Source organism: Vibrio algarum (assembly GCF_028204155.1).
Classification (GTDB): domain Bacteria; phylum Pseudomonadota; class Gammaproteobacteria; order Enterobacterales; family Vibrionaceae; genus Vibrio; species Vibrio algarum.
The window spans coordinates 2190540-2421225 of the sequence record NZ_JAQLOI010000001.1 but is presented as its reverse complement, the minus strand read 5'-3'; the positions used below and the strand labels follow the sequence as shown (position 1 = coordinate 2421225).

General features: G+C 41.6%; 198 protein-coding genes and 15 pseudogenes (2 of these 213 only partly in view). 124 read left to right on the top strand and 89 right to left on the bottom strand.

The window, feature by feature from the left end; genetic code table 11:
- The 6 genes from PGX00_RS11360 to PGX00_RS11335 form a co-directional block, all read right to left on the bottom strand.
- Positions 1-311, bottom strand: the 5' portion of a protein-coding gene (locus PGX00_RS11360; RefSeq protein ID WP_272136315.1) for a dioxygenase family protein. 559 nt of this gene lie to the left of the window's left edge; the window shows 311 of its 870 coding nt (coding positions 1-311); its start codon is at positions 309-311; its stop codon lies beyond the left edge, outside the window.
- Positions 312-322: 11 nt separating this feature from the next.
- A complete protein-coding gene (locus PGX00_RS11355; protein ID WP_272136311.1) occupies positions 323-1630 on the bottom strand; it encodes a TRAP transporter large permease in 1308 nt (435 codons plus the stop codon).
- On the bottom strand, positions 1627-2175 hold the full coding sequence (locus PGX00_RS11350; protein ID WP_272136309.1) for a TRAP transporter small permease: 549 nt from the start codon (positions 2173-2175) through the stop codon (positions 1627-1629). Before PGX00_RS11350 ends, PGX00_RS11355 begins: the two co-directional genes overlap by 4 nt.
- 40 nt (positions 2176-2215) lie before the next feature.
- Positions 2216-3301, bottom strand: coding sequence for a C4-dicarboxylate TRAP transporter substrate-binding protein (locus PGX00_RS11345; RefSeq protein ID WP_272136306.1), 1086 nt, complete (start codon positions 3299-3301; stop codon positions 2216-2218).
- 140 nt (positions 3302-3441) lie between these two features.
- A complete protein-coding gene (locus PGX00_RS11340; protein WP_322107877.1) occupies positions 3442-3873 on the bottom strand; it encodes a malonic semialdehyde reductase in 432 nt (143 codons plus the stop codon).
- The gene (locus tag PGX00_RS11335; RefSeq protein WP_272136304.1) at positions 3822-4121 is read right to left on the bottom strand and encodes a nitroreductase family protein; all 300 of its coding nucleotides are present in this window, start codon (positions 4119-4121) and stop codon (positions 3822-3824) included. Before PGX00_RS11335 ends, PGX00_RS11340 begins: the two co-directional genes overlap by 52 nt.
- 340 nt (positions 4122-4461) lie before the next feature.
- Between PGX00_RS11335 and PGX00_RS11330 the strand changes: the two genes are divergently transcribed.
- The 6 genes and pseudogenes from PGX00_RS11330 to PGX00_RS11310 all read left to right on the top strand — a co-directional run bounded on the left by PGX00_RS11330 (position 4462) and on the right by PGX00_RS11310 (position 8583).
- Positions 4462-4857: a YciI family protein gene (locus PGX00_RS11330; RefSeq protein ID WP_272136301.1), complete on the top strand. Its 396-nt coding sequence runs from the start codon at positions 4462-4464 to the stop codon at positions 4855-4857.
- 28 nt (positions 4858-4885) lie between these two features.
- Positions 4886-5137, top strand: a complete 252-nt coding sequence (locus tag PGX00_RS11325; protein WP_272136299.1) for a hypothetical protein — start codon at positions 4886-4888, stop codon at positions 5135-5137.
- A gap of 8 nt (positions 5138-5145) precedes the next feature.
- Positions 5146-5304: pseudogene (locus tag PGX00_RS22920) on the top strand (malonyl-CoA decarboxylase N-terminal domain-containing protein); the annotation flags it as partial.
- A gap of 78 nt (positions 5305-5382) precedes the next feature.
- The gene (locus PGX00_RS11320; RefSeq protein WP_272136297.1) at positions 5383-6186 is read left to right on the top strand and encodes a malonyl-CoA decarboxylase domain-containing protein; all 804 of its coding nucleotides are present in this window, start codon (positions 5383-5385) and stop codon (positions 6184-6186) included.
- 13 nt (positions 6187-6199) lie between these two features.
- A complete protein-coding gene (locus PGX00_RS11315) occupies positions 6200-7729 on the top strand; it encodes an AMP-binding protein (RefSeq protein ID WP_272136295.1) in 1530 nt (509 codons plus the stop codon).
- A 170-nt stretch (positions 7730-7899) separates the two neighbouring features.
- Positions 7900-8583, top strand: a complete 684-nt coding sequence (locus PGX00_RS11310; RefSeq protein WP_272136294.1) for a GntR family transcriptional regulator — start codon at positions 7900-7902, stop codon at positions 8581-8583.
- Positions 8584-8626: 43 nt separating this feature from the next.
- On the opposite strand, the gene PGX00_RS11305 is transcribed toward PGX00_RS11310, so the two are convergent.
- Positions 8627-9118, bottom strand: a complete 492-nt coding sequence (locus tag PGX00_RS11305; RefSeq protein ID WP_272136292.1) for a GlcG/HbpS family heme-binding protein — start codon at positions 9116-9118, stop codon at positions 8627-8629.
- Positions 9119-9285: 167 nt separating this feature from the next.
- Here PGX00_RS11305 and PGX00_RS11300 point away from each other — a divergent pair, with 167 nt between their 5' ends.
- The 3 genes from PGX00_RS11300 to PGX00_RS11290 all read left to right on the top strand — a co-directional run bounded on the left by PGX00_RS11300 (position 9286) and on the right by PGX00_RS11290 (position 13139).
- Positions 9286-10149, top strand: coding sequence for a fumarylacetoacetate hydrolase family protein (locus PGX00_RS11300; RefSeq protein WP_272136290.1), 864 nt, complete (start codon positions 9286-9288; stop codon positions 10147-10149).
- Between the two features lie 96 nt (positions 10150-10245).
- Positions 10246-12120, top strand: a complete 1875-nt coding sequence (locus PGX00_RS11295; protein WP_272136288.1) for a TRAP transporter permease — start codon at positions 10246-10248, stop codon at positions 12118-12120.
- Positions 12121-12179: 59 nt separating this feature from the next.
- Positions 12180-13139, top strand: a complete 960-nt coding sequence (locus PGX00_RS11290) for a TAXI family TRAP transporter solute-binding subunit (protein WP_272136286.1) — start codon at positions 12180-12182, stop codon at positions 13137-13139.
- 76 nt (positions 13140-13215) lie between these two features.
- On the opposite strand, the gene PGX00_RS11285 is transcribed toward PGX00_RS11290, so the two are convergent.
- From PGX00_RS11285 to hutC, 5 genes are all read right to left on the bottom strand, one after another.
- A complete protein-coding gene (locus PGX00_RS11285) occupies positions 13216-15213 on the bottom strand; it encodes a urocanate hydratase (RefSeq protein WP_272136283.1) in 1998 nt (665 codons plus the stop codon).
- Position 15214: 1 nt separating this feature from the next.
- Positions 15215-16081 (bottom strand): N-formylglutamate deformylase, encoded by an 867-nt coding sequence (gene hutG / locus PGX00_RS11280; RefSeq protein ID WP_272136281.1) that lies wholly within the window; start codon positions 16079-16081, stop codon positions 15215-15217.
- On the bottom strand, positions 16074-17297 hold the full coding sequence (hutI, locus tag PGX00_RS11275) for an imidazolonepropionase (protein ID WP_272136279.1): 1224 nt from the start codon (positions 17295-17297) through the stop codon (positions 16074-16076). Before hutI ends, hutG begins: the two co-directional genes overlap by 8 nt.
- Before the next feature lie 18 nt (positions 17298-17315).
- Positions 17316-18848 (bottom strand): histidine ammonia-lyase, encoded by a 1533-nt coding sequence (gene hutH / locus PGX00_RS11270; RefSeq protein ID WP_272136277.1) that lies wholly within the window; start codon positions 18846-18848, stop codon positions 17316-17318.
- Positions 18849-19412: 564 nt separating this feature from the next.
- Positions 19413-20180, bottom strand: coding sequence for a histidine utilization repressor (hutC, locus tag PGX00_RS11265; RefSeq protein ID WP_272136274.1), 768 nt, complete (start codon positions 20178-20180; stop codon positions 19413-19415).
- Positions 20181-20384: 204 nt separating this feature from the next.
- Between hutC and PGX00_RS11260 the strand changes: the two genes are divergently transcribed.
- Positions 20385-21770: a formimidoylglutamate deiminase gene (locus tag PGX00_RS11260; protein WP_272136272.1), complete on the top strand. Its 1386-nt coding sequence runs from the start codon at positions 20385-20387 to the stop codon at positions 21768-21770.
- Here the strand turns inward: PGX00_RS11260 and PGX00_RS11255 are convergent.
- Entirely contained in the window at positions 21763-22263 is a 501-nt protein-coding gene (locus PGX00_RS11255) for a type II toxin-antitoxin system HicB family antitoxin (RefSeq protein ID WP_272136270.1), read from the bottom strand. The two genes, PGX00_RS11260 and PGX00_RS11255, sit on opposite strands and share 8 nt — an antisense overlap.
- 266 nt (positions 22264-22529) lie before the next feature.
- On the opposite strand from PGX00_RS11255, the gene PGX00_RS11250 reads away from it, so the two are divergent.
- From PGX00_RS11250 to PGX00_RS11235, 4 genes are all read left to right on the top strand, one after another.
- Positions 22530-23201: an ABC transporter ATP-binding protein gene (locus PGX00_RS11250; protein WP_272136268.1), complete on the top strand. Its 672-nt coding sequence runs from the start codon at positions 22530-22532 to the stop codon at positions 23199-23201.
- Positions 23194-25734, top strand: a complete 2541-nt coding sequence (locus tag PGX00_RS11245) for an ABC transporter permease (protein WP_272136266.1) — start codon at positions 23194-23196, stop codon at positions 25732-25734. The genes PGX00_RS11250 and PGX00_RS11245 overlap by 8 nt, the downstream gene beginning before the upstream one ends.
- Before the next feature lie 74 nt (positions 25735-25808).
- Entirely contained in the window at positions 25809-26891 is a 1083-nt protein-coding gene (locus PGX00_RS11240) for a lipocalin-like domain-containing protein (RefSeq protein WP_407702353.1), read from the top strand.
- 148 nt (positions 26892-27039) lie between these two features.
- Positions 27040-28146 (top strand): M20/M25/M40 family metallo-hydrolase, encoded by a 1107-nt coding sequence (locus PGX00_RS11235; RefSeq protein WP_272136261.1) that lies wholly within the window; start codon positions 27040-27042, stop codon positions 28144-28146.
- Positions 28147-28280: 134 nt separating this feature from the next.
- Here the strand turns inward: PGX00_RS11235 and PGX00_RS11230 are convergent, their stop codons facing one another.
- The gene (locus PGX00_RS11230; RefSeq protein ID WP_272136260.1) at positions 28281-28946 is read right to left on the bottom strand and encodes a hypothetical protein; all 666 of its coding nucleotides are present in this window, start codon (positions 28944-28946) and stop codon (positions 28281-28283) included.
- Positions 28947-29260: 314 nt separating this feature from the next.
- Positions 29261-30229: a DHH family phosphoesterase gene (locus tag PGX00_RS11225; protein ID WP_272136257.1), complete on the bottom strand. Its 969-nt coding sequence runs from the start codon at positions 30227-30229 to the stop codon at positions 29261-29263.
- Positions 30230-31171: 942 nt separating this feature from the next.
- Between PGX00_RS11225 and PGX00_RS11220 the strand changes: the two genes are divergently transcribed.
- From PGX00_RS11220 to PGX00_RS11195, 6 genes are all read left to right on the top strand, one after another.
- Positions 31172-32152 carry an LPP20 family lipoprotein gene (locus PGX00_RS11220; protein WP_272136255.1) on the top strand — a complete coding sequence of 327 codons (981 nt, stop codon included), beginning with the start codon at positions 31172-31174 and terminating at the stop codon, positions 32150-32152.
- Between the two features lie 23 nt (positions 32153-32175).
- Positions 32176-33180, top strand: a complete 1005-nt coding sequence (locus tag PGX00_RS11215) for a hypothetical protein (protein WP_272136253.1) — start codon at positions 32176-32178, stop codon at positions 33178-33180.
- 2 nt (positions 33181-33182) lie between these two features.
- A complete protein-coding gene (locus PGX00_RS11210) occupies positions 33183-33788 on the top strand; it encodes an LPP20 family lipoprotein (protein WP_272136251.1) in 606 nt (201 codons plus the stop codon).
- Positions 33789-33878: 90 nt separating this feature from the next.
- Entirely contained in the window at positions 33879-35378 is a 1500-nt protein-coding gene (locus PGX00_RS11205) for a transglycosylase SLT domain-containing protein (RefSeq protein WP_272136249.1), read from the top strand.
- A 19-nt stretch (positions 35379-35397) separates the two neighbouring features.
- Positions 35398-35580: a hypothetical protein gene (locus tag PGX00_RS11200; RefSeq protein WP_272136247.1), complete on the top strand. Its 183-nt coding sequence runs from the start codon at positions 35398-35400 to the stop codon at positions 35578-35580.
- A gap of 76 nt (positions 35581-35656) precedes the next feature.
- Complete coding sequence (locus PGX00_RS11195; RefSeq protein WP_272138045.1) at positions 35657-36382, top strand: ETEC_3214 domain-containing protein; 726 nt, start codon at positions 35657-35659, stop codon at positions 36380-36382.
- Positions 36383-36495: 113 nt separating this feature from the next.
- Here PGX00_RS11195 and PGX00_RS11190 read toward each other — a convergent pair.
- Positions 36496-36666 (bottom strand): annotated as a pseudogene (locus PGX00_RS11190) (DUF535 family protein); the annotation flags it as partial.
- Between the two features lie 402 nt (positions 36667-37068).
- Here PGX00_RS11190 and cqsA point away from each other — a divergent pair.
- Positions 37069-38243 (top strand): annotated as a pseudogene (gene cqsA, locus PGX00_RS11185) (alpha-hydroxyketone-type quorum-sensing autoinducer synthase).
- 77 nt (positions 38244-38320) lie between these two features.
- On the opposite strand, the pseudogene PGX00_RS11180 reads toward cqsA, so the two are convergent.
- Positions 38321-40367, bottom strand: a pseudogene (locus tag PGX00_RS11180) (ATP-binding protein).
- A gap of 208 nt (positions 40368-40575) precedes the next feature.
- On the opposite strand from PGX00_RS11180, the gene PGX00_RS11175 reads away from it, so the two are divergent.
- Positions 40576-41004 (top strand): universal stress protein, encoded by a 429-nt coding sequence (locus tag PGX00_RS11175; RefSeq protein ID WP_272136245.1) that lies wholly within the window; start codon positions 40576-40578, stop codon positions 41002-41004.
- Positions 41005-41105: 101 nt separating this feature from the next.
- On the opposite strand, the gene aspA is transcribed toward PGX00_RS11175, so the two are convergent.
- The 10 genes from aspA to PGX00_RS11125 form a co-directional block, all read right to left on the bottom strand.
- The gene (gene aspA, locus PGX00_RS11170) at positions 41106-42536 is read right to left on the bottom strand and encodes an aspartate ammonia-lyase (protein ID WP_272136243.1); all 1431 of its coding nucleotides are present in this window, start codon (positions 42534-42536) and stop codon (positions 41106-41108) included.
- Positions 42537-42796: 260 nt separating this feature from the next.
- Positions 42797-44098, bottom strand: coding sequence for an anaerobic C4-dicarboxylate transporter (locus PGX00_RS11165; RefSeq protein ID WP_272136241.1), 1302 nt, complete (start codon positions 44096-44098; stop codon positions 42797-42799).
- 404 nt (positions 44099-44502) lie between these two features.
- Positions 44503-45420 carry a LysR family transcriptional regulator gene (locus PGX00_RS11160; protein ID WP_272136239.1) on the bottom strand — a complete coding sequence of 306 codons (918 nt, stop codon included), beginning with the start codon at positions 45418-45420 and terminating at the stop codon, positions 44503-44505.
- A gap of 355 nt (positions 45421-45775) precedes the next feature.
- A complete protein-coding gene (locus PGX00_RS11155) occupies positions 45776-46795 on the bottom strand; it encodes a LacI family DNA-binding transcriptional regulator (RefSeq protein WP_272136236.1) in 1020 nt (339 codons plus the stop codon).
- 3 nt (positions 46796-46798) lie between these two features.
- Positions 46799-48625, bottom strand: a complete 1827-nt coding sequence (locus PGX00_RS11150; protein WP_272136234.1) for a hypothetical protein — start codon at positions 48623-48625, stop codon at positions 46799-46801.
- A 68-nt stretch (positions 48626-48693) separates the two neighbouring features.
- Positions 48694-49791 carry an ABC transporter ATP-binding protein gene (locus PGX00_RS11145; RefSeq protein ID WP_272136232.1) on the bottom strand — a complete coding sequence of 366 codons (1098 nt, stop codon included), beginning with the start codon at positions 49789-49791 and terminating at the stop codon, positions 48694-48696.
- A 2-nt stretch (positions 49792-49793) separates the two neighbouring features.
- On the bottom strand, positions 49794-50756 hold the full coding sequence (locus PGX00_RS11140; RefSeq protein WP_272136231.1) for a carbohydrate ABC transporter permease: 963 nt from the start codon (positions 50754-50756) through the stop codon (positions 49794-49796).
- A gap of 6 nt (positions 50757-50762) precedes the next feature.
- Positions 50763-51626, bottom strand: a complete 864-nt coding sequence (locus PGX00_RS11135; RefSeq protein ID WP_272136229.1) for a carbohydrate ABC transporter permease — start codon at positions 51624-51626, stop codon at positions 50763-50765.
- Positions 51627-51713: 87 nt separating this feature from the next.
- Entirely contained in the window at positions 51714-53063 is a 1350-nt protein-coding gene (locus tag PGX00_RS11130; protein WP_272136227.1) for an ABC transporter substrate-binding protein, read from the bottom strand.
- Between the two features lie 58 nt (positions 53064-53121).
- Complete coding sequence (locus PGX00_RS11125; protein WP_272136225.1) at positions 53122-54825, bottom strand: alpha-amylase family glycosyl hydrolase; 1704 nt, start codon at positions 54823-54825, stop codon at positions 53122-53124.
- A gap of 344 nt (positions 54826-55169) precedes the next feature.
- Between PGX00_RS11125 and PGX00_RS11120 the strand changes: the two genes are divergently transcribed.
- The 5 genes from PGX00_RS11120 (at position 55170) to PGX00_RS11100 (ending at position 59510) form a co-directional block, all read left to right on the top strand.
- Positions 55170-56510, top strand: coding sequence for a glycosyltransferase family 4 protein (locus PGX00_RS11120; RefSeq protein WP_272136222.1), 1341 nt, complete (start codon positions 55170-55172; stop codon positions 56508-56510).
- A 258-nt stretch (positions 56511-56768) separates the two neighbouring features.
- Complete coding sequence (locus PGX00_RS11115) at positions 56769-57239, top strand: hypothetical protein (RefSeq protein WP_272136220.1); 471 nt, start codon at positions 56769-56771, stop codon at positions 57237-57239.
- 290 nt (positions 57240-57529) lie between these two features.
- The gene (locus PGX00_RS11110) at positions 57530-57799 is read left to right on the top strand and encodes a PTS sugar transporter subunit IIB (protein ID WP_272136218.1); all 270 of its coding nucleotides are present in this window, start codon (positions 57530-57532) and stop codon (positions 57797-57799) included.
- A 29-nt stretch (positions 57800-57828) separates the two neighbouring features.
- A complete protein-coding gene (locus PGX00_RS11105) occupies positions 57829-59064 on the top strand; it encodes a PTS ascorbate transporter subunit IIC (protein WP_272136216.1) in 1236 nt (411 codons plus the stop codon).
- Positions 59061-59510, top strand: coding sequence for a PTS sugar transporter subunit IIA (locus tag PGX00_RS11100; protein ID WP_272136214.1), 450 nt, complete (start codon positions 59061-59063; stop codon positions 59508-59510). The genes PGX00_RS11105 and PGX00_RS11100 overlap by 4 nt, the downstream gene beginning before the upstream one ends.
- Positions 59511-59643: 133 nt before the next feature.
- On the opposite strand, the gene PGX00_RS11095 is transcribed toward PGX00_RS11100, so the two are convergent.
- Positions 59644-61929 carry a glycoside hydrolase family 9 protein gene (locus tag PGX00_RS11095; RefSeq protein ID WP_272136212.1) on the bottom strand — a complete coding sequence of 762 codons (2286 nt, stop codon included), beginning with the start codon at positions 61927-61929 and terminating at the stop codon, positions 59644-59646.
- Positions 61930-62336: 407 nt separating this feature from the next.
- Here PGX00_RS11095 and nifH point away from each other — a divergent pair, with 407 nt between their 5' ends.
- From nifH to PGX00_RS10975, 22 genes and pseudogenes are all read left to right on the top strand, one after another.
- Positions 62337-63215, top strand: a complete 879-nt coding sequence (nifH, locus tag PGX00_RS11090; RefSeq protein ID WP_272136210.1) for a nitrogenase iron protein — start codon at positions 62337-62339, stop codon at positions 63213-63215.
- A gap of 76 nt (positions 63216-63291) precedes the next feature.
- The gene (gene nifD / locus PGX00_RS11085; protein ID WP_272136208.1) at positions 63292-64761 is read left to right on the top strand and encodes a nitrogenase molybdenum-iron protein alpha chain; all 1470 of its coding nucleotides are present in this window, start codon (positions 63292-63294) and stop codon (positions 64759-64761) included.
- A 75-nt stretch (positions 64762-64836) separates the two neighbouring features.
- Complete coding sequence (nifK, locus tag PGX00_RS11080; protein ID WP_272136206.1) at positions 64837-66408, top strand: nitrogenase molybdenum-iron protein subunit beta; 1572 nt, start codon at positions 64837-64839, stop codon at positions 66406-66408.
- Between the two features lie 87 nt (positions 66409-66495).
- Positions 66496-66717, top strand: coding sequence for a putative nitrogen fixation protein NifT (nifT, locus tag PGX00_RS11075; RefSeq protein ID WP_272136204.1), 222 nt, complete (start codon positions 66496-66498; stop codon positions 66715-66717).
- A gap of 30 nt (positions 66718-66747) precedes the next feature.
- Complete coding sequence (locus tag PGX00_RS11070) at positions 66748-67398, top strand: NifB/NifX family molybdenum-iron cluster-binding protein (protein ID WP_272136202.1); 651 nt, start codon at positions 66748-66750, stop codon at positions 67396-67398.
- Between the two features lie 89 nt (positions 67399-67487).
- The gene (locus PGX00_RS11065) at positions 67488-67778 is read left to right on the top strand and encodes a DUF6129 family protein (RefSeq protein ID WP_272136199.1); all 291 of its coding nucleotides are present in this window, start codon (positions 67488-67490) and stop codon (positions 67776-67778) included.
- A gap of 206 nt (positions 67779-67984) precedes the next feature.
- Positions 67985-69369 (top strand): annotated as a pseudogene (gene nifE / locus PGX00_RS11060) (nitrogenase iron-molybdenum cofactor biosynthesis protein NifE).
- A 146-nt stretch (positions 69370-69515) separates the two neighbouring features.
- Complete coding sequence (gene nifN, locus PGX00_RS11050; protein WP_272138040.1) at positions 69516-70823, top strand: nitrogenase iron-molybdenum cofactor biosynthesis protein NifN; 1308 nt, start codon at positions 69516-69518, stop codon at positions 70821-70823.
- The gene (locus PGX00_RS11045; protein WP_272136195.1) at positions 70820-71308 is read left to right on the top strand and encodes a NifB/NifX family molybdenum-iron cluster-binding protein; all 489 of its coding nucleotides are present in this window, start codon (positions 70820-70822) and stop codon (positions 71306-71308) included. Before nifN ends, PGX00_RS11045 begins: the two co-directional genes overlap by 4 nt.
- Before the next feature lie 42 nt (positions 71309-71350).
- The gene (gene fdxB / locus PGX00_RS11040; RefSeq protein WP_272136193.1) at positions 71351-71647 is read left to right on the top strand and encodes a ferredoxin III, nif-specific; all 297 of its coding nucleotides are present in this window, start codon (positions 71351-71353) and stop codon (positions 71645-71647) included.
- A 355-nt stretch (positions 71648-72002) separates the two neighbouring features.
- Positions 72003-72920 (top strand): Fe-S cluster assembly protein NifU, encoded by a 918-nt coding sequence (gene nifU / locus PGX00_RS11035; protein ID WP_272136190.1) that lies wholly within the window; start codon positions 72003-72005, stop codon positions 72918-72920.
- Positions 72910-74135 (top strand): annotated as a pseudogene (nifS, locus tag PGX00_RS11025) (cysteine desulfurase NifS). Before nifU ends, nifS begins: the two are co-directional and overlap by 11 nt.
- Before the next feature lie 55 nt (positions 74136-74190).
- Complete coding sequence (nifV, locus tag PGX00_RS11020; RefSeq protein WP_272136182.1) at positions 74191-75327, top strand: homocitrate synthase; 1137 nt, start codon at positions 74191-74193, stop codon at positions 75325-75327.
- A gap of 19 nt (positions 75328-75346) precedes the next feature.
- Positions 75347-75619, top strand: a complete 273-nt coding sequence (locus PGX00_RS11015) for a nitrogenase-stabilizing/protective protein NifW (protein ID WP_272136180.1) — start codon at positions 75347-75349, stop codon at positions 75617-75619.
- A 76-nt stretch (positions 75620-75695) separates the two neighbouring features.
- Entirely contained in the window at positions 75696-75920 is a 225-nt protein-coding gene (locus tag PGX00_RS11010) for a nitrogen fixation protein NifZ (RefSeq protein WP_272136178.1), read from the top strand.
- The gene (locus PGX00_RS11005) at positions 75917-76141 is read left to right on the top strand and encodes a hypothetical protein (RefSeq protein WP_272136176.1); all 225 of its coding nucleotides are present in this window, start codon (positions 75917-75919) and stop codon (positions 76139-76141) included. Before PGX00_RS11010 ends, PGX00_RS11005 begins: the two co-directional genes overlap by 4 nt.
- A 77-nt stretch (positions 76142-76218) precedes the next feature.
- The gene (locus tag PGX00_RS11000) at positions 76219-77046 is read left to right on the top strand and encodes a peptidylprolyl isomerase (protein WP_272136174.1); all 828 of its coding nucleotides are present in this window, start codon (positions 76219-76221) and stop codon (positions 77044-77046) included.
- A gap of 178 nt (positions 77047-77224) precedes the next feature.
- Positions 77225-77956, top strand: a complete 732-nt coding sequence (gene modA, locus PGX00_RS10995) for a molybdate ABC transporter substrate-binding protein (RefSeq protein ID WP_272136171.1) — start codon at positions 77225-77227, stop codon at positions 77954-77956.
- 27 nt (positions 77957-77983) lie between these two features.
- Positions 77984-78661, top strand: coding sequence for a molybdate ABC transporter permease subunit (modB, locus tag PGX00_RS10990; protein WP_272136169.1), 678 nt, complete (start codon positions 77984-77986; stop codon positions 78659-78661).
- A gap of 7 nt (positions 78662-78668) precedes the next feature.
- Positions 78669-78935 (top strand): hypothetical protein, encoded by a 267-nt coding sequence (locus PGX00_RS10985; RefSeq protein WP_272136167.1) that lies wholly within the window; start codon positions 78669-78671, stop codon positions 78933-78935.
- Positions 78914-79858: a molybdenum ABC transporter ATP-binding protein gene (modC, locus tag PGX00_RS10980; protein WP_272136165.1), complete on the top strand. Its 945-nt coding sequence runs from the start codon at positions 78914-78916 to the stop codon at positions 79856-79858. The genes PGX00_RS10985 and modC overlap by 22 nt, the downstream gene beginning before the upstream one ends.
- A 230-nt stretch (positions 79859-80088) precedes the next feature.
- Positions 80089-80538 carry a hypothetical protein gene (locus PGX00_RS10975; RefSeq protein ID WP_272136163.1) on the top strand — a complete coding sequence of 150 codons (450 nt, stop codon included), beginning with the start codon at positions 80089-80091 and terminating at the stop codon, positions 80536-80538.
- 9 nt (positions 80539-80547) lie between these two features.
- Here the strand turns inward: PGX00_RS10975 and PGX00_RS10970 are convergent, their stop codons facing one another.
- The 5 genes from PGX00_RS10970 to nifL form a co-directional block, all read right to left on the bottom strand.
- Entirely contained in the window at positions 80548-80796 is a 249-nt protein-coding gene (locus PGX00_RS10970) for a 4Fe-4S binding protein (RefSeq protein WP_272136161.1), read from the bottom strand.
- Complete coding sequence (nifB, locus tag PGX00_RS10965) at positions 80774-82141, bottom strand: nitrogenase cofactor biosynthesis protein NifB (protein WP_272136159.1); 1368 nt, start codon at positions 82139-82141, stop codon at positions 80774-80776. Before nifB ends, PGX00_RS10970 begins: the two co-directional genes overlap by 23 nt.
- A gap of 142 nt (positions 82142-82283) precedes the next feature.
- Positions 82284-83855, bottom strand: coding sequence for a nif-specific transcriptional activator NifA (gene nifA / locus PGX00_RS10960; RefSeq protein ID WP_272136157.1), 1572 nt, complete (start codon positions 83853-83855; stop codon positions 82284-82286).
- A gap of 20 nt (positions 83856-83875) precedes the next feature.
- Positions 83876-84406, bottom strand: coding sequence for a sensor histidine kinase (locus tag PGX00_RS10955; protein WP_272136155.1), 531 nt, complete (start codon positions 84404-84406; stop codon positions 83876-83878).
- Positions 84407-84423: 17 nt separating this feature from the next.
- Positions 84424-85395: a nitrogen fixation negative regulator NifL gene (nifL, locus tag PGX00_RS10950; RefSeq protein WP_272136153.1), complete on the bottom strand. Its 972-nt coding sequence runs from the start codon at positions 85393-85395 to the stop codon at positions 84424-84426.
- Positions 85396-85692: 297 nt separating this feature from the next.
- On the opposite strand from nifL, the gene rsxA reads away from it, so the two are divergent.
- The 8 genes from rsxA (at position 85693) to PGX00_RS10910 (ending at position 91636) form a co-directional block, all read left to right on the top strand.
- On the top strand, positions 85693-86268 hold the full coding sequence (gene rsxA / locus PGX00_RS10945) for an electron transport complex subunit RsxA (RefSeq protein WP_272136151.1): 576 nt from the start codon (positions 85693-85695) through the stop codon (positions 86266-86268).
- Between the two features lie 19 nt (positions 86269-86287).
- Entirely contained in the window at positions 86288-86815 is a 528-nt protein-coding gene (locus PGX00_RS10940) for an RnfABCDGE type electron transport complex subunit B (protein ID WP_272136149.1), read from the top strand.
- A 10-nt stretch (positions 86816-86825) separates the two neighbouring features.
- Positions 86826-88322: an electron transport complex subunit RsxC gene (gene rsxC, locus PGX00_RS10935; RefSeq protein ID WP_272136146.1), complete on the top strand. Its 1497-nt coding sequence runs from the start codon at positions 86826-86828 to the stop codon at positions 88320-88322.
- Positions 88315-89310, top strand: a complete 996-nt coding sequence (locus PGX00_RS10930) for an RnfABCDGE type electron transport complex subunit D (protein ID WP_272136143.1) — start codon at positions 88315-88317, stop codon at positions 89308-89310. Before rsxC ends, PGX00_RS10930 begins: the two co-directional genes overlap by 8 nt.
- Positions 89307-89939, top strand: a complete 633-nt coding sequence (locus tag PGX00_RS10925; RefSeq protein ID WP_272136139.1) for an RnfABCDGE type electron transport complex subunit G — start codon at positions 89307-89309, stop codon at positions 89937-89939. Before PGX00_RS10930 ends, PGX00_RS10925 begins: the two co-directional genes overlap by 4 nt.
- Positions 89932-90624, top strand: a complete 693-nt coding sequence (locus tag PGX00_RS10920; protein ID WP_272136136.1) for an electron transport complex subunit E — start codon at positions 89932-89934, stop codon at positions 90622-90624. Before PGX00_RS10925 ends, PGX00_RS10920 begins: the two co-directional genes overlap by 8 nt.
- A gap of 84 nt (positions 90625-90708) precedes the next feature.
- Positions 90709-90966: an RnfH family protein gene (locus PGX00_RS10915; protein WP_272136135.1), complete on the top strand. Its 258-nt coding sequence runs from the start codon at positions 90709-90711 to the stop codon at positions 90964-90966.
- A gap of 133 nt (positions 90967-91099) precedes the next feature.
- Complete coding sequence (locus tag PGX00_RS10910) at positions 91100-91636, top strand: flavodoxin (protein ID WP_272136134.1); 537 nt, start codon at positions 91100-91102, stop codon at positions 91634-91636.
- A 196-nt stretch (positions 91637-91832) separates the two neighbouring features.
- Here the strand turns inward: PGX00_RS10910 and PGX00_RS10905 are convergent.
- Positions 91833-93034, bottom strand: a pseudogene (locus PGX00_RS10905) (MFS transporter).
- Positions 93035-93190: 156 nt separating this feature from the next.
- On the opposite strand from PGX00_RS10905, the gene PGX00_RS10900 reads away from it, so the two are divergent.
- Positions 93191-94081 (top strand): LysR family transcriptional regulator, encoded by an 891-nt coding sequence (locus tag PGX00_RS10900; protein WP_272136133.1) that lies wholly within the window; start codon positions 93191-93193, stop codon positions 94079-94081.
- A 166-nt stretch (positions 94082-94247) separates the two neighbouring features.
- Here the strand turns inward: PGX00_RS10900 and hydA are convergent, their stop codons facing one another.
- The 5 genes from hydA to PGX00_RS10875 form a co-directional block, all read right to left on the bottom strand.
- Positions 94248-95645: a dihydropyrimidinase gene (hydA, locus tag PGX00_RS10895; protein ID WP_272136131.1), complete on the bottom strand. Its 1398-nt coding sequence runs from the start codon at positions 95643-95645 to the stop codon at positions 94248-94250.
- Positions 95646-95718: 73 nt separating this feature from the next.
- On the bottom strand, positions 95719-97203 hold the full coding sequence (locus PGX00_RS10890) for an NCS1 family nucleobase:cation symporter-1 (protein ID WP_272136129.1): 1485 nt from the start codon (positions 97201-97203) through the stop codon (positions 95719-95721).
- A 48-nt stretch (positions 97204-97251) separates the two neighbouring features.
- A complete protein-coding gene (locus PGX00_RS10885) occupies positions 97252-98517 on the bottom strand; it encodes a Zn-dependent hydrolase (RefSeq protein ID WP_272136127.1) in 1266 nt (421 codons plus the stop codon).
- Between the two features lie 220 nt (positions 98518-98737).
- Positions 98738-100234 (bottom strand): CoA-acylating methylmalonate-semialdehyde dehydrogenase, encoded by a 1497-nt coding sequence (locus PGX00_RS10880; protein WP_272136123.1) that lies wholly within the window; start codon positions 100232-100234, stop codon positions 98738-98740.
- A 20-nt stretch (positions 100235-100254) separates the two neighbouring features.
- The gene (locus tag PGX00_RS10875; RefSeq protein WP_272136121.1) at positions 100255-101577 is read right to left on the bottom strand and encodes an aspartate aminotransferase family protein; all 1323 of its coding nucleotides are present in this window, start codon (positions 101575-101577) and stop codon (positions 100255-100257) included.
- Between the two features lie 127 nt (positions 101578-101704).
- On the opposite strand from PGX00_RS10875, the gene PGX00_RS10870 reads away from it, so the two are divergent.
- The 10 genes from PGX00_RS10870 to PGX00_RS10825 all read left to right on the top strand — a co-directional run bounded on the left by PGX00_RS10870 (position 101705) and on the right by PGX00_RS10825 (position 110151).
- Entirely contained in the window at positions 101705-102616 is a 912-nt protein-coding gene (locus PGX00_RS10870) for a LysR family transcriptional regulator (RefSeq protein ID WP_272136119.1), read from the top strand.
- Positions 102617-102712: 96 nt separating this feature from the next.
- Positions 102713-103303, top strand: a complete 591-nt coding sequence (locus PGX00_RS10865) for a TetR family transcriptional regulator C-terminal domain-containing protein (protein WP_272136117.1) — start codon at positions 102713-102715, stop codon at positions 103301-103303.
- A gap of 352 nt (positions 103304-103655) precedes the next feature.
- Entirely contained in the window at positions 103656-104588 is a 933-nt protein-coding gene (gene cofG / locus PGX00_RS10860; protein ID WP_272136115.1) for a 7,8-didemethyl-8-hydroxy-5-deazariboflavin synthase CofG, read from the top strand.
- Between the two features lie 214 nt (positions 104589-104802).
- Positions 104803-106032, top strand: a complete 1230-nt coding sequence (cofH, locus tag PGX00_RS10855; protein WP_272136113.1) for a 5-amino-6-(D-ribitylamino)uracil--L-tyrosine 4-hydroxyphenyl transferase CofH — start codon at positions 104803-104805, stop codon at positions 106030-106032.
- A complete protein-coding gene (gene cofD / locus PGX00_RS10850; protein WP_272136111.1) occupies positions 106029-106988 on the top strand; it encodes a 2-phospho-L-lactate transferase in 960 nt (319 codons plus the stop codon). The genes cofH and cofD overlap by 4 nt, the downstream gene beginning before the upstream one ends.
- Positions 106988-107620: a 2-phospho-L-lactate guanylyltransferase gene (cofC, locus tag PGX00_RS10845; RefSeq protein WP_272136109.1), complete on the top strand. Its 633-nt coding sequence runs from the start codon at positions 106988-106990 to the stop codon at positions 107618-107620. Before cofD ends, cofC begins: the two co-directional genes overlap by 1 nt.
- A complete protein-coding gene (locus PGX00_RS10840; RefSeq protein WP_272136107.1) occupies positions 107617-107958 on the top strand; it encodes a coenzyme F420-0:L-glutamate ligase in 342 nt (113 codons plus the stop codon). The genes cofC and PGX00_RS10840 overlap by 4 nt, the downstream gene beginning before the upstream one ends.
- The gene (locus tag PGX00_RS10835; protein ID WP_322107875.1) at positions 107943-108440 is read left to right on the top strand and encodes a coenzyme F420-0:L-glutamate ligase; all 498 of its coding nucleotides are present in this window, start codon (positions 107943-107945) and stop codon (positions 108438-108440) included. Before PGX00_RS10840 ends, PGX00_RS10835 begins: the two co-directional genes overlap by 16 nt.
- On the top strand, positions 108437-109117 hold the full coding sequence (npdG, locus tag PGX00_RS10830; protein ID WP_272136104.1) for an NADPH-dependent F420 reductase: 681 nt from the start codon (positions 108437-108439) through the stop codon (positions 109115-109117). Before PGX00_RS10835 ends, npdG begins: the two co-directional genes overlap by 4 nt.
- Positions 109118-109140: 23 nt before the next feature.
- Positions 109141-110151, top strand: coding sequence for a TIGR03842 family LLM class F420-dependent oxidoreductase (locus tag PGX00_RS10825; protein ID WP_272136102.1), 1011 nt, complete (start codon positions 109141-109143; stop codon positions 110149-110151).
- Positions 110152-110220: 69 nt separating this feature from the next.
- Here the strand turns inward: PGX00_RS10825 and PGX00_RS10820 are convergent, their stop codons facing one another.
- From PGX00_RS10820 to PGX00_RS10810, 3 genes are read right to left on the bottom strand one after another with little or no spacing between them, the layout of a single operon-like run.
- Positions 110221-111126, bottom strand: a complete 906-nt coding sequence (locus tag PGX00_RS10820; protein WP_272136100.1) for a response regulator transcription factor — start codon at positions 111124-111126, stop codon at positions 110221-110223.
- The gene (locus tag PGX00_RS10815) at positions 111104-111814 is read right to left on the bottom strand and encodes a response regulator transcription factor (RefSeq protein WP_272136097.1); all 711 of its coding nucleotides are present in this window, start codon (positions 111812-111814) and stop codon (positions 111104-111106) included. The genes PGX00_RS10820 and PGX00_RS10815 overlap by 23 nt, the downstream gene beginning before the upstream one ends.
- A 20-nt stretch (positions 111815-111834) precedes the next feature.
- A complete protein-coding gene (locus PGX00_RS10810; protein ID WP_272136095.1) occupies positions 111835-114471 on the bottom strand; it encodes an ATP-binding protein in 2637 nt (878 codons plus the stop codon).
- Between the two features lie 318 nt (positions 114472-114789).
- Between PGX00_RS10810 and urtA the strand changes: the two genes are divergently transcribed.
- The 14 genes and pseudogenes from urtA to PGX00_RS10740 all read left to right on the top strand — a co-directional run bounded on the left by urtA (position 114790) and on the right by PGX00_RS10740 (position 126056).
- Positions 114790-116067, top strand: a complete 1278-nt coding sequence (gene urtA, locus PGX00_RS10805) for an urea ABC transporter substrate-binding protein (protein WP_272136092.1) — start codon at positions 114790-114792, stop codon at positions 116065-116067.
- A gap of 65 nt (positions 116068-116132) precedes the next feature.
- Entirely contained in the window at positions 116133-117809 is a 1677-nt protein-coding gene (gene urtB / locus PGX00_RS10800; RefSeq protein ID WP_272136090.1) for an urea ABC transporter permease subunit UrtB, read from the top strand.
- A 1-nt stretch (position 117810) separates the two neighbouring features.
- A pseudogene (locus PGX00_RS10795) lies at positions 117811-118275 on the top strand (ABC transporter permease subunit); the annotation flags it as partial.
- Entirely contained in the window at positions 118251-118931 is a 681-nt protein-coding gene (locus PGX00_RS10790) for an ABC transporter permease subunit (RefSeq protein WP_272136088.1), read from the top strand. The pseudogene PGX00_RS10795 and the gene PGX00_RS10790, both read left to right, overlap by 25 nt.
- Positions 118928-119767, top strand: coding sequence for an urea ABC transporter ATP-binding protein UrtD (urtD, locus tag PGX00_RS10785; RefSeq protein WP_272136086.1), 840 nt, complete (start codon positions 118928-118930; stop codon positions 119765-119767). The genes PGX00_RS10790 and urtD overlap by 4 nt, the downstream gene beginning before the upstream one ends.
- A complete protein-coding gene (gene urtE, locus PGX00_RS10780) occupies positions 119761-120456 on the top strand; it encodes an urea ABC transporter ATP-binding subunit UrtE (RefSeq protein WP_272136084.1) in 696 nt (231 codons plus the stop codon). The genes urtD and urtE overlap by 7 nt, the downstream gene beginning before the upstream one ends.
- 5 nt (positions 120457-120461) lie before the next feature.
- On the top strand, positions 120462-121322 hold the full coding sequence (locus PGX00_RS10775; RefSeq protein WP_272136082.1) for an urease accessory protein UreD: 861 nt from the start codon (positions 120462-120464) through the stop codon (positions 121320-121322).
- A gap of 11 nt (positions 121323-121333) precedes the next feature.
- Positions 121334-121636: an urease subunit gamma gene (gene ureA / locus PGX00_RS10770; protein WP_272136079.1), complete on the top strand. Its 303-nt coding sequence runs from the start codon at positions 121334-121336 to the stop codon at positions 121634-121636.
- An 8-nt stretch (positions 121637-121644) separates the two neighbouring features.
- A complete protein-coding gene (locus PGX00_RS10765; protein ID WP_272136077.1) occupies positions 121645-121956 on the top strand; it encodes an urease subunit beta in 312 nt (103 codons plus the stop codon).
- A gap of 12 nt (positions 121957-121968) precedes the next feature.
- Entirely contained in the window at positions 121969-123675 is a 1707-nt protein-coding gene (ureC, locus tag PGX00_RS10760) for an urease subunit alpha (RefSeq protein WP_272136075.1), read from the top strand.
- Positions 123676-123727: 52 nt separating this feature from the next.
- The gene (gene ureE / locus PGX00_RS10755) at positions 123728-124189 is read left to right on the top strand and encodes an urease accessory protein UreE (RefSeq protein WP_272136073.1); all 462 of its coding nucleotides are present in this window, start codon (positions 123728-123730) and stop codon (positions 124187-124189) included.
- Positions 124189-124851, top strand: coding sequence for an urease accessory protein UreF (locus PGX00_RS10750; protein ID WP_272136071.1), 663 nt, complete (start codon positions 124189-124191; stop codon positions 124849-124851). The genes ureE and PGX00_RS10750 overlap by 1 nt, the downstream gene beginning before the upstream one ends.
- A gap of 2 nt (positions 124852-124853) precedes the next feature.
- Entirely contained in the window at positions 124854-125498 is a 645-nt protein-coding gene (gene ureG / locus PGX00_RS10745; protein ID WP_272136069.1) for an urease accessory protein UreG, read from the top strand.
- 12 nt (positions 125499-125510) lie between these two features.
- On the top strand, positions 125511-126056 hold the full coding sequence (locus PGX00_RS10740) for a HupE/UreJ family protein (protein WP_272136067.1): 546 nt from the start codon (positions 125511-125513) through the stop codon (positions 126054-126056).
- Between the two features lie 84 nt (positions 126057-126140).
- Here PGX00_RS10740 and PGX00_RS10735 read toward each other — a convergent pair whose 3' ends face one another.
- Complete coding sequence (locus PGX00_RS10735) at positions 126141-126359, bottom strand: hypothetical protein (protein ID WP_272136065.1); 219 nt, start codon at positions 126357-126359, stop codon at positions 126141-126143.
- A 171-nt stretch (positions 126360-126530) separates the two neighbouring features.
- On the bottom strand, positions 126531-127085 hold the full coding sequence (locus PGX00_RS10730) for a TMEM165/GDT1 family protein (RefSeq protein ID WP_272136063.1): 555 nt from the start codon (positions 127083-127085) through the stop codon (positions 126531-126533).
- Positions 127086-127422: 337 nt separating this feature from the next.
- On the opposite strand from PGX00_RS10730, the pseudogene PGX00_RS23105 reads away from it, so the two are divergent.
- Positions 127423-130625 (top strand): annotated as a pseudogene (locus PGX00_RS23105) (DUF748 domain-containing protein).
- Between the two features lie 70 nt (positions 130626-130695).
- Here PGX00_RS23105 and PGX00_RS10715 read toward each other — a convergent pair.
- From PGX00_RS10715 to glmS, 4 genes are read right to left on the bottom strand one after another with little or no spacing between them, the layout of a single operon-like run.
- Entirely contained in the window at positions 130696-132267 is a 1572-nt protein-coding gene (locus tag PGX00_RS10715; protein ID WP_272136059.1) for an AMP-binding protein, read from the bottom strand.
- Complete coding sequence (locus PGX00_RS10710) at positions 132258-133481, bottom strand: glutamate mutase L (protein WP_272136057.1); 1224 nt, start codon at positions 133479-133481, stop codon at positions 132258-132260. The genes PGX00_RS10715 and PGX00_RS10710 overlap by 10 nt, the downstream gene beginning before the upstream one ends.
- Complete coding sequence (locus PGX00_RS10705) at positions 133478-134842, bottom strand: hypothetical protein (RefSeq protein ID WP_272136055.1); 1365 nt, start codon at positions 134840-134842, stop codon at positions 133478-133480. The genes PGX00_RS10710 and PGX00_RS10705 overlap by 4 nt, the downstream gene beginning before the upstream one ends.
- Positions 134839-135252: a methylaspartate mutase subunit S gene (gene glmS / locus PGX00_RS10700; RefSeq protein WP_272136053.1), complete on the bottom strand. Its 414-nt coding sequence runs from the start codon at positions 135250-135252 to the stop codon at positions 134839-134841. The genes PGX00_RS10705 and glmS overlap by 4 nt, the downstream gene beginning before the upstream one ends.
- A 382-nt stretch (positions 135253-135634) precedes the next feature.
- On the opposite strand from glmS, the gene rraA reads away from it, so the two are divergent.
- Positions 135635-136114: a ribonuclease E activity regulator RraA gene (rraA, locus tag PGX00_RS10695; protein ID WP_272136049.1), complete on the top strand. Its 480-nt coding sequence runs from the start codon at positions 135635-135637 to the stop codon at positions 136112-136114.
- 100 nt (positions 136115-136214) lie between these two features.
- On the opposite strand, the gene PGX00_RS10690 is transcribed toward rraA, so the two are convergent.
- From PGX00_RS10690 to ebgR, 4 genes are all read right to left on the bottom strand, one after another.
- Positions 136215-137648 (bottom strand): amino acid permease, encoded by a 1434-nt coding sequence (locus PGX00_RS10690; RefSeq protein WP_272136047.1) that lies wholly within the window; start codon positions 137646-137648, stop codon positions 136215-136217.
- A 109-nt stretch (positions 137649-137757) separates the two neighbouring features.
- On the bottom strand, positions 137758-138225 hold the full coding sequence (locus tag PGX00_RS10685; RefSeq protein ID WP_272136045.1) for a beta-galactosidase subunit beta: 468 nt from the start codon (positions 138223-138225) through the stop codon (positions 137758-137760).
- Positions 138225-141320 (bottom strand): beta-galactosidase subunit alpha, encoded by a 3096-nt coding sequence (ebgA, locus tag PGX00_RS10680; RefSeq protein ID WP_272136042.1) that lies wholly within the window; start codon positions 141318-141320, stop codon positions 138225-138227. Before ebgA ends, PGX00_RS10685 begins: the two co-directional genes overlap by 1 nt.
- Positions 141321-141570: 250 nt before the next feature.
- A complete protein-coding gene (gene ebgR / locus PGX00_RS10675; RefSeq protein WP_272136039.1) occupies positions 141571-142557 on the bottom strand; it encodes a transcriptional regulator EbgR in 987 nt (328 codons plus the stop codon).
- A gap of 523 nt (positions 142558-143080) precedes the next feature.
- Between ebgR and PGX00_RS10670 the strand changes: the two genes are divergently transcribed.
- Entirely contained in the window at positions 143081-145282 is a 2202-nt protein-coding gene (locus PGX00_RS10670) for a bacteriohemerythrin (RefSeq protein WP_272136037.1), read from the top strand.
- Between the two features lie 147 nt (positions 145283-145429).
- On the opposite strand, the gene PGX00_RS10665 is transcribed toward PGX00_RS10670, so the two are convergent.
- Together PGX00_RS10665 and PGX00_RS10660 are read right to left on the bottom strand one after the other, a co-directional pair.
- Complete coding sequence (locus PGX00_RS10665; RefSeq protein ID WP_272136034.1) at positions 145430-146326, bottom strand: DMT family transporter; 897 nt, start codon at positions 146324-146326, stop codon at positions 145430-145432.
- A gap of 58 nt (positions 146327-146384) precedes the next feature.
- The gene (locus tag PGX00_RS10660; RefSeq protein WP_272136032.1) at positions 146385-147839 is read right to left on the bottom strand and encodes a sensor domain-containing diguanylate cyclase; all 1455 of its coding nucleotides are present in this window, start codon (positions 147837-147839) and stop codon (positions 146385-146387) included.
- Positions 147840-148039: 200 nt separating this feature from the next.
- On the opposite strand from PGX00_RS10660, the gene PGX00_RS10655 reads away from it, so the two are divergent.
- The 4 genes from PGX00_RS10655 to PGX00_RS10640 all read left to right on the top strand — a co-directional run bounded on the left by PGX00_RS10655 (position 148040) and on the right by PGX00_RS10640 (position 152940).
- The gene (locus PGX00_RS10655) at positions 148040-149005 is read left to right on the top strand and encodes an acetylxylan esterase (protein ID WP_272136029.1); all 966 of its coding nucleotides are present in this window, start codon (positions 148040-148042) and stop codon (positions 149003-149005) included.
- 2 nt (positions 149006-149007) lie between these two features.
- Positions 149008-149736, top strand: coding sequence for an esterase family protein (locus tag PGX00_RS10650; protein ID WP_272136026.1), 729 nt, complete (start codon positions 149008-149010; stop codon positions 149734-149736).
- 124 nt (positions 149737-149860) lie between these two features.
- On the top strand, positions 149861-151993 hold the full coding sequence (locus tag PGX00_RS10645) for a DUF2339 domain-containing protein (RefSeq protein WP_272136023.1): 2133 nt from the start codon (positions 149861-149863) through the stop codon (positions 151991-151993).
- Positions 151939-152940, top strand: a complete 1002-nt coding sequence (locus PGX00_RS10640) for a DUF2339 domain-containing protein (protein ID WP_272136020.1) — start codon at positions 151939-151941, stop codon at positions 152938-152940. Before PGX00_RS10645 ends, PGX00_RS10640 begins: the two co-directional genes overlap by 55 nt.
- Before the next feature lie 93 nt (positions 152941-153033).
- Here the strand turns inward: PGX00_RS10640 and PGX00_RS10635 are convergent, their stop codons facing one another.
- A complete protein-coding gene (locus tag PGX00_RS10635) occupies positions 153034-153393 on the bottom strand; it encodes a glutaredoxin family protein (protein ID WP_272136018.1) in 360 nt (119 codons plus the stop codon).
- Between the two features lie 136 nt (positions 153394-153529).
- Positions 153530-154408 (bottom strand): annotated as a pseudogene (locus tag PGX00_RS10630) (MBL fold metallo-hydrolase); the annotation flags it as partial.
- 205 nt (positions 154409-154613) lie between these two features.
- Between PGX00_RS10630 and PGX00_RS10625 the strand changes: the two are divergent.
- A complete protein-coding gene (locus PGX00_RS10625) occupies positions 154614-155510 on the top strand; it encodes a LysR family transcriptional regulator (protein WP_272136014.1) in 897 nt (298 codons plus the stop codon).
- 6 nt (positions 155511-155516) lie between these two features.
- Here the strand turns inward: PGX00_RS10625 and PGX00_RS10620 are convergent, their stop codons facing one another.
- The 12 genes from PGX00_RS10620 to PGX00_RS10565 form a co-directional block, all read right to left on the bottom strand.
- The gene (locus PGX00_RS10620; RefSeq protein WP_272136012.1) at positions 155517-156725 is read right to left on the bottom strand and encodes a urate hydroxylase PuuD; all 1209 of its coding nucleotides are present in this window, start codon (positions 156723-156725) and stop codon (positions 155517-155519) included.
- Positions 156671-157684 carry a guanine deaminase gene (guaD, locus tag PGX00_RS10615; RefSeq protein WP_272138034.1) on the bottom strand — a complete coding sequence of 338 codons (1014 nt, stop codon included), beginning with the start codon at positions 157682-157684 and terminating at the stop codon, positions 156671-156673. The genes PGX00_RS10620 and guaD overlap by 55 nt, the downstream gene beginning before the upstream one ends.
- Positions 157685-158037: 353 nt before the next feature.
- Positions 158038-158361: a hydroxyisourate hydrolase gene (gene uraH, locus PGX00_RS10610; protein WP_272136010.1), complete on the bottom strand. Its 324-nt coding sequence runs from the start codon at positions 158359-158361 to the stop codon at positions 158038-158040.
- On the bottom strand, positions 158358-158870 hold the full coding sequence (locus tag PGX00_RS10605; protein ID WP_272136007.1) for a 2-oxo-4-hydroxy-4-carboxy-5-ureidoimidazoline decarboxylase: 513 nt from the start codon (positions 158868-158870) through the stop codon (positions 158358-158360). Before PGX00_RS10605 ends, uraH begins: the two co-directional genes overlap by 4 nt.
- The gene (xdhC, locus tag PGX00_RS10600) at positions 158863-159795 is read right to left on the bottom strand and encodes a xanthine dehydrogenase accessory protein XdhC (RefSeq protein WP_272136005.1); all 933 of its coding nucleotides are present in this window, start codon (positions 159793-159795) and stop codon (positions 158863-158865) included. Before xdhC ends, PGX00_RS10605 begins: the two co-directional genes overlap by 8 nt.
- Complete coding sequence (xdhB, locus tag PGX00_RS10595; protein WP_272136002.1) at positions 159782-161662, bottom strand: xanthine dehydrogenase molybdopterin binding subunit; 1881 nt, start codon at positions 161660-161662, stop codon at positions 159782-159784. The genes xdhC and xdhB overlap by 14 nt, the downstream gene beginning before the upstream one ends.
- Complete coding sequence (locus PGX00_RS10590; protein WP_272135999.1) at positions 161569-162150, bottom strand: xanthine dehydrogenase family protein molybdopterin-binding subunit; 582 nt, start codon at positions 162148-162150, stop codon at positions 161569-161571. The genes xdhB and PGX00_RS10590 overlap by 94 nt, the downstream gene beginning before the upstream one ends.
- On the bottom strand, positions 162150-163751 hold the full coding sequence (gene xdhA / locus PGX00_RS10585; RefSeq protein WP_272135996.1) for a xanthine dehydrogenase small subunit: 1602 nt from the start codon (positions 163749-163751) through the stop codon (positions 162150-162152). Before xdhA ends, PGX00_RS10590 begins: the two co-directional genes overlap by 1 nt.
- Positions 163699-164775, bottom strand: a complete 1077-nt coding sequence (locus PGX00_RS10580; protein WP_272135993.1) for a BMP family ABC transporter substrate-binding protein — start codon at positions 164773-164775, stop codon at positions 163699-163701. The genes xdhA and PGX00_RS10580 overlap by 53 nt, the downstream gene beginning before the upstream one ends.
- Positions 164776-165367: 592 nt before the next feature.
- Positions 165368-166297, bottom strand: a complete 930-nt coding sequence (locus PGX00_RS10575; protein ID WP_272135991.1) for an ABC transporter permease — start codon at positions 166295-166297, stop codon at positions 165368-165370.
- Positions 166297-167427, bottom strand: coding sequence for an ABC transporter permease (locus PGX00_RS10570; protein ID WP_272135988.1), 1131 nt, complete (start codon positions 167425-167427; stop codon positions 166297-166299). Before PGX00_RS10570 ends, PGX00_RS10575 begins: the two co-directional genes overlap by 1 nt.
- A complete protein-coding gene (locus tag PGX00_RS10565) occupies positions 167420-168967 on the bottom strand; it encodes an ABC transporter ATP-binding protein (RefSeq protein WP_272135986.1) in 1548 nt (515 codons plus the stop codon). Before PGX00_RS10565 ends, PGX00_RS10570 begins: the two co-directional genes overlap by 8 nt.
- A 246-nt stretch (positions 168968-169213) precedes the next feature.
- Between PGX00_RS10565 and PGX00_RS10560 the strand changes: the two genes are divergently transcribed.
- The 10 genes and pseudogenes from PGX00_RS10560 (at position 169214) to PGX00_RS10510 (ending at position 181816) form a co-directional block, all read left to right on the top strand.
- On the top strand, positions 169214-169855 hold the full coding sequence (locus tag PGX00_RS10560; RefSeq protein WP_272135984.1) for a TetR family transcriptional regulator C-terminal domain-containing protein: 642 nt from the start codon (positions 169214-169216) through the stop codon (positions 169853-169855).
- Between the two features lie 131 nt (positions 169856-169986).
- Positions 169987-170867: pseudogene (gene puuE, locus PGX00_RS10555) on the top strand (allantoinase PuuE); the annotation flags it as partial.
- A gap of 75 nt (positions 170868-170942) precedes the next feature.
- Entirely contained in the window at positions 170943-172112 is a 1170-nt protein-coding gene (locus PGX00_RS10550; protein WP_272138033.1) for an amidase family protein, read from the top strand.
- Positions 172113-172122: 10 nt separating this feature from the next.
- Positions 172123-173693 (top strand): annotated as a pseudogene (locus PGX00_RS22810) (gamma-glutamyltransferase family protein).
- A 69-nt stretch (positions 173694-173762) separates the two neighbouring features.
- Entirely contained in the window at positions 173763-174581 is an 819-nt protein-coding gene (locus PGX00_RS10535; protein ID WP_272135977.1) for a sulfite exporter TauE/SafE family protein, read from the top strand.
- 77 nt (positions 174582-174658) lie between these two features.
- Entirely contained in the window at positions 174659-175888 is a 1230-nt protein-coding gene (locus tag PGX00_RS10530) for a pyridoxal-phosphate-dependent aminotransferase family protein (RefSeq protein WP_272135975.1), read from the top strand.
- A 3-nt stretch (positions 175889-175891) separates the two neighbouring features.
- The gene (locus tag PGX00_RS10525; protein WP_272135973.1) at positions 175892-177172 is read left to right on the top strand and encodes an allantoate amidohydrolase; all 1281 of its coding nucleotides are present in this window, start codon (positions 175892-175894) and stop codon (positions 177170-177172) included.
- A 54-nt stretch (positions 177173-177226) separates the two neighbouring features.
- Positions 177227-177496, top strand: coding sequence for a SemiSWEET transporter (locus PGX00_RS10520; protein WP_272135971.1), 270 nt, complete (start codon positions 177227-177229; stop codon positions 177494-177496).
- A gap of 321 nt (positions 177497-177817) precedes the next feature.
- Positions 177818-180655 (top strand): ABC transporter substrate binding protein, encoded by a 2838-nt coding sequence (locus tag PGX00_RS10515; RefSeq protein ID WP_272135968.1) that lies wholly within the window; start codon positions 177818-177820, stop codon positions 180653-180655.
- 318 nt (positions 180656-180973) lie between these two features.
- Positions 180974-181816 (top strand): SMP-30/gluconolactonase/LRE family protein, encoded by an 843-nt coding sequence (locus PGX00_RS10510; RefSeq protein WP_272135965.1) that lies wholly within the window; start codon positions 180974-180976, stop codon positions 181814-181816.
- A 65-nt stretch (positions 181817-181881) separates the two neighbouring features.
- On the opposite strand, the gene PGX00_RS10505 is transcribed toward PGX00_RS10510, so the two are convergent.
- Positions 181882-182811, bottom strand: coding sequence for a GGDEF domain-containing protein (locus tag PGX00_RS10505; protein ID WP_272135963.1), 930 nt, complete (start codon positions 182809-182811; stop codon positions 181882-181884).
- A 258-nt stretch (positions 182812-183069) separates the two neighbouring features.
- On the opposite strand from PGX00_RS10505, the gene PGX00_RS10500 reads away from it, so the two are divergent.
- The 7 genes and pseudogenes from PGX00_RS10500 (at position 183070) to PGX00_RS10470 (ending at position 189549) form a co-directional block, all read left to right on the top strand.
- Positions 183070-183732, top strand: a complete 663-nt coding sequence (locus PGX00_RS10500; protein WP_272135961.1) for a hypothetical protein — start codon at positions 183070-183072, stop codon at positions 183730-183732.
- A gap of 9 nt (positions 183733-183741) precedes the next feature.
- Positions 183742-184425, top strand: a complete 684-nt coding sequence (locus PGX00_RS10495) for an ABC transporter ATP-binding protein (protein WP_272135960.1) — start codon at positions 183742-183744, stop codon at positions 184423-184425.
- Entirely contained in the window at positions 184413-185672 is a 1260-nt protein-coding gene (locus PGX00_RS10490; protein WP_272135958.1) for an ABC transporter permease, read from the top strand. The genes PGX00_RS10495 and PGX00_RS10490 overlap by 13 nt, the downstream gene beginning before the upstream one ends.
- Complete coding sequence (locus PGX00_RS10485; protein ID WP_272135956.1) at positions 185665-186441, top strand: outer membrane lipoprotein-sorting protein; 777 nt, start codon at positions 185665-185667, stop codon at positions 186439-186441. Before PGX00_RS10490 ends, PGX00_RS10485 begins: the two co-directional genes overlap by 8 nt.
- A 4-nt stretch (positions 186442-186445) precedes the next feature.
- Positions 186446-187711: a hypothetical protein gene (locus tag PGX00_RS10480; RefSeq protein WP_407702389.1), complete on the top strand. Its 1266-nt coding sequence runs from the start codon at positions 186446-186448 to the stop codon at positions 187709-187711.
- A pseudogene (locus PGX00_RS10475) lies at positions 187711-188771 on the top strand (sensor histidine kinase). The gene PGX00_RS10480 and the pseudogene PGX00_RS10475 overlap by 1 nt, the downstream one beginning before the upstream one ends.
- Positions 188758-189549, top strand: coding sequence for a LytR/AlgR family response regulator transcription factor (locus PGX00_RS10470; protein ID WP_272135952.1), 792 nt, complete (start codon positions 188758-188760; stop codon positions 189547-189549). The pseudogene PGX00_RS10475 and the gene PGX00_RS10470 overlap by 14 nt, the downstream one beginning before the upstream one ends.
- 76 nt (positions 189550-189625) lie before the next feature.
- On the opposite strand, the gene PGX00_RS10465 is transcribed toward PGX00_RS10470, so the two are convergent.
- Entirely contained in the window at positions 189626-190006 is a 381-nt protein-coding gene (locus PGX00_RS10465) for a hypothetical protein (protein ID WP_272135951.1), read from the bottom strand.
- 225 nt (positions 190007-190231) lie between these two features.
- On the opposite strand from PGX00_RS10465, the gene PGX00_RS10460 reads away from it, so the two are divergent.
- From PGX00_RS10460 to PGX00_RS10450, 3 genes are all read left to right on the top strand, one after another.
- A complete protein-coding gene (locus PGX00_RS10460) occupies positions 190232-190744 on the top strand; it encodes a fasciclin domain-containing protein (protein WP_407702351.1) in 513 nt (170 codons plus the stop codon).
- Positions 190745-190890: 146 nt separating this feature from the next.
- Complete coding sequence (locus PGX00_RS10455; protein WP_272135950.1) at positions 190891-191109, top strand: hypothetical protein; 219 nt, start codon at positions 190891-190893, stop codon at positions 191107-191109.
- A gap of 218 nt (positions 191110-191327) precedes the next feature.
- The gene (locus PGX00_RS10450; RefSeq protein ID WP_272135948.1) at positions 191328-191738 is read left to right on the top strand and encodes a hypothetical protein; all 411 of its coding nucleotides are present in this window, start codon (positions 191328-191330) and stop codon (positions 191736-191738) included.
- A 37-nt stretch (positions 191739-191775) separates the two neighbouring features.
- Here PGX00_RS10450 and PGX00_RS10445 read toward each other — a convergent pair whose 3' ends face one another.
- Together PGX00_RS10445 and PGX00_RS10440 are read right to left on the bottom strand one after the other, a co-directional pair.
- On the bottom strand, positions 191776-192684 hold the full coding sequence (locus tag PGX00_RS10445) for a pyridoxal-phosphate dependent enzyme (protein WP_272135946.1): 909 nt from the start codon (positions 192682-192684) through the stop codon (positions 191776-191778).
- A gap of 114 nt (positions 192685-192798) precedes the next feature.
- A complete protein-coding gene (locus PGX00_RS10440) occupies positions 192799-193731 on the bottom strand; it encodes a LysR family transcriptional regulator (RefSeq protein ID WP_272135944.1) in 933 nt (310 codons plus the stop codon).
- 104 nt (positions 193732-193835) lie between these two features.
- Here PGX00_RS10440 and cuyB point away from each other — a divergent pair, with 104 nt between their 5' ends.
- Positions 193836-194531, top strand: a complete 696-nt coding sequence (gene cuyB / locus PGX00_RS10435; RefSeq protein WP_272135941.1) for a cysteate racemase — start codon at positions 193836-193838, stop codon at positions 194529-194531.
- A 6-nt stretch (positions 194532-194537) separates the two neighbouring features.
- On the opposite strand, the gene PGX00_RS10430 is transcribed toward cuyB, so the two are convergent.
- Complete coding sequence (locus tag PGX00_RS10430; RefSeq protein ID WP_272135939.1) at positions 194538-196319, bottom strand: sigma-54-dependent Fis family transcriptional regulator; 1782 nt, start codon at positions 196317-196319, stop codon at positions 194538-194540.
- Positions 196320-196574: 255 nt separating this feature from the next.
- On the opposite strand from PGX00_RS10430, the gene exaC reads away from it, so the two are divergent.
- Both exaC and mak read left to right on the top strand, forming a co-directional pair.
- Positions 196575-198095 (top strand): acetaldehyde dehydrogenase ExaC, encoded by a 1521-nt coding sequence (gene exaC / locus PGX00_RS10425; RefSeq protein WP_272135937.1) that lies wholly within the window; start codon positions 196575-196577, stop codon positions 198093-198095.
- 181 nt (positions 198096-198276) lie between these two features.
- The gene (mak, locus tag PGX00_RS10420; protein WP_272135935.1) at positions 198277-199185 is read left to right on the top strand and encodes a fructokinase; all 909 of its coding nucleotides are present in this window, start codon (positions 198277-198279) and stop codon (positions 199183-199185) included.
- A 54-nt stretch (positions 199186-199239) separates the two neighbouring features.
- Here the strand turns inward: mak and PGX00_RS10415 are convergent, their stop codons facing one another.
- Together PGX00_RS10415 and PGX00_RS10410 are read right to left on the bottom strand one after the other, a co-directional pair.
- Positions 199240-200466, bottom strand: a complete 1227-nt coding sequence (locus PGX00_RS10415; RefSeq protein ID WP_272135933.1) for a DEAD/DEAH box helicase — start codon at positions 200464-200466, stop codon at positions 199240-199242.
- Positions 200467-200502: 36 nt separating this feature from the next.
- Positions 200503-200979 carry a YehS family protein gene (locus PGX00_RS10410; RefSeq protein ID WP_272135931.1) on the bottom strand — a complete coding sequence of 159 codons (477 nt, stop codon included), beginning with the start codon at positions 200977-200979 and terminating at the stop codon, positions 200503-200505.
- A gap of 362 nt (positions 200980-201341) precedes the next feature.
- On the opposite strand from PGX00_RS10410, the gene gloA reads away from it, so the two are divergent.
- The gene (gene gloA, locus PGX00_RS10405) at positions 201342-201725 is read left to right on the top strand and encodes a lactoylglutathione lyase (RefSeq protein ID WP_272135929.1); all 384 of its coding nucleotides are present in this window, start codon (positions 201342-201344) and stop codon (positions 201723-201725) included.
- A gap of 17 nt (positions 201726-201742) precedes the next feature.
- Complete coding sequence (locus PGX00_RS10400; protein WP_272135927.1) at positions 201743-202843, top strand: alkene reductase; 1101 nt, start codon at positions 201743-201745, stop codon at positions 202841-202843.
- Here PGX00_RS10400 and PGX00_RS10395 read toward each other — a convergent pair.
- Positions 202823-203854, bottom strand: coding sequence for a C45 family autoproteolytic acyltransferase/hydolase (locus tag PGX00_RS10395; RefSeq protein WP_272135925.1), 1032 nt, complete (start codon positions 203852-203854; stop codon positions 202823-202825). The two genes, PGX00_RS10400 and PGX00_RS10395, sit on opposite strands and share 21 nt — an antisense overlap.
- A 139-nt stretch (positions 203855-203993) precedes the next feature.
- Here PGX00_RS10395 and PGX00_RS10390 point away from each other — a divergent pair, with 139 nt between their 5' ends.
- On the top strand, positions 203994-204887 hold the full coding sequence (locus PGX00_RS10390; protein WP_272135923.1) for a LysR substrate-binding domain-containing protein: 894 nt from the start codon (positions 203994-203996) through the stop codon (positions 204885-204887).
- A gap of 69 nt (positions 204888-204956) precedes the next feature.
- Here the strand turns inward: PGX00_RS10390 and PGX00_RS10385 are convergent, their stop codons facing one another.
- The 3 genes and pseudogenes from PGX00_RS10385 to PGX00_RS10375 form a co-directional block, all read right to left on the bottom strand.
- Positions 204957-205928: a TAXI family TRAP transporter solute-binding subunit gene (locus PGX00_RS10385; RefSeq protein WP_272135921.1), complete on the bottom strand. Its 972-nt coding sequence runs from the start codon at positions 205926-205928 to the stop codon at positions 204957-204959.
- Positions 205929-205993: 65 nt separating this feature from the next.
- On the bottom strand, positions 205994-206827 hold the full coding sequence (locus tag PGX00_RS10380; RefSeq protein WP_272135919.1) for a BKACE family enzyme: 834 nt from the start codon (positions 206825-206827) through the stop codon (positions 205994-205996).
- 18 nt (positions 206828-206845) lie between these two features.
- Positions 206846-208176, bottom strand: a pseudogene (locus PGX00_RS10375) (aspartate aminotransferase family protein).
- Between the two features lie 281 nt (positions 208177-208457).
- On the opposite strand from PGX00_RS10375, the gene PGX00_RS10370 reads away from it, so the two are divergent.
- Positions 208458-210938 (top strand): bifunctional diguanylate cyclase/phosphodiesterase, encoded by a 2481-nt coding sequence (locus PGX00_RS10370; protein ID WP_272135917.1) that lies wholly within the window; start codon positions 208458-208460, stop codon positions 210936-210938.
- A 105-nt stretch (positions 210939-211043) separates the two neighbouring features.
- Entirely contained in the window at positions 211044-213539 is a 2496-nt protein-coding gene (locus PGX00_RS10365; protein WP_272135914.1) for a bifunctional diguanylate cyclase/phosphodiesterase, read from the top strand.
- A 37-nt stretch (positions 213540-213576) separates the two neighbouring features.
- On the opposite strand, the gene PGX00_RS10360 is transcribed toward PGX00_RS10365, so the two are convergent.
- From PGX00_RS10360 to PGX00_RS10345, 4 genes are all read right to left on the bottom strand, one after another.
- Complete coding sequence (locus PGX00_RS10360; RefSeq protein WP_272135912.1) at positions 213577-214044, bottom strand: GNAT family N-acetyltransferase; 468 nt, start codon at positions 214042-214044, stop codon at positions 213577-213579.
- A 52-nt stretch (positions 214045-214096) separates the two neighbouring features.
- On the bottom strand, positions 214097-215179 hold the full coding sequence (locus PGX00_RS23100) for a hypothetical protein (RefSeq protein WP_272135910.1): 1083 nt from the start codon (positions 215177-215179) through the stop codon (positions 214097-214099).
- A gap of 553 nt (positions 215180-215732) precedes the next feature.
- Positions 215733-216695 (bottom strand): amino acid permease, encoded by a 963-nt coding sequence (locus PGX00_RS10350; protein WP_272135908.1) that lies wholly within the window; start codon positions 216693-216695, stop codon positions 215733-215735.
- 169 nt (positions 216696-216864) lie between these two features.
- Positions 216865-219135, bottom strand: coding sequence for a YgiQ family radical SAM protein (locus tag PGX00_RS10345; protein WP_272135906.1), 2271 nt, complete (start codon positions 219133-219135; stop codon positions 216865-216867).
- A gap of 298 nt (positions 219136-219433) precedes the next feature.
- Between PGX00_RS10345 and PGX00_RS10340 the strand changes: the two genes are divergently transcribed.
- Together PGX00_RS10340 and PGX00_RS10335 are read left to right on the top strand one after the other, a co-directional pair.
- Positions 219434-220117, top strand: coding sequence for a hypothetical protein (locus tag PGX00_RS10340; RefSeq protein ID WP_272135904.1), 684 nt, complete (start codon positions 219434-219436; stop codon positions 220115-220117).
- Between the two features lie 133 nt (positions 220118-220250).
- Positions 220251-220451 (top strand): DUF4250 domain-containing protein, encoded by a 201-nt coding sequence (locus tag PGX00_RS10335; protein ID WP_272135902.1) that lies wholly within the window; start codon positions 220251-220253, stop codon positions 220449-220451.
- 53 nt (positions 220452-220504) lie between these two features.
- Here the strand turns inward: PGX00_RS10335 and PGX00_RS10330 are convergent.
- Both PGX00_RS10330 and PGX00_RS10325 read right to left on the bottom strand, forming a co-directional pair.
- Positions 220505-221415: pseudogene (locus PGX00_RS10330) on the bottom strand (LysR substrate-binding domain-containing protein).
- A gap of 203 nt (positions 221416-221618) precedes the next feature.
- A complete protein-coding gene (locus PGX00_RS10325) occupies positions 221619-222071 on the bottom strand; it encodes an META domain-containing protein (RefSeq protein ID WP_272138029.1) in 453 nt (150 codons plus the stop codon).
- Between the two features lie 151 nt (positions 222072-222222).
- Between PGX00_RS10325 and PGX00_RS10320 the strand changes: the two genes are divergently transcribed.
- Positions 222223-222480 (top strand): DUF1289 domain-containing protein, encoded by a 258-nt coding sequence (locus tag PGX00_RS10320; protein WP_272135900.1) that lies wholly within the window; start codon positions 222223-222225, stop codon positions 222478-222480.
- Positions 222481-222547: 67 nt separating this feature from the next.
- Here PGX00_RS10320 and aguA read toward each other — a convergent pair whose 3' ends face one another.
- Positions 222548-223642, bottom strand: coding sequence for an agmatine deiminase (gene aguA, locus PGX00_RS10315; RefSeq protein WP_272135897.1), 1095 nt, complete (start codon positions 223640-223642; stop codon positions 222548-222550).
- Positions 223643-223671: 29 nt separating this feature from the next.
- Positions 223672-225096, bottom strand: coding sequence for an APC family permease (locus PGX00_RS10310; RefSeq protein WP_272135895.1), 1425 nt, complete (start codon positions 225094-225096; stop codon positions 223672-223674).
- Between the two features lie 286 nt (positions 225097-225382).
- On the opposite strand from PGX00_RS10310, the gene arcC reads away from it, so the two are divergent.
- From arcC to argF, 3 genes are all read left to right on the top strand, one after another.
- On the top strand, positions 225383-226297 hold the full coding sequence (gene arcC / locus PGX00_RS10305) for a carbamate kinase (protein ID WP_272135893.1): 915 nt from the start codon (positions 225383-225385) through the stop codon (positions 226295-226297).
- Between the two features lie 26 nt (positions 226298-226323).
- Positions 226324-226929 carry a TetR/AcrR family transcriptional regulator gene (locus PGX00_RS10300; protein ID WP_272135891.1) on the top strand — a complete coding sequence of 202 codons (606 nt, stop codon included), beginning with the start codon at positions 226324-226326 and terminating at the stop codon, positions 226927-226929.
- Between the two features lie 340 nt (positions 226930-227269).
- Entirely contained in the window at positions 227270-228316 is a 1047-nt protein-coding gene (gene argF / locus PGX00_RS10295; RefSeq protein ID WP_272135889.1) for an ornithine carbamoyltransferase, read from the top strand.
- Positions 228317-228486: 170 nt separating this feature from the next.
- Here the strand turns inward: argF and PGX00_RS10290 are convergent, their stop codons facing one another.
- Both PGX00_RS10290 and PGX00_RS10285 read right to left on the bottom strand, forming a co-directional pair.
- On the bottom strand, positions 228487-229209 hold the full coding sequence (locus PGX00_RS10290; protein WP_272135887.1) for a substrate-binding periplasmic protein: 723 nt from the start codon (positions 229207-229209) through the stop codon (positions 228487-228489).
- Positions 229194-230686: the 3' portion of an ABC transporter substrate-binding protein gene (locus tag PGX00_RS10285; RefSeq protein ID WP_272135884.1), read on the bottom strand. The gene runs 226 nt beyond the window's last position; only the last 1493 of its 1719 coding nucleotides appear in the window; its start codon lies off the right edge, out of view; its stop codon occupies positions 229194-229196. The genes PGX00_RS10290 and PGX00_RS10285 overlap by 16 nt, the downstream gene beginning before the upstream one ends.

Here is a 230686-nt window from a genome sequence, read left to right as displayed (position 1 = left end):
ACATGAAATGGGCCTAATACGCTTGAGCTAGTGGCTTCTGGATGAGAGTTAATCATATCCACTAGCGAGCTGACACCAAGTACATCCGAGAGAAGTACAAATTCATTTCTTTCGTCTGTGGTAATGTCACCCGTCCATTTAAGCAGTTCAAGGGCAAGTCGCCATTCATCGTGTGTTAACTGTGTTTCCTTAACAAAGCCATGCAGATGTTGTGCAAGGCTAGACATTATCTGTTTTACTCTCGGGTCTGTATCGTCACCAAAATAACCAATAAAGGTGTCGGTAATATTTTCTGCAGTAACAGTTCGCATGTTCTATCCTTTTAATTCAAAATTCCTATGCTCAATACTGGATATTTAATTAATACTATCAGTACTAAGAGCATTACAAATGCAAATGGAAGAGCGCCCATAAATACATCTTTGAGGCTGATCCGTTCATCGTCTAAACTGGACTTAATAACAAAACAACTGATTCCCAGAGGCGGTGTAAGCAAGCCAATTTCGGCACCAACTACGGTCACTATGCCAAACCAGACTAAGCTCAAACCCATGGGTTCAATCAGTGGTAAAAATAGAGGGACAACAATTAATATGACGGATGCGGTATCCAGCAACGTGCCTAGAAAAAGCATTAAACAAACATAAATAAACATGGTCATGAAAATGGTCATTTGATGTTGTTCAAGCATTTCTGCTAGTTCGTTCGGTAACCCCGCGATTCCTAACATACGGCTATATATCGACGCTGCGGTTATAAGGAATAATATTGAAGCGGTAATGTGTCCGGTTTCTATAAGTGCTTCCCAAAATATTCTTAGCGTCATTTTTCGTCGAGCAAATGCGATAACAAGGCCACAAGCTGCGCCCGCAGCACCAGCTTCAACCGGTGTTAACCACCCAGTATAAATGCCACCTAATACAATGGTTATCAACGCAATTAGAGGGACAGTTTTTTCAAGTATTTCGCGCAAAGACATCCAGTCAGATTCTACAAACGCGGTTCCTCCAATAAAGTTGGTGAAAAATCGACCCATTACCCAGATAGATATCATGTAAGTTAAGGTGAGAAGCAAACCAGGGACAACACCCGCTAAAAACATATCGCCGACGGATTGCTCTGCTACAAATGCGTAGATGATCAGCATTGCAGACGGTGGAATAATCATGCCTAAAACAGAAGAACCAGCAACGACACCTACAGCGAAGCGTGGGTTATAGCCATACTTCAACATCTGCGGAACCGATACTTTTGCAAAAACCGATGCGGATGCGATAGACGAACCGGTGACGGCTGCAAAAATACCGTTGGCACCGACAGTCGCCATGCCGATCCCACCTTTAACATTTTTAAAGCCGGAGTTCATTACCTGATAGATGTCTGAACCCATTCCAGCTTTTGATACAATCAGCCCCATAAAGGTAAATAAAGGCACAGTTGCAAAGGTGTACTCCATCACACTGTCAGAAACAGCGATCTTGAGAAGATTAATAGAGAGTTCAAAATCATCTCTTAGTAACCATATTGCTGCGATAGAAACCATACTTAATGCAACAGGAATATACACACCAATATAAACACAAATAATAATCGCGATAACAGAAAGGGAACCAATTTCCATAGGACTCATGATTTGTCTCCTAACGTTGGTGAGTCTGCTTTTTGGTCACCCAAAATAACCTTGAATATAAATATTAAAGAGCAGAGTACAGCACTCAAAAATATGGTGAGTTTTATTGGCCACCATGGAGCGATAAATACGCCGGGTATTCCAAAGTAATCTTTGGTCTCTAACATATCTAAAAACTCAGGCCAGATAGCTATAGCGATTAACACCATTAACAGTGCAGAAATAGCGTCTATGACTTTTCTTACAAACTGAGTAAATCGAGGAAATCTTGGTCTCATCAAAACTAAAAAGCCTTCTGAGCGTGTTAATCGATTCACTCGTATAACATCGGGTAATTGTAAAAATACAATAAGAACCATAGAAAATTGCACGACTTCTACCGCCCCCATAAAAGGTTTATTAAATAAGCCTCTCGCTATCACGTCATAATCTACAGCCAACACGAGCAGCAACACGACGAGTGTTCCTGCTGTGTTAGCGACCATAGCGATGCCATTAGTGATGCGTGAAAAAGGCTTTACTACCTTTATCAATAAACTAAGCATTAATTGGACTCCCTGTCGAATTCACTGGTCTCATTTACGTTTAGTTCAGGTCGACGGTCCAATCACGTACAGGCTTCGCACCCTGTGCACTTAATTTATCGATATAAGCACGTATGATCTCTGTTCCTGGTTCGCCAGACTTATCCAATGTTTCTGCTAATTCCTTAGCAAGATTTGGCATAGAATCTGCCCATTCTTTTTGTGCTTCAGGGGTCATGCTAACAATGGTCCCGCCTGCCGCAACATAGGCTTCTCGGCTTTCTTGTGCTCGATCCATTGCTAAGTTTGCAAGGTGATCTCGATATTCAACCGCCACTTCTTGTAAAACGGTTTTCACTTCATCTGGAAGCTTTTTCCAAAAGCGTTCATTAACGGTCACTGTTTTGGTGTTGACCGCACCAAAATTAACTTGGGTCATGTAAGGTGCTACTTCTGCAATCTTGAACGTTTTAGCCGCTTCAGGCCAAAGCATCGCGTGATCGACCAACCCAGTCGCTAGCATATTGTAAAAATCGGTTAATCCACCCCTTACTCCAGCTACACCACCAATGCCTTCTAGGTATCGTAAGTTTGTTCCAGCGCCAGCGACTTTACTGCCCTTAAGATCGCTCGCGGTTGTGACTGGTTTTTTGCTATAAAGTTGATAGGTGTTCAACACGACGCCGGTTGCTAGGTAAACTTGTTTCTGCTTAGCGAACTCTTTTTGCATTGTTGGGTATTCTTTGGCAATTTCATCAATTGCTTTAGCTACAACTCGAGCGTCATCGGAGATAAAGGGAGTGACGGCTGCAAGTGATTGGCTTGGAAGTTTAGAGCTATGGAATATTGTAGTAACAATACCAATATCGCCCAAGCCCAGTTTTATCCCTTCCAGTACTGCTTTGGGTTTTACTATGGAACCACCGTAGGACTCTTGCCATTTAATGTCGTAGTTGCCGGTTTTAGCGAGCCTCTCATTCACTTCCGGAATAAAGAAGTTGGTAAACTCATGTACCCACATTGATTTAGCAGGATAACCATCGATAACGACGGCTTTAATTGTTTCTGTAGCGGTAGCAGGTAAAGACATTAAAACGGCCATTGCCATTCCTAGGCCTTGTATATGTAGTTGCTTTGAAAATTTCATCTTGTTCATCCTTTACTTTCGTCTTAATACGTTAAATGTCGTCTTTCAGTTCTAACTTTCTTGATAGAGCAGACAGGATTATTATGTGGAGCTTTTCACCGTCTTAAATTCTGTTTCTAATTGTGCTTTACGCGTTATATTCAAACGAATGTGCATACGTCTTCGAATTCGAACCTTGGTAATTTTTGAAATAGGGCATTTTCATCGGCATAGCCCAAGTTGCATAAGAAGTTGGATCTTAAAGTTGTCCCAGCAAAAAATGTGTCGTCGACAATCTGATTTGAAAAACCAGACATTGGGCCAATGTCGAGCCCTAAGGCACGTGCCGCGATCATCAGGTAGGCACCTTGAAGCGTTCCATTTAAAAAAGCTGTTCTTTCGCAATACTCAGGTTTTCCTCTAAAAAGCGGTGTTCTATCTTCATGTGGAAAAAGAAAGGGTAGCTTTTGCCAAAACTCTAAATCGTGGGCAATGATGACGGTTACTGGTGCTGCGCGCATTTTGTCGATATTTTTTTCTTTTAGTGATGCAGCAAGTCGGTCTTTTCCCTCCGACGAGGTAACGAAAAAAATCTAGCGGGGCTACAATTCATGCTAGTCGCTCCATTGGAGACAATTTGATACAGCTCTTTTAGTAATTCTTCAGGGATAGGCTTGTCTGCCCAAGCATAGTGAGATCGTGCATCGTTAAGAATGACGTCAATTGAGTCTTTATCTAATCTTGGTTTTCGAACTCGAAGTGCTCGCACTTTTTCTTGTGCAGCCGCTCGTGCTAATTCTAAGTTCAATTCGTCTGACTCATTTACATGTTGACCTGTCATTACGTTTTCCTTGTCTGTCGTATTTGATAAGTTTCTTATTTATCAGTAGTAAAAACTCAATTGCTCGATAGAAAAATCATTTTCCTTCTATTTCTAACTGTCTCTTCTATTCGTACTTCTTTATTTAATTCGTGTTAGTTGTAGAGCACCTTATAGCGAAATAAAGAGAATGAATTGGCAAATTTTTAAATGTTGCCATATTGTAAATTTCATTCTGGCCTTCAGGGTTGTTTGTTACAAAAACTTAACACTTGCATAACTTTTAGCGATGATTTACTGTTATGTCAAATAATATCGATATTTTTATTTAACATTTGCTTTACAAGTGGAGGCGAAAAAGATGATTCCTTGGAACGAATATAAAGCGGAAGCGAAAGCGCGAGGCTCACTCGCAATGGAAGTGTTTATTGTTGAAAGTACGCCAAACGAAGGTCTAGAAGCGGTGAAAAGCAATTTACCTTTGCATTTGGCGTATCAGGCTGAATTAGAGTCGTTGGGCATTCTTATGTTTGCTGGTCCTATCTCAGACCCTTCTGGGCAATATATGGATGGAACGGGATTTATTATCTATCGCGCTCGAACATTTGAAGAGGCAAATGATTTCGCGTTAAAAGATCCAATGCATAGCAGTGGGGCAAGAAAATATAGTATTAAACGTTGGCTGATCAACGAAGGCAGCCTTCAACTTGATATCAAGCTATCGGCACAATCGATCAGTATGACAGTCGATAAATAGTCGTTACCTTTCACTAAAGGGGTTCACCATGCCTAACTGGACAAATATGATAGGGGATTTGATGTTTCGTGTTACGGAAATAGGTAGCACAATGATCTCCAATAACGTTGAGTTAACACCTGCTGAAAAATGTGACCAATTGTTAAATAATACAGGTGAAGCAACAAGCTTGGCGCTTTCTAGAGAAATACTAGACAACTATCAGGCGTTAACGGACGAGGAAAAACTGGTTTTTTTCAAGCTCTTTTTGAAGATTTTGGCGTTAACTTTGATGCGTTAGAATCGGCGATAGGTTGTTGGAAACAGTCGTCTGGTAAAAAGGAAGCTAGGCGTATTCACTTTGCTTCAGAACCTCGTTCTCAAGAACTTATTAGGCAACTTAATCGAGCTCCTGGTGGGACCGCTGCATTGGTCAGTATGCGCGAAGATCTAATATCATTAAGCAGACAAGATTCAAATTTGGCCAGCTTAGACCATGATTTACGGCACCTTTTTAACTCATGGTTTAATCGTGGATTTCTAAGTTTGGAGGTGATTAATTGGTCTACTCCTGCGGCTATTCTTGAAAAAATTATTGCTTATGAAGCGGTACATGAAATCAAAGGTTGGGATGACCTCAGGCTACGAGTAGCAGAAAAAGACCGTCGCCTTTATGGTTTTTTCCATGCATCAATGCGCTCAGAACCCCTTATTTTCGTTGAGGTAGCCCTTACCGATCACACGCCCACAACAATAGAATCGATACTGTCCGGTGAAAGAGAAAGGCTTGACCCAAATGAAGCGACGACCGCCGTATTTTATTCAATATCTAACTGTCAGGCGGGTTTAAGAGGTATTTCATTTGGTAATTTTCTCATTAAACAGGTGGTCGAAGAGCTTAAGCGAGAGCTTCCAAATTTAAAGCGGTTTATCACCATGTCACCGGTTCCGGGGCTAAGAAAGTGGGTAGATACAGCGCCAGAATTGGATGAAAATACCACAACCCTTATCCATGCTTTGAATGAACAAGACCGTGATATGTCGGAAGAATTCAAGAATCAAAACAGTACTCAGTTAAATCGACTAGCTATCCAATATCTACTTGATGCAAAACATAAAAAAGGTGGACCATTCGATCCGGTTTCTCGTTTCCACTTAGGGAACGGTGCGCACCTTGAGCAGATTAACCTATGGGCAAACAGTTCGGAAAAAGGGATAGCCGACTCTTGGGGAATAATGGTTAATTATGAATATGATCTGAAATCGATAGAGAAAAACCACGAGGCATTTTTGTCAGAAGGGAAAATTAAATCTTCTACCACCATAAAAAAACTTCACAAAAAACATTAATAGGATGATGAATATGTACGAGACGAACTACTTAGCCAACACATTGAGAAAAGCGAGCGTAGGTCATGAAGAGTGCCTATTTGCAACATTACCTAATGATGCTCAAGTAAGTTATGAGGTTTTGTTTTCTAATGCAGAAAAAATGGCAGCTATGTTACAAAAAAATGGTGTTAAGCCTGGGGATAGAGTGGCAGTACAGGTAGGCAAGTCAATAGCAACCATCGAACTTTATCTTGGAACGATATTAGCGGGTGGGGTTTTTTTACCACTTAATACCGATTACATGGCCAGTGAGATAGATTATTTTTTAAGTGATGCCCAACCGACGGTTTTTGTCTGTGACCCCGCTTCAGAGAAAGTGCTAAAACCGGTAGCTGAAAACGCCAAAGTTTCTGCTCTGTTAACCCTTTCTGATGATGGTCAGCAAGGGACTCTGTGCGATGAATTAAATAGTATCGAGAGCCCTTACCTTGAGGTAACACGAGCAGCAGGGGACTTAGCTGCCATTCTTTATACGTCGGGTACTACCGGACGATCGAAAGGAGCTATGTTGTCTCACGGCGCGCTCGCCTCCAACGCTCTTACTTTGGCTGATTATTGGCAATTTAGCCGAGAGGATTGCTTAATTCACGCGTTACCAATATTTCATATCCACGGGCTATTTGTAGCAATCAATATCACGTTGTGTGCTGGCTCTCGTCTCCATTTCTTACCTCGATTTGATGCGGACAAAATTATGGAAAAAATGCCATCAGCCACGGTATTGATGGGGGTACCTACTTTTTATGTTCGTTTGCTACAACATGCCAACTTGAATAAAGAAGCCGTGTCATCCATGCGCCTGTTTGTTTCTGGTTCGGCTCCATTGTTGAGTGAAACGCATCAGCTTTGGCAAGAAAAAACAGGACACGCGATTCTTGAACGCTACGGGATGACTGAAACCAACATGAATACGTCAAATCCTTATGATGGAGCAAGAAGACCAGGAACTGTTGGATATCCTCTTCCGGGTGTCGAGGTGAAAATATGTAATCCGAACACAGGAGAAGTATTACCCAATGGTGAGATAGGACAAATTGAAGTTAAAGGGCCGAACCTGTTCTCTGGCTATTGGAACATGCCCGAAAAGACAGCAGAGGAACTCCGTCCAACCGGTTGGTTCCTCACTGGTGATTTAGGAGTGTGTGATGATGAAGGCTATATCTCTATTGTTGGGCGTTCAAAAGATTTGATTATTTCCGGCGGCTATAACGTTTATCCAAAAGAGATTGAATCGGTAATCGATGATATTAGTGGTGTTAAAGAGTCGGCCGTTATCGGCTTACCCCATCCAGATTTTGGAGAGGCAGTCGTTGCGGTCGTGGTAGGAGAGGCTAAAGACGATGCCTTAATAGAAAAAATAAACAATCAAACTCGTTCGGTTCTTGCTAAGTTTAAACGACCAAAGCAGGTCTACTTTGTTGAAGAATTACCGAGAAATACCATGGGTAAGGTACAAAAAGCTCAACTTAGAGAGCAATACAGTGATACATTCGCTGTCTAGGTTACCTAATTGATAAGACAATTGAATCAAAGTAGCTGTTTATATAAGATGTTTTTCTAAAGACGGTTAAACACCAAATTGGCAAGATAGCCTTGTCTTGCCAAGAGGCGCTGTAAAGTGAGTGGTTACAGCGGCTATATTATAATTCTAAGTATTAAGGCTGTGATTTTATGAGTGAAGAAATGAATGGTCAAAATGGTAAAACGGCAATCAATCGCGTTTACCATCAATTAAGAACAAAAATACTGAAGTGTGAATTTTCTCCTGGTGAGAAGTTAAAAATCGAATCTCTTAAGGTATTACTTGATATTGGTGCTTCACCAATTCGAGAAGCATTGAGTTTGCTTACTTCTGATGGTCTGGTTGACAGAATAGATCAGCGAGGGTTTCGTGTTGCACTGATGAGCAAAGATAACTTTAATGAAATACTATTGCTTCGATGTGAACTTGATGATTTGGCGTTACGTAAAAGTATAGAGTTGGGTGATAGCCAATGGGAGGAGAACTTAGTCATTCTCCATCATCGATTAAGTCGTGCCGACATTTCAGATTTTGAGTCGTGGGAAATGATGCATAAGTCATTTCATATGGCATTAATAGGTGAGTGCAATAGTCCCATTCTACTAGGTTATTCAAATCAGCTTTATGATCAAAATATCCGTTATCGATTTTTGGCGGAAAGAACCACGAATTACCAATCTCGGAATGTCTCTGATGAACATACAAAACTTTTGAATGCGACGATAGAAAGAAACGCAGAGTTGGCGTCGAAACTTCTTGTTAAGCACTACCATTCTACGGGTAACTTCCTCGCATCACTGCTGGATAAAAATAATTTAAATGTTTGGAATTAATAATCCAAGATTTGTTTATCTATAATTTACGATTAAATGTCATTTATAATCCTGCATCTGCCCATTTTTCATTGGGCTCTTCAGGATGAGATTGATAGCCAATAGTGTTAACCGCCGTAATTGCACAATACTCATCTTTATCAGAGGCATCACCACTGATGCCAATAGCACCAATCACTTCAGAGTTAGCGTTACAAATTAAAACGCCCCCCGGGACAGGCACAAATCGACCTTGAGAAACATTTGCCAGTGCGGCTTGAAAGGAAGGTCTGTCGGCTAATCTATCCCTGATTGTTCTACTGGATATGCCCATTCCTAACGCTCCCCATGCTTTACCTATTGCGATGTCTGCGCGCATCACACCACAGCCATCTTCACGCTTAAGAGCGATAAGGTTTCCACCTACGTCGAGTATAGCGACCGTTAATGGTAGTAGGTTTTGTTTATGTCCAACTTCGATAGCTTTATCGATGATTGCTGTAGCGTCTCTAAGTGGAAGTGCTACCGCCAAATGTTTCACGTAATAATCAGCCAAGGGATTCTCTCTAATTAATCAGTAGTGTGTTTAACAAATAATACACATTTAAAATAGATTTTGCACTTCCTCACATAAAAATAACGATATTTTAATATAAAAATGGTAATTATCTATATTTTAGAGTACATTTAATTTAACAATTAATTAACAAGAAAGGGCTCGATATGAGAATCGTCTCGTTTGAATGTGAAGGTAAAAACCGTATAGGTCTCAAAGTCGGTGATGAGGTTATTGACGTAAGTATTGCGGCAAAGGAATTACCCCAAGATTTATTAGGGTTACTTCAATCAAATTTAGATGTTCAAAAAGAATTAAATACTCTCATTGAACATTGTCCACAAGAAGCAAAGCGCTCTAGTAAAGATTTACGTTTTACATCGCTTATCCAGCACCCACCGAAGATCATTTGTATTGGACGAAATTATGCGGCCCATGCCGTTGAAGGTGGAGTAGAGCCACCAACATATCCTGAAATATTCCTTCGTTGCGCAGAATCATTGATTGGACATGAAGAACCTATTATTCGTCCTCGATGTTCTGACAAATTGGATTATGAAGGTGAGATTGCCGCCATTATTGGTAAAAAAGCAAGACACGTAAAAGAACAAGACGGCCTCGATTATATTGCGGGGTATGCATTATTTAATGATGCCACCATTAGAGATTATCAGCGCAAGAGTTCCCAATGGACCATTGGAAAAAACTTTGATGGAACAGGCGCCTTTGGTCCTGAGTTTGTAACGGCAGATGAACTACCAGCTGGTATGGATGGTGTCCAACTTCAAACTCGTCTTAATGGAGAGGTGATGCAAAATGCAAGTACCTCAGATTTCATTTTTCCAATGGCGAAGCTCATCGAAATATTAAGTGAGTGTATGACGTTATTACCGGGTGATGTGATTATTACCGGAACGCCCGCAGGTGTTGGTTACGTGCGTAAACCACCCGTATTTATGAAGCCAGGTGACGTGGTAGAAGTGGAAGCTAAAGGCCTGGGTATCCTAAGAAATACAATTGAAGACGAATGAGACGGAAAGGCGATTTAACCTAATAGTTTAGGTTTTTATCGATATTTTTAACCTATGTTTAGCATTAACTAGGGTTTGATTAAGAGAGTGAAAGTGATGAGTAAGCGCCTTACATCAATTATTGCAGCTGTTATTCCCGTATTAAGTATTTTATGGGCGATACAGGCACCATTGTTACTTGGTCTAGAAATAGCACGCGTTCAATTTCTGGCGGTACTTTTAGGTGTTGGGTGTACGTTAGTCTACCTCTCTCAAAAGTCTGACTCAAAAATAGCAAATAGCATTACAACTATATTCGCTTTTGTTTCGCTGGCCGTTTTCGTCTGGATTAGTGTCAATTACCAACGATTTCAGATGGATTTCCCGTATTTAACCACTGAAATGCAAGTTTTAGGCGGTATTGTCGGTTTGTTAGTGTTGGATGCGATACGAAGAACTACCGGTTGGATATTGTTAGCGGTGATAGGTGTGTTTTTGCTTTACGCTCTCACCGGTGAATATATTCCTGCACCTTTAACAGGCACAAGCAGTTCACTCAATGAAATTGTTGTGTACATGGCATTTGATCCCAATGCCATTTTAGGCACGCCACTTGGGGTGATTGCGAGCATTGTTATTGTGTTCATATTCTTTGGTAAATTGCTGGTTAAAACAGGCTGTGGCGAGTTTTTTATCGACCTTGCAATGGCCGCGATGGGTAAAAGGCGGGGCAGTGCAGCTAAGACCTCGATTGTAGGGTCTGCCTTGTTTGGTTCTATTTCTGGTAGTGCGGTTTCAAATGTGGTCACTACAGGAGTAATGACCATTCCTCTGATGAGACGTTCAGGGTACAGCGGTGTTCAGGCTGGAGCGATAGAAGCTATTGCGTCTACTGGTGGGCAGTTAATGCCGCCAATTATGGGCGCTGCGGCTTTCTTAATGGCACAAACATTAGAGATACCTTACAGCGAAGTTGTCCTTGCGGCATTGATTCCTGCGCTGCTCTATTACATATCAGTGTTTATTCAAGTGGATTTGATTGCAGCGCGAGATAATATCGAGCCAACTGACGTTGATAAGAAAACAGTGCGAGATGTGCTAGTTGAAGGTTGGCATTTCATCATACCGTTCTTTGTGCTTATGTATTCGATGTTTGTAAACAACGCCTCAGCCGAGTTATCTGCATTATATGGCTCAATTTCTATCATTATTCTCGGGTCAATACGCAGTTATCAAGGGCATAGATTGGATACTAAATCGATGGTCTCAGCATTTCCTGAAACGGGTATTGCGGTGATGGAACTTATCATGATAGTTGCAGGTGCTGGTTTGGTTATTGGGTTATTGAATATTTCGTCTGGTGGCTTTGCCTTAACACTTACCTTAGTGCAGCTTGGTGCCAGTAATATCTCTATTCTACTGCTCGTTTCTGCAGGCGTTTGTATTCTGTTAGGTATGGGGATGCCAACGACGGGTGTCTACGTATTGCTTGCTGCTTTGGTTGCGCCTGCACTAATAGAAACTGGAATTCCGCCTTTAGCTGCTCATATGTTCATTTTGTATTTCGGCATGATGTCGATGATCACACCACCAATTGCGCTTGCGGCCTTTGCAGCGGCAACGATTACCGAAGATAAGCCAATGAAAACCGGCTTTGAAGCGATGAAACTCGGCTGGCTAGCTTATGTCGTGCCACTGTTATTTATTTTTACCCCAGCCTTACTTATGGACTCTAGCGTGATAAATATCGGTATGACATTTGTTATCGCAGTCATTGGCGTTCACTTTATTTCTGTATCTATGGTCGGATACTTTGCTGGCCATTTAACCTATCGAATGCGGCTACCGATGTTAGCCCTTGGTGCGGTCATTATTATGCCTCCCACCTGGCTAAATATGCAGCTTTTCCCCGCGTTTCTGGCGATTGTTATCGGGTCACTTTTATTGTACCGATTACATCGAACCAGTAAGTCGAATCACATTCTTAGCTAACCCTACAACCTATTAAATACATTATAAATATTAAATTTAGAACTGAGAGAGAGAACGATATGAATATCATTAAGACTGCCCTTATCTCCATTGGGCTACTCGCATCCGGTCACACGCTGGCCGCGACATATAGCATAGGTACAAATCAGCAAGGTTCACTGTTTTACTCATTGGGTGCCGCGCTGTCTAAAGTTATGGTAGAAAAAACGGACAAACAATATCGAGTTGCCCCTTATGCAGGGTCTTCAACTTATATACCAATGATGAATGCAGGTCGGTTGGAGTTTGGTTTTGCTAACGGTGGCGAAGCGACGTTTGCTTATCTAGGTAAAGAAAATTTTGAAGGTCGAGCGAATGAAAATTTGCGATTAGTTGGGGTTGTTATCGCGACACAGACTTCTTTTGCTGTCCCCGTGAACTCGGATGTTCAGAAAGTTTCTGATCTAAGAAATAAACGAGTGCCGTCAGGGTATAACTCGGGTAGAACATTCCATTACTATTCAAATGCTGCATTAGCGTCTGACTCCATGACTATCGATGAAACTAAAAAAGTGCCGAACCCCAATTTCGTATCCGCCATTACGGCACTTGCTGAAAATCGTGTAGATGCTGCTTTGATACCGATGAATGTTGGTGCGGGCAAGAAAGCGATGGCGACGATGAGTGACGGTTGGCGTTACCTCAGTTTAGATGACAGTGCAGCGGCAAAAGAAGCGGTTAGCACTAACTTGCCATCAGCTAGAATTGTCAGTGTTAAACCTGACCCTTCGAAAACCGGTGTCGTGGCCGATCCGACTAACATGATCGAGGTAGACTTTTACCTAGTCGCAGGTGCGGATGTGTCCGATGAAGTGGTTTATGATCTTGTGAAGACAATGGCTTCAAACCAAGAAAGTCTTAAAAAGGCATTTGGTGCTTATGCTCGTTATAATCCAGAAAAAATGGTTCAGGATAATGTTGTGCCTTACCACGAAGGAGCAATAAAGGCCTATAAAGAACTGGGTTTTTGGAACAAATAAACAAGCAGAACTTATTTGCTTTCTTAACTTAGAGCTAATGGAGAAAGACGCCTGGTGGCGTCTTTTTATTTGTTATTTATTTTATTATGCTGTCGAGAAGTGAGTCATCGGCAACCGTTGGTATTGTCACTGTCAATCTCGGTTCCGCTTCCATGGCTCTTTTAATAGCAAAAATAGCCCCATCATTTCTCGCCCAGCTTCTTCTGGATATGCCGTTATTCACATCCCAATGAAGCATCGATTTTACTCTGCGGTCACAATCGTCGGAGCCATCAAGCATCATCCCAAAGCCACCATTGGTTACTTCTCCCCAGCCAACACCACCCCCATTGTGAATACTGACCCAGGTCGCGCCACGGAATGAATCACCGATAACATTATGTATCGCCATGTCGGCAGTAAACTGAGAACCGTCATAAATGTTCGATGTTTCTCGATAGGGTGAATCGGTGCCTGATACGTCGTGGTGGTCTCGTCCAAGAATAACAGGAGCTGAGATCAAGCCCTGCTTGACCGCATGGTTAAATGCTTCTGCTATCCTCATTCGACCTTCCGCATCTGCATATAAAATACGAGCTTGTGAGCCGACAACCAGTTTGTTCTGCTTCGCTTCTCTTATCCAGAGCAGATTATCGGCTATCTGCTGTTTAATCTCGGAAGGTGCTTCGTTGTACATTGCTTCAAGCACATCCCCGGCAATCTTATCCGTCATATCAAGATCTTTGGGATCAGAAGATGAACAGACCCACCTAAAAGGCCCAAAGCCGTAATCAAAGCAGAGAGGCCCCATGATGTCCTGAACATAAGAAGGGTACTTAAATGACCCATCTTCCTTCTTGATGTCAGCACCGGCTCGACCAGACTCAAGTAAGAATGCGTTGCCGTAATCGAAGAAATACATCCCTTTGGCGGTGAGTTTGTTAACGGCATCCACATGTCGTTTAAGGGACGCTTGTACTGCTTTTTTGAAGGCTTGTGGTTCATTAGCCATCATTTCATTCGATTCATCAAAGCTATAGCCGACTGGGTAATAACCGCCCGCCCAAGGGTTATGCAGCGACGTTTGATCAGAGCCAAGGTCGATGGTGATATCTTCGATCACAAATCGTTCCCAAAGGTCTACGATATTGCCTAGATAAGCCAAAGAAACCGGTGTTTTTTCTTCTACTGCTTGTTTTACTCTGGCGACCATTTTGTCCATTTCTTCATGTACTTCGTCAACCCAACCTTGCTCTAGCCTTTTATAAGCCGCTTTCGGGTTTACTTCTGCCACAATCCCAATGGTTTTGGCAATAACAGAGGCTTTAGGTTGCGCACCGCTCATGCCCCCTAAACCAGAAGTAACAAATATAGGCAGCTTAGATTGGTCTCGGTTTTTTATCATTCGAGCCGCATTTAAAACGGTAATCGTCGTGCCGTGTACAATGCCTTGCGGACCAATATACATAAAAGAGCCCGCGGTCATTTGTCCGTATTGAGTAACGCCTAGTGCATTGAATTTTTCCCAATCATCGGGTTTAGAGTAGTTCGGAACCATCATGCCGTTTGTGACCACGACTCTGGGTGCATCTTTATGAGAAGGGAATAACCCCATAGGGTGACCAGAATATAAGACCAGCGTCTGTTCGTCCGTCATTTCAGCTAGGTATTTCATGGTTAATCGATATTGAATCCAGTTCGAAAAAACCGCGCCATTTCCCCCATAAGTGATAAGTTCTTCCGGGTGCTGTGCAATCGCATTATCAAGGTTATTGCTGAGCATGAGCATAATAGCTGCGGCTTGCCTAGATTGATGTGGGTATTCATCAATCGATCTAGCCGAGATAACATAACTTGGCATAAATCGATACATATAGATTCGGCCATAGGTTTCAAGTTCGTGATAAAACTCTTCTGCCAGTTCAGCATGGTGCAAGGCATCAAAATATCGAAGGGCATTTTTGACCGCCAGCTTCTTCTCGGTCTTGGAGAGTATGTCTTTTCTTTTAGGAGGATGACTTAAGTTTTCGTCACGTTCTCTTTTTGGTGGTAAAACCTTAGGGATACCCTCTAGAATCATCTGCTGAAAGCTCATTTTACTCATCATCGACCTCGTTTATTTTTCTTTTCTCTTGTGAATACATTTTTGTCCCGGTATCAATTAACGCAGTAATCATCTGCTTTAAGAGTGGGCTAATGGTTTGTTTTTTGGCTATATCTATTTGATACCCTTTAAGACCGGATTTTAGATAGGTCGATTGGGATAGTTCTAATTGCATAGCGTGAATATTCTGATCAGGTTGACCGAAAAATCGTGTGATATGGCCGCCTTTAAAACGACCGTTGCAGACATGGCTGTAGTGACTGGTAGCGACGACCTTATCCGCGCACGTTAATAATTTAGTTGAGCAGCTCGTGCCATCGTTATTGCCAAAGTTAAAGTCTGGTAGCTTGCCATCAAACAACATAGGTACTTGCGCCGCGATGCTGTGGGCATCCAATAAAATAGCATAACCAAACTTGGCTTTAATACGAGCCAGTTCAGTTGCGATTTTTTGATGATACGGCTGCCAAATTTCATTTTTTATCTGATCTTTTCTCGATTCACTGTGTTGGCCGTCCTTTAAAAATATCGGCTGCTCTGAGAATAAAATGTCGGGGAAAAGTCCGGTTGTTTTACTGTTATATAAAGGCTTGTCATCCTCTGGACGGTTTAAATCAATCACGTAGCGCGAGTAATTGGCACTGATAACACTGACACTGAGTTGAGGCAAAAAATCGTACAGTTCAGGCACGTACCAATCGGTATCTGGCAGCGATTTTGCTTCTTCACTCAGTGCATTTGTCATCTCAGGTAACAGAGATAAACCAGCATGAGGAATGCTCACTAAAACGGGACTGTCCCCTTTAACAAAGTGATAAGGGGGGTCAATTTTAAATAGTGGTGACTCTTGCTTATCCATGGCATACCTCTCCCGATTTAACTCGGGTTTTTATTAGGTTACCTCCTAGCCAATAGCTCAGCTCACCGGGGCTTTCAACGTCCCAACAGACAAAGTCAGCCACTTTTCCAACGGTGATTTCACCATGAGAGCCCGATATTCCAAGCGCTTTAGCCGCATGAACGGTAGTGCCTGCTAATGCTTCTTCAGGGGTTAAGTCAAAAAGTGTGCAGGCCATGTTCATCATTAGTCGTAACGAAAGTACTGGCGAGGTGCCGGGGTTAGCGTCTGTAGCGATAGCAATCGGTACTTGGTATCGACGTAAAAGTTCAATAGGCGGCTTTTTGGTCTCTTTTAAGGTAAAAAAAGCACCGGGTAACAGCACCGCGACAGTGCCATTTTTTGCCATAGCTGCAACGTCTTGTTCGGTAATATATTCAAGATGGTCGGCAGAAAGGGCCTGATAGCGTGCAGCGAGGGACGCGCCACCAAGTGAGGATAGCTGTTCTGCGTGAAGCTTAACGGGTATGCCAAGTGCTTGTGCCGCCTTAAAATAACGTTCAACCTGTGCGGGGCTAAATCCTATCCCTTCACAAAATGCATCGATAGCGTCGGCAAGTCCTAGCTTGCTTATTTCTGGCAACAGTTCGTCGCACAGGTAATCGATATAGTCATCTGGTCGGTTGGCGTATTCTTTTGGTAGCGCATGGGCCGCCAAGCAGGTGGTTTTTATATCAACCGAATAGTCATCACCTAATGATCGAGCTACTTGAAGCATCTTGATTTCATGCTCAAGAGACAATCCGTAGCCCGATTTTATCTCTAATGTGGTCACGCCATCTTTCATTAGTGCTAAAAGCCGACGAGATGCGGAATCTTTTAACTGTTGATGGCTTTCTTCACGAGTTGATCTAACCGACGACGCAATACCACCACCATTTTCAGACAATGTTTTGTAGCTAACGCCATTTAGCCGTTGTTCAAACTCATTAGCGCGGTTGCCACCAAAAATTAAGTGAGTATGGCAATCGATTAACCCTGGAGTGACCCAACCTCCACCAAGATCATGTTCGGATTGTGCATGATAATTGGGTAGTTCTGTTTGTTTTCCAACCCATAGAATGGATTGGTTTTTTACACAGATAGCTGCGTCTTCTATCACCTGATATCGACCATCAACCATCGTTGCAACATGAAAACCATACCAGACAGAGTCAAAAGTTTGTTTGTTACTCATTAATACCTCCAGCGGACCTTATAGGCTCGGCAATAAATCGGCTGGCATAAGCATGTTATGAACCGCTTGAGTTAGAAGCTCGTTTGCTTTTTCAATATCTGCGGCAAAATAACGGTCTTGATCATAAAATGGAACGCAAGCACGTAGTTCCGCTCGTACCTGTTCAAGTCGTTCTGTCGATTTCAGTGGAGCCCGAAAATCTAAGCCTTGAACGGCAGAGAGTATTTCCACAGCCAAGATACCGCGTGTGTTTTCAGACATGTCTTTTAAACGACGAGCCGCAAAAGTAGCCATAGAAACATGGTCTTCTTGGTTTGCTGACGTCGGTAAACTATCGACAGAAGCTGGGTGTGCGAAGGTTTTGTTTTCACTCGCTAAGGCCGCTGCGGTGACCTGTGCGATCATGAAGCCAGAGTTAACACCGCCATTATTGACAAGAAACGGAGGTAATTTACTGAGATTGCTGTCGATGAGTAACGCCATACGACGTTCGGACAAACTACCTATTTCCGCAATTGCCAACGCGAGGTTATCTGCAGCAAACGCGACAGGTTCCGCGTGGAAGTTTCCACCAGAAAGAATGTCACCTTCGTCTGCAAACACGAGTGGATTATCAGATACGGCGTTGGCCTCAACCAAGAGTGTTTGAGCTGAGTTTCGGATTTGGTCTAAACATGCCCCCATCACCTGTGGCTGACAGCGCAGGGAATAAGGGTCTTGCACTTTTTCACAGCCCACATGAGACTTATCTAACTCACTGCTATCAGAGAGTAGGTGGCGATAAGCCTTGGCAACATCGATTTGAGTTTGATGACCACGAACCTGATGTATACGGTCGTCAAAAGGGCGGCGGCTACCAAGTGCCGCTTCAACCGACAATGAACCACACACCACAGCGGAGGCAAATAGATCTTCAGCATGGAACAAGCCTTCAAGCGCAAAAGCGGTAGACGCTTGAGTGCCATTAAGTAGCGCTAAACCTTCTTTGGGGGCCAATGTGATAGGCTCTAGTCCTGCTATTGCCAATGCTGCTTGGCCTGAAATTATTTCGCCTTTATAACGCGCTTGACCTTCACCTAATAGTACCGCGCTCATATGAGCTAAAGGTGCCAAGTCACCGGAAGCTCCAACGGATCCTTTTTGCGGGATACAAGGGTAAACTTCTTTGTTAATCAGGGTGATAAGTGCTTCGATAACCGATAAACGAATGCCGGAGAAACCACGCGCTAAGCTGTTTACCTTAAGCGCCATAACCATTCTTACGGTTGCATCGTTCATCAATTTACCAATACCGGCCGCATGCGATAAAACGATGCTTCGTTGCAATGTATCTAAATCTTCTTCAGCGATACGAGTATTTGCTAGCAAACCAAATCCGGTATTGATGCCGTAGACCGTTCGGTTTTCCTTAATGACATCGTTGACGATCTGTGTGCTTGCGTGAATGCCTTCAATCGACTGTTGATCTAACGATAATTTCACCTGATTACGACTGATCTTGCGCAGTTCAGGCAATGTGATTTTTCCAGGCACTATGGTCAATTCATACATTAAGGGACGTCTCCATTCCATCTACAATAATTTTCTTCATCATGAGCCATTTAAATCGGCCATGGTTAAATGACGATACATGTCTATACAAGTTGATGTAACAATAAGAGGAAATATGGATGAACGCAAGTTTTTTAAATGTAAGGAGCGAATAAGTACCTAGTTCATCAGCCTGTAGAACTCGTCGTCTTTACGTAATCCCTGTCATCTTTACGAAAGTAGAGATCTAGATTCAAGATTCCCTCCTTCGAGGGAATGACGAGAGCACTCGGGAATGACGAGAGCACTTGGGAATGGCAAGGGGTGTGGACACGATTAGAGAAGGGCTGGAATAGCGAAGGGTGTGGACACGTATAGAGAAGGGCTGGAATGGCGAGGGGTGTGGACACGATTAGAGAAGGGCTGGAATGGCGCAGGGGGCGGACACGATTAGAGAAAAGCAGGAATGGTGATAGGATTATGTGCTAACTGAAAAGCAGTGAATAACCGAGGAGTTTAGTATTAACCGAATATCATTATGTGAATCGACTTTCTTCTAAAAGCGATGTTATAAACAAACTGATACTATTGACCAAAGTGTCCGAACAGTTGAAAGCGTGAGCCGGGAGATAAAAGGCGTGCAGTTGTGACAAGTTGATCGTTAGACCATGTTCGGCGCTTAATTTGCAGGCAAGGTTCGCCTATTTCAATCTGCAACAGTTCACACTCTTCAACCGTTGCTATTACCGCTTCAACGAGGTGTTCGCCTTCGGTCATAGGGGCGACCTTCATAAGATAGTCGTAAGTTGCATTATGTTGAAAATCTTGTTTATCGTAGTCAGGAGCAAGGCTAGCGTTGACAACACGTTCTTCAATCTGAATGGGTAATTCGTCTTCTAAGTGTAAAATTCGAGCGCGAAAAATAGGGTGGTTAGTCCGGACCCCTAGGTTCATTGCTTCATCCATGTTGGCTTTAGATTTGGTAATTTCTAATAGTTTGGCTTTGTGTTGATGCCCTCGAGTTGCTATCTCTTCAGCGATATTGTGTACCTCAAACAGGCCTGAATGGGCTTTTTTCTTCGCAACTGGCTTTGCTACAAAGGTTCCTACGCCTTGTTGGCGAGCTAATATCCCTTCGCCCGTTAGCTCCCTCAAGGCCCTATTTACGGTCATTCGGCTCACACCTAACGCTTTCACCATCTCTGATTCTGACGGTACTCGCTGATTAGTTTTCCATTCACCGCTTTCAATTTTTTCACAAATGGCCTGTTTTACTCGTGCATAAATAGGCGCTGGAGAATCCTCAATGGATTCAGATAAGCTGTACATCATGCTGCTGGTGGTGTTGACCATTTTTTTAACCTTGTTTGCACTGTGCGTGTTGAAGCGGGGCAGTGGTTATTGTGTGATTTAATGGAATTATAACGACTATTTTCGATGCATTACAGGTTTTTACTAGAGCATGGTCGATTTATCACAATAAATGACCTGTCTTGTATAGACAAGTTGAATTCTGATACACTTAATTCCGATAAGCTCACACAAATTAGGGTCCCTATGACAAGCCAAGTGTATTTTGCAGAGCAAGCATTTTTAACCTCAGGCTGGGCGAAAAACGTCCGTATTGAAGTGCTAAATGGGGTGATACAGGCGATTACTCAAGATGCGGAAGCCAAAGATGCAACACGACTGACAGGGCCAACGTTACCTACCATGGCAAATCTTCACTCCCATGCATTTCAAAGAGCGATGGCCGGGATGGCAGAGGTGTGTCTGAATCCAAATGACAGTTTTTGGAGTTGGCGTGACTTAATGTACAAGATGGTGCAAAAGCTGTCACCGGAAGACGTTGGTATTATAGCGACGCAACTTTATATCGACATGCTAAAGGCCGGCTACAGTCAGGTAGCGGAATTCAACTATCTGCATCATCAGCACAATGGTCAAGCCTATGGTCAAAAAGCAGAAATGGCGCAACATCTGATTCAATCGGCCAACACTGCGGGGATAGGGTTAACCTTATTACCAGTACTTTATAGTCATTCAGGCTTTGGTGGGCAGCCTGCAAGTGAAGGGCAAGCTCGATTTATTAATACAACTGACCAATATCTTTCTATCCATCAACAGTGCCAAACGATGGTCTCAGAGCATAACCTTCACCAAGTAGGCCTTTGTTTCCATTCGTTACGAGCGGTTACTCCGTCCCAAATTTATCAAGTATTGGAAGAAGGCCCAAAACAAATGCCCATTCATATCCATATTGCCGAACAGCAAAAAGAGGTGAAAGATTGTTTAGATTGGAGTGGTCAACGGCCAGTGCAATGGTTAGCCAATGAAATTGGCCTAGATGAGCGATGGTGTTTGGTGCACGCCACACACCTTACCACTGACGAAATATTGTCGATAACCCAACAACGACCCGTTGTTGGGTTATGTCCTACCACGGAAGCGAACTTGGGTGACGGAATATTTCCGGCGGTAGAATTTACACGTGAAAGTGGCCGTTGGGGCATAGGCTCGGATAGCCATGTAAGCTTATCGGTTGCTGAAGAGTTACGTACATTAGAATACAGCCAGCGCTTACGTGATCAACAGCGGAATCGTCTATATGGCGATAGCCAAAAAGATAGTTGCTCGCAACAAAACCGTGTGGGGGACTTTCTGTTTCAACAGGCTTTATTGGGAGGTAATCAAGCATCCAAGGTGAAGTTAGGGTTGGCGGTGGGTCATCGTGCGGACTTTATGGTACTAGACCATAAGCATTCATTTATCGCCGCTAGTCATCACGAAGACATTATTAATCGTTGGATATTCGCCTGTAACGAGAACCTTATTCAGCACGTTTATGTAGCAGGGAAACAAGTGATTAACGATTTCAGACACGCACAAGAAGATCAAGCCAGCCGAGACTTTACGGCTTTGTTGAAGCGGTTGTTTAATTAGCCTTATGAATACGTTCGAGTTCTTTCGCAACGGCTTCTTGAACGAACTGAGAAAAACCGCCGTATTGTTCGTTGTGCTCTACGGCATAATCAATTTTTTTGCGTAATAGCGTCGGCAAGGACACATTATACTTTTTCGATTTACCTAAGTATGGCTCAAGGTTTATATCAACTAGCGCCCATACCCATCCCTGAAACTGCTCTTTATAGATATGATCGTCAATGCTAGTCGCTGATGGTGGCAAATTCTCTGTGTCCGCTAGTGCCTCAAAATGAAGCTCTAAAGCTTCTTTAGCTTGTATTAGCGCGTCTTCATAACTGTCTCCGGCTGCAAAGCAATTTTCGACATCAGGGAATACAACACCAAACGCAGTGTTGACATCACCTTTTTCGATAGCAATAGGATATAACATGATTTTTCCTTTAATGATTTGCAGGATTAGATATTTGTAGCCAGCAGCTTCTATTTCCTTTATCAAGTCTCTGCTTTTCACATGTCCTCTCTCATCTTTGTTGGGGGTTACTATAACCCCTACCTGTGTCTAGCACAATGGATATAACCCTTCCACCTCTAAAGTTTTTATAAGCCATATTTTCTTGAATGAGTTTAATTGTCCTTATAGGTCGCCACAATGAGCATGTATAACTGTTTATAGAGATCTGACTCGAAGAAACATTTAACGCTTGATAGAAGCGGTTGTTTTTGCCTTAGGCATAATAGGTTATGCTAGCTGAACTGGTTTGAGTGTATGGAATATCGATGAAAAAAGAGCAGATAGTTCAGTTAGATGAGATCACCAAAGAGTTTATTGATGGCGACCAACGTCATCGAGTGCTGGATAATCTCGGACTCACCCATTTTCGAGGCGATACTATCGCACTTACGGGGGCTAGCGGTAGTGGTAAAAGTACTCTACTGAACGTTATCGCAGGGTTTGAACCAGCAAGCTCTGGGCAACTTGAATTACTAGGAAACAATACTCAAGACTGGACAGACAGACGTTGGAGCCAGTTTCGTCATCAGAACTTAGGTGTAGTGTTTCAGCAGTTTAATCTTCTTACTCCTCTAAACGTTGCCGACAACATCGGATTTCCACTGCAACTAAATAATCTTGAATGGAATGATTGGTGTGACCATTTAGCGGACAGGCTAGGGTTAACGCCTCTGCTAAAACGCCATGTTGAGAATTTGTCCGGAGGACAACAACAACGAGTCGCAATAGCGAGAGCACTAGCCCATAAGCCAGAGCTATTATTAGCGGATGAGCCAACAGGGAATTTGGATCAAACGGCAAGCGTAGAGGTTATGCAGCTTATGTGTGAACTTGCTGCGGAAAACCGCACCAGTATTTTACTGGTGACCCATAGTCAGACCTGCGCTAATTTTATGAATCGCCACTGGCATCTAGAACATGGCAAGATTAATGAGTAGCCAACCTAGCGGCAACTCATTAATGAATAAAAGAGTGCCTAAAAAAGACATGCTTTATAAGGCTAGGCTTTGCCTGCAGATCTTTTTGGCTCACTACCGAAAGTCACCACTTCAGGCGGGGGCAATCATTATTGGGATTATTCTTGCGGTGACTCTTCTTACTGGGGTTCGGGCGATCAATGAGAACGCCAAACGCAGTTACAGCGTCGCTTCCGAGCAACTTAGTCAGCAGGCCAATTGGTTTATTACCCCAAAAGCGGGTCAACAGTGGCTAGATGAAAACGTCTACTTTGACCTTCGACGTGCTGGTTTTAGTCAGAGCTTGGCAGTGGTTGAAGGAACACTGCTCGATAATTTAGGAAATCGCTGGCAAGTTCAAGGTAGTGATTTGGTTGCTGCTTTAACCGTCTTAAACAATGAGAACACCAATACAGGCAGTAGAGAAACGCCTTCACTGTTTGATAGCCGCCTTCCGATCACCGATATGGTGGCGGGGAAACCGATTGTATTGATGAGTCAACAATTGGAAAAGAAAGTATCCAAAAGATCAGAGATTACTCTGGCGGGACAATCGCTTAGAGTGGTGAGCGTAAGTGATGATTTTAGCTTAGGTAACCGAGTACTGATGGATATCTCCTTGGCTCAACGGTTACTCAGGCGCTTTGAAAAACTAAGTTATATCGCTTTGTTTGATTTGGCAGAGCAAGATCAAAAGCCATTAACTCAGTTACTAGGTGACAGAGCAGTGCTAAGCCAGAGCGACAATGGAGAAAACCTGACAGCGTTGACCGAGAGTTTTCACCTTAATCTAACCGCTATGAGTATGCTCGCGTTTATTGTCGGTCTGTTTATCGCCTATAACGGCGTCCGGTATAGTTTGTTAAAAAGACAGCGGCTATTTATTCAGTTGCAGCAGATTGGCATGGCGAAAATACCATTACTTTTGGCACTATTCTTTGAGCTTTTTGGCTTGATTCTGATTGGGTCCGTCATTGGTTTTATCGCAGGGCTTCAGTTAAGTCATTGGCTTCACCCTATGGTTTCCGTCACACTTGAGCAGTTATACGACGCAAGGATATTACCCGGCATCTGGCGTTGGAGTTGGTTGTGGCAAGCTATCTTACTCACGATGATATCTACAGCGCTTGCCTGTGGTTCACTCTTCACACAACTTTTACGCCAGCCGTTGGCGCACAGTGCTGGGCAATACAGCCAACAAAACAATGCCGAACGTACTCACCGTATCCAGTTTATTATCGCCATTGTATTGGCGGCGACTTCCGCATTTTTGATGCCCTTTAGCGACGATTATCAGAAAACAATGGTGCTTCTGGGTCTGGTTGTAATAGCCATACCGCTTTCTCTCCCTTTATCTCTGTCTATATTGGTTAACCTGGTTGCAAAGGTTTTTCGTAAGGGGCTTATTGGTTATCAAATTGCAGAAACAAAGGAGCTGGTCTCACCACTATCATTAGCGATGATGGCGATGCTTTTGGCCCTTACGGCCAATATATCTATGAATACGTTGGTAGGCAGCTTTGAATCGACGTTGACCAATTGGCTAAACGTAAGGTTGCACGCTGACCTTTATGTTCGACCCGCACAATCTGAGATCAGTAAAGTCGAGCAATATCTTCATAATCAGCCCGATGTGACGGCGGTCTATAAGCAATTTTATCTTAGCAGTCAGTACGGTGGTCTACCGATTATCGTAGGCACCAAAGATCCTGAAACGATGGAAAAGACCGCTATTTTCAAACGTTCAGCCAGCGATGTCTGGAGCTCGTTTTATGATGGGAACTCAGTGATCATCAGTGAGCCAATGGCGATTAGATCAAAGCTATCTCTGGGAGACAGTATTCATTTGCACGCTTTGCCCAGCCGGTCATTTAATATCGCTGGTATATTTTACGATTACGGCAACCCTTATGGCGAAGTACTGGTTTCGCAATCGGTTTGGACAGAGTATGGTTTTTCTACCGTACCCGCTGGGATTGGGGTTGGGTTTGATGGTGAACCGGAGATGCTACGGCAGCGTTTGAAGAAAAAATTTGGTATGTCGGATGCGTTAATCTATGACCAACAGCAGATTAAACAGCGCGCCATTTCGATATTCAATAAGACGTTTTCTATTACTCAGGTGTTGAATAGTCTGACTCTTTTAGTGGCATCAGTTGGTCTATTTAGCGCCTGTTTTATGCTCACTCAAGCTAGAGTGGCTCCTATTGCGCGTTTATACAGTTTGGGTGTTAGCCAACAACGATTAACCTATATGGTGATAAGCCAGATGTTGAGTATCGTTTTGCTCACTTGTTTGGTCGCGTTGCCTACCGGAGCGATGTTAGGCTATTTGCTTATAAACAAAGTGACTCTGCAAGCCTTTGGTTGGAGTATTGCTATGTTGTGGAATTGGCCGGCCTATTTCGAAGTAGTGGGAATAGCGTTGCTCTCTAGTTTGCTGGCGGTTGCCTTACCGATTTACTTACAAACTAAGCGACCTTTAGTTTCTAGCCTTCAGAGTGAGGTGATATGATGGGTTTTATGGCCTTGTTTTCTCGGTTTTCATTCACGTCTACTTCTGTAACGTATAGCTCGCTAGTGTCTCTCATGCTTTCAATCGGGGTATTAACGGGCTGTTTTGATTCGGCAGTGGACACTTCGATGAGCAATACGTTAGGTCAATCTAGCTCAGGTTATGCTGCTGTACTTCCTGAAACTAAACTCGCCTTTCCTTATGATCATCTTCCACATCCAACTTTTCGGCAAGAATGGTGGTACTTGACCGCCAATCTGGAAACGGAATCAGGCAAGCAGATAGGTGTGCAGTGGACTCAATTTCGCATGGCAATGTCCCCCGAAGCTGAAGCGCGAATTCAAACAGAAGCGTTAACGAAAAGCCAAGGATGGGCCACCAATCAGCTCTATCTTGCCCATACGGCAGTGACGACTAAGGATACACACTTAGCGAATGAAAAGTGGTCGCGCGAGCACCCCAAATTTTCTGCAGTCAGTGCAAGTCCGTTCGAAATTAAACTGGATAACTGGACATGGGAGGCACAAGGAGATGACTTGTTTCCTGCATTATTAACTGTTGAAAGTGATCAGTTTGACTATCGGTTAGCCTTGACCAACGATAGCCCGTTGCAACTGCAAGGCGAAAACGGCTATAGCCGAAAGAGTGCCGATGGTAGCGTTGCTTCTCATTATTACAGCCAACCTTTTATTGATGTTAAAGGGGAGGTTAAGCTTAACGGAGAGTTAATAAGCGTAACTGGAACCGCTTGGCTTGATAGGGAGTGGAGTTCACAGTTTTTAGCAGACTCGCAACAAGGCTGGGATTGGTTTGCACTGCGGTTACATGATGGCTCTACATTGATGTTGTTTCAGCTTCGGCCAAGTAACGCAGAACAGAAGAGCTTTTACAGTGGCAGAAGAATGTATCCTGATGGTCGAGGAGAGAACATCCCTTCAGCGGATATTTCTATGACACCGCTGGATTACCACCAGGTTGATGAGGGGAGTTATCCTGTTGTTTGGAACATTGTTATCCCAACACAACAGATAAACTTAAACATTAACGCTCTCAATAAAGAAGCCAAAATGCCATTAAGCATCCCTTATTGGGAAGGTCCTGTCTATTTTAACGGCAGTCACACCGGTGAAGGCTATATGGAATTGACCGGATACTGATATATCGTTAACGTCACGCTAATAAAGGGTAAGTATGCTGACCCAATAGATGATGCTATCGAGTTTTGGTATGACTCGATGCCTCTTTTTACAGACTGTTTCTCCGAGAGAGTAGTTTGATGTTTACGTTCAAAACAGAAGAAAAATCATGACTCAAGTAAACCAAGATAGATTAGTTAACCACTTCCTAGATATTATTCAAATAGACAGTGAATCAAAGAATGAAAAGGCAATTGCAGAAGCGCTCGCTGAGCAATTGGACCACTTAGGTTTTACCGTGACCAAATTGCCAGTACCCGAAGCGGTATCAAACGGCTTCAATATTTATGCAAGATTAGAAGGTGAGCTCGAGGGTAGCATAGTATTTAGTGCTCACATGGACACAGTAACACCGGGTAATGGCATTGAACCTATTATTGAAGATGGCGTGATACGCTCTAAAGGCAATACTATTCTCGGCGGTGATGATAAGTCGGGTATTGCCGCAGTCATGGAAGCGGTGCGTGTAATTAAAGAAAACAATCAAGCACACAAAACTATTGAGCTTGCGTTTACTGTTTTTGAAGAAGGGGGTCTAAAGGGCTCTAAAAACTACGACATGAATTATATTCAATCCAATCAAGCGATTGTTTTGGATTCTGGGGGCCCAATTGGCACGATAATTACTTCTGCTCCGGGCCAACAGAATTTGAAAGTGACGATAACAGGGCGCCCAGCCCACGCAGGCTTAGCTCCAGAAGAGGGTATTAATGCCCTAACTGTCGCTGCAGATGCTATCTCTACTATGACGCTTTCGCGAATTGACGAAGAGACAACGGCAAATATCGGCGTTGTTCGTGGTGGTGAAGCAACGAATATTGTGATGCCTGAGCTCTATATCGAGGCAGAAGCGCGCTCACTCAATGATGTGAAGTTGGCAAAACAAGTTGAACACATGGAGTCTACGTTTAAAGCTGCGGCTGACAAGCATGGTGCCCAAATAGAGGTTATTTCGACACGTGCTTACAATGCCTACCAAATCTCAGACGATAATTCTCATGTGGTCAGTATTAAAGAAGCGTTCGAAAGCATAAATATCAGCCCAATAACCAAACCAACTGGTGGTGGTTCTGATGCAAATATTTTCAATGAAAAAGGTTTAACCACCGTTAACCTTTCGACCGGAATGTCTAAAGTACACACAACGGAAGAGTTTATTAAGGTATCTGATATGGTTGATATTACTCGTTTCATCGTGGCGTATATAACGCGTTAATTAGTTATTTTATATAACGTCATCACTACAAAAGTGCAATTTGATCGTTTAGCTGCCCAACATCCGGTCATTCTCGTTCCCACGCTCTCTGAATCGTGGGAACGAGATAGGTACTTTTTGTTAACCAGATAAATTTATACATTCCAATCTGACGGGTTGGCAGTATTAAATCGTGATATTTTCTTCTTTGGGTCCCCTTTGAGTTGGTAATAGGTGTCTTCATAAATACACCAGCGACAGAGATCAATCGGGGTTACCTCAGAAGCGTTAACGGTATCTATGGCTTTGGCTTTTTCTAAGCCAGCAGCGACTAATTCTGAACAAAAGAATTTACTGAAATCTTCTTTGTTGTAAGCGCCTCCGTGAACACCGAGCAGACCAGCATCTAATAGATCAATCGCTGATTTTATTGCCTGAGGCATATCGTATTCTTTTCTTTCTTTCGCTTGATTAAATAGAAAATCATAGAATTCATTTTGATTAAAGTGATTGGCTCGAATTTCCTCGCGCAAAGGCAACCACCATAACTCGCCTTCATAGCTGTTTAGGCGATCACTAAAGCGAGAGATATTGACACCATTGAATCCGTTCAAAGAGGTCGATTCGATAATTTGGTTGAAATACCTATCAGAGTTATCGTCGAAAATTTTAGTTTGGAGTATTACGCCAACATGTGAAATATCCGAGAATGTTGCAAACTTAATAATTTCTGAAAAATGGCCTTTACCTCCAAAAGCAATAACGTCTCCTGGTTTCATTTTGGCGCGGGCAGCATCGTAATCCATCTGATTTACGGTCATTTTCTGTATCTCCATCTAGGTTAATAAGAAAGCAAAATCATCGTCTGTAAAGGAGGGTTCAGTTGTTCGCATATGCACGGACATGATTGTGCCGTTATTAATAATAGAGGTGCTCAGAGAAGTCATTAGAGTAAAAGCGGCAATGTGTAAAACAGTATCAACTCTAAGACTAAATAGAATAGAGAGTGGGATCATGATCCATATTTTACGACTGTTATGAATACAATATGGAAGGAGTGAAATAGACGTGAGTATGGTGCCGAGAGACATTTATACGAATCTGGCACCTGTTTTTTAATGTGAAATTTGCGGTTCTAACGGACCCTAAATTGTTGGCGGAATTGGTTCATTATTTTCGGTAAATTGTTTAGAGACACTGAACTGTGTATAACACCAGCAGCCATATGTTTGTGACCTCCACCATAGCCAATTCCACTATCATTGAGTTGTTTTTTTATGATTTTGGCGAGATTTGTATTTGGACATTCACTACGCAAAGATAAGTAAGCGCGTTGATGATGGGGAGTGATCAGGACTACATTGTCAACTTCGTCTATGCTAAGTAAAAAATCTCCCAAAACACCGAGCATTTGAGTCGAGCAATAAGGCAAAATACAGTAGGCTAAGTTTCTTTCACGTTGTACATCTTTTAATAGATCTTTGAAATTATCTAAGTCTTGGTATTCGAGCTGATTTCTGAAAATTTTATTCGTTAGCGTCAGGTCGGCTGATTCCCTTAGCTCTAACATGGCTTTGATATCTGAAGGGCTCACACCACGAGTTAAACTGTTTGTATCGAACATTAAACCTAAGAGCAGGGCAGTTGAAACCGCTTCTGGAATTTCTAATCCAAAATACTTAAAATACTCAACCATTATCGTTGCCGTAGAGCCGTAGTCTGGCCTTACATCTTCGTACCAAATGAAATCGGGAGCATCTACTTGATGGTGGTCTATGACAGCAACCTCTATACCTGGCATATCCGTAACATTTCGTTCGCCTATACAACCATCCATAACAATAATTTTATCATCGGGGGTGAGTGTCTCGTCATTAATATGTCTTATGTCAATAGCTAGCCAATTGATCATATTTTTCAGTGACACTCTACTAATATAACCGCTGTATACGATTACGCAGTTATATCCAAGTTGCGTCAGTAAATACTGCATAGCAAAAGAAGAAGATACAGCATCATGATCAGGAAAATCATGTGGCTGTATAATTACGCGTTTATGTTGGTCAAGTTTCTTTAAAAGTAGTTCGAAGAACTGGCTTGCCATAGATATATCCCAGACTTATTGAAATTTGTTTTAATTAATAACATAGAAATGTAGTCAGTAATGTAAGCCATATTATCTTTGCTTTCAAAAATAAAATGCAAAATTTTATTTTTAGGTGTGTAGCTCAATCACTCTCTTATTAGGTTGTTAGCCTAACTTAGACCGACAACAGTTAAAATTATTGATAGTTATGCCAAGTAACTATCAGGATGTAACAATGACAAAGTAGCAGTGATTTTTACTCAAAACACCCTTAATAAAAAAATATGCTATTAGAAACTCGCTTTGTGAGCTCATTGTAAGTAACCCTGTGAGCGGATTTTTAACCCAATTTATGGGGAAATCTGGATGCTGCGTTGCATGTGGGTAGAATGAAATACAACAATTCCTATGTAAAAATGCCCACTCAAAAGAGGAAGATAGTAATTAGTTCAATTTATTACTTGTATGAATGTCACATTATTAGATTAAAATTAGTTTTTTTTAAGCTAAATCTCAGGCACTTAAGAAAACCTCATGTAAAAGAAATGTTATCAGGTTGCGGATTTTGAAGTGTGTCAGCTTGGAAGTAATATCACATTTATCAATTAACTCTTGCTGTGCGAAAATCAACCAAATTGTCGGTAAAACTACACTCTGGTCAATAAGTGCAGGCTTTCATATGTTGAGCTTTATATGAAATATTTCATTTTTTTTGATTTCTTCAGTGTCTCTATCGCTAAATCTATCATTAGTGGGTGTCATGAATTTATTTAACATAGGTTATTAATTCACATTAAATATTATTTTTTGTGATTATTCGTATTTTCTTTTATTAAAAAATCGACTTTATTGGCAAATAATATTTTGTTATGTTCTCAGTACGCTATTGACATTCCTTTGACGTAATCCTGACATTTGAGATTGTGTTTTTATGATGGAAATTTAATACTTGGTGATATTTTGAACACTTATAAAAAGATAAAGTACGTTTTATTAACCCTATGCATTCTGTTAATCACGGCTTGTCAGTCAACCAGTAAACCAGAATGGTATGAAACGCCTAAGTCAGACACTTCGGAATATATTTATTCCGTTGGCGAGGGGCGAAACTTATCTCATGCCAAAAAAACCGCTGCAAACCAAATAAATGAACGATTATGGACTCAAGTAGAATCCTCATTTTATATGAGGGAAACGGCTTCAGAGACAAATCGGAGTCAGAATCATCAGACATTTGTTGATAATAAAATAAACACGAAGACCGCTAATTTGACCTTGAATGGTATCGAGTACCTTCAGCAAGATCAGAATGATATTGGTTTCTATGTAGAGGCGAGAATCAAAAAAAGCACGATACGCAAGCAATTAAAAGAAGAGCTAAGGCAACTTAATCTAGCAGCGCGTCGAGAACTTGAAGCACTTAAAAGCAGCGATTCGTTTCTATGGTGGTTAAATAACAAAGACGTAGATGAGCGCAAAGAACAAGCGCTTGTTCGAGTCGGGATGTTATCAGTTGTCGATGAACATAACGTATATAGCACCGATGATATATCGTCTTTGCAAGAAAAAGTAGCTCTTGTAAAAAGCCAACTTTTAGTTCACCTCAAGGTTAAATTTCAAGACAAAAAAATGGCTCTATTGATGTCAGAAAAACTGTCTTCACAGCAAATTGCAAGCACATTTACAAGCAATAGAAATACAACGCATCGGTTAACGTTAACAACAGAAAGAAGAAAAAACAAAGTTGGTGATGCTTTCATAACAACCTTAATTACAGATGTAGTTATGCGGAATACAAAAAACAAAACGGTAGCGAGCAATGAGATTATCTCTAGCGGTAACTCTGTTACGAGCTACAAAATGTCGAGTGAAGGAGCGATTCGACATTTTTCAGAACAAGTTGAAACCCAGGGGCTATGGGAATCAATAGGCTTTAACTAAAAATTATAATCGGAGATTTTATAATGTTTAAGAAAACGGCAGTGGCAGCTTTAGTTATTACATCGTTAAGTGGTTGTGCGTTGATGGGAGGTCCTGAGCACGTTTGTACACCGGACACTCGTGTGGATATTCCCGTTGCAGAAGTTGAATTGAAATCAACAGAAGATCAAAGAGTGATTGTATTGCCCGTGGATATGGAATTTGACGACTCTGCAAAGAAAAAACTTCAAAGTGTGGTTCGAAATGATTTGGAAGCGCAAATTGCTGGGTCTGGAGCAAAATTAGTCGACAGAAAGCTAGCGAACAAACTAAAAAATGAGATAAAGCTTGCTGAACAAAGCGGTCGCTATAATACAAAAGGTGTTCCTATTGCAGATCTTGCGGTGTTAACTGAGATCACGGCTTCTGAATTTAGTAAAGAATATGTAGAGGCGAGTAGTTGGGTTGATGATGATGGTGAGTCTCACTATATTCCACCAAAATGTCGCTTTGAGGTTGAAGTAAAAGCGGTGGCCAAAATTATATCACTGCCGGGAATGGAACTTGTTAAACGCATGGAGTTAGAAGGTGACGAAAGAACGTCTACAGAGACACGTAGTTCTAGTTGTAAATTCACGACATCACAATATGCGAGCTTGGCAAGTAAAGCAGCATCTGAATCTGTGCAGTACAACCCTGAATTGAAAAAGATGCTGGCTCCGTCTTCTACAGTAGTGGAACTTCGTACTTGTGAAGAAGGACCAATGGTTAAGATAGCGATGGGAAGTGATAAAAATGTTAGCCCAGGAGCTGAGATTGCTTTTTCGAAGCACATGAAAGTTGACGATGAAATCGAAACTTTTGGTTATGGTGAAGGCACGGTCGTTAATATTCCCGAACATGGTATTAAGAAAAAATATTCGTGGGTTGCTATCGACGAAAAAGTCGCGACCAAAGTAAACAAGGGTGATGCAGTTAAAATTATGCCTAAGGCATGTGACAGTTTGTTAGACCTTGAATGTCAAACACAAGATTTATTAGGACTCTAGAAATGAAAAAATTATTAATCTCGGCATCAGTATTAACAGGTCTATTTGGTTGTGTGAGCAACGACGTATCTGTAAATGAAGCCCAAAACTTTGCCAAATGCACATTTCCTGATGCCTATGAAGTCGAAGCGCCAGCATGGATTTGCGATGTAATGCCGAACGATTTGGCCGCTGGTGCAACAGGTTATGCTAAGAAGAGCATTTCAGGAATGGCTGTTATGCGAAAAGTGGCTGTGAATGATGCACGTACCGCGTTAGCTGCTCGTTTTGAGACGGATGTGAATAACTTATTTAAGCAAGCAATTGAAAGTAGCGTGTCAACATCGACTGCTGCGGGAGCAAACGAAGAAGTACAAGAGACCGTTGAGAACCTCACCAAGACAGTAGTAAGTAAGACGCTAACGAATAGTCGATTGATCGTTAGTCAAGTGAGTCCTACTGGTGGCTTATATGTATTGGTAGGCATGGACCAGACTGCTTATGAGAATAACCTGACAAAAGTTGTAGATGAAGTAACAGGTGAAGACTCTGCACTTTGGAAAAAATTTAATAATGAAAAAGCATCTGAAGATATAACTAATGCTTTAGATTCGCTCATGTCCAAATAATAGAGATATTAAATATTTAGGCTACCCTTCGGTAGCCTTTTTCATCATAACGTTGGTGAATTATGGTGCTAGGGAAGACAAGGCAATTACATGAAAAAAACAAATATCGCATTAGCAATCCTTTCAGTATTACTTTGCACAAGTGCAGGTGCGAGTAGTGACGGGTTTTCTCAGTTAGACCAAGAAGTAAGTAAACTTCATCAACCCAAAGAAGAGAAATACAAAGAATTTTATCAATACCTCAATAAGTACTTAGATGAATATGAAGCATGGCGAGATGAATATACGCAGCAAATTGATACCGAAAAAAGGGACTTAATTAGTCAATGGGGTGAGGGGGCGATATCTGACCAATCTACTCAAGTAGATTATTCTCAAGACAACAAAGTTCGTACTCAGATCGATTATGAAACCAATACAGCAGTAGTTTCTGTATTGATTAATGAGGATGAAAACAATTCAGATGCGGAAAGTCTACTCGATTCTAAAAACATTGAAGTGGATGGCGCATTAGTCAGTATCGAGGTAGATAAACCAAGTGTTCAGGCTATTACCTATTCGAGAGAAAGTGAACTTAAAGAAAGAGCATTTATCATCAACCAAACGAAAGCTCAGATGAACGACTTGGATGTAAGAGCGGAGCGTTTGATTCGTTCGGCTATCGGAATACCAGATAGTTTTATCTATGAGCGAGCCCATAACCAGAAAATGGCATTATTAAGTAAAGCCAAAATTCGGGTAGAAAAGCTAACGAAACTATACAGCGAGATGAGATTGGCTCATGGCATTACGACGGTTGAACAAGACAGTGCTAAAGGTGTTTCTACAATAAAGTCAGAGCAAAAAAAGCAGGCAGTTGACGTTGCGAAGGTAACAAAAACAAAAGCAGAACCTGTTAAATCAAAAGCACCAACAACACCAGATATTGTTAAGCCAGTAACACCAGCGCCTATAAAAACAGTAGCAGTATCTGACACTAAAACTAAGCCGGTGGTTTCAAATACAGCCATGAAGGTTGTTAGTTACAAAGTAAAACTACCAGAAAACAGTTTGAAAACGCGAGCAAAGAAATTCTCCTCGCTGGCTGAAAAAGAAGGTGAAACGTGGAAAGTTGATCCGGCTTTAGTGATGGCTATCATGCATAGTGAATCGAGTTTTAGACCTGAGGCGAAATCTCATATACCAGCGTTTGGATTAATGCAAATTGTACCATCAAGCGCAGGGCATGATGTCAACAAACAGGTGAGGCATATTGATTCGCCAATGAAAGCGAAAGACCTATATGTCCCAGCAATAAACGTTGAAACAGGAAGTGCATACCTCAACATTTTGAATTCTAAATACTTACGAAGTATTAAAGATGATAAAAGCCGTTTGTACTGTGTTATTTCTGCATACAATACTGGTGCAGGCAACGTTGCCAAGGCATTTAATACGAATAGATCTACCAGTGTCAATAAAGCCGCAAAAATCATCAATAGCATGAGTTCAGACGAAGTTTATAATCACTTAATAAACAACTTGCCCTATGATGAAACTAAAAACTATTTGAAAAAGGTGAATAGCAGAATCGCTTTATATAAACAATAGAAAGAGTGGATGAAGAAGTATGTTTAAATTTTTGCTATTAACGGTTTTGGTTGTTGGTATTGTGATAGGTATTTTTCTTGGTATGAATTATAACGACCAGATTGAAGATATATTAGGGTCGGATATTGTGGAGTACATTCAGGAAAAAACCGAGGACGGATCTGACGTTGTGATCGAAAAATTGGAAGAAATGAGGGGCTAAAGTGGTAGATAATACTGATAATGTCGTAGCTACTGATGTTGGAAAACAGTCTACTGAGCAACAGAAAGTATCTCCTATGCGAAGTGTAGTGAAAGACAAGTGGACTAGAACAATAGGGCTTGTTTCCCTTGTGTCAATTGCGCTTGGTGGTTTTAATGACACTATGGAAGCGTTAGAAAAAATATACAATATTTCGCTATCTCAGCTTACGGATATACCCTCAAGAAATAAGTTGTCCAAAATTTACATTCGAGCATCAGAATCTGTGTTGGATGAAAATTTTGGTGCGCCAGTATATATAAAACGTTCGAGTTCTGATGAAATAATAAAATATTATTTGGATGACAACTATTTGCTATCATCTATTACAAAAGATGATGCTATTGTCGCTTATTTGGTTTTTCCTTCACAAGGTTATGAACCCGATACAGTTGAGCATGCAGGCCAAGAAAACCTATTTGGACAACCATTTAGTAAAATAGAAAGCATAAACGAAGTACGTGCTTCCTTTGCTAGGACTGGAAATTACTACATCGAAGAAAATAATGGCGGCCAATTTGGCTTTCTCTATTCTTCTGTGAGTGGATATTCTGAATTTTTGAATCCAATGACGGCTCAAGAGCAAAAATTATTGTCAGATGTGGTTGATGCACAAATGTTCGAAGACAAGCTTGTTGAGTCGGTGGAATCTTTTAGAAAAAATATGAGCCCTAATTTTTTTGGTTATACAACGTTGGGGTTAGCGTCATTGGAAGAGGCAATTTTATCCATATCTGAATATAAGCTTATACATAAAATATAGTTTAGCGACTTTTCAGTATGGCAAGGGTAAACTTGAGTCCCAAACCAACTGCGTATTTTTTTAATATTTAGGATCTTAATTGATTAAATGAAGGCCCTTATGCGATGACTTACTCATCTCGTAGGGGCTTTGTCGTAGAAGGGTAGTTCTTCCGGTTTTTTTCGTTTTGGACACAGTGGAATACGATAGAGATATTGAACAACAGGAGTCGCACCATATTCTAGCCACAACTGATCATAGTTAAAACTCACCGACTTACCTTTGGAGCCAATAATATATCTTAGTGCGTGATAAGTATTTTATTACGAAGTTATATTAAAAACAGTTATGGTCTAAATTTAGTTTTTGGCATGTACACCGTTTAAATACACTCGAAAAATCACTATTTTGAATAGAATTTCGGCATAAGAAGGCTTGGTAATGTTGATTCAATGGGTGGTACATGAGGGTAGGAAGCAATAGCCTCAATAGTGATGAAATAGGTTAAATTATCGGAAAAATTGCATTAACTCTTTTAGGTAGAAGTCGCTGACTATACGGTCTTAAAACCCTGTCACAACCTTGAAATAAGGAGTTTGCTACTCGCGCGAAAGATATGCAAATTGAATAATGACTATTTTGTCAAAGTCTGGAATATAGATGAAGGTCAGCGCTGGCGTTTTTCTAAATTACAAAGAGACTTGATTATGAATAGTAATTCGAAACCACTTCCTGCATTTATTGAGGAACGCCTAAATTTTTATATTAAAGATACAATTGAATCAAATCAAAATCACAAACATCTGGTTTTGGGTAAACGTCCTAGTGCAAATGCTGTAGTAATGCAAAGTAATGATTATCTAGCGTTGTCTCGTAACAAGGAGATTCAAACAGCGCACAAGCAGGCAATTTCGGAGCATGATGAAAATGTCGTCATGTCCGCTGTTTTTCTACAGGATGAGGCGTCTAAGCCAGAATTTGAGTATGAACTTGCGAATTACGTTGGGATGGAAACTTGTTTGCTATCACAATCTGGCTGGGCCGCCAATATTGGCTTGTTGCAAACTATTGGGTCTCCGGATACACCTATCTATATCGATTTCTTTGCGCATATGTCTATGTGGGAAGGGGCAAGAGTATCTGGTGGGGCCATCCATCCATTTATGCATAACAACATCCAGCATTTACGTAAGCAAATTCAACGATATGGTGCAGGTATAATCTTAATAGATTCAATTTACAGTACTATAGGCACTATTGCACCGCTTGAGGCTATCTACGAAATAGCACACGAACATGGCTGTGCTTTGGTTGTTGACGAGTCTCATTCATTAGGGACTCATGGCCCAAATGGATCGGGTTTAATAAACGAGTTAGGCGTTCTAGAGCATGTTGATTTTGTCACCGTTAGTCTTGCTAAAACTTTCGCGTACCGAGCTGGTGCAATCTTGGGACCGAAAAAGCTAAATCAGACGTTACCGTTTGTATCGTTCCCGGCTATTTTTAGTTCTACAGTACTACCACAAGAGGTTGTTAGATTAAGAAAAACGCTAGAAGTTATTAAAAAAGCAGAAGCAAAAAGGCAAATACTATTTAAACGTGCTAATACACTAAGAATTGGATTGAAGAAGATAGGGTTTAACATTCGTAGTGAATCGCAAATTATTTCTCTGGAGTGTGGCGGGGAAAAAATATGGAGCGAGTACGTGACTTCCTTGAGGATAATGATGTATTTGGTGCAATTTTCTGTCGACCAGCGACGGGAAAAAACAAAAGTATCATGCGTTTTTCAGTTAATGCAGATATGACAACCAAAGATGTCGATCATGTCTTAACGGTCTGTCATGAAGCGTTTTCAAATCCAGAACTTGAATTTATTTAACATGATTGATAGTAATTGTTGAGTAAATCATGACCACGAAGGTAATAGAAGAGCTTAGCCATTGGCTAAGCTCTTATTTAAATCCAATCTGCTATTTTATTGAGCAATTGGACCTTGTTTGCTGGTTTAACAATATAATCAGACATGCAAGATGACTCTATCTTTTCAAGCATGGAAGTAGAGTCATCACCTGTATGAGCGATAATCGGTACATTGGCAAAATTTGTCTGAGACTGGCGAATGTGAAGAGATGCTTCGATTCCATCCATTATCGGCATTTCAATATCCATAAGAATGAGGTCGATATTTTCATTTTTGAGGGCGTCAACAGCTTGTTGTCCATTACTCTTTTGAATGACTTCAAGCCCTTGCTGTTCCAAAACTATCGACGTTAATTTTCGTAAGGATTCGTTATCGTCTACCACCATAATCGTGCGTTTTATTGTATCTTTACGAGGTGTAGAGGGTGACGTTGTATCTATATAAGCAGCATCAAAGAACAAACGCTCAATGGTCTCTTTCGGATGAATAAACAAAGTATCGGTTTGAACCCATATCGGCGTCATACCTGCGTGATGATGAGATTCAACAGGACGGTCTTGATATAAATATACAAATTGAGCTTCAGAAAAAGAATAGAGAGATTCCAGTTTTTCTAGTTGGTTATTCTTAAGCTCGATACTTTCGATGTCGACGATAATCAAATCAAATTCGAATTCGTACTCTTTTTTTCTAGGGTGGCGTCAACGTTTAAGATACTCAGGTTAATCCCCATAAAACGACCAACATTGGTCATTTGAGAGGCTAAATAATGTTGCTCGGTCACTAATAATAGAGATTTGAGTTTGGTGAGTTCGCTCTTAATGTTTCTGACAACATTTGATTCTTTTTTGGTAACGTTAAGGTAAATGTAGACCACTTACCAAGTTCAGATTGACACTTAATATCGCCACCAAATGAACGCATTACTTTTTTACAAAAAGGCAAGCCCAGACCATAATTACCCGATTTACCCGTGGTATAGAAATCTTTGAAAATATTTTCAAGAATTTCTGGTGCGATTCCCGATCCAGTATCCGTTACAACAATCGTGTTCTTTTGTTCTTCCGCTTTAAGCGTTAAATGGACAGTAAAGTCACTGCCGGTGCGATGATGGAATGCATTTTTTAGCAGATTGTATAAGACATACTTTAATAATGTGTCACTACCAAAAAACTCGAACTCGTTTTGAACCTCTAATGATACCGCGGTTCTATCTATGTCGTGCTTATAACTGAAACTTGCTATCGCACTTTTTATTATCTTGTGAGCGGCGTGTTTCTTAAATGTTGTACGAGAAACTCTGTTCTCATCGATAGAGGTGAGCAGTAAATCAATAGTCTCATTCCCTGAAAGTACAACCTTCAGGGCATCACTACTGACTTCCTGTAGGCGAAGGATCTCTTTTTTGCTGAGTTGGTAAGTCTCTTTGTTATCCATATCTGTATTTGGCAATATAGTCTGAATAACATCTATAGATGTACAAAGGCTACTAAGGGGGTTTCGCATTTCATGGGCGATACCTGCTCCGAAAGACTTAGCTATAGATACTTTTGAATCATAATCAACCTGATAACGATAGAAGCATAAACTACCGAAGAGATAGGTAAATAAAAATACAGGTAAGAGCTGAATCCAATCTATCGTGAATTGTAGTGTGTATCCTTTGCTCAACCATGCAAAACCAGTCGCGGAAATTAAGCCAATAAAGGTTTGAATAAATAGCAGCCATGTAATGTGTACTAACAGGATATGCAAAAATATGGCAGCCATAAATGACATCACCCAGACTTGGGACCAATCATTCATTAATAGCATATAGAAAAAGAAAAATGGCAATGAAATGATAATAACGACTTGATAGTACAAGTGCATATTTTTTCTTAAGCTTAATTTAAGATTATTCCTAAAGATAATGCCAACGTAGAGAAGTGAGCAAAATAGACGAAGGGGTAGATTTTCGTACTGTTGAGGGAAGATGTTTGCCCAGACTGCGTAGTATACAGGGAAGCCGATGACGGCTAACCAGCCAACTAAAGTAAGGTTAGGTTCCGCGTATTGATATACTTTACGTAATGCTTCCATAGTTGTGCAATGCCTAACCACAATTGTAATACCCTTGTCGGGTATATTACTGGCTGAACTTTTGTTATGCAATTTCGTTTGATGTTATTTAAGGTGTTCGGGAGTCTTGTTTTCATTACCGAATTGAAAAATGCGAATGCGTCAGCAAAACCAAATGATATGAGGTGATATTCTGAGTCTGGTAATAACAATATAAGGCGTAACCGTTATGTATAAACATATCCTAGTTGCAGTAGAACTTTCAGAAGACAGTGACTCACTTATAGACAAAGCCGCCATTTACGCTAAAAAATTCGATGCGGATGTCTCACTCATTTATATTGATAGCACGTATGGTGAAATCTACACCGAATTTTTTGATCTTACGAAACCAGAAGTGGCTTCTAACGTTCCTGATAAAACCAGCCGTTACTTTAAGCGTTTTATTGAGCGCTCGGAAGCGCCGATTCAGGTTGCGTTAGTTGGGACTGGGAACATCAGTAATAAACTTCCAGACGTCATTAAACAGTATGATTTCGACCTGTTAATCTGCGGTCATCATCACGATTTTTGGAGTCATATCGTGTCGACATCTCGACAACTAATCAATACCAGTTTAGTCGATATTTTAGTTCATCCGATAGTTCCGGGGAAATAGTAATCTCTAGGTTTGTCCAGTTTGTTAAGTAGACTATTTTTCAGAGCAAAAAGTAATAGTTATCAATAGGCAAGGATGCCCATTGATAACCGTATTTACTATCAGCTAAACAGTTTCGCTTTATATTCAGGATTCATTAAGTTTCTAGTGGAGAAAATTTCATCAATATTATTTTCGTTCAACAGTCCTCTTTCAAGAACAACCTGTTTTACGCTCTTACCTGTTTCAGCACATATCCTGCCGACAATATCGCCCTCATGATGACCTATGAATGGATTTAAGTAAGTGACGATTCCGATAGAGTTAAATACATAATCTTCACAAACGGTTTTATTTACTGTGATGCCATTGATGCATTTGTCGGCTAAATTTACACAAGCATTACTGAGTAAATCAATAGACTCAAAAATAGCTTGACCAATCACAGGCTCCATTACGTTTAATTGTAATTGTCCAGCTTCTGCCGCAAAAGTAACCGTAGTATCATTGCCAATGACTTTAAAGCAAACCTGATTAACGACTTCTGGAATTACCGGGTTCACTTTAGCCGGCATAATAGAAGAACCGGCTTGCATTTCAGGTAGATTGATTTCGTTAATACCGGAGCGTGGGCCAGAAGATAATAGCCGAAGGTCGTTGCAAACCTTTGATAACTTAACCGCCAGCCGCTTAAATGCTCCATGAACAGTGACATAAGCGCCACAGTCAGACGTTGCTTCAATCAAGTCTTCTGATGGCACGCATGCTAGCCCAGTGGCTTTCGCAAGAAAATCGACAGCCAGGTTTTGGTAGCCCTTCGGTGCGTTAAGACCTGTACCGATAGCCGTTGCACCTAAGTTTACTTCTAAAAGAAGATTTGCGGCATATTTGAGGTTTTTTATCTCTTCTTTAAGAAGAATACTATACGCTCTAAATTCTTGCCCCACGGTCATTGGCACTGCATCTTGAAGCTGAGTACGTCCCATTTTTAACGTGTCTTTGTGCTCTTCACTTTTCGCATCAAATGATGCTTTTAAATGCTCTACAGAGGAAATCATTTTCATAATGCTGTTGTACACAGCAACTCGAAAACCTGTCGGGTAAGCACAATTGGTTGATTGGCTTTTATTCACGTGATCATTAGGGTTGATAATATGGTAATCACCTTTCTCATGGCCCTTGATTTCTAACGCCACGTTAGCGATGACTTCATTTGCATTCATGTTGACTGAGGTACCTGCGCCACCCTGATAAACATCAGAGATAAATTGATCCATGCATTTACCAGTGTTTAAAATTTGGTTGCATGCTTCTACAATATATTTCCCAATATCAGAAGGAATAGTGCCAAGTTCTATATTTGCTTGAGCAGCAGCTTTCTTTGTGAAAATCATACCTCTTACAAGTTCCGGAACATCAGATATGGTCATGGACGAAATGAGAAAGTTATTTTTCGCACGAAGTGAATGTATTCCATAATAAGCGTCGGCAGGTATTTCCAATTTACCTAATAAGTCTTCTTCAATGCGAAATTTATTTGATACGTTTACCATGAAAGCTACCTTTAATAATAATTTAATTGTTGCAAGAATAATGCGGGTAAATTGATTTTAAGTACAATGCCAAAAAGTAATTTTAGATGCAGTTTTGGCATAGCGTAATTTATGAGGCTTGAATAACAGATTTATCGTCAAATTTGTTCTGAGTAGGATAATGAATATATCTTCATACATGTTATTGAGCCCCCTATAGAGGGGGCTGTGAACCGTTTGACACCAAGTTTTAGACAACTTTTTACAGGCGACGTTAAGAATTAAATAAAGACTCCACCGAACGCAAAACCTAACGCGACAGAAGTCGAAATAGTAACAACACCAGGGATAAAGAATGGGTGGTTAAATACATAGCGGCCAATACGTGTTGAACCGGTATCATCCATCTCTACTGCGGCTAACAATGTAGGGTAAGTGGGTAGTACAAATAGGGCACTTACCGCCGCGAAAGAGGCGACGGCGGTTAAAGGAGCGACTCCGATTGCTAGAGCAGCGGGCATAAGAGCTGTTGTTGTTGCGCCTTGAGAATACAGCAGCATAGATGCGAAGAATAAAGTAATTGCAAGCATCCATGGGTATTGTTCAAGGATTTGTGCTGAGAACTCTTTGATTTCGCTGATATGGCTAGAAACAAAAGTGTCACCTAGCCATGCCACACCAAGTACACAAACGCATGCACTCATACCAGATTTAAATGTCGCTGCATTTGCAATTTTTGAGGCGTCAATTTTAGTCATCATAACGATGCCTGTTGCAGCGGTTAACATGATAGCCATGATTGCATGATTACGACCAATAGTCGGATTTTCAATCAGACCGACTGTGCCACTAATCATGGTCGCGTAAGAGACAACAGCGACAATTGCCACAAAGAAGATATACACAGACGTTTTGGCTGAAGGCAGAATATCGCGTTGGGTAGCACCTTGAATTTTAATAAGGCCTTTTGCTAGTCGCTCTTGATAGACTGGATCATCTTTTAGCTCGCCACCCATCATGTTTGCGACGAAAGCACCAACCATGCAAGCAACAAACGTTGTCGGAATACAAATCGCAAGTAGCGTTAAATAATCAACACCGAGAGGCTCTAAAATACCAGAAAAGAACACAACAGCTGCTGAAATTGGAGATGCGGTGATGGCGATTTGAGAAGCAACAACGGCAATTGATAATGGTCTAGATGGGCGTATACCCTGTTCTTTGGCGACTTCAGCAATCACAGGTAGTGTAGAAAATGCGGTGTGACCTGTACCGGCAAGTAACGTCATAAAATAAGTTACGATAGGGGCGTAAAAGGTGATACGTTTTGGATTTTTTCGAAGAAACTGTTCCGCAAGATCAACCAGCCAATCCATACCGCCGGCAACTTGCATCGCGGCTATAGCGGTGATGACTGACATGATGATAAGAATAACGTCAACAGGAATGTTCCCGGCATCCACTCCTAAAAACATGGTTAATGCGATAACACCAGCACCACCAGCAAAACCGATACCTATTCCGCCTATTCTTGCTCCCAAGAATATAAAAAGCAGGACAACTAATAATTCGACAACTATCATGTTATTTTCCTTGATGTAAAAGTTAAATTTAAAATGTATATTAAAAGGATTTTATTTAAGCGCAGCCAGACCTGAGTTATCATTTTCTTTTTTCGTTATTTAATTGTAATTAAATTTTATTAAGATATAGCTTCGCTGAAGCAATGGTAATTATTGCTTTATAAAAATTTATGATTCTAAATACCAATTAGTATTTAATTTATGAGTGTTAAAGATCTAGCAATTGATAAGTAGCATACTGATAGAAAGTCAATTTGAGAAATGTTTCATTTGGCTCTCGTATAATAAAATAGCATCAACTAACCGACTCTAAATGTGATGCAATTCTCTTTATAAAGTCCATGTATAGTGTAGGTCCACTGTCAATAATTGATCCAGAGCAAAAAAGAGTTGTGGTAATGCCGCTATATCAATTTAGTGTCTAAAGTGTGCAACTCTTTTATTGGGCTGATTTTTATCAGTTGATTCCATATAGCTTCACAAGATGGGTGAAGTTTTGAAACGTATCGATAGACATAAAGATCCAGAGGTACGGGTTGCTTTTCGCTGAGAATAACAAGTTTGCCAGACTTTAATTCGTTCCTAATTGTGTAGTCCGGAAGCCAGCTTATACCTTTGCCCTGTATGACAAATTCTTTGTTCAAGTCGCTCATTGATGAGGTAGAAATAGTGTTATGCGTAAGTGAACTATGGGCTCTTTTCAATGCTCTACCCATATAGCTATCTGGGGTGTAATCTAAGCTTGGTATGTCTGAATCACGGTCGAGGTCAAATAAGGCATTACCTTGTTCATCCACACCCGATACACAATACAGAAAGCTACGGCCTAAGTAGATAGACCGGTACGGTGCCACTTGCAGCCTGTCATCGTAAAAGGAAAACAGAAAATCACTTTTACCGTCAATGAGACGTTCGATTGAAGAATCGACTTCGTTAGCAACGATAGACAAGTTAGTATTTAGTTTTGGATTAAATATACCTTCGTGTATCTGAGGTAGGATACCGATTGCAATGGAGTGTGCAGCACTTAATCTAACGGTATGTCGCCCCTGTACAGAGCTGCCAGTTAGACGATCGATTTCTTCATCTAACTGAAAAAGAATCGACTCAGCAGTCGTTTTGAATTGCTTACCCGAGGTTGTTAGCTCAATCGGTGTTTTCGTTCTATCAATTAGAAGAAGGCTTAGCTCTGATTCCAAAGACTTGATACGACGGCTAAATGCAGGTTGAGTAATGTTTCTTGCTGACGCAGCTTGAGAGAAACTACCCAATTCAGCAAGCATAATAAAATCACGCAGCCATTTAGTTTCAATATTATTCATTTATAGCTCCTAAAGCAGTCGATGAAGAACCTTGCCTGAGCATATCCTTGCTAACAATAGATTCGGTGTGCGAATGAACGAGCCATATGAAAACACTAATTGTGGGTTGTAGCAAGCATTAGTAGCCTGCTTGAATGATGAAGTGTAAGTTTTTATGTTGTAAGACGCATATTTTTTAATACGTTGTGCTTTTAAAAAGAGGGTGGGGATAAAAAGAGTAAATTCTATTGTATTCGTCTACAAGTTAGATCACATTATAAAAAAATCCATCATGCATTTTAAACATCTACCTTAGCCGTATTTGCATACGGAAAATAAATATTTGCACTTATGGTCAACTTAACCTTGTCGTTAATTACGCTGAACTAACACTTATTTTAGCATCCGACTGGCGAGCAACAATCTCGGCCAAGTACCAATTTTGAACTTCGTATACTTGTTTTTCTAGTTTGTTTAGCATTAGTTTTGCCATCGCCTCACCCACACCGTGAGTGTCGTATTTTAGTGTGGTAATGGATGGTTTAGCATATCGGCTATACTCGTAATCACCATACCCAGCGATGGCCACATTTTTGCCTGGTCGGTAGCCCAGTTCTTCACATGCGGCTATCGTACCTAAAGCCATCGTGTCGTCAGCGCAGAGAATAGAAGTCGGGTGCTTGGCTAAAGACATCACTTCTTTGGTCATTTTCATTGCGGCATCTTCGTTAAGATCACCGTTTAAAAGCCAGCGATTATCGATGGGCAGGTTTGCTTCTTCCATTGCCTGCAAATAACCCTGTTGACGAGCCTGAGATAAAGTTAGCTCAATAGGTGCATCAAGAAAGGCAATACGAGTATGGCCAAGCGCTATTTGACGTTTGGTTAGTTCGTAAAAAGCATGTCGGTTATCTACATCTACAAAGCTGTCGTTGGGAAAACCAACATCAAACCCGTGGCAAACATAGGGAAATTGATGTTTTTGTATCATGGTAATTCGTTCGTCATTTTTTCGTGTACGAACGATAAATAGGCCATCAACCAATCCGCTGGTGATAAAATCGAGGTAGACCTGTTGTTCGTCTTGCCAATCCGAAATTGTAGTTACAATTAATTGATAGTCATGCTTTGCCAAGAATGCAGAAGCACCAGCAAGCACTTTGGAGAAAGCAGGGGATACAAACATACGAGAACTCGCCGGTAAAATAATACCAACGTTGCGTGATTTTCCTGAGGCTAATCTTTTCGCGGTTGGATTCGCTTTGTAGCCAATCTCTTGAGCGGCACGTAGTACTTTTTCACGGGTGTCTGCACTAACATCAGAGTATCCATTTAACGCTCTAGATACGGTAGATTTGGAAATTCCTAGATGTTCAGCAAGTTTCTTGATAGACATAAATTACTCTAGATTTAATAAACAATTAGAAAGTACACGGTGTGCATCGATGGGTATTTTCGATTCTATTAAGTTATCGTAATACTCGTTCCATCCCTTTAAGTTGGCTTCCAGCGTTGATGATAATGAATTTTCACAATAATCTAAACATTGAGTGAGCCTTAATGCGCCACTATCAAGATATTCTGAACATTTAGTACTGCCTTCAAGAAGAAATCGAATAAGCGCTAGCGTTATAGGGGTTTGTGAAATAAAGGTGCCAGAAAAGGGATACAGTGACTGCTTGAGCGTCGGTAAATCAATCGGATGATGTTTAGCATAATAACTAAAAAATAAAACTCGTTCGATATCACCTAATACCTTCCCCGCCTCTGCGGCTTGCATTGCTCGAGCCGCAAACGCTTCTTTGTCATGCCTCATGATAAGCCCCGGTCGATGGCTGTAGACTAAGTACTGGTCATTTACGGGATTTGCCAAGGCCGATAATATAAAAGCTTGGTCTTCTGCTCTATGGATAAAAGTGGGAGTAAAAGGTCTGTATTGGTAAAGAGCATCAATTGTAATGCCATTCGTACCACCTGTTACGTGCACTCTCTGAATGTCGTTGCGCTTACTTAAGATCTCTTCTTGCGTTGAGATTGCTTGTGGCCATCGAGTACAGAAAAGCTGTTCGAATATGTCGTAATCGTGCCCGTTAGGCGGATTCACATCAGGGGTAAACAAACCTTGATGTGCATCGGTTTCATTGACTAATCCACCAGCTAACATGCCTAAGTGCACACCATTACCTTTATTGTCTACAGCATCTGCTCCCCAATTTGATTGAACGATGAGCTCGAAGGCTGACTTTTTAGTTTCTTGGATTAACATGGATTGATCAAAAACCTGATCTAAATCTATCTTGAAGTTGGCTTTGAGTTTCGGGTTTAACGTTTTTTGCCAAAGTGGTGCAATGGCTTTTAAGAAAGTGTAGTGCCGTCCATATGCGCCATTAACACCAAATACTTGTTTTAGGTTAGAAGAAGCCTTTGGAAAAGTAGCCGCGATGACGGCGTGACATTCGTGTTCGCTAAATAATGCCACTTGAATATGCCTCAATCTTAGGTGAGTCCGAATCTCATACTCGACATATTTTTTGGCGATGGTCGCTAAAGAAGGGTGTGTGACAGAGCAGGAAAGAACTACGGTTAATTTTTGATTTTTAGCCATGTTTCCGCGTTCGATTTCGATGGACAAAGAGCGGTCAAGGTGGCTTAAGCCATATAAGAGTTCGTTCTCTTTAGCAGGAATACCGATAGGAATTGGATGGTCGTACCAATATTTTTGCGGTTCGTTTTGAGCGGTGCGAATAGTTTGCTTAAACGGCTCATCTAAATCGACACGTTCGATATCATCGTTTTTAAGAGGAATAGTGAGCAATATATTACTTGTTAAGAGCAACTCTTCGGCTACATCAGATAGAAGATTGTGAGGCTTATGGATATGGCTGATGGTACGGGTCGTCTGAATAATTTCTCGTACGGCTGCGGTGTTCTGCTCGCAATCGATGGCCTCAGGGCTAAACATTGCCCAAAATGGGTGACTACTTTCAGGTATCACCATGCCGGTTAATTCTTGCTCAATTTTAGGTAGGCAGCTTTTTATAAATAACATAACAGGGTGATTGCTGTTTTGTTCTAAAAGCGCTGCTGACTGATTGAATTCAGTGTGTCGCGGTGATTGTGCAATGAACCAAGCATGACAAAGCTGACTTGAAAGATCTTTAGCTTTATGTATTGAAAAACTATTCTCGTGGATAAGTCGTGCACAAATGTCGTTTAATACTGGCATGCATAATCCTGTGACCCCCTTAATTATATTAAGGGGGAATAGAGTGGGAGGCGTTAGATTACGAAAAACTAAAGGCGAAGCTCGGTTTCATTATCGAAAACGAGTACTCTTGAAAGGTCAACCAAAAGGTCCATCTTTTCACCGCGAGCCAATTCAGAACGTAAATCAAGTCGTGCTTTTATGGTTCCATCGCCAAGTGTAAACAAGACCTCTTTATCAAAGCCCATAGGCTCGATAAGATCGACCGTTACCTGATCAAATGTGAAGCTCTCTTCGCTTTCGCCAAAGAAATTTTTGTCATTAAAAAAGTCTGGGCGAATACCTACTTTTACCTCTAATCCCTGTTCGGGAATATCTTTTTGGTATGCAACGCTAGACAACTTTTCGCGTGGCAGGCGATAACCACCAATGTGTAATGACTCGTTATGCAATGTACCTTGCATTATGTTCATTGAAGGGGAGCCAATAAATTGAGCCACAAAAATGCTAACGGGATTCAGGTAAATCTCCATGGGGGTTCCGGCTTGAGCGATAAGCCCGTCATGAAGCACCACTACTTTATCCGCTAACGTCATCGCTTCCACTTGGTCGTGGGTAACATAAACGCTAGTACGGCCAAATTTGTTGTGAATTTTTCCTATTTCCGTACGCATGTGACCACGAAGCTTTGCGTCTAAGTTTGAAAGTGGTTCATCAAATAGAAACACGTCGGCATCACGTATAATCGCTCGGCCCATCGCGACTCTCTGGCGTTGGCCACCGGATAAATCGGCTGGCTTACGGTCCAATAACTCTTCAAGTTGGAGCATCTCAGACACTTCGACAAGGCGACGTTGAATTTCGCTTTCTTGAACCTTAAGACGTCGAAGGGCAAACACGATATTTTCTTTCACGGACTTATGCGGGTATAACGCATAGTTTTGAAAGACCATTGCGATGTTCCGGTGCTGAGGTTCCACATCATTGACGACTTTATCGCCAATGACAATCTCCCCAGAGGTGGCCTGCTCTAAACCCGCTATCATTCGTAAAGTTGTCGATTTTCCGCAACCAGAAGGGCCAACAAGAACAACAAACTCGCCGTCATTAATTTCTAAGTCTATGTCTTTTACTACTTTTGTTTCGCCGTAGTTCTTAACGATATTTTTTAGTTTTATAGAAGCCATGATTAACCCTTAACGCCGCCTTCAGTATTTCCGCCTTTCATAAAGCGAGATGCAAATAAGAAACAAACTACAATTGGTGCAAGAGTCAACATTGACGCTGCCATGATCCGATCCCAAATTGCATTTTTCGATACAAATAGCTCTTGAAGAGCAAGTGGTAATGTGTGGAACTCTGGATATTGCTTTAGGAATACCGAAGCGAATAGATACTCATTCCAGCCAATGATGAAACAGTAAATGAATACTGTCGCTAGCATAGGCAACGAGAGTGGTAACACAACCTTGATAATGGCTTCTGTTCTTGAGCAACCATCCATCATTGCTGCTTCTTCAAGCGCAAGAGGTATGCCACGGAAATAGTTACCAAGCATATACATACCAACGGGTAGTGTTTGAACGATATAGATTAGGAAAAGACAAAAAACACTTCCCCACATCGATGATGCTAAGCCAACGTTCATCGCCATTTGATAGAGTGGTACCATGAGTAACACGCCCCCGACCATGTAAACAAATAGTACCGAACGTTGGATAACTACCTTGCCACCAAACCTTAGACGACTTATCGAGTAAGCCCCCATCACAGCAAAGATAAGAGAAATGGATGCTGCACCGACTGAAAACATCACACTGTTTAACATATATTTGCCAAACGGGAATAGATTGTCGTTCGACGTATATTTTGCTGCGATGGCCTCTTTTTTCTCTCTAGACAATTTAGGATTATTCAAGATTTTTTGAATGGCTGCTGGTATCTGAATCTCTTCCGTTTTAGTTAATCCAAGCAGTTCTTTATATGCCTCTAGATTGATCGCTTGAGGAATAAGCGATGGGTTACCCCAGTCAAACTGGTGCTTGAGAGAAGTAGAAAGGATTTGGGCGAAGGGTAATAAGCTAAAGCTTACTAATAATCCCACCGCTAAGACGAATCCAATGCGTCCTTTTAATGACCGTTTTCCTAGCATGATTAATTACCACTTCATGATTTTTTTGATATAGAACCAAATGAATACGCACAAAACACCAAGCTGAATAACGGACGTTGCCGCTGCTAAACCTTGGTCTATGACGCCCGTAAATGCCTGGTAATAAGTGAAAATAGGCAATGTTTCTACATTTGGTGCTAATAGATACACGTCTTCGAAACGGTTAAGGTTCCATATAAGACGAAGCAATACCACGGTAGCAAGTACAAAATGCAGCTCTGGTAATGTTACGTGGAAGAAACGACCAATGGGCCCATAGCCATCAATTGAAGCAGCTTCATATTGGTCACGTGAAATTGAAACTAGCTTGGATAAAATAAGCATGTAAGCGATCGGAGCATGTTTCCAAATATCGAAGATCACGACTATCCATAAGGCCGAGTCTGGGTCGCCAATCAGGTTGGTGCGCTCACTCCACAGGTGCAATATGTCGACCATGAGGTAGTTAACAACCCCTGAAATTGGGTCAAATAGAAACTGCCAACCAAAAACAACGGAAATAACAGGGGCAACGTACGGAAGCATAATCGCTGCGTTTACGAGCCCTCGCCCTGGGAATGGGTCCCGTAGCAATAAAGCCATCGCTAAACCGAGTACGGTGGTACCTACTACCGTGCCAATTAGGTATAAAACAGTGGTGCCAATAGCCGAATAATAATCCGGATTTGAGAGTAATTTTGTGTAATTTTCTAACCCGACAAATGCTTTGTCACCATTTAGCTGAACATCAAAAAAGCTCAAATAAATGTTATAAACAAGAGGGTAAAGAATGAGCAAGCTAAGAATAATGATCGTTGGAGCAACAAGCTTCCAACCAAACCTTGCTTCAGCTCTTTCTAATGGAGTCATGAGTTTCCCTTGTAACGTTTTTCTTTTAACGTTTTCCTTGCGAAAAGTGTGGGGTGGTAGTACTCCCCACACTCAGTCTGACTATGATTACTTAGCAACCACTTCTTGCATCTGCTTTTCGGCCCAATCTAAAGATTCTTTCGTATCTTTGTTTTCGATTGTTGCGCTATAAATCATTCGAGGGATAATCTGCTTAGCGAAAATTTCTCCTGATTTAGGGAATGCTTTTCCGTCAACAACAGAGAAGTTTTTGATGTTGTCAAAACCAGCAACGATCTCCTTGATCGACTCTTTACCATATTGAGCAAAAATGCCTTTAGGGTCGTTCAAGAACTCATCTGTTTCTGCGATATCTCGTAGCATTGGTAAATGACCACCAACCGCCATATGTGAATACGCAACAACCTGGTCTTTCTCGTTCATATATTCAATGAACGCTTTAGTTGCATCAACCTCGGCTTTGTTGTCATTTTTCATCACAGAGAAACCAACTAAGGTACCAAATGATGAAGGCGACGTTTTCGTGATAGTTGTGGCTAAACGCGTATTTTTTGCAAGGTTAGGGTCAAAAGCTGCGCCTTTAAGGTCGCTGAAGTTCTCAGAGCTTAGTGAACTCGCGGCTGCTTCGGCCAATGCAATATCATCTAGGATATAAGACGAATAGAAGAACATCGCCAGTTTACCTTGCAAGTAATAGTCTCGTGCACGCCATGTTTGTGGGCCTGGAGGGTTATACTGTGCAAGTGTTTTGTAGAAATCGAGCACTTCGCCTTGCGCTTTTGAATTAAAGATAAGTTCGCCATCTTTATTAAATTGGCCAGCATCATTTGACAGGGCAAACTGGGTATAACACTGCTCTGCATAACTATCTGCTTTTGTTCCTAAAAGTATACCGTATTGGTTCTCTTTTGGTTTATAGAAGTGCTTCGCTGCTTTTTCAATAGCATCCCATGTTGTTGGTGGCTCTAGACCTGCATCTTTGAACCAATCTGCACGGTACCAAATACCTTGAACCCAGCCACGATAAGGTACAGCAACATATTCTTTGATTTCAGGGTTCTCTACAAGAGTGAGAGCACCATTATAAAAGCGGGATTTGCCAAGAGATTCGATAATTTCTGTATTGGCAACAGTATCAACAATACCCTCTTCAGCGAATGCAAGCGACAAATTAGACCCAACTTCAATCATATCTGGTAGCGTATTTGACGCGGCTGCTGCGGCAATCTGTTTAGGCATATCATTTTCATCGACCCCAATAATTTTCACTTCGATTCCTGGGTTCAATGCTTCAAATACATCCGCCATTATTTCGATGGTTTGAATTCGATCTGATTGAGTTTGCGTTGTCCAATATTCAACAGTTGTTGCATTGGCTAAACTCGGAAGTACTAATCCAGCTGCTGCTAGCCCGAGGGTTAATGTCTTGAGTTTCATCGTTGCTATCCTTATTTGATGTTCTTAGTTATTAAAGTCGTACTTTAACGTCGACATTTTAATCGTTGTTGCATAGCCACATAACTTGGTAGGGTGCAAGTATCATGGTTGTTTCTATTTGATTACCCGAGATTAAGTCCTTCTTTAAGTTACTTAGTAATGTTGAAGTTTTCAATTCTACGGGTTCATCGCTAATGTTAATTACAACCGCAATTTTTTCATTGCGTACAAAAGTAATTAAACGGGAGTCAGTCTTAACCACGCGCTGAGATGCGCTTGGCATAAATGAAGATTCGTTTTTACGCAGAGTTAATAGGCTCTCAAAACGCTCTAGTACTTGATATCGTCGAGACGTTGGATCGTTTAGCTCTTCTATTACTGTATCGGCGTTGAGTTTCTCTCGATTAATTGCTCGATTGTAGCCGAGTGTTTCTAGTCCTTTAGTATCATTTTTAGAACCTAAAAGGCTATGAATATAAATACCAGGAACACCTGCCATAGAAAGCAAAATAGATTGTGCTGCCATAAAGCGATTCAGGTTGGTTTGTTCGTCTGTGTTTATGTCGCGTAGGGCATCGAAGTAGTTAATATTTAACTCATAAGGACTTTGTGTTCCATCGCCATTATCTTTATATGAGACTCGGCCACCATTGGTTTCAACACCTTTGACTAGGTTTTCAACTTGCCCTTTACTTAAGATACCTTCAACGGGGCGCACACCGATACCATCATGTGATGCGAGAAAATTAAAGAAAGTAGTTTTGTCAGAGCAAGGCTCTAGACTCGCCATCCAATCGACTATTTTGTCACTTTCACCGGTTTGTAATGTATGAAGAGTCAATGGTGGTAATGGAAATTGATAAACAAGGTGGGCTTCATTCTCACCGTTGCCAAAGTAACTGATATTGTCTGCATGTGGAACGTTGGTTTCAGTAATCAGCTTTAATTGCGGAGCAACGGCATCGAGTATGGCTCGCATGGCCTGAATCAAAGCATGTACCTGTGGTTGATGAATACAAGGTGTGTCTAGTTCTTTCCACATAAAGCCTATGGCGTCTAAACGAATAAAGGACGCGCCTTGTTCAGCATAAAATAGCAGTAATTCGACAATTTTTTGAAATACTTCAGGGCAACGAAAGTTTAGGTCAATTTGATCTTCACTAAACGTTGTCCAGATATGCTTTGTGCCATCGGAGGTTTCAAAAGGTGTCAAAAGTGGTAAAGCCCTAGGTCGGGTAACGGAGCTGTAATCCCTATCTGGATTGGCTTCGACGAAAAAATTACGGTATTGTTCTTCGCCTTTTAAGTAGCCTTGAAACCACTCACTAGATTGTGAAATGTGGTTAATCACCCCATCAAACATTAGTTCATAATCACTAGCGAGTGTTTTAACGTTTGTCCAGTTACCGAGCTCAGGGTTGATCTCCCAATAATCAACGACTGAAAAACCATCGTCAGAAGTGTAAGGGTAACAAGGTAAAAGGTGTACAGCAGAAAGAAAGCTCTTAGCATAGGTATTGAGAAATCCATTAAGCGTTTCTAGAGGGGCTTCTCCATCTCTTACGATTGAATCACCATAGGTGATTAGCATGATATCGCTTTGGTCGACCCATATCTTTTTGTTTTTAGGCGTTTCGTATCCTGATGCTGCATTAATCAGTTGTGGAACAAGTTGGGCGAGCTGGGCAGGAGAATAAACACCAGCAAGGATCTGTTGTAAACTTGTCGTTAACCTTTTTACTGTACTGTTTTCTATGGTCATTTTTGAAATTCCACAATATCTATTGTTTCAATTAATGAGTTATAAAGTCTTCTGAACTCACTACAAAACCGGTTTTGGAGCTAATTAAAAAATAATGAGAATAAATCTCACTAATTAATGGTTGTTGATAATAGTTATCTTGTTTTTAGTCTAGTACAGTTTCATTTGGTTAAATGTTGAGCTAGATCGCACTTTTGTTATTAGCCAAAACCGGTTTTGGTGGTTGTGAGCGATGTCACTTTTCTAACGGATGTGGATTGGCAGATTCATTGGTTGGTTCTAACCTTGCCTGCACAATCAAATATTATTCTTTTGTATCTAATGCCAGCTTAAATGGAAACCTGATGAACATACTATTAGCGCACTTTCGAGTAGGGGAAACCGATGGAGTTTCCTTAGAAATGGACAAATGGAAATGGGCTCTCGAAGCCATGGGGCATCATGTTTTTTACTTGGCCGGAAGCGCAGGTAGCTGCGAAGCTGATCTTATACCAGCACTGCATTACCTAGAACCATTTAACGACAAAATAATCTCTAATGCCTACGTAGAGCAAACCGATTATGATTCGGACGAGGCTTTGATAGACGCTATTGAGGAACGCGCTGATACTATTTCTGAGAGTATTATTGATGTGATCCGAAAACGTAACATTGATGTCATTGTACCAAACAACATTTGGTCCCTTGGCTATCATTTACCTGCTGCAATGGGGTTGATGAGTGCGGTAAAGGTTACTCAGACCAAAGTGATTTGTCATCATCATGATTTTCATTGGGAACGCGTGAAATACTCTAATCCAACGTCTTCAGGTATTAGTGAATTACTCGACTCTATTTTTCCACCTAATCATCCACTAGTTAAACATTGTGTGATTAATCGAATTGCACAAAAAGAGCTTAAGGAACGCAGAAATATCGATGCGGTCGTCGTACCCAATGTGTTTGATTTTCATGGCAGCGATTGGAAAATTGATGAATATAATCAAGATTTAAGAAGTCGATTTGGTATCCAGCCTCACGATGTGATGTTCCTGCAGGCCACGAGAATTGTTGCGCGAAAAGGTATTGAACTAGCTATTGATTTGCTAGACAAAATTGAACAACAACGAGAAATATTACAAGGGAGAGAACTCTATAACGGTGCCAAGTTTACCGCAGAAAGTCGCCTTATTTTGGTTCTGGCAGGAATGTGCGAAGAAGAAAGTTATCTTGATCTTTTGAAAAACAAAGCACAGCAAAAAGGGGTTGAGCTTCTTTTTATCAACGATTGGGTTGGTCACTCTCGCAGTCAAAAGGAAGGAGCTAAGGTGTATTCGTTATGGGATGTCTATTGTCATGCAGACATCATCACTTACCCTAGTTTGCTAGAAGGATGGGGCAATCAGTTTCTAGAAGGGTTGATCGCCAAGTTACCTATGGTGGTTTACCGCTATCCAGTGTACGACCTTGATATTGCAGATTATAAATTTGATATTATTGATTTAGGGAATACTCATAAAATCGACTCACAAGGTCTGGCCTATATTGATGCTGATATGTTGAATTCAGCCGCAAATGAAACGATAACCTATCTATTTGACAACGAAACACGCAACACCCGAACACAGAACAATTATCTTATCGGCGAGAAAAAATTTTCGTATCCCGCACTGAAATTACTTCTAGGCAATATTTTTACTGAGTGAATGGCGCTTCAATCTACAGCGTTCAACTACAGAGCGTGTGTGCGCTTAAACGTTGAAAGCAGAGAAGATGATTAATTAATGCTCATACAAACAGAAAAATTGCTTAGTTTGCTGAGGGTTAAAAAAGCGAATGGGCTTAGGGTTATGGATACTTGATAATTTTGATACCATATTAGTCAAAGAAAGTGTAGATTAATTGGTTCAAGAAATATTACTGTAAATAACCTCAAGGTATAAGAGATAGTGCTGGTGAAAAAGATGGATGCTCCACTAGATATGAAAATAGGAGCTAGGTTTAAAACAAATAAGCATGGTTACGTGACAGTAGTGGAATATTATAATTGTCACACCGTTATTGTCGCATTTGAAAATACAGGTAATATTCGTTCAGTCAGTGCGACAAAATTACGGAAAGGAAATGTTCCGGATAGATCCGTACCACCGGAATCCATCATGGTAGGGGTTCAAGTTGAATCTGTTAAACATGGATTACTTACCATCTCGCAAGTTGAGTCTGAAAATATAGTTGTGCTTATTAATTCTAATAATGAAGAAATACGCATGCTATTGCCAGTAGTACAAAAAATGATCGATCAAAAAGAAGACTCTGATGCAATAAATGTCGATGAAGATGCACCTAAATCACTAAAACAATTAACCAAGAGAAATAAAAAAACTAAAAATGTAAATCGTTTGTTTAAGAAAATACTCTCCGATTATGGAAAATAGTATATTCATAAAATCATATCCCTAAAAACAGATAATATATTAGATTTATTATCACTTTTTTTAATCACTTCCATTTTATTTTCCCAAAAATATATTTTTATTTCTATTAGTCTTTCAATTAGGTCGATCAAAATTTAAGTTAAATTGTAATTTTATGCGATCACCATCACAAGAACAATTTGGTTTTGTGATGGTGATCTTGTTTGATTTTTATCCAGTCTTGTATGATTCATCGCGGGCCTGAACGAAAAAATATCTATTTTATATAATCCAATGCGAGAAAAAATAATATGAAAAAAATTTTAGTTGTATGTGGGAACGGATTAGGAACATCTTTAATGATGGAAATGGCCGTAAAAGAAGTGGTAAAGAAACTCGGTTTTGAAGCTGAAGTTGATCATGAGGATTTATCTTCTTCAGCGTCTAGTAAAGCGGATATATGGGTTGCAGCAACTGATATAGCTGCCCAATTAGAAGAATCAGGAAAGAAAAACATAGTCAGTTTAAAAAATATATTTGACAAAGAATCCATCGAACAACAACTAAAAACATTTTTGTAGGAAACTATAATGGAAAACTTTTTGAATTCATGCTTGGCTTATTAAAAGAGCCAGCAATAATGGTTGGTTTAATTGCATTTGTTGGTCTTGTCGCTCAAAAGTCAGACATATCAACAATATTAAAGGGAACAATTAAAACCGTGATGGGTTTTTTAATTCTCGGCTTTGGTGCGGGTGCACTGGTTGGCGCTCTAAATAATTTTTCAGTCGTGTTTACTGAAGCTTTTGGTGTAAGTGGTGTTATTCCAAATAATGAAGCGATTGTAGCATTAGCGCAAGAAGCGTTCGGCTATGAAATGGCGTTAATAATGTTTTTCGCTTTTGTAGTCAATATTTTATTAGCTCGATTTACGCCATTGAAATACATTTTCTTAACCGGTCACCATACGATGTTTATGTCAATGTTGGTTGCGGTAATCTTATCAACTGCTGGGATAACTGGAGCTGCTCTAATCGCTATCGGTTCTATATTGGTTGGTTCTTTGATGGTTATAATGCCAGCATTGGGTCAAAAATATACTGAAAAAGTGATGGGTACGGACCAACTAGCTATCGGACACTTTTCAACACTCTCGTATATTGTTTCTGGTTATGTCGGTAGTAAGTTTGGCGATACTTCTAAAACAACAGAAGATATTCAAATGCCTAAAAGCTTGATGTTCTTACGTGATACACCCGTGGCTGTTGCGACGACTATGTCGGTGTTCTTTTTATTAGCTTCTATTATTGCGGGTGGTGAATTTGTTACTTCGGTAGCAGACGGGCAAAACTGGGTTGTATTTACCTTTATGCAATCGTTAATCTTTGCAGGTGGTGTGTATATTGTACTGCAAGGTGTAAAAATGCTGATCGCCGAGATTGTTCCAGCATTCAAAGGCATTTCAGATAATCTAGTACCCGGAGCTAAACCTGCATTGGATTGTCCAATGGTATTTCCTGTCGCCCCAAATGCGGTGCTAATTGGCTTTTTATGCTCATTCGCCGCTGGTCTTGTAGCGATGGGTATTCAAGGTCTATTAGGATGGACGATTATTGTCGCTGGTGTTGTACCTCATTTTTTCGTTGGTGGTGCTGCGGGTGTGTACGGTAATGCAACAGGTGGGTTACGCGGTGCTATCTTGGGTTCTTTTGCTCAGGGCTTATGTATTTCGTTCTTACCGATGCTATTGCTTCCAGTACTTGGTGGCTTAGGACTTGAAGCGACGACGTTTGCTGACTTTGACTTTGGTGTGGTTGGTTTGATTCTTGGTTGGATTGTTTCATGAGCTTGTATGACCTTGTAGGAAGTGATGGCGTTGTCATCACTTCAGAAAGAGATTTATCAGTAGATTCGGCATTGGGATTAACTTGTTCCGTCTTATTATCAAGAGGGGATGTGGAACCGAGCTATCTGGAAGCGATTAAAGAGAAGCATAAGGATATTGGTGCTTATTATGTTTTAGCACCAAAAATTGCGATGCCTCATGCTCGACCAGAAGATGGCGTTAATAGAGCTGCATTACAGGTAACAGTATTCAAAAATGGTGTTGATTTGGAATCAAGTGATAACGGTGAGGTCTATCTGGCGATCACTTTAGCTGCAATGGACTCTGACAGCCACATTCATACGATTATGGCGTTATCAAACCTGTTTCAAAATGATGACGACATAGATCGTATTATTGCTGCAAATAATGAGTCAGAAATAATAGAAATTTTACAAGCTTATTAGACATTAATAATTTGTAATATAACTAAATGCCGTCAAATAATAAAAAATGACGAAAACAAAACCTAGTACCTTTGAGGCTTCCTGTAAACTTGGAAACGTTATCGGCTAGGTTTTGTTGTACGGCCACGCCAATTTAGTTTAGTTTTCCTTCATCTAAAGCTGAAGTAACCCAGACCAATGGGGCGTTCCAGTTAATAGTTATTTCGTTAAGAGACCATGCGCCTATATTATCTCTATAGCAGGTTTGCCCAGTACAACTCCCTTTCATCGTTGCGGCAATTGGGTCACTAAAGCTGATTGAATTTGGACCACCAATGAGTGCTCCGGGCGCAGGTGCCGGTGATTGTTCATCTGCCGCTTTTGCCCAAAATCGATGGTGCGGGTTTTCTGCTGCACGAGTACCATAGCCAGTGATATATGAGATATTCATTGGGTTAGCACCCAATAAATAATCCATTGCACTTGCTGCGCTTTTTAAGAACTGGATGTCTTGAGTAAAATCATTGGCATACACCAAGAAAATAGATCGGTTAACAAGGTTCGAGTTTGATCCCCAAGGGTACTCTTCAACGGAATAAGGGATGTGATAGCCTTCGGTATGTATTTGAGCTTGATAATTTTGTGCTGTTTTCACTATTTCAGCTCTGGCTTTATCTATCTCAGTTTGATTTAAAGAATTTGGTACAACCGCTAGACTGATGGTGCCAAGTGGTGCGGTATATTGCCAAAAGATGTCACCATCAGAAGCCAGATTTCCTTTAGGTGAATCTAGGTAATGTGGTGAGGTTTCCATAACCTGTTGGTATTTTGCGTTGGCAGTCGTAATAAATAGTTCTGTTGCAGCCCAATAAAACTCATCACTTAGTGACAGATCGTCATAAGGACCAGATCCTGTAAAGTTGTCATATGCGAATATCTCAGGGTGTTGATTTGCAGCTTGCCAAGCGTTTTCTGCCACAGTTATACAACGGTCGGAAAAGTCTTTATCTATATCCTTCCAGATACGCCCGCATTGTGCGCCAATAGCGGCTAAATTTAGAGTTGCAGCGGTACTGGGCTGACCCACATAACGTTTTTGTGTGTCTTTATGTGGAGGAAGGGGCATTCCTGTCCAGGCTTCATCGGCTATTTTGTGAAAAGCGAGAAATGAGGCGTTAATTTCAGTGAGTTCTAGTTTTTTGTCACTCGATTGGTTACCGACAGGTACAGATACTCTCTTACCTTCGGGTATCTGCATTGAAAGCATAAACTCGATGTTCCAACGTGCTTCGGAAAGTACTGGATTGACACCATTATTCGCCTCCGGAATGGTGACCAATTCATTTTCAAATGGACTATTAGCACCTTCAAGCCACTTACCACGTTCGTAAAGGTTAAGAAGTGTCCAAGTTGAGATGCCACTATTGACGGTATATTTACCGTGGTCACCAGCATCGTACCAACCTCCAGTCGCATCTATTGTGAAATCACAACCTGGCCAATTGTTTCCCCATGCGTCTTTTTTATCGAAGCACGTGACGTTGTCACTTGCGTGTCCCGCTGGGCGCGCAAGATCTGGTCGTTGAACATACTGTTCTTCAATCGCAATACCGCTACGGTTTTGATAAAAATAGCTGAGTGCATCGTGTTTTAAGCGATGAAAAACGTCACTACCGATATCAAACGGTAAGCCTTTCTCTTCACCTATGGATACGGTTAATCCCTCTATTTCTGTTGTGTAATGGGAAAGATCGATTCTATGAAGTTTTTCGCCAGAGGCTTTGTTTAGCCCGGTTGGCAGTGTTCGGCCCATATCAATGCTAATACCTTGCGCGTTTTTCAATGTCCAACGTATTGGTTCATCTGAATCACTGGCTAAAAAAACAAATTTATCTGATTTGGGTAAATAGCCGTGTTGGTTGGCACGTATCGGTGATAGATTTGCAGATTCAATATAGGGTTTACCAAGTAGTGATATATTGGAAACACAGATTTCTGCTACTTTTTTCGCCCCCATCTGAAACTGGAACTCTGCACCAGCATCGCTCTCACCTTCTTGCGTAAATTCATAACGATAAGAATTGGTTTCCTGTTTGATAATCGTATCTTTTACGAAGTGGTGAGTATATGGCGGCCCCTCATGCTGAATTAAGGTCTTAATTTCAGTGTCAACATTGGCATAAGCGTCAAAACTGAGAATATATTTCTCTCCCTGCTCGAGACCAACACCGGCATGGCCAATGATAATACTCCACGAATTAGCACCAGGATTTGCGATATTCATGCAAGCTTGTTTGTTATCCGTTGAAACAGTAGCGCCAGCTGTCCACCATCCGTCAATGCCATTTATAAATGAGCCATTTCGAATCATCTCGTCAGCTGAAGCCATTGATATTCCGCTGGTTAAACTTATGAGTAGAATAGAGATTTTCTTTTGCATATATACTCCTTAATCGCGTGTCGCTAAATTAAGGAATAACCTAGTTTAACTCTTTGGCCTAGCTAGCGTTTTTTGACAATAGCAGATTATATTGTCGAAATTCGTGATTCTATCGGCAAGCCGTTTGAGGTCGATGAAACCATTTCATGGTTGATTCGATACTGCTTCTTAGAGCATAGAATCTGTCTGCTATTTTAAAACCGTTACCGACACCTACAATTTTGTTTTGAAGCGAACAATACACTTACTAATTGTAAGGTTCTTTGTGTTATTGCTCGTTGTTGTGTCTCGCGCATTTATTATATTTATCTTATATATCAATACTATACATAAAAATCTATTTGTGGCGTGAATTTCGCAGATATAAATACGAATTGTTTTTCAATCATCCTATGGAGGGACCCATTATGGCAATTCGTCAATGTGCAATATACGGAAAAGGCGGTATCGGTAAATCAACAACAACTCAGAACCTAGTAGCCGCTTTAGCTGAGGCAGGCAAAAAGGTAATGATTATCGGTTGTGATCCTAAAGCGGATTCTACTCGTTTGATTCTTCACTCTAAGGCGCAAAATACCATTATGGAAATGGCGGCAGAGGAAGGTACGGTTGAAGATATTGAGTTAGAAGATGTACTGAAAACCGGTTATGGCGACGTTCGCTGTGTTGAATCTGGCGGTCCTGAGCCAGGTGTTGGGTGCGCTGGTCGTGGTGTTATTACAGCGATAAACTTTTTAGAAGAAGAAGGCGCGTACGAAGATGATCTAGATTTCGTGTTCTATGACGTACTTGGTGATGTGGTATGTGGTGGTTTTGCCATGCCAATTCGTGAAAACAAAGCAGAAGAAATCTATATCGTTGTATCTGGTGAAATGATGGCAATGTACGCTGCTAACAATATTTCTAAGGGTATTTGTAAGTACGCTACGACAGGTACTGTACGTCTAGCAGGTCTTATCTGTAACTCTCGTAATACTGACCGAGAAGATGAACTGATTATGGCTCTTGCGGATAAAATAGGTACACAAATGATTCACTTTGTTCCGCGTGACAACATTGTACAGCGTGCAGAGATTCGTCGTATGACCGTTATTGAGTATGACCCAAGTTGTAAACAAGCTGATGAGTACCGCACTCTAGCGAAGAAAATCATCGACAACGAACTGTTTGTTATTCCAACACCAGTATCTATGGATGAGCTTGAAGATCTATTGATGGAGTTTGGTCTTATAGATGAAGAAGACGAATCAATTATTGGTAAAACTGCAGATCAAGTTGCGGCATAAGTATTTGATTTAAATTAGCTTAAATTGACTTAACTTAGCAATGACTTTAAAGCTATAACCAAATTTGGAGGCAGAAATGTCGATGAATAAAGAAGAAACTCAAGCATTGATTGATGAGGTGTTGGAGGTATATCCCGAGGTTGCTCGTGATGAACGTTCTAAACACCTTGCAGTAAATGATACAAGCAGTGCCGATGGTAAATGTATTACCTCTAACCGTAAATCTCTTCCCGGTGTTATGACTGTTCGTGGTTGTGCATACGCAGGTTCAAAAGGGGTGGTTTGGGGGCCAGTGAAAGATATGATCCATATTTCTCATGGTCCTGTCGGTTGTGGACAGTATTCTCGTGCGGGTCGTCGTAACTATTATACTGGTACAACAGGTGTTGATACATTCGGCACATTAAACGTAACCACAGACTTTCAAGAGCGTGACATTGTTTTCGGTGGTGATAAGAAATTATCAGGGGCTATCGATGAGTTAGAAATGTTGTTTCCACTCTCGTCTGGACTTTCGGTTCAGTCTGAGTGTCCAGTTGGTCTAATTGGTGATGACATTGAAGCGGTAGCGAAAGTGAAGGGTGCAGAGATAGGTAAAACTATTGTCCCTGTTCGTTGTGAAGGGTTCCGTGGTGTTTCTCAGTCATTGGGCCACCATATTGCGAACGACACCATTCGCGATCATGTCTTATCAAAATCGGGCGAGCGTGAATTTGAGTCATCTCCTTACGATGTGGCCATTATTGGTGACTACAATATCGGTGGTGATGCATGGTCGTCGCGCATTATTTTAGAAGATATGGGACTTCGTGTTGTTGCTCAATGGTCTGGTGACGGTACGCTTCCTGAAATGGAAAATACACCAAAAGTAAAACTCAACCTTGTTCACTGTTATCGTTCCATGAACTATATCGTTCGTCATATGGAAGAGAAGCACGATGTGCCATGGATAGAGTACAACCTATTTGGTCCGACAAAAATTGAAGAATCAATGCGTAAAATAGCCGCGTTCTTTGATGAAAAAATACAAGCTCAAACCGAAGCCGTTATCGAGCGTTATCGCGCAGAATGGCAGCAAGTAATTGAGAAGTATCGTCCACGCTTAGAAAGTAAAAAAGTGATGTTGTATGTCGGTGGTTTACGTCCACGTCATATCATCGGTGCTTATGAAGACCTAGGCATGGAAATTGTCGGTGCGGGTTATGAATTCGCTCATAACGATGACTACGTAAAAACGACGCCAGAAGTGAAAGACGCCACGTTATTGTTTGATGATGCAACGGAATATGAACTGGAAGAGTTTGTAAAAAAATTGAATCCAGATCTAGTTGGCTCAGGTATCAAAGAAAAATATGTCTTTCAGAAGATGGGCTTCCCATTTAGACAGATGCACAGTTGGGACTATTCAGGCCCTTATCATGGTGTCGATGGATTTGCTATTTTCGCGCGGGATATGGACTTAACCATTAATAATCCGTGTTGGAGTGCAATCAAAGCCCCTTGGCTTGTTGAAGAGCCAGAAGCGTTGTTGGAAAAAACAGCGTAATTAAGGTGGAAAGGATTTCCATCAGTTGATAACCGAACGCAGTCCACAGATTAGTGGCGCGGTAGGAGAGTATATATGAGCCAGAAAATTGACGATATCAAAACTGGTTATGACTTGTTCAAACAGCCGGAATACACGGAAATGTTTGCCAACAAGCGAAACGCCCATGAAGATGCTGTTGATGACGCAAAGGTAAAAGAGACCTTTGAATGGACAACAACAGAAGAATACAAAGAGCTAAACTTTCAACGTAAGCACGTTACGATTGACCCTGCAAAAGCATGTCAGCCTTTGGGTGCGGTACTTTGTGCACTCGGTTTTGAAAAAACCTTACCTTATGTACACGGTTCTCAAGGGTGCGTTGCTTATTTTAGAAGTTATTTTAACCGCCATTTTAAAGAGCCAGTCGCTTGTGTTTCTGACTCAATGACAGAAGATGCAGCGGTATTTGGTGGTCAGGACAATATATTTTACGGCCTGCAAAATTCATACGCACTGTATAAGCCCGAGGTCATCGCGGTATCGACCACTTGCATGGCCGAGGTTATTGGTGACGATCTCAATGCATTCACCGGGAACGCCAAAGACAAAGGCTTTATTCCTGAATCGCTACCAACACCCTTTGCCAATACACCAAGCTTTGTAGGTAGTCACCTAACTGGTTGGGATAACATGTTTGAAGGGTTCCTTGGCTATTTCACTCGTAAAGAGATGGAAAATAAAGTCGTTGGCAGCAATGGAAAAATCAATATTGTTCCTGGGTTTGAAACCTATTTAGGCAATTATAGAGTGATACGCCGGATGCTCGAAGAAATGGGTGTTGAATATTCATTCCTATCTGATCCTTCTGAGGTGTTGGATACCCCAGCCGACGGTGAATATCGTATGTATGCAGGCGGAACACCTATCGCCGAAGTTCAAGATGCTCCTAATGCAAAGGCGACAATTTTCCTACAGCCGGAACATTTAACTAAAACACGCAAACTCATAGCCAATACATGGAAACAAGATATCCCTGCACTCAGTATCCCAATGGGGCTGGAAGCGACAGATAGTTTTGTTATGAAAGTTGCGGAGATATCTGGAAAGCCTATCCCAGAGTCAATTACGAAAGAGCGTGGTCGTCTTGTTGATATGATGACCGATTCCCATTCGTGGTTACATGGCGTGAGTATCTCTTTATACGGAGACCCTGATTATCTGCTCGGTATGACAAAATTCTTAACGGAACTGGGTTGTGAGATTAAGCATGTGCTTTGTCACAATGGTAACAAGCGCTGGCGTAAGAAAATAGAAGCTCAATTGGCTGAGACTCCATATGGAGCAAGTGCTGAAGTCTATGTGGGTAAAGACTTATGGCATTTCCGTTCACTTGTTTTGACCGATAAACCAGACCTGATGATTGGTAATTCTTACGGCAAATTTATTGAACGTGATACTAAAGCCAAAGGTGAAGAGTTTGAAGTACCACTCGTTCGCATAGGTTTTCCTATTTTCGACCGTCATCATCTTCATCGTAGTACGACCCTTGGCTATGAAGGTGCAATGTACATTCTAACAACGTTAGTGAATGAAGTATTGGCTAAGCAAGATAGAGAAACCAGCGTTTTGGGTAAAACAGACTTTGGTTTTGATTTAGTCAGATAAGTTAAGTGGAAGGCCAGTAGCGATGCTAGTGGCCTTTTTTAGCTATGCATGATGAGCACGTTAGCCATCACTCAAAAGGATGCCCCAATGGCAAATGTAATGATTCAGTATACCGAGCAAGGAAAACTTTCGTTATACCTACCGAAAAAAGATTTAGAAGAGCTAGTGACACATTTTGAATTTGATACGGACGAGAAATGGGGAGGAGAGATACACCTCGCTAATGGTGCTATTTATCATATTGAACCGATGGTAAGTAAACCTAAGTTACCTATCACCATAAGAGCAAAACGGCTACAGGCGGCTTAATTGTAAGCTGAGAAAATTGGAGGATGACGTATGGATGCGAACATTTCAAATGAGGCGGCATTAAGGTTAGCGATGGCGACAAAGTCGCTACCAAATGTCGATATAAAATCTTTAATTGGTTTACTTATACAGCATTTAGGAGAGCCACTTTCAGAGCAAAAAATTAAAACTTTATCACCAAAATCTTTTCGAATTTTAGTGTCGTCACTCGACGATTCAGTGTCTCGTGGAGACATAACATCTGCCTTGGCGATATTGACCAATCAGGCTGTAGAGTCAATTGATGCACCCTCAATTCCTGAGTTGCCACCGATTTTTGGCCCCAAATTGCGAGTTGCTATTACTTCTAATCATGGTGAAATGTTAAATGGTCACTATGGCTCGTGTATGCGGGTATTGATTTACGAAGTGAATGAAAAAGAGTTTCAATTGGTTGATATACGAACCGCTGATAATAGCCTAAAAGGGGAAGTTCGTTCGGACTATATGCTTTCTCAACTGCGTGATTGTCAAATATTATTTACTCTATCAATCGGTGGGCCGGCAGCCGCTAAGGTGACGCGTGCTTCTATTCATCCCGTTAAAAAAACAGCGCCTATGAGTGCTAGCGCCATCTTGTCGGACTTAAGTGAAGTCATTGCAAATAACCCTCCACCATGGATGAAGAAGTTGCTTGATTGATGATATTGACAGAAAAGCACTTCTGGTAAGCAAAGAAAGGTTATTCATCTTATTTAACGCAGTCACTATGGTTGCTAGAGAGGAGCGTTATGGAATCAGTATTAGCTATTGCAGTTGAAGATTCGGAGATTAAACAGTTAGGGTTTCTAATTGAAAACCTAGACACAATTGATGATCTCGCGTTAAGAAAGGTTCGAACCAGTTATCCTCATTTGAAGTTTACTCTCTGTTCCGAGGATGACATCGGTGAGCGTGAACCGTATTACCGTTTTGCTACGTTTGATCTGCATTTGGTCTGCGTAAGCAAGGGCAGCTGTAGTCACTTAACCCACAATATTAGCAGTTGTAATGGTGTTGTGATTGCGCTTCACGAAGAGTGAAGCGCTTTTTTTCCTTCTTTAATTTCTGCTTTGTCGTCTTTATGACAATTGTCTGTGTTTGGTCGTGTGGTTTATTTTTTAGTTATTTAAAAACAAAAGGTTATGGTTTGGCGTTCTTATTGCAGGTTCTTATTGTAAATAACAGTTATCAATACGCTAACTTTTTACTGACAGCGTAGCCAGAAAAGTAAGTCGCAGGAGGCGCAATGAAACAATCTGAGATTAGGTTACTTCAGGATGAACCAGCATGTGAGCATAATAAAGAAGAAAAGAGTGGATGTAGCCGTCCGATACCAGGAGCAACGGCTGGTGGTTGTACCTTCGATGGTGCGCAAATCAGCTTGCTACCGATTGCGGATGTTGGTCATATTGTTCATGGCCCCATTGGTTGCGCTGGTAATAGTTGGAATAACCGAGGAACAAGGGCAACAGGAAAAAATCTGTTTAGGCTAGGATTTACCACAGATTTAAACGAACAAGATGTCATTATGGGCCGAGCTGAGAAACGTCTACTACACGCAATAAAACAGCTCATCACCGAGCATAACCCGCCCGCCGTATTTGTCTATATGACCTGTGTTCCAGCCTTAGAAGGGAACGATGTAAATGCAATATGCGAACTGGCCCAGCAGCGATATGACGTGCCAGTGATTCATGTCGACGCAGCTGGTTTTTATGGCAACAAAAACCTAGGTAACCGTATTGCTGGCGAAGTCATGGTAAATATGGTGGTTGGTTCGGCAGAGCCACCAGAAAAACCATTCATGAAGCATGATCCTGAACGTAAGGTTCACGATATTGTGCTGATTGGTGAATATAATATCGCCGGCGAATTTTGGCATGTATCGCCTCTATTTGAAGAGCTTGGGTTACGAGTGCTCTGTTGTATGGCAGGTGATACTAAGTTTCATCAGATCCAGACGATGCACAGAGCAGATGCTTCTATGGTGGTCTGTTCGAGAGCACAGATAAACGTGGCTCGTAAACTTCAAGAAAACTGGGGGATACCTTGGTTTGAAGGGAGTTTTTATGGCATTGAAGATACCTCAAAGGCATTGAGAGAGTTTGCGGCCTTGTTGAATGATGAAAAACTTACGAAGCATACTGAGCAAGTGATAGCACGAGAAGAAAAAGAGTACGAGAACTACTCAAACCTTATGTCAGCATCTTAAAAGGGAAAAAAGCACTGCTGTATACCGGAGGAGTAAAGTCTTGGTCGGTTATATCGGCACTGAGTGAATTAGGCGTTGAGACAATAGCCACGGGAACAAAAAAATCCACTCAGTCAGACAAAAATCGTATTGTCGAAATTATGGGCAAAGATGCGGTTATGCTTGATGAAGGTGGTGCGAGGTTACTGCTTGATACCTATTATCGGAGTAATGCCGACGTCATGATTGCCGGTGGACGTAATATGTACACCGCGCTTAAAGCTCGATTACCATTCTTAGATATAAACCAAGAACGAGAACACGCTTACGCCGGATATGAAGGCATGATCACCATGGCAAAAGAGTTATGTCGAACAATAGAGAGCCCTATATGGTCTGCGGTAAACAGTAACGCCCCGTGGAACAAAGACAGAAACTAAAACGCTCATCTTTGTCTAAGTTGTAAGGATATTTATATGGCTACAATTATCAAACCACGCTCTCCTTTGGCGACACAACCGTTGAAAACCAGTCCAGCTACGGGCGCGACCCTAGCGAGCCTGGGTTTCCAAAAACCTTGCCATTGATGCATGGTTCTCAAGGGTGTGGAGCTTTTTCTAAGGTTTATTTGATCCAGCATCTACGTGAACCTATCCCTTTGCAAAACACCGCCATCGATCAGATTTCCGCTGTTATGGGAGGTGATGAAAACCTATACCAAGCACTTAAATTACTGTGCGAGAAAAATTCACCGGAATTGATCACGGTAATGACGACTGGCCTAACAGAGATGCAAGGGTGTGATACGCACAGAATCATTATGGATTTTAAAAAAGATCATCCTCAATATGAAATGATTCGTATTGTAAGCATGGCTACGCCAGATTTTGTGGGTTCGATGCAGACGGGTTTTGCCCACGCTGTTGATAGCGTGGTTAAACAATTAGTTCAGCCACCCAGTGGCTTAGTTCGCGCTCGTAAGCAAGTTAATGTGCTTTGCTCGGTGGGAATGAGTAGTGCTGATATTGAAACGCTTAAAAGATATTTGGAAGCATTCGAACTAAATTCAATATTTGTTCCTGACTTATCGCTTTCGTTAGATGGTCACCTTGCAAACGATGATTTCTCAGCCTTAAGTACCGGCGGAACATCCGTTCAGGAAATAGAACTGATGTCGGAAAGCGTTGCCACAATAGTTATTGGGGAGTCAATGCTACCGACTGCAAAATGGCTTAAAAAGCGCTTTAGTATTGACTATATAGTTAGTGATATGGGCATGGGGTTAGAAGCGATGGATGAGTTGGTCATGGCGCTTTCTTCGTTGAGCACGACGCCTGTACCAGATTGGATAACGCGGTCTAGAAAACGGTTGCAAGACGCGATGCTCGATACTCACTTCTTATTGACTAATGCTTCATTGTCACTTGGCTTAGAGCCTGATTTAGCACTTGGCTATGCCCGCTTATTAAACAGTGTAGGCGCCAAAATAGCTCGTGTAGTATCCACGCTTGATACAGCCGGCTTGAAAAAAATACAAGCTGAAGAAGTGATTATTGGTGACTTGTCCATGCTCTTACCTTGTAAGGCCAATCCTTCAGACTTGAGGATAAGTCCTTCGCAATTGCAGGATTCTAAGGGCCGTGTTTCCGCGGTAATTAGTAATACTCATGCGGCACAACTTTGTGAGCCCGATATTCCTGTCATACGAGCGGGTTACCCTTGTCATGACCAGTTCGGAAATATGGATATTAGACAATTTGGTTATGAAGGGAGCCGAGAAAGGTTGTTTGCATTGGCTAACCGATTGCTACAAAACCATGTTGACGAGGTTACTCCTCATATCAGTGCTTATAGGTTTGGAGCATCAGAAGTGACGCAGAAGGAAAGCGCATGATAAAGAGTGAAAGAAAGCTTCATATTGAACCCTTACCAAATGCGGAGCAGTTTAGCCTAAAGGTTGCCTTTGCTACGAGAGATAGGCACCACGTAGATCAGCATTTTGGCATGGCTAAATGTGTACTTATCTATGGTATTTCAGAAGAACGATGGTCTCTGGTTGAGGCGATTGAGTACCCAACAATTGATGAAAATACACATGACAAGTTACCCGCTCGTATTAGTGATTTAGAAGAATGCTCTGCGATTTATTGTAATGCATGCGGAGCGGCGGCTATTCGGCAGTTGTTGTCTCATGATATTAATCCCGTAAAAGTATCGGTAGGGGCAAATATTCACACCCAGATAGCAGATATTCAAGCGGAATTAAAAGGTCAACCTATGGGTTGGTTAGCGAGGGCATTAAAGCTATCAGAACGTAAAAAACTGGCGGTTGATCATGTCGAAGAGCGTTTAGACCGATTAATGGATGAAGAGTGGTAAATAACCAACGCAGAAACTTTAGTGAATAATAAGGATATTCGAATGAGTACAATTAAAGGATTAACCAGAGGTGGTGAAAGCTGGGAACCGAGTTTTATCAAAGCATTAGATAGTGATAGCTGTATCGGTTGTGGGCGCTGCTATAAAGTCTGTTCGAGAGACGTTTTTAATCTTGTCGAAAAAGAAGATATTGACGAAGACGATGATTACTATGATGAAGATGAAATGATGATGACAATGGTCATCGAAGATGAATTAGATTGCATTGGCTGTGGCTCTTGCGCAAAAGTTTGTCCAAAAAACTGCCATAGCTTTGAGCCTGTCGTAGCACCCGCATAGTTAGGTTTTTTGTATACAGTTAAAGAAAAGGAGAGTATTTACTCTCCTTTTTTGTCACAGATAGTTCCCAATAATTGCCTTGGCCGACAATGGATTGTCAGCTTTACGACAATCTTATCGTTGGTTTGTAACAAAACCGTTCAAAAAGTGCAGAAGACGAAAACCTGATCAAGTTCACATATTTTAATTTTCAATAATATCAAGTAGATAAAGTTAATGTGATTTTTGGTGTGGTGCTTGCAGCGTTGAATTACAAAGGAAGTCGAGCATAACAGGTGCCAGCGTACATTCGTTTAGATACTTATTTCGTTGAGATACCTATTTCGTTGAGATACCTATAAAGCAAGGAGCGCTTATGTGGAATTACTCTGAGAAGATGAAGGAACACTTCTTTCAGCCAAGAAATGCAAAATTATTGTCCGATGGTAATGCTAAGGGAGATGTTGGTTCATTGAGTTGTGGTGATGCGCTAAGTCTTCGCCTTAAGGTGAATGAAGACAGCGAAGTGATAGAAGATGCAGGTTTTCAGACCTTTGGATGTGGCAGTGCTATCGCATCATCATCGGCTTTGACGGAAATTATTATTGGTAAAACATTGGATGAGGCACTGAAGGTAACCAATAAAGAAATTGCGGAATACCTAGACGGTTTGCCCCCAGAAAAAATGCACTGTTCTGTAATGGGAATGGAAGCCTTGCATGCTGCTGTTGCGGATTATCGAGGTGAACAGCTAGATGATGACCATGAAGAAGGGGAACTCATTTGCAAGTGTTTCGCAATAGACGATCTAATGATCAAACGAGTAGTCGAAGCGAATCAACTGAGCACGCTAGAAGAGGTGATTAACTACACCAAAGCTGGTGGCGCTTGCGAATCCTGTCATGAAAAAATCGAATGGGTACTAGAAGAGTGTTTGCAGACTTCAGCGTCAGATGTGGTCGCCGACCTTATCCCACCAAAGCCGAAAGAGCGCAGGATAGAAACGTTGGAACCAGTAATGAGCCAAAAAGATTTAATTAAGCGCATTCGGGTAGTGGAGTCGGTGATTGAAGAGATGCGGCCCGCTATCGTTGCTGACGGGGGCAATATTGAACTCGTGGATATTGAAGATGATTTGGTGTTTGTGTCACTCACTGGTAGTTGCACGAGCTGTAGTCTTTCAGGGCTTACCTTAGCGAGTATTGAGACAAAGGTATCTGAAGCGCTCGGTATTAGTGTAACGGTTTTCCCTGTGCAGGAAAGTAATCTAAAGGAGGCGACTTATGATGCCTAGTAATGCGCCAGCAAAACTTGTTTATCTAGATAACAATGCAACCACACGTATTGACCCAAAAGTATTAGATACAATGATTCCCTATCTAGACGAATTTTATGGAAATCCATCCTCCATTTATGAGCTAGGTTCAACCGTTGGTCGTTCCATGGAAAAAGCTCGTGAGAAGGTACAGTCTCTGATAGGAGCAAAATACAGCTCTGAGGTTATATTTACGTCTTCTGCTACAGAAGCAACGACTACCGCCATCATGTCTGCACTTGAAGCTCAGCCACAAAAAAAGAGATTGTAACTTCGGTGGTCGAGCATCCTGCAACGTTAGAGCTTTGTCAGACTCTAGAGCGGAAAGGTTATTTAGTTCACTGGATTGGTGTGGACAACAAAGGACGGCTAGATACAGATGCTTATGTGAAAGCACTGAATGAGCGAGTTGCGGTTGTCTCGTTCATGTGGGCGAACAATGAAACGGGTACGATTTTTCCGATAGAAAAACTCGCATTAGCAGCAAAAAGAGTCGGCGCTCAGTTTCACGTTGATGCGGTTCAGGTAATTGGAAAAATGCCTATTTGTGTTGATAGAACAGGTATCGACATGTTGTCATTATCAGGGCATAAATTTCATGCGCCGAAAGGGGTCGGTGCGCTCTACTTAAAACGAGGAACACGTTTTCGTCCATTGCTTCGAGGAGGTCATCAAGAACGTGGGCGTAGAGCTGGAACAGAAAATGCCGCATCAATTATTGGCTTGGGTGTTGCCGCGGATTTAGCACAGCAAGCGGTCACAGAAGAGATGGGGCGAATTGCTATGATGAGAGACCGTTTGGAGCAAGGGATTCTTTCCCGGATTCCCAATACGTTTGTAACAGGTAATCCCCGTGAACGTGTACCGAATACGAGCAATATTGCGATTGAATATATTGAAGGTGAGGCAATATTACTGCTCATGAATCAAGTGGGTATAGCCGCCTCTTCAGGCTCCGCATGTACATCAGGTTCTTTAGAGCCTTCTCATGTAATGAAAGCGATGGATATACCTTTCACCGCTGCGCACGGGACTCTGCGTTTTTCTCTTTCGCGTTTTACAAAGGACGATGATATCGACCACGTACTAGACCAACTGCCAGCCATTGTTGAAAGGTTGAGGGCGCTATCACCGTACTGGGACAATGACAAACAACAAGGTGCAGAAGAGAGTTTCACTCCCGCGTATGCGTAATATTCGTTCAACCGTAAGGATAAAAGAACGAAAAGATAGGTACATTGAGGTGATTATGGCGAGACAATTAAAACCAGTAGCGGCAATTGTATTTAATGATACAACGCTTAGAGACGGTGAACAGAGCCCTGGTGTTGCTTTTTCGACGGAAGAAAAAGTGGCAATCGCATTGCAATTGGAAGCGGCAGGGGTCACCGAGCTAGAGGTGGGTGTTCCTGCCATGGGCGCAGACGAACAGCGTACTATTCTCGCCATCACTCAAGCACTCTCAACGACAAAAACAATGGCTTGGTGCCGGATGACGCAATTCGATATCGTCAGTGCACAGGGTTTAGGTTTAGATTGGGTAGACTTGTCAATGCCCGTCTCGTATCAACAAATCAGCAGTAAACTCAACTTTTCGGTTGGTCAGCTTTTGGATCATTGCAAGCAGCATTTATTGTTGGCAGTTGATAGTGGCTTTGATGTTTGCCTAGGAATGGAAGATGCGTCAAGAGCAGACCTAGACCTCATGCTAAGAGTGGCCGATCTTGCACAACGATCAGGTGCGAAGCGCATAAGGTTCGCCGATACACTTGGCATATTAGATCCGGAAACAACCTATCGGTCTATCTTTGCATTAAAGCAGCATAGTGATCTTGAGTTGGAAATGCATGCTCATAATGACCTAGGGTTAGCCACGGCAAACACGTTGGCCGCTATCGATGCTGGAGCAACGTCCGTAAATACTACCGTCAATGGCCTTGGTGAACGGGCGGGAAATGCTGCGCTTGAAGAAGTTGCCGTTGCGATGGCTGTCTTGAATAAAGGTCATACGGGTATCGACTTAACGGCGCTTCCAAAGCTAAGTAACCATGTCACTATTGCTGCTGGTCGAGCGCTTCCGCAAAAGGCCATCGTCGGAGATGGTGTGTTTACCCATGAATCCGGTGTTCATGTGGATGGCTTAATCAAAGATATTAATAATTATCAGGGGTTTTCACCGGCGTTAGTCGGTCGAGAACACAAGTTTGTCTTGGGTAAGCATTCTGGAAACAAAGCGATAAGTTTGGTTTATAAAAACTTGGGTATCGACCTGAGTACTGAACAATGTGAACGATTACGCGCATCATTGAGATACTGGTCAGAAAAGCATAAATGTCAGCCTACAGACGATGACTTGTTTTCTCTTGTTCGTTGTATTGCTGCCTGATCTACAAAGGAATCCTAAGATGATAGATGATTTTTCTCCCGATATGTCAGAGTTAGAAACAGTTGAAGATTTTTTCAATTATTTTCAAATGGAGTACGAACCAGTATTGGTTCAATCTAAACGCATTCAGATTCTCCGGCTATTTCGTCATATTTTGACAAGTTACCCAACGCCATGGATGCCCAAAGACTATAAAAAAGCGCTGAAGATTGCCTATAACCAAATGCGTAATGGTAATGAACTGGCATTTGCACCATCGAACTGCCACGGATGTAGCGATTGTGACGATTAGGTACCGATCTTACAAAAGCAAAACCAATTTTTGTGGATAAACGTTGACCGAGAGGTTGCTGGCATAGGAGGTATATATGGATTGTTACGCAGCACGATTTTCCGCGGGCGATGAAGTTAGAGTCGTTAGAAATATACGTAATGATGGTAGTTTTAGCGGATTAGATAAAGGTGACTTATTGGTTGAGCAAGGAGAAATAGGGGAGGTTCGTAGTTCGGGCTATTTTTTGCAAGATCAGGTGGTTTATCAGGTTTTTTTCTTAAAAGCAACCGAGTTGTCGGTGTCAGAGAGACAGAAGTGATTGATTCAACCTTAGCATGGGAACCTTGTCTTTTTCACTCCTTGGATAAAGCAAGATTAACGCTCGCTCTTAAAGTTAAACAAAGCATTATTGCAGTGAAAGGCGATGTTGTTGAAGTTCAGCGTGTACACCGTGATATGGATAATGGTCGGTTGGAATACGAAATTTCGGTGGCCGATTATCTAATTAAGGTAGATGCAAGAGTGTTGGAGTGTTGTTGAAGGTAATCATGTTATTGAGAGTAATATCGAACACACTAATTATGTGATCAAAAGGGATAATTGGCTAGGAGAGGATAATGGATAAACAGAAGCGACGTTATTTAACTATCAAGCTTGCGACAGAAAAATATAAGCTAAACCCAGAGTTTTTGTCGAGTATTCAAAAAGCCACCATAGAGCAAGAGGTAGACAAACTTTATAAATTACAGACGGGAATACTTGCGTCTGATAAAGCGCAAAGCGTTACCGTATCTAATGCTCACTTGATGGATGCCTATTTTAGTTGTGTGCAGCAATTTGAAACAGAAGAACAATTTTACCGCTCACTCAAACATCAAGGTATTACCGTAGAAGGTTTAAAATTCGCGCTTAAAGATGAACTTCATTGTGACATGGTCTTGGATCTCGTCGCGAGTGAAATACCTCAACTAGATATTGAGCAGGCTAAAGCGTATTACAACAAAAATCGATTGGAGTTTTCTCGAGCAAGAACTTGGAAAATGAGTCAGATTTTGATCACAAAAAATAATGAATTTGTAGAGAACACACCAGACAACGCCTTTGCGCGTGTAACAAAAATTAGTGAAGAGGCAAATGTAAAGAATTTCGCTGATTTAGCGATGCGACATTCGGAGTGCCCAAGTGCGTTAGAGAGTGGCTTATTGGGTTGGTGTGAAGAAGGGAAGCTTTATCCAGAGATTACCTCTGCGCTTCTTTCCCTGCCTCAAGGGCGGGTGAGCAAACCGATAGAGACTGAATTAGGATTTCATTTAGTTTTATGCCATGACGAGAAGCCAGCATATGTGGCTACTTTTGAAGAGGTGTGGCCATTTTTGCAAGAAAAGCATGCCTCTAGAGCAAAGACGTATCTTCAGCGCGAATGGCTAGAGAGATTGGTGCGGTAAGGCCATTTGCAATTAAGTATGTCATTAAAATTGAACTCAGTTTCGCGAATCGCTCAAGACGTCCTTGTGCCCTTAGTAATAGGCTGCCAAACCTATTTATGCTCGCTCCATTGAACACATTTTCTGACTAATCAATTAATAGCGTTGGTGTTACAGGCCAATTCAAGGAGGAATAGGTTTGAATAGATTAAGAACTTTTATTGCGTTGATATTTTGTTTTTCTCATTCGGCATCGGCAGAAACCGTGATGATTGCAGTAGCAAATAATTTTTATGGGGCGATGCAGGTTATTGCCAAAGATTTTAAGAAACTAACAGGTCATGACATTACATTAAGTACCGGGACATCCGGACAGCTCTACGCTCAAGTAGTGAATGGTGCGCCATTTGACCTTTTCCTTTCCGCTGATAAAAAAAGGCCCACCAAATTAGTAGAAGCGGGGTATGCATCGGATTCGTTCACTTACGCCTATGGGAGCCTCGTGTTGTGGTCGCCAGACCCCACGTTATTTAATGGTGATATCAATGTTTTGTTAAAAGACAGTGTTAAACATATCGCTATGGCTAACCCTAAGTTAGCGCCGTATGGTTTTGCCGCACAGCAAGTAATGGAAAACGCGGGAATCTACGAAAGTGTTCAGGCAAAGTTTGTTATGAGTAAAGGGCTGAATGCCGCCTACCAATTTGTCGTCACCGAAAATGCACAAGTTGGTTTTCTTGCCAAGTCTCAGTTATACCGAGACAAGAAAATGGCGGACGGCTCTTACTGGGATATTCCAAATGATTATTATGACCCCATTATGCAAGATGCCATTTTACTTAACGAAAATAACACCGGTGCAGTCCAATTTGTGCAGTATCTGAACAGCGACAGAGCAAGAGATTTGATGGCGTTGTTCGGCTACTTGTAAGCTTAATACTAAGTAGGGAGACAAACTATGTTGGACCTAAATTTTGATGTCATTATTACCACGTTAAAATTGGCTTTAGTGGTCACCTTCTGGTTGTTATTAATAGGGATACCGACAGCGTGGTGGCTGTCCAGTACACAATGTAAATATAAAGGGGCTGTGACCGCTCTTTTAACCTTGCCAATGGTTCTTCCACCCACTGTATTAGGTTTTTATTTACTACTTTTGATGGGGCCAAAGGGTCCCGTGGGGCAGTTGGTAGATAGCTTAGGGTTAACTCAATTACCTTTTTCATTTGCGGGTATTGCAATCGCTTGTATCGTCCATTCATTGCCTTTTGTCATTCAGCCTCTTCAAAATGCTTTTGATGCAATAGGAAAGCGCCCTCTGGAAGTCGCCGCAACTCTGCGTGCTTCTCCGTGGGATACCTTTACTTCGGTTACATTGCCTCTCGCATGGCCAGGAATATTTTCAGCAGGGGTAATGGGTTTTTGTCACACACTCGGAGAGTTCGGTGTTGTACTAATGATTGGAGGTAATATTCCTGGAAAAACGAGGGTGGTATCAGTGGAGATATACAATTATGCAGAAGCGCTAGAATATGGGAAAGCCCACATTCTAGCGGGTGGTATGGTGCTGTTTTCGTTCATTGCATTGTTACTGATGTATTGGTTGAATAACGCCCATCAATCGAGACTAAGTTGAGGTTGATATGACGACGATTATAGAGGGAACACTAGGGAACCAGCATATAGAAAACAAACACGGACAAACAATGGATAGTCCGAAACTTATGCCTGTTGCTGGTCGAGATTTGGATCCGAATCAGAGAATAATCGCGAAATTTGAACTTAGTTTTGAGTGCTTTGCCCTAAATGTTGATCTCAATCTGCCTTCTACCGGGGTAACGGTTTTTTTGGCCCTTCAGGGTCAGGTAAAACCACATGTTTACGAGCAATGGCTGGGCTTGAAAAATTAGGTTGTGGTTACTTTTCAGTAGGTGAAAATCTCTGGCAGGATTCAACGGCATCTTATTTTTTGCCTACTCACCTAAGGGACATTGGTTACGTTTTTCAAGAAGCCGGTTTATTTCCACATCTATCCGTTCTAAAAAATCTTGAATATGGCCAAAAAAGAGTATCACGTGAAAAACAGCAAGTTCATTTGAATGATGTTTGTGACTTGCTTGGTATCCGTCATTTACTTGAACGGAGTCCTCAGAACTTATCTGGTGGCGAGAGACAGAGAGTGGCTATTGCCAGAGCCTTGTTAACGTCACCAAAAATACTATTAATGGATGAACCTCTATCGGCGTTAGATAATGTGCTAAAGACGGATATTTTGCCGTATTTAGAGAAGTTACATAATGAGCTGGCCATTCCTATTGTGTATGTTACCCATTCGGTAGAAGAGCTCACTAGATTAGCGGACCACGTTGTGTTGTTTGAAAAGGGACGAATTATCACCTCGGATAGTGCGAGCCACATTTTATCGAACCCGCACTATCAGCCCATGTTTGGTGCCAGTACCAGTAGTGTATTAGATACTCAAATTGCTATGCAGTGTAAAGATTATCTGACCCAGTTGGAAACAAGCGATGGTATTTCATTTTTAGTCCCTCGATGTTTGGGGTCAATAGGCGACAAATTGCGCTGTCGAATTCTCGCGTCGGATGTCAGTATTTGTCGCTCTTATCCATGTGAAAGCTCTATTCTTAACAAAGTTCAAGCGACTATCGTTGAAATTCACAATATGGAGTTAAGAGGGGAAACTATACTGGTTCTGGAGTTACAAAAAGGAACACGGCTTCTGTCTAACATCACGAATCGCTCATCAAAAGAGCTCGGATTAATAGAAGGATTGGTTGTTTGGGCTCAGATAAAAGCCGTCGCGATCTGTTAATTGATTACATTTAGAACAATAGCTATTAATAAAAGCATCAATTTAACAATCAGTTACATCTTTTCTGGGTATTGTTCGATATACTCACATTCCGCTGATAAATATACGCCCTAGTTTATGTCAAAATTTGGCTAATATTGAAATATAATTAATACTTAAGTTTAGACACGATATTTGGGGGAATGATAGTCGATGTGAACGTTTGAATCTGCGTTCTATTGATTTCTGGTATGGAAAGAACACACGAAATAATATTACAGGCGCTGCGTCCCGGTAATAGAACCACTATTAGCACCCCTGATATGCCGGGCGTGAGCTTCATCATTTTTGTTAGCGAGCGTTTCGACGTCCTTTCGATTACCACAGAAATACTTGGTAACCCATCGGCTATTCGCATCGGTGTTAATTCTCAGACGGAGTTAGTATTGGATGAGAACATTGACACATATGATGCAGTTATAGCCATAAATGTCTATGGGACATTATATAAAGAGATTATCCTTCCTGCTGTGGATCAAACGCTTCTCTCAGTTGAGGACTCTTTATTAAAGACATTTAGGCTAAGTTTGCAATTTATTGAAGAATTTGTCCCCATTTTAGAGCGCTTTATTAACGACGTTTTATCACCCAAGGCGATAGAATTACACAATAAAGCGGTGGAACAACAGTCTTGGGATTAAAGCCCTCTGCTAAGTATCTAGTCTTGTTAAACTTCCTTTAGGGTTAAATGCTATACCCATGTCGTTAATGATAGCTTCTTCAATAGGACAAATACTTGCACATTGAGGCACCTCATATTGTGTTTTGCAACCATTACAACGATTCGGTTGAATAACAAAGCGTTTTTCGTTGTTTGGATCTTGATAGACGGCACCATTTGGGCAAACAGTTAAGCAAGCGTGACAGCCGGTGCATTTATCTGTTATGGCATATACCATTAGATACCTCCTTGTCAGGCTTACCACAATATCCCGACTTTTCCTCTAATCGATGGGTTATTTGAGCGAGTGCCTCTTTTGTACTTTGAAACGCAAAATCCACATTCGGTTTAACACCTGCCAGCTCTAGCTTTCGCCATGGCGAAATACCAATACGAGAGCAAACTAGTTCGTCGCAGTCAGAAATACTGTCAATAAGCATCTCTTTGTATTCTGCATCATCCACACATTCACGAGCCCCAGAGCAGTACCGAGATGCGATACGAGTTTCAGTGTGAACAAACTGATTTTTGGATCTCGAATATTCGTAAATGCTAAATTGATCCGCATAGCCAAAATGCGTTTGTACTATGTCAGAATCATCCTTTGCGGTACAAGCAATAGCCACTCTATAAGAAAGCCCTTGTTCTTCCTGCTCTATTGACTCTGGCTCTGCATTGCTCGAGCAACCACCATCGAGAGTGCCTACAGCATCGGCTCTGCATTGCTGGCAGTGAGTCATTTGGGGTATATTGAAGCCAGATTGTCCTCTTGCGATGTTTAGCTCATCTTCGGTAGGGCCACGTTGGCCTGTAAGACCGAAATAGGTGCCATGTTTAGGGTCTGAAATAAGAGGCATGATGTTGTGCAACATGGCGCCTAATTGATTTACCTTTTCTGAAACTGCTTCTATATGTTGGTCATTAACTCCGGGAATAAGCACAGTATTAACCTTGACCAACATTCCCGCTTTTGATGCGGCCTCTAATCCAGCTAGTTGGCGGGATATTAAGGTTTCTGCTGCCTCAATCCCTCGTAAACGTTGATGATTGAAGAACACCCAAGGGTAAATTTTCTTTCCTATTTCGGCATCAATACAATTTATAGTAATGGTCAAATGATGAACCCCAACCTCTACCAGCTCTTCAATATAATCGATTAAAGCGAGACCATTGGTGGAGATACAGAGTTGAGCGTCTGGGTCTTCACTTTTTATTAATTTAAGTGCAGAGAAGGTCGCCTTCGGATTAGCAAGGGCATCCCCGGGGCCCGCTATCCCCACGACGGAAAGGTTGGCCACACGTTTTTTTATCGCTTGAAAATGTTTAAGTGCGCCATAAGGGTCGGTTAAGTTGGATACGACACCAGGGCGAGATTCATTGCTACAGTCATATTTGCGATTGCAATAGTTACACTGGATATTACAAGCTGGAGCAACGGGCAAATGCATTCGCGCGTATTGATGGGCGTTTTTAGAATAACAAGGGTGTTGGGCAATTTTATCTTGAATTTCTTTGCGGAAGAAGTGGCTGATTTTATTCGCGCCATCTTTCTTAAGTCGCGTCTGTTCTTGTTTCTGATTCATTGATTACCTCATCCTTAAGGTTGTTTCTATATTGCTACCTTGCAAGGTCTGTTCCCTTGGTTGTTTGTTTAAAAACAAAGGCTTATATTGCCATTTCTTTTTGAGTTTCAAACAATTGTCGTAAAGGTGACAAAGCGCTGCGTCATATTTGTTTCATTTCGATATCCATTATCTGTATACGATAAGCAATTTGTCTTGGTGTCATATTAAGTAACCGTGCCGCTTTTGCCTTTACCCAACCAGACTGTTCGAGTGCATCGATTACGGCTTGTCTTTCATCATTAGAAAGCATTTCTTTCGTCGCAATAGGTTCTGCTTCCGCTCTAGGGGATAATAGTGGTGCTTTCAAGGGCAATGAACTAGATTCATGTTTGGGGAATGAAATAAGGTCGGGTGTAATAATGCCGGATTCACTTAACACGGCTGCACGCTCCATAGTGTTTTCTAGTTCCCTAACGTTACCAGGCCAGTCATATCCCATCATCGAGCGAATAGCGTTATCAGTAATAGATACAGTTCGACTTTGCTTTTTACTCAGTTTATCTAACATAAATTCGGCTAAATCCGGAATATCTTCGATTCTTTCACGCAGAGCTGGTAGGTACATTGGCATGACATTTAATCGATAATAAAGGTCTTCTCTGAAGTGCCCAAGGTTAACCTCTTCTTCTAAATTTCGATTGGTTGCTGCCACAATTCTTACATCAACGCTGATGGTGTCACTACCTCCAATCCGCTCAAATTCTTTTTCTTGTAGCACCCGCAATAGTTTTGCCTGAAATGCTGGACTGGTTTCACCTATCTCATCTAAAAATATTGTCCCGCTGTGCGCCAATTCAAATCGGCCCTTGCGCTGCTTAATTGCACCAGTAAAAGCGCCTTTTTCATGACCAAAAAGCTCCGACTCTAATAGATTATCAGGCAAGGCTGCACAGTTGAGTTTTACAAATGGAAGGTTTGCTCTAGGCGAATTGTAATGTATTGCATTGGCGATCAACTCTTTACCCGTACCTGATTCACCTCGGACTAAAACAGTAGAGTCCCAGCGAGAAACCAACCTGATTTGATCAAATATTTTGCGCATAGGTTTGGTGTGCCCAACTAAATTATCAAAGCTGTAGTTGTTTCTTACTTTGCGCCTTAACCCATCTCGCTCACTAACCAGTTGTTTTTGTGTGCTTTCTACCTGATGAGCCAACTGAATGTTTTTCGCAATGAGGTTGGCAACCATTTCTAGAAACTGGCTTTGTAGTGTAATTACATGGTCAGAATTACTTTCAGGTTGCGCTGAAAGTGCCCCAATGGTGCGAGACGAGGAGTCTTTAAGTGGGACACATATGAACGGTTTGTCGTAGTCGTAAAGTGCGAGTTTGTCGGCAAATCGTAAGTCGTCACCTAAATTTCGGATGACAATGGAGGATTCTTGATTCAATACCTCCCCAATTATGCCTTCTCCTGCTTTGTAGGATACTTGTTTTTCATCTGTTGCATTGTTTGGGATTGGAGAATGTACCGACTTGACTAGCATGATGTTTCTTTCTGTATCTCGAATCGTCAGCATGCCGCAAAGTAGACTGCATTCATCGTGTAAAATCTTCATAACTTCGCTGGCTGATGCGGTGTAATCCAAACTAACATTTAACTGGCTACCTATTTTGTACATGGCAGCGAGAAGCCTTCTTTCAAGCTCAATAATTGGATATTCACTGGACATAGTAGTGTCTCCTTACTGAACTATTTGGAAAAAATAACAGTGAATTTAGCACCCTTTAAAACTGTGCTTTTTTCTACATGCAACGTGGCAGAGTGTTCGTTAATTACCTGCTGTACAATGGCTAAACCAATGCCTCTGCAGCCAGAGCTGTGCAAAGGTTTGGTACTATAAAAGGGTTGAAAAATTTTAAGGCGTACTTCCTCTTCAACACCGTTACCACTGTCTTCAATGCTCAAAGAGATATCATCTTCAGTTTCTGTTGTTGATATCAGAATCGCACGACTGCTTGATTTTGAAAGTTGTATCGCGTCTATCGCGTTGTCTATGAGTTGTTTAACCGCGAGTAATAATCGGTTTGGTTTAGCGGTTATTGCAGTGAGTGTAGAGGTTAATTGTAAATCGAGTCTTGTAGAGGTCGTTAGTAGCTGCCCAGTACTAATGTTTGTCGCATCACGAAGTAATTGATTAAGGTTTACCGGTTGAAAGGCTTCTTTGTCACGTTCAGGAATGGCTTGTCTCACCTGCTCTAATGCGCGCAGAGCGTTTTCCATGGCTTCGTCCATTGCGGTTAAACCGGGGCAAGCGTGATTGTTTTTTTCAGCATATTGACGGCAGATTCAATCATATTAAATGGGCCTTGCAGCTGATGAAGCGTCGCCATCATGGCTTCTTGCATTGCGTGGACGTACTTATTATCACTTGCCATTAACTTTATAGCGTTAACCCTGCGTTCTTCTAAGTGTCGTTTCTCTTTGGTTCTCTCCGTAATACCGACAACTGTGTAGAACTCATCTGTTGGATGAAAGTACGCTTCTGCGGCTGTATCTGTTACGGGGATTTTAGCGAAGGCGGCGTCAAACCAACGATCAATGCTGGAGTGAGTGCTGTTAATATGTATGCCTTGAGAGTGTTTTTGTTTTGTCCCCATAAAAGCATCAATGGAGTCATATCCGTGGTCGAATTTTAGATATTTACGCAGTAACTGGATCGGTGGTTCACCAAGGTTTGTCGTAAGGTCTTGATACAGTTTATTACTAAGCAGTACTTTATTGTTGCTGTCGATGAGAGCAATGGCGATAGGCGCTGAGTTTAGTACAGCTTCGAACATCGCTGACTGGTTTTTTTGTTGTGTCTGAAGTTGAACTTTTTCAGTGATATCTTTATGAATGGCATAATAGAAACTTTCTCCGTTCTCATTACGAAAGCCAGAAATGGAGATGTCGGCAATATATAAATCGCCACTTTTCTTTTTATTAATTAACTGTCCTTGCCAGTGGTCACCGTTTGAAATGGTTGCCCAGAGGTTGTTATACACATTCTCTGGTGTGGTTTTGTAAGAGAGAATCGAACAGTTTTTCCCCACGAGTTCATCTTCTGAATACCCCGTTATTTCCGTAAAGCATGGGTTAACCATTAATATATTACCCATCGTGTCAGTGATGGTGATAGCGACCGGAGCCGTAAGTAAAATTTGTTTAAATGCATCGTGACCAAAACGATAGTCAAAGCTATCGACGTCTAAGTTGTCTAATTGTTTCATAACCCAAACTTCCTTGTTTGTAACGTCTAACTCTTGGTTATGCATTAACCATTCCATTGCTCGGGCCACGTTGTAGCTGACTATTGGGAAAATAATCAATGTTTGATTTAGGACAATTGACGGTTACAAAAGAGAGATTGTCAGCTTTATGACAATGAGCGTAAGTCCCCCCAACATCACAATTATTCATCACTTCCTTTGTTGCAAAAGGGCATTCTGTCCATTAATGGTGCATAAATCTTCGTGGCATATTCTGTGCAACTGCTCAGACGATTGGAGCAAAAAAGGGATAGGGAAATGTCTGAAGGAATACTCATTTTATTGAGTGCAGCATTCGTTAATAACGTGGTATTAGCGAAATTTTTAGGTTTATGTCCATTCATGGGAGTATCGGGGAAAATTGGTAGTGCTCTCGGTATGGGGATCGCGACTACCTTTGTATTGACGATGGCAGCAATAACAACGTGGTTGTTAGAATTTTTTATATTGGTGCCTCTAAACCTTGAATATATGCGCATTATCGCTTTCATTTTGCTTATCGCTGCAGTGGTGCAACTGACGGAGCTATATGTGAAAAAATATGACCCAGCCTTGTATCAAATGCTGGGTGTTTTCTTACCTCTTATTACCACCAATTGCGCAGTATTAGGCGTGGCTTTGCTTGCTGTACAAGAGCAATTGTCATTTTTTAATACGGTGATGTTTAGCGTTGGTTCCGCGATAGGTTTTACTGTTGTTATCGTACTGTTTGCAGGTCTTCGAAGTCAGTTGAGCTTAAATCATGTTCCTGCAGCGTTAAAAGGGTCACCTATCGCATTTATTACTGCGGGTTTGTTGTCCATGGCTTTCATGGGCTTTTCCGGAATAGTTTGATACGCAAGGAGGCGACGTCATGATTTCCGTTATTTTCTTTATTCTATTGGGCGGTTTTTTGGGGGCAGCTTTGGGCTATGCCGCCATCAAGTTCCGAGTCGATAGTAATCCCTTGGTCGATAAGATTGAAGCCTTAATGCCCGGTGGTCAATGTGGTCAATGTGGAGAAGCAGGGTGTCGACAGGCGGCTGAAGCCATGGTTAAAGGTGATTTGAATCCTGCGTCTTGTCCACCCGGTGGAGCGGCGCTATCCAGTGCCGTTGCAAACATGTTGGGCGTGTCTCTTGAAATGAATGAAGAGGACGTTCAATGGGTTGCTCATATTGATGAAGCTAATTGCAGTGGTTGTACGCGCTGTTATAAGGCGTGTCCGTTTGATGCCATTGTTGGTGCGAATAAACAGATCCATACGGTGATATCGGATGTCTGTACTGGGTGTCAGTTATGTTCAAACGCTTGCCCACAAAATTGTCTCGAAATGAAAAAAGTCGCGCCAGACGTGAGTGTCTGGTACTGGGCAAAACCTAAAACAGAGTTAGCAACTTAAGGGGCGTAAAATGAAAACTATCTTTGGCCGTCCGTTTAGCGGTGGGATACACCCTAAAACTTATAAGTCACTGACTAAACACAAAGGCATAGCGAAAGACTTTTGGCCTAAAAATGTTTACCTATCCATGCAGTTAAGAAATGGCGCGTTATTGAAACCGGTCGTCGAGGTGGGGGATCGAGTGACGCGAGGCCAACTGGTGGCTGTTGGTCGTTCGGATATGATAGCGCCAGTTCATTCCCCTGTGAACGGGCTCGTCACAGGCATTACTAATCATCAAACATCTCATCCCTCTAAAGCGAAATGTGAAACCATTATTATCCGTTCCAATCAAGATAAAACATGGGGGACACACACTACGCCAGGTAATTTCTACGCGCTAGATTCGACAGAAATCATTAGCAAAATCCAGAACGCAGGAATTGTCGGTCTTGGAGGAGCAGGCTTTCCTACGGCAGCTAAACTGAAGTTTGCTAAACAAGCGAATGTGACCACGTTAGTGATTAATGGTGGGGAGTGTGAACCTTACCTTACCTGTGATGATCTAGCGATGCAGCAATATTCTGCTGAAGTGATTGCGGGCATTCGATTAATGTTAAAAGCGTCGGGCGCACAGCAAGCGATAATTGGGGTGGAAGACAATAAAGCAGCGGCATTAGAACAATTAACCTCGTATGCGGATCAAGATTCAAATATACGTGTGATGAGTGTTCCGAGTATTTACCCCATGGGTTCAGAACGTCATTTAATTAAGACCGTTACGGGTAAGACGGTTCCCCTTGGTCAGTTGTCTACGCAAATAGGCATACTGGTCAACAATATTGCGACGGCAAGAGCCGTTTACCATGCGGTTCGTTTTAATCAACCATTAGTGAGTCGTTTGGTAACGGTATCAGGGAAGGGGATCCAGAAACCTCTCAATATTGAAGTGCCGATTGGTACACCCGTTCGCGAGATAGTGGAGTATTGCGGAGGATTCAGCGAAGACACGGAACGACTTATCTTTGGTGGACCTATGATGGGACAAGTGATTACCTCCCCACATATTCCGGTAGATAAATGTGTTGGCGGTATCCTTGCTTTAACTGGGGATGAAGTAAAAGCATCAAGCCAACAAGAATGTATCCGTTGTGGACAATGTGTTCGCGCTTGTCCTATGGGACTGATGCCATTTCAGATGGCGGCATATAGCCGTATCTCAGATTTTACTAAAACCGAGCAGTTGGGCGTTAATTACTGCTTAGCTTGTGGCGCGTGCAGCTATGTTTGCCCTTCTAACATCCCCTTAGTTCAATACTTCCATCATGCTAAAGGGGCGATAAACGCCAACAAGTTAAAAGAGAAGAAATCCGCTCAGGCTAAAGCTTTAACCGAAGCCAGAAAACTAAGGTTAGTTAAAGAAGCAGAAGCGAAGCGTGCTGCAAAAGCGGCTAAAGCTGGACGTCGTAAGCGACCGCAACGAGCGTCAACTAGAAATGAAAAAGTTAAGGAGGTCGTTAATGATTAATTATGAATCTGCAACAGGGCCGTTTTCTCACAGTGAAAATACCAGCGTCCGAATCATGTATATCGTTATCTTAACGTTACTACCAACGGTTGTTTTCGGCGTTTATCAGTTTGGCTTAAATAGTCTTTACATACTATCGACCTGTTGCGTGGTTGCGGTAGCAACAGAGCTATTATGCCTTAAAGTGATGGTTCGCAACCCGAAAGCCTGTATAGACGGGTCTGCATTGTTAACGGCGCTGTTATTGGCCATCAGTTTGCCTCCTACCGCGCCCTTATGGTTATGTGCATTAGGCAGTGCATTTGCAATTATTGTTGGTAAGCAAATTTTTGGTGGGCTAGGTCAAAATCTGTTTAATCCAGCAATGGTTGCGAGGGTTATGCTACTTATCTGCTTTCCCGTTGAGATGACAAATTGGTCAATGCCTGTGCCAATAGACTTCAGTAATAATCAATTGTTTGTGCCACAAGAGTGGTTTCATTTTGATGGCGTTACTGCGGCTACGGCATTGAGTGGTGTTGTGGATCAAACCACGGAATTTACATCGCTGTTCTTAGGCACTCATTCAGGCAGTTTAGGAGAAACAAGCACGTTATTGATTTTGGCTGGGGGACTTTATTTAATCTATAAGGGGATCATTCATTGGGCCATTCCTGTTTCATTTCTTTTGGGAATCGCTATTCCCGCCTTGATTAGCTCATCAATTAATTCGCATGAGTACTTGTCGGTATCTACCCATTTGTTTAGTGGGGCTGCCATGCTTGGCGCTTTTTATATCGCCACGGATTTGGTGACATCACCGACGAGTGTGAGAGGGCAGTTGGTCTATGGCGCAAGCTGTGGTGTATTGATTTGGTTAATCAGGAGCTTCGGGAGTTACCCAGAGGGTGTGGCATTTGCAATATTGATCATGAATTCTGCTAGCCCATTGATTGACCATTACCTGCGTCCGAATATTTTTGGCAGCAAGTCGGCGGTGGGGAAATGAACATGCAAACAATGACGATAAAAAAATCGGTAATAGATAAGTGGAAAGAGAAGATCTCTTATCAGAGTATTTCGTTAGCTATTTGCTGTGGTGTTGCCGCAGTACTATTAGCTACGGTGCAGTTTTACACTACACCTATTATTGCCCAACGTGTAGCAGAGGATCAAAACGCCTTATTGTCTGAGGTGCTTAATGGACAACATTTTTCAAATCAAGTCTTTGCTAACGAGCGTGAAATCGAATACGACGGGCACTTTTACCAGTTGTATGAAGCAAAAGATCACAACGATGAAGTGTTGTTCTATGTTGTTCGTGGAGAACAAGAGGGTTATAGCGGTGCTATTCGTTTTTTAATGGGTGTTGACACACTCGGCACAATTCAAGGGGTTCGTATTCTTAGTCACACTGAAACTCCGGGGTTAGGGGATAAGATAGAAAAAGTGAAAACTGATTGGGTATTGGGCTTTAATCTCCGTTCTTTACAAAACACTCCGATATGGGCTGTTAAAAAGGATGGTGGCGATTTTGATCAGTTTTCTGGGGCAACGATAACACCGAGAAGTGTAGTGAAGGGCGTTCACAATGCATTGTTAGCATTGCAACAAGACAAGGAGAGTCATGATGAGTAACTCACTTAAACTCGAACAATATAAAAAGATCACGAAAGATGGCCTGCTAGATAACAACATAGTATTAAGTCAGTCATTAGCATTGTGTCCTTTGCTTGCTGTGACAAGCAGTGCTACCAATGGGTTAGGATTAGGGTTAGCTACAACAGGTGTATTGATTGCGTCAAACGTTCTGGTCTCTTTAGGAAAAAATCTAATCAGTAAAGCGGTTCGAATACCGATTAACGTTATTATTATCGCGACCTTGGTTACCCTGACCGATGTCATGTTGAACGCGTGGTTGCATCCGTTACATAAGGTTCTTGGTTTGTTTATCCCTCTTATAGTTACCAACTGTGCGATTTTGGGTAGAGTCGAGTCATTTGCGTCAAAAACGACAGTTCTTCCAGCATTTATCGATGGCGTGGCGATGGGATTTGGATTTACGTGGGTACTGGTTGTGTTGGGTGGAATCAGAGAAGTATTAGGTAGTGGAACAATTTTTTCCAATGCGAGCCTTCTTCTTGGGGACAGTTTTTCTTTTCTTGAACTAACGGTTATACCGGATTATCGAGGGTTGTTATTGGTGATCTTGCCACCTGGCGGCTTCTTAATTTTAGGAGCGATGCTTGGTGTGAAACAAAAACTAGAGCTAATGGCAAAACAGAGACGTGACAATTTAAAAGCCGCTCTGACAAATAGCTAGTGAGCACCTCCACAGGTATTGATTTCTACAAATATTATTAGGATTTTCCGTACATTGTTGAGTTCCAACAAGAAGGAGTTGGCTATGAAAGTGAGTGTGGTTTATGCATTACCCGAAGAGCAGGTTTGGTTACCCGTTGAGGTTGAGGAGCATTCGACTTTGATGACCGCTATCCATACCTGTGGAATATTAACTATATTTCCGTCGATTGAACTTGATAGGCAGAAAGTTGGCATCTTTGGCAAGGTATCGTCTCTAGAAGCTTCGCTAAGCGATGGTGATAGAGTAGAGATATACCGGCCTATTGTTTGGCAACCAGACGATGAAGAGGATGACGATTGATATGTCGTCTTTCAGACAAATTGTTCGTAATTCTTCGGGCGGTGAAAATATTATTCATTTAAAACAATAACATAAAGTAAGGCATGGAGTTTGCAAAAGTAACAGAGACAGTAACGTTTTCAAGGAGTGAATTATGTCTAAAGTTGGTATTTTTTTCGGAACAGATTCTGGCAGCACTAGGAAATATGCAAAATTTATCTATAAACAGTTAGGTGAAGATATTGCCGCAAAACCTCTCAACATTAACCGAGTCGATGCATCAGTATTTGATGAATATGATTTTCTTATCTTGGGAACACCTACCTATGGGGAAGGGCTGCTTCCAGGGTTGACGGCTGAGTGTCAAACAGAAAGTTGGGAGGAGTTTGTTCCTAACTTTGATGACATGAACCTTGAGGGTAAAAAGGTCGCGCTATTCGGGCTTGGTGATCAAGTGAACTACCCTAACGAATTTGTCGATGGCTTAGGCGAATTGTACGACTGTGTTGTTGAATGTGGTGCAGAGTTGGTTGGGCGTTGGCCAACGGAAGGGTATGAATTTAATGAGTCCACGGCTGTGGATGAAGATGCTTTCGTTGGTTTAGTCCTTGATAAGGATAATCAAGCGGGTCTCTGTGATGAGCGGATAGCCGGTTGGGTAGAACAAATAACAGCCGAAATGGGGTTGTAAGAAACAAATGTTAGAAATTTTATAATAATAATGATCCAGTAATACAGGCATTTGGTGTTTAGAAATAAGCACCATTTTTTTCTGTTTTGTCTAAATGTCAGATTAATTCATTCATACCACTTCCACAAAATAACCTATAAGATCAAATTCCTTTTTCTCATCTTATTAGTGCTAATGGTATGAAGACGATTCAAATTCAAACAGAAGGAGAAAGCTTGGGCCTGTTTCGATGACTTGCGAGTTGAAAAATAAAGACCAGTATTAGACATACCGTTAATACAGTGCGGCTGCTTGCTAATACGCCTTGCCATCCCCAATTTTGGTAAAATGGCTCAAAGAAAAATACGCCAAGGCTGGCACCTGAATAGTAAAATAGACTGTAAAGCGCTTGAGCACTGCCCTTATCTTTTTTGACACTTCTACCTATGAGCGTACTGCCATTTGCGTGACAAAAGAAAAACCCAACCGCTAAGAAAATCATCCCAAGGACAACTATCGCTAGTTGACCGCTACCAAGAAGAAAGTTAGCTAAAAGCATGGTACTCACGCCGACACATAACCCAGAAGTTTGGCTGAATTTTTTAGAAAATTTCCCGGCAAAAGAAGCGCTAGCAGTACCACCAAGCAGGGTAAGAAACATTAAGCTACGTATGTCACTTGGTAGGTTATAAGGGGCTTGCTCTAGTACCAGCATAAGATAATTGGTTAGATTAACAAAACAACCAAAGGTTAGACCGATAATAATATAGGTCAATACCAACTTAGGACGTTTCAGGTGTGATTTATAAGCTTGAAGGCTGGACCGAATGTGAAAGGGACGAGGTTTAAAATGTCTTTGTTTGGGTAAGCAATAAAAAATCGCGAAAAACAGTACCGTACTGATGGAGGCAATCACATATCCACCAGCCTGCCAACTCCCAAGATATTCGGTGCTTACGCCACCTAATAACCGACTACTGATTCCTCCCATGGTGTTAGAGGCGATATAGAACCCTACAGCAGCAGGAAGCCAACTTTTTCTTAACTCGTCACCAAGAAGGGGGACAGCAACCGCAGGACAAGCAGACAAAAAAGCGCCCTGTAGAAACCTTAGCACCAAAAAAGTGAATAATCTTCCACTAAAGGCAAGAGTAATGAAACACATAGTCCTAGTGCGGTACCAACAAGTAATATAGAGCAACGACCAAATGCATCGGAATAACTGGCGATAAAAAGTAACCCCAACCCCATGCCTAATAACGGTGCTGACATTGCAAAATTGGCTTGTAAGCTGCTGATGTTAAAACTTTGTTGTATGAGAGGAAGTAAAGGTTGTAACCAATAAATATTGGCGAAAGTGACAACGGAGCTAAGACATACAGCAAGAGTGAGTCGTTGGTAATGAGTTAAGTTTTTCACAGCTATTAGCAATTAAATGGACGATTCGTGTAGCATAATTAAGCTTGTCCAATAAATATAATATGTTATTTTTATCTAAGCCATAAATATAATTTATACCCTAGATTTAAGCTGTTGCCAGCATTGATTGGGGAAGTCACCACTGAGGTTGTTGAAATGGAATTAAGGCAGTTACGTCATTTTGTTGCGGTATCGGAAGAAGGGTCAATCTCGGCAGCGTCACGCCGAATGAACCTTGCTCAACCTGCTATCAGTGCGAGTATAAAAAAACTGGAAATGGAATTGGAAATGCCTCTTCTACACCGTCGAGATAATGGCGTGTCGTTAACCAACGCAGGTAGTGAATTTCTGCAGCATGCAAAACAGATCTTGATGTTGACTAATGATGCTAAGTTGTCGATGCAAGCATTAGAAGGTTTAGATAAAGGTCAGGTTGAAATTGGTGTACCGAGTATGATCGGGTCGTATTTCTTCCCACCCATCATTATGGGGTTTAAGAGTGAGTATCCGGGGTTGAGTTTGAATATCATTGATGATGGCACGCAAAATATTCGAGAAAGGCTTATTAACGGGGACTTGGAGTTAGGTGTCGTAGCTGACCATTATCTTAGAGCAGAATTAGATAGTGTAAAACTCATCAAAGAGGAGATGGTGGTATGCATGGCGCCAGATCATCCACTAGCAGACAAAGAACTGATCGAGTATAAAGACTTCCTCGCTCATGAATTGGTGCTGTTTCGAAAAGGCTATTACCATCACTCTTTGATTGAAAGGATTAGTAGCGAAGAGCAGATTACACCAAATATCGCATTTTCTAGTAACCTATTACCATTGATAAAATCGCTTATTAGAAAGGGGTTTGCGATTTCGCCTATGTGGAAAGTGGCGATACAAGACGATGATGAGATTGTCACTCGACCCTTTGCTGATCCTTTTTATATCGAGCTTAGTTTAGCGTGGAGACGTGATAGCTATCTTTCTAGAGCGAATCAGGCCTTTAGAGATTACATAGTCGAGCATGTCCGGACAGGACAATATGTAAATTGACCTAGTTAACAGCACTTGCTGTTTATTTATTTTAATGTCATATAGTCAGCGTGATAACGGAACCCGTGTCGTGTTATCACGCTGTTTTGGTGATGATGTTGGTTTACCAATACTAGCAACACTCCCTAGCGAGAAACGGCCTCTGGTTCACTTAGTTCGTTTCTTTTTAATTGGCTCTGATAGTAGGTTGCATAAGGGGGCGAGTAATATATTTGCCATCTCCCGGTTGGGTTTTAATTTCGCCATTATCCCATGCAACTTTGCCGTTGCAGATGGTAGTGACAGGTATACCGACGATATTCATTCCTTCAAATATACTAAAATCAATTTTCGAGTACTGAGTGTCTACCGAGAGTGTTTTCTCTGCTTTAGGGTCCCAAATAACGATATCTGCGTCTGACCCGACCGCAATCGCCCCTTTTTGTGGATAGAGATTAAATATCTTCGCAGCGTTGGTTGAAGTGACGGAAACAAATTCATTTGGTGTTAATCGCCCTTGGTTCACACCTTTATCCCAAAGCACCATCATACGTTCTTCTACGCCAGCAGTGCCATTTGGAATCATAGTGAAATTGTCTTTGCCCATCGCCTTTTGTTCTGCGCAGAAAGCACAGTGGTCCGTTGCTGTTGTTTGGATTGCGTTACTTTGTAAACCTTTCCATAGCGCATCTTGATGCTTTTTGGGTCTGAATGGAGGGCTCATCACATGCGCTGCTGCCTTACCCCAATCGCTGTCTTGATAAACACTGTCGTCCACAACAAGATGGCCTGCTAAACATTCACCAAAGACAATTTGACCATTTTGTTTCGCGTACTGAATAGCATCAACGGCTTCTTCAGTGGAGACATGAACAAGATAAATAGGCGCACCTAATGTACCTGCGATATTTATGGCTCGGTTAGCCGCTTCACCTTCAACAATAGGGGGTCTTGAAAGAGGATGAGCTTCAGGACCAGTAATACCTTTTTCAAGTAACTTTTGTTGTAAATGATAAACTAATTCGCCATTTTCAGCATGGACAGTCGGGACGGCCCCAAGTTCTAAACAGCGGCTGAAACTTGAAACTAATATATCGTCGGTGGCCATAATGGCGTTTTTATAGGCCATAAAATGTTTAAAGCTGTTTACGCCGTGTTCGTCAACGAGCGTCTTCATATCTTGGTGTACGGTTTCATCCCACCAAGTAATAGCAACATGGAAGCTGTAGTTACACTGTGATTGTGAGCCCCAGTCTTTCCATTGATGATACGCTTCAATAAGTGGTTGCTGAGGAGACGGGATAACAAAATCGATGATGGTTGTTGTTCCGCCAGCCAGTGCGGCAGCGGTTCCGGACGCAAAGTCATCTGAAGCGACTGTTCCCATAAATGGGAGCTGCATGTGGGTATGGGGGTCAATGCCACCAGGCATGACAAGTTTACCTGTTGCGTCAACTATTTCTGTATCCTTGGCAACATCGAGGTTAAGTCCAATCGCTTCTATTTTTCCATCAATACAATATACGTCTGCTGTTGTGGTTTTTTCATGGGTGACGATGTCACCACCTTTGATAAGTAATTTCATATTACATCCTTTTAAAAAAATGGCTTACCAATCCATTGACAGATGCAACGAAAAAGTAAGCCATTAATGTTCTTTACGCTTCTTCAGGTGAGCTGGACATGACTGGTTGAGCCATTACTGTTGACGCTAGGTAATACAATGCTGCTCCAGAGAATGCTCCAGTAAACCAGCCGTAGTTATAAAACCATGTCATGACGTTAAATGTGACCGCAATAATGGTAAAAGCAACAGGCACAAAGAACGCGATAAATCCGGCATAGTTGATAGAAGGGTATAGGTCCTTATCCGAGTAGAGGGCAGTGATGTCTAATGACTGTTTTTTGATCAGGAAATAGTCGACGATCATGATACCTGCGATTGGACCAAGAAGGCTTGAGTAACCAAGTAACCAGTTTGAGTACATGGCTTCTACGCTAACGTCAGACTCAACCCAATGTAGCTTTTTAAGCAGTTCCCAACTCATTAAACCTAGGCCAACTAAACCTGTCAGCAATACGCCACGAGTATGATTAATCTGCTTAGGTGCGATATTTTGGAAGTCGTTGGTTGGTGAGACGACATTGGCTGCGGTATTTGTTGAAAGCGTAGCGATGATGATAAGTATCATTGCTACGATAACCCAAAATGGACTTTCAATTTTTCCTATTAAGGTAATAGGGTCTGAGATGGTTTCGCCAAATAGCGATTGTGATGCAGCGGTTAGCACAACACCTAAAGCAGCAAAGAAGAACATGGTTAAAGGAAGGCCGATAATTTGACCTACAATCTGATCTTTTTGTGATTTAGCATAGCGACTAAAATCTGGAATATTTAATGAAAGCGTAGCCCAGAACCCAACCATTGCTGTTAAACCCGCAAAGAAATAGCTCGCAAATCCAGCTTCTTCAGGTCGGTTTGCTGGCGTCATTAGTATTTCAGAATAGGAAACTTTATCGCTTGCCCAAAACATCAGACCAAACCCAACAGCCAATAATAGCGGAGCAGAAAGGGTTTCTAACCATTTGATCGAGTCTGAACCACGGATAACGATACCGATATTAAGTACCCAGAAAATAAAGAAGCCGATGACCTCTCCAACACTTCCTAGGCTTGCCCAACCGCTGGAAAGTTCAGACAGCAACAGGTGTATTGCGAGTCCTCCAAACATGGTTTGAATTCCAAACCAGCCACAGGCGACGAGGCCACGGATCAAACAGGGGACGTTAGAGCCGAAGATACCAAATGAAGAACGTAGTAAAATTGGGAATGGGATACCGTATTTAGTGCCAGGAAATGCGTTTAATGTAAGTGGCACCAAGACGATGACGTTCGCTAAAAATATGGTGAATAACGCTTCTATGACCGAAAGCCCGAAATAAGCGGTAAGCACACCTCCTAACGTATAGGTAGGCACACAAATGGCCATACCCACCCAGAGAGCAGCGATGTTTGTCTTATTCCACGTACGATCAGACACCTTTGTAGGGGCTAAATCGTCGTTAAAATATTTACTTTCTGATAAATCTTTGCCGACATCCAGTTCGTAGAATTCGCCAATTTTATTTAGTTTAGATTTCATAATGTTTTCCTCATCCAATTGAGATTTATGTTTTTAACAACCAATCATTTAGTTGGTTGCTTCAGTCAGCGCAGCAGCAGATTCCTTTGCAATTCGCGCACTGGCTTCAAGCATGGTGTAAAGCAGAACATTCGCCCCTGCTTCACACTCTTGTGGTGATGTGTTTTCAATTTCATTGTGACTGATGCCGTTTTCACACGGTGTAAAAATCATCCCAGTCGGGACGAGATCCGCCATATAGCATGCGTCGTGGCCAGCACCTGCATAGATGTCCATATGGGAATAACCCAAAGATTCAGCAGCGGCTTTAACGTCATCGGAGGCGTTGAATTCAATCGGGGCGAAATACCAGAAAGGGTCTATATCTATCTTGATTTGACGTTCTTGTGAAACCTTAGCGCAAAATGCTGTAAATTCTTTGTCCATCTCCGCTAATGTGTCTGCATTTGGGTTACGCAAATCAACACTGAACGTTATTTCACCGGGAATAACATTACGAGAATTAGGATATACCTGCATGAAGCCAACAGTACCCAGGCCATTGTCATATCGGTTTGCTAGCTCTTCAATCTCAGAGATAATCTTTGAACTTGCTACCATGGCATCGTTTCGTAAATACATTGGGGTAGTACCCGAATGAGATTCTTGGCCATTAATAGTGACGTTATACCAGCGTATTCCTTGTCCTAGCCGAACCACACCAATGGTTTTGCCTTGATCCTCTAGGATAGGGCCTTGTTCGATGTGTGTTTCAAAAAACGCTCCGATATGACGACTGCCCGGTTTCTCGTCGCCTAGATAACCGATTTTCTCTAGTTCGTCCTTTAGGCGGATTCCGTCGACATCGGTTTTATTCAGTTCGGTTTCTAAATCGAACCGACCAACATAGACACCGGAGCCTTGCATGGCAGGTTGAAAGCGGGAGCCTTCTTCATTGGTCCAGACGGAGAATTCCATCGGAGTTTCAGTAACAATGTTATTTTCATGGAGGGTCCTTAGCACTTCAACGCCGGCTAATACACCAAAGACGCCATCAAATTTTCCACCCGTTGGTTGGGTATCTAAATGACTTCCGGTTGCGACAGCGGGTAGTGAGTTGTCTTTTCCATCACGGCGGGCGAAAATATTGCCCATCTGATCAACGCTGACGGTGCAGCCACATGCTTTACACCAATCAACGAACAGATCACGAGCTTGTCCGTCTAATGCTGTTGCTGCTAGCCGCTTACAACCTCCTTTTTCGGTCAATCCGAATTGCGCCATCTCCATCAAGCTTTGCCAGAGTCGGTCGCCATTTACACGTAAATCTTGCATACAAAATCCTTTTAGGTTGTTCTTATCAGCGCGTCGCTGATCGTTCGTAAATGCCCTGTTTAGCGTCAACAGGTCCACTTTAATTCAAAGAACATTCTCGTTTGGCTTCCGTGCCATTTACCAAATGGTAAAAACTATAGGTAAAAATTTTTCAGGCCCTTATTATTTGATTCACTCCTGTGAATTCTTTATTGAGCCTGAAACTTTTAAAGCTTGTGAATTAAAAACTTGGGAATGAGAACAGTGTTCCGTCTTTCACTCCACCTGAAGGCCATCTCTGGGTAATGGCTTTACGTCTAGTATAAAAGCGAATCGAGTCCGGTCCGTAAGCATGTAAATCACCAAATAGTGAGCGTTTCCACCCACCAAAGCTGTGGTAAGAAACAGGAACGGGTAATGGAACATTAATTCCAACCATACCGACCATAACCTTGTCTGAAAAATAACGGCTCGCTTCACCATCTCTGGTGAATATGCAGGTTCCGTTCCCATATTCATGATCGTTGATTAATTCAACAGCCTCTTCTAGAGTCTTAACTCTTACTACGACTAGCACAGGGCCGAAAACTTCTTCCTGATAAATTGTCATTTCTGGGGTTACTTTGTCGAATAATGTGCCACCAAAAAAGTATCCTGACTCATAATTGGGCACCACGATGGTGCTTCCATCAACAACGGCCTCTGCACCCTGTTCAATCGCTTGAGCAACATAAGCAGCGACTTTATCTTTTTGAGCTGCGGTAATAATCGGTCCCATCTCGTTGCTATTGTCGGTCCCTGGGCCAATTTTTAGTGATTCAATCTGTGGCTTGAGTTTTTCGATCAATGCATCTGCAACCTTGTCTCCAACCGCGACTGCGACTGAAATAGCCATACAGCGCTGACCACATGATCCAAACGCGGCTCCCATAAGGGCACTTGTCACGTTTTCTAGATCGGCATCTGGCATCACAACGGCGTGGTTTTTTGCGCCGCCGAGTGCTTGGCAACGCTTACCGTTGTTAGATGAACGCTGATAAATCGCTTCAGCTATGGGGGTAGAACCGACAAAACTGACCGCTTGTATTTCTGGAGCGTCGATGAGTTGATTAACGACGTCTGGACCCCCGTTAACAACATTAAGGACGCCGGCAGGCAATCCTGCTTCAAAGGCCAACTGAGCGATATAAAGAACACTCGCAGGATCACGCTCAGAAGGTTTTAAAATAAAGGTATTGCCGCACATAACGGCGCTTGGCCACATCCATAGTGGAACCATAGCAGGAAAGTTAAAAGGGGTAATTCCAGCGACGGCTCCCAAAGGTTGGAATTCACTCCATGCATCGACATTCCGACCGACGTTACGGCTATGCTCACCCTTTAAAAGTTCTGGAATACCACAGGCAAATTCAACGTTCTCTATCCCTCTTGCTAATTCACCCTTTGCATCGCTCAATACTTTGCCGTGCTCACGAGTGATCAGTTCGCAAATTTTATCTGAATTTTCTTCAAGTAGTGTTTTGAAGCGGTACATCACCTGCGCTCTGGCGGCCGGTGGGGTATTTCTCCATGCAGGATAGGCTTTGTTGGCCGATGAAATTGCTTGATCAACGGTTGCGGTAGACGCCATTCCTACTACTGCACATTGTGCACCCGTCGCTGGGTTAAATACGGCTTGTGTCTGTTCACTGTCGCAATGTATCTCACCATGTATTAGGTGACCGATATGTTCTGACATGTTTAACTTCCTTTGTTTAATTATTCTGTTGTGTTGATGGCGTCGCCCATCGCATTGATAAGTCTATCTATCTCTTGTTCTTGGGTGATAAATGGCAACCCTAGTTGAATGGTGTCACCACCGTAGCGCACGTAAAATCCTTTTTCCCATAGTGTTTTGGCAATTTCGTAGGGGCGAATAGTCGGGTCACCATCTCTTGCCTCGATGGATAAACCAGCTGCAAAGCCAAAATTACGAATGTCGAGAACGTGTTTAGACCCCGCTAGGCTGTGAATAGACTTCTCAAACAGTGGAGACAGTTCTGCGACCCTTGGAATAAGGGCATCTTTCTCCAGAAGATCTAGCGTTGCCAAAGCCGCAGCACATGAGACGGGGTGCCCCGAATAAGTATAGCCATGGGGAAGCTCAATATTGTGCTCAGCACCACCGGCTTGCATAAACGCTTCGTAAATGGACTCTTTTGCTAATACGGCACCCATAGGGATAGCGCCATTTGTGATCTGCTTTGCTGCGCAGATAATGTCTGGTGTTACACCGAAGGCCTGTGACCCAAAATAGTGACCAGTTCGACCAAAGCCCGTAATAACCTCATCAAAAATCAACAAAATATTGTGTTGATTACAGATTTCTCTTAGCCTTTGTAGGTAACCTTCAGGTGGCACAATGACCCCTGCTGAACCGGAAAATGGTTCAACAATGACGGCAGCGATATTGGAGGCATCATGCAGTGCGACCATATCTAATAATTCATCGGCCATTTCGGCACCGGTTTGTGCCATGCCTCGTGTAAAGGCGAGTTCTGGTTTCAGGGTGTGAGATAGGTGGTCTGCTTCCATCGCCTGACCCCATAATTTGCGGTTTCCACCGATACCACCGAAACTAATACCACCCCAGCTTGCACCGTGGTAACCCTTTGCTCGTCCAATTATTCTGGTTTTTGTCGCTTGGCCTTTTTGTCGCCAGTATGCTCGAGCTATTTTGGTGGCGGTATCTGCGGCTTCTGAACCTGAGTTAACAAAAAAGACTTTGTTGATATCTTCAGGGGCAAGAAGCGCCAACCTTTCAGCAAGTTCAAATGCCTTGCTATGGCCATACTGAAATGCAGGGGCATAATCGAGCTCAGTAAGCTGTTTTGCTACAGCTTGTGCTATTTCTGGACGGTTATGACCCGCACCACAGGTCCATAAACCAGATAACCCATCGAATATTCTTCGCCCTTTATCATCAATATAGTAAGCGCCTTCGGCACCTGAAATCATACGAGGATCGGATTTAAACTGGCGATTCGCGGTATACGGCATCCAGTAGGCATCCATAGATTCTTTGTTCGATTGCAATCCCATTGCTTTTATCTCCTTTGACGGTATTTCCCTTTGAACGAGAGAAAACCAAATGTGTTTTTACTTTAATGAGCTTAATTAGTTTGATAAATTGCAAGTTATCGAACTAAAGATTCAGGTTTATGAAACAATGAAAGCACTTTTAGGTCAGTTGTCGGATTTAGATATACGTCTGTTGCGTGTTTTTATCGCGGTGGTAGAAAGCGGTGGTCTGAGCGCAGCGGAGATGGAGTTGAATATCGGTCGCTCAACGATTAGTCGGCATCTTAAAGACTTAGAAATGCGGCTAGGCTTGGTGCTGTGTCATCGAGGGCGAGCTGGTTTCTCACTGACGAGTGAGGGCGAGCATATTTATGAATCCGCTCAACGGTTGATATTATCCATTGAAGGGTTTCGTCATGAAGTGAACGATTTACATCATAGTTTGAAAGGGCATTTGGTGATTGCCATGTTTGATACCACCGCGACTAATCCTGAATGTCGAGTGCATCAAGCTATTTCGGACTACATCGAGAAAGCCCCAAATGTTCAGATTGATATTCATGTTGTACCGGTTAACGATATCGAAAAAGGGGTGTTAGAAGGGCAGTATCATGTGGGTATTATCCCACCACATCGGCGCTCGGCTAGTTTAGAGTACATGCCGCTGTTTGGTGAACAGATGTATATGTACTGCGGAAAAGGGCATTCACTCTTTGGTCATTTGACAAAGGTAACGGATGAACTGATCATGGCTCAAAAATACGCAGGTTTAAGCTTTAGTAGCCCTAATATGGAAACAGGAAGGGCACTTAATCTGCATAGAAGTGCAGCAGCGACGAATCAGGAAGGGATTTCCACCCTAATTCAGTCGGGGCAATATATCGGTTTTCTTCCTGAACATTTCGCGAGGATTATGGTCGCGGGTGGATCGATGCGAAAAATCGACAATTCACGGTTTGCTTACTATTGCGAATTTGCTGCAATTCACCGAAAATCACCCAAGCCAACACGATTAGTGAAAGAGTTTTTAGCTGCTCTAGAACAGACAAAAACCATTTAGAATAAAAACAGTAAGGTTAAACACCATGAGTAGTATGTCGTCGGAGATTGTTCCACGAGCGAAAAAAATACCAACCCATCGTCTGCAAGGTTGGCAATGGAATCGAATATTTTGCGCGGTGCCGAGGTGGTATTTGCTGAATTTGGCTACAAGGGGGCGACGATGGATCGTATTGCTAGCCAGTGTGGGCTATCAAAACAAAACTTGCTCTACTACTTTTCATCTAAAGAACTGCTTTATCGGGTAGTACTGCAAAATATTATCGATATCTGGTTAGAGCGTATGGTGTTTGCAGAAGATCGAAACGCCTGCCCTGAAGAAGTGATTGAAACCTATATTCGTGGCAAGCTTCAACTTTCACATGATTACCCACAGGCATCGCGAGTGTTTGCTCAAGAGATCATATCAGGTGCGCCAATTATTCGGGATTATCTAAGAAACCACCTTAAACCATTGTTTGATAGGGACGTGGAACTGGTTCGAACTTGGGTGAAAGAGGGGCAACTTAAGGACATTGAACCAGAGCATCTATTTATCTCTATCTGGGCAATGACACAGACCTATGCCGACTTTGCGGCACAGATAGAATTAGTACTGAATAAAAAGAAATTGCTCCAATCCGATTTCGATCGTGCAACCAAATTTTTAACCGCAATGGTAATTAATGGCATTGTTGCCCCAAAATAGACCATTTTAATTTTTTTGGGGGTGTTTTACCCCCATTTTTCCGTTCAAAATATGAACAAGAAATTATCAAAACCTTGTCTGTAAATAATTCGATATAAAATTAGCCAACCTCTTATTAATTCAGGTTTTAAACTTGAATTTGTTCAATGATATTTTAATTATCTAACTACAAAATTTTCTTGTAACTTATTGATTAAATCACCATTTCAGCTCATGTCTGCACCAAAAAAAACATGCACTTAAAGGCTTTACCATTTGGTAAAAAACGTGCTATTTCTAGTTTATACCAAATGGTAAAACTTTGAATTTTCTCCAAGGAAGGAGGGAATATTACAAAACTCAAGGAATAAATATGTTGAGTGAAGATATAGCGAAACAGATGGGAAAAGCTTCAGGCGAGTTTCTGAAAGTGATCTGCCAAGAGGCGAGTGACCGACGCGACAAATACTGGGGTAGAGAGGTGACCTACTCAAGAAAAGTATTTATCCCACTTACCAACATGTGCCGCGATAGTTGTAGTTATTGTACCTTCGTTAAGACACCAGAATCTGGTGAAGCGGAATTGATGACACCAACGCAGGTTTTGACTACCGCCCTTAAAGGACAAAATATGGGGTGTAAGGAAGCACTGTTCAGCCTAGGTGAACGACCAGAAATGCGCTATCAATACGCGAGAGATCGTTTAGCTCAACAAGGGCATGAAACCACGGTTAGCTATCTCTATGAAATGGCTGATTTAGTCCTTAAAAAAACCATGTTGGTTCCACATATCAACGCTGGCGCGCTGTCTCATTCCGAATTGGAGAGGTTAAAGCCGGTTGCTGGTTCTATGGGCATGATGCTGGAAAGTACCAGTACAGCATTAACAAAACGGGGACAGGCACATTATGCATGCCCAGATAAAGTCCCCGCTCGCCGACTCGACACGCTAAGAGCGGCTGGTGAGTTAGGTATTCCATTCACCACAGGTTTGTTGATCGGTATCGGAGAGTCTTGGCAAGACCGCATAGATAGCCTTATTGCCATTAATCAAATTCACCAGAAATACGGTCATATTCAAGAAGTCATCATTCAGAATTTTCGGGCTAAACAAGGCACTAAAATGTCTGGGTTCAAGGAACCTAGTGCGGAAGACATGCTGAGAACGCTTGCGGTATCTAGGCTATTACTCGATCCAAGTATTAGTTTACAAGCCCCTCCAAATTTAGAAGAAAATTATCAATCTTATCTTCGCGCGGGCATCAATGACTGGGGGGATATCCCCCGTCACCAAAGATTTTATTAATCCGGAGCGAGCTTGGCCACAAATTGAATCGCTTGCCGATAATTGTCGAGAAATGGGGTACCGATTAAGAGAAAGACTAACGGTGTATCCAACATTTTTAGAGAATTCAAATAAGGGACCGATGACATTACCGATTAGCCGTATTTGCTCGTTAGCGTCCACAGATGGCCTTGCGTTAGAGCAGTGTCATTAAGAACGAATTTAGGAGATTTATATGTTGTCATGGAAAGACACCCCCGCAAACCAGTCTGTTTCGTTAGTTGGACTTAATCCTGAGATTAAGAACGCACTGAAACAAGCACTTGATGGCAAAGAGATATCGACAAGACAAGCTATCTCACTATTTTCAGCCGAAGGGAATGAGTATCAAGCTCTGCTAAATGTGGCTGATCAAGTAAGAAGAAATGTGTGTGGAGAGAAAGCCACATTTGTGATTACTCGTAATATCAATTTTACCAACGTCTGCTATATGGGTTGTAAGTTTTGCAATTTTGCCAAACCGATTAAGCATGAAGAAGCGGAATTTTTGTCCCTTGATGAAATAGCAAATCGAGCACAGCAAGCGTGGGATAAAGGAGCAACAGAGGTGTGCATTCAGGGTGGCTTACATCCTCAAATGAGTGCGGATTTTTATCGAAATATTTTATTAACGATTAAAGCACGTTTACCAAAATTGCATATCCATGCCTTTTCACCGTTTGAAATTTGGTATGGCGCGCGTAAGGCAAAAATGGAGCCGAAAGCATTTCTTCAAGATCTTAAGTTGTGCGGGCTAGACTCGATGCCGGGTACGGCGGCTGAAATATTGGATGTGGAAATTCGAGAGCAGTTGACCAAAAACAAATTAAGTACCGAAGATTGGGTGAGTATTATTAAAGCGGCCCATGAAGTTGGCATAAAGACCACTTCAACCATCATGTATGGACATATAGACAAACCGTCTCACTGGGCTAACCACCTAGAAAAACTAAGAAATATTCAAAAAGAGACAGGTGGATTTACCGAGTTTGTCCCTTTAGGTTTCGTGCACTATAAAACGAAGCTTTATAACGATAACCCAACATTGGTTCGTCCAGGGCCGACTCGTAACGAGCATTTCAAAATGCATGCAGTCGCTCGATTAATGTTGCAGGGCCAGATAAACAATATTCAAGCATCGTGGGTCAAAATGGGGTCTGATGTTGCGTCACAAATGCTGCGTTCAGGCGCAAATGATCTCGGTGGAACCTTGATGAATGAGAGTATTTCACGTGCCGCTGGGGGAGAACATGGCCAAGAAATAGAGCCTCAAGATATGGTTCGCTTTATTCACAATGCGGGATTGGATGCCGCTCAACGTACAACGCTTTATCGCGACATTAAATCGTATCCAGTGGAAAAAGAGGACTCAAGTTATTTGGTGCTTCCCTCGCAAGAAATTGCTCGATTCGGTACGCGCGTATGAGCAACGTAAAGATCACTTTACTCGCGGGTGGTGTCGGAGGAGCGAAAGCGGCATTAGGCTTAGCCCTTGGCAATTATAAGCAGGGCTTGAAAGTAATAGGGAATATCGGTGATGACCAAGCCTTTCATGGACTTTGGATTTCGCCAGATATCGACACGCTTATCTACACGCTTTCTGGAAAAATTAATAGACAGCAAGGTTGGGGCTTAGAAGGCGATGATCAAAAAGTACTAAAAGGGCTTTCTGATTTGGGTGTAGACACGTGGATGCAGCTTGGCGATATGGATTTTGCTACCCATATATACAGAACTGAAAGACGCCGATTAGGTCATCGTTCTCAGGTTATCGCACAGGATATCGCCATCGCTAATGGAGTAAATGTCCCTATTATTTTGCCAACAGATGACACAATTCAGACCAAGTTAAAAGCTGGCAAAGAGTGGCTCTGTTTTCAAGATTACTTTGTTCGCCTTAGATGTCAGCCGATTATTGATGAAATTCACTATCGAGATAGTGAAAAAGCGAAGGCAACACCAGAGTCACTCAATGCCATTCGTGAGGCTGATATCGTGTTGCTGGCACCAAGCAATCCTCTATTGAGTATCGGAGCCATATTGTCGATAGACGAGATACGAAGCCAATTGATTAAAACCATTTCTCCAGTTGTTGCGATATCACCACTTATAGGTGGCGAAGCGATCAAAGGGCCTGCCGTTAGGTTGATGGAAAGCCTTGGCTACAGAGCCGATGTGGTCGGAATTGCTAATTACTATCAAGGATTGGTGGATGTTTTGGTCATTGATCCAGTTGATGCGCAGTTTGCATCAGAGATAGAAGCGCTCGGTATCCGAGTTCATATACAAAATATCTGGATGCGAACGGACAATGAGAAACGATCGGTCATGAACTCAGTGATAGATGAGTGCTTGAACGTTGAATTGATGAGGGCGAGTTAATGGAAAGTAGACTCAATATTGTAATACCAATGAAGGCACCAATCCGTTCTAAGCAGCGGCTTATGGGTGTACTTACGTTATCCCAGCGTGAAACTTTGGCATCAACTCTGTTCAGAGCAACTCTCGCATTCTTCTCTGAGAATTTCGCACATATTAATCGACTTGTAGTTACCGATTCTGAACAGATTGCTCGAATTGCAAAAGTCTATGGTGCGGATGTGCTATTAGAAGCCGAGAGTACAGGATTAAATCGAGCCATAGGGTCGGCTACCGACTGGAGCTTATCAAACGGATATTCGCATCAAATGGTTATCCCTGCTGATATCGCCAAATTGGAAGTGCATGAAGTGGACCAGATACTGGCGGCAGCCGGAAACAACAACGATGTTGTTATTGCCTTAGCAAAAGATTCAGGCACGAATGCTTTGCTAACAACGCCACCAAATGCTATCGATTTTTGCTATGGGAAGCAATCGGGGCTGGCACATGCTCAAGAAGCCCATAAAAGATCACTTTCTGTCGAGATGCTACACCTTCCGAGTCTTAGCCAAGATATCGATGTACCAGATGACTTGTTGCTGGTGTCCCCAAGCTATCAGACTGAATTGACGGTAAAAGGAGCGCTATTATGAACAATCTTGCGACACTTCCAACAGCAGATCTTGAGCGAAACAGCAGTAGCTACGATGCTATGGAGATGTTCACGATAGGTGGTCTCCCGGATTTTACTCCGGGAATGGATTTGGCTGCTTTCGTAATCCAAGCGTTAAAAAAACAAGGTAGCGAGTTGCAACAAGGCGACATTTTGGTTGTTGCCCACAAAGTGGTTTCTAAATGTGAAGGGGCGGTGGTCAGTATCGACGAAGTAATCCCTACAGATGAGGCTATTGCGTTAGCCGAGACCGTAAACAAAGACCCGAGAAAGGTGCAGGTCGTACTGGATCAGTCAAAAAAATTGTCCGAAGTATAAAAAGGCCGGAGCAGGAAGAGGGCATTTTAATTGCGGAACATAAACTGGGCTTTATATGTGCTAACGCCGCTGTGGATGAATCTAACGCCGAACACGAAGGGCAATTAATCACCTTGCCTGAAAATCCAGATGCCAGTGCTATGAATTTATGCGATGAATTAGAGCAACATTACCATTGTCAGTTGGGCGTGGTAATAAGCGATACCTTCGGTAGGCCTTGGCGATTAGGGCAAACTAATGTGGCAATTGGCTTGGCGAGAGTGCCGGCTATCCAACCCCTTTTTGGTGAAGGTGATGCATGGGGTCGAGAGCTGAAAGTCACTGCCCCCGCGTTTGCCGATGAACTCGCTGCGGCATCAGGTTTGTTGATGAGTAAGGCTGGTAAGTTTCCCATTATTATTTTTAGAGGGCTCAACTGGACAGCGAGTGAAAGTAAAGCAAGTCAAATATTAAGACCAATACAAGAGGATCTATTTCGATGAGTAAGTTAAGTAAATTGGCGATTTTAGGAGGGACCGGACCTCAAGGACGGGGACTGGCAATGAGGTTTGCCAAAGCAGGCGTCTCTGTAGTGATTGGGTCTCGTGATGGTAACAGAGCCGCTGAAATATCAGATGAGATGAATGCGTTGCTACCAGAAGGTAGTGTGCAAATAGAAGGCATGGACAACGTTAGAGCGACTCAAACAGCAGATGAGATGGTGATCTTATCGGTGCCTTATTCTGCTCACAACGCAACCCTAAATGAGTTGAAAGAGACGTTATCAGGAAAGATTTTGATCGATATAGTGGTGCCTTTGGCACCAAAAAATCCAAAAGCAGTGGTGATGCCTAAAGAAGGGTCGGCCACAGAGGAAGCGCAAGCATTGCTCGGTGATGGTATCCCTGTAGTTGGCGCTTTGCATAATGTCTCTGCTGTTACTTTAAACCAACTAGAACAACAAATTAACTGCGATGTTTTAGTGTGTGGTAATCAGCTTGACGCAAAGAAAAAGGTCATGGCGTTAGTCGAAAAGCTTGGCGTTAATACTTACAACGCTGGCTTAGCAGAAAGTGCTCGCTGTATTGAAGCGCTTACCCCAATTTTGATCCGATTGAATATTTCAAAGGAAGTACCGTTTAGTCACGCTGGTGTCACTATCGCGCCACCGGTTCACTAACCTATACAAAAAGGAAGAAAGAAATGGAATTTGGTATTACGTTTAAAGGCTTCGTGAGCCCTAATAGAGCTCGTAATTTAGTCCGTCAGGCAGAAGAGGCTGGGTTTTCTTACTGCTGGTTTTATGACTCCCACATTTTGTGGCGTGAATCTTTTGTCGCCATGGCGATGTGTATGGAACACACCACGAAAATGCGATTTGGTCCTTGTGTGACTAACCCCAATATTCGTGATTGGTCTCTAGCGGCAAGTTTATATGGCAGCTTGGCACTGCAAAGTGATGGTCGTATTGATATTGGCCTTGGTCGCGGTGATTCTTCTATGCGTGTGATGGGAAAAAAACCGGCGCCATTGGCTCGGGTTGCAGAGTTTACTCATAAAGTTAAAGCCATGGTGAAGGGTGATGAAGTTACCTACGGTGAATGTGAAAATCCGGTAAAACTACCATGGGCAGTAGGTTATGACCTTCCAGTCTGGATTGCTGCATACGGTCCGAAAGCTTTGGCGACAGCAGGGGAACACGGTGATGGTTTAATTCTACAAATCGCCGAACCGAAGTTAGTGAAATGGTTTGCAGATCAGGCATTATCCGCAGGTGAAAAAGCGGGTAAAGATATGACTGGCTTTAAGATTCAGGCAGCAGCTCCTGCTTATTTTGGAACCATGGAAGAGTGTTTAGAAAAAACGCGTTGGTTCCCGGCGATGGTAGGTAATCACGTAGCAGATATTGTTGAAAAATATGGTACAGATTCAGGCCTTGTTCCAAGCAGTTTGACCGACTACATTGAACAGCGAAAAGGCTATGATTATTCAAAACATGGGCAAAGTGATAATCCATATTTAGATTTTATCTCTGATGAAATCATTGAAAGTTTTTCTGTACTCGGCAGTCCAGATGATCACATTTCTAAGATCAAACAACTGGAAGAAGCTGGCGTGACTCAATTTAATATTTATCTTGATAACGGTGATGAAGAAAACATCATTGCGAAATATGGTGAGTTTGTTATTCCTGAATTTGAAAAAGAGGAATAACAAAGTAGCCTTGATAAATAACCGACGTTTGAACAGCGTCGGTTATTTATGGAGTGATTAAATAAGAGCTTAACTGTTACCTTCTAGAAGCCGAATGGAAACGCTTGCGGCGGCCGTGCGGTTGTCCACATCCAACTTTTTATAGATTTGCTCTAAATGTTTATTTACCGTTCTTGGGCTCATTTCTAAAATCTGAGCAATTTCCCAATTGGTTTTACCAAATGACAGCCAATAGAGAACTTGTGATTCTCGTTTTGTTACCTTAAATGCTTTCTGAAGGTCTTCTTCATTGCCTATCTTTTTGGGTGTTACTAAGCGAATTAAGGTATGTAAACTATCGTACTCACCCGCATATTGTGCCTGTATGACAGGGGTGAAGTGTTCTAACGCCAAAGGGTTTTCTTTATCGCTTGATAGGAGCCATTTTGCAATGTCTGGCTGAATCATTGCCCATGTCTCTGTAAGATCGCCTTTAAGTTCGCTAATGAGTTCTTGAGCATGAGGTGTCGCCCATTCCAATTCTCCATTTTGCGACACGCAGAAAATATATTGCCCTGCAAAGTCTAGTGCGACCTGAGCAGATTTAGCGAGTTTGGCGTTGTGACTGTGAACTTTTATTCTAGCAAGCACTTCGTCGGGGATGACCGGTTTAGTGATGTAGTCTACACCACCCACTTCAAATCCCTTAATGACATGTTTTGAGTCATTGAGACCAGTCATAAAGATAACCGGTATCGAAGGCAAGCGCTCTTTGAGTCGGCTGCAGGTATCAAAACCATCCATCTCAGGCATAACTGCATCCAGCAAGATAATATCCGGCATCACTTTATCTATAATAGTGAGTGCCTGTGCACCACTCAGCGCGACCAACACAGTAAGACCTGCTTGATTGAGGGTCGCATTTAACATACCGAGAGACTCTGGAGAATCGTCTACGACCAATACAATGGTGTTATTCGTCTTGATAATGCTCATTAATTAACTCATCTATGTTGTGTACGATTTTTGTGAAGTTGCATTGGCTCAAGTCGTTACGTAAAGGATTAAAAAAAGATTCATCGACTGATTCAAGACGTATAATGTCATCAACTTTTTCGCTAAATGCGGACAGAAATCCTATCTCTGCAAAGCTTTTCAGTTTTTCTAGGTTTTTTAGTGAAGGGATGATGTTGTTACTTGCTACCGGGATGGTTTCCGTTGGCTGTTCTTCGACTATCCAAGTAACAGGTAAAAGAGAGACAATTTTAATCAACAGTTGTTCTTTTGAAATCGGCTTGCTCAAATAGTCATTATGGTACTGTTCGAGTACATTGCATTTTTCCAGTTCGTGAATATTGGCCGATAACATCATAATCGGTGTACGGATATTCTGCTTTCTAAGGGAGATGGCAAGTTGCCAACCACTGATCTCTGGCATTGTGATATCGAGAATAAAAAGGTCAACATGATGGTTTTCAACGATCGTTAAGGCTGTATTCGCACTTTCAGCCTGAAGCACATTAAACCCTAATGGTTGCAGTATATTAGAGACTAAGTTTCGTTGATCTAAGATGTCATCGACAACTAAAATGGTTTGTCTTTCCCCTTCATATCCATAAATTCGAGCAATATTGAGTTCTGGTAATTGAATTGGATTCTCTACGGGAGAAATCATTAATTTCATCGTAAAGCAACTACCCTTATCTAACTCACTGATACAAGAGATCTCACCCCCATCAACTCGGCAAGAGCATTGGATATGGTGAGTCCAAGGCCGGTTCCATTTATGTTGTGAGTGTGGTCAGTCTGTATTCTTTCAAAAGGTCTGAATATCTGTTTAATATCATTTTTTGATAGGCCGATGCCGGTGTCATCTACTATAAAGTGCGCCACTTGATTGCGAAAGTTGATGCGAAATGTCACTTTACCCTTTAGCGTATATTTAACCGCATTGTTTAATAGGTTGATGAGTATTTGCCTTAGCCTTTGCTTATCTGTTGCGATGTAAAGGGGGATGTTGGGGCATGGGATATACTCAAATTCTAATCCTTTTTGGCTTGCCTGCATTCGAAATATATCCACCAACTGATTGAGCATCGAATTTAGATTAAACTCATCTCTTTGTAATTCTAATCTGCCCGCTTCGATCTTTGAAATCTCCAACAGCCCTTCCAATAGATCGGCTAGATGTTCTCCGTTTCGCTTTAATGTTTGTGCGTATTCACGCTTAACTGGGGTGAGATCTCTGTCATCAGCTAGGAGTTGTGCGTATCCAAGTAACACATTTAATGGCGTTCTTAGTTCGTGGCTTAAGCCAGCCAAATAACGACTTTTGGCTTTATTAGCCGTTTCTGCGGCTTTCTTTGCTATTTCTAACTCTTCCGTGGTTTTTTGGTGGGCGCTCATTTCTTGGGTGAGTAAAGAAGCATGAGATTGAAGTTCGGTAAACGCTGTTTTACTGCTATTTCGAGCCAGAACTAACAAGCCACTAATCACGCCGACCGGAATCAACAGCATAATAAAGGCTTTTAGCAGTCCGATGGATAGCGAGTCCATATATTCATCAGATAGAGAGGGGATCTGGCTAAACGCGATCATGAAAATAACAGCCATAAAGGCACTAACCATTAGCATTACGACGAGGAACTGACTGGTTGAACCGGAGAGTTTACTTACCCATGTCGCAGGTAAAATAGGTTTCAATGAGGACTTTATCTGTTGCGAAACAGTCGCATTTGGGCGACACATATCTTGGCATCGAACATCTAAAGAACAACATAAAGAACAAATATGCCCGCCATAAGCGGGACAAATAGACATATCCTCATGCTCAAAAGATATTTCGCACACGGTGCATTTAACAATGCCGGTTATTTGTGGTGTATTGGAGCTAGGCGATTGAACAAGATAGTATTTACCTTTCGTCGCGATGGCGATGAGAGGTACGGTAATAAATGGCAGTGCGAAAGCAATATAAGAGGCAAAGGCTTTAATTGTATCGTTAAATGCATCTAGGTGAGCGGCTAAACCAATTGAAGAGGCAATGACCATAGAACCAAACCCTACAGGATTTATGTCATAGAGTTTCGAACGTTTAAATTCAATGCCTTTAGGGCTAAGCCCTAATGGTTTGTTGACGACCAAATCTGCCACTATACTGCCTATCCAGGCCAGCACTAAGACTGAATAAATCTGTAGTGTTTTCTCTAGCAGTTGATAAACACCTAACTCCATAAGCAGTAAGGCGATGGTGACATTAAATACCATCCAGACAACACGGCCGGGGTGGTTATGGGTCAGTCGAGAGAAAAAGTTTGACCATGCAAGTGAACCTGCATACGCATTTGCAACGTTTATCTTAAGCTGAGAGATAATAACGAAAAAACCAGTAATGAGCAGTACTAATTGCGGATTATCGGTAACGTAAGAAAATACCAGTTGGTACATATGAGCGGGGTCAGCAGCTACCGATGCATCTATACCAGCGTTAATCGCGAGCCAAGCAAGGAAACTTCCTAAAGCGAGTTTAGCCGCACCAAAAAACATCCAACCCGGACCACCAAAAAACATGGCAAGCCACCATTTTACTTTGCCACACTTTTCCTGTTCAGGAAGAAATCGAAGAATATCTACTTGTTCTCCTATCTGTGCGACAACTGAAAGCAATACGGCAGAAGCTGAACCAAATAATAGCCAGTTAAACTCAGAACCATTGTTTGTGATGCCACTGTACGCGAGCCACTCATCGAATTTTGCATCAGGGTGGGAGAAGACATAAAAAAGAGGAAGCAGTTGAAGAATAAGCCACAGCGGTTGTGAGTACATCTGGAACCGGCTGATGTTAGTAATACCCAAAATAACCAGAGGAATCACCACCACCGCACTAATGATATAGCCAAGATATAGCGGCACTCCAAGTAAAAGTTCGAGTGCCATAGACATGATTGCGGCTTCTAAAGCGAAGAAGATAAAGGTAAACGAGGCGTAGATAAGGGATACAATAGTTGAGCCAATGTAACCGAAACCCGACCCGCGGCTAAGTAAGTCAATATCAACACCATACTTGGCTGCATAATAACAGATCGGTAAGCCGCTCAATATGACAACCACAGACACAGCTGCGATTGCCCAAAGGGCGTTAACCGAGCCGTAAGAGAGGGTAATACTGCCGCCTAGAGCTTCTAACACCAAAAATGAAACGATACCCAAAGCGGTATTGGCTATCCAGGTCGCAGACCATTTTCTAGCTCGTTTTGCGGTGAAGCGCAACGCAAAATCTTCCAACATTTCGTTGGCAACGAGTTTGTTGTATTTACGACGATTAACAGGGACTTTTTGCATTTTTGTAATCACTTCATCCTTGAAGGTGATGCTTTAAAGCGATGAGTCGAAAAAGCCATCAGTCTAAAAAATCTACTAGCCGACGCATTCCGTGCGTCTTGGATTGATGAGGAATTTAGCAGCCATCATCTATATATACGCGCCAGTATATAACCTAACGTCGACACTGCATATGCGTAATTTGACGTAGTTAATTCGTCTAAATGACGCATATCTACGCAGTACCTTTTATTTAATACTGAATGACATGCCGGATAAGTGTTTTTAGCTGATGGATATCCAGGCAACGATTTGTTCATATCAAAAAGGGAAAAGCAGATGAAAAGGAATTTATTGGCGAGCAGCATTTTGGTTGCTTCATTGTTTGGGGGTGAGGTGTTAGCGGCTGAAGACACGATCAAGGTTGGGGTTCTTCACTCTCTATCTGGCACCATGGCGATAAGTGAAACGACACTAAAAGATACCATGCTGATGCTCATCGATGAGCAGAACAAAAAGGGTGGGTTGTTAGGCAAAAAGCTTGAAGCCGTTGTTGTTGACCCAGCGTCAAACTGGCCGTTATTTGCAGAAAAAGCACGAGAGTTGATTTCGCAGAATGAAGTGGACGCTGTTTTTGGTTGTTGGACGTCTGTGTCTCGTAAATCTGTATTACCTGTTTTTGAAGAGTTAGACAGTTTACTTTTTTATCCTGTTCAGTATGAAGGCGAAGAGTCGTCTAAGAATGTTTTCTATACAGGTGCTGCACCAAATCAACAGGCCATTCCTGCGGTCGATTACCTGATGGACCAAGGTGTAAAACGTTGGGTTCTAGCGGGTACTGATTATGTTTATCCACGTACAACAAACAAGATTTTGGAAGCGTATCTAAAAGCGAAAGGCGTGCCAGAATCTGACATCATGATTAACTACACTCCGTTTGGTCACTCAGATTGGCAGTCTATTGTCTCAGACATTAAAAAGTTTGGTTCAACTGGTAAGAAGACAGCCGTGGTCTCGACCGTTAACGGCGATGCTAACGTCCCATTTTATAAAGAGTTAGGAAACCAAGGCGTATCGGCTGACGACATCCCTGTTGTTGCCTTCTCTGTTGGTGAAGAAGAGTTGTCCGGTATGGACACGAAGCCTTTGGTTGGTCACCTTGCAGCATGGAACTACTTCATGAGTGCAGAATCTGATGTGAATGATGAGTTTATCGAAAAATGGCACAAGTTCATTAAAAATGAAGATCGTGTAACCAATGACCCGATGGAAGCGCACTATATTGGCTTTAATATGTGGGTTGAAGCTGTCGAGAAAGCGGGAACAACAGATCCAACGGTTGTTGGTGATGCCATCGTTGGTGTTGCGGTACCAAACCTAACGGGCGGTTATTCTGCCATGTTACCTAACCACCACATTACCAAGCCTGTGCTGATTGGTGAGATTCAAGATGACGGTCAGTTCCAAACGGTTTGGAAAACTTCTGGACTGGTGGCGGGGGATGCCTGGTCTGATTTCCTACCTGGTTCTAAAGATCTTATTTCAGATTGGAGAGCGCCACTCTCGTGTGGTAACTACAACGTGAAAACAGGTAAGTGTTCAGGACAGAATTACTAATCTTGAAGTCGCTAGGTGGTCGCGCCTTTGGGCGCGGCCAATTCACGAATAGTCCGAGGTATTTCATGGTTATTCCAACCGATATGCGCCGTATATATCTTCCCCATTGCATTGAAAAACCAATGGTCTTTTTGCTGCTTTGCGCATCGATACTTTTTATGGCAACGACTGTTGTTGCTGCTGAATCAGATTCTAACTTTAAAAATGGAATTGATAATCTTCTCTCTTCGGATTTTTCTGACATAGAAAAGGGTGTTGAACTACTGGGTTTAAGTGGCGACGAACGAGCCAATCGAGTACTAAGCCTATTACTAAATGGTGAACTTTACCGCCATAAAAAAGAGAACAAACTGGTGACCATCGTTGCTAAAGAAGGGAGTAAATACACGCTTGCGGACCTTTTTTCTGTGAATGGAGAAACCACACCAAATGTCAGTAAAAGAAAAATAAAACGTGTAGCAATTAATAACAATTTACGCCGACAGATAAAAACTGAATTGGCACTACTAAATATCGCCTCAGCAGATAGCGCGGCTCGTTATCATGCTGTGCAGCAGATGATGGGCAACATTGATGCGGATTTGTACCAACGTTTGTCGTCGAAAGTGGAAACAGAAACGGATGAATCTGTGGTCAATCTGATGCGAACAACGCTCGCGATATATGATCTTCAATCATCTGATACAGGCATAGAACAAAAGAGAATCGCTTTAGAAAGGTTGGGTGACAGCTATCAACCGGAAGCAAGAAACGCCGTAATTCACTTTATTGAAACGGAGCAAGGCGGCGATAAATCATTATTAAAGCAGGCGACCAATGCTTTGGCGCTTATTGAGCAGCGCGTTACCGTTGCCGATTTTGCAGAAACCCTATTTTTCGGGTTGAGCCTAGGCTCTGTGTTAGTGCTTTCTGCTATTGGCTTAGCGATTACCTTCGGTGTGATGGGGGTGATAAACATGGCGCATGGAGAGTTAATGATGTTGGGAGCTTATACTACTTATGTGATTCAAACCCTAATGCCAAATAGTATCAGTGCTTCTATTTTTGTCTCCATACCTGCGGCATTTTTAGTTGCAGCATTTGTTGGTATTTTGATTGAACGAGGTGTTATTCGATTTTTGTACGGTCGACCTCTCGAAACGCTATTGGCGACATTTGGTATTAGCCTTATTTTGCAACAGACGGTTCGGTCGGTCTTTTCACCATTAAATCGCTCTGTATCTACACCAGAGTTTATGACTGGCGTGATTGAAATCAATCCATTATTGAGCCTCACACTTAATCGTCTTTACATTATTGCCTTCTGTTTAATTGTGTTTGCCGTCCTGTTTTTTATCTTACGTTACACACGGCTTGGTATAGAAGTTCGTGCGGTATCGCAAAACCGTGCCATGGCAAGGGCCATGGGTGTGCGTTCCGAATGGGTGGATGCAATGACCTTTGGCCTTGGTTCTGGTATTGCCGGCATTGCAGGTGTGGCACTCAGTCAACTAACCAATGTAGGGCCAAACTTAGGGCAAGCTTACATCATTGACTCTTTTATGGTGGTGGTCTTCGGCGGTGTTGGCAACCTATGGGGAACGCTTGTAGCCGGTATGTCATTAGGTATCGCTAATAAGATTATGGAGCCTTGGGCTGGAGCGGTGCTCGCAAAAATCTTAGTGCTTATTTTTATCATATTATTTATTCAGAAAAAGCCGAGAGGGTTGTTCCCTCAGAAAGGCCGTTCGGCGGAGGGGTAACATGAATAATCAAATAAAGGTGTTAGACCGCTCTACTTCAATTTTTTTAGTGGTATTAGCGAGTGTTATTACCTTGGTCATCGCGCTAAATACCTTCACAACAGAATCGAGTGTACTGCATGTGTCCACCTATACGGTGACGTTAATGGGTAAGTATCTAACCTACGCGTTACTCGCGGTAGCAGTTGATTTGGTATGGGGGTATTTGGGCATACTCAGCTTAGGGCATGCAGCTTTTTTTGCTCTAGGTGGTTATGCAATGGGCATGTATTTGATGCGTCAAATCGGTGATAGAGGGGTCTATGGGAATCCATTATTACCTGATTTTATGGTGTTTCTAAACTGGCAGGAGTTGCCTTGGTTTTGGTATGGTTTCGATAATTTCTGGTTCGCTTCCTTTATGGTTTTATTAGTGCCGGGAACGCTAGCCTTTGTATTTGGATGGTTTGCGTTTCGTTCACGAGTCACCGGTGTCTATCTTTCTATTATTACACAAGCCCTTACCTACGCATTATTGCTCTCCTTTTTAGGAATGAAATGGGGTTTGGTGGCAACAATGGTCTAACCGATTTTAAAGATATATTGGGGTTTGATTTACAGTCTGATTCGACCCGGTTAGTGCTGTTTCTTATGTCTGGATTCGCTTTGGCACTTGGTTATGTGTTGTGTCGATTTATCGTTGTGAGCCGATTAGGTCGTGTCGCCTTAGCGATTCGAGATGCAGAAAATCGGACTCGTTTCACTGGCTATAAAGTAGAAAACTTTAAATTGTGGATCTTTACCTTTTCAGCCGTACTAGCCGGCGTAGCAGGTGCGCTTTATGTCCCTCAAGTTGGTATTATTAATCCCTCTGAATTTTCCCCTCTCAACTCTATTGAGTTAGTCGTATGGGTGGCACTTGGTGGGCGAGCAACCTTGTATGGTGCTGTTATAGGGGCTTTTGCCGTTAACTATGCCAAATCCTACTTAACCGCTGCCTTGCCTGAAGTGTGGCTATTCTTTCTTGGCGCTATGTTTGTCTTCGTCACACTGTTTTTACCAAAAGGCGTTGTTGGTTTAGTAAAAATAGATGAATTAGCGAAGATGAAAGGCCGACTGAAAATGAAAGAGGCTCGTTCATGAATATACTCGATATAGCCCGTCAAACCTTGGATAGAGACCACGTCTACGATTTTATGGTACCTAAACAGTATCCACTTCTCGATGTTGCCCATGGATACTTACTGTATTTAGAAGGGATCAACGTGAGTTTTGACGGTTTCAAAGCGATCAATGACCTTAACCTTTATATCAAAGAGGGCGAACTCCGTTGCATTATCGGTCCAAATGGTGCTGGAAAAACCACCATGATGGACATCATTACCGGTAAGACACGGCCAGATAGTGGTTCAGCATGGTTTGGTCAAAAAACCGATTTACTCGAAATGTCAGAGCCTGAAATTGTTCAAGCGGGTATTGGTCGTAAATTTCAAAAACCAACCGTTTTTGAACTACAAACCGTATTTTGTAATTTAGAATTAGCCATGGCTGGAGATAAAGGTGTGTTAAACACACTATTTGCCCGCTTAACACCGAGTCAGATTGACCACATTGACTACGTCTTAAAACAGATCGGCTTAGTTGAACAGAAAAACTTGCTTGCTGGTGCACTTTCACATGGACAAAAGCAGTGGCTAGAAATAGGCATGTTGCTGATGCAAAACCCGAAGTTATTGCTCGTGGATGAACCTGTTGCAGGTATGACGCATCAGGAAATGGATAGAACCGGAGAGCTCTTAACAAGTCTAGCTGGCCAGCACACCATTATATTAGTAGAGCATGATATGGACTTTGTTCGCTCGTTGGCAAAAGAGGTGACGGTGTTGCATCAAGGGTCGGTATTGGCCGAGGGTTCTATGCAAAAAGTGCAGAGCGACCCTAAGGTGGTCGAGGTGTATCTGGGAGAAGAAGCATGCTAACGATCGAATCATTGAATCAGTTTTATGGGCAAAGCCACACACTTTGGGATCTCGATATGCAGGTTGCTGAAGGAAAATGTACCTGTTTAATGGGACGAAATGGCGTGGGTAAAACGACACTACTTCAATGTGTCATGGGCTTGTTACCAACCAAAAGTGGCGTCATTCGTTATCAAGGAAATGATATTTCGAATTTATCAGCTGAACGAAGAGCGCCATTGGGTATTGGGTATGTCCCGCAAGGTAGGCAGATTTTCCCATTGCTGACAGTGGAAGAAAACCTAAAAATAGGGCTGCCCGCAAGAGGGGATGGATTGAGGCAAGTTCCAGATTTTATCTATGATCTTTTCCCTGTTTTAAAAGAGATGTTGAACCGAAGAGGAGGTGACCTTTCTGGTGGTCAACAGCAACAGCTTGCGATAGGTCGAGCTTTGGTTGTTAACCCAAAATTATTGATCTTAGATGAGCCAACAGAGGGTATTCAACCCAATGTGGTCGCTGAAATAGGCGATATTATTCGACGACTTAATGAAGAGATTGGGTTAACGGTTCTCTTGGTTGAGCAAAAGCTGCCGTTTGCACGAAAGGTAGCCGATAACTTCTGCATACTAGACAGAGGTAGACAAGTTGCAACCGGAGAGATGAGTCAGCTCGATGATAAGTTAGTTAAACAGTACCTGACGGTGTGATGCATATGAATCAGATGACATCAGCTTCTACACTTATCGGTCAGCGTCATTGGCCAGCTTATTTAGCTTTAGGTTTTGATAAAGGGGACGATAAGACTCGTATGCATCAGATGAGCTTTAAAGGCCCACTTCGGGTACAGAGGCCATTTTATCCTGAAGAAGAAGTGTGCCATGTATATCTTCTTCATCCTCCGGGTGGCTTGGTGTCTGGAGATGATTTACAGATTCAAATAGATTGTGAGAAGGATAGCCAAGTTCTGGTCACCACACCGTCAGCAGGGAAAATATACAAAGCCGACAGCAATGGTGTGGTGCAGAAGCAGAGAGTCAATATTCAAGTAGTGGATAGTCAATGCGAATGGCTGCCTATGGAGACCATTGTATTTGACGGGGCGCACGGGGTACTTGATACGAAAATCAATCTGTTTGGTGATGCAAAATTTGTTGGTCTAGATGTTTTTTGTTTGGGACGCCCTAAAAGCGAACGACCTTTTGTGTCAGGGAGCGTCGAGCAGCGTTTGTCTCTTTATCACAACGAAGTTCCGCTGCTATTGGAACGGCAGTATCTGGCTTCAGATGATCCACTTATTAGTGCTATCAGCGGATTTAACAACCATCTTGTATCGGGAACCCTAATTGCATTTGGGCTATCCGATACTGAATCGGCGCTCGACATGCTTCGAACACGATTTGAAAGCAATCATACCAGCAACCTTAGTGTGACATACCGATTAAATACCTTGGTTGTTCGCTACCTTGGTGACTGTAGTGAACAAGCTCAATGTCAACTGCGTGAATGCTGGCATCTTTTGCGTCCTGCTCTAATGGGACGTGAGGCGTGTGTGCCAAGAATTTGGAATACTTAAAGGATTAGATTATGGAACTTTCTCCAAGAGACAAGGATAAGTTATTACTGTTTACCGCGGCACTCGTTGCTGAACGTCGGTTAAACCGAGGGGTAAAACTCAACTACCCAGAGGCTGCGGCTTATATCTCGGCAGCGATTTTAGAAGGTGCTAGAGATGGAAAAACCGTCGCTGAACTGATGAGCGATGGACGGCATTTACTGACAAAAAATGATGTTATGGAAGGTATTTGTGAGTTACTCGATGAAGTCCAAGTAGAAGCGACCTTTCCTGACGGCACCAAACTGGTCACCGTTCACAGTCCGATTCAGTAGGAGGCGATATGAATCCTGGAGAGTATATTTTACAAGAAACCCCCATTGATCTTAATCAAGATAGAACCACGCTGTCTATTTCGGTCATCAATCACGGTGATCGTCCTATACAAGTCGGTAGCCATTACCATTTCTACGAGACCAATACTGCCTTAGATTTTGACCGAGAAAAAACCAAAGGTATGCGATTGAACATCGCCGCAGGAACCGCGGTTCGATTTGAGCCGGGTCAGAATCGTCAAATTGAGCTGGTTGAACTATCTGGGTCAAAAGAAGTATACGGTTTTCGTGGGCTCATCATGGGAAAACTGGATAAGTAGTAGGAGCAAAACATGGTACAGATTTCCAGAAAAGCATACGCAGACATGTATGGCCCAACGGTGGGAGACAAGGTTCGCCTAGCCGATACAGAGCTGTTTATTAAGGTCGAGAAAGATTTCACTACCTATGGTGACGAAGTGAAATTTGGTGGTGGCAAAGTAATTCGAGACGGTATGGGTCAAAGTCAGAAATGCCGAGATGAAGTAGTGGACTGCGTGATAACCAATGCTCTGATCCTTGACCATTGGGGCATTGTTAAAGCCGACATCGGTATAAAAGATGGACAGATCCAATCGATTGGCAAGGCGGGAAATGCGGATATTCAACCCAACGTCACTATTAATATTGGTGCGAGTACAGAAGTCATTGCTGGCGAGGGACATATTGTTACCGCAGGTGCAGTAGATGCACATATTCACTTTATCTGCCCGCAACAGATCGAAGAAGCGCTGATGTCAGGTACAACTACAATGATTGGTGGCGGAACTGGCCCAGCAACAGGAACGAACGCGACGACGTGTACACCTGGTGCATGGAACCTAACACAAATGCTAAAAAGCACCGATGCCTTACCAATGAACTTTGGCTTTTTAGGCAAGGGCAACGCTAGTTTACCAGAACCTTTAGCAGAGCAAGTAGAAGCGGGTGCATGTGGGCTAAAACTACATGAAGATTGGGGAACCACACCGGCATCTATCGATAATTGTCTCAGTGTGGCTGAAAAATATGACATACAAGTGGCGATTCACACGGATACGTTAAATGAGTCGGGTTTTGTTGAGGACACACTTGCGGCATTTAAAGGGCGTACAATTCACACCTATCATACGGAAGGCGCAGGTGGTGGACATGCACCAGATATTATTGTTGCCTGTAAAGAGCCAAACGTATTGCCTTCTTCAACCAATCCGACCCGTCCTTATACGGTAAATACAGTCGATGAGCATTTAGATATGTTGATGGTTTGCCATCATCTCGATCCAAATATTCCCGAAGATGTCGCTTTCGCTGATTCTCGTATTCGAAAAGAAACCATCGCTGCCGAAGATATCTTGCATGATTTGGGCGCTTTCTCAATGATTGCTTCAGATTCACAAGCGATGGGTCGTGTAGGTGAAGTTATTTGCCGTACATGGCAGACGGCTCATAAGATGAAGGTGCAGCGCGGCTTGTTAGCAGAAGACAAAGAGATAGATGCGGATAACCATCGTGCAAAACGTTACATCGCCAAATACACCATCAACCCAGCAATTGCGCATGGAATTAGTCATATGGTTGGTTCATTGGAATCGGGAAAAATAGCGGATATTGTCCTTTGGAAGCCGGCATTTTTTGGTATCAAACCTAGCCTTATAATTAAAGGCGGATTTATTGCAGCCGCTCCAATGGGGGATGCGAATGCGTCAATACCAACACCTCAACCTGTCCATTATCGTTATATGTTTGGTGGTTTTGGCAGCGCAGCTGCAGCCACGTCAGTCACTTTCACATCACAGGCAGCGATTGATAACGGATTGGGAGAATCGCTTGGGCTACAAAGAGAACTAAAGGCGTGCATAGGGTGTAGGAACGTCACGAAACACGACATGGTTTTGAACGATTATATGCCCGATATTACGGTCGACCCTCAAACCTACGAAGTTCGCGCCGATGGGCAATTATTGACTTGCGAACCTGCGGAAGAATTACCATTGGCCCAGCGGTACACCTTATTTTAATAACCTTTAGGGTGTTATAACGCAAAGAATTCTAATCACGCTAGGAGGCGATATGTTAAAGATTACTCACCGTTGCGACCACCATCATGGTGATATTAACGATCAGATTGAACTGCCTTTTGCATTACGACAAAAAGGGCGTTTTAAAACGCAAACCAAGAAAGGAGAAGACGTCGGTGTTTTTTTGGTTCGAGGTGAAGTGCTACGGGATGGGGACTGCCTGTACAGCGAATGTGGACAAGTGTTTAAAGTTGAGGCGAGTGCAGAAGCGGTGGTAACCGCTGTTGCAACGGATTGGCTCACCTTTGCTAAAGCTTGTTATCACATGGGGAATAGACATGTACCGATGGAAATCGGCGAAATGTGGATACGTTTTCAACCGGATCATGTATTGGAGGAGATGGTGGAACTATTTGGTTTGAAATGTAATCACCACCAAGCCAGTTTCACTCCAGAATCAGGAGCATACCACAGTGGTGGACATCATCATTCCCACGGGGAGCATACTCACTAATGAACGTTAAGGCGCTACTTTCTATCTTGCATCTGAGTAGTCCAAGCTTACCTATCGGTGCGTTTGCTTATAGCCAAGGCTTAGAGAATGCCGTGGAATTAGGGTGGGTGAAAGATGAAGAAAGCCTGCAAAAGTGGCTTCTACCTATTTTAACCCATGGTCAAGCTAACCTTGATATTCCGATTCTTGAACGGGTGTACAGTGCCTGGCATCAAGGTGATATAAAAAAGGTAGAACATTGGCAGCAAATATTGATGGCCAATCGCGAGACCGCAGAATTGATGCAAGAAGAGATCAAACTCGGTCAAACCTTGTATCGACTATTAAAAAGTTTGGATGTTGAACTGCCCGAAAAGGCAAAAAAATATAGTTATTTGGTGTTGTTTGCTAAAGCTACACAACATTTTGGAATTGATATACACGGGGCCTGCACTGCATGGCTTTGGACTTGGGTTGAAAATCAGGTCACTGCGGCATGTAAAACGGTACCACTTGGCCAGACCTCTGCACAGAAAGTTCTACTCAGGTTGATGCCAGAAATAGAGCGAAGCGTGGCGCATGGATTGGAGGTTAGCGATGAGGCAATAGGCCTAACATTGCCAAGTTTTGTCATGGTAAGTGCATGGCACGAAACCCAATATTCACGATTATTTAGGAGTTAACAATGAGTACACAATGTTTGCGAGTTGGGGTAGGCGGCCCCGTTGGTTCTGGTAAAACGGCATTACTTCGTCAGCTATGCTCTGCAATGCGTGAGCACTATGACCTTGCCGTTGTAACAAACGATATCTATACCCGAGAAGACGCTGAATTTTTACTGAAACATGAAGCACTTGAGGCTGACCGTATTTTGGGTGTAGAAACCGGCGGTTGCCCGCACACGGCGATTCGGGAAGACGCCTCAATGAACCTTGCTGCCATTGATGAATTACAAGATCGTCATCCAAAATTGGAACTCGTTCTGGTCGAGAGTGGTGGAGATAATTTAAGTGCGACCTTTAGTCCGGAGCTGTCAGACCTGACGCTGTATGTGATTGATGTTTGTGCCGGTGACAAAATACCGCGCAAAGGTGGACCAGGTATTACCAAATCGGATCTTTTGATTATCAACAAAACTGACCTAGCGCCTATGGTAAATGCGTCTTTGGAAGTGATGGATCGAGATGCGAAGAAGATGCGAGGTGATAAACCGTTTGTATTTGCCAATTTGGTTCGTGGCGATGGTGTTGCAGAGATCATTAAGTTTATTGTTGATGAAGGTATGCTCACTCAACAAGAAGTAAAAGTAACAGTGACAGATAATGTATAGGGATATATAGACATGAAAAAAACAGTTGGTTACGTTTTGGTATTACTTTCGAGTATGGTGATTAGCACGTCATGCCTTGCTCATTCTATCCATTCAGGGCAGCATATAAGTAGTTTTTCTGAAGGGTTTCTTCACCCATTAACAGGACTGGATCATATTGCTGCGCTTATTCTAGTCGGTGTTTTTGCGGCTATCAGCGGTAAAAAAGTAGCAAGTAAACTGCTTCTTCTTGTGAGCGCCGCTCTTTTGGTTGGTTTTATGGCGGGTACATCATGGGCTCAAGCAAGTCAGGTAGAAAGCATTGTTTTTGTTTCATTAGTTTTGCTACCTCTCTCACTGATGGCTTATCGTAAAAAAGGAATGATGAATTATTTAGCCACGGCTGCAATAGCCCTGTTTAGTGCTAGCCATGGTTTAGTTCAAGGTGCGGAAGCTCGGGGTACGCTCATCCAGTATGGGATAGGTACGATGTTAGCGAGTATGATCGTTATTGCTCTGACGGTATCGGTTACAAAACTGGTTATTATGACAGCGGACTCAATTCGATTGGCTAGATAATCAGAAAAACCGTCCTTTGAGGCTATGATCGAAGGAAACGAATCAAAGCCGCCGGCTATGTGGGTGGCTTTGATTTAATTAGTACTAATATCTAACGTCATCTAAGGGAAACCATTGTTGGTCAATGTCGTCTAAAAGATATAAATGCCCGTTAGAGTACTTAAGTTCGAACGTCCTATGTTCGCTATCAATATAGGCAAGCCTAATGTCATTAGGTACCGCACTTGTTACCAGTAAATGACTAGGTTCAACACGAGTGATATCGATAAATCTATCGAATGCTTCTTTTACTTGATATCGCATATCTCCTCCTGAGACTCATTACACTTTCAAATATAGATCACAACTCAGCAATGAATCGTGATCCTAATCACTGTATTGCTTGTGATTAACGGAATGTAACATTGCAAAAATAGTTCGTTGGCGAAGCGCTCGACACAGTGATTTATCTCTACTTTAAATGCCAGCTAAGTATTACAGGCTCACCGCTCCAATGGCTAATAGGATAAACAGACCGGCAGTAATTTTTCGAATTAGAGCGAAAGGGAGCTTGTCGGCAGATAGCTTACCAATCAGTACCACAGGTACATTTGCAAGTAACATTCCGATTGTCGTACCCAAGATAACTAATATAAGCGCATCGGCGTATTGAGCGCCGAGTATAGAGGTGGCAATTTGAGTTTTGTCGCCTATTTCTGCGATGAAAAAGGTCATAAAGCTAGCTACAAAAGGGCCTCTATTCGATATGCTTTCATCTTCATCCAATTTATCAGGAATCAGTACCCATCCTGCCATCGCCAAGAAGCTAATCGCCAATACCCATGTAAGCATTTCTGGGCTGATATAGTCTGCAACGATAACACCGAAATATGCCGCCAGTGCATGATTTGCTATTGTGGCTAGGAAGATAGCTGCGATAATCGGAATTGGTTTACGGTATCGACTTGCAAGTAATAAAGAGAGAAGTTGGGTTTTGTCACCGATTTCAGCAAGGGCTACGGTGGTAATTGAAATGGCTAGTACGCTCAAAGTAATCTCTAATGAGGTGGGATATAGTAACCAAAGACAACGCACACTTCCCACCTCGGTTAGTGTTCATTGTCTATGGTCTCACTAAATTCGATGTAAACCGAATCTTGAACGCCATGATGATTTTGCATCAATTATGTTGACGAACAAACCGAGAACGCGAAAAAGGCGTTTAGGCAAGTTACTCCCCAAAGACGGTGCGGATATTAATAAGAAATTAATTTAATTGCAATACCCAAATTACATTAGCCACACTGGTTTAACTGGACCCTATAGGATACAGTTATATTAGAGTTATCTTTAATGCACTATTTATAGCTGCGTTGTATTTAAGAGTATGGATTGCTGTATGAAAAATGTTTTTGTGAGAGCTTACAATCGTTTTAAATCTGCTCCTAAATATATAAGGGTATGTACTTATATATTAATGAGTTATGCCGCCTATGCTGGGTTGGTTGGCCTTGTTTTTCCGGCTGTTATTCAATCTCAGGGCCCTAAGCAATTAACACAAATGCTTGGACGAGAGGTGGCGATTGCTGAGGTTAAAATTAATCCATTTTTGCTACGAGTAGAAGTGAATGACTTTGCCATTTCAGCACGAGAAAAATCAGACCGCTTTGTGAGTATTAAGCAGTTAAAAACAGAGTTTAATTTTTGGCAAAGTATCTCTAACCTTACCCCAACCCTAGAACATCTAACGATTCAATACCCTTATATTTCACTTGCGCGTTTAAGCTCAGACGGTGATAAAACGACCTTTAATTTCAATGATATTATTGAAAAATTAGACGAGAACAAATCAACCGACGCCAATGAAAGTGAGATAAATACAGCACAAGATGTTCAGCAAGTACCAGAAAAATTGTTTGCTTTTAAGGCACACGTTATAAGTTTAAATAATGGCCAGGTCGATTTTGAAGATAAGCCAACAGGTGTAGAACTTGGTTATCAGAATATCAATTTTAGTCTTAGTGAACTGGACACGACAGCGCTTACATTGACAGCACCATCGGGAACCGATACCAATAAAAAAACAGAACCGCTTAATAAAACGGCTAACGTATATACATTTGGTATGAATGGACTCGATAAAAGTCATATACAGACTAAAGGGCAATTTCAACTTCAACCTCTGGAAGTCACTGGTGAGCTAAGCCTAGCAAAGTTACAGTTAGCGCCACTTTGGCCATTTACTGAAAATAGGATTGAAGCTGAATTGGCTTCTGGCGAAGTCAGTTTCGCTGCTAATTATCACCTTAAGCAACAAAATGAACAGTTAGGATTTGTAGCGAACCAAGGGCAGTTCTCTTTAGCGGACGTCGCATTTGAGATTAACCAAAACCCACAAATCAAACTGCCGTCTCTGGATCTTACAGGCATCTCCTTAGATACGACTTCCCAAGTGGTCGAACTAGAAAAACTGTTGTTGGTCGGGCTTTGGGTTGATGCAGACCTAAGTAAGAAAGGACTTGATTTACAACAGCACTTCACACCCAAATCCGAGCCAAACCAAGCCGTTGTTAAAGAGAATTCACCTGCGCAACAAACGCAGGTTGAGGGCAATGTAGACGCTGCTTCGCTTGAAAACAGTAACAAGGAGTGGTTAGTACAACTTCATGCATTTGATATGCAGAAAATGGATATCAATCTTAAAGAGGGATTAATCAGTAACGGCGTACATTGGCGTGTCTATCCACTTAATATTAGTCTGGGGCCTATAACCAGTGAACTTAGCGATCCTATCGACTACAAATTTGATTTTGGTATTGCGTCAGATACGAAAAAGCAGCCGGAACGTGTGCGAGGCACTTTTAACAGTCAAGGTAAACTAGATATCAAGGCTGAAGAATTAAACAGCCAGCTGCAACTATCTGGTTTGGAATTGACACAGTTTCAACCGTATTTAGATCCTCATCTAAATATTATTTTGAGCCAAGGTAACCTCAGTACCAAAGGAGGGCTAACGGCAAATAGTCGAGGGAAGGCTATCTTTAACGGACAGTTAACGATAGACCAATTATTACTTAAAGATATTTTACAAAAAGAACCACTTCTAAAATGGAAACAAATGTCTATCGATTCGTTGATGTTCGATCAGGCCGATAATCGTTTGGATATAAAAACCATACTGCTTAATACGCCTTACGCAAAGGTAATTGTTGCCAAAGATCTACGCACAAATATTGGTGCGGTCTCTAAATCTAGCCCAGAAACAACCTCGACAGCTGAGGAAGAGTCTGGCGCTTCAACGTCGAAGCCTAACAAGACAAACCAAGCAGCGGTGGTGAATAAAACCAGTGAGAGTGGTTCAGATTTCCAGATGGATATCGAAAAAATACAGATCGTAAATGGTTCAGCTTTTTTGCTGACTTTTCGCTGACGCCAAGTTTCGCTTCCGGTATTGAATCTATAGAAGGTTTTATAAAAAATATCTCTACAACACCGGGTACCAAAGCATTGGTCGACATCAAAGGTCATATAGATAAATATGCTCCAGTTTCCCTTGTTGGAGAAATAGATCCTCTTAGTGAATCGCCATCTCTTGATCTCGACTTTAGTTTGAACAGCGTTGAGCTGACCTCAGTTAACCCTTATTCCGGTACTTACGCTGGTTACTATATTGATAAAGGGCAACTGTCACTTGATATTAACTATCGTTTGGAGAACAACCAGCTTGCTGGGACGAATCATATTGTTGTGGATCAGCTAACACTCGGTAAACCGAGTGAATCTACATTAGCTACTAGCCTCCCCATTACCTTGGCTGTCGGTTTATTGCAAGATGGTGATGGTGTTATTGATCTTGGTTTCGATGTTAACGGAGATGTAGATAGCCCAGAATTTAGCTTTGGTGGCGTCATTTTGAAAGCCTTGGTAAATATAATCACCAAAGCGATTACAGCACCATTTTCACTCTTGGCTGATTTAGTGGGAAGTGATGAAGAGCTGAATTTAATTAACTACCAAGTCGGCAGTGCTGAACTAGATTCAGTCGCACAAGATAGGTTATTGAAACTAATAGAAGCGTTACAGGCGAGACCAAATCTGCGTATTAGTGTTGAAGGTTCTGTTTTGTTAGCAGATGACAGTAGAGCGTTAGCTGAAGCAGCACTACAACAAAAACTCCTATCAACGAGTGGTTTACCAGAGCTTCCAGACGACTTGAGTGCAAGTCGAATCCCTAGTACTGGTGCTTTAGCTGATGCATTACAAACATTGTTTACCCAAGAGTTAAATATTGATGTAAACGAAGAGCGGCTTAAAGTGGAAAAGGTGCTTGCTGAATCTGCAGAAGAAGGGGCCGAAATATTGCCAGAACAGGTTGTCACCACGCTGCATATCGGCATGTATAATCAGTTGCTTAAAGCGCAAGAGATCAGTGATCATGAACTAGGAATCTTAGCGGAAGCCAGAGCGAGAGCCGTTAAGACATTCTTGCTTGAGCATGAGATAGACCCCGGCCGTGTGTTTATTGTGGACAGTAAAACCAAACTGGAAACCGAACAGAGTCAGGCCATTATGACGATTGATGCAGGATAGAGGTTGTTAGGAGAGAAGTGGATTATAAACCTATTGGTTTGTAATCCACTTTTTGCTGTTGGTGTTATAGTTATATTGCCGACAGTTCTTGCTTCAGCGCTTCTTTATTGACTTGGTTCTTGTCGTTTTGTAGTAAAGGCATGAACTTTTTATACACGACCTTGCTAGGAATCATATAAGAAGCCAAGTGTTTGTTTAGTTCAAATAAGATTTCTGTTTCGCTTATCTGATTCGGTGCAGAGTAGACTAAAACGATTTCTTCTTCGATTAGCTCATTGTCCATACCAAACACGGCACAACGGTCAATACCAGGAATGTTTTTCTGTACCACGGATTCAACTTCAAATGGAGAAACGCGATAGCCTCTCGTCTTGATCATGTCATCGTTACGAGAAACGAAGTAGAAATAACCTTCTTCATCTTTGTAAACATAATCACCGGTTGCCACAACGGTCTCGTCCACTAATTGGCCTTCTAGGTCGATCACATCTTTTAGAATTGAGACCGATTTAAAACGTTCCGCTGTTTCTTCTGGCGCATTCCAGTAGCCTTTGTAAATGTAGCCACCGCGATGAATCAGTTCGCCAACTTCTCTCGGAGCACACTCTTTACCATCTTCATTGATAACATAGAGTTCTACATCTGGTATTGGCTTTCCAATAGAGTTTGGACGGATCTGCACTTGTGATGGGTCTAGGTAGGTCGAACGGAACGCCTCAGTTAATCCATGCATGGAATAGAAGTCAGCATTACGGAAAGTGCGTTTACAGTCATTTATCATTCTTGCGGTGACATTACCACCGGACGAAGTGATGGTTTTAACACGGTCGAACAGTTCTGCACTTGGAATACGTGTGGATTCTTCATCAAACATCTGTGAGATGTACACAGGCATCACAGGCAGAACCGTCACTTTATCGTCTATCAAATGGTTGAAGAAATCTTCTGGAAGAATAAAACGGTGCATCGCCAATGTTGCTTTCTTGTAGAGTGTACAAAATAGTTGATTTAGACCGTAATCAAGATTAAAAAACAGCACGCCAGAGATAACATCGTCTGTTTTTAGTTGTAGGTATTGAGAAACGACACGCGCGGAATCAATGAGGTTTCGATGTGAAATCACAATCCCTTTTGGTGTGCCTGATAAACCGAAAGAGTAGGTGATAAGCGCTGAGTCGTGGCCACTTATATCGCATTCGTATGGTTTGTTATAGTATTTGTAGATCTCTTCGAAAGAGGCAATCTCTTTGTTAGCCGAATCATAAGAGATGATATGACCTGCAAACTCAATCTCTTCGATGCTCTCAAGTTTGATATTGTCAGTGATAATACACTTGATATCGCAATCTTTGATTATGTATTTAACTTGCTCTGGCTTTAGCATCTTGCTCATTGGTACTAAAATATAGTCAGTTGATAGCACCGCTAAATCGGCAATCATCTGCTCAATGCGCTTATTTGAGTAAATACCAATACGAGTGTTTTTAGGTAAGCCAAGTTCTTTAAGGTAAAGGGCAACCTGATTCACTTTTTTAAACAGTTCAGCGTAGGTAACCTGACTGTCTTCTAACAAAATGGCGGTCTTATCTGCATGTGTCTCAACGGCACTTTCTAGCAGGGTTCGAATACAGTTTATTGACATTCTAATTTTCCTTTTGCGCCAAGAGTCCAAATATCATAGTTGCTGTCTAGAATAGTGACTGGCTTATGATCGGACGTCATAATTTTTTTATAGAAAAAGGCGATGATGTCTTCAATCTCTTCACTTGAAAGTACTTTAGTAATACCGCCAGTGATGACAATAGAGTTAATCGCTAATAACTTGAGATTAATATACGCTTTTCGGTAGTGTGAAATTTTGCACAGGACCAAAAAGATAGAGAGTTGCATTAAAATCTTGGTCGCTTTTTCACTCTGTTCTTGGAAAATGTTTTCCGTCACCTTAAGGTGCATCAGTAGTTCATAAACGAATTCGTTATTTTGTGCGGCGAAGATAAGCGACTGTTTGGATTTATAGACACCTAGCTTTTTAAACACGAGACGGTCGTATTCGTTTTCAGTCACGATATTACCATCGATAACCAAGTCTTTAGAGTAGTGAATATCGGTTGTTGCACCACCGATATCGAGCACAATAAACGGGTCAACCACAGAGTAACTTGCATCTACGTGCGGCAATGCCTGATTGACAATATACGGAGTAGAATAAATCTGATTAGAAGTTATTTGATAGAGGCTCTTAATGTCTTCTTTACCTTCAATATCGAGTTGATAAAGATTGGTGAGATACTCTTTAAGGTTGTCTTCGACAATATGTAAACGCTTATCGATGATATTAGGCAACGTCACCAAATCTTTTAGTTTTTCAGATAGTGCTAACGCGTCCGACTCGTTGCCAACATAAACAATGTTGGAATAATTTAACTGCTCTAGGTAGTTAAAGAGTGGGTCTCCAAAAATACCACTGTTTGCATCAATACCACCGACCACAATTACAACGTCGACTAAATCGCTAGGGACAGAGTAGTCTGCGATGTTTTGGTAAAGAATCGTGTCGATGATGTTAATGCCTGAATTAAAGGCAATATTGGTCGCGTATTTCAGTGAAAAAGACTTTGTTACACCGATGATCAATGTGCTTAGGCCCCCGTTCGCAGAAGAACAGATATGAATGTTTTCTTTTTCATATTGGCTAACCTTCGATCCGCATTTGTGCATCAAGTCATCGAGAATATCTTTATTGAAGTCTCTAAAATGTTGCTCAATGTGCTCTGAATCGGAGACCTTAAAGTAAGTACTGCCGATATCGATAAATAGTTTTTCACTTATAGAAAGCGTTTCTACGTTCTGGCTCATTGCATAATGCCTATATCATGAATTATGTCGTTAACGATGCTTGTGGTGTCTTTGTTGAGATCACATTGGGCGCGCTCATACTCAAAACAACGATCTGGGATCGGTACACCCCCACGGTCGATGATTCGAATGTTTTTGTTCGCATCACGAATAGTAATCATCTTGTTGTGGTTAATGATGTGCGGAGAAAATGGCACATCAATAATACCGCATTTAATACAGTTGAAGACTTTACGCCATAATGTATCGGCCGAGTCGTTAAACACTGCGTCCATAATCGCCATTACTTCAGCTGTTAAGATCTCTTCTTCTTGCTCGTCGACAATATTTGGTAGGCCATTAAGAATACGCAACGTATATTGCGTATCGGCTACGGTTTTAGCATTGGCTTCTTTGGTTGGAATACCTGCGGCTTCTTCACGGGTTTTGGTGATAATTTTATCTGCACCGACCATTGAGGCAATCACAGTCGACATATTAATGAGCTGCTCTGCGTAGCTTTTATTGGTTGGGAATGCTCCCATCCATTGGTGATATACTAAATGAATGCTGGCATCACCGCAGCCAATCGCTTCAGCGTAATGTTTGGCTAACTTCTTAATAACCGCGCCGGTAACAATATCTTGATTCATTGAGCCTTGCTGTGCAAAAGAGACTGAAAAAGACTTTACGCCTTCCTCTAAAGACAGCAGCATCTCTAATAACTGGATAACGATAGTAATCGATGGTGGAACCAACGTTGCCGTTAATGGGCCAAAAGACTCACGGTTAATTGGCTCATTCAGCTTAGAATAGTTAGCACATACACGCTCTACGTACTTCCAATACATAAAGGCTTTGTCTAATGGAAAATTCTTTGAATAAGGCAATAGGTACGTAATTGGGCCACCTTCAATTTCGAAGATGCCAGACGCTATGGCTGTTTCAATCAATAACCTAGCATCAGGTGTTCCGTGTCTTAAACTGACGGGTTTATTGAAATGGGTAATCATTTTACGGGTAGTGCGATAACCGTGATTCACCAGTGGATAACCGTTAAGCATATCGACGTCATTTTCTTCACTAAGTCGAAGCATCTTTTTCGCTGTGCCGTAGTCGTTAAGTCGGGTATTTGAGTCAATGGTAAGGGGAAGGACATCAACGTTGGCATTAACAAAAAACTCGTTTAGCGCAAATTGCTTTTTATAAGTGGGAAAACCACCTCGCGGTTGCACTAACATTTTTTCTTTCTTTTTGAAGTGATGAGAGATAAAAAGTTCTTTGTCTGCGTTGGTTACAAACTCCTTTACTTCGTCAAAGTCAAAGGTGTCTACATACTCATTACTAAGGATTATTTCTCTTTCTTCTTGAAGTAGGCTCATGCTTGACCTCTCTTTTCTATAAAATCTTCTAAAAGGTCAAGGCCGGTATTTAGGTCTATCTGATGACAAACCAAGTCAAAGCCGTATTTCTTGTATTTTTTGACTATTTCGTCTGCATCGCCACTGCCTACGGTTAAGTTGCCACCAATCATCATGATGACATCATCTAATCCTTTGTATTGGGATTTGAGCGCTCTAACTTCGCGGCTCCAACCCTCTGCTTCTCCATTAAGGGAAGAGATGAGCAGCACTTCGGCACCGGTTTCCACTACCGCGTCGAAAAATTCTTCTAGATGCGTATTCACACCTAAATTAAAAACTTCATACCCTCTGGCATCGAGGGAGAGTTCAATGAGCCGATTGGCAACAACGTGGATATCGTTGCCAACTACTCCAGTCACTACTTTCATAAAAATAAATACCTGATTTCCCTATTAGGGTGCCTGTCTGTCTGGGTGAGTATTAAAGTAAACCTTGAACGTGAGGTTACCTATAACTCTTGTACTTCGTGCAAGAAGATAGAAGGTGGCTAGTGCTTAGGCAACACCGATGACGTATTCCATTGTTTCGTCACAATAACCATCTTTAACCAGACGCATGGGCATAATAATCGTTGGCAAATTTTAAATTTAGCTCGTATTTAATTATTATTTACTAGGCGTCCGGACATCTTTTTTGATCCAGTTGCATGCAGCATACCACACTAAAAAAAGATGTAAAAAGCGGTAATTTGGATGCTAGAATGAGAAATTAACTAAAACGATTAAAACTAGTAGAAAACAAGGATGATTTATGGAATTTTTTACCGCAGATATCTGTGATGAGTATCCAGAGAAGACAAGTGTATTAGGTGCTGGTTACCAAAATTTCGGTGGTGCTGATAAATGCCAAGGTGAAGTTGTTACCATTAAATTGGATAAAAATAACTCAGATCTTATCAAGCTGCTAAGAGATGAAGATGGCACAGGTAAAGTGGTTGTGGTTGATGTGGACCAAGAGTATTTTGCTGTTGTTGGTGAAAACTTAATGAAGTTTGCAAATGCCAATAATTACGCGGGCATTATCGTGAATGGTTATATTCGTGATACCTTTCAGATTAAAGACATTCCAGTCGTTCTTTTTGCTTTGGGAACATGCTCAAGAAAGTCTATTCCTGTTACTTCTGGCGAAAGAGATGTTTCATTATCGTTTGGTGGGATTGAAGTGAAAACAGGTGATTACCTGTATGCCGATACTGATGGCGTTATTGTTACAGAAGAGAAGATTGTATAACTGCTGAATTATCTTTAAAAAAACAGTAGTGCTAATGTTATCCCCGGTCAATGGTGATTGATCGGGGATTTTTGTTTAGGTATGTTTATAATGCTTTCAATTAGGATTGTATAGCGGACTCTTTTTGTTCAGCGGCTTTACCCTTCAGTAATTGCTTCTTTTCAAATCGAGAAATCCACCAGTAAGCAATACCAGAGAAGACTGCCGTCATAAATACGTTAACAAAGAAGGCGTCAACTAAGTCGGTTCCCGCAGGGAATGCCGAGGCTGTCATGCTTACAACAAAGATAGTGATAAGCACTGAAACGACCGTCATACCAAATTTGCGAGAACCCATTTGAAATTCACGAGGTGTATCGTCGTATTTCCAACGGAATACAAAGTAAGCCACCATGATAAAGATAGGCGGTAACATTGCGGTACCGGCTGTTAGGTTTATGGCCGTATTCATCATATCTTGCACAGATTCAGAGCCGAATCCATTAACCACAAGCATGAAGAAAACGAAAGCAAACTGCCACCATGCTGCTCGAACGGGAACGCCATGTTCATTCAGTTCAGTTGTCTTCTTACCGTATACGCCTTTTGGTATTTCAGAGAAGTGAATTTTCACTGGTGCGGCTGTCCACATCATCATAGAACCAAACATGGCAATGAATAGAACCACACCCACAAAGCGTCCAACCATTGCTTCAGATAGTTCGAAGTACTGTGCCATGCCGGTAAATATTTCAACCATACCACCGGAGTAGCTTAAGTCTTCTCTTGCAACGAATACGTTAACTAACAGTGAACCAACAGCGTACATGGCACCGATTGCGACACCAGCACCAATGATCACCTTAATAAAGCTTTTTTGGCCTCCTTTTACATCGTTTAAGTAGGCTGCGGCTGTTTCTGCACCACCTGCGGCTTGGAAAATCCAGCACATAATACCCAATGTTGCCCAGTTTACCGTTGGTGTCATCGCCTCTAATGAGATTGGCTCAACAGGGACGTGGTCGCCACCTAAAGCGAGTAGCGCGCCAACAACATAAATGCCAAACAGTGCGAACACGCCATAGGCAACGAATTCTGCAATTTTACCTAACCAAGAAGCACCTTTAGTCGAAATATGTGTAGCTGCAGCAAAAAGCACAATTGATATGATAGACGTGACAATAGGGGAGAAAGCAAACTCGTAACCAAGCATGGCGTAAGACGCATAGGCGATTACGTTTGGCAGTAAAGAAATAAACCAGAACAAGTTAACAAACCAGTACAGGAAAGAGCCTAAATAAGCCATTTTTGTACCTAGGGGTTGTTTAAGCCAGTCATACATTCCTGATTCCGAATTTTTATTTGCTGATACAAACTCAGCAATAATAAAGACGAATGGAATAAAATAGACGACGGTGGCGAGTAGAAAAATAGGCGCTGAACTTAAGCCCAATTCTATATTGTTGTTTACAATATTGCGAACGTTAAATACCGCTGCAAATGTCATCGATAGCAAGGCAAATTTACCTATCGTGCCACGAAGTTGTTCAGACATAATGTTCTCCGAAAGTACTAGTTATTATGTTTAGTTGAGAGGCAAAAGAAAAGTTAAATTCATCTTGTTGCCTCCATATTTGTTACTAACTTAGTTAGTGTGACTTGCGTTATTTGTTTAGAAAGTAACCATCTTCAACGGTGACTCGTAGCACCACTTTACGAACAAGATTGCTCTGGTTAATTCGGTATGCGTTTTGATTGGAATAGATAACAACTTGACCTTTTTTTAGGGTCTTAATCGTTCCGCGACCAAGTAAATATTCTCTGTCGGTTTGATCGTTGTATCGGTTTTGCTCTGTCAGTGACGCTTTATCTGCAAACTCAATACTTTCTTCACCATCTAGGTAGTAGTGAACCTCTAGATATCGACGATTCCCTGTAAATGTTTTTAATTCGTTTGCTTTAACCGGATTGCTGTCCTTACTTTGAATCATGTATGTTAATGAATCGCCAATTGAGTACATTACGCCATCTTTTAGGTTGTTGATGTTGTTGATTGCTTCGACGCAACGGTTCCACTTACGACCATCGCGATATACAGATTTAAACTGTTCTAGGCTGTCTAGAATGATCATCATTCCTCCTCGTTTTTACTTGAAGTTGCGGAAGTAAAGAAACCAGTATCGAAATGGTGGCTTATTAGTTTTTGTGCAGAGCAATCTCCAGAATTGAACGGAATTAACGTTAACCCATAACGGAAGGCATCCATGTATACGCGGTAAGAATCTAGCACTTCACTGCCCCAAGAATTTGACCCTAATCCCATCACTTTGTGGTCTAGATTTAAGGTGATATAACCGCTTCTTGTGAGTTCGTTGGTATGTTGGGCTTGATGTAGATTGTCATTGGTGTAAAGCCATGCGCTAAAATTCATTTCGCGCTGAGGTTTTACAGCTAAACCATTCCCTTGACGAGAAAACAAAGCGGCCCATTTAACGTCTTGACGGTTTCCATTGTTTTGAGGGAAAGGGTAATTCTCAAACATATCGTCTACGGTGGTTTGGTAGATGTCGATGAGGTTTGCTTGCTTACTGTCTTGATAGTTTTCTTCTGGCCCCCGACCGTAATATTGCACTTGGTCAAAATCACCGTTAATACCGAGATCAAATCCAATGACTGGAATTACATGCGGATAGTCACCATACCGGTCACCACTCAACTCAATATTGATATATCCTTGTGGACAGATCTGATAGCGGTAAGTACAACGCATGCCAAAATCGTAGACTGGCGGCGCGATAATGCTGGTGGTTGTGATTTCGACTTTACCTTCTACTAACTCTAGATTTAGTGTACGGAAATGCTCTTGCATAATCTGAAGATGCGCGGGTTCCCATAAACCATCATGTTCTTGTTTATGGTTATCGATCATAGGCTTGAAGAAGTTAAGCTTAGGCTCAGAGACTATTAGCTCTTTTCCGTTCACAAACCATGAGGTGAGTTTTCCGTTTAATTTAGAAAAACAAAGAGCAAAATTGTGGCCGTTTATTCGATATTCTAGGCGAGACTCAACAACTTTTAGCGGTGTGGTATTGTTATGCTCAAAGAGCTTAACGACGGCGGTATTTTCCTTTAATTTAAATTGATACACAGCAATATCGTGATTAGCATCGCTGTAGAGCGTGCGTGAGTTTTTACGTACCGTAAAATTAACAAAGGCCTCTCTGTCGTCGAGTTCTGGGAGGTTCAATGTGAGTTTTCGGCTCGAATTTTCTGCGAGTTCTAATACAACAATCTGTTCAATTGCGATCGTTTCTCCCTCGGCACGAACTTCTGCGGTAATGGTGTAGTCATCGATATTGGAAAACCAAAGTTTATTGTCGACGACAATTGAACCTTGGTTAGCGTCAAAATCGCGCAATTTCACGGGGGCGATCACTTGCTTATATTCTTTTAAACCCGGGCCTGGTGTTTGATCTGAGTAGATCAAACCGTCCATGCAGAAATTGTAATTATTTGGATAATCACCATAGTCACCACCATATTTATAGAAGCTTTCACCTGACTCGTCTTTGGCTAAAATTCCGTGATCACACCATTCCCAAACATAATGACCTTGAATTGACTCGTGCTGATAGAAAACGTTTTGATACTCAGATAATCCTCCTGGTCCATTACCCATCGCATGAGCGTATTCGCAAATAATACGTGGTTTGCCGTGAGGGAACTCACCAAAGTCATTCATCTGTTGTACGCGTGAATACATGGTCGATATTATGTCGACGACTTCTGCATCGCGATCTTCTTCGTAATGTACAAGGCGAGTGTCATCGATAGTTTTTGCTGCTTGATACATTGAACGAATATTACAGCCGTAGCCAGACTCGTTACCTAATGACCATGCGATGATAGATGGGTGATTTTTCTGAGCGTGAATATGACGTTCTATACGTTCAACAAATACAGTCTCCCAAGCAGAGTCATTAGTTATTCTGCTTAGATCATCCACATTGGCAAAACCGTGGGTTTCGACATCGGTTTCCGCCATAACGAATAACCCATAGATATCACAGAGTTCATAGAATCTAGGGTCGTTAGGGTAGTGGGCAGTGCGTACCGAATTGATATTGTGTTGTTTCATCAAAACGATGTCTTTCTCGACCCGATCAATGCCAACAGCGCGGCCTTTTAAATGATCGTTGTCGTGACGATTTACGCCATGTAACATCACGTATTTGTTATTAATGTAGAACAATCCATCGCGTACTTTGATGTCACGAAATCCAACGCGCTGTGGGATCACTTCTAATAGATTGCCTTTATCGTCTTTAAGCGTAAGGACTAGCTGGTATAAATAGGGATTTTCGGCATTCCAATGAGTTGGGTTAATAATGTCAATTGAGAATTGAGTATGTAAGCTGTCTTTAACCAATAAGTTTTCAACACAACCCTCACTAACGACGGTATTTCCATCAAGTAAGACATACTCTAAATTGGTGTAACAATCGTTGTGGTTAAGGTTTTCTAACTCAACGGAACAACCTAGTGTGGCGCTTTGGTAACTTTGGTCGAATTCAGTGCGGACTGTAAAGTCACGGACATGAACAGGCTCTTTGCCTACCAAATAAACGTCTCGGAAAATACCGGCCGTCCACCACATGTCTTGATCTTCAATATAGGTGGAGTCAGCCCATTGCATTACGCGAACAGAGAGTAGGTTTTCTCCTGTATGGACAAAATCAGATACATCAAACTCAGCGGTTAAACGACTGCCTTTGCTAAAACCAACATATTCACCATTTAGATAAACCTCAAAATAGGTCTCCACGCCATCAAATTTAAGAATGGTCTGCTTATCATCCCAACTATCACTAAGAACGAAAGTACGCTGATAAGCGCCTGTTGGGTTATCTGAAGGAACAAATGGCACATCAATAGGGAATGGAAACCCTTCATCTGTATATTGAAGATCACCATGCCCTTCCATTTGCCACATGTTAGGGACGGTAATTTCTCCCCAGCTGGACATATTTGTTGTGTAGAACTCGTCAGGTACCAACAAGGGATTAGTGAAATAATCGAATTTCCATTGTCCGCTTAACAGTTGAAAATGGCTGCTAAGCTCCCGTTGGAATGTCTTTGCAGCATTTATAGAATCATATGAAAAAAAGTAGGCACGAGGTGCCAAGCGATTCTCATGTAACTTGAAGAAATTTTCCCAGTTGTTCACGTTTTCTCCTCGTAAAAATTACTATTTAGATAACTTGGGAATATTTTAGTAAAACTTTTACTAAAATATTTATCTTAAAGTCGATAACTTTAACCTGGTCACCAATTACTGATTATTTAAGTAGAATCATGGAAGCGATTTAACAAATTCAACGTTATTGGGGAGAGGAACCGATAAAATTTGGTTAGTGAGAAAAAATGAAAAAAAGCGCCGAGACTCGGCGCTTTTTAAAGGCGAAAATGAGGATGTTTTATTTAGTTGTATCTCGAAGCTTTAGTTTGCTCGGAACATAGACTTGTATGGGTAATGCTCTACCATCTCTGTCTTTTTCTATCAATAGGTTTACACCCTGAATACCCATCATTTCAGAGTGAATTCGAACGGTTGAAAGGGATGGAAAAGTAAACCGGGCAGTAGGAATGTCATTCACACTGATCAATGCAATGTCTTCTGGAATACTCAATTTATGCTCTTGAATCGCTCGTAAAACGCCAATAGCGATAGAGTCTGAGGCCACAAACAGTGCGTTAGGAAAAGGCACATTTTTGGCAAGCATTTCTTTGGCTAATTTGTAGCCTGAAGAACTGGAAAAGTCACCTTTATAAATGTCGGTCTCAGTAACGACCCCTCTGAGAACGCCATACTCTGTAAAGGCGGTTTCGCGAATGTCAGTATGGTTAGCTTGATCTTGCCCTCCGATATATCCAATGCGGTTATATCCCTGATTAATAAAGAAATCAACGATCTCTTTACTAATGCGTACAAGGTCGACATCGATTGAGTCATAAGGTGAGTTAATATCGTTAAAATCAACATAGCAGATGTTATCGGTATATTGCTTAACCTGTTCAAGAACGAAAGACGTGTTTCGACCGACAAGTAATATACCCGTTACTTTCTTTGCAGAGCGGGGAAGGTCACCTTCGTAGCAATTGGTCAGTTTAACCCCTAATTTTTCGCATTGGGTTTCAATTCCATGCCGAATGGATAAGTAGTATGGGTCATTCACTTCTGCTTGCTGCTTATAGTTATAAACGGCTAAAAAATGGTGCGGGTTTTTTCTTGCTTGGTTCGCTCTTTTCGCACTGCTGGTTCGGTATTCCAGCTCTTCTGCAATTTCAAGAATACGATGTTTGGTTTCATCTTTAACGCTTAATGTAGGGTCGTCGTTTAGTACCCGAGAAACGGTCGCTAATGAAACCCCAGCTTTTGTTGCAATGTCTTTAAGTGTGGCCATTCAATACCATCTCTGAATAAGGCTCACTTCTTGTGAGCAATTTTTTATGTTTTCATTGTAAACAATACTTATATCTAAGTGCCAGTTTTTAGTAAAAAAGGAAAAAGTATTTATATGTCATATAAAACTTGATAACTCTTAAGATGGGAACAGAACCAATACCATCGCCCCTAGCAAAAGAGTTTGACTTAAATTAAGTACATTTGTGCAATCATAGAACTTTGAGACAATGTCTACTAAGAATATATTTCTATTTAGTTATTACTGAAATCGAATCGAATTCAATTCTGAATATTTAAACCTTTATGAAGGCCGCATAACTAAGTTGTTAATAAATCAGCTTATTAATATTGCGTTACAATTGTTTTTCAATTAAGAAAAGCGTAAATTAAATTGATAAAAATGAACATAATTTGCAAGGTATAACTTGATTGGAAGGTTAGCAGAAGTTACAAGAGTGGATATGCCTTTCTGACGACAAGATGTTTAGCTTAAAAGAGAGTAATTCAAGGAGAATATTAGTATGGCAGTGTTATATGAACTTGATCATTATATAGATATTTTTCCTTGGAACGAGAGCTTTAACACTGGCGTAGTAGAAATAGACCAACAACATAAACATTTAATTGATCTATTGAACAAAGTGGCTGGACAAGTCATTTTGAAACACTCTGATATTTCTTTGGATTCCCTAATTAATGAATTAGTCAACTATGCAGTTTATCACTTTAAATGTGAAGAAACTCATTGGCTAGCAAAGTTACCTAGTTTTCCCGAAACAGAGAAACATAGAGACAGCCACAATCTATTTATTACTCGCATTGAGGAGTTTAAATTATCGGCTAACATAACGGCTGAAGATCAATGGCTTGAAGATATGCTCTCTTTTTTAGCCAGTTGGCTAGCATCACACATACTGGAAAGTGATAGATACATGGCGTTGCTTGTTCAAGCAACTACATCTGGTAAATTGCCCGAAGAGGCCAGTCAGTGGGCAGATAAACAGATGCAAGGGGCAACAAAAACAATAATTAAAATTATTCTTTCGGCCTATCGAAACTTGACCTCTAACACTCTTAGTTTGATGCGTGAAATTAAAGCAAGCAAGATTACCTTAGATAAGCTGTCAGAGAGTGAACACCGATTTCAGCGAGCAATGGAATATGCACAAATTGGTTATTGGTCATTTCCGTATGAGGGAACGGTTGCTGATTGGTCCCCTGAAATGTTTCGGTTGTTTGGTATGTCACCGGAGGATACACCAGGACCGAAATCACTTTGCGGGATAATGCGGGCTGAATATCAACAGCCATTTCTTTGCTCAATGGATGAGAGTTTCCAAACGGGTAAAGATCACCATATTGAATACCCTATTATTCGGCCAACTGATGGACAAGAGCGCTGGATTGAATGCCGAGGACGAGTCGCTTATAACGTCGACGGAACACCAGAGAGTATTTCCGGATTTATACAAGATATTACAGAGCGTAAAAAGAATGAAAAGCAAATAACGCAACTCGCTTATTTCGATACTTTAACGGAACTACCGAATAGACGACTATTGTTTGACCGCTTGCATCAAGCCGTTTCTGCATGCAGTCGCCGTAAACATAATAATGCTCTTCTTTTCCTAGATATTGATAACTTTAAAACGGTTAATGATACCCATGGGCATGAGTATGGCGATGCGCTTCTTAAAGAAACCGCCGCGCGTATACGTCAATGTCTTCGTGATAGCGATACGCTTGCACGGTTTGGAGGAGATGAATTTGTTGTATTGCTTCCTGAGTTAGCCTCACTACCTATCGATGCAGCAGCTCAAGCGAAACATGTGGCCAACAAATTATTAGAGATACACTCGCTTCCTTATCAACTAAAAGAGCTTAGGTATAATAGTAGTGTGAGTATCGGTATCGTATTGTTTAATGACCATTTGCGTTCAGAATCCGAACTATTGAAGCAAGCAGATATCGCGATGTATAAAGCAAAACAATCGGGTAAAAACGCGGTCTGTTTTTTTGCACCTGAAATGCAAGCAGAGATCGCAGCTCAGTTTGTACTTGAAAACGAATTGCGGACAGCGATCAAAGAAAAACAATTTGAACTGTTTTATCAACCACAAATTAACCACTTAAACCAGATCGTTGGCGCAGAAGCACTTATTCGCTGGCGACACTCAAGCAAAGGCCTCATTCCGCCAGATACGTTTATTCCCCTCACGGAGAAAACAGGATTGATTCTCCCTATAGGTGAGTGGGTGTTAGAAACCGCCTGTCAACAGTTAAATAAATGGAAAAAAAGTGATAAAACACAGCATCTTACAATCTCAGTAAATGTAAGTTATAAACAACTCCGAAAAGTGAATTTTGTGGCTATGGTTGGTCAGTTGCTGCAAAAATACGATTTGAAAAGAGGGAAGTTGAGGTTGGAGCTGACAGAAAGTATGTTGGTTGGTGATATGGAAGAGATCATATTTCAGATGAATGCGCTTCGAAACATGGGTATTCATTTTTCTCTTGATGATTTTGGTACAGGGTACTCCTCATTAAAATACCTTAAAAGATTACCGGTTAGTCAGCTTAAAATTGATCAATCGTTTGTGAAAAACGTAGAGTCTGATATCAGCGACCAATCGATTGTAAAGGCTATCATTTCGATGTCTGAAGCATTAGGGTTGTATACCATCGCTGAAGGCGTAGAAAAAAAGAGCAGCGAACTTTTCTAGAAAATGAGGGGTGCAATGTTTATCAAGGTTATTTATATAGTAAACCTCTGCCAATCAATGAGTTTGAAAGGTGTTTATTTCAAAACACCCCCTAATGATGAGTTCCAAAACATCTTTAGATACAAGGTGATGGTTAGATGACAGTATTTATCTTTTAAACGGGTTTCTTAAGTGCTGACCAAATACATTAATAAGTGCACCAGTTACAATAAATGCGCCGCCTAAATAGGTCCACAAAGAGGGTATTTCCCCAAAGAACAGAACCCCCAAAAGTGCAGAAAACAGGATTTGAACATAGGAGTAAGCGGATGCTTTTCCTGCGGCTTGAGTTTGCATCGCTTTGGTTAGGCCAAATTGACCTACTTGAGTAAATATACCAAGCAAGACCAACATGAATATTATGTGCAGGCTCGGCCAGACAAAATCATCCCCAATGAGGATCAATGAGATAGGCAAAGCTACAAGAGGAAAGTAGAAAATGATAACCGAGCTGTCCTCGGTTTGGCTCAGTTTTCTAACAATAACGTAAGCAATAGAGCTGAACAGAGCACCCAACAACGCGATACCGACGCTGAATAGAGGTAAATTTTCCGTTAAGGCGTTACCCATGCTCGGCTTAACCATAAAGAACAGACCAATTAAGCACATCAAAATACAGATAATCGTTGAAATTTGAATCCGCTCTTTGAGAAATAGAACCGCGAGCAGTGCGGTAAATACAGGGTTAACGTACTGTAATATAGTGGCTTCAGCTAAAGGTAAGGTAGTGACGGAATAGTAAACACAAATTAAAGCCGACGTGCCCATAACACCTCGGGATACCAGTAAAGGCTTATTATTCCCCCATAAGGAAATTCTTTTTCGTTTTACATCCAAGTAGCTGATGATCCAAGAGACAATCGCCCTTGCGGCAACGATTTCAAACAGTGGGATACCATAATGACTGACATACTTTACACAAGCAGACATGAGAGCAAAACCAAGCGCTGAAAGGACCATAAAGCGGACCCCAGCAGGAAAGAGTGTTCCTAGGCGAGTGGACATAAAATAGTGTTAAATTGATAGCGAAATGTGCACTCTAGCACATTATGTAATTAACGGGTTAACTCACTCTTACTTGATTGCGTCCCGACTGTTTAGCAAGGTACAGTGCCGAATCGGCCCGTTCAAATATTTTGTGTACTTCGAGATATTCGTCTTTGAGCGTGGAACAACCAATAGACACAGAGTAGGGAATTTGTTTGTTAAGCTGAATATAGGGATTGTCTTGAATGTTTTGGCATATTCTTTCACCAATAATGAGGGCATCTTCTTCGCTAGTATTTGGTAGCAATATTGCAAACTCCTCACCCCCGATACGCGACAGATAGTCGATTTTACGTAATGAATGCTGACATAACTGCGTAAAATGACAGAGTACTTTGTCACCGATTGAATGACCATGGGTGTCATTGATGGTTTTGAAGTGGTCTAAATCGAGAATAACCAAAGAAAAAGTCTCTTTTTTCTTGTTGTATATTTCAATGTGTTCTTGCACTAATGACTCAATTTTTCTGCGATTGAGTACCCCCGTTAGTGGGTCTGTTGTTGCTTCATGACGCAAGCGGTCTTCAGCCTCTTTGCGCATGGTGATATCCAATAGTATTCCGGCCAGCACATCACCATTTTGGTCAATTTTGGAGGTTAACTCTATCCAACGATAGTCACCGCTGTCTCTTTTGATTCTTAGGTCACAGCGAAACGATTGGTCATTATTTTGTCTAAACTGGCGAACTAATTGAAAAAATCTTTTTCGGTGTTCAGGGTGAACTTTTCTTAAGCACTGCCGGAAAGAAAACTGAAGGTTATTTGATTTTTTAGAGACGTTGCTGAGTATTTCTGGTGTGCACCATAGGTGTCCTCTACGAATATCGAGTTCCCATGCACTGCATGCGGTGATTCTTTTTAGGATATCTAGCTGTCGTCGCTTTGCGCTCAATGTATCTCTTAAAACCGCGCTCGAAATAAGAAAACTTGCCGTTCTGAGAAGTGCTATTTCACTTGCTGACCACTCTATGCGGCGTTCACAATCATCGAAACCGAGTGTTCCCCACCATTTGTTTTCTACCACGATAGGAATGGTTAGCATGGAGAGTATCTTTTGATTGGAGAGATACGTTTTCAGCCATGTGTCAGCAAGTTGATCGACGATGACATGTTGATATTCCCCTCGGGAGCGGCTTTCTATTAACGAAATGTATTCCGGTTCTTTGGTGTTAGATGAGAAGCGGTTGAAACTGGGAAGTCCGATCTGTTTGTATTTTGGTTTAGATGCCCATTCAAAAGCGTAGTCTTGAAGAATATGATTTTCTTCTAACTCTAACGTTTGAAATATCCATACGCGGCTAACGTTTGTTATTTTACCAAGATCCGCTAGTAGAGCATCTACCCCTTTGGGCCAACCCCGGCCAGTAGTGAGGTCTTCTGCACTTCGAGCAATCGCCGTTAACAGTTCATTTTCAATATGACTGCTTTCGGTGTGATCTAAATTTTCAAAGCTACCTGTTTGAATGACCATAAATGCTCTAAATAATTAATAGGAGTACTTGCCAATATCATAATACATTAAGATTCGCAGTTAATGTTTAAACCTGCAACCTATAGGTTAATAAAGAAAGATAGTTTAGTAATCAATTTTACTCAATAGTGATCATAAACTTTATATTGTTGTAACATAAGGTTTATAAACTGGTATTAAACGTTAGCACTAAGGTCGTTATGCTCACTATTTTTCAGCACGAATTCGATTTTGACCCAAGTTACGGGTATGACAACAAGCAATTATTGACGGTCGAGCCTGGTCAAGAACCACAAGGTTTTACAGAATTTTGGCAAAGAAAATATCAACAAGCGTTAACGATTAAACCTTTCTTAAGCATTCAAGACACGGGCCGGATAGAAAATAGTTGGCGCATATTTGATTGTTATTACGACTCAGCAGAGGGGATTAGAATTGGCGGTTGGCTGTTGCTACCTTCAACCGGTCAGGTGGAAAAGGCTTTAGTTTGGGCACATGGTTATGGTGGTATTGAATCGCCTGATAGTAGTTGGATTTTAAAAAATACAGCGCTGCTAATACCCTGTATGCGAGGCATTGGCCGAAGTGCTCGTGCGCCAATATCTAGTGAGTCGAAATGGCACGTTCTTCATGATATACAAGATAAAGATAAGTATATTCTTGGAGGTTGTGTTCAAGACATTTGGTGTGGAGTCTCCGCTCTATTGAGCCTATTTCCTCAGACTTCTGGCAATATAGGTTTTTGTGGTAGTAGTTTTGGTGGTGGTCTTGGGGTATTTGCAAGCGCATTTGATTCAAGAATTAAGAGAGCACATTTTCATGTGCCTACCTTCGGAAACCTAAAAGTTCGTATGGCTTTACCTTGTATTGGTAGCACACAATCGGTACGTGATTTTGCCGTAAAACATGCCGACATTGTTGCCGAAACCTTACCGTTTTTTGATGCTTCGGTTGCTGCCCGCTATTTACTCCAACCGACTCATTGGGCGTTGGCTAGATTTGACCCGTTTGTTGCGCCACCAGGCCAATACAGTGTTTACAATGCTTGTCGTGGTCATAAACAACTCTATTCGTTAGATGCAGGACATTTTGTCTACATAGGTCAAGGTAAACAAAAACGAGAGTTGCGGCGTAATCTCGAACAATTTTTTAACGTTAGGGTCTAAAGATGCATCGTGAATACCACTGTTGGTGGAGTCCTAATTTAAATCGCACCATGGAACTGCTTGTTTTCGGACATGCTGGCGCTAAGGTGTTGGTTTTTCCTACTCGAGGCGGAAGGTTTTTTGAATACGAGCAAATAGGGTTGGTAAACTCGTTAGCAGAAAAAATAAATTCGGGTCAATTACAGCTATATTGCGTAGACAGTGTCGATGCCGAAAGTATTTACTGCTTTTGGGCTCATCCCCATGGTCGAATTAACCGTCATCAGCAATATGAAGAATACATTTTGCAGGAAGTGTTGCCATTGATGGCTCATAAAAATGATCATTCCTGTACTATCGCTCATGGTTGTTCGCTTGGCGCGTTTCATGCGGCAAATATATTCTTTCGTCATCCACATTTATTCAGTAAGTTGGCTGCATTTTCTGGTCGATATGATCTTACGTGGCAAGTGGACTGTTTTGGCAATCAGTTTGATGGCTTTTATAACGAAGACATCTATTACAATACACCGTCTCATTTCCTACAAAATCTAGAATGTCCAGAAAGGCTACATCAAATAGACAGCAGTGACATCGTGTTTACTATTGGAAACCAAGATCCTTTTTTACAAAACAACCATTTGATGAGCCAAATCCTCAATCAGAAAGGTGTCCCTCACCGAATGTATGAATGGGAAGGTCGAGCACACCGAGGTTATTATTGGCGAAAAATGGCACCACTGTATTTGTGATTTTATTTCGAACCAATATCAAATTTTTATGATTGGTGTGAAAATAATACCTATATAATTATTTTTTAATAATGCCCTATGATAGCCTGCAGCAACAACCTCTAATGTTTAATGCCTATAATCTATGGACATATTAATCCTTTTAGCCATTTGTGTTTTAGTGTCACCAATTATCTTATCTATTGTCGCATTCAATAAAGCAAAATCATTAAATATAGTTATCGACAAACTGCGAGAACAACTAGAACGCCTTAAAACCGACCACGAGTTATTGCGCTTAGAATTTGAAATGCAACAAACTCGGCCTCGTTCTGAGAGTGAATCATCAGGTGTTGATGAAATCGATTCAACACATAAAGAAGAACCAATAACATCGGTAGAAGCGAATTTGATGCCTAATAAAGTAGGTTCAAATTCGATCGAAACCGTCTCAAAACCTACAGTTATACAACCAGACTACAACGTGATGGGAGCTGAAAAGGTTGTGTTAGCCGGAGAATCAATCAGTTATTCCGAAAAACTTTTTGGTTTTTTAAGTAGCATTAAAAAGAGGCTGCCTGAACCGATGGCTCGGCTCGTGGGCAAAATCAGTCCAATAGCGTTAGTGGGGTTAGGGATTGTTTTTGTCGGCTTGTCATTTTTAATTAAGCTCACTTATCAGGCGTTTAGCGTACCGTTATGGTTTAAATTGTCTGCGATAGCCGTTGCTGGTTTTTGTTGTGTCGGGTTAGGTTGGCGACTGCGGAAAAAACCGAATTATTTTGGTGTGGCATTGCAAGGAAGTGGAATGGCGGTGTTGTATCTTGTGGTTATCGCTGCAGGCCGTTATTTTGCTCTAATACCCATTGAATTAACCTTCTTGTTATTGTCTGTGCTCGTTGTTATCACGACGCTACTTGCTCTGCTACAAAATGCTCAAATAATGGCGGTAGTGGCGGCATTAGCCGGTTTTGCTGTCCCAGTGTTGTTATCGACAGAGGCAACAGGTAATCATCTCATTTTGCTCGGTTATTACTTGTTGCTGAATCTCGGCCTTGTTTTCTTAGCTTATAAGAAAAAATGGTATTTCTTAGAAAAATCAGGGGTTATTTGCACTTTTGTTTTAGTTGAATTTTGGCTGGTGTTTTCTTATCACTCCTCTCTGATGTGGGAAACGCTGCCGTTCTTAGCAAGCTATTTCTTCTTGTACTTTTTATTGGCTCATTCACATGCATGCGAAGACTTTTCTAACAGAAAACAAGTTATATCGAGCGTATTGGTCTTCACGCTACCCCTTACTACTTATGCTCTTTTTTACACAGCAACAGCAACGGTCGCTGAATATACGGCCTATTCATCGTTGTTTTTGTTTGTCTGTTATACCGTCGCTGCGTTCACGACGTCTAAGTTACAGAAAAACAGCCAACTCGTTTATGTATACAAAGCTTTTGCCCTGCTATTTTTGGCTGTGGCTATTCCGGTGTTCTTTAGTGCGACGTTTACCGCGGCTATTTACGCGTTGAAAGCGGCGATGATTCTCTGGTTAAGTAATAAACAGGTTCGAAGTAAATTTGCATTAGTGGGGCTCGCTTTTCTAATGGCGAGTTTCTATCAACTATATCAACTACATGAAGACATTTTGTTTTATCCTACCGTGATATGGTCGTGGATCATTCAATTAATGCTGATATGTTTGGTGTTGGCCTACTATGTCTCTGATTGGTCGTTCAGCTATAAAACGAGCCGGTTTTCTCTAGCCAGAGAGACGATAAGCCAATGTGCGATGGCGGCCATTGTTCTCTTGACGGTTATCCCTTGGTTATGGGTCATGCTGGTGGATGTTCATTCACTGCTCTTTATTCAATTTATTTTTGTGACTGTACTTCTATTTGTTGGTCATCAGTTTTCTCGTTCCCAATTCAGTTGGGGAACATTGCTTTTGCCTCTCATAGTGACGATTTATTTTGTGATTACGTCATGCAGAGATCTTATTATCAGTGGATTTGCCACTATTGTTTCAGTGGCACTGTTGTATAAAACGAGTTTCCCTATTAAACAGAAAGTAGTCTCACTATGTTCGATGGCGTGGTTGAATGTATTGCTCGGTGTGTTTGTCATTATTGCTTCTACGCGTGCAAATTGGCATGACAGCATTGAATTCATTCTCGTGACTTATTTCTTTGTCACTCTTCTGGCTTGCTTCGCTTTATATCGAGCAACGAAGTGGGTGGTAATCACTCAGCTATTTTGGCTTTCCCTCTTTGGGTTGTGTTGTTAATCGCATTTGCAATTGGGTCACAAACTCAAATCGATTGGGTTGAGCGGGGTGGTTTAATTGTGGGAATATTTAGTGTGCTTTATGCATTCATGAAACTCGATTTAAACAGAGTGTTACTAGAGTTGGTAAAGCGCAAGGCAATAAAAAAACAGGTTGTCTTTTGTTATCACGCAACTCATTTTTGGGGACTCGCTTTATGCTGCATTGCTTATTTCAATCAAGTGTTGTCTTTGAATGTTGAAGAGACGTTACTATTACTACCTTGGTTGTTGGTTGGGTTCATTGTGGCTTGTTATCAGCCTAAATTGCTCACCCGATGGCCGCTAAAAGTTTACCAACCATTATACCAACAAGTTATTGTGCTTCCATTTTTAGCGATTATTGCGAGTTTTATACTGTGTACATTGCCAATATTTGAAGTATCCATCGCCGATGTCATATGGCTACCAATTTTGAATCCGTTAGAGCTTACCTCCATGGCGTCAATGTTATTTGTTGTTCATTGTCTGCGCCATAAAAACGCTCAAGTTGTTCTCACTAATTATTTTAAAATTCAATTAGGCAAAACAAAATTGGTGTCAATTTGGGTGGCTTTTTCGGGGGTTATTTTTGCTCACAGTGCGTTAGGTCGCGGAGTTAGTCACTATACACTTGCGAGTTATGATCTATTCTCATTGTGGCATTCAGGTGTTTTTCAGGCTGGGTTAGCCATACTTTGGAGTGTTATAGCGATGATGGCGACGGGCATTGGTTCTCGATTTGGCAGTGTGAGAATCTGGTGGGTTGGAGCAATATTATTTGCGGTCACTGTTCTTAAGTTGCTTGTTTTGGATTTGAGTAATAGAGATACCATTGTGATGGTATTTGCGATTATTTTCGTTGGTGTCGTAATGGTACTCGTGGGTTATTTTTCACCCATGCCGAAAAGTCGCAAGTCTCTTGAATAATTGACTCTAACACTCATCATTATAACGCCTACACGGGATTAGGATGTAGGCATTATAGTGTAAGTTACAGTGGTTCTTGTTATCGATAAACTTTTAAGCGAACTCTTTTTCTAAATAGGCCACGATATCGGATGATTCATACATCCAGGTTGTTTCGTCACCGTTATCTATTCGTAGACATGGCACTTTAAGTGCGCCACCGTGAGTCAATAACGCTTCCCTGTGAGTTGGGTTATTTTTCGCATCACGAAGATCAAAGGTAATAGATTGACGTTGCATTGCACGACGCACTTTCACACAAAATGGACAGGCTTCAAATTGATACAAAGCCAGTGAGCTTGCTTTTTTATCGAGTTCTTTTTGTAATTCTTCGCTTCGCTTAATGCCTTTAGGTGAAAAAATAAAACTTAAGGTCAGAATAACTTTCCCTAAAAACCAACGGATAAACTTCATATTGTCTCTTTATGATGGGTATAAATTAACAATAGTGTAACAGTGATGTCTATTCGACAATAGAGCGGATATTGATGCCCATGCACATTAAAAGGGGGACATGGGTATCAATAGTTTATGTTTATTCGTTTCTAGCCTATTTAGATTCGAGAATTAAGCGATCTTGAGCACCTGCTTTCAATGCCTCTAATTGCTTAATTAATCCTTGTTGATCAACAAACGGGTGCGGTTCTCCATCTTGTCGGGTTTTTAGGCGTTGACTTGCTTCCGTCATACCATTACTAAATGGGTGAGCAGTTAAGTGGACGGTAATAGGGTTACTCTCATCTTCAACAAGCTTTTCTATTTTTTCGACGCTTTGGATATAGGTTTCAACTTGCTCAGGACCATCAATAGCATTTAATCCTAACCCGCCAATCGAAATGGCTTTGTAGGTACTTTCTCCGTCTTTAACATCAAATAGATAAGATGCCGTGCCCCATGTGTGCCCGGGTGTAAGTAATAGTTCAAACTCTCGATCACCGACAGTAAATTTATCCCCGTCTTGGGCAATGATGTCAGCTTCAGGTAAAAATACGCCATTCCAGTAGGCTTTTGGTTTTTTCTTCGCATCGTTTAATGCTTCTTGCCAACCTTTTTCGCTCATAACAAAGCGTGCATTGGAAAGGGATTTAATTTTACTGGCTCCACCCGTGTGATCAAAATGCCCATGAGTCATAAGAACTAATTTAATATCTGCAGGATCAACACCAACTGCCTCAATGTTTTCGACAACTTGATCAGCAAATCCACCAGTACCAGTATCGATAAGTACGGCCCCATCATTGGTATTTATTAACCACGTAGATACCCAGCAAACACCCACGTTATAAACATCTTTAAATGCTTCATAGGGTTCAATATATTGTGCACTTGGATCATTTAGCCAGCGATTAAGTTCACGTGGCATTTTTCCTGTGCGGCCAAATTCAGAGAATGCAGCGTTGATGGTTTCAGACGGACACCCCACCAAAGCCTCAGCGGTTAAAGGTTGGTTTTGAGATTGAGCGAAAGCGCCAGAACTCAAGAGGGCAGTAGTGATTAGCAGTGGCTTCAATAATGTTTTGAGCATTTGGAACTCCAAAAGAGATAAGATTTGATGTATTATCGTTGCAATATTTGAACTAATAAACCGTATATTAAGCCACTAAAGGTTGCATAAATCGGTCACATGAGGTGGTATGGATCGACTCATAGCGATGCGAGTATTTGTTGAAGTTGTTGACCTAGGCAGTTTGACCGCTGCTGCTAGTAAACTCGACATGTCTCGTTCGATGGCAACGCGATACATTGCTTCGCTCGAAAAATCATTTTCAATCAAATTGTTAAATCGAAATTCGAGAAGTTTACACATAACTAACGCAGGTGAAGAGGTGTTACCTTATTGCCGACAAATTCTCTCGTTAAATGATGAAGCTATGTATAAAACAAGCAATGAGGATGCAGAAGCGACAGGTCTTATCCGTGTGGCGTGCAGTGTTTCATTTGGTCAGGCTTATGTTGCAGCTGCCATTCGTCGATTTTTAACTCACTTTCCAAAAGTGTCGGTTGAGTTAGTTTTGACAGAGCGTGATGTTGATCTAACCAAAGAACCTTTTGATATTTTTATACAAATAGGGAATAGATTTGATCAAAACATGGTGGCTCGACAACTCACTCGTTGTCACTCCGTCGTCTGTGCGTCAGAAGACTATTTAAACGAGTTTGGGCGACCAGTTACACCAAATCAATTAACCGCCCATACTTGTTTGACTCATGTTGGTTTAGGCAAGCATTGGTTATTTAAAACGACCACACAAAAATCTGGTCAAGAGCCGATAGAAGTCCCAATTTTTGGGCATTTTAAGTCCAATGATGTGATGGTGTTAATGCAAGCCGCTCTGGCTGGAGAAGGGATTACCTGTCTACCTTCCATAATTGTACAACCTTACCTCGATAGCGGTGAGCTTTCACCGCTACTGGAGAGGTATGTTACAGGAGAGGTGGATATCCATATAATTTACCCTACTCGTAAGCATCTTACGAATAGGGTAAATAAATTAATCGACTTTTTAATCGAAGACTGTAATGACCGATAGGACGAACTATTGAGCGGTTAACAATTGCTTAAGTTGGCTTCTTTCTTCATCTGTCATGCCTGTTTTATTTAAGAATGGCATATCGGCGGTTTCAACTGAGCGGGCTAGAATTCGGGGTGCCCAACGCTCGATGTCTTGCCAGTTATCAAATATTACGCCTGAAGGTGCAATAACAAACACATCATCAGTTGGTTCGCTGCTATGACAAGTAGAACACCGCGCCGCGATAATATCTAATGCACCACTTTGTAAAGAATTAAGCGAAGTGTTGTCACTCATTTCAACGGAACTCACATCGATTGATTTGGTGGATGGGACACTCACAATAACAGCAAGCAGGCACATAGCCGCAATGCCAGAAAGCAAAACGCTTGGTTTATTTTGGCCTGTGTGTTTTAGGTTGAAATAGTGTCGTATCCATGCACTAATTATCATGATAAGCAGTGCTACTAGCCAACTAAAAGAATGCTGATAAATCATTGGATAGTGGTTGCTTATCATTAAAAAGATAACGGGAAGAGTAAGGTAGTTATTATGAATGGAGCGTCTTTTTCCTTCTAGGCCAGGGGCAGGATCAACGGCTTGTCCAGCAGCAACCTGAGCCACCATTTTCCGTTGCCCGGGGATAATTTTATGCCAGACGTTATTAACCATAATTGAGCCTATTAAAGCCCCCATATGAATAAATGCCCCACGACCACTAAAAATTTCAGTGAAGGCATAAAAAAATAACCCTCCAACCACGGTGAGTGACACAACAAAAAGGGTCTTGTTTTTGGCTAACGGTGAACGTAACAACACTTCATAGCAGACAACACCCGCTAAGATAGCCCCTACACCCAAACTTATCGCTTCGGCCGTGGAGAGCGTCATTACTCTTGGGTCTATAAGGTAGGCTTGTGCGTTGAGATAATACATCCAGATCATCAGAACCGAGCCAGTAATCCAAGTGGTGTAGGCTTCCCATTTAAACCAATGCAAGTTGTCGGGCATTTTTTCAGGGCCTACTTGGTATTTTGCTACTTCGTAGAAACCACCGCCATGGACAGCCCATAGATCGCCTTTAATACCCTTGTCTTTTTTCCATTTTGGTGGCGTTTCTAGGCTATTATCCAGCCACGTAAAATAGAAACTCGCTCCTATCCACGCGATTCCACATATTACATGGAACCATTTGATAAATAACGCAATCCATTCGTAGAGTTGTGGCCACATATTTTACTTCCTTTTTTGTAGACGAGTTTTCCATTCAGATAAGTAGCAGCGATGACTCTTTCATCGCTTAAGATCGAGATAGCGAACAGTTGTTCAGCTAAATCGTTACAACGGACTAAGCGTTGGTGAAGAATAGGTGATGCTTTGATATCGAGTTCAATGAAATCGGCTTCAGTCCCCGGATTAAGGTTACCGATCAGGTGAGAAAGTCCCATTGCATCTGCAGCGCCTTGCGTGCAGCGATATAAAGATTCGAATGGGTCTAAGCTGATGCCTTGCAACTGACAAATTTTGTAAGCATCAGATTGGTTAGTAAATAAGCTTAAGCTGGTGCCCGCGCCAATATCGCTGGCGATAGAAATAGGGATATTATGGTCCTTAGCTCTTTGGTAATCGAACAAGCCACTGCCCAAAAACAGGTTAGAAGACGGACAAAAGGTAATGGTAGAACCTGATTCAGCTAGCGCTTGGTATTCTCGGTCTTGCAAGTGAACGCAGTGACCAAATAGCGAACGGTCTCGAGCTAAATCAAAGCTTTGGTATACATCTAAATAGTCACGATGGTCTGGATAGAGTGATTTTATCCAGGCTATTTCAGATAAGTTTTCACTCATATGAGTTTGAATAAAGGTATCTGGATGCTCGTTGGCAAGTTGCCCCGCCTTTTTGAGTTGTTCCGGTGAACTAGTCGGTGCGAATCGAGGTGTAATAGCGTACATGGCTCTACCGTTTCCATGCCATCTTTCTATCAGAGATTTGCTATCGTGATAAGCGGATTCTGGGGTATCTTGCAGGTAATCAGGGCAATTTCTATCCATCATGACTTTCCCGCATATCATTCTTGCACCGAGTTCTTCTGCGGCGACAAAGAATGCGTCTACCGAGTGTGAGTGAACCGATGCAAAGACGCTTGCGGTTGTCGTTCCGTTCGAAAGAAGTTGCTCTAAAAAAACTGGGATTGTCGATAACAGTACTCAACTTCAGCAAATTTTTTTCTGTAGGGAAAGTGTACTCATTCAACCAATCTAAAAGTTGCTTACCGTAACTTGCAATCATCTCAATCTGCGGTAGATGAACATGGCCGTCAATCATACCGGGGATGATCAACCCTTTGTGCAGTTCTACGCCGCCGTAATTGAGCAGTTGTTGGTTCTCTGCCAGCTTGAAAAAGTCTTCAGCTTCACCAATGTGCGTGATTTTGCCTTCTTCCGTCACCAATACGCCATCATTGAAATACTGATAATTATTGGCCGGATCTATTGTGGTTTTAGGGAAGTGTAAAATACTTCCTCGATGAACTTGTCTTAGCATACTAACTCCCCCTATAGGTCGAGTAGGAGTAGGGTGATAGCAATAAAGGGACGTGATAGTGACGTTCGTCTTCAACAATAAAATGCACTTCCACTAATGGGAAAAAACACCCACCAAATTGGCTTTGGCAATACGATTCTGTGTGGAATTTAAGTGTGTATCGGCCTTTTTCTAAGGTTATTGCGTCAAATCGAAAGCGACCATCTTGATCGGTTATTCCTTTTTGCAAACAATCATGTTGCGAAAAAGCACAGAGCTCTACTTCGATACCAGAAGCTGGTACACCATGTGTGGTGTTGAGTACATGACAACTTAAACTGCTCATAGTAGGACCTCCATACGAATCTGGCTGATTTTTTTCTGTTCAATCGTTGCGTTAAGTAATTCGTCTGAACGGTTATTGACGATTCGACTTTGTAAAATCCCTAGCATGTCATCTGCAGATTTATTCGTGGCACAGACGATAAAAATGAAGCCGAATTTATCCAAATAAGCTTGATTGAGCTCCAATAGTTTTTCTAATATCGCCTCTGGCGCACTGGAAACCTGACTTTGTTCGCGTTCACTTAGGTTTTTTCCTTGGGCGTATTTTTTTCTAAGGCTCGATATATCGCCTATCATTGGGTGACCCGCAAAGGCTTCTAACCAATCTTTCTCTTCCAGTTGGCAGAATGCCTTATCAGCCATTTCAATCACATTGTGTTTACTTAAGCTCTTTCCGGATTCAGAAGTTATAGACCGCAACAGCAGTGTTTGCCAACGCTGGCTTGAACAAATTTTTTGCAGTAACTCTCTGTCGATAGAAAGCTCTTTTTCTTTGACAGGGTTAGTCATGTTGAGCCTCCTTTAATGATTTTCTAGCCGTGTTTGCTTGTTGCCATTGGGCTTCTTTACGTAAAGTTTCTTCTTTTATCTCTGTTGGCCTTGCTTTTACTTGATCAAACAAGGCCATCAACTGTGCAGCAACGGAAACAGCGACCTGCATAGGAAGCTTTCCCTTGATGTCAGTGTGTCCGATAGGGCAAGTGAGATTTTCAAGTAGGGACGTACTAGACAGTTGCTCTTTTAAACGAAACTCAAAGCGCTGTTTTTTCCCTTTAGAACCGATTAAACCGATATAAGGAAAGCTCGCTCTCTCTAGAGCTGTCTTGGTAAGTTCAAAGTCGAGGGCATGGTCATGGGTCATGATGAGTAACATGCTGTTTGGATTAATATCGTTAATGGTTTCGACAGGTGAGTCATGCTGATACGCATGAATACCCATAGCACAAACTTGTTCTACCCATTGCTGACGATTATCGATAACAGATACATGACAGGGAAGCTGTTTTAAAATGGTACACAGTGCTTGGCTAACGTGTCCTGCACCGTAAATTATTACTTTTGGTTGTTGGCAGTTTATGGGTTCTAGCATCACTTGCACCGCGCCCCCGCAACACTGTTCAAGGTCGGCAGCTAATGAAAAACGTTCAATAGAAACTCCGCTTTTATGTGGGGATAATTGTGTTTCTGCTAATCGTGCTCGCGCCTTTCCTATCACCTGAAGTTCAAGGTTTCCACCGCCTAAAGTGTCGAACTGACCATTGGCAGAAACCACCATTTTGCTACCACTTGACCGTGGAACAGAACCTGCTTCTGCTATGATGGTAGCAATGCAGTACGCCTCTCCATTATTTTCTAACCATTGGCATGCCTCTAACCATGTTAGCGTTGAATTCTCTGTTAATTGATTGAAAGTATTAGACTCATTGACTTGCATAGGTCGTCTCCCTACCAAATTGTTCGTACTGTTTTTCACACGCTTTAAGAATCTCTTCGCCGGTCGCTGGTGCGTTTAAATCAACGGCTTGAGTATGATTGCTGATCGAAGCAACAGCGTCGTAGATAGCGCACCAAACGCTAATTGCGTGCATAAATGGTGGCTCACCTACTGCTTTAGAACGGTAAATACTGTGTTCAGGATTTGCTTTATCAAATAACGCAACATTCATCTGTTTTGGATAGTCGCCAATCGTCGGTATCTTATAGTTCATTGGGCTGTTACTTAGCAGCACACCCTCTTTATTCCAGACTAACTCCTCTGTGGTTAGCCATCCCATACCTTGAATAAACGCACCCTCTATCTGACCCAGATCGATAGCGGGGTTAAGGCTATTGCCAACGTCATGTAAAATATCCACTCGATCGACACGTAATTCACCAGTGAGAGTATCGATAGTGACTTCAGAGCAAGATGCCCCTAACGAGAAGTAGAAAAATGGCCTACCGACAGATTTTTCTTGGTCATACCAAATTTTAGGCGTTTTATAGAATCCGCTGGCGGAAAGTGAGACGCGATTTAGATAGGCTTGCTGAACCAATGAATGCCAATCGACCTGCTTTTCTCCAATGGTCAGCACACCATCAACGATAACTGCTTCGGCATCGGTAGCTTGATAAGTTTCATGCGCGAATTCAAGAAGTCGGGATTTAAGTTCTTTGGCTGCATTATGTGCCGCCATACCGTTTAGATCGGCACCAGATGAAGCGGCCGTTGGTGAGGTATTCGGTACTTTGTCGGTTCGAGTCGACGTCACAAGTACTAACTCGAACGGTATACCTAATGTTTGCGCAACAATTTGTTGAATCTTGGTGTGTAAACCTTGTCCCATCTCCGTACCACCATGGGAAACTTGTACGCTGCCATCAGTATAGATATGAATAAGTGCGCCGGCTTGGTTTAGGTGCAAAGCAGTAAATGAAATACCAAATTTAACGGGGGTAAGCGCTAACCCTTTTTTGAGTACCGGACTAGTGTCGTTCCATTTTTTTATCTCTTCGCGACGTTTGCGGTAATCGCTGCGAGTTTCTAATTGCGTGATGACCTCTTTGAGCTCTTCATACTGCTCGACGGGCATACCGTAATGAGTTGTAGCTTTGCCTTCTCTATAAAGGTTTTTCAAGCGAAGGTCGAGGGCATCCTCTCCGACAACAATACTAAGATCTTGCATCGCTTTCTCAATTACCATCATCCCTTGAGGCCCGCCAAAGCCGCGAAAAGCAGTATGAGAAACAGTGTCGGTTTTAAGCCTATTACCTGTAACAAAGGCATCACCAAGAAAGTAGGCGTTATCACTATGGAACATGGCACGATCAACGATAGCACCAGAGAGATCCGCAGAATGACCACATAAGCCATTGACTTCTATCTCGACAGTTTCTATCAAACCTTGCTTACTCGCGCCTATTTTGTATTGATTAAAGAATGGATGACGCTTACCCGTTACCGACATATCAGTGGAGCGGGGCAGTCGAATTTTAACCGCTTTTCCTGTAAGAAATGCCCCCATGCTGGCTAGACATGCCCATTGCGCCGCTTGTGTTTCTTTGCCCCCAAAACCGCCTCCCATTCGGCGCATATCAACGGTAACTTTGTTGAATGGTATGCCAAGTACTTCAGCAACGAGTGTTTGTACCTCGGTTGGATGCTGGCTAGAAGTGCGTAAGAAAATACCACCGTCTTCAGTGAGTTCAGCAAGGCTAATTTGCCCTTCTAAATAAAAATGTTCTTGACCACCAACGTGTTGTTGTCCGGAGATGATGATGTCACTTTTTTCAAATTGTTCTGTTGAAACCGGTGTTCCCATTGTATTTGGGGGAGTACTTCTGCTTGAGTCCCATCGCCAATGCAGTTAAGGATAGGGTTAGGTTCTACGCTGTATTCAATAACGGCCTTTTTTGCTGCCTTTACAGCTTGGTCATGGCTTCTTGCCAGCACAAGTGCGATAGGTTGCTGGTAGAATTTTATCTCGTTGTCGCTCAGTAGCGGATCGCCTTTAACGATGGCACCGATGTCTTTTTCACCGGGAATATCTTGATAGCTATACACAGCAACGATACCGGGCATCTCTTTAACCTGTTCGAGATCAAGTGTGGTGATGTTGCCTTTGGCAATAGATGCGGTAATAACAGCAGCATGCAAACACCCTTTTGGTGTTGGGTAGTCATCTAAAAATGCGGCATCACCTGTTACTTGTTTAATCGCACTCTCATGTTTGTATGAACGTCCGACTACATCGGACGACAGCAATTGGCTCTCACCAGTGACGTGATTGATTTGGGTTAATTTGCGCATTATTGATTAACCTCATCTGATGTCGTTTTTTTTGTTGCACTAGTTGCCGTATTTAACCTTGTCGGGATCTGATTACATTCAAGATAAAAGCGTTGAATAAGGTTTTTTACTAGCTGCACGCGATACTCAGCACTTCCTCGAACATCGCCAATAGGGGAGATGAAATTTGGTACCTGTTTCTGGACTTTGCGAACGAGCTCTGGGGTGAAATGGCGGCCTATAAATAAGCTTTCTAGTTGAGACAGTCGAACCGATTTTGCAGCGATACCACCGGCGGACAGAATACATGCCTTGATACGGTTATCATTGCCAAATGTGAGGTTTATCGCCAATACAACGGTAGCGATATCATCTTCAAACCTTTTACTGATTTTGTAGATTGCGTGTTTTTGATTGGGAGCAAGAATAGGGATATGAATGGCACTTATCCATTCGTCTGCCTTGATTAGGGTTTCGCGATAACCGGTAATGTAATCTTCAGGCGCGTATAACCGCTTCTCTTTACCATTATCTATTTCAATACGACCATTCAAACTGATAAGAAGCGGGGCGATATCCCCAATCGGTGAGGCGTGGCCTAAACTGCCACCAAGCGTGCCTCTGTTTCGAATCGTTAGGCTACCTAATCGCTCAATTAATTCATCTGTACTTGGATAATGTGCGCGCATAAAAGTGTGTAATTTAGAAAGCAGAACGGCAGAACCAATTCTCCAACCGGATTTTGTTTTCGTAATACCTTGAAGATCTTTCACGTCCGACAGGTCAATCATTTTATCAATGCGTTGCAGTTGTTGGGTTACTTCAAGCGCTAAATCTGTACCACCAGCAATCAGTTTTGCATCGGGATGATTGGTTCGAAGTTCACCAAGTTCTTGTCTATTTGTAGGCTTCCAATAGTTGACCGTATTTTGTGGTGCTCTTGAACCCATCCAATTGACCAACTTGTCTTCATCTTTGCTTAAAGGGTCTTCAATATTGGCATCTGCGATGGTGTTTGCCGCGTCGATAAGGGGCCCATAACCGGTGCATCGGCATAGGTTTCCCGATAGATAATCAGCAGGGTTTTCTGGGCGATTTTTTTGTTTAGAGAGGGCATATAGAGACATAACAATACCCGGAGTACAAAAGCCACATTGAGTACCGTGGTTATCAACAACCGCCTTTTGTACGGGATGTAATTCGCCATTTTGTCTTAAATGTTCAACCGTAACGATTTTTTTACCGTGTAAAGCATGAATGGGGGTAATGCATGCGTTGACTTGTCGATAACGTAGGTTACTGTCTTCATCTAAATCCGCCATCACAACAGTACAAGCACCGCAGTCACCACTGGCACAACCTTCTTTAGAGCCAGTCAATCCTTGCTGCTCTCTTAAGTACGTGAGTAGCATACTGTCAACGGCAGCAGCTTCTACTTGAACGATTTCATCGTTAATCATGATCTCTAACATAACGTCCTCTGTTGCTAGAAAGTTGTCCACTTGGTCAAGTAAATGGGTAAAAAAAGACTCACGAACTAAAAAAGCAAGTGAGTCTCTTGTTGGGGGATTAGTTTGGAATTTTTGCGTCGATACCTTCAACGTACCAATTAACGCCCGCAAGCTCTGTATCTGTCAGCGTATGTCCTGCTGCAATAACTTCTTTACCACTGTTATCCTTCATTGGACCAGTGAAAGGGTGAAACTCACCTGACTTAATTTTAGCATGTGTGGCAGTAATCGCCTCTTTGATGTCAGCAGGTAGGTCTGGGTTTACCGAAGCAATTTGTAGTATGTCATCTGCGAAGCCACCCCAGTAATCTTCAGATTTCCAAGTTCCGTCCATAACTTCTTGAACCGTACGGATATAATGTGGTGCCCATACATCACGAACTGAGAACATGTGCGCTTTAGGAGCAAAACCGCTCATATCAGAAGCCTGACCAATTCCCATAACGCCACGTTTTTCTGCTGCAATGAGTGGTGCTGGGCTATCAGTATGTTGAATCATGATATCTACGCCTTGGTCAATCAAAGCGTTTGCCGCATCAGACTCTTTTCCTGGATCATACCAAGTGTTAACCCAAACAATTTTAAGTTTAATATCAGGGTTTACGCTTTTAGCACCGAGGTAGACAGAGTTGATATCGCGGATAACTTCTGGAATTGGAAAAGAAGCGATGTATCCTATTGTATTGGTTTTTGTTGCCATACCTGCTGCAACACCAGATACGTAACGACCTTCATAGGTTCTTAGTGCGTAGTTAGATACGTTTTTAGAACGTTTATAGCCTGTAGCGTGTTCAAATTTAACTTTTGGAAAGCGTTTTGCTGCTTTCAAAGTTGGGTTCATGTAACCAAAAGAAGTTGTAAAAATGACGTCGTGGCCTGATTTTGCTAACTGTGTGATAACACGCTCTGCATCGGCACCTTCAGGTACACTTTCTACATAAGTCGTGCTTACCTTCTCACCAAAATGTTTTTCCATTTCTTGGCGGCCTTGATCGTGCTCATAACTCCATCCGTGGTCACCCACTGGACCTACATAAACGAATCCAACCTTCATCTGTTCTTCTGCCAAAACAGCAGAAGATAAAAGTGTGGTAATTGATAAGGCGGCTGCACTCATCCATCGGTTTAGTTTCATGAAATACTCCATTTCAATAGTTGTTAAATTTGGTAACCAGTACGAATTAGTGTGGTGAAATCAGCTTACTAGAAGTGAGAACCAATTCGATTTAGCGCTTTGTCTCTAGTTGATTGCAAAAACCTGACCACATGGTGATATTTTTGAAAAATAATTTACCGTTTTTGTTAACGCCTTGTAAATAAAGGCTTGTCAGGGTCTAGATGGGGAAGGGATGCATTTAATGGAGTGATATGATCAGGGTTTGATGCGTTCCGATGTATCAGTTTGGTGCAAGTCAAGGCGTTGGGTGCACCAACTTAATACGATGTTAACTTGTTGTAAGTGATATGTTTCGAATGTGGTTTTTAAATAAATGGGAAAACCAATATGTTTTCTAAAAAAACAGTGACACTCTGGGCGCGTAATTTCTCGGAATAAAATGAGTTATCTAACCTCGCTACAGGCCTTTGCAGGACAACATTTCATTTTTTTTGCTAATTGATAATTTCTTAAGTGATTGATATCAGTGGGAATGAAAAACCGCTCATTTAAGAATGAGCGGTTTAAGGTTCAACAGCGTTTATTGTCGGCTAGAAAACCTAGCTTCGGTTTAATGCAGCTTCGGATCAAACGGTTTTGCTAAACTCATCGGTGTCGCAAGTTTCTGCTTCAAGGAGTTCGAACTAATCATAACCATCACCACTACCGTTGCTAGGTAAGGCGTCATGGCGAGTAGGTTTGGCGATATATCGAACCCAAACCCTTGCATCACTAGGTGTAGGATAGAAGCAAAGCCAAACAAATAAGCGCCAAGCATTAAATAACCCACTCTCCAGGATGCGAAAACAACTAAGGCAAGTGCTATCCAACCACGACCAGCGGTCATGTTTTCCATCCACATTGGGGTGTAGGCGAGTGACATGTAAGCACCAGAAAATCCAGCCATTGCTCCACCAAACAAGACAGCAAGGTATCTAACCTTTAATACTTTAATACCAAGCGCGTTAGCCGAGTGTGGATTTTCGCCCACAGCACGGATAGTTAAACCTATTCGTGTTTTCTGCAGAACCCACCATGTTGCTCCAACGATAACGAAACTGGCGTAGACAATAATATCTTGATTAAAAAGGATTTGACCAATAAATGGAATGCTACTTAAAACCGGAATTTCAATTTGAGTAAAGCCTTGAATCGTAGATCCAACAAGGCCACCACCCATGAAAGAGCTCAACCCTGTTCCAAATATGGTTAATGCTAAGCCTGTTGCAACTTGATTGGTGTTAAGGCTTAGAGATAGGGTGGCGAATATCAAAGACATACTCATGCCTGCAAAGATCGCTAGGGCAATACCCATGCCTAAGCTTCCGGTGTAGAAAGCGCCTGCAAATCCCGCCATTGCCCCCATCAGCATCATGCCTTCTTGACCAAGGTTGAGTACACCTGATTTTTCGCAAACCAGTTCACCTAGTGCGATGAGTAACAAGGGAGTTCCAGTTTTGAGTGCCGCGATTAATATTTGTTGCAGTAGGTCCATATCCATTAGGCTGCTCCCGATTCTTGTTGAGTGTCTACGATTGCGCCGTCCACAATGGTAGGGATATTGTGTTTGGGGTTTCTTCTTCTAACTGCGATGCGATAAAAAATAAGGAAGTCACATGCCAGTAAGAAAAACAGTAGGGTGCCTTGAAATAGACCCGTAATCGCGGTTGGTAGCCCAAGTTCTATCTGAGCTAAGTCACTTCCCATGTAAAGTGTTCCCATAAAGAGCGCCGCAACAATGATACCAATCGGGTTTAGTCTACCTAAATAAGCCACGATGATTGCTGCGTATCCATAGCCGGGGGATACAGAAGGAATTAGTTGTCCTATAGGGCCGGTCACTTCTGATGCCCCTGCAAATCCGGCAAGCGCACCTGCGAATAACATTACACCCCATACGATTTTGTTGCTGCTAAAGCCCGCATATCTGGCTGCTGATTTATCTTCACCAAATACTCTCAGTTTAAAGCCCGGTAGGGTTTTATAGAGCATAAGGCCAGATAAAAGCGCAATAATTACGGCAATAATAATTGAAATCGAAGCACGCCCTTCCTCTTGTATAATGGGTAGCATTACTCCGTCAGCAAATAAAACAGACTCTGGAAAACCAAACCCTTGCGGATCGGCAAGTGGGCCATGTACCGCCCATAACAGGGTATAAAGACCAATGTAATTAAGCATAATGGTGGTTAGGATGAGATTAGTATTAAAAATACGTTCTAATAAAGTAGGTATAGCCGCCCATAACATGCCACTAATAGCGCCAACGACAAGGACTAAAAGTAATGAACCACCACCAGCGTCTTCACCCATTTGTATTGCAATGGCACTGCTTGCAACCGCTCCGATAAGCAATTGCCCTTCAGCTCCAATGTTCCAGATATTTGCGCGATAACACAACGCTAACCCAACAGCACAAAGCAGCAATGGTGTTGACTTCACCATCAATTCACCCAAATTGTAGCTGTCGCTCAGTGGTGAAATGACAAAGACCTCAAATGCCTTGATAGGACTCACATCCAAAGAGATAAACATTAGGCTAGAAACGATCATTGTTAATATGATTGCAATAACCGGAGAGAGCCAAGTCATCAATTTTGAGCTCTCAATTCTTGGTTCAACTTTAAGCATTTGAGTTCTCCTCGGGCTTGACCTCGGTATGGTCAATAAAGCTGCCTGCTATCCATTGTCCAATCTGTTCAATATTTGTTTTACTGGTTTCGACAATTGGTGCTAACGCGCCTTCATATAGGGCCGTTATACGGTCACAAATTACGAATAGTTCGTCGATATCTTCTGATACAACCAAAATTGAAGCCCCTTGATCTCTTAACGCGACTAACTGTCGGTGAATGGCACTGGCTGCTCCTATATCTACCCCCCATGTAGGGTGGGCACAAATTAGCAGAGTCGGGTTTTGATCCACTTCTCGACCGATGATGAATTTTTGTAAATTTCCGCCAGAAAGGCTTTTTGCTTGGGCATTTCTGTCTCGGCATTTAACCTTGTTGGCCGTTATGATTTTGTCAGCTAACTGAGTTAGTTTGTTCTTTAGGATAAAACCATTTTTGACTAAGGAACTGCTATTTGTCAGTAGCGTGTTGTCAGTTAAGCTCATCTCGGGCACAGCGCCTTGACCTAGCCTGTCTGTTGGTACGTAAGCCATGCCAAGTTTACGTCTTCCTCCAGCATTGATATGACCGATGGCTTTGCCTGCAAAGGTAATGCTTTCTTTACTCGCTCGGCAATCTTCGCCACTAATCGCCTCTAGAAGATCTTCTTGCCCATTGCCTGCCACACCGGCAACCCCGAGGATTTCACCTGATCTTAGTTGTAGGTTTACTTTATTCAGTCCACAGCCAAAAGGATGAGCAGGAGGAAGAGTGAGATCGACTGTTTCGAATAAAATGTTTTCAGTAAGGTTTTTCGGGTAGCTTTCAGAGAGTTCTGCATCACTACCAACCATCATCCTTGCAATGGTTTCGGGTGTTTCTTGTGCTGGGATACACTCACCACTCACTTCGCCACCACGAAGAATTATGGCTCTGTCGCATAAAGCCGTGACTTCTTTTAGTTTGTGACTAATAAAGAGAATACTACACCCTTCGCTAGTGAGCTTTTTAAGGACTCGGAATAGGCCAGCAACTTCCTGAGGTGTTAATACTGAAGTGGGTTCGTCAAGGATGAGCAACTCTACTTCTTGTATAAGGCAGCGTAAAATTTCTAAGCGTTGGCGTTCTCCAATGCTTAAACTATGCACATAGCGATCTGGTTCAACGTGTAGATCATATTTTTTACTGATTTCGATAACGCGTTGTTTTAAGTTGTCCACTGTATCAAGGAACTCTTTGTCTAGTCCGAGCTCGATGTTTTCTAAAACCGTTAAGGTTTCAAACACAGAGAAGTGTTGAAAAACCATACCAATACCCATTGCTCTTGCTTGGTTAGGCGAGCGAATATCCACTTCGTGATTTTTCCACATTATCGCACCGGTATCTGGCCGGTTTACTCCGTAAATCATTTTGACTAGCGTTGACTTCCCTGCGCCATTTTCGCCTAGTAATGCGAGTATTTCCCCTTTTTCAAGAGTCATGTTTACATTGTTGTTTGCTATTACCCCCGGGAAAAATTTACTCACGTTCCAGAGCTCTAATAGATGTCCATTGGTCATGGTGTGTCGATTCCTGTCTTATAATTGGAATGGTTAATGCAATAACCTGACCAATTGTTCAACTCATCAGTAAACTCAAGGTTTGTTACGAATATGTAGTTATATTGCGCGCGATATTGCGTCTAGAATGGTGCGGATGCACCAATTTGATGCAAATATGTGAGCAGATAGAGTGCCGTTGTGACCAAAAAGGTGCGAGAGCAAAAGTTATCTAAAATAACCGAATTAACGATAAATGGAATGAATATGTCTGACGTAGAAAATGGAGAACATGCAGTAGAGAAGGGTGGCGCAATCCGAGCCAGAAACCGGCAGAGAATTTTGCATGCAGCTGAGCAAGAATTTGCTAAATATGGCTATAAGGGAACCTCGGTGCAAGCTATCGCTGATAGCGTTGAGTTGCCAAAGGCAAATATCCTCTATTATTTTAAATCGAAGACAGGCCTATACAAAGCGCTGCTTACCGACATACTTGAAATGTGGAATCAAGGTTTTTCTATTGAAAGTAGCAATCTTGCGCCGGATGAGGTCATACGTCGCTATATCATTGAAAAAATGCGTTATAGCCGAACACACCCTATGCGCTCAAAGATTTTTGCAATGGAAATAATTCAGGGAGCCCCTAACATTCGCGATGCTATCGAGCAACCGATGGTGGCTTGGTCCAAAAGTAAAGTCAACGTGATTCATGAATGGATTGATGCTGGATTGATCCCCAGTATAAATCCTCTTTATCTACTATTTCTTATATGGGGAACAACTCAGTTTTATGCCGATTTTGATAGCGAAATTGAGTTAATTAAGGGTAGGCCGCTTTCAGACGAAGAGTTTTTAGATGCCGAAAGCTTTACTGTAGATATTGTACTGAAAGGCCTCAATTTAGCCTGATATTTCATTTTCCTGAACACTTGGTCAGAAAATTGCTTAACAAACTACACTTAAGTTATTAACATCCCATTTGCATGAGAACGTAATGTCATGGGAATTTGTACAGTTTTGAAGCTCTAAAAGGAATGGTTATGAGCAGCAATTATCCAAGGGACTTGGTCGGTTATGGAGAAAACCCTCCAAACCCGAATTGGCCTAATAAGGCTAAAATCGCACTCCAATTTGTCATTAACTATGAAGAGGGGGTGAAAACTGTGTGCTGCATGGTGATGAAGGATCTGAAAAATTCCTATCTGAGATTGTTGGTGCGGAGTCTTATAAGGACAGGCACCTTAGTATGGAGTCTATTTACGAATATGGCAGCCGCGCTGGATTTTGGCGTCTACACCGCTTGTTTAACAAAGAAGAGATTCCGGTCACTGTTTTTGGCGTTGCTAAAGCATTAGAGAAAAACCCGGATGCAGTGCAAGCAATGTTGGATTCTGAGTGGGAAATTGCTAGCCACGGTTTGCGTTGGATCCACTATCAAGATTTTACACCAGAGCAAGAAAAGGCTCATATGGAAGAAGCCATCGCGATTCACCAACGGGTGACGGGTAGTAAACCGAAAGGGTGGTACACGGGTAGAACCAGTCCTCACACATTGGCACTTATTGCAGAGCGAGAAGATATTCTCTACTGCGCCGATAGTTATGCAGATGATTTACCCTACTGGGATGAAAATTACTCTAAACCATTGCTCATCGTTCCTTATACCCTTGATACCAATGATATGAGATTTGCAACACCTCAGGGATTTAATAGTGGTGAGCAGTTCTATCAGTATTTAAAAGATGCTTTTGATGAGCTTTACATGGAGGGGGAAATCAGCCCTAAAATGCTGAGTATTGGATTGCATTGCCGCTTGGTTGGACGGCCAGCACGTTTAGCGGCATTAAGACGTTTTATCGAATATACCAAACAGTTTACTGATGTTTGGTATGCAACACGTGCACAGATTGCAGAGCACTGGTTAGATGGAAATAGCCAGAAAAATGAGAGAAGAACGGATCTAACCTCTAATCAAGAGCAACCAACGGAATCAAGTTTGGCAGTTCAAGAGCACAACGTTATCGATATTTCATCGAGTAATGAGGATAAACCGACAGTAAAAGATGATGAGCTATCAAACACTCGATTGTCAGTTAAAGATCTATTTGCTATTAAAGGTTTTAAAACAGGTGCTGGTTTGCCCAATTGGCTGGCGAAAGCCGAAGAGGAGCCGAAAAATGCTAAAGCCGTCGATCTGTTATTGGAGCAGGGGGCGGTATTAACCTACAAAACTCAACTCGATGAGTTGGCGTATTCTCTGGCGGGGAACAACAGCCACTATGGTGTTTCGGTGAACCCCTTTGATTCAAAACGAACGAGTGGCGGTTCTAGTTCTGGCTCAGCGGTTTCAGTTGCGCTTGGCGAGTCAGATCTTTCTTTAGCGACAGATACTGGTGGTTCAATTAGAGTACCTGCCAGTTATTGTGGTTTATATGGTATGCGTCCAACCTATGGCGTAATTTCCTCTGAAGGCTTAGTACCACTTGCACCAGTATTCGATACTCCCGGTTTACTAGCTAAACAATTGACCAGTTTAGAGTTGGGTTTTCGGGCGCTGCTTGGCTATAAGAAAATAGAGGTTTTAAATAGTATGGCTTGGTGTGACGCGCTATGGGATGGTGTCAATTCAGAATTGAAAGCCTATGCTGAACAGATTTTTAATCAGTTTGAAGGACATAAAACCCGTTTAGACGAGCCACCAATAAACGCAGAAGAAAGACGATTCTGTTTTTCAGTACTTCAAGCGGATTCTATTTGGTATGCCCATGGTGATTGGCTAAAAGAAAACCTCTCCGAGTTTGGGGTTGATATTCAACAACGTCTTCGGTGGGGGAAAAATCTCAGTCTTGATGATAAAGAACGAGCTTTAGCGTTGTTGGAAGAGTGGAATAGCGGAAAGTCTAATTGGTTACCCAATGGTTGTATTTTACTCATGCCTACTGTTCCAGACGTCGCACCGCTAATTGAAGCGAGTGGAGAGGACATCGATATACAAAGACAAATATTGCTTGGGCTTACTTCTATCGCTGGACTAAGTGGTTGGCCACAATTACAGATACCTGCGATAAAGGTAGGTAATGCACCAATCGGCCTGAGTTTATTGGGCAAAGAAGGCACCGATTTGTCGTTGATTCATTTTGCTAAAAATCAATTAGAACAATTATAAAGGATATTTTATGTCATACCGGGCAGCGGTCACCGCACCACATTATCTTGCTTCTAAAGCAGGTGAGAAAATTTTAGCGAAAGGCGGGAATGCCGTAGAGGCGTGTATTGCAATGGCAAGTACGTTAACTGTGGTATATCCGCATATGACAAGCTTGGGTGGTGACGGGTTTTGGCTTATTCACAAACCGGGCGAAACACCTATAGCCATTAATGCTGCGGGACAGTGTGCGCAAGATCTGTCGGATGCAGAATTTGGAAAACATCAGAGAGGACCAAAGGTGGCATTGACCACAGCCGGTGTCGTTGCTGGTTGGGATAAGGCGTTGTCTGTTTATGCTGGTTCGCTTTCTCTAAATGAACTATTTCAATCAGCAATTGACAACGCAACGAACGGATTTGAAGTGACACAAACCTTGCATGATGCCCAATGTAAATTGATTGAAGAGATAGATGATGAAGACTTTTCATCGGTGTTTCTCAAGCAGTCTATGGCTTACAAAGTTGGCGACACAATGGTATTGCCTGCTATGGCTAAAACCTACCAGAAGTTAGCAAAATCGGGCTTAAAAGATTGGTATGACGGTGAATTGGCTCAAGAAAATGTACGTTATCTTAAGAAAAAAGGCAGCCCTATTTCATTGAAAGATATTGCTAATACAACGGCTCAGCTAACCAATCCGTTACATGCTGTCACACAGTGGGGGATTTCTACAATTTTGGTGCACCTACCCAAGGGGGCGCTTCGTTAAACATTCTTGCTCTATTGGATCACTATATAAAACAACGATCTGAAACAGATGAATATTGGAGTAGTGAGAAAGGTGAAGAGGAGTTACTCCACTATCTTGTTGAATCAGTAAAGGTAGCGTTTGATTGGCGTAATCAGAATTTATGTGGTGAAGAATCGCTGAATACGCAGATGCAAAATCGACTAACGGCGGAATCCATCCAAAAGCAGAGCAAGTTAATATCATCGAACGCAGCACCATGGCCTAATCCCGGACCAGTGGGCGATACCGTGTGGATGGGTGTGGTTGACAGTAGCGGTTTGGCCGTAAGTTATATTCAAAGTATTTATTGGGAGTTTGGATCTGGCATTGTTAATCCAGAAACCGGTGTGGTTTGGAACAATCGCTGCCTAGGCTTTAGCTCGGACCCTGATCACCCCAACAGCATCAAAGCTGGTTCTCAGCCGATGCATACGCTCAACCCTCCATTGGCCTTACTAAAGGATGGATCTCGGTTTATCTATGGAACGATGGGTGGAGAAGGGCAACCTCAAACTCAAGCCGCATTGGTTTGGCGCTATTTAGTGCAGGGCCAAAGCATTAGCGACTCAGTGGCATTGCCGCGCTGGCTACTAGGCAAAACATGGGGTAAAGCGAGTGAAAACCTTAAGTTAGAAAAGGGTCTTTTCGATAAATGCGGTCATTCTCTAAATAAAAGAGGTCATGATGTGGTGTCAGCGCCAGACTTGGCCGAATATTTTGGTCATGCAGGAGCCATTCACGTTTCGACACTGATAACGAGTGCGGCATCAGACCCTAGAAGTAATGGCGAAGCGATTGTACTGGAATAGTCTTTATCCCATATGGTTAGCGGCAGTAAATTTTTTAGATAGAACTCAAGTAGTGAAGAAACATAAAAAATGAATGAGATTATACAAGTATTACCTGTGATTTTCGCGTTGCTAGCGACAGGAGTGGTTGCTGGGCTATTAGCTGGGCTATTGGGTGTAGGTGGCGGTATTGTTATTGTCCCTGTACTTTTTTACCTCTTTCAACTTTTTGATGTTAGCCCTATATCGGCGATGTTGATCGCGACGGCAACCTCGTTGGCGACCATCGTTCCGACTTCGGTCAGTTCGATTAAGGCACACCATCAAAATGGCAACGTGGATTGGCACCTACTCAAGTGGCTTGCCCCATTTATTGTAATAGGTGTTGTGACTGGAAGCTTATTGGCAACCCGTGTCGGTGGCCCATGGCTTACTGCATTGTTTGGCGTTATCGCGACCCTTTCCGCACTAAATATGTTGCTTCGGGCCAAAGCAGCTCCGATGGCACAAGCATTGCCTAGCAAGGCGGGTCAAAGTGTGATCGGCGGCACTATTGGTTGCCTGAGCGCAATGGTTGGCATAGGTGGTGGCACATTAACGGTTCCAACTTTGTCAGCTTTTAATTATCCCACACACAAAGCCGTTGGTACGGCAGCAGCCGTTGGGCTTTTAATTGCCCTTCCCGGTGTGCTGACTATGTTGTTGGTGGGTGCAACACCTAGCGATGCGCCATTTGGAAATTATGGATTAGTTAACTGGCTTGGGTTTCTATTTATAGTCCCATTAACCGTCTATTTTTCACCGATTGGTGCAAGTCTTGGTAAGAAACTAGATAGTGTGTTGTTAAAGAAAATATTTGCTGTGGTATTAGCTTTTACTGGTATTCGTATGCTGCTGCAAACGTTATAAATAAAGAGAATTATGATGAGTTCCGTATCGGAACTGACCAAATTTATTGAAAAAGATGTATTTCAAGGAATGAAGAAATGGATTTATTCGAAAGACTTTCGCCTCCACCACGTATCCTAATGGGGCCGGGGCCAATTACGGTTTACCCACGTGTACTTCAAGCAATGGGGAATCAACTTATTGGGCAGTATGATCCAGTAATGACAGGCTATATGAACCAAACAATGGCGTTGTATCGGGAGATTTTTAAAACCAATAATGACGCCACGGTGTTAGTGGATGGCACAGCCAGAGCCGGTATTGAAGCGGTATTGGTGTCACTTATTGAACCAGGCGATAAGGTGTTAGTACCTGTATTTGGTCGTTTTGGACATTTATTGGCAGAAATATCTGAGCGAGCGGGTGCAGATGTGGTTACCTTTGAAGTTGAATGGGGTACGGTAGTGACCGACGCCATGTTGGAGAAACAGATTATTCGTCACAAACCAAAACTACTTGCTTTGGTTCAGGGCGATACCTCAACGACAATGTTGCAACCATTAGAAGGGGCCGGAGAACTGTGTAAAAAGCACGGAGTGCTGTTTTATAGTGATGCAACGGCCTCTATCGTTGGCAATTCTTTTGAAACGGACAAATGGCAGCTAGACGCAGTATCTGTTGGCTTACAAAAATGTTTGGGAGGTCCTTCTGGTTCAGCTCCGGTAACGCTTAGTGAACAAGCAGTAGAGAGAATTCGTCAGAGAAAACACGTTGAAGCCGGCATACGAACGGACTCTCACCAAGCAGGACAACGGAGCCGAATTCGTTCCAATTATTTTGATTTAGGTATGATCTTAGATTATTGGGGTGAAGAACGCTTAAACCATCATACTGAAGCGACCAGCATGTTATTTGCAGCACGTGAGTGCGCACAACTCAATTTGCAAGAAGGTTTGGATAATGTCATTGATAGGCATAAACGAGCCGGAGATGCTTTAGCTGCCGGGCTGCGTGCTTTAGGTTTGAGTTTATTTGGGGATTTAAGCCACAAGATGAACAATGTTGTGGGTGTGGTTATTCCGTCTTACGTTGATGGTGAAGCCGTTAGGCAAGCGATGTTGACTCAGTTCAATATAGAAATTGGCACCTCTTTTGGTCCGCTTCACGGCAAAATATGGCGTATCGGTACTATGGGCTATAACGCAAGATTAGACACGGTACTTCTTACCTTGGTTGCGTTAGAAGCGTTATTAGTCCAGTCGGGCGGCTCGATTAAGCAAGGAGCAGCCTATCAGGCAGCAGTAGAAAGATATGATGTGGGAGAATAGGCTATGGATAAAGCGTTACTTCATAAGAAATTACCTAGAGAGACCGCTGATAAGCTTGCAATAACAGTGATGGAATACTGTGAATTGTTGGCAGGCTACACCCAAACTCAGGGTCAAATGGATAGGCGTTATTTGACCCCTGAACATAAACGTACCAACAATAAAATTGCTCTGTTAGCGCAAGAGAGTCATTTGCATACTTGGCAAGATCAAGCGGGAAATCAGTGGGTAAGGTTACAAGCGAATCAAGAGACGAATCAACGTATTATTTTAGGCTCCCACACAGATACGGTTCCTAATGGTGGTAAATATGACGGTATTCTTGGTGTTGTCGCTCCCTTGGTTTTGCTCAAACATTTTGCCGATAACGGCGTTTGTTTTGATTTCCATGTTGATGTCGTCGGTTTTGGTGACGAAGAGGGTACGCGTTTCGGTGCAACTCTTCTTGGTAGCTCTGCGATTTCAGGTAAGTGGAAAAGTAAATGGCGAGAGCTAGTCGATGAAAATGGCGTGACATTAGCCCAAGCGATGCATAGCTTTGGACTCGATGTATCAAAGGTTTCTGAGGCGCAGATAGACAGTAATCATGTACTGGCCTATCTAGAACTGCATATTGAACAAGGCCCAGTGTTGGAAGAAAAAAATCTGCCTATTTCTGCCGTTAATGGCATTGCAGGAGCAAGACGATTCGCTATCACTTTAGAAGGTAAGGCTGGACATGCTGGTACTGTGCCAATGGGTTCGAGGCAAGACTCGCTTGTTGCTGCAAGCCAATGGATCGTCGAGTTAAATAAAGCCGCGCAAAATACGATAACCGATGAGTATCCAGTGTTGGCGACGGTGGGTAAGTTAGAAGTTTATCCTGGTGGGGTAAATGTGATACCAGGCAGTGTTGGTTTGTCACTAGATGTCAGAAGCATAAATGATAGTGCAAGAGATACTTTCATTACCGACAAATTAGAAAGATTAGAATGTTTAGCCAACGCTCACGGATTGAGAATAGAGCTTGAAGAGACTCATACTGCGCAAGCCGTTAGCTGTGATACTAGTTTCACCGAGGCAATGACCGAGGTAGTCGGTCTGTTAACCGGCACACCTTTAGCATTAAGCTCTGGGGCAGGGCATGACGCCATGGTCTTGGCAGAAATTGTACCAACAACGATGCTTTTTATGCGCTGTGAAGGTGGGATCAGTCACAATCCTAAAGAGTCTATTTGCACAGAAGATGTTTCAGTTTCTTTGTCAGCATTAACCATGTTTATTAATGAGAAGGTCGTTATTTAGTCGTTTTATGGTAGCCTAGCGTCATTATATACATGAACCACTTGGTAAACATTAATGAATGACTCTATTGGCTACTTTGCAGCGTTTTGTACTACGTTCTCGTTTGTTCCACAGGTAGTATCTATTTTGAAAACGAAAAATGTAGATGGGATCTCTACCGGTATGTACTGCATGTTTGTTACTGGCGTATTTAGTTGGTTAATTTATGGCATTGTTAACCAAGACTGGCCGCTAGTAGTTGCAAATGTAATTACGGGTATTCTCTCTAGTATGGTGCTTATTCTTAAGCTGATGTCTGACCGAAAAAATGCAGCTACCCAATAGATCTCTTAGTTATATCTTGAGGAAATTCGTTGGTGAGGCTTAATTGGGGTTAGCCAGATTTGGATATACCTAAACTTAGCGAAGAAGAAGTTATTCGACAGTAGCAAACGAACAACTATCGCTAGCTGGACGTCAAAGACGTACGCTTGGGCGTGTAGCGGCAATGAATATCATTTTTCTGCCATCGAATCTTAGTTTTCGATATGAAATAGTATTCATTTGCCCCCAGTCAGGCGGATTTAAATTTCGAGTGTGATGTCAATACAAGGGCCAATGGTGTGCTACACTATTGGACCTTGTGTTTTATATTGAGTATTTGCAATGACTATGAAGATAGTTAATTTTGCTAAAAATTCGGGAATGCCCTATGTGTTTTGGACACCGTTGCTCTTAATAGGATTGTTATACTCTTCTATTATTTATGCTGCCTCGGAGCCTGCAAAACGGTTACTGCTCATATATTCATACGGTCCTACCTTCCAAACCACTGAAAAAGTATTCGCAGGTCTACAGTCTGCTCTCGCTGATGTTAATGTAGACATCGATGTTGAATATATGGATAGCAAGTCGCTTTACGATGAGAGTACGCTTAATAATTTTTATACATCTTTAAAATATAAGCTATCCAAAAAAACACCCTACGATTTTGTAGTAACCGCAGACGATAATGCGTTGAACTTTGTACTAGAACATCAGCAGGAACTGTTTACCGATATCCCCGTTACTTTTCTTGGTGTCAACAATATTGCACTCGCTAAATCTCAAAACAGCAATCCTTTAATTACGGGGGTCATCGAAGCGATATCCCTCGAAGCCAATATAGAATTGGTAAAATCTATGCTACCTCAGCATGCGAATGTTTTCGTCATTAGCGATAATACGACCTCTGGAAAAGCTGACACGTTTAAGATAACGGCGTTAATGAGCGAATATTCTTCCATTAAATGGCATTTTCTCAATTTATCCGAATTGAGTTGGTCAGAGTTAAAAACCAAGTTGAATCAAATTAACCCTGAATCTAGCTCTATTCTGCTTCTATCTGCCTACAGAGACAATCAATTTGCGAGTAAAACGTTCTATGAATCCCTTGACTATATTGTTGAAAACTCATCGGTACCTATAATTCATCCTTATGAGCATGGACTGGGTGAAGGCGTTTTAGGTGGAGTAGTGATAAGTCATGAACGTCAAGGTTTTGAGGCTGGTCGATTGGTGTCGATGATGATTAACGGCACCTCAATAGAGGCGCTATCGGTCATTGAAAGCAGCCCTAACATTGCTGTATTTGATGCTCGGCAATTAGAAAAGTTTAGTATTCTTCGCTCTCGCTTACCCGATGGTGTGGAACTCCGTTTTGAACAACCAGATATAGTCGAGCGTTATAACACGGAGATATCATTATCACTTTTGGTCGTGGTTATTTTGCTTATTGTTCATAGTTTAGTTCGTTATCAAAACAATAAAAACATACAAGCAAGTGAAAAAAAATTAAGCGCAATTTTGGATAATGTTGATGCGTATATTTACTTAAAGGATATTTCCGGAAAATACTTGTTTGCAAATAAATTAACAAGAGAGCAGTTTGGTTTGTCTTCAGAACAGATGATGGGCAAAACAGATTTTGAGTTATTCGATGAGAAAACAGCCGAGAAAATAGCCGACGTTGACGGCCAAGTTATAAAATACAAACACCGCTATTCAAAAGATGAAACTTATTGGCGTGAAGAGCAACAAACGCAGCAAGATGTGAAAACAACCAAAATCCCCCTTCTTGATGAAAAATCAGAAATTTATGCGTTGTGTGGTATTTCAGTAGATATGACAGCGCAGAAACGCCACGAGCGGATGCTTGAACAGGCTACGTTTTATGATTCATTAACGGGTGTGCCGAACAGATTAACATTTATGGATCGTTTGGTTCAGGCAATATGCAAAAGTGAAGATAATAATAGCCCACTGTATGTCGCTTTTTTTGACGTTGATGATTTTAAAAACATTAATAAACAGTATGGCCATGAGATAGGTGATGTTGTCATTAAGAGCATTGTCAATCGAGTAAAAGGGATGGTAAGTGAAGATAGTGTAATTGCCAGACTTGGTGGTGATGAGTTTTATCTACTGTTTGAGTCGGACAGTGAAGGAAAAGAAGAACTCGAACACATATTAGATTGTATTTCTGAGCCTATTGAAGTGAAGACAAAAAAAATCACAGTTACGGCCTGTGTAGGCGTCACTCGTTACCCGCAAAATTTAGCTTTGGAACCCGAGCATTTAATGCGACAGGCAGAACAGGCCCTTTATGTGGCAAAAAGTTTTGGTGCAAACTATATACACCACTTTGATAATTTCACTCTTCATCAAGAAAGCTCAGAGAGGTTTAAGCAGTTACTTACGGCATTTTCTAGCCATGAACTTGTTCTTTTTTATCAACCTAAAGTCAGCCTGAAGGATGGAAGCTTAGTTGGTGTTGAGGCGTTGATACGCTGGAACCATCCAGAAGAAGGGTTATTAAGTCCAACTCAATTTTTGCCTGATGTTGAGCGTTACAACTTAATTAAAACATTGGATGACTGGGTTATTGATCAGGTACTACTTCAGGTAAATGAATGGTTTAAAATTGGGTTGAGACTACCAGTAAGCATCAATGTTAGTCATGCTTACTTTAGGCAGAGAAATATTGCCAAATTATTAGAAAGTAAGTTGTCGCATTATCCCAATTTACCCTCGTCATCGATAGAAATAGAAATCGTAGAAACCAATGCTTTAGAGAATCTAACTGAAGTGGCTGATACTATCCGATCGTGTAATGAATTAGGTATTAGCTTTTCGTTGGATGATTTTGGAACTGGCTATTCGTCACTGACTTATTTGCAGCAACTTCCTGTAAGTACATTGAAAGTTGACCGAAGTTTTGTCATCGACATGCTAAATAACTCAACAGATATGAGCATTTTACAAGGGATACTTGGGTTCTGTCGCGCGTTTGAAATGACGGCGATTGCTGAAGGTGTAGAAACGCTAGAACATGGACTAAGACTTAAAGAAATGGGCTACCATGTAGCGCAAGGCTACGGTATTGGGAGACCAATGCCACAAGAAAAACTGTTGGATTGGATTGACGCTTGGACACCACCAGAAGAGTGGAATATAACGCCCTAATAAACTTCAAACATAACAATGAGGGAAGGTGGGTTAGATCAAATCGTTGATATAGGAGAAGAAAGGTTCATTTCAATGGTAGAAAATGGACAGGCCTGCTTACACTGCGAGCTGCCGTTGCAATGCTCATGGAAAAACGGTCTAAGATAAGTATCTGCTTGTGAGCCCTGTAAAGCACCAGTAGGTGTTGAGATGCTCTCAATTCATTGATTACGCTAATGCTTTCTAGGCTTGCATTATTTAGAATTTATTTTCTAGATAAATGTCTGGTTAATAGGTATAAATGAGCGGTCTTACTCGCAACGAAATGAGAATAAAATGGATATCGCTAAACTGATTGTCGATTGTAAAAACACCCATGGAGAGGGTATTGTTTGGTGTGAAAAGCGTAAACAAGTACTTTGGACGGATATTGAAGGGCGCTTTCTTTGGATGTATTGCCCTGAAACTCAAGTCTCTACATCTCTAGAAATGCCAGACCGTCTGTGTGCCTTTATGATTAGAGAAGACAACACACTGCTAGCAGGCTTTGATTCTTATGTCGCAATAATGGCCATTGAAACGAACACGGTAGTCAAACAGTTTGATTTCGAGCCAAACAACCCATTCAGTCGATTGAACGACGGTAAATCTGACGGCAATGGTAACTTTGTTGTTGGTGGGGAAAATGAATCGGGTGATTGTTCTTACAATACGTCTGTCATTAAAATAGATCGTGATTTAAAGGTACATACTCTAATCGAGGATGTGACCTGTGCAAATAGTATCTGTTTCTCTCCTGATGGCAGTACCATGTACTATACCGACACGCCAACCAGCACGATTTTTGCCTATGATTATTCACCCGATTGCGTAAGTTTGCCAACACCAAAGGTTCTCTTTAAGGGAGAAGGTCGCTTTTCTCTGCCTGATGGCTCTACAGTCGATAAAGAAGGGTATATCTGGAATGCTGTGTGGGGAAGTAATGCGGTAATACGTATCCATCCTGAGACAGGGAGTATTGTTCGGATCATCGATGTACCTGCGAAAAATCCAACATGTGTTGTAATTGGTGGTACGAATCTAAAAACACTCTTTATCACTTCTTCTCGTAAAGGACTAACCGATGAAGAACTAAATGAACAACCTAGTTCTGGTGGTTTATATTCGATAGATTTGTAATGTAAAATTTGTGTCTCTGAGTAAATACAAGTTGTTGGTAAAGGGACGACTTGTATTTGATCCGCTTATTCATCACCTCTAATAACCGTAACCCTATTTCTCCCTGCCTCTTTAGATTCATAAAGCGCAGCATCTGCGCGATGAAAGACATCGGTTTGATCTTCGTCAGATGCGTTTATTTGGCTGACACCGATACTGACGGTAATGTTGGCTTGCTTGCCAAAGAATGAAAAATCATGCAGTTCTATTCTGTTTCTTATTCTTTCGGCAGTTAGTTGTGCGCCAATAATATCGGTCATATTCAGAATGACGGAGAATTCTTCACCTCCTAGTCGTCCAGCACTGTCCACCTCACGTACCTCTTCGGTAATGATTTTAGCGATTTGTTTTATTGTTTCATCGCCAAACGGATGACCAAAATTGTCATTGATGGATTTAAAATAGTCTACGTCGATAAGAATAATAGAAGTATTGACGTTATAGCGTTTGCGGCAACCAAAGCACTGTTTGATACGTTCGCTAAATGCGCGTCTATTTAATAGTTGTGTTAAGTCATCAATTTCTGACAGTTCGATAAGCCGCTCTTTTAGCTCATAACTGTCGGTAATGTTTCTTGAAATCCAAACCACAGCATCTTGTTCTTTATACTTTTCGGCTAATATATGAACTCGGCCTTCATACCATTGAGTGCGGATAGGAATAATCGCTTCGGGAAGGGTGGAATGTTGTTGGGGTGAAAGAGTATAAACGTGATTTTGTGTTTTATGCGTTTGCAGAGACTTATCAATCACAGCCTGAAATGTTTGGGCAGCTTCGGTCTCCATTATGTCTGAAATGTTGGCACCAACCAACTTGTTAGCACTAAAATGGACATTCGTATCTGTGCCACCAAACACATCTAAAAACTGACCAGATGAAGAGAGAATAAAGACTCGGTCAGGTAATGTATCTAGTACTGAAATGATTTCAGATAAACGATTCGGCTCTTGATCCATCAGTTTCCACAATCTTAATAGCACACATCTTGCAAATATAAGCGTTATACCCACAAAATCTATCGGTCTACCGTTCTCCTGTGATTTGGATCATGTGGTAATAAGATAAATTTCATCATATTTACCTTGATTAGGTATTGCAGTTCACTCCGCAGCTTTACCATTCACACCGTATATCCGCCATTTGTCGTAAACCTCAGCGTCGCTTCCTAATCAAAGTTAACCTTTCAGCATCAATCGTATGAAAGGAATAAGAAGATGAAATCAACTCGGTCAAAAGTCCTTATAGTGACAAGCGCTTTTTTTAGCCACTTAGTTTTATCTGCCCCTAATGAAAAGGTTATCGCGCAATATAATCAGGCAGCTCAGGGTGATGAGTCGCAAGTTGAAATAGTCTACCAACAACTACAGAGCGGAATGAAGAGAGATGGGGCGGATGCCCTTAGTTTGGTTTACCTTGGAAGTACACAAACTCTCATGGGTCGAGATGCGTTTATGCCTTGGAATAAAATGAAATACACGGAGCAAGGTTTAGCGACTATCACCAAAGGGCTAGATTTGTTATCTACTGAAAATACGCCTACGAATGAACAGTTGAGAATTCAAGGTATACCAGAGTCAATTTTAACTCGTGCTATTGCCGCTTCTACTTTTACTTCTCTTCCGGAAATGTTCAATCACTTTGAGCGAGGATACGACCTTTACTTAAACCTGCTTAGAGATGATACGTTTAACTCTCAGCCATATGCTGCTACTTCATGGATCTACTTCTACGCAATAAAAGCGGCAATAAAAGCTGAAGATACCCTGCAAGCAGAGCAATGGATGCAAGAAATGATTAGACGAAATAGCGATGATGTGATGACAGTTCAGGCGCAAGCTCTTTTTCCTAAGACAAATTCTTCATCGAACAAAGGATAGAAAATACCGATGCTAAATTTTCATAATATTAGTAAGCACTACTCACTTGGACAGCAGAAAGTTATTGCGCTTAACGAAGTGAGTGGAGTGATATCAAAAGGAGAAATGGTCTCCTTGTGTGGGCCATCGGGTTCTGGAAAAAGTACTTTGTTAAACATTTTAGGGTTGTTGGATATGAACTACTCTGGGTCTATTAACCTTGACGGTGTTGTCTATCCTAAACACCCCATTGAAGCCGCTAAAATACGACGATCCCGATTAGGGTTTGTCTTTCAAAAATTCAATTTAGTTCCAGTGATGAATGCTTGGGAGAATGTGGCGTATCCCTTAATGTTAAACGGGTACTCGCTGAAAGAACAGAAGAAAAAGGCAACGGAAATTTTAGTCAAAGTGGGACTAGAGCCGTTCATAAAACATCGACCAGACAAACTTTCTGGAGGGCAACAGCAGCGAGTAGCTATTGCTCGAGCGCTTGTACATAGACCGGAGATTGTGATTGCCGATGAGCCGACAGCTAGTTTGGATAGCCATACGGCTTCCGTTGTCATTGAACAGATGAAATCGCTTGGACGTGAAATGGGGACGACATTTATTGTGGCGACCCATGATCATCGGATGGCAAGCCACTGCGATAGGACCATTACCTTGCTCGATGGAGAGATTGAAATGGAGAATCTAAAATGGGTCAGTTGATATCACAACCACTTCGTATAGCCTTCCTTAACTTAAGTCGTAATGCACGGCGTAGTTTTCTGTCAGTATTGATTGTCACTATCGCTGTATTCGCATTGACGGCAGCGGGAGGATTCGGATTATATACCTATGAATCCTTGAAGGAGTCTACGGCGCGAGACACTGGGCATCTTACACTTAGTCAACCTGGTTTTTTCGAACAAGATGAAGACGTTCCACTAGCAAATGGGTTGACAGATGGGGCTGAGATCACCAAGCAACTCGTCGCGAATGATTTGGTTCGCGGTATTCAACCGAGAATAGAGTTTACTGGATTGGTTTCCAACGGTAATAAATCAACTATCTTTGTTGGCACCGGTGTCAATGGTAGAGAGTTTGATATGAAAGGGCCTTTTCTCGACGTAAGGCAAGGAAAGACCTTATCGAATGTACATTCAACTCGTTATGATCCTGCTGAACCTGAGGTTATGTTGGCTGTCGATCTGGCTAAAAACTTAAAAGTAAACACCGGTGATTGGGTTACTTTGTTAACCACAACCAGTGAGGGGGCACTAAATGCGTTTGATTTTAAAGTGCATGGGATCTACTCAACAGGCGTGCCTGAACTCGATAAACGTCAACTTTATGTGCATATTCAATCGGCACAGCAATTGCTTGATAGCGAGAAGGTGAGCAGTTTATCGGTCTTTCTATTTGAGACGGAACAAACACCAAGCGCACAACACTGGGTAGAGCAAACGTTAAATCAACTGGATCTAGCGGAACCTATCGAGGTAACTCCGTGGCAGGATAGAGCGTTTTTTTATATCAAGGTTAAAAATCTCTACGATCGTATATTTGGCATTATGGGTGCGGTTATGGCATTAGTCGTGTTCGTTGCAATTTTTAATACCATGACTATGTCCGTGACAGAAAGGACTAGAGAGATCGGAACGTTGTCCGCATTAGGCACCTACCCAAGAGAAGTTGTAGCTGGTTTTGTTCGAGAATCTGCTGTGCTTGCCATCATTGGTTCCGTTCTAGGTGGTGTTGTTACGGCAGTGACTAGCCTTGTTTTGTTCGTTTCGGACATTCAAATGCCGCCACCTCCGGGCAGTACGGAAGGTTACCCTCTAAATATTTATTTTTCGTTTGAACTGCTTGGCTTTAGTGTTATCGGAGTCATGTTTATTTGCGTAATGGCTGCTTGGCTATCCGCTTTAAATGGTGTGAAAAAACCTATCACTGAGGCATTAATCTATGTGTAGTTTGAAAATAAAATCGCTTAAATTTGTATTGGTGATCTGTTGTCTAACGCCTATATTTATCGGTAAAAGTGTAGCTAAAGATGTGACTGAAATGATAAAAAAAGCCGACCACTACCGGCTAGACTCATCATCGTCGAAAGTAACTTCTATAGTGAAGCTCTTTGAAAATGAAGAGCTAGATAAAACACGTGAGTATCACGTCTATACGAGACCAAATCGCGAATCGTTGGTGGTGTTTAAATCGGCAGTTGAAGTTGGTCAAAAAATGCTAATGTTAGGAGATAATTATTGGTTAGTGATGCCGAAGAGCCGTCGTCCGATTCGCATAACGCCCATGCAAAAACTATTGGGAGAGGCCTCAATAGGTGACATTTCGACGTTAACTTGGAGTGATGACTATAATGCTACATTGATGTCTAGAGAATCGATAACTCTGTCTGAGCAGCAAAACGTAGACACCTATAAACTAGAATTAGTCGCTTCTACGAAAGGAGCGAGCTATCAAACAATTGAGCTATGGTTAGATGCTAGTAACGATTTTCCAGTAAAAGCTAACCTATACCTTCGTTCTGGAAAACTGGCCAAACAAGCGATCTTTAGTCAGGGATTACGAGATGATAAGTTGCGAGTCGTTGCCATGACTTTGATTGATAAAATCCAACCGGCTAAAAAAACCATCATTAATTACATCGATATTGTTCCAATGGAATTGGCTGAAAAATATTACAATCCGGCTTATCTAACTCGAAATTCGGTCTTGGAGTTATAGCATGATTAAGCACTTTGCATTTGTTATCTCGCTCTGCTTGGCTTCGCGATTTTCATTCGCCGCAGAACCGACATTTCAATGGGACTGGATAGTGAGTGCAGCGACAAGTAAACAACAAACCTCATTGTTATTTGGCGAACCAGAAAAAAATAATTCATACAGTGTTGATGGCTTGCTTGATGTTCAGATTGATTGGAATAAGTGGACGGGACTTATGGCGGCGAATGGACTGAGCGTTGTTAGCAATAACGATGGTCAATCATTCGATGGTGATCTTATTGTTCAGGAGCTGTTTTGGCAGGGCAGCATAGGAATTGCTGCGCCTGCAGATGTCACTCTTGGGAAAATGAGGCTTGATTGGGGTGTTGGTTATGGCTATCGTCCATTAGATATATTTAAACCGTATCGTCGAAACCCGATAGGCATCCAAGTTGAAGAAGGTGCGGGTACAGCACTTGTTTCCTATTTTGATGCAAAAGGGGAGTGGAGTATTGTTTATACCGATTCTTCTTGGACTCAACAAGAAGGCAACGAAGTCGAGGAGCGATCGCAACAGCAAGGAATAGGGGTAAGGCGCTATGCTTTGATAGGAGATAGTGAATGGCAGGCGATCGCCTATTACGATGATGTTCGTAATGGGCTAATTGCTGGTTCGCTTGTAACGGTTTTGGATCATTCTTGGGAACTGCATGCTTCTACTGTCCTGCAAAAAAAGCATATCAGTGTGCAGCAAAGTAGCATCGATTCGCCAGCAGAGGTGGTAAAAGCAGACGAAAGCTATCAGATATTAACTGGAATTAATTGGGCTAGCGGCGGCGGGCACAATATCATTGTAGAGTATTGGTATGATGGCCGAAGTTGGGGAGCAGAAGAGTGGTCGCAAGCTTATGATAGAGTGGGCGAGTTAAACCAAAAGGTGTTACGGCAAGAAATGAGTGGTTCCTATGCAAGAGGGCTATACTTGCCCAATTTGGTAAAGCACAATGTCATGTTGCATTGGGCATTAGATTCAAGTGGTTGGAGTCATTTTGATTGGAGTCGAAATGTCCTTTGGCTGGAAAATGTAGAACCTAAGTTTGATCTATTGTATTCGCCTGAAGAAGGTGGATTGATCGCGACTCAATGGGTAGATTATCAAGTACATGACTCTGGTGAAGCGGCTTTTAGTGTAGAATTAGCTGCCAGGTTTTTTACAGGAGAAAGCCGTTCTTTATATGCAAATTTAGCAGATAAGCATATGATTTTATTAAATCTCAAAGGGAAGTTTTAATGGCTAGCAATAAGTATCATGTGGGAGGTTGGGTAAAGAGTATCATTCTAACGTCTTTTTATTGTATTGTTATCGCATTTACCACACAGGCAATTTGGGGTAGTTCGTTACTGGACCATTTAGTTATTAGTTTTGGATTTGGTTACAGCGCAGTGTTTAGCGCTCATTTTCTTAGCCGTTGTCAGCCTCAACTGTCATTGCGTTCTATAAATTTTTCGCTTTAACAGTATCCATGGTATTTGGTACATTTAATGCTTATTTCTGGCTGAATCAATACAGTGAGTACGGTGAAATCACACGATTAAAACCTATTGTTATTCTCGGGTTTATTTTTACTACCGCTTGTTTCTTTTATTTTTATAGTCAAGAGCAAAAAATAACCGCACAGAAGGAACTAGAGGTAGCTAGGCGCAAGCAATCTGAACAAGAAAAAGCGTTGATACTGAGTCAATTGAAACAGTTGCAGAGTCAAATTGAACCGCACTTCTTATTTAATACACTGGCTAATATAAGCAGCTTGATCGATCAAGACCCTGCCAATGCACGCCTAATGCTTGTTAAGTTGACAGAACTGTTGAGAGGCACTTTGAAAAATAGTCGAGAACCTTACATATCTCTGCAAAAAGAACTGGCTCATGCTGATGCCTATCTCGCAATACAAAAAATCAGGTTAGGAGAAAGGCTTCAATACTCTATTTCAGATGAAATATCTGCGGATATCGATCTTCCACCATTTTTATTACAACCATTGGTTGAGAATGCTATCGGACACGGTATCGAACCATTAGAGAATGGAGGTACCGTTCAGATCAGAGTGCATCAGCTTGGAGAAGACATTTTAATTGAAGTCACTGATAGCGGAGCCGGACTTGTTGGTTCGTCTAATCATTTGGGTCATGGTGTTGGACTGGACAATATTCGCCAACGATTACAAGCTTTGTTTGGCGACCAAGCCGCACTTTCTATTCTCGAATTACAGTCTGGCGGCGTCAATTCTCGTCTAACAATTGCTTTGTCTGCACTGCAGTCAATGAAGGAGGTAGATGATGAAATCAACTAATGTTACGGCCGTTATTGCAGATGATGAACCGTTGCTTAGGTTTCATTTAAATCAAGCGCTTGCTGATTTGTGGCCCGATTTAGATATTAAAGGTTTAGCTGAAAACGGCCAGAAGGCGTTAGATTTAATCGAACTACATCATCCTGATATTCTATTTTTGGACATTAAGATGCCAGTTTTAGATGGTATGGCAGTAGCAAACAAGCTAGCTCAGTACCAAAATTCTCCATATATCGTCTTCGTGACAGCTTATGATGAATTTGCTGTGCAAGCGTTTGAGGCGAACGCTATCGATTATTTATTAAAACCCTTATCTGACGCTCGTTTGGAACGTTGTATCAGAAAAATTAAAGCTAGAGTGGAACAACAAGAAGCATCGGCTCCGCTAGAACTGACGACATTAATGAGTCAAATCCAAGCATTAACTGCCAATAAACAACCTAACTACTTAACTTGGATTAAAGCCAGTAAAGGGGAGGAGATACATCTAATTTCCATCTCTGAAGTACTCTATTTCAAAGCGGAAGATAAGTACGTGTCACTATATAAAAGTGAGCAGGGGAAAAGAATTGAATATCTACTGAGAACCTCACTTAAAGAGCTTATGTCGCAGCTTGATCCAGATATGTTTTGGCAGATCCACCGTTCTACTGTCGTCAATGTGTCTGCGATAGAGAAAGTCAAAAAAGATTTTAAAGGTAAAATGATAGTGATGATTGGTACAACGAAGTTGCCGGTGAGTCGCGCAATGCAAAGTTTGTTTACTAATTTGTGGTAGGTGGTTTTAAGTCGTGAATGCTGTCTTCCGATTAACTGGCTCATAATAACTATTCTTCATATAAAAATCGTCGCGACTAACTTCTCGCGATGGCCGTCAGCCAGACTACCCAGCTGAGACTGTGCAGCGACCCAGCAATCAAGATTTTCATCCAAATCTGCGCTCCTTTTTTATTAGCAGCAATGAGAGCTTTTGTTAATTCAACCAAAGGAAAAATTATAACGGTAAGGAGTAATAGAGGGGGAATGACACGGCCAATACCTGGTCCTAATGTTAGCACCATATTGATACTACCCACCAAGGTTAGCGCTAAAAAGAACATCAGTTTAACGCGATAACCACGATGAATAGCTATCGCATAAAATACATAGACATAAGCGGCGAATGCTGCATAAGGCATATATAAAATATAATCGATATTTGCAATCGACGTGGGAAATAGATTCCAAAGATTCATTGCCACTCCTATTTTTTCTCGACCAATCGCTAGGTATCCTTTGCTAACAGACAATATAAGTTAGCACCTTTCAAGTACATAGAAAATTTGCCAGCTTAACATTAGCAGAGTTCAGTTAATTTTTTTAAATTCAAAGTAATTATGATCCTTGTGTGAAGACGTGCCGTATTACTAATCGACATTTAAACGCACCAGTAATAAAACTTACTTTAAAGGAATAATATTATGTTTAAGAAAATCACAACAATGTTTACGTTCATTATTATGAGTTTTGCTCTCGTTGCTTGTTCAAGCAATAAAGACATGAAGCATAGTGACGGTATGATGAAACAAGACATTGTGGACGTCGCTGTAGCAAACGGTTCATTTAATACCCTCGTTGCCGCAGTGCAAGCAGCAGGGCTGGTTGATGTTTTAAAAGGCGATGGCCCATTTACCGTTTTCGCTCCAACGGATGAAGCTTTTGCAAAGCTTCCCGCGGGAACAGTTGAAACCTTATTGAAACCAGAAAACAAAGACCAGTTGGTTGCTATCCTGACTTATCATGTTGTTTCTGGAAAAGTTATGGCATCAGATGTGGTTAATTTGACTAGTGCTAAGACAGTTCAAGGTCAAGATATTGCCATAAAAGTCATGGGGTCAAAAGTGATGGTAAACAACGCTAACGTTATTGCGACAGACGTAGCGGCAAGTAATGGTGTGATTCACGTCATTGATAGTGTGATTTTACCTAAGTAACCATCATTGGGTGCTGTGTAATACATTGCACCCGGTTTGTTTGAAGCTGTACGTAAGATGGTTCTTATCTGATTTCTAAATTTGACTAATATTCTATTTCTCTTATACTGTATGTATGTACAGTGTTTTTAAGTAAGGAGATAAACATGTTAGCTGACACTATCGAGCGCGTTAATAAACTGCGAAAGCAAGCATTGAATAATCCAGAGTTTGTTCGCTCATCTAAAGAGCACGAAAGAAACATTGCATTAGCTGAGAAAAGAACACACACCAATTCAAAACGAGCGATAAAAAAGCAAAAACGATTTGATGAGGTATACCAGCAATCCGAATTCGGTGTTAACCCTTCAGGCCTAACCCACTAATTATTAGATTTGGCGAGTCATTCTCGCCATTCACTTCAAAATTCCGTATTTTTCATTGGTTATTGTTTTCCTTCGAATCTATAGTCATAGCTTGTTAAAATAAATTCTTTTTCACGATTAAATCTATGCTACAGGTTTGTTAGATTCTTTCTGCTCACGTTTTTTATCAACGGAAATTAGTTTGTGTAAATGGAATTACAATAACTTCAGGAATAACAATGACGGCGCAAATAAAAGAACGATGTATTTATCAAGGTCAAAGCTACGATATGCCAGTGTGTATCTCTTTACCTTTGAGCGACGGACGAGTTGTTGAGTTAACAGGGGATGCGTTACAAGAGGCGATAGACAAAGATGATTACTGTTTTTCTACTGCATGTTGGCGGCAATTCGTCGGGGTATGGGAAGTCGTCGATGATCGTTTGTATCTGACATCGTTAGAAGGTATATACCGAATTGTTGGCGAGAAGCCAATATTTGTTGATTGGTTCAGCGATACTCTTTGCCTGCCGCATGGTGAGCTACTCGATTTTAATTTGGAAATAGAACTCATGCATTACGCACAAGAGCTAAGATTAACGTTTGTAAACGGAGTTCTGGTGGATAAAGTTATTATCGATACGAAATGATAATTTTCATCTACTGTATTATGCAATGACGTTTAATCTAAATAGATAGCCAATGTCTATATCGGCCCACCATACTTTCGTTCCCTAGAATGCCGCCTTGATGGATATAAAGTAGCATTTTATTCGGGTTTTTAGGTAGCCAATCTAATAAGTTTTGCCACATAAAAGGGTCGTATAACAGGTCAAATTCAACTTGAGTTTGCTCCTCAAGATTTTTCCATAGCTCGTATTCGCCTTGATCCAAACGTCCAAAATGATGTTTTTTATCAGTACCAATGATAGTTGGATGCGGTGCGCTGCTATCTACCTCAAGAAATTGCTCTATTAAATATTCTTTTTCTCCAACGCAAGCACAAGTGACGACTTCTATATCTGTATGCTCAAGATACTTCTGTAAGTAAAGTGCCGTCGTTCCTGTTCCCGATGGCAGAGCAACAACAAGATTTTCGCAGCGCTCCATGAGTTTCCAGTTAAGTATTTCTTGAGCGAGGGTTTTAACCCCTTCTTCTGCCATTGGTGAGCGACCACCTTCCGGTATCAATAACGTCTCTGAAAGGTCAGTGAAATTGTCTTTAATGTAATCTCGAGCGTGACGCGCATTTCTATCTTCTAACTGAGATAAATCAACAATGTTTGCGCCTAAATCCAGAGCACCTCGGTAATTTCCCGTTGGTTTTTGTTTTACATAATTAGGGATATGGTCAACGTAAAAAGTGAGTTTCCATTTCTTAATCGCACACAGTGCGGCTAAAGAGTAAAGAGAGTTTGCTTGAACAGAACCATAGCCGACCAATTGCTTTATATGAGGGTAGTCATCAGTGAGTAGTGACATGAATTTTCGAGCTTTGTTACCAGAGAACTGGCTATGCAACAGATCATCTCTTTTTACGAAAAAAGTAAGGTCGTTAAAGCGATGTTGAGTTGTTGGGCTTTCAGATAATTTCATGGTTTAGCTATCTGTTGCAAAAATGCGGTTGCACATAGTAAACCAATTTTCGGTCATTGCCAGTTATTTGATAACGAAGCGACGAAAGCTCACTTAATTTTAGGTATCTGTTTTCTACTGAGGCGAAAAAATAGTTTGATGTTCGCATATCCGTTTCCAAACACGTTCTCCTGCTGGGTGAAGTTTGGTTTTAGAGCGATAAGCATATAACTCAGTGTTAACCGTTGCCTCATCGGGGTTCAATATGATGAGTTTATTCTGCTTTAGCTCATCAATGATGGTGTAATCAGGTAACCAGCCGACACCTTCTCCTTGTAGAACTAGCGCCTTAACCAGATCGGTCATGGAGGAAGAAAATATAGGTTTAAGAGCGTAGCGACTGCTGGTTTGGCGGGTTAATCTCCCCATGTAGCTTGATGTTGAGTGCATGATAAATGGCGTGATGATGGCTTCAGATAATTGGTATTTAGGCTCTAGATTAGGTGTGCTTTGATTGGTCTTTATGACAAATGTATCTGACAAGACACTGACGCAGTAATTTTTTGACTCACCCAGTTTGTGCGCCAAATAAGGCTCAGTGAGAAGTTGGGGGTTTTTGTAACTTAGTACGATGTCACACGCGCTCTCTTCAAGCATTTTTACTGCATCATCAACGTCTATTGCACGAACATCTAGAATAACCTCTTGTTCTTCAGCAAAAAGGTTAAATTTAAACAGTGGAAGTATATCGGTTGCAATAGAGTGACCAGCCACAATACTGACTTTCTGGTTACCTAAAATAGAGAGATCGTTTAAACGTTCAAGCTCATATTCCAGCTGAATAATTAAAGAACGAGCACTAGTTCGAAATTCCTTGCCACTCTGTGTTAAGCCAATCGGGGTTTTGTCACGGTTAAAAAGTTGGCAACCCACAGCATTTTCGAGTGCTTGAATACGACGGCTAAAAGCCGACTGAGTGACATTTCTTTCAATCGCCGCCTTTGAAAAATTACGTAATTCGGCCAATTTCAAGAAATCTAACAACCACTTTGTTTCGATGTTTAGCATTGTATTTATCATCTTACCTATGCAATATGCGAATAGGTATGCCAGTTATTTCATTTCTTATCAAGGTTTTTATTTGCTAATTTAATTACATACAAGGAGTGATTATGAATAAAAAACTAGGCGTACTAGGTGGTATGGGCCCAATGGCTACCGTTGACTTTGTTAAGCGCATCGTAGAAAAAAGCCCCGCATGTTCTGATCAAGAACATATGTCTATGATTATTTCGAATGATCCTTTGATTCCTGACCGTACGAAGCATATCTTAGAAAATGGCGAAAACCCGTTGAAGAAGATGCTTAATAATCTGGTTAATTTGAAAGAGTCGGGTGCAACAAAAGTCGTTATTCCATGTAATACAGCGCACTATTGGTTAGATAAACTCAGTTGCAATGAAAGGGTTTCTTTTATCAGTATTATTGATGCTGTGATGAATGAAGCGGGCCGTAGAAGCATGCGCAGGGTTGGTGTATTGGCAACTAATGCAACCATTCAAACGGGAATTTATACTAAGGCGATAGAGTCGCGCGGAATGAAGGCGCTGATGCCAAGTAAACACGAGCAGCAGTTGGTCATGGAAGGCATATATTGCGTAAAAGCGGGTAAAATTGCAGAGGGCAGAGCGCTGATGGAACCAGTGTTCGATAGCCTAATTAAAAAAGGGGCAGAAGGTGTTGTACTTGGTTGCACAGAAATACCACTAGCGTTTGATACGTTACCAGTGGATAAAATGGAAAAAGCGCTCGATTCGTTGGATCTACTCGCTGATCAGTGTGTCAATTATTACTACTATGAAGCGTAGGTGACTTCAGTTTGGAAGCACGCCAAGTTTTTTTAATTTTCTGTAGATAGTATTTCTGCTGATACTTAGAATTTTTGATGTTTTGCTTATGTTACCGTTATTGGCCCGATAGGTTTTAATTAATGTATCTTCGACGGTTTCTCGTAGGCTTATTTCTTCTTTTTCTTCGTTGAAAGGTCGACGCTCTAACGTATTAATATTACTTCTTGATATCAGTGATTTACTGATGTGGTCTGGGATATGTTTGAGCTTCAATACAGGCTCGTCACTGGAAAGGAGTGTGGCAACATGGAGTACATTATCCAATTCTCTAATATTACCAGGCCAACGAAAGCGTTCGAGTAAGTCTAGTAGATTTTCATCGAGTACTTGTTCGTTTTTACAATGTTGTTTGTGAATTTTCTTAATCAGTGCGGCTTTGTCTTTTCTTTCTCTTAATGAAGGCAAATGAAATACCAAGCCATTTAAGCGGTAATAGAGATCCTGTCGAAAACTTCCTTCCGCTATTAATTGTTCGATATTTTTGTGTGTTGCCGCGATGATTTGAATATCTACATTGTGGCTTTGGTTAGACCCGACAGGAACCACTTCTTTTTCCTGAAGAACGTGCAATAAACGACATTGCGCTTCAAGTGGCATATCGGCTATCTCATCCAAAAATAAGATACCCTTGTCCGCTTGTCTTATTTTTCCTTGAAAACCTTTATTACTTGCACCAGTAAAAGCCCCCGGCGCGTAGCCAAAAAGTTCGGATTCAATCAGATCTTTAGGTAGAGCTCCGCAATTAACAATCACAAGCGGGTATTTTTTTCGTTTACTCTGTTTATGCAGTGCTTTAACAAATTCACCTTTGCCTACACCTGTTTCACCTAAGATCAAAAGATTGATTTGGTTATCGATCACTTTGCATGCTTGTTGCCATGCATTTTCAATGCGCTCATCGCCTTGGTGAAGTTCGCTAGATGGTGAGTAAGTAACAGATTTTGGAATGGTCTTAGTCGATTGTGGGTGTAAGCGATAAACAAACGGTGTGTCTTTGGGTTCTAGCAGATGCTCTAACGGAGCACCGATAATCTCTTGCTGGTCTAATAGTTGAGAAGCCAACTGGTTATGTGCAATGACGTCTCCAGCTTCATTAGCAATGACAATCCCTTGCCAACCACTATCTAACAGTGTTTGGTCGCAAGCAATATCAACTCTTATTGTGCCATTTGGGATATCGAAAAGAAGGCTGTTTTCAATTTTTTGAATCATGCTCTGAATCAAAAGCTGAGTATTCGATTGATGTACTTGCTGCTCACTCGTAATGTCTAATATGCCGAGCATCTTACCGTTATGATCAAATATCGGGCTGGCAGAGCAACTGATAAAACGGTGTTGATTGATAAAATGTTGATTTCCTATGATAGATATTGGTTTTTCTTCAATAATGGCAGTGCCTATTGCGTTAGTGCCTTTTAGTTTTTCTTGCCAGCAAACGCCATTTTCGAGAGCAATAGAGGTGAGACGACAAGCAAATTGTTCTTGCCCCCATGAACCAAGGATCACACCTTGAACATCAGTTAAAATTAATCGGCTATTGGTTTTGGCAAACATTTGGTTAAAAAGCGGTAGCGCGTAATTTTCTAACCCAGATATCAATTTTCTAGCACTATCTCTTCTTTCGCTCAGTTGAAATCGCTCTAATCGAATATCGTCTGGAAGCCGGTTTTCTTTTAATCCGGCTTCGCTGCTTCTGTTCCATGAATTATTTAGCCAATCAATTGAGTCGTCGATTTGAAGGTGCATAAGTGTCCCAAAATGTAACGTTATTGGTGTATCACTTTAAAACAGTTGAACAAAGTGAACACGTTGGTGTAGATGATTAGAAAACAACATCTGTCAATGTTAATGAAATGTAATCATAGTGTTACTGGTTGATTGCATCAAGTCTGATCATGTTGGCGTGTGAATTGCGTTACATAAGTTAGTGCTCAAACAAAAATAGAGCACATCAAAACAACGAAATGACAAACGAAATGTATCTAAAGGAAGGAAGAACCTATGATCTATGCTCAGCCAGGAACGGAAGGCTCTGTTGTTAACTTTAAATCGACTTATGATAACTACATTGGTGGCGAATGGGTAAAACCAGTAAGCGGTCAGTACTTTAAAAATTTGTCTCCGGTAACCGGAAAAGAGTATTGTCAGGTTGCACGTTCGAGTGAAGCGGATGTTAACTTGGCGCTCGATGCTGCTCACAAAGCAAGAGAAGCTTGGGGGGCGACGAGTGTCGGTGAACGCTCTAATATTCTGCTACGAATAGCAGATGTCATCGAACAGAATTTGGAAGAACTTGCTGTTGCAGAAACATGGGAAAACGGGAAGCCAGTTCGAGAAACATTAAATGCAGATTTACCTTTAGTTGTGGATCATTTTCGTTACTATGCTGGCTGTGTTCGTGCGCAAGAAGGTAGTGCTGCCGAGCTAGACGCTAATACAGCCGCTTACCATTTCCCAGAACCTGTTGGCGTGGTTGGGCAAATTATCCCATGGAACTTCCCAATGTTGATGGCGGCTTGGAAGTTAGCACCAGCACTTGCGGCAGGATGTTGTATTGTTTTAAAACCCGCGGAGCAAACGCCCGTTTCTATTTTGGTTCTGATGGAGAAAATTGGTCATTTAATCCCGCCCGGCGTCTTGAATGTTGTAAATGGTTATGGCAGTGAAGCGGGTCAAGCACTCGCGACAAGTACCAGAATTGCCAAACTTGCTTTTACTGGTTCGACTCAGGTTGGTCAGCATATTCTAAAATGTGCGGCAGAGAATTTAATCCCATCAACAGTCGAGTTAGGTGGTAAATCACCAAACGTCTACTTTGAAGATATTTTTAATTATGAAGATGAATATCTGGATAAATGTATCGAAGGTATGCTGTTAGGTTTCTTTAATCAGGGAGAGGTGTGTACTTGTCCGTCTCGCGTACTGATACAAGAGTCGATATATGAGAAATTTATTGCAAAAGTGGTCGAGCGAGCGAAAAACATTCAGCAAGGTGACCCACTTGATGTGAATACACAGGTGGGAGCACAAGCCTCGCAAGAACAATTTGATAAAATACTGAGTTATTTAGAAATAGGCCGCCAAGAAGGGGCTCAAGTATTGGTTGGTGGTGAGGTTGCCAAGCAAGGAGAGGGTCTGAATGAGGGTTACTACATTCAACCAACGTTGCTTAAAGGACACAATAAAATGCGTGTATTCCAAGAAGAAATTTTTGGACCGGTTATCGCAATTACAACCTTTAAGGATGAAGCGGAAGCACTTGCTATCGCAAATGATACAGAATATGGGCTAGGAGCAGGGCTATGGACCCGCGACCAAAATCTTGCGTACCGTATGGGACGTAATATCGAGGCAGGCCGCATTTGGATAAACTGTTACCACGCTTATCCAGCGCATGCGGCTTTTGGAGGATATAAAAAATCGGGTATCGGTAGAGAGACACACAAAATGATGTTGGATCACTACCAAAACACGAAAAACCTATTAGTCAGTTATGACGTCAATCCTCTAGGGTTCTTTTAGCTCTCCTGTTAATAGGCAGCTTTTGCTGCCTATTTCCCTTTATTGCGCGTTTCTATTTTCATTTATAACCTTATTAATAATTCTCTAACGCCATGACCACCCGCACAGATTCTATCTTCTAAATACGCCACAATATTTTTCCATTTCCCATCAATAACGTAAAACCAACAAGGAAATTAGTATGCGCATTGGGATAGATTTAGGTGGTACGAAAATCGAAGTTATTGCTCTTTCTGATAAAGGTGAAGAGCTATTTAGAAAACGAGTAGATACTCCAAAAGGTTCTTATCCCGATACACTTCAAGCGATTAAAGGCTTGGTGCTAGATGCAGAAGAGGCAACAGGGCAAATGGGCACCGTTGGGCTTGGTATCCCTGGGACTATCTCTCCGTACTCGCAAAAGGTAAAAAACGCGAATTCTGTCTGGCTGAACGGGAAACCACTCGATGTCGACCTTACGATCATGCTTGGACGAGAAGTTCGTGTCGCTAATGACGCAAATTGTATGGCCGTATCGGAAGCCACCGATGGTGCTGGAGCCGGGTATAAAATGGTTTTAGCCGTAATTCTTGGTACTGGTGCTGGTGCGGGTATCGTTGTGAATGGTGTTCCGCATGCGGGAGGTAATGGAATTGGTGGCGAGTGGGGGCACAATCCTATGCCTTGGCAAGATGCTGAAGAACGTGCTTTTGCAGATGCAACACCTTGTTATTGTGGTCAACACGGCTGTATTGAACAGTTTGTTTCGGGTACGGGACTATGTGCGGATTATGAACGCAGAACGGGCAATTTACTGAAAGGGCAAGAGATTTCTGACTTGGCTGACAATGGGGATGAGACCGCATTATTAACGCTAGAAGCTTATGAACGCCGCCTAGCAAAATCGATCGCGAGTGTGGTGAATTTACTTGACCCTGATGTTGTTGTTTTGGCTGGTGGTGTTTGCAATATTAGCCGACTCTACAGCAATGTTCCGAAGATAATACCGAAATATACCTTTGGAGGAGAGTGCCATACACCTATCAAGGCTGCGATTCATGGCGATTCTAGTGGCGTACGTGGTGCGGCATGGTTATGGCCTGTAGAATAGTTTTACTAACAGAAAACGTTCGCTAACCGAAAGTTGCCACTATTAGAAAACAGGTTAAGGTTTCTTTTTCCCCTGAAACTGCTTAACGCTCTTCTTGTTAATTGTGCGTCGATTGGCTTTTTTGTCTCTCGGCGCACGTTTACTTTCACCAGTGGATGGTTGGTCAGTAACAGGAAAGTCTTCTAATTGACTGAGTGGTAATTCACGACGAGTAAACTGACGAATAGCATTTAAATAGTCACTTTCTGCATGGCAGACTAAAGAAATAGCACTACCTTGTTTTCCTGCCCTTGCGGTACGCCCAATTCGATGTACATATACTTCCGGGCTAGGTGGTAACTCAAAATTTATCACAATGGGGAGATGATCAATATGAATACCGCGAGCAAGTAGATCGGTGGCAATGAGTACTTTTACCTTCTTTTGTTTAAATTGCGTTAGCGTCTCTTCTCGTTCGATCTGACTTTTATTACCGTGCAGAGCCGCTGTTGAGATATTTGCTTTGTTTAACTTTTTAGTTAAAGAATCGGCATTGTCTTTTGCGCCAATAAAAACTAACACTTGTTGCCAGTCATTTTGCTTAATTTGCCGGATTAAAACATTAGTTTTACTTCCTTTGTTGACCAAATAGAGTGACTCTTCAATCTGTTCAACAATGCTATTGCTCGCGTGGGCTTGAACGCGGGTAGGTTGATTAAGCAGTTTATTTACCTTGTTTTCTAAATCTTTATGCAAAGTGGCTGAGAACATGGCGGTTTGACGTTGAGCTGGCAATCGTTCCAAGATGGTTTGTATATCACCCCAAAAGCCCATATCTAAAAGCCTATCGACTTCATCTAAGATAACCGTGTGTATATCGCTGAGTTCTATCGAGCCTTCGCGAATCAGTTCAAGCAGTCGGCCCGGTGTTGCAACGACAATTTCAGGTTTGTTGGCTAACTCGTCAATTTGAGTCTTTTTTTCAATCCCTCCTGAAAGACAGATGGTGTTTATATCGACTTGGTGAGAGATGGATGAGATAGCCGTATTGATTTGGGCAGCAAGTTCACGGGTTGGGGCTAAGATAACCGCCTGTGTCGCTAAGCGATTAGCCTTGGCTCTTTCTATAAGGGCTAACCCGTAAGCCAATGTTTTTCCACTGCCAGTTTGTGCCAATGCGAGAAGATCTTTATTGCTCATTATCACTGGGATAGCTAGGGTTTGTATTTCCTTAGGTGATGTAATGTCCTCAGGTAAGGCAGACAATACATCAGAACTCAGCGGTAGTTTAGAAAATGGCATTAAAGTGCTCTTCTTTTATAATAACAACGAAAGAAATTAACCTTCGTTAGTGTCTTCTGGACGAAGTTTACGTTGTAGACCCATTAAGAAGTTACGTAATATTTGGTCTTTACATTCGCGGTAGTGCTTGTTGTCTGGCTTGCGGAAAAATGAGCTCAATTCGTGCTTGCTCATAATAAAGTTTGCGATTTCCATTGTTTCTAAAATATCTTCTGCTTTCATGTTTAATGCGATGCGAAGTTTCATGAAAATCATATTGTTAGTTAAGCGTTTTTCTGGAGCAGGTTGCTCGCCTTCGCGCTTGCCACGTTTGGTGTTGATTAAGCCGTTTAAGAAAAGAGCCAATTCAGTATCAACCATTTTTTTGAAGCTTGGATCTTCTTCTTTTTTTAACCAGTCACTGATTTGAGCACGAGTTACTGTCTGATCAGCGGCTGCGAAAATGGCAATCATCTGTGAGTCTTTAAAGTCAAAGGCGTAGCGTATACGGCGTAAAATATCGTTATTAGTCATAATAGTTCCTAATTCGTAATGGGTACTAAGCAACCAGAAAATGTGATGCCTAAGTTTAATTGCGCGCACTTTAACACACTAGGCTTAGCCAATACACTCTGTATGCACGACTAATACCTGATGGTTAATGAAGAGAAATCAAACTAAATGTAGGCATAAACTCATTGGTAGGCGCTTTCTCGAACCTGATAATTATCTTTCCTCTTTTAACTATAACTTAAAATTATTATTTTAATAATAATTGATAATTTTAAGTTCACGTGTTCACCTTGTATATTACCCTTAACGAAATAATCTACTAATAAACACGTTGCTTTTACTGATTGATTTAAAGTTTGGTAGCGTGTTCGCTGAGGCGGCTTATGAAATTGTTACACACCATGTTAAGAGTGACCGATCTTGATCGTTCAATCGATTTTTATACGAATGTACTTGGTATGAAAGTGCTTGATAGAACAGAGAATAATGAATATAGGTATACCTTAGTTTTTGTTGGATATGAAAACCAAGCAGATGGCACAACGATTGAATTGACTTATAACTGGGATACTAACCAGTACGATTTGGGTAATGCTTTTGGTCACCTTGCGTTAGGTGTTGAAGACATTTATACGGCTTGTGACAATATTAAAGTACTCGGTGGCAATGTGACTCGTCAACCAGGTCCAGTTAAAGGTGGGGATACACATATTGCCTTTATCACTGACCCAGATGGCTACCAAATAGAATTAATCCAAGTTCGCTAATTTAGAGGAATATAAAAATGAACAATGCACTATTTCAACCCATAAAACTTGGTAAGCTTTCACTAAAAAATCGCATCGTCATGCCTCCGATGACACGTTCGCGAGCGAGCCAACCTGGCAATGTGGCCAATGATATTATGGCGGAATATTATGCTCAGCGAGCATCAGCAGGTCTTATCATTGCAGAAGGTACTCAAATTTCAGCAATGGGACAGGGCTACGCTTGGACTCCCGGTATATATACGCCAGAACAGATCTTAGGTTGGAAGAAAACAACGGATGCAGTGCATGGAAAGGGTGGGAGCATTTTTGCTCAGCTTTGGCATGTTGGTCGAGTGACACACCCTGATAATATTGGTGGAGAACAGCCTATCTCATCTTCCGCTCTTAAAGCTGAAAACGTTAAAGTGTTTGTCGATAACGGCACGGGAGAGCCGGGTTTCGTTGATGTCGTGGAGCCACGAGAAATGACGAAAGACGACATTCAACACGTTGTTCGTGAGTATCGCCAAGCGGCCTTAAATGCAATTGAAGCGGGGTTTGATGGTATTGAATTACACGCAGCTAATGGTTATTTAATAAATCAGTTTATTGATTCTGAAGCCAATAACCGTACAGATGAATACGGTGGTTCTATCGAAAACCGATTGCGTTTTCTTGGTGATGTTGTGAGTGCAATGGTCGACGCTATTGGTGCTGACCGTGTCGGTGTTAGACTCGCACCGTTTACTTCACTAAATGGCACAGTGGATGCGACACCGGTAGAAACGTATACGGCAGCAGCGGCATTACTTAATACGTTAAACGTTGTTTACATTCACATCGCTGAAGTAGATTGGGATGATGCACCAGAAACACCAAAAGAATTTAAACCAGCTGTCCGCGAAGCTTATGACGGGGTTTTGATCTACGCTGGTCGTTATAATGATGAAAAAGGTGCCCAAGCGATTGTAGATGGAGTGAGCGATATGATCGGTTTTGGCCGTCCATTTGTCGCTAACCCTGATCTGCCAAATCGTATTAAAAATGGTTACCCATTAGCACAGCACAACCCCAATACCTTGTTTGGCGGTGCTGAAGAAGGTCTGACCGACTACTCAGATTACAGCCAAGCTTAAGGTTTGCTGTAATGGGTTGTTGAAATCTTCCATACTATAGATTTGTATTTCAACGCTATTATCGCTCAAAGTGAAAACACCCGTAGCAAGGGTGTTTTCTTCGTCTGGGTCATCGGGTTCGGTTCTGAAAATAGGTAGAGCGTCTGCTTCTATGTCTTGCAGTATTTCAAAGCATTTCTTTTCATCAATTGAACCAGAAAGTTGTTGAGTTAATACTTCCATTCTGTTCTGTCTACACTGTGACGATTCAGTAATGTTTTGTTTAATATTTTCGAGTTCGGTATGAACTAAATGATTGGCATGAACAGATATAGGATTGGCTTTGTTCACAGATACCGATTGAAAAGGAGCTTCAACACTTAATGGTTGTTGAGTTTGCGTATCAGCAACCGTGTAATGGAATCCACCGGAACGCTGGTGCTTTTTAAGTAAATCAACAAATTCAGAGCTGTTTGTTGTTTCGAGTAACGCTCGAGAGACCACCATCCTAGGTAAGCCGCTACCCTGTTCAGACAAGCGAATATTATTTACCGTATAGACTAAACCATGGCTATTTGCGCATATAGTATGGCCAGGAATCGACCCAGGATAAGCGAAAGAAAATATACGTATATCGTTGTCTAGCCTAGCGTCCAACAAAAAACAGTGGCCGCGCAGATTTGGATCGCCATCTTCATTGTGGGCAATAATAGATCTATCGGTTTTTCGCACCGCTATCGACGTGCAACCTTCGGGGCCTGTTGGGAGTAAATCACCTCGACAGTTCCAGAGCAAAATATCTTTATAATCTTGTTCACATCCATCTGCTAACCCTTGTAACTCATTATATATTCTTGGAAAGTGTTGTTGAATTTGTTTGTCGATAGAGTTTAACCAATCACTTTCTCGCCACGGAAGCAGCTTGGTAAAGTGGTGGCTGCTGATGATATAGCGAGAAAAAACTGTTTTAGCTTGCTTTCCTAGTACATAGCCGAGCTGATAAGGCTTTCCTTCAAAGGTGATAATTCGCATACGCTTCTCTTCGTTGAAATTTTCACTAATTCTACTCCATTGAATTGTAAAAAAATAGAGAAAGTAGCAAAAGAACTTTGAAGTCTATGAGCAATAAGAATAATCTTGAAATCTGCTAATAACTGGACGACGAAAAATCATGCTAAAAGCAAGTGAACTCCCTTCGATAAAGGCGTTAAGAACATTTATCGCGGTAGCCAATAATATGAGTTTTTCGAAAGCGGCGATAGAACTGTCTGTTACACAAGGTGCTGTAAGTAAACAGATATCTAGTTTGGAGCAACAGTTAGGACAACCTCTTTTTCAGCGCCATATGAACGGTATTGAGTTGTCTAATGCGGGGAAACGTTATCTACCTCTGGTTGCTGAAGCGTTGGAAATAATTCAACATGCTACAGCAAGCTTGATACAAACTGATCAGGTAGAAGAAGTCCTCACTATTAACGTTACGCCATCATTTGCTAGCCTATGGTTAATACCAAAAATCGAATCTTTTAATCAGCAGAATGAAAACATTCGGCTCAGAATAAAAACGGGTGATGGGCTGATTAAAAAGATGGATGCAGATACCGAAATGATGATTCGTTGCTTGCCTATATCGAAGCACTACGAGAATGCCACACTGTTACAAAAAGAAAACTTAGTCCTAGTGGCTTCTCCTAAGCTATTAAGCGATGAAGGTATACATTCGATAGAAGATATGCAACGCCTGACTTTATTACCTCATGTGACACGACCACATTTATGGGAACAGTTTAAAAGACAACAAAACCTCTCTTTTTCTGTTAAATATCATAACGTGGCATTTGAGCATTTCTATATGTCACTAGAAGCAGTTAGAGAATCTGTTGGGGTAGCATTACTTCCTGATTTTATGGTGAGGTCATTAATAGAAAAAGGGCAATTAGTTAATCCGTTTGGTTTTTCTATGCAAACGAGTTACGGATACTATGTGCACGTGCCAAGTTATAAGCTTTCTTCGAGAAAAATATATGCATTCAATCAGTGGCTTAAGGTAAATTTGGGAATTTAGTCTGTTGAAAAAAATGCCTAACAGAGATGTTAGGCATTTTTCATTAGTCTATTTTTGAAGTGTTAACTATTAAAGAAGACCGGCTTCTTTATAGTATTTTACTGCGCCAGGGTGAAGAGGTGCAGAAAGACCGTCTTTGATCATTTCTTCTTTTTTCAGGTTTGCGAACGCTGGGTGAAGTTTCTTAAATGTATCGAAGTTTTCGAATACAGATTTCACTATTGCGTAAACAACTTCATCAGGAACAGATGTTGAAGAAACAAACGTTGCACCAACACCAAATGTCATAACATCAGCATCGTTACCTTTATACATGCCACCTGGTACAGTTGCAGTACGATAGAAGCTGTTATCCGCTAGAAGCGCATCAACTTTTTCGCCATTTACAGAAACGATTGTGCTGTCACAAGAAGTTGTCGCTTCTTTGATTGCACCACTTGGATGACCTACAACGTATACCATTGCATCAATTTTATTGTCACAAAGTGCTTTAGATTGCTCAGAAGCTTTTAGCTCAGAAGCCAATTTAAAGTCGTCTGCTGTCCAGCCGTATCTTTCCATCAGTACTTCCATTGTACCGCGTTGACCTGAACCTGGGTTACCGATGTTAACTCGTTTGCCTTTTAGGTCTTCAAAAGAATTGATTCCTGCATCAGCACGAGCGACAACAGTGAACGGTTCAGGGTGGATAGAGAATACTGCGCGAAGTTCTTTGAATGGACCCGCGTCTGCAAACTTGCTTGTACCGTTGTAAGCGTGATACTGCCAGTCAGATTGAGCAATACCAAGGTCAAGCTCACCAGCTCGGATAGTATTAACGTTATAGATTGAGCCGCCAGTACTTTCTACAGAACAACGAATACCGTGTTCTTTCTTAGATTTATTTACGAGGCGACAAATTGCACCACCGGTTGGGTAGTACACCCCAGTTACGCCACCAGTACCAATTGTAACGAATTGATCTGCAGCGCTAGCAGCAAATGCAGCACCAAAAAGCACTGTTGTAGTTGTAGCTGTTAATAGGGTCTTTAATCGAGACATATTAATTCCTTTTATGTGTATTAATTTATCCATCTAACTAAGTTAACAAGTCGCCAAAACGGCGACTAATTTGTTAACGCTTTGCGATAACTGAGCGCATTATGCCTGTTTATTCCAAGCAAATCTGTTAGCTCCTTAATGTTATCAACTTGTTGGGCATTATTTTTTGCGATAAGTCCAAGATTATTAAGATGATTATTTTCGAATCCTACTCGGACATCAGCGCCTAGAATCATAGCATTAATTAAACACTTTTGCTCCTGTATGCCAAAAGCACATACAGACCACCGATGTTTGTTATCTAATAGTTCGTCAGTGAGAAACGGTATTAAATCCCTTGGTGATGATTGTAAGGTTTTATGGTATCGCCCTAACACCAATAACACATGGTGATTTTTATTAGGCAGCACACAGCTTTTAATCAACGAAAAATAACGTGCGACATCTTCTACACTATAAAGGATATATTGTGCAATCATGCCGGTATCGGCTACCCAGTGGAAAAAACGTTCAGCTTCTGCTAAATAGCTGTCATCTGGAATAAGTTCTTTTAAGCCAAATGATGCGGCTTCAGGTTGAGTATGTTTAATTAGCTCCATCTGTTGCGCGGGTGTATACATTCCAATCGCTTCGGTCGTTAACTGAACGATAATGCTGTCACCTACTGCTTCGGTAACTCCATTCATTACCTTGATGTTATCGTCAATGGCTAATGAGTGCTTGCCGTCGCTATCTCTTGCATGTAAATGAACCATGGCGGCACCAGCGTCTCGGCAGGCAACTACATCAGCAACTATCTGATCTACAGTAACGGGAAGAGCAGGGTGATCATGCTGAGTTTTTCTCGCACCGTTAGGGGCAACGATAATGGCAATTTTATTTTTATCGGCTTCAATCATTAACTTCTATTTCCCGAGTTAGCTCCATGCGGATGCGGCTTCTAATATCGATCTTTTAAGTTTATCGACTAGTTCATCAAGTTGCGATTCTTCGATAATAAACGGTGGGGCGATTAATATATGGTGGCCGTTTATCCCGTCAATGGTACCGGCCATTGGATAACACATTAATCCATTTTTCATCGCGGTCTGCTTGATTATTTTGTGAGCTTGGCTGGAAACAGGTAATGGTTTTTTTCATTCTTGTTAGCAACTAACTCGATAGCTAAAAAAAGGCCTCTACCGCGGATATCGCCTACGTAAGGTAAGGGCAACAGAGCTTGTTCTAGTTTTTCCCTTAGCTGGCTCCCTAAATTGGACACTTTGTCTAATAGTTGATCATTTATGATGGTTTTAATTGTCGCTAAGGCTGCAGCACACGCCATGGGGTGCCCCATAAAAGTATGACCATGCTGAAAAAAACCACTGCCATTGGCGATGGTGTCATAGATATCATCACTTGCGACAACCGCGCCAATAGGTTGATATCCCGCTCCCAACCCTTTTGCCATAGTGACAAGATCAGGAATGATTTGGTCTTGTTCAAACGCGAAGAAGGTACCAGTACGTCCTATCCCGCACATCACTTCATCTAATATCAATAATACGTCATATTTGTCGCAAATTTGCCGTACTCGTTTGAAGTAACCGCTCGTTGCAGGGACGGCTCCAGAAGTCGCGCCTACAACTGGTTCGGCGACAAAGGCCATTATGTTCTCTGCACCAATTTCCAAAATTTTGCTTTCAAGCTCATTGGCAACCCGCAGTGAATAATCTTGCTCTGTTTCGTTAGATGCCTGATCACGATACGCGTAGCATGGGTTTATATGATGAACGTCATTAAGAAGAGGTCTAAATGGTTCGCGTCTCCACTCGTTGCCTCCTACTGACAGTGCTCCTAATGTATTGCCATGGTAACTTTGACGTCGTGCGATAAATTGATTTTTACTTGTTTGGCCTTTTTCTACAAAATACTGACGAGCCATTTTAAGTGCTGATTCTACGGCTTCAGAGCCACCGCTAACAAAGTAAATATGATTAAGTGGTTCGGGCGCAATATCGCAAATCACGCGAGCTAATTCTTCACAAACCTCACTAGTGAAAAAACCAGTATGAGCATAAGGAATGGCATCGAGTTGGCTCTTCATTGCGGCTTTGACGGCTTGGTGATTGTGACCCAGATTTGACACGGCGGCCCCACCGCAGCCATCTAAATATTGTTTGCCTTCCGTATCGTAAAGATATATGCCATCACCGTTAGAGATGGATGGAAGTTTTCCGTGACAGTGCCTATGGAATACATTGCTCATTCCGCTTTCCTTGTGATTTGTCCTTTGATGTCTCTTCGGTTAGTTTGCCGAAAATTTAGCGGTATTCAATTGAATTAAAGTTATCCGGCATGAGTGAATGGAATGGGTTAATGAAAAAAGATGATGGTCTGGATTTTTGTCAGGAATAACGGTTATTTAAGTGAGTTAGTTATCAATTCTTACAATTGTTCTCAAAGACTGGGGCTATGTCAACGTGTCAGATTAATTTATTAAACTATAATAAAAATAACTACATAGGGATTTAGTCATAAGAAGTGGTAATGGAACCGATAAATGATAAGAAATTGCTAAGGTTTATAAGGATACTACCTGTCCTTATCATCAGTTTAGCGACTTTGATGATTATTGGAATCATGTTTCATGATAATCGAGTTGAATCTGAAGAGAATTTACAGTCTCTTCGGTCGGATGTTCTCGCCCAACAAAAAATTAGGATTCAACAAGAAGTCGATAGTGTTTATCAGCAACTTACTTATGAAAAACAGCAGACAGAAAAAGCTCTAAAAATTCAAATCAAACAGCGAGTTTATGAAGCCTATGACATTGCTCAGGCTATCTATCGAGAAAATCCGGGTAAATCAGACGCTGAAATATCGAAGCAAATTACAACCGCTTTAAGGGATATCCGTTTTAATGATGGAAGAGGGTATTTTTTTATATATAAGATGGATGGCACCAATGTTTTGCTGCCGCACTTACCACATATGGAAGGAAGTGACCGTTGGGAAATGTTAGATAGTCGCAGTGCTCCTATTATTCAAGACCTTGCTGCCATCGTTAATGATAGTAATGAAGGGTACCATCGCTGGTGGTTTTATAAGCCGCAAGACTTAATAAATGACCACGATAAAATTGGTTTTGTGAAGAAATTTGAGCCTTTAAACTGGTTCATTGGTACTGGCGAATATGTTGTTGATTTCGAAAAAGATGTTCAAAAACGTTTGTTGGCTTGGATATCTGAAATTAGGTATGGAAATAGTGGCTATATATTTGTAATCGAATCTGATGGCAACATCATCGCCCATCAAGACAAAAATCTTAGAGGTTTTCAAGGCATAGACCTTAAAGATGAAAACAATAAATATTACATTAAAGAGATGTTAGACATTGCTCAATTAGGGGGCGGATTCGCTCGCTATAATTCGATTTTTAAACCACCAAATGTTGAGCGTGCCGACAAGATGAGTTACGTACGTTGGTTTGATAAGTGGCAATGGACCATAGGCACTGGGTTTTATATTTCCGAATTTGATGCGTATTTCGCAGAAAAAGAGCAGGTTATTTTAAAACAAAACAGAGAAGAGTTGATTAAGTTAGTTCTATTTAGTTTTCTTCTGGCTTCTGTGATGTCTTTTTTCGCGGCATTTTTAAGTGGCAAAGTCTCTTCCCGGTTTAGAAACTTTCAGGCAAAAATTAATCACGATTTTACCGAGCTCAATAAAACCAAAGACAAGATGCAACACTTAGCCTTGTATGATTCGTTGACAGATTTACCGAATCGAATTCAGTTTAATCACACGGTAAAACAACAAATAATTGAGTCGGACGATAAAGGATCGTCACTGGCCATTATTTTGATTGGCCTAGATGGTTTTAAAAAGATAAATGACCAATATGGCCATGCCACAGGAGACAAGCTACTCGCCATTTTAAGTCGGAAATTTGAGTTGATACTGGATAAGGAAGATACGGTGTCACGTTTTGGCGGAGATGAGTTTATTTTCTGTTTGCCTAACGTTGGAACGAGATCAGAGATTGAAGAGCGAGTCTCGTTAATACAAGAGATTTTTCTTGACAGAATACCCGTAGAACAAAAGAAATTTCACATTAGTGCCACGATAGGCGTTGCGACATATCCATATGATGCGGTTTCAGCAGAGGAATTAATTACTAATGCTGACATAGCATTATATAAGGCGAAAAGTAATGGCAACGGAACGGTAGTGTATTTTGATTCGACACTAGCAGCTAAGCTCGAGTACGACTTTTTGATGGAAGAGCAATTGCGAGGTGCACTCAAAAGAAATGAAATTAGTGTCGTTTATCAACCTCAAATTTCAATTGGTTCGGAAAAAGTCGTTGGCGTTGAAGCACTCTGTCGTTGGAAGAATGCAAAGCTTGGGCAAGTATCGCCGGAAGAGTTTATTTCAGTAGCGGAAGATATTGACGTCATTCACGATATTGGTCAGTTTGTTTTGAAAACAGCTTGCGCCGATGTTCTTTCTTATTCTCCGAATGGAGATAACGCAATAAAGTTGTCGGTTAATATCTCACCGTCACAGTTAAAACTGCTTAGTTTCGCTGACGACTTTTATAGTACGGTAATTGATTCTTCAATAGACATTGAACGTATCACGATTGAAATCACCGAAAATGTTTTACTTGAAGATCAGGAGTCTGCATTACCTATCTTGCAAGAGTTAAGGGATTTAGGCTTTGGTATATCGTTAGATGATTTTGGTACGGGTTTTTCTTCGTTAAGCTACCTAAATAATTTACCCGTAACAGAAATTAAGGTTGATCGAACATTTGTCGATAAAATGTTAGTGAGCGAACAAAGTGATTCGTTAATAAAAGCTATTTTGGCGATTGGTCATACCTGCGGCTTGGTTGTTGTGGCTGAAGGTGTTGAAGAAGCTGCTCAGTATCAAAGGTTGAAAGAGTACGATTGTACCTTGGTGCAAGGTTATTATTTTTATAAACCAATGGAGATACAAAAGCTGCTTTATGTTAGCAAGTAGAGAGTTTAATGCGATAAAAAGTTCATATGTTGAAGATTGTCTATAATTACTTAGAAACTTAGAAACTTAGAAACTTAGAAACTTAGAAACTTAGAATGGATTCATATGTCCCTACTTAACGACATAAAACTGCTTAGACTTATTCGATACGCCCCCGTGGTGTTAATTGTGATATTTGCACTAGGCATAAATTTTGTCGTTCTTAAAGATAATCGTGAAAAAGCCCAACAAAGTATTGATTCCCTCAGAGATGAAGTTGTTGATCGTCAAAAAGATAGTATTCGTCAACACGTTAACCTCGTAGTAAATGAAATCCTTTATCAGCAAACTCAGACCCGCAAAATTCTAAAAGAGCAAGCACAGCAAAGAGTTGAAGAGGCTCATGCTATTGCTATGAATATATACCAAACAAACCCGGATAGATCTCAGTCAGAAATTACAAGTTTAATTGCTGAAGCACTTAGGCCTATACGCTTTTTTGAAGGTAGGGGGTATTTTTTTATTTTTCAGATGGATGGCACAAATGTCATGCATGGTTTACGTCCGGAGATAGAAGGTAAATCTGCCTGGAATAGCCAAGATATTCGGGGCACGTATATTCTAAGAGAGCATATCCAATTAGTAGAGCAGAAAGGTGAAGCTTTTTATCAATGGTGGTATCCAAAACCAGGGGAAGATAAGAATAAAGAATTTGAGAAAGTGGGTTTTGGTAAACGATTTGAACCTTATAATTGGATGATAGGTACTGGTGAGTATCTCTCTGATGTCGAAAGTGATGTAAAGAAAAAAGTGTTGGATTGGATTAACGATTACGGTTATGACGAGCGAGGTTTTCTTTTTGTTTTGGACCGGAATGGAAAAATTCTATCACATAGGGATGATCGTTATGTTGGCCTTAATATAGCTGATATCAGTATGGGAGCTAGACTAGATTTAAATAGCATGACATATGAGTCGAAAAATGAAGGCGGCTTTCTTCAATTTGACATTCCGGTGAATTATGGAAGCAACCAAACGAAAGAAAAAGTCAGCTTCGTAAAGAGTATAAATAAATGGGAGTGGATCGTTGGTACGGGCTTTTATGCTGATGATTTTGAGGAATATTTAGTACAAAAACAGATTGTTTTAGAGGAGCAAAATCACCAGGAGTTCGTAAAAATCACTAGCCTTAGCGCAGTTCTGACAATGCTGGTTACGGCAATGTCGCTAATATTAAGTAATATGATAGCCAGTAGATTTGGTAAGTTTCAATCGCGGATAAGTAACGACTTCCACGAGTTAGAAAGCGCTAAAGATAGAATGCAATACATGGCCTTACATGATGCACTCACAGGGTTGCCTAATCGAGTATTGTTATTAGAAGATATTTCCCAAGGAATTGAACTAGCGAAGAAAAACAAAACTGAACTGGCGGTTGTTTTTGTTGATTTAGATGACTTTAAAAAGGTAAATGATCTTTACGGACATTCGTCTGGAGACAAATTATTAGAACTTATTAGCCGAAAATTCGAAACTATTTTAGGACCAATGGATACCGTTTCTCGCTTTGGAGGAGATGAATTTATTTTTTGTTTTCCTGAGTTAAGAAGCGCTGAACATGCTAGGGATATCATTAAATCGATTAGACAGGTGTTTGACGACCAGTTTGTTATCGATGGAAAAATTTTGGTCACCAATTGCAGTATTGGTGTCAGTATGTACCCCTCCGATAGTGATGATGCGGAATCTTTGATTCGGAAAGCAGATATTGTTTTGTATAAATCAAAGGCGATTCACAAAGGCGAAGTGATGTTTTTTAATCACACCATTAATGAACAAATTCAGTATGATTACATGGTGGAAGAGGAACTTCGTCGAGCCGTTTATAAAAATGAAATATCTGTACTTTATCAGCCTCAAATTGATGTTAAGAATGAAAAGCTTGTCAGTGTCGAAGCACTAGCTCGTTGGAGCAATGAAAGGCTTGGTATGGTTCCAACGGTAAAATTTATTGCCGTCGCGGAACGTATTGGTGTAATCGACGAAATTGGCCATTTTGTGTTTCGTCGTGCTTGCGAAGATATACTTACTATTTCGCCAAATGGTACTGAATGCATTGATGTTTCGATTAATATTTCGCCCATACAGTTGATGGCTCAAGATTTTGTTGGGGAGATACTGGCGATTGTTGATGAGGTAGGTATCTCTGTCAACAGAATTACTTTAGAGATCACCGAAAATGTTCTTATCGATGATGTGGATAAAGTTACTCCCATTTTGCATCATTTACGTAATTTGGGTTTTGGTATCTCTTTGGATGACTTCGGAACGGGATACTCTTCCCTCAGTTATTTAAATAACCTTCCAATTACCGAGATAAAAATTGACCGCTGCTTTGTAGATAAAATTTTGGTAAGTGACCAGAGCAGTACGCTAATCAAAGCGATTATCGCGATAGGTGCTTCTTGTGACTTACAGGTTGTCGCTGAAGGGGTCGAAACCAAAGAGCAGCATGTAAGGTTGGTCTCATACGGTTGTAACTTGGTTCAGGGTTACTACTTTGATCGTCCTTTACCAATTGATAAGCTCGCTTCGAGGGAAGTAGGGCAAGTAAGTGCCTAGTAGTAATTAAGCACTCTACGAGTTTTGATTGTGCGAGCTAAAAATACTTAACCATCGGGCCAGCTTTATTACCATCAATAAAGTTGAATCCCAGTTCTTGATAGTAATGAATTAGTTTTGGGATCTTGAATAGTTTGATTAATAGGCCTTTTTTATTCCGTTGCTTTGCTTCCTTTTCCATAATTTGAATCAGTAAAGAGGCAAGTCCCTTGCTTCTCTCGTTTGGCGCAACCCAAAGCATTCCGAAATAAAGGGTGTCTGAGTCGGGGGAAGGTGTACGAAAACAAACCCCTCCAATGAACTTATCTAGCCGTTTAATGACTAAAAAGTGATTATCTTCATCAGACAGGTTTTGGATAAAGTGGTCGTGGGATTCAAAACGTAAATATGGTTTACCAATAAATTCTTCATACTCAGAGAATGCGTTATTAATAGCCATACGCAAACCGAATATATCCGTGTCGGACATCTGACTTATGTCCAACTTAAAGATGCTCTGTTTCATTTTTACCTACCCACTTCATTGTACATGTAAGGTTTAGCTTGGCTGTTTAGTGTTAAAACTCTCTTTGTAAATGATAGACCATATGCTCAGCACCATCTCTACAGGGTAAGGTATCAGGATAAGGTAACTCACATAGCTTATGAATAAACGTTGCAAGCTTGTTGTCTTCTAAGTCACTCAACTCAATCTCCATAAAAGGAACTCGCTCCTTTAAAAAGGCGTTTAAGTATGGCGTTTCGGGCCAGTCAGGGCGCGTTAGGCTTAGAACTCTCACCTTTTTATGTTTTGCCAAAGTGGCAATCTCACAGTAACTGCCATATCCCGGTTTGGTGATAACCACATCGCTGGCGGCCAGTAATTGCAAAAAAGAGAGTGATAAGTCAGCGAAATGACGCAAATCGGTACGCTGTACAGAAACCTTTTGATCTACCAACCACTGCCAACCATCTATTTCTGGTAATTGAGACAACTTAATCGGCATCGGAAACCCACCAAGGGCAAATAAGATATTTCTTTTAATATCGAGCTTGTTGGCTGTTAACAAGTTTAATGGAGTCTCCTCTGGTTGACTGGCAATACTGGCAATATTGATTTCATCGTGATTGATATCAGGCACATTAGGCATTGGCTTAAAGATATAGTCCACGTTTAAATAGACATCGTTCATCTTTTGGTGCACCAGCTTACTCTGTGGGCTCTGCTCATCCAGACAATAAGCTTGATAAATTTGAGCCCAATTGAAAGGAGCAACTGAAGCCGTTTTGAGGCCAAGTGATTTTGCAGCTGCCAGTGATATAGGAGAAATGTTACTAATTAAGAGATCCGGTTTGATAACGGCAAGACAACGCCTTTCAGACTCAACACAATTGTCCCAATCCTTAAGTAGCTGCAAGTAGTTGTTGCTGCTTTCTTCTACATCAACCTTGATTGGTGAATGCATAAGCATGCCAAAATCATGGCCAATCGAGATGTGTTCATACTTTCCCTGAATACGACTTTTTAGATAGCTGGCAGGCAATTTACTTAACACTGTTATTTTGCAATTTGGAAATATCTTAATGACTTGATTTATCACCGAGCAAGAAATAGCACCATGGCCAAAACCATGAGAAGTAATGGAAAAACAGATATGCATAGTAATTGTCAGTTCAGAATAAAAGCCTTTTATAACAGACTAAATGCCGATCGGTTAGTGCTAAATACTTCGTCATTCCCGTGAAAACGGGAATCTTGGCTGTACTAGATCCCCATTTTCATGGGGATGACGTCGGTTTTCGTCTGGATTACAGGATTAAATGACCTTAACCGAACAGCATTATTTATAACAGACTAGGGTTGTAGGGGTAAAATTAAAGGTGAATGGAGCTAGACCTTGGTTTATAACCTTCATTTTTGGCTTTCCCATGTCATCTCGCGGTTAGGCTTTTTTAGGCTGAAGATGACAAATAGAAAACATAAAATGGCGCTTGAGATAAGACCTGAAATACCAGTATATAGGAAAATAATCAGACAGAAAATGCTAGCCAATCCCGCAGCGATCCGAGACTTTCCGTTTAATAAACGTAGGCCTGTAATACTAGCGGCGAGGTAGATCAGGACAAACATTGCATTTGCGATGCTTAGGAGTCTTTCAAAGGAGAATCCAAAGTTGTCGCGCAGGATAAGAACGAAAGCAATGCTTGTTGAGACTAGTAGCAGAGAGACGACGGCTGTTCCAGTTGAATTTTTTTCCGAAGTAAGTGCTGCTCTCCTTGGTCTTCGAATAGGCTATAAAGCATACGTACGAAACTCATTAAGTATAGATTTACTGCGGAAAAACAGCCAAGAAATCCGAGTAGCGCGACTAATTTGTGGCCCAACGCTCCTAGGGCTATTTCCGCAATATAGGTTATAGAATTGAGATTGCTTGATTCGTCACCATAAGCATGGTGCACCATGACGGCATAACTTACACAGATATAAAGGGCGGCTGCGGCAGAGACACCAATAGCGACAGCTTTGGGGAAATCTTTTTGCGGGTTTTTAAATTCATTAGCGACATGACAAATGGCTTCGATACCTACAAACGACCAGAACATAATCGCGATTGATGCACCAAGCTTGGAGATTGAAAAAGGAACCTCGTCAACCGTATTGATTGGTGTATTGGTTTGATCAAGGCTCAATAGCGTCACTAAAAGAATTGTAATAATTAGCCCCCAAGATATGAGACTCTGAAAACGGGCGGAGGTTTTTAAGCGAGCAAAATTAATGCCGATAACGAGCAGCAGCATTATAAGCTCTAGCAGTAATAGGGGTATTTCTGGCCGGCCGATAAGCTGGTTGAAATAGCTAGCACCAGTGATAAATACGACCGGGGGGCCAATCGGGGCGATGGCAAGGTACAACCAAGCGATGGATTTGGATGCTGTCTTACCGAAGGCATGGCCAACGTAATGTGCCGTGCCACCCTCATGTGGATATTGTCGACCGAGACCGGTAAAGGTGACAACAATGGGAATCATAACTAAGATGATTAAGAACCATCCAAGCAAAGAATAGAGCCCAGCTTCGGTTGCAGCGAGAGCAGGCACGATTAATATACTCGATCCTAGTAGTGCTGAAAGGAGCAAGTTTGCCCCTTGAAATACACTGAGTTGCGCGTTAGCCATGCTTCTATCCTAGTCTGTTATATGGTTAGAGCTTAACAATAGCTTGTTTGCAAATCGAGGAATATCAATAAAAACAATCACAACCAACGAGAGTGCCGACTTTTAGTTAAAAAAAGCACTGAGATGTTCAGTGCTTTGAGTTGGAAGATTTAATAGCGCGCTTTAATTGTTAATCGGACTTTTTACGCTTTTTGAACTGATTGCCACTAAATCGGGTTAAGCCAGGGTTACTCTTACCTTGTGACCCTTTATCACCACGCTTTTGGCCATATGACGTTTTATTGCCATTGGTATTGTTCTTACCTTTTCGGTGGTTATTGTTTTTCTCACCGCGAGTCGCATGCGGCACAAGGCATTCTGGACCGCTACCAATGAGCTTCTTGGCTAAGCCCATTTTAGTGAGTGCTTCTCGAATAAGCTCCCAGTTATTCTGATCATGGTAACGTAAGATAGCTTTGTGTAAGCGTCGTTTTATCGTTCCTTTAGGTACCGGAACGGTTTCATTTTCTTTACGAATTTTATTTAAGGAATCTATCTCGGTATGGTAGATAGTCGTTGCATTTGCCAAAGGAGAAGGATAGAAATTTTGTACTTGGTCTAGCTTGAAATTATTCTGCTTTAACCACAATGCTAAGTTAACCATATCCATGTCCGTTGTACCGGGGTGAGCAGATATGAAATATGGAATTAAATACTGTTTCTTGCCAGCAAGTTTAGAATAATGCTCAAACATCTGCTTGAAGTCGTTGTATGACCCCATTCCAGGCTTCATCATTTTAGCGAGTGGCGCTTCCTCAGTATGTTCGGGCGCAATTTTCAAATAACCGCCTACATGGTGAGTCGCCAGTTCTTTTACATATTCTGGGTCTTTGATTGCTAGATCGTAGCGTACACCAGAAGCGATGAGTATTTTTTTAATACCTTTTACTTTACGTGCTCTACGGTACAAATCGATGGTTGGCTTGTGGTTTGTATCCATATGCCCACAGATAGTCGGCCAAACACAACTTGGACGACGACATGTCGCTTCTGCTTTTGCGCTTTTACAACGCAGCTGATACATGTTGGCTGTAGGGCCACCTAAATCTGAAATGACACCCGTAAATCCAGGTACTTTGTCGCGTATATCTTCGATCTCATCAATGATTGATTGCTCAGAACGCGACTGAATTATTCTTCCTTCATGTTCTGTTATGCTACAAAATGAACAGCCGCCAAAGCACCCTCTCATGATATTGATTGATGTCTTTATCATGTCGTAAGCAGGGATTTTTGCATTACCATAGCTTGGATGAGGCACACGGGCATAGGGTAGTGCGAAAACACCATCCATTTCTTTTTCAGATAATGGTAGAGCTGGTGGGTTTAACCAGATCATTCGATTTCCGTGGGTTTGAACCAATGCACGAGCACTTGCTGGGTTCACTTCTTGGTGAAATATTCGAGATGCATGGGCATACAGTGTCTTGTTATTACTTACTTGCTCATAGGATGGAAGCTTAACGTAAGTCATTTCCCATGGCTTAATCTTATTTTCCCAAGACTTATTTTGGTACTGACTGATTTTTATTGGCACGGCTTCTTTCGTAACGTCAGCCGAATTAATACTTGGAGATTTGGTGACAATGGTCGCTCCAGAAGGAGTGACTTCATCAGCTTTATCACAATTTGACGGCGTCATATCTTGATATGGACTAGGAATAGGATCTATTTTTCCCGGTCTATCAATGCTACGAGAATCAATGCCACGCCAGCCAGGTAAAGCGGTTTTGACGGCAAATGCAGTACCACGAATATTGGTTATGTTCTTTACACTTTCACCCTTAGCTATACGATGAGCCACTTCTACCAATGGACGCTCAGCATTGCCGTAAATAAGAATGTCAGCTTTAGAGTCAAATAGAACGCTACGACGTACTTTATCAGACCAGTAATCATAGTGGGCAATACGGCGTAAACTAGCCTCAATACCGCCAATAACAACGGGAACTTCTTTAAAAGCTTCTTTGCACCGTTGAGTATAAACAGTGACGGCACGATCAGGGCGTTTTCCGCCTTCGTTGTTTGGAGTGTACGCATCGTCATGTCTCATACGTCGCTCTGCCGTATAGCGATTTATCATTGAATCCATGTTTCCAGCTGTTACGCCGAAAAATAGATTCGGTCGACCTAATGTCATAAAGTCGTCTTTTGAGTGCCAATCTGGTTGAGCAATAATACCCACTCTAAAGCCTTGTGCTTCAAGCATTCGGCCTATAATGGCCATGCCAAAAGAGGGGTGATCAACGTAGGCGTCACCAGTGACTAAAATGATATCGCAGCTATCCCAGCCTAAATCATCCATTTCTTTTTGTGACATAGGGAAAAATGGTGCAGTGCCGTAGCATTCAGCCCAGTATTTGGGATATTCGAACAGCTCTGTTTTTGGTAATGGGATCATGAAATGACGTAACCTTCATTTGAGAATGCGATGGTTTATAGTTAACCGAAAAATAGTCGGCGGATTATAGCAGAATTTAACGTATTTGGTTGGCTGAATATCGAACGATTTAACACGTTCTTTTACGTATATAATTAACCAGCTGCCAGTTACAGTGATCTTTTTATGTAGCCTTGCGCTGTATGTTTTTTAACCACTAATTTTGCTGGCAGGCATTATATCAGAACGCCCGTTCTAGGCTAGGAGTTTTATATTTCTATGTTATTATCCGCGGCTCTGAAAAATAGATGAATAAATCATGATTGAACCAATACTGTTACTTTTGGCACCAATGTTGTTAGGTACGCAACTTGTTCTTACTCTGGTCCTTACTAAAGGTGAAATATGCCCTGGGCAAAGAGGCCGAGTACATAAACTGTTACCCGCCATTGGTGTGCTTTGGCTTGCTATAGCGAGCACTAATATGTTTGCATTTATCGTCGCAGCCCCAGTGTTCTATTTCTTTTCAAAGGTACAAACGAAGAAGACGCGCGATAAAGGGCCGATTTGGATGCTCTATATTGCTGATGGATTCGCATTGGCCTATGTCGTTAACCAATTGTTTATATTCCCGTCTATTCCTGCGCTAGTTAGTTGGTTAATCAATGTGAGTTTGTTGGGGGCTATTTTTTCCAATCTTTTGTTGTTGATCGCACGCTCACGCTTAGATGCGTTCCATAAAATATTACCTATTACAGGCATTGTTAGCGGAATAGCATTGGCTATTTTAGTGGCCTTGCAAGTTATTGGATTGAATGAAAATGCACTATTTAGCCTCCAAACAGAAGTATTGCTGGGTTTGGCTCTTTTGATCGTGGGTTTGTTGATTTGGCCTCTGCATATGATGACTCGTCAATCTATCAATAAGATCCAGTTATCAATGACGTTAATGGTACTGTTGCTCTCTAGTGCTAGCCTTTATCCACTACTGTTACTTTCGTAGTGTGGAAGCAAAATTTGCGGCTTTAGTATCATTCCATTTTTAGCGTAAAAGTAAGATTCTGTGTGAGTTGTTGTAAAATATTGACTAATCAGACTAAGCTTAGTTTTAGGCAACACATAAACGGAGTAGGGCAATGGATTTAAGCAATGTTAATCATTTAGACAGCAATATTCTTTTAGGAATTGTTAACGAAAAGCTTAGGTTAGAGTGTGACAGTTTTGAAGACTTAGTCACTATGTATGAAATGGATGTTGAAAGCCTCATTGGTAAATTAGATGTCCTAGGTTATCAATATGATCCTCTTACTAATCAGTTTAAATCTTACGAAAGATAGTGGCTCTTTATCTAAATAGAAATGGGATAAACATCAGTTTGTCCCATTTTTGTTTAAGGCATTTTAATGCCTTGTAGGTGGCTTTTACATTGTAACCTTGCGGTATTAAAAAAGCTTGGAGATAGGCTCGATCATGTTCAGATTGACGAGTGGCAGCAAAGAGTCTACGCCATAGGCCTTTGCCCAAAGGCTTACTCGTAATGAGTCCTTGCCTAGAGAACTCGTGAATGGCCCAGTTTGGTATCGCGGCCACTCCAAGACCCGCTGACACCATCTGGATAAGCATTAAAGTATTATCTGACTGTTTCCATTTAAGTGGTTCAATCCCCGCAGGGGCCATAAAATGCTTATATACATCCAAGCGAGTTTTATGCACAGGGTAGGTGATTACGGTTTGGTCGAGAAAATCTTCAGGTTGTATGGAATCTTTGTCTGCCAACGGATGATGAGTAGATGTGACTAAACACATCTCAAAATCAAATAATGGTTCGTAATGAACATCGGATCTTGGCAGTATGTCTGAGGTTATGACGAGGTCAAGTTCGCCAGATAATAAGGCCGGAATCGGCTCAAAATCAAAGCCGGAAATAAAGTCTAATCCTACGTTCGGCCAGCTTAATTGATACTCTCTCAATGCAGGCATTAACCACTGAAAACATGAGTGACAGTCAATCGCCATATGTAAACGTCCATTGACATCTTCTTTTAGGTTGGCGATTTTACCTTCTGCAATGGCGATTTTATGAAGAATTTCATCAGCGAGTTTCAATAAAATATTGCCCTCTGATGTGAACTTTACCGGTCGTGTTTTTCGAAGAAATAACTGCCCACCGAGCCTAAGTTCAAGATCTTTAATCTGATGAGAGAGTGCGGATTGAGTAAGGTGCAGGGAACTAGCGGTTGCGGTGAGAGATCCTGTGTCCCGCAACGATACGAGAGTGCGTAAATGCTTGAGTTCTATCATGAGTTCTCTTCATATGATGTGGGCTATCATTAAATGAGCTCATAAATTAACCTAACCAATTCTATTTGTAAACGTCTAGACGTCTAATCGGTTCGATTTTATTTGTCCTAAATTTATTTCACATGCCTCAATCTCTTCGCGGCATGTGAAATAGGGAGTCCTATTTTTAGGTTGATACCTATTTTGAAATTCCGAATTTAGTCTTATTTCCAATCGCTTAGCTTGAAAGTTAATGTGTGACTTTCGTTAGTAAGTGTCATGCTTTCATTTGTAAGCGATATTTCATTCCAGTCAGATAGTGACTTAGAGAATGTCATTTCCGTTCCCATTACGTCGTTATGGCACATTTTCATTGTCATGCCCATTTGTTGAATGCGGAACCTATTGTTGTCTAATTCGCCTTGGCCAAAGAAATTATTACAGCCAGCGTTTCCGTTTGCTGTCATTTTCTCACCAATTTCAAGACGAGGGGCTTGCATGTTATCTGGAGTTTCAATAGCTTCACCATCAATTTGAATAAGCTCCCAATTATGATGTTGCAGATCTTGAGGCGTGATGGTTTTTGCCATGGCGTTTTCGTTTCCGGTACTTTGGCAGGCTGCAAGCAAGATAGGTAAAGTTACAACAGCTATCAGTTTTTTCATGACGTACTCCAGTGTGAAAAATTTTAAATCCAACAAAGTATAAACCCAAAATTGAATATGGTGTCAGAGAACAGTAATGAAATTGTTTAGAATGTAAATTGTTATCAAGGCGTTATGGGACTAATATAGAATTAGTAATTGTAAATAAGACGTTTTCTCTTTTATGGAACAGTTAGAGTTTTTTACCGTACCGAGCCCCTGCGTTGGCGTTTGTTCAGTAGATGAAAAAGGCTACTGTAATGGTTGTATGCGTAAAAGAGAGGAGCGTTTTAATTGGCTAGAATTCACGCCAGCTCAACAATTGCATGTGATAAAACTGTGTAAGCAGAGATACCGAAGAAAAACACTTCAAGGTAAGAAGAAACCGCAGATAACTAAAGAACCAGTCAATCCCCAGCAAGATTTGTTTGGGGAAAACTAAAAGCCTCATTCATTTAAACTAATGAAAGAGGCCTTATCGTTAGAGGGTTATCTCAAGCAGTTTTAGCTTATTTAACCGCTGGTATCTGTTGAGTAATACAGTGTATGTTACCCCCTCCCAAAAGAATTTCGCGTGCGTTTACACCTGTAATTCTATATCCAGGATAAAGTTCGTTAAGAATAGCTTCTACTTCTGCGTCATGATCTTTGTCAAGAAGAGGGTATACGATCTGGTCGTTAGTAACCAAATAATTAGCATAGGAACCGGCTAGTCTTTCTCCTGGTACGCGCTCCATTCCATCTGACATGTCTACACCACTCGCTTCTTCTTCAGTGATAAAAAGTGGCCCCGGCATTGGTATTTTGTGAACTTTGATACTTCGACCTTTCGCGTCTTTTTGCGTCAGCAATGCGTCAAGTGCGCTTCTTGAAAGGTCGTATTGTGGGTCCATTTCGTCGTCACACCATGTCAGAATAACTTCGCCTGGACGAACTACGTGGATCAAGTTATCAACATGTCCGTTAGTTTCATCGTTATATAGACCTGAAGGGATCCAAATAACTTTATCTACAGATAGATGATCACAGAGAACTTCTTCAATTTCTTCTCTTGTTAGGTCAGGGTTTCTACTTTCGTGAAGTAAACACTCTTCTGTGGTGTACAACGTTCCTTCACCATCAACGTGGATGGAACCACCTTCAAGGACAATCTGCGCTTTGTAGCTGTGGTCGCCTAAAATTTCACACACTTTTTGAGCTACTGCGTCGTCATTGTGCCAAGGGTAATACAAGCCATCTACTAAGCCACCCCATGCGTTAAAGTACCAGTCTATACCGCGACGTTCACCTTCGTCATTAACAACATAAGACGGGCCAATATCTCGCATCCATGAGTCATCAGTACTCATTTCTACCAATCTGATCCCTTCAGGTAACTGGCCGCGCGCATTTTCAAACTGTTCAGAGCTAACGATCATTGTAACGGGTGTTGACTGTGATATGGCCTTTGCTACTTCGGTAAACGTCTTTTGTGCCGGTTTACCACCGTAGCGCCAGTTATCTGTACGTTCTGGCCAGGCCATCCAAACCGCTTCTTGAGGCTCATGTTCACCAGGCATTCTAAAGCCATCATTTCTTGGTTTTGAATCTAATCTTTTACTCATAATTATGTCTCCTACTAGATAGCTTATTATTAATGGTTTTCAGAAAGGTGTTGTGCAGTCTTCTGATTGATATCGTTAACTTTTTTTGCTACGGCTAGCTTAAGTAAGTATTCACCGATTGCGATAGTTAGAATGACGCCAAGAAGAACCGGTGCGCTGTATACCCAATCAACACTTAAGGTAATTAAGTCAGGGAAGATAAACAGAATGACCGCTTGAGCTATGACTAAGAAACAAATAATGCTTAGAGCCCATTGAACTCCCATACCACCAGGAACGCGAAAAGGACGTTCAGTATCTGCATCGCTTACACGAAGCTTTAGGTAAGAAGGGAACATGAATAAATAAGGAAGTAAGAACACACAGCTTGAAAATGCGAATACAGACCAGAATAGTTCGTCACTGCCTTGTGCAAAGACGGCGTAAGCTAAAATTACAACGGTGGATACGATGCCGGTGATATTATTTGCGCCAACAGGAGTATCGTGTTTTTCTGACATTTTTCCTACCACTTCTGGTAGTTCTCCTTCACTTGCTGCTTCTGCCGCTGCGCGGCTCGCACCCATTGTCCACGTTACCATGTTACCAACGAAGGTTAGCAGTGCCATGATGCCGATGGCGTATACCATGAACTGACCCATAGCGCTGTCACCAAATAACTTATGAAGCGTGTCGATGATACCTGCGACTAAACCGATGTCTTCTACAGGTAATGCCATGAGAATACCGACGGTACCAAAGACATATAAGAACGCGGTAATACCGGCAGCTAAGAAAATAGACTTCGGCATATCACGAACGTCTTTCATCTCTTTTGTCATTGTTGCGACAAGCTCGAAGCCCATTAGGTTGAATACAAGCGCAGGAAGGAAAGCGACACCAGTGTCTAGGCTTGGTAACATTGCGGAGAAAGAGAACTCGTTAGCAACACCATTTTTTGCCGCATAGAAAAAACCACCGAAACCGAGCACCGAGATAACGATGATCTTGAGAATAGCACCCGCACTGGTAACCCAAACACCAACATCGACAGAAACATTACAGACCCAGACTGTCAGCCAAGTTAATGCAATACAGATAGCTATTTGCCAAATTAATGATAAGTCAGGATAAAAAAGCTCAGCGAACATACCCGCAAACATAATGTATACAGCAGGCATCCATAAGCCAACATTGATCCAGTAAAACCAGGTTGTTCTAACTGCCCATTTATAACCAAAAGCCTTTTTGACCCAGTCATAAATACCGCCCTCTCCTGGGTAAGTTGTCCCCAATTCAGACGTTATTAATCCATAAGGAATAACGAAAATGACTAATGTGACTAACCACCAACCGATGGCGCTAACACCAATCGAGGCTGAAGCTGTCAATGTATCAACGACAATAACGGCACAAAGGCTAAATAGGGCGAGGCTTCCGACCCCCATTTTTCCACCAGAACTTTGAGTATCCATTTTATTTCTCCGTGTGATTTTCACGTGATTAAAATTTATTTAATTAGTGAGGTTTATTTATTTAATTACCCGGCAAATATAATGTTTTTGAGCGCTATTAATTGTTATTAGAATCACTTATCGGTGATGGTTATGTATTTAACAAGAAAGACGTGATGTCACCCATAAATAGTAGATGGGTAATTGTCTTACTCGATAAAATTGATTCTGATCAACTTTCAAGTCAGTGAAAAAGAGATAAATTGAATGCATCAAATAATAAATAACGTAAAAATTGGTGAGTGTGATGAACAATAAAAAACCTATTATAGTTGTTGCTGTTGGCGGCAATGCACTATTACAACGTGGCGAATTAATGAGTTGCGAAAATCAAGTTAAAAATATTGACATTGCTTCAGAGGCATTAGCGAAACTCAGTGAAAACTATCGGGTGGTTATCGTTCATGGTAATGGTCCACAAGTAGGTTTACTGGCTCTGCAAAATCTGGCTTACACCGATGTACCTCCGTACCCTTTGGATGTACTGGGTGCCGAAACACAAGGTATGATAGGTTATCTTATGGCTCAAGGGCTTAAGAAATATATGCCGAACGGACAAGTAAGTACCTTATTGACACAAATAGCTGTCGACAAATATGACCCTGCGTTTTCTGACCCAAGTAAATTTATCGGTCCGGTATATGACAAACAAGTCGCGCAAGAGAAAGCGGAGCAATTTGGTTGGAGCATAAAAGAAGATGGTGATTACTGGAGACGAGTGGTTCCTTCTCCTTACCCACAAAAAATTGTCGAAATTGATAGTATTCGCACCTTATTGGAGGCTGACCATACGGTAATATGTTGTGGTGGTGGAGGTTGTCCGATTATTGAAGACAATAATGGCGTGACGGGTGTTGAAGCGGTTATCGATAAAGATCTGTCTGCTGCGACGTTAGCTAAGCAATTAAATGCGGAACATTTCCTTATATTGACAGATGGTGATAATGTCTGCATCGACTGGGGTAAACCCACAGAAGTTGCACTCTATGATGTGACAGTAGAACAACTACAGCAATACACTTTTGCCGCCGGTTCAATGGCACCAAAAGTAGATGCTTGCTGTGAGTTTGCACAGGAAACAAAGGGTACAGGGCATATTGGTTCTTTACATAAAGCTTTTGAGATTATGAATGGGACTTCAGGCACACATATTCGTCTCTAAAGTGGGCGTCAAAAGGTTGATTTTAAATGAAGAAAGAGTCTACAGAACAAAGACTTGAACGAATACATGAAGCTGCTGTCACCTTAGCATCAAGGCGTAGTGTTGACTCGATATCAATATATGATGTGGCTAAAGAGGCGTCGATTGCCGCTTCCACTGTTTATCATCATTATCCAAATATTGAATCACTTATATGCGAATTGATGAAAGGGATATTTGACGATTTTATTCATGTATTGGAAGATTCGATCGTAGAAGACCAAATACATCATTGGTCTGATATTAACCGTATGATTGAACAAGGTTTTGTAGACTATTATCGAAAGTCTCCGCTAGCACAACATACTTTGTTGGGTCAGCATACTTATGCCTCGGTACGAACCGAAGATGCACGAAATGACCTATTGCTTGGACTAAAAGTAGAGCAAATTTATCGTCGATATTTTGTGCTGCCAGAGCTGCCAAAAGATGTGAATATCTTTGCTATAGCCCTGCAAGTTGCTGATAAGGTGTATTCACTAAATTTTCGGCAAATTGGTGAAATCGAACCAGAAATGGCGAGAGAAGCTCAGGTGATTACTGAGGCGTACATCGGTGCATATTTGCCTAAGATCTTACCTAAAGTCAATTAAGCAATACGGTTTAAAAAGAGCCAAGCATTTGAGTAAAATCAGGTGCTTGGCTTTTTTTGATCATGAATTATACGTATCAAAATCAATTATCGAAAAATAAATTAGTTGGAAAAGAATAATTGTGATTCTTGTCATGCATTTATATTCACTATATCACTCGTCACCGATTAGTGATTCTGGTTTTAGAATCCTACCATTTTATAGTAGATACTTAAGTCATCGAAAATAATGAGTGGGAAATAATATTAAATTATTTACTGCAGTTATAAGTTTAAATAATACATGTTTATAAAACTTTAATATAAATAATAACATTCAATGATGTAAAAAGGATCTAGTTATGAAACTTCCATCTTCAAGCGCTACTGACCTAAATAAAGCAAATATAGAACATATGGTTTCAATGAAAGACTTCTCGGTAAAAGAGATGGATAATATGATGGAACTGATGAGCTATTTGAAAGAAGCAAGAAAAGATAATGCAGTGCCTCAATTATTTAAAGGAAAGTCTGTTGGCATGATTTTCGAAGCGGGGTCAACTCGTACGCGTGTTTCTTTTGAAGTTGCAGCCACGTTGTTGGGTGGTCACGCACTGTTTTTATCCCCTAAAGATATCCATTTAGGTGGTAAAGAATCGATAGATGATACTTCCCGTGTTTTATCTCGTATGTGTGACGTTATCATGGCCAGAACAAATAGCCCTGAAACGCTTGACGGATTACTCGAAATGTCTACAGTTCCAGTAATTAATGGACTAGATACACGTTTTCATCCAACACAGATGCTAGCCGATTTATTTACTGTGAAAGAGCATATTACAGATGGACGAACACTGTCAGATTTAACGCTTGCTTTCATGGGAGATGCTACTGACGTTTGTCGCTCTTTAATGCTGACTTGTGCTAAATATGGTATGGGCTTCAAGCAAATTGGTCCAAAGAAATATCAAATGGAACAAGAGTGGATTGACATGGCAGAGTCTTTCTGTGAAGAGTCTGGCGGCCACATTGAAATTACCGACGATGTAGAACGAATCAGTGATTGTGATGTTGTTTACGGTGATAGTTTCTATTGGGTTACTCAAATGGATGAGAAAGCTGAGCGTTTAGCTGCATTTATGCCAGATTATGTCATTACAGAAGAGTTAATGGCGAAAGCGAAACCTGGTGCTATGTTATTGCATTGCTTACCTGCAAACGACAAAGAAGAAGTGACTCGTGGCGCGCTTGAAAGTGAATATTCAGTGGCATTTGATGAAGCAGAAAACCGTTTAACGGCGCAAATGGCCATTCTTGTGTACTTTACACACAAAAATATTCAGGAACCTAGCGAAGCAACTCGAATCGCCCACGAAGAGAAAATCACTGGTTTCTTAGCCGGTTTATAACCTCTGATTCATTTACATCTATTTGACTTAAAAAGCAGCAATACGAATTGCTGCTTTTTTTATTCTTCCAAATTGAGGAAGGCTTGCGCCTCTCCTGATTGATTCATTTCTTTGTCTCTTTCCTATGCTCCGGTGTGGGAATGCATACGAGACGTCATTAATAAATGCATTTACTCATCTAAATGAAGAATCCTTTGTGCTTCACCTGATTGATACATCTCTTTCAATTTCATGTCGAGTTTGTAGAGGTCTGCATTTGGAGTTTCATTATTGCAGGCCATAAAACCGATACTGGTAAAAAAGATAAGCTCTGGTTTTAATTGCGCTATGTGTGCTTGCTCTGCCAAAAGCTTTGCCGAGTTGGTGTCTGCAACCCATAGGTCTACTCGATTACTAAGCAACATGCGTAGCCCTTGTAACAGGCTTTTTGTTTCGTACATATGAAATTGACGTTCTCGTAAATAATTGGCGATCGCCGTACCTGAATAGACTGCATGAGTATAAGTTTTCGCATCTATTAACGTTGTTAATGAAATGGGTGTATTTGGAGCGCTGTACAAAGCGTAACGATTAATTGCAACGGGTCCTATCCATTTGAATTGGGCTTCTCTATCTTGTGTTCGGTCAATGGGGAAAGTGCACGTATTTTGTATGGCTTTGGTTTCATACAGTGCGCGTTTTATAGGTTTGCTTTGTATCGAATATTTCGAATTCGTGTCATTAAATACTTTGTCGATCAAATCTACTGAGAATCCCGTAAAATGGTGATTGGTATGTATATCATCGCTTTTATGAAAATTAACTAACGGCGGTGACGCAAACGTTAGAATACGGATCTCTGCATGGATATGCATGGACAAAAACAAACCTAAAAGTGCTAGTATTCTTGCCATAACAGTAATGCTTCTTGGTAGGGTAGAGAAATAGGTTTGTCTTCCAAATCCTTCTGTTGCCATGGAGAGTGTTCTGGATTTAACCAATGAGCGTCAGTTTGTTTTTTCCTTATCTTTGGTGCACATTTTAGATCTGAATTTTGGCTCATGGTTGCCATTCTCTCATCTATTTCTGTTGCTAGGTCTGTCATCGCTTCTTTGACTGTACGATGTTTTTGTAGTGCAGCACCGATATGCTGCCACCATGCACTAGAAAGTAAAGCATAATCCGGTACGCTTAATCCCGTAGGTGTCCACGATTTTCTGGCGTTGCTTTGGTAAAACTCTAATAATCCTCCCCATTCTGAAGCTCGGGAATTTAGATAGCTTGAATTCAAATCTGACTGTCGTATAGGTGTAAAACCAGTTAAGAATTTGCTCATGGAAACCGTTTTAGAAGTGACAAACTGAGCATAAAGCCATGCTGCTTCTACGCGATTGCTAGGCGTTGAACGCAGAAAAGTCCAACCACTAATATCCTGATAACCCGATTTCATTCCTGGTCGCCAATATTTTCCTCTGGGAGATGGGGCCAATCGCCATACTGGGTTGCCTTCTCTGTCTAGGAGCTTTTTATTTAGCAGAGTTGGGACAAAAGCGGTATACCAAAATATTTGTTGTGCTGTATTACCTTGGGCAAGGGTGATGCTCGACGATGAAAAGTTCTGCTTAAGGGCTTCTGGTGGTGCATATTTATGTAGCCATTCAATGTATTTTTCCACCGCGTATATTGCTGCAGGGCTATTTAGGGCTCCACCTCTCGATACTGACGCACCAACTGGATGACAATTTTCAATTCTAATACCCCAATCGCCAACGAAACTCGTACCTTTATAAGCGGTATGGTCTTGATGCTTATCGTTAACACCAGCCAAACTTAACCAGGAATCAGATATTCTCCAACCAAGAGAGGGGTCATAAAGACCATAATCCATATGTCCCCAAACAGGTTCTCCATCGACGTGTTTTACCCGATTGGTGAAAAAGTCTGCGATATCTTCATAGGCAGCCCAGTTTTGTGGAACCCCTAATGGATAGCCATAAAATTGTTGAAACTCGTCTTGGAAATCAGGACGTTCAAACCAGTCTTTTCTATACCAATAGAGATTTGCAAATTGCTGAGTCGGAAGTTGATATATCTGGTCATCAAGTCCTTTTACTGAATCGATACCAACAAAGTCATCGATATCAATCGAGGGTAAAGTGATTGCTTTCCAGTTATCTGCCATCATTGATGATATAGATAAGGTTTTATTGTATCTGTAATGAGTCCCAATAAAATCCGCATCGTTGACGTATGAGTCATACAGATTAATGCCGGTATCCAGTTGCAACTGCATTTTTTTTACAAGGTCATCTTCCTCTGTAATTTCGTGAACGACGTGTATGCCCGTGATTTCAGTGAATGCTTTTGCGAGAACATTTGACTCATATTCAT

What these genes read in the sequence shown, in the direction of transcription:
- PGX00_RS10365 (WP_272135914.1), top strand. Translation starts at nt 211,044, where the DNA reads ATGTCCCTACTTAACGACATAAAACTGCTTAGACTTATTCGATACGCC.
- cofH (WP_272136113.1), top strand. Translation starts at nt 104,803, where the DNA reads ATGTTGTCATGGAAAGACACCCCCGCAAACCAGTCTGTTTCGTTAGTT.
- PGX00_RS10460 (WP_407702351.1), top strand. Translation starts at nt 190,232, where the DNA reads ATGTTTAAGAAAATCACAACAATGTTTACGTTCATTATTATGAGTTTT.
- PGX00_RS11235 (WP_272136261.1), top strand. Translation starts at nt 27,040, where the DNA reads ATGACTCAAGTAAACCAAGATAGATTAGTTAACCACTTCCTAGATATT.
- PGX00_RS11260 (WP_272136272.1), top strand. Translation starts at nt 20,385, where the DNA reads ATGACAAGCCAAGTGTATTTTGCAGAGCAAGCATTTTTAACCTCAGGC.
- PGX00_RS11355 (WP_272136311.1), bottom strand. Translation starts at nt 1,630, where the DNA reads ATGAGTCCTATGGAAATTGGTTCCCTTTCTGTTATCGCGATTATTATT.
- PGX00_RS10350 (WP_272135908.1), bottom strand. Translation starts at nt 216,695, where the DNA reads ATGGCTAACGCGCAACTCAGTGTATTTCAAGGGGCAAACTTGCTCCTT.
- PGX00_RS10735 (WP_272136065.1), bottom strand. Translation starts at nt 126,359, where the DNA reads ATGCGATATCAAGTAAAAGAAGCATTCGATAGATTTATCGATATCACT.
- PGX00_RS10920 (WP_272136136.1), top strand. Translation starts at nt 89,932, where the DNA reads ATGAGTAACTCACTTAAACTCGAACAATATAAAAAGATCACGAAAGAT.
- PGX00_RS11175 (WP_272136245.1), top strand. Translation starts at nt 40,576, where the DNA reads ATGTATAAACATATCCTAGTTGCAGTAGAACTTTCAGAAGACAGTGAC.
- PGX00_RS11300 (WP_272136290.1), top strand. Translation starts at nt 9,286, where the DNA reads ATGAGAATCGTCTCGTTTGAATGTGAAGGTAAAAACCGTATAGGTCTC.
- PGX00_RS11240 (WP_407702353.1), top strand. Translation starts at nt 25,809, where the DNA reads ATGCTTTCAATCGGGGTATTAACGGGCTGTTTTGATTCGGCAGTGGAC.
- urtA (WP_272136092.1), top strand. Translation starts at nt 114,790, where the DNA reads ATGAAAAGGAATTTATTGGCGAGCAGCATTTTGGTTGCTTCATTGTTT.
- PGX00_RS10940 (WP_272136149.1), top strand. Translation starts at nt 86,288, where the DNA reads ATGATTTCCGTTATTTTCTTTATTCTATTGGGCGGTTTTTTGGGGGCA.
- rsxC (WP_272136146.1), top strand. Translation starts at nt 86,826, where the DNA reads ATGAAAACTATCTTTGGCCGTCCGTTTAGCGGTGGGATACACCCTAAA.
- PGX00_RS11230 (WP_272136260.1), bottom strand. Translation starts at nt 28,946, where the DNA reads ATGACCGTAAATCAGATGGATTACGATGCTGCCCGCGCCAAAATGAAA.
- PGX00_RS10570 (WP_272135988.1), bottom strand. Translation starts at nt 167,427, where the DNA reads ATGCTTAAAGTTGAACCAAGAATTGAGAGCTCAAAATTGATGACTTGG.
- PGX00_RS10840 (WP_272136107.1), top strand. Translation starts at nt 107,617, where the DNA reads ATGAACAATCTTGCGACACTTCCAACAGCAGATCTTGAGCGAAACAGC.
- PGX00_RS10665 (WP_272136034.1), bottom strand. Translation starts at nt 146,326, where the DNA reads ATGTCCACTCGCCTAGGAACACTCTTTCCTGCTGGGGTCCGCTTTATG.
- cofC (WP_272136109.1), top strand. Translation starts at nt 106,988, where the DNA reads ATGGAAAGTAGACTCAATATTGTAATACCAATGAAGGCACCAATCCGT.
- cuyB (WP_272135941.1), top strand. Translation starts at nt 193,836, where the DNA reads ATGAATAAAAAACTAGGCGTACTAGGTGGTATGGGCCCAATGGCTACC.
- PGX00_RS10345 (WP_272135906.1), bottom strand. Translation starts at nt 219,135, where the DNA reads ATGATCCCATTACCAAAAACAGAGCTGTTCGAATATCCCAAATACTGG.
- cofG (WP_272136115.1), top strand. Translation starts at nt 103,656, where the DNA reads ATGTTGAGTGAAGATATAGCGAAACAGATGGGAAAAGCTTCAGGCGAG.
- PGX00_RS10380 (WP_272135919.1), bottom strand. Translation starts at nt 206,827, where the DNA reads ATGATTGAAGCCGATAAAAATAAAATTGCCATTATCGTTGCCCCTAAC.
- PGX00_RS10490 (WP_272135958.1), top strand. Translation starts at nt 184,413, where the DNA reads ATGGGTCAGTTGATATCACAACCACTTCGTATAGCCTTCCTTAACTTA.
- nifA (WP_272136157.1), bottom strand. Translation starts at nt 83,855, where the DNA reads ATGTCCAGTGAATATCCAATTATTGAGCTTGAAAGAAGGCTTCTCGCT.
- PGX00_RS10520 (WP_272135971.1), top strand. Translation starts at nt 177,227, where the DNA reads ATGAATGACTCTATTGGCTACTTTGCAGCGTTTTGTACTACGTTCTCG.
- PGX00_RS10690 (WP_272136047.1), bottom strand. Translation starts at nt 137,648, where the DNA reads ATGTCTGAACAACTTCGTGGCACGATAGGTAAATTTGCCTTGCTATCG.
- PGX00_RS11015 (WP_272136180.1), top strand. Translation starts at nt 75,347, where the DNA reads ATGATAGATGATTTTTCTCCCGATATGTCAGAGTTAGAAACAGTTGAA.
- PGX00_RS11130 (WP_272136227.1), bottom strand. Translation starts at nt 53,063, where the DNA reads ATGAAACTCAAGACATTAACCCTCGGGCTAGCAGCAGCTGGATTAGTA.
- PGX00_RS11165 (WP_272136241.1), bottom strand. Translation starts at nt 44,098, where the DNA reads ATGATAGTTGTCGAATTATTAGTTGTCCTGCTTTTTATATTCTTGGGA.
- fdxB (WP_272136193.1), top strand. Translation starts at nt 71,351, where the DNA reads ATGAGTACAATTAAAGGATTAACCAGAGGTGGTGAAAGCTGGGAACCG.
- PGX00_RS11120 (WP_272136222.1), top strand. Translation starts at nt 55,170, where the DNA reads ATGAACATACTATTAGCGCACTTTCGAGTAGGGGAAACCGATGGAGTT.
- PGX00_RS11335 (WP_272136304.1), bottom strand. Translation starts at nt 4,121, where the DNA reads ATGACAGGTCAACATGTAAATGAGTCAGACGAATTGAACTTAGAATTA.
- PGX00_RS10525 (WP_272135973.1), top strand. Translation starts at nt 175,892, where the DNA reads ATGGATAAAGCGTTACTTCATAAGAAATTACCTAGAGAGACCGCTGAT.
- ureA (WP_272136079.1), top strand. Translation starts at nt 121,334, where the DNA reads ATGGAACTTTCTCCAAGAGACAAGGATAAGTTATTACTGTTTACCGCG.
- ureE (WP_272136073.1), top strand. Translation starts at nt 123,728, where the DNA reads ATGTTAAAGATTACTCACCGTTGCGACCACCATCATGGTGATATTAAC.
- PGX00_RS11295 (WP_272136288.1), top strand. Translation starts at nt 10,246, where the DNA reads ATGAGTAAGCGCCTTACATCAATTATTGCAGCTGTTATTCCCGTATTA.
- PGX00_RS11325 (WP_272136299.1), top strand. Translation starts at nt 4,886, where the DNA reads ATGCCTAACTGGACAAATATGATAGGGGATTTGATGTTTCGTGTTACG.
- PGX00_RS10635 (WP_272136018.1), bottom strand. Translation starts at nt 153,393, where the DNA reads ATGAAGTTTATCCGTTGGTTTTTAGGGAAAGTTATTCTGACCTTAAGT.
- PGX00_RS11210 (WP_272136251.1), top strand. Translation starts at nt 33,183, where the DNA reads ATGAAAAAATTATTAATCTCGGCATCAGTATTAACAGGTCTATTTGGT.
- PGX00_RS10685 (WP_272136045.1), bottom strand. Translation starts at nt 138,225, where the DNA reads ATGATCATTCTAGACAGCCTAGAACAGTTTAAATCTGTATATCGCGAT.
- PGX00_RS10880 (WP_272136123.1), bottom strand. Translation starts at nt 100,234, where the DNA reads ATGTCAGAACATATCGGTCACCTAATACATGGTGAGATACATTGCGAC.
- PGX00_RS11000 (WP_272136174.1), top strand. Translation starts at nt 76,219, where the DNA reads ATGGATAAACAGAAGCGACGTTATTTAACTATCAAGCTTGCGACAGAA.
- PGX00_RS10900 (WP_272136133.1), top strand. Translation starts at nt 93,191, where the DNA reads ATGGAATTAAGGCAGTTACGTCATTTTGTTGCGGTATCGGAAGAAGGG.
- PGX00_RS11200 (WP_272136247.1), top strand. Translation starts at nt 35,398, where the DNA reads ATGTTTAAATTTTTGCTATTAACGGTTTTGGTTGTTGGTATTGTGATA.
- PGX00_RS10825 (WP_272136102.1), top strand. Translation starts at nt 109,141, where the DNA reads ATGGAATTTGGTATTACGTTTAAAGGCTTCGTGAGCCCTAATAGAGCT.
- PGX00_RS11315 (WP_272136295.1), top strand. Translation starts at nt 6,200, where the DNA reads ATGTACGAGACGAACTACTTAGCCAACACATTGAGAAAAGCGAGCGTA.
- PGX00_RS11010 (WP_272136178.1), top strand. Translation starts at nt 75,696, where the DNA reads ATGGATTGTTACGCAGCACGATTTTCCGCGGGCGATGAAGTTAGAGTC.
- npdG (WP_272136104.1), top strand. Translation starts at nt 108,437, where the DNA reads ATGAGTAAGTTAAGTAAATTGGCGATTTTAGGAGGGACCGGACCTCAA.
- PGX00_RS10450 (WP_272135948.1), top strand. Translation starts at nt 191,328, where the DNA reads ATGACGGCGCAAATAAAAGAACGATGTATTTATCAAGGTCAAAGCTAC.
- PGX00_RS10320 (WP_272135900.1), top strand. Translation starts at nt 222,223, where the DNA reads ATGGAACAGTTAGAGTTTTTTACCGTACCGAGCCCCTGCGTTGGCGTT.
- PGX00_RS11160 (WP_272136239.1), bottom strand. Translation starts at nt 45,420, where the DNA reads ATGAATAATATTGAAACTAAATGGCTGCGTGATTTTATTATGCTTGCT.
- urtB (WP_272136090.1), top strand. Translation starts at nt 116,133, where the DNA reads ATGGTTATTCCAACCGATATGCGCCGTATATATCTTCCCCATTGCATT.
- nifU (WP_272136190.1), top strand. Translation starts at nt 72,003, where the DNA reads ATGTGGAATTACTCTGAGAAGATGAAGGAACACTTCTTTCAGCCAAGA.
- PGX00_RS10975 (WP_272136163.1), top strand. Translation starts at nt 80,089, where the DNA reads ATGGAAAGAACACACGAAATAATATTACAGGCGCTGCGTCCCGGTAAT.
- PGX00_RS10410 (WP_272135931.1), bottom strand. Translation starts at nt 200,979, where the DNA reads ATGACTAATAACGATATTTTACGCCGTATACGCTACGCCTTTGACTTT.
- nifH (WP_272136210.1), top strand. Translation starts at nt 62,337, where the DNA reads ATGGCAATTCGTCAATGTGCAATATACGGAAAAGGCGGTATCGGTAAA.
- PGX00_RS10875 (WP_272136121.1), bottom strand. Translation starts at nt 101,577, where the DNA reads ATGGGATTGCAATCGAACAAAGAATCTATGGATGCCTACTGGATGCCG.
- PGX00_RS10530 (WP_272135975.1), top strand. Translation starts at nt 174,659, where the DNA reads ATGGATTTATTCGAAAGACTTTCGCCTCCACCACGTATCCTAATGGGG.
- rraA (WP_272136049.1), top strand. Translation starts at nt 135,635, where the DNA reads ATGGAATTTTTTACCGCAGATATCTGTGATGAGTATCCAGAGAAGACA.
- PGX00_RS10910 (WP_272136134.1), top strand. Translation starts at nt 91,100, where the DNA reads ATGTCTAAAGTTGGTATTTTTTTCGGAACAGATTCTGGCAGCACTAGG.
- xdhC (WP_272136005.1), bottom strand. Translation starts at nt 159,795, where the DNA reads ATGCAAGTCAATGAGTCTAATACTTTCAATCAATTAACAGAGAATTCA.
- PGX00_RS10655 (WP_272136029.1), top strand. Translation starts at nt 148,040, where the DNA reads ATGCTCACTATTTTTCAGCACGAATTCGATTTTGACCCAAGTTACGGG.
- PGX00_RS10510 (WP_272135965.1), top strand. Translation starts at nt 180,974, where the DNA reads ATGGATATCGCTAAACTGATTGTCGATTGTAAAAACACCCATGGAGAG.
- PGX00_RS10395 (WP_272135925.1), bottom strand. Translation starts at nt 203,854, where the DNA reads ATGCGAATTATCACCTTTGAAGGAAAGCCTTATCAGCTCGGCTATGTA.
- PGX00_RS11330 (WP_272136301.1), top strand. Translation starts at nt 4,462, where the DNA reads ATGATTCCTTGGAACGAATATAAAGCGGAAGCGAAAGCGCGAGGCTCA.
- glmS (WP_272136053.1), bottom strand. Translation starts at nt 135,252, where the DNA reads ATGAAAGTAGTGACTGGAGTAGTTGGCAACGATATCCACGTTGTTGCC.
- PGX00_RS10705 (WP_272136055.1), bottom strand. Translation starts at nt 134,842, where the DNA reads ATGAGCCTACTTCAAGAAGAAAGAGAAATAATCCTTAGTAATGAGTAT.
- PGX00_RS11250 (WP_272136268.1), top strand. Translation starts at nt 22,530, where the DNA reads ATGAAAAAAGAGCAGATAGTTCAGTTAGATGAGATCACCAAAGAGTTT.
- PGX00_RS10340 (WP_272135904.1), top strand. Translation starts at nt 219,434, where the DNA reads ATGATTGAACCAATACTGTTACTTTTGGCACCAATGTTGTTAGGTACG.
- cofD (WP_272136111.1), top strand. Translation starts at nt 106,029, where the DNA reads ATGAGCAACGTAAAGATCACTTTACTCGCGGGTGGTGTCGGAGGAGCG.
- PGX00_RS10885 (WP_272136127.1), bottom strand. Translation starts at nt 98,517, where the DNA reads ATGCAAGATTTACGTGTAAATGGCGACCGACTCTGGCAAAGCTTGATG.
- PGX00_RS11290 (WP_272136286.1), top strand. Translation starts at nt 12,180, where the DNA reads ATGAATATCATTAAGACTGCCCTTATCTCCATTGGGCTACTCGCATCC.
- PGX00_RS11140 (WP_272136231.1), bottom strand. Translation starts at nt 50,756, where the DNA reads ATGCTAGGAAAACGGTCATTAAAAGGACGCATTGGATTCGTCTTAGCG.
- PGX00_RS10620 (WP_272136012.1), bottom strand. Translation starts at nt 156,725, where the DNA reads ATGTGGCCACAACTCTACGAATGGATTGCGTTATTTATCAAATGGTTC.
- PGX00_RS10775 (WP_272136082.1), top strand. Translation starts at nt 120,462, where the DNA reads ATGAATCAGATGACATCAGCTTCTACACTTATCGGTCAGCGTCATTGG.
- PGX00_RS11100 (WP_272136214.1), top strand. Translation starts at nt 59,061, where the DNA reads ATGAGCTTGTATGACCTTGTAGGAAGTGATGGCGTTGTCATCACTTCA.
- hutI (WP_272136279.1), bottom strand. Translation starts at nt 17,297, where the DNA reads ATGAGTAACAAACAAACTTTTGACTCTGTCTGGTATGGTTTTCATGTT.
- PGX00_RS10930 (WP_272136143.1), top strand. Translation starts at nt 88,315, where the DNA reads ATGATTAATTATGAATCTGCAACAGGGCCGTTTTCTCACAGTGAAAAT.
- PGX00_RS10710 (WP_272136057.1), bottom strand. Translation starts at nt 133,481, where the DNA reads ATGAGCCAGAACGTAGAAACGCTTTCTATAAGTGAAAAACTATTTATC.
- PGX00_RS10715 (WP_272136059.1), bottom strand. Translation starts at nt 132,267, where the DNA reads ATGTCAATAAACTGTATTCGAACCCTGCTAGAAAGTGCCGTTGAGACA.
- PGX00_RS10790 (WP_272136088.1), top strand. Translation starts at nt 118,251, where the DNA reads ATGGTTTGCGTTTCGTTCACGAGTCACCGGTGTCTATCTTTCTATTAT.
- PGX00_RS10505 (WP_272135963.1), bottom strand. Translation starts at nt 182,811, where the DNA reads ATGGATCAAGAGCCGAATCGTTTATCTGAAATCATTTCAGTACTAGAT.
- ureC (WP_272136075.1), top strand. Translation starts at nt 121,969, where the DNA reads ATGGTACAGATTTCCAGAAAAGCATACGCAGACATGTATGGCCCAACG.
- PGX00_RS11150 (WP_272136234.1), bottom strand. Translation starts at nt 48,625, where the DNA reads ATGCCAGTATTAAACGACATTTGTGCACGACTTATCCACGAGAATAGT.
- PGX00_RS11245 (WP_272136266.1), top strand. Translation starts at nt 23,194, where the DNA reads ATGAGTAGCCAACCTAGCGGCAACTCATTAATGAATAAAAGAGTGCCT.
- PGX00_RS10560 (WP_272135984.1), top strand. Translation starts at nt 169,214, where the DNA reads ATGTCTGACGTAGAAAATGGAGAACATGCAGTAGAGAAGGGTGGCGCA.
- PGX00_RS10765 (WP_272136077.1), top strand. Translation starts at nt 121,645, where the DNA reads ATGAATCCTGGAGAGTATATTTTACAAGAAACCCCCATTGATCTTAAT.
- modB (WP_272136169.1), top strand. Translation starts at nt 77,984, where the DNA reads ATGTTGGACCTAAATTTTGATGTCATTATTACCACGTTAAAATTGGCT.
- PGX00_RS10400 (WP_272135927.1), top strand. Translation starts at nt 201,743, where the DNA reads ATGAACAATGCACTATTTCAACCCATAAAACTTGGTAAGCTTTCACTA.
- PGX00_RS10495 (WP_272135960.1), top strand. Translation starts at nt 183,742, where the DNA reads ATGCTAAATTTTCATAATATTAGTAAGCACTACTCACTTGGACAGCAG.
- PGX00_RS10970 (WP_272136161.1), bottom strand. Translation starts at nt 80,796, where the DNA reads ATGGTATATGCCATAACAGATAAATGCACCGGCTGTCACGCTTGCTTA.
- PGX00_RS10465 (WP_272135951.1), bottom strand. Translation starts at nt 190,006, where the DNA reads ATGAATCTTTGGAATCTATTTCCCACGTCGATTGCAAATATCGATTAT.
- urtE (WP_272136084.1), top strand. Translation starts at nt 119,761, where the DNA reads ATGCTAACGATCGAATCATTGAATCAGTTTTATGGGCAAAGCCACACA.
- PGX00_RS10370 (WP_272135917.1), top strand. Translation starts at nt 208,458, where the DNA reads ATGGAACCGATAAATGATAAGAAATTGCTAAGGTTTATAAGGATACTA.
- exaC (WP_272135937.1), top strand. Translation starts at nt 196,575, where the DNA reads ATGATCTATGCTCAGCCAGGAACGGAAGGCTCTGTTGTTAACTTTAAA.
- PGX00_RS10955 (WP_272136155.1), bottom strand. Translation starts at nt 84,406, where the DNA reads ATGGAAAACGCTCTGCGCGCATTAGAGCAGGTGAGACAAGCCATTCCT.
- PGX00_RS23100 (WP_272135910.1), bottom strand. Translation starts at nt 215,179, where the DNA reads ATGCATATCTGTTTTTCCATTACTTCTCATGGTTTTGGCCATGGTGCT.
- PGX00_RS10580 (WP_272135993.1), bottom strand. Translation starts at nt 164,775, where the DNA reads ATGAAACTAAACCGATGGATGAGTGCAGCCGCCTTATCAATTACCACA.
- PGX00_RS10660 (WP_272136032.1), bottom strand. Translation starts at nt 147,839, where the DNA reads ATGGTCATTCAAACAGGTAGCTTTGAAAATTTAGATCACACCGAAAGC.
- PGX00_RS10925 (WP_272136139.1), top strand. Translation starts at nt 89,307, where the DNA reads ATGAACATGCAAACAATGACGATAAAAAAATCGGTAATAGATAAGTGG.
- PGX00_RS11225 (WP_272136257.1), bottom strand. Translation starts at nt 30,229, where the DNA reads ATGGCAAGCCAGTTCTTCGAACTACTTTTAAAGAAACTTGACCAACAT.
- PGX00_RS10535 (WP_272135977.1), top strand. Translation starts at nt 173,763, where the DNA reads ATGAATGAGATTATACAAGTATTACCTGTGATTTTCGCGTTGCTAGCG.
- nifB (WP_272136159.1), bottom strand. Translation starts at nt 82,141, where the DNA reads ATGAATCAGAAACAAGAACAGACGCGACTTAAGAAAGATGGCGCGAAT.
- PGX00_RS10290 (WP_272135887.1), bottom strand. Translation starts at nt 229,209, where the DNA reads ATGGCAAGAATACTAGCACTTTTAGGTTTGTTTTTGTCCATGCATATC.
- PGX00_RS11105 (WP_272136216.1), top strand. Translation starts at nt 57,829, where the DNA reads ATGCTTGGCTTATTAAAAGAGCCAGCAATAATGGTTGGTTTAATTGCA.
- ebgR (WP_272136039.1), bottom strand. Translation starts at nt 142,557, where the DNA reads ATGGCCACACTTAAAGACATTGCAACAAAAGCTGGGGTTTCATTAGCG.
- PGX00_RS10740 (WP_272136067.1), top strand. Translation starts at nt 125,511, where the DNA reads ATGAAAAAAACAGTTGGTTACGTTTTGGTATTACTTTCGAGTATGGTG.
- PGX00_RS11205 (WP_272136249.1), top strand. Translation starts at nt 33,879, where the DNA reads ATGAAAAAAACAAATATCGCATTAGCAATCCTTTCAGTATTACTTTGC.
- PGX00_RS11125 (WP_272136225.1), bottom strand. Translation starts at nt 54,825, where the DNA reads ATGACCATAGAAAACAGTACAGTAAAAAGGTTAACGACAAGTTTACAA.
- PGX00_RS10590 (WP_272135999.1), bottom strand. Translation starts at nt 162,150, where the DNA reads ATGCGCAAATTAACCCAAATCAATCACGTCACTGGTGAGAGCCAATTG.
- PGX00_RS11065 (WP_272136199.1), top strand. Translation starts at nt 67,488, where the DNA reads ATGGAATCAGTATTAGCTATTGCAGTTGAAGATTCGGAGATTAAACAG.
- PGX00_RS10445 (WP_272135946.1), bottom strand. Translation starts at nt 192,684, where the DNA reads ATGAAATTATCTGAAAGCCCAACAACTCAACATCGCTTTAACGACCTT.
- nifT (WP_272136204.1), top strand. Translation starts at nt 66,496, where the DNA reads ATGGCAAATGTAATGATTCAGTATACCGAGCAAGGAAAACTTTCGTTA.
- PGX00_RS10455 (WP_272135950.1), top strand. Translation starts at nt 190,891, where the DNA reads ATGTTAGCTGACACTATCGAGCGCGTTAATAAACTGCGAAAGCAAGCA.
- PGX00_RS11135 (WP_272136229.1), bottom strand. Translation starts at nt 51,626, where the DNA reads ATGACTCCATTAGAAAGAGCTGAAGCAAGGTTTGGTTGGAAGCTTGTT.
- PGX00_RS10470 (WP_272135952.1), top strand. Translation starts at nt 188,758, where the DNA reads ATGAAATCAACTAATGTTACGGCCGTTATTGCAGATGATGAACCGTTG.
- gloA (WP_272135929.1), top strand. Translation starts at nt 201,342, where the DNA reads ATGAAATTGTTACACACCATGTTAAGAGTGACCGATCTTGATCGTTCA.
- PGX00_RS10300 (WP_272135891.1), top strand. Translation starts at nt 226,324, where the DNA reads ATGAAGAAAGAGTCTACAGAACAAAGACTTGAACGAATACATGAAGCT.
- aspA (WP_272136243.1), bottom strand. Translation starts at nt 42,536, where the DNA reads ATGGTAAACGTATCAAATAAATTTCGCATTGAAGAAGACTTATTAGGT.
- urtD (WP_272136086.1), top strand. Translation starts at nt 118,928, where the DNA reads ATGAATATACTCGATATAGCCCGTCAAACCTTGGATAGAGACCACGTC.
- aguA (WP_272135897.1), bottom strand. Translation starts at nt 223,642, where the DNA reads ATGAGTAAAAGATTAGATTCAAAACCAAGAAATGATGGCTTTAGAATG.
- ureG (WP_272136069.1), top strand. Translation starts at nt 124,854, where the DNA reads ATGAGTACACAATGTTTGCGAGTTGGGGTAGGCGGCCCCGTTGGTTCT.
- rsxA (WP_272136151.1), top strand. Translation starts at nt 85,693, where the DNA reads ATGTCTGAAGGAATACTCATTTTATTGAGTGCAGCATTCGTTAATAAC.
- PGX00_RS10515 (WP_272135968.1), top strand. Translation starts at nt 177,818, where the DNA reads ATGACTATGAAGATAGTTAATTTTGCTAAAAATTCGGGAATGCCCTAT.
- PGX00_RS10810 (WP_272136095.1), bottom strand. Translation starts at nt 114,471, where the DNA reads ATGCAAAAAGTCCCTGTTAATCGTCGTAAATACAACAAACTCGTTGCC.
- arcC (WP_272135893.1), top strand. Translation starts at nt 225,383, where the DNA reads ATGAACAATAAAAAACCTATTATAGTTGTTGCTGTTGGCGGCAATGCA.
- PGX00_RS10915 (WP_272136135.1), top strand. Translation starts at nt 90,709, where the DNA reads ATGAAAGTGAGTGTGGTTTATGCATTACCCGAAGAGCAGGTTTGGTTA.
- hutH (WP_272136277.1), bottom strand. Translation starts at nt 18,848, where the DNA reads ATGTATGAATTGACCATAGTGCCTGGAAAAATCACATTGCCTGAACTG.
- PGX00_RS10310 (WP_272135895.1), bottom strand. Translation starts at nt 225,096, where the DNA reads ATGGATACTCAAAGTTCTGGTGGAAAAATGGGGGTCGGAAGCCTCGCC.
- PGX00_RS10645 (WP_272136023.1), top strand. Translation starts at nt 149,861, where the DNA reads ATGGACATATTAATCCTTTTAGCCATTTGTGTTTTAGTGTCACCAATT.
- PGX00_RS10865 (WP_272136117.1), top strand. Translation starts at nt 102,713, where the DNA reads ATGGAATCGAATATTTTGCGCGGTGCCGAGGTGGTATTTGCTGAATTT.
- PGX00_RS10625 (WP_272136014.1), top strand. Translation starts at nt 154,614, where the DNA reads ATGGATCGACTCATAGCGATGCGAGTATTTGTTGAAGTTGTTGACCTA.
- PGX00_RS10440 (WP_272135944.1), bottom strand. Translation starts at nt 193,731, where the DNA reads ATGCTAAACATCGAAACAAAGTGGTTGTTAGATTTCTTGAAATTGGCC.
- PGX00_RS11310 (WP_272136294.1), top strand. Translation starts at nt 7,900, where the DNA reads ATGAGTGAAGAAATGAATGGTCAAAATGGTAAAACGGCAATCAATCGC.
- mak (WP_272135935.1), top strand. Translation starts at nt 198,277, where the DNA reads ATGCGCATTGGGATAGATTTAGGTGGTACGAAAATCGAAGTTATTGCT.
- PGX00_RS10565 (WP_272135986.1), bottom strand. Translation starts at nt 168,967, where the DNA reads ATGACCAATGGACATCTATTAGAGCTCTGGAACGTGAGTAAATTTTTC.
- nifK (WP_272136206.1), top strand. Translation starts at nt 64,837, where the DNA reads ATGAGCCAGAAAATTGACGATATCAAAACTGGTTATGACTTGTTCAAA.
- PGX00_RS11155 (WP_272136236.1), bottom strand. Translation starts at nt 46,795, where the DNA reads ATGTCTATCAAGAAACTTGCTGAACATCTAGGAATTTCCAAATCTACC.
- PGX00_RS10485 (WP_272135956.1), top strand. Translation starts at nt 185,665, where the DNA reads ATGTGTAGTTTGAAAATAAAATCGCTTAAATTTGTATTGGTGATCTGT.
- PGX00_RS10985 (WP_272136167.1), top strand. Translation starts at nt 78,669, where the DNA reads ATGACGACGATTATAGAGGGAACACTAGGGAACCAGCATATAGAAAAC.
- PGX00_RS11070 (WP_272136202.1), top strand. Translation starts at nt 66,748, where the DNA reads ATGGATGCGAACATTTCAAATGAGGCGGCATTAAGGTTAGCGATGGCG.
- PGX00_RS10815 (WP_272136097.1), bottom strand. Translation starts at nt 111,814, where the DNA reads ATGAAATTAATGATTTCTCCCGTAGAGAATCCAATTCAATTACCAGAA.
- xdhB (WP_272136002.1), bottom strand. Translation starts at nt 161,662, where the DNA reads ATGGGAACACCGGTTTCAACAGAACAATTTGAAAAAAGTGACATCATC.
- PGX00_RS10500 (WP_272135961.1), top strand. Translation starts at nt 183,070, where the DNA reads ATGAAATCAACTCGGTCAAAAGTCCTTATAGTGACAAGCGCTTTTTTT.
- PGX00_RS10670 (WP_272136037.1), top strand. Translation starts at nt 143,081, where the DNA reads ATGGCAGTGTTATATGAACTTGATCATTATATAGATATTTTTCCTTGG.
- hydA (WP_272136131.1), bottom strand. Translation starts at nt 95,645, where the DNA reads ATGAAATTACTTATCAAAGGTGGTGACATCGTCACCCATGAAAAAACC.
- PGX00_RS10575 (WP_272135991.1), bottom strand. Translation starts at nt 166,297, where the DNA reads ATGGATATGGACCTACTGCAACAAATATTAATCGCGGCACTCAAAACT.
- PGX00_RS10360 (WP_272135912.1), bottom strand. Translation starts at nt 214,044, where the DNA reads ATGAAACAGAGCATCTTTAAGTTGGACATAAGTCAGATGTCCGACACG.
- PGX00_RS10870 (WP_272136119.1), top strand. Translation starts at nt 101,705, where the DNA reads ATGAAAGCACTTTTAGGTCAGTTGTCGGATTTAGATATACGTCTGTTG.
- PGX00_RS11215 (WP_272136253.1), top strand. Translation starts at nt 32,176, where the DNA reads ATGTTTAAGAAAACGGCAGTGGCAGCTTTAGTTATTACATCGTTAAGT.
- nifL (WP_272136153.1), bottom strand. Translation starts at nt 85,395, where the DNA reads ATGAAACAATTAGACAACTTAGACGTCGATAGCTTTGACTATCGTTTT.
- modC (WP_272136165.1), top strand. Translation starts at nt 78,914, where the DNA reads ATGGCTGGGCTTGAAAAATTAGGTTGTGGTTACTTTTCAGTAGGTGAA.
- PGX00_RS10390 (WP_272135923.1), top strand. Translation starts at nt 203,994, where the DNA reads ATGCTAAAAGCAAGTGAACTCCCTTCGATAAAGGCGTTAAGAACATTT.
- nifV (WP_272136182.1), top strand. Translation starts at nt 74,191, where the DNA reads ATGGCGAGACAATTAAAACCAGTAGCGGCAATTGTATTTAATGATACA.
- uraH (WP_272136010.1), bottom strand. Translation starts at nt 158,361, where the DNA reads ATGAGCAGTTTAAGTTGTCATGTACTCAACACCACACATGGTGTACCA.
- PGX00_RS10890 (WP_272136129.1), bottom strand. Translation starts at nt 97,203, where the DNA reads ATGAAATCTAAACTAAATAAAATTGGCGAATTCTACGAACTGGATGTC.
- PGX00_RS10820 (WP_272136100.1), bottom strand. Translation starts at nt 111,126, where the DNA reads ATGAGCATTATCAAGACGAATAACACCATTGTATTGGTCGTAGACGAT.
- PGX00_RS11095 (WP_272136212.1), bottom strand. Translation starts at nt 61,929, where the DNA reads ATGCAAAAGAAAATCTCTATTCTACTCATAAGTTTAACCAGCGGAATA.
- PGX00_RS10385 (WP_272135921.1), bottom strand. Translation starts at nt 205,928, where the DNA reads ATGTCTCGATTAAAGACCCTATTAACAGCTACAACTACAACAGTGCTT.
- hutG (WP_272136281.1), bottom strand. Translation starts at nt 16,081, where the DNA reads ATGGATAAGCAAGAGTCACCACTATTTAAAATTGACCCCCCTTATCAC.
- PGX00_RS11195 (WP_272138045.1), top strand. Translation starts at nt 35,657, where the DNA reads ATGCGAAGTGTAGTGAAAGACAAGTGGACTAGAACAATAGGGCTTGTT.
- PGX00_RS10750 (WP_272136071.1), top strand. Translation starts at nt 124,189, where the DNA reads ATGAACGTTAAGGCGCTACTTTCTATCTTGCATCTGAGTAGTCCAAGC.
- argF (WP_272135889.1), top strand. Translation starts at nt 227,270, where the DNA reads ATGAAACTTCCATCTTCAAGCGCTACTGACCTAAATAAAGCAAATATA.
- PGX00_RS10650 (WP_272136026.1), top strand. Translation starts at nt 149,008, where the DNA reads ATGCATCGTGAATACCACTGTTGGTGGAGTCCTAATTTAAATCGCACC.
- PGX00_RS10605 (WP_272136007.1), bottom strand. Translation starts at nt 158,870, where the DNA reads ATGACTAACCCTGTCAAAGAAAAAGAGCTTTCTATCGACAGAGAGTTA.
- PGX00_RS11285 (WP_272136283.1), bottom strand. Translation starts at nt 15,213, where the DNA reads ATGAGCTTTCAGCAGATGATTCTAGAGGGTATCCCTAAGGTTTTACCA.
- hutC (WP_272136274.1), bottom strand. Translation starts at nt 20,180, where the DNA reads ATGGTCAACACCACCAGCAGCATGATGTACAGCTTATCTGAATCCATT.
- PGX00_RS11145 (WP_272136232.1), bottom strand. Translation starts at nt 49,791, where the DNA reads ATGGCTTCTATAAAACTAAAAAATATCGTTAAGAACTACGGCGAAACA.
- nifD (WP_272136208.1), top strand. Translation starts at nt 63,292, where the DNA reads ATGTCGATGAATAAAGAAGAAACTCAAGCATTGATTGATGAGGTGTTG.
- PGX00_RS11345 (WP_272136306.1), bottom strand. Translation starts at nt 3,301, where the DNA reads ATGAAATTTTCAAAGCAACTACATATACAAGGCCTAGGAATGGCAATG.
- nifN (WP_272138040.1), top strand. Translation starts at nt 69,516, where the DNA reads ATGCATGGTTCTCAAGGGTGTGGAGCTTTTTCTAAGGTTTATTTGATC.
- PGX00_RS11110 (WP_272136218.1), top strand. Translation starts at nt 57,530, where the DNA reads ATGAAAAAAATTTTAGTTGTATGTGGGAACGGATTAGGAACATCTTTA.
- PGX00_RS10415 (WP_272135933.1), bottom strand. Translation starts at nt 200,466, where the DNA reads ATGCCATTTTCTAAACTACCGCTGAGTTCTGATGTATTGTCTGCCTTA.
- PGX00_RS11045 (WP_272136195.1), top strand. Translation starts at nt 70,820, where the DNA reads ATGATAAAGAGTGAAAGAAAGCTTCATATTGAACCCTTACCAAATGCG.
- PGX00_RS10335 (WP_272135902.1), top strand. Translation starts at nt 220,251, where the DNA reads ATGGATTTAAGCAATGTTAATCATTTAGACAGCAATATTCTTTTAGGA.
- PGX00_RS11350 (WP_272136309.1), bottom strand. Translation starts at nt 2,175, where the DNA reads ATGCTTAGTTTATTGATAAAGGTAGTAAAGCCTTTTTCACGCATCACT.
- PGX00_RS10430 (WP_272135939.1), bottom strand. Translation starts at nt 196,319, where the DNA reads ATGCACCTTCAAATCGACGACTCAATTGATTGGCTAAATAATTCATGG.
- PGX00_RS11115 (WP_272136220.1), top strand. Translation starts at nt 56,769, where the DNA reads ATGGATGCTCCACTAGATATGAAAATAGGAGCTAGGTTTAAAACAAAT.